Raw genomic sequence first — 229213 nt, 5'->3', positions numbered from 1 at the left:
GGCGAACACCACCACGCGCGGCTGCCGGATCGCCCTGACCGGGACGGACCCCTGCGCGGCGGAGAGCCACTCGCCCAGCTCGTCGAGGCGCCCGAGGGCCCCGGGCGGCACGACCAGCCGTTCCCGGCGTTCCTCGGCGTCACGCCGCGTGCCGCCGTCGGGGCGCTCGATCAGATCGGAGAAGTCGTCGAGATTCAGCGAGCTCATTCGCTGAACACTAGCCCAACGCGGTCGTGGCTGACCTGGGCCGGGGGCGTGGGTGGTTGAGGTCCGGTGGGGGTTTGTCGTGGGCGTCTGGGGCCACTCGCCCGTGGTTGAACGGCGGTGGGACCGGGGGCGGCGCGCGCCCCGGCCCGTGGCGTCACCCCGCCTCAGCCCCGCAGCGTCAAGGACTGGCCCGCCACCACCAGCAGGACGTGTTCGCACTGTTCGGCGACCGCCGCGTTCAGACGGCCCAGTTCGTCGCGGAACAGGCGGCCCGAGACGTGCGCCGGGACGATGCCCGAGCCGACCTCGTTCGTCACCAGGACCACTGTGCGCGGGGTCGCGCGGACCGCCGCGACCAGCTCCGCCGTCCGTTCCCGCAGCGCCCTGCGGCCCCCCGGCTCCCACGCCTCCTCGTTCCACGCGTCCACCCGGTCCATCGCGTCCGTCAGCCACAACGACAGACAGTCGATCAGCAGCGGCGGCCCCTCCCGCGCGAGCAGCGGCACCAGGTCGCGGGTCTCGATCGTCCGCCAGCTGCCCGGCCTGCGCTCGCGGTGGGTCCGTACCCGCGCTTCCCACTCCGCGTCACCGTCCCGGCCGCCGCCGGTCGCCACGTACACCACCCCGGGGAAGGTGGCCAGCCGCCGCTCCGCCTCCCACGACTTGCCCGACCGCGCCCCGCCCGTCACCAGCGTCCTGCGCGGCACCCGCGGCACCGCGCGGTACGCCCCGACCGACACCGTCGTCCCGTCGGGCACCGCCCGCGCGCCCGCCGCCGCGAGCCGCCGGTCCAGCTCCGCACCGGGCGGTACGTCATGGTCGAGATGGACGGCGACCACATCCGTGGACGCCCCGACCGCCCCGCTCGCCCGCAGCCGCGCCAACGCGTCGGGCCGGCCGACGACATCGGCCGCCACCAGGTCGTACGGAGCCGTCGCACCCCGGCCGGGACCCTCCGCGAGCCCGGCGGGCGCGCCGCCCGGCGGGAGGTGGAGCAGCCGCTCGCCCCCGGGCGCCGTCACCTCGTACCCCGTGCCGGGCGCGTCCATCGCCAGCGCCCTGACCCGGTGCCCGCTGAGGAGCGTCAGCACCCGCCCGTCCGCGACCCGCCCCGCCGTCGGCAGTCCCGCCGGCAGCTCCACCGGGGGACCGTCGTGCGGATGGGTGAGCAGGACCTGCCGCACCCCCGCCAGGGAGTGCCCGGCACGCGCGGCGGCCAGCGCGGCCCCGGGGGTGAGGTCGAGCAACAGCACCCCGTCCACCAGCAGCGCGGTCGCGGCGCGGGCCGGCCCGCCGAGGGCGGTGGCGCAGGCGGCGCAGGGGCAGTCGGGGCGGGGGAGTCCGGCGGGGGCTCCGGTGCCGAGCAGAGTCAGTTCCACGGAGATGATCCTCCCGTGTCGCCTCGTACGGTGCGCGCCCGGCTACGCTGCGGGCAGGAAGCTGATCAGTTGGGCAGGATCCGGGAGGCGCACATGGCGTGGACGTGGCGGTTCGAGAAGTCCGACGGGACAGAGGTCCCGCCGGCGGTGGAGCCGGAGGAGTTCACCACGCAGGGGGACGCCGAGTCCTGGATCGGTGAGGCGTGGAAGGAGCTGCTCGCGGGCGGCGCCGACCAGGTGCACCTCTTCGAGGACAGCACCAAGATCTACGGCCCGATGAGCCTGCACGCGGACCAGGCCGACGCGCCCGGCGAGGCGGAGCCCGAGGCAGAAGCGAAGGCCGACGCCGCGTCCGCCGACGAGGCCGCCGACCAGGCCTGACCGGGGCGGGGCCGACCCGGCCCGGAGCGCGGGGCGCCTGCGGACCGGAAGGTCCACGGGCGCCTTTTCCCTTGCCCCTGAACGCCGTGCCCCCGAACGCCGTGCCCCTCGGTGCCGTACGCGCCTACGCGCCTGGACGCCCTACATCTCGCCGAGGGTGACGTTCGCCGTATGGGTCGCGCCCTGGCGGATGTACGTCACCTGGACCTTCTCCCCGGGGCTGTCGGACGCGAGCGTCTCGGACAGCGACTGGATCGTGGTGACCTGGTCGGCGCCCACCTTGGTGATGATGTCCCCGGCCTTGATCCCCGCGCCGGCCGCGGGCCCGCTCTTGGTGGTCGAGACGACGGCCACCCCGGCGGGCTGGAAGTCGGTGCCGAGGAACGTACGGCCGGTGATCCCGAGGGCCGCCCGGCCCGAGTTGGTGACGCGCCCGCTCTTGATGATCTGGCCGGCCACGTTCTGCACGGTCGACCCGGGGATCGCGAACCCGATGCCCGGTGCGGCGCTGTCGCCCTCCTGGGGATCGGTCGCGGCCAGCGTCGGGATGCCGATGACCTCGCTGTCCAGGTTGACCAGCGCCCCGCCGCTGTTGCCCGGGTTGATCGCCGCCGACGTCTGCACCAGGTTGGCGATCGTCGCGCCGGTCCCGCCGCCCGAGTCGCTCTCGGTCACGGTCCTGCCGACCGCCGAGACGATCCCCTGGGTGACGCTGCTCGACAGGCCCAGCGGCGACCCCATGGCCAGCACGATCTGACCGACCGCCACCTGGGAGGAGTCGCCGAACTTGGCCGCCTTGAGCCCGGAGGGGACGTTCGTCAACTTGATGACGGCGAGATCCCCCTGCGGGAAGCTGGCGACCAGTCGCGCCTCCAGCGGCTGCTCCCGGGTGGCGACGGTGACCGCGAAGGTCTTCTGCGAGCCGACGACATGGGCGTTGGTGACGATGTGGCCCTGGGTGTCGAAGATGACGCCGGAACCGAGCGCGTTCCCCGCGTCGATCTCCACGACCGACGGCAGTACGTTCTTGATGACGCTCTCGTAGGCGCTCTGGAGGTCGTTCTGGGCGCGCTCCACGGACGCGGCGCGGGCCGGGAGGTCGGCCTCCGCCACGTCGGCGGGCCCCGCGTCGGCGCCCGAGTTATTGCCCGAGCAGCCGGCGGCGAGGGCGACGGCGCAGATCCCGGCGGTCAGGGGCAGCAGCAGCCGGCGCGCACGGCCCCGGAGAAGGGAAGCATTCATGCCCGGAGTATCCCTTTTGTGCGCAGGGTGGCGCCTGCGGTACGCGGCCGATCAGGGGGTGCCGTTCACCCGGCCCGGTCCCCGCTCGCCCGGCCCTCGTCGCCCTACCGCGCCGACGCGAGGAACTGAGTGGCCGCCAGCTCCCCGTACAGCGGATCCTCCGCCACCAGCTGGTCGTGCGTCCCCACCGCCCGTACCTTCCCCGCGTCCATCACCACGATCCGGTCCGCGAGCGTGACCGTGGACAGCCGGTGCGCCACCACCAGGACCGTCACCTCACGGGCCGCCTCCGCCACGACGTCCCGCAGCGCCATCTCGTTGACCGCGTCCAGCTGCGAGGTCGCCTCGTCCAGGAGCAGCAGCCGCGGCCCCCGCAGCAGCGCCCGCGCGATGGCCACCCGCTGGCGCTCACCGCCCGACAGCTTCGACCCCCGGTGACCGACGAGCGTCTCCAGGCCGTCCGGCAGCCGTTCCACGAGCCCGTCGAGCCGGGACCGCAGGAGCACGTTCCGTATCGCCTCCTCGGAAGCGTCGGGCGCGGCGAAGACCAGATTCTCCCGCAGCGTCCCGGCCAGTACGGGAGCGTCCTGCTCGACATAGCCGATCGTGGCCCGCAGCGCGGCGAGCGGCCAGTCACGGACGTCCTTCCCGTCGACCAGGACCCGGCCGCCGGTCGCCTCGTAGAACCGCTCGATCAGCCCGAACACCGTGGTCTTGCCCGCGCCCGAGGGGCCCACGAAGGCCGTCATGCCCGGTCCCGGCACCTCGAAGGAGACGCCGTGATGGACGTACGGCAGATCCTCGCGGTACCGGAAGGTGACGTCCTCGAAGGTGACGGAGGCGGCGCCCCCGGCCCCCGCGCCCCCGGCCCCCGCGACCACTTCCCCGGCCCCGGCCGGATCCACCAGGGCCTCCTCCTCCGTCTCCAGCCGCTCCGCCTGCGTGATCCGGGCGACGGCGGCCGAGCCGACCTGGTACTGCGTGACGGCGCTGACCAGCTTCGACACCGGGTCGATCAGATAGAACAGGAACAGCAGGAAGGCGATGAGCGTCGAGACGGAGATCGCCCCCGATGCCACCCGCGCCCCGCCGATCCCCAGGACCGCCAGGAACGACACCTGCACGGCGAGCCCGACCGACGTGGACGCCAACGACTGCCACTTCGCGGACCGCACGCCGTGCCGCCACGCCTCCTGGGCCGCCGCCTCCACCACGGCGCTCTCCCGCTCCTCCGCCCCGGACGCCTTGACCGTACGGAACGCGCCGAACGCCCGCTCCAGCACGGTCGATATCTCCCCGACCGCCTCCTGGGACCGCCGGGTCGCCTCCGCGATCTTCGGCATCACCAGCGCGACGGCCCCGCCGATCAGCACGATCACGCCGAGGGTCACCCCGAGCAGCACCACGTCCATCACGCCCATCAGGACGATCGTCGCCACGAACGCGAGACCCCCGGTGGCGGCCATGACGATCGACTGCGTCGTCACCGCGCGCAGCAGGGTGGTGTCCGACGTGACGCGTGACATCAGATCGCCCGGCTGGGTGCGCTCCACCTCCGGCAGCCGCAGCCGCAGCAGCCGCCCGATCAGGGTCCGGCGCGCGGCGAGGACGACGGACTCGGCGGTCCGCTCCAGCAGGTACGAGCCCACCGACTCGACGGCCGTGCCGAACAGCACCAGGCCGGTCAGCAGGAGCAGGATCCCGGTGATCGACCCGTCCTCACCGAGCCGGTCCACCAGCGCCTTCGCCGCGAGCGGCTGGGCGAGGCCGGTGGCGGCGCCGACGAGGGCGAGGAACGCGCCCAGGGCCACGACGCGGCGGTGGGGGCGGAAATGGCGGTAGAGGGCGCGCCAGGTCTCACGGGCGGACAGCTCGGGCGGGGTGTCCACGCCGCTTTCGATTCCACTCACGCCGGTGAGGACGCGGGACGGGGGTCCCGTACCTGAGTCACGTCCCGGCCGGTTTCAGCCCCGTACGCCACACAGATGGAGCAGCGCGGCGACTCGCCGGTACGGCTCCGTCCGCCCCGCGCGGTCCTCCGCGGCCAGCAGCCGTTCCAGGTCACCGTCGGCACCCTCGCCCGGGGGTGGGGTGCCGTTCGGGGCGTGGTCCGTGAAGACCCGCACCCCGTACCAGGCGTGCAGCGGCGCGGCGATCCCCGCGAGCGTCGCCGTCAGGGCGTCGAGCCGGTCCGCGCGGACCTGGACCCCCAGGCGGTTGGTGTACGTGTCCGTCTCGAAGGCGTTCAGCGCCCCCGGCCAGTCCCCGGCGAGCCCGGGACGCAGCGCGAGCGCGTCCGCGTTCCTCACCAGTAACGAGAGCAGACCGCCGGATGCCAGCATCCTGGCCAGCCCCGCGAGCATCGCGTCGGGCTCCTGGACGTACATCAGCACGCCGTGGCAGAGCACCACGTCGAAGCTGCCGGGCAGGAAGTGGACCCCGGTCTCCAGACCGTCGCCCTCGATCAGCGTGACGCGCTCACGTATCCCCGCGGGCTCGCCCGCGAGCGCCTCGCGGGCCGTCGCCAGCATGTCCGCGTCGGACTCCAGGCCGGTCACCGTGTGCCCGGCGCGGGCCAGCCGCAGGGCCTGCGTGCCCTGGCCCATGCCGACATCGAGGATCCTCAGCCGCTGCCCCACCGGGTAGCGGGCCGCGATCTGCTCGTCCAGCTGCCGTGCCACCAGTTCCTGGCGGACGACGTTGCGCACCCCTCCGAGCCCGGCGAGCCAGCCTTTCGAGGCTCCCGCGAAACCGGAGACTCCGCTGCTCAGGGCCGCTGTCCGCGCTTGACCTGCGGCTTGGGCAGACGCAGGCGGCGCATCTGGAGCGTACGCATCAGCCCGTAGGCCACCGCGCCCCGCTTGGGGGTGTCGGGGAAGCGTTCCGCCAGCTGCTTCTTCAGCCGCAGCCACAGGCCGATCGAGTCGACGACGATCAGCACGATCACGCCGAGCCAGAGCAGCAGCGCGATGTTCTGGAGCGAGCCCACCCGGACCATCGACAGGACCAGGATCACCACCGCGAGCGGCAGGAAGAACTCCGCCATGCAGAAGCGCGAGTCCACGTAGTCGCGGACGTAACGGCGCACCGGGCCCTTGTCACGGGCCGGCAGGAAGCGTTCGTCACCGCTGGCCAGCGCGGCGCGCTGGCGGGCCATGTCGGTACGGCGCGCCTCGCGCTGCTGCTTCATGGCCGACTTGCGGTCGGTCGGCGTCGAGGCACGGCGCCGCTGCTGCGACTGTGCCTCACTGCGCTTCGGGGTCGGGCGGCCCTTGGGGGCCTGCGGGTCGCGGGTCTGCGTGGAGAGGTCCGACGTCACCTGAGTGGCGGCCTTCTCTGTATTGGCGCGGCTACGGAACACAAAGCCCAAGGGTACGGGGTGTCGCGGTTGGACCCCACCCCCGCGGGGAACGATCCCGCAACAGCGGACGTCTCTCACGGTACAGACGCGGATTTTGTCCGTTCCGGGCCTGTTGTGCGCCCGTTGCGCGCATGTTGTCCGCCTGTCGTAGCCGGTTTTCCTCAGGGTCACCTAGTCCTTGCGCCTGACCGGATCGGGGAGCAGTCGTCCTTGGGGAGGAGCGCATTCGCCTCCGAACAGTGCGGTAATAGAGACAGGGCCCGTACTGTGGGTTCTGTTGAAGTGCTGGATCTCACGTCCGTCAGAAGGGGGCGCGCGAAGCCCATGAGCGGTGTCATGAAGCGTATGGGGATGATCTTCCGCGCGAAGGCAAACAAGGCCCTTGACCGGGCCGAGGATCCGCGCGAGACCCTCGATTACTCGTACCAGAAGCAGCTCGAACTGCTCCAGAAGGTGCGGCGTGGTGTGGCCGACGTGGCCACCTCGCGCAAGCGCCTGGAGCTTCAGCTGAACCAGCTCCAGGGCCAGTCCACCAAGCTGGAGGACCAGGGCCGCAAGGCGCTGGCGCTCGGCCGCGAGGACCTGGCGCGTGAGGCGCTGTCCCGCCGCGCCGCGCTCCAGCAGCAGGTCACCGACCTGGAGACGCAGCACACCACGCTCCAGGGCGAGGAGGAGAAGCTCACGCTCGCCGCGCAGCGCCTCCAGACCAAGGTCGACGCCTTCCGTACGAAGAAGGAGACGATCAAGGCCACGTACACGGCCGCGCAGGCGCAGACCCGGATCGGGGAGGCCTTCTCGGGCATCTCCGAGGAGATGGGCGACGTCGGCATGGCGATCCAGCGGGCCGAGGACAAGACGGCCCAGCTCCAGGCCAGGGCGGGCGCGATCGACGAGCTGCTCGCGTCGGGCGCGCTGGAGGACCAGTCGGGCATGGCGCGGGACGACATCGCCGCCGAGCTGGACCGGATCTCCGGTGGTACGGATGTGGAGCTGGAGCTCCAGCGCATGAAGGCGGAGCTCGCCGGCGGTTCGCCGCAGCAGGCGATCGAGGGCGGCCAGGGCGACAAGCAGGACGCCCCCCAGAACCCGGACAAATTCAACAAACAGTAGGGGCTCGTCATGATCGTACGGATCATGGGGGAGGGTCAGGTGAAGTTGGCGGACAGCCACCTGGCCGAACTGAACACGCTGGACGACGAACTGCTGGCCGAGGTCAGGAGCGGCGACGAGGACGGCTTCCGCCGTACCTTCCACGCCCTCCTGGGCAAGGTCCGCGAGCTGGGCGAGCCGCTGGCGGACGACGCCCTGGAGCCGTCGGGGCTGATCCTGCCGGCGCCGGGCGCCACGCTGGACGAGGTCCGCGCGCTGCTCAACGACGACGGTCTGATCCCGTCGGTCTGAGCGGGTCCTGTCGCATCACGATCCCGCACGTCGGCTGCCCCACGCCCTCCCGGGTGTGGGGCATCGTGCTTTCCGCGGCGGCTCCCGCGCTTCCCGCACCCCGTACCGTGGCCCGGGTGACGACGACCTCCCTCGGTACCGCGCTCACGCGCTCCCGGTCCTGGGCCCGCGCGCACCCCCTCGCGCCCGACGGCGTCCTCGCCGCCGCCGTCTTCACCGCCATGCTGATCGGTTCCTTCGCCGACCCGAGCACCGGCCACAACACCCCCACCTTCGGCACCCGCAGCCCCACCGTCCTCAGCGTCTGCCTGATGGTCCTCGGCGCCGCCCTGATCGTCCTGCGCCGCCGCCACCCCATGACCGTGCTGCTGTGCGCCGGCGCGGTCACCGCCGTGGAACTGGTCACCGGCGACCCCCCGGCCCCCGTCGTGGTCAGCGCCGTCGTCGCGCTCTACACCGTCGCCGCCCACACCGACCGCCCCACCACCTGGCGCGTCGGCCTCGCCACCATGACCGTCCTCACCGCCGCCGCGATGTGCTTCGGCTCAGGACCCTGGTACGCCCAGGCGAACCTCGCGATCTTCGCCTGGAGCGGCATGGCGTGCGCGGCGGGGGACGCCGTACGGAGCCGGCGCGCCTTCATCGACGCGATACGCGAGCGGGCCGAACGCGCGGAACGGACCCGCGAGGAGGAGGCCCGCCGCCGCGTCGCCGAGGAACGCCTCCGTATCGCCCGCGACCTGCACGACGTCGTCGCGCACCACATCGCCCTGGTCAACGTCCAGGCCGGCGTCGCCTCCCACGTCATGGACAAGCGCCCCGACCAGGCCAAGGAAGCCCTCGCCCACGTACGGGAGGCCAGCCGCTCCGCACTCAACGAGCTGCGCGCCACCGTCGGGCTGCTGCGCCAGTCCGGCGACCCGGAGGCGCCCACCGAACCGGCCCCCGGACTCGCGCACGTCGACGGCCTCCTGGAGACCTTCCGCAACGCCGGCCTGCCCGTCACCTTCGCGGCCGGGGAGGGCGTCCCCCGCCTGCCCGCCGCCGTCGACCTCGCCGCGTACCGGATCATCCAGGAGGCCCTGACCAACACCCAGAAACACGCGGGCCCCGGCGCCCGGGCCGAGGTGAGCGTCGTACGGGTCGGCCCCACGGTCGAGGTCACCGTGCTCGACGACGGCGAAGGCACCGGCGAACCGGCCGACGGCAGCGGCCACGGCCTCCTCGGCATGCGCGAGCGGGTCACCGCGCTCGGCGGCGCCCTCACCGCGGGACCCCGCTACGGCGGCGGCTTCCGCACCCAGGCCATACTCCCGGTGAAGGGGCACCTCCAGACGGCCCCCGCCACACCACCGGCGCGGACCTCCGCCACGCCGCCCGCACCCGCCGCGCCACCCGCGCCGCAGACATGGACCGCGCCCACCGCGCCCACCGGGGAGACCGCATGACCATCAGGGTGCTGCTCGCCGACGACCAGACGCTGCTGCGCAGCGCCTTCCGCGTCCTGGTCGACTCCGAGCCGGACATGGAGGTCGTCGGCGAGGCCGCCGACGGCGCCCAGGCCGTCACCCTCGCGCGCGAACTGCGCGCCGACGTCGTCCTGATGGACATCCGGATGCCCGGTACGGACGGCCTCGCCGCCACCCGCATGATCAGCGCGGATCCCGAACTCGCCGGGGTGCACGTCGTGATGCTGACGACGTTCGAGGTGGACGAGTACGTGGTCCAGTCGCTGCGCGCGGGCGCCTCCGGCTTCCTCGGCAAGGGCGCGGAGCCCGAGGAACTGCTCAACGCGATCCGGATCGCCGCCGCCGGCGAGGCGCTGCTCTCGCCCCTGGCGACCAAGGGCCTGATCGCCACCTTCCTCGCCCAGGGCGGCAGTTCGGTGGACGACCGGGACGCGGCGGCGTACTCCGAACGCCTCACCGCGCTCACCGTGCGCGAGCGCGAGGTCCTGGTCCTGGTCGCGGGCGGCCACTCCAACGACGAGATCGCCGAGCGCCTCGCGGTGAGCCCGCTGACCGTCAAGACCCATGTGAACCGGGCGATGGCCAAACTCGGCGCCCGCGACCGCGCCCAATTGGTGGTAATCGCGTACGAATCGGGCCTGGTACGTCCAAGGGTGGAGTGACGCTACGCCGCCGCGTACTCCAGACGCGGTATGCGGCGCGTAAGGAAATGGACCTACGGCCTACGCATCCGCCCCGGGGATGGCAGATCGTAGAGGAGGACGGCCGTCACTGTGCCCGCACGGTGGGACCGTCCCCACAGACTTCCCCGGTCGGGCTCCCGCGCCCACCCTGCCGCGTACACCACAGAAGAGAGACCCCATGTCCTGGCTGTCCAGATTCAGCCTCGCGCAACGGGCCCTGATAGGGCTGATGTCGATCATCGCGATCGTCTTCGGCGCGATCGCGATCCCTCAGCTCAAGCAACAGCTGCTGCCGTCCATCGAACTGCCGATCGTCTCCGTGCTCGCTCCCTACCAGGGCGCCTCGCCCGACGTGGTCGAGAAGCAGGTCGTGGAGCCCCTGGAGAACTCGCTCAAGGCCGTCGACGGCATCAGCGGTGTCACCTCCACGGCGAGCGAGGGCAACGCCGTCGTCATGGCCAGCTTCGACTTCGGCAGCGAGAACACCAAGCAGCTCGTCGCGGACGTCCAGCAGGCCGTGAACCGGGCCCGCAGCCAGCTCCCCGACACGGTCGACCCGCAGGTCGTGGCCGGCTCGACGGACGACATCCCGACCGTCGTCCTCGCCGTCACCTCCGACAAGGACCAGCAGGCGCTCGCCGACCAGCTGGACCGCTCGGTCGTCCCCGCCCTGGAGTCCATCGACGGCGTCGGCCAGGTCACCGTGGACGGCGTGCGGGACCTCCAGGTCTCCGTCACCCCCGACCCCAAGAAGCTCGCAGCGGCGGGTCTGAGCAACCAGGCACTCGCCGACGCGCTCAGGACCGGCGGCGCGACCGTCCCCGCCGGTTCCTTCGAGGAGGACGGCAAGAGCCGTACCGTGCAGGTCGGCGGCGGCTACACCTCGCTCCGGCAGATCGAGGACCTGCGGATCACCCCCCAGCCCGCCCCCGGCGGCGCGGGCGCGGACAGGCCGGCGAAGCCCGTACGGCTCGGTGACCTCGCCACCGTCGAGCAGAAGCCGTCCACCGCGGTCTCCCTGGCCCGTACGAACGGCAGGCCCAGCCTCGCGATCGCGATCACGATGGACAAGGACGGCAGCGCCGTCGCCATCTCCGACGCCGTCCAGGACAAGCTGTCGGACCTGCGTAAGGACCTCGGCTCCGGCGCCACGCTCACCGTCGCCAGCGACCAGGGCCCGGCCGTCTCCAAGTCGATCTCCGGACTGACCACCGAGGGCGCGCTCGGCCTGCTCTTCGCGGTCATCGTGATCCTGGTCTTCCTGGGCTCACTGCGCTCCACCCTGGTCACCGCGATCTCCATCCCGCTCTCCGTCGTCCTGGCGCTGATCGTCCTGTGGACGCGTGACCTCTCGCTCAACGTGCTCACCCTCGGCGCGCTGACCATCGCCATCGGCCGGGTCGTCGACGACTCGATCGTGGTGCTGGAGAACATCAAGCGGCACCTGGGCTACGGCGAGGAGCGCTACAGCGCCATCACCGTCGCGGTCAAGGAGGTCGCGGGCGCGGTCACCTCGTCCACCCTCACCACCGTCGCCGTGTTCCTGCCGATCGGACTGGTCGGCGGCATCGTCGGCGAGCTGTTCGGCTCGTTCTCGCTCACCGTGACGGCGGCCCTGCTCGCCTCGCTGCTCGTCTCGCTGACCGTCGTACCGGTGTTCTCGTACTGGTTCCTGCGCCCGCCGAAGGAGTCCGTCGGGGTCGAACCCGCCGAGGCGCGCCGGCTGGCGGAGGAGAAGGAGAACAAGAGCAGGCTCCAGCGCTTCTACGTGCCGGTGCTGCGCTTCGCCACCCGCAAGCGCCTCACCAGCGTGGGCATCGCGGCCATCGTCCTGATCGCCACGTTCGGCATGGCGCCCCTGCTCAAGACCAACTTCTTCGACCAGGGCGACCAGGAAGTCATCTCCCTCAACCAGGAGCTGCCGGCCGGCACCGGACTCACCACGGCCGACGCCGCCGCGAAGAAGGTCGAGAAGGTCCTCGCGGGCATCGACACGATCAAGGACTACCAGGTCACGGTCGGCTCGTCCGGCTTCCTGGCGGCCTTCGGCGGTGGTACGGGCGCCAACCAGGCGTCGTACAACATCACGCTCAAGGACGCCTCGACGTACGAGGAGACCACGGACCGGATCGAGAAGGAGCTGGCCGGGGTCGACGGCATCGGCGACACCACGGTCTCCGCGGGCGGCGGCTTCGGCAGCCAGGACCTCAGCGTCGTGGTGAAGGCCTCCGACGGGGCGGTGCTCGACAAGGCCGCCGCGCAGGTACGGGACGCCGTCGCGAAGCTGGACGACGTCACCGACGTCCAGAGCGACCTGGCGCAGAGCGTGCCGCGCATCTCGGTCAAGGCGACGCCCGAGGCGGCGGACGCGGGCTACAACGACGCGACCCTCGGCGCGGCGGTCGGCCAGGCCGTCCGCGGCACCCAGGCCGGTACGGCGATCCTCGACGACACCGAGCGCGACGTCGTCGTCACCTCGGCCACCCCGGCCGTGACGATCGCCCAGCTCAAGAACCTGCCGCTGAACGGCGTCAAGCTCGGCCAGATCGCCGACGTGGCACTTGTCCCCGGGCCGGTCTCGATGACCCGGATCGACGGCGCCCGCGCGGCGACGATCACGGCCAGGCCGACCGGTGACAACACCGGGGCGGTCAGCACCACGCTCCAGTCGAAGATCGACGCGCTGAAACTGCCGGCCGGCGCGACCGCCTCCATCGGCGGTGTCTCGCAGGACCAGGACGACGCGTTCGTCAACCTGGGGCTCGCCATGCTGGCGGCCATCGCGATCGTCTTCATGCTGCTGGTCGGCACCTTCCGGTCGCTGATCCAGCCGCTGATCCTGCTGGTCTCCATCCCGTTCGCGGCGACCGGTGCGCTCGGCCTGCTGATCGTGACCGGAACCCCGCTGGGTGTCCCGGCGATGATCGGCATGCTGATGCTGATCGGCATCGTGGTCACCAACGCGATCGTGCTGATCGACCTGATCAACCAGTACCGCAAGCAGGGGCTCGGCGTGGTCGAGGCCGTGGTCGAGGGCGGCCGTCACCGGCTCCGCCCGATCCTGATGACGGCCCTGGCGACGATCTTCGCGCTGCTGCCCATGGCCCTGGGCATCACCGGCGAGGGCGGCTTCATCGCTCAGCCGCTGGCGGTCGTGGTGATCGGCGGCCTGATCTCGTCGACGATCCTGACGCTGCTGCTCGTACCGACGCTGTACGCGATGGTGGAGCTGCGCAAGGAGCGCAGGGCGGCCAAGAAGGCGGGCAAGCGGGGCCCCGAGGCGGGGTCCGCCCCGTCGGAGCCCTCGGCTCCGGAGCCCGCGAACGTCTGACCGGTCCACCGCACACGACACCGCACAACGACACCGCACACAACACCGCCCCCGGAGCAGCTGCTCCGGGGGCGGTGTCATGCGGTCGTACGTACGTGCCTACGGCAGCGACAGCATCCGCTCCAGCGCCAGCCGGGAGAAGTCCGCCGTCTCCTTGTCGACCTGGATCCGGTTGACCTCGTTGCCCTCCGCCAGCGACTCCAGGGTCCACACCAGGTGCGGCAGGTCGATGCGGTTCATGGTGGAGCAGAAGCAGACCGTACGGTCGAGGAAGACGATCTCCTTGTCCTCCGCGGCGAAACGGTTCGCCAGCCGCTGGACCAGGTTCAGCTCCGTACCGATCGCCCATTTCGAGCCGGCCGGGGCCTCCTCCAGCGCCTTGATGATGTACTCGGTCGAGCCCACGTAGTCGGCGGCGGAGACGACCTCGTGCTTGCACTCCGGGTGCACCAGGACGTTCACCCCGGGGATCCGCTCCCGCACGTCACGGACGGACTCGACCGAGAACCGGCCGTGCACCGAGCAGTGGCCGCGCCACAGGATCATCTTCGCGTCCCGCAGCTCCTGGGTGGTCAGGCCGCCGTTCGGCTTGTGCGGGTTGTAGAGGACGCAGTCCTCCAGCGACAGTCCCAGCTCCCGTACGGCGGTGTTGCGCCCCAGGTGCTGGTCCGGCAGGAAGAGGACCTTCTCGCCCTGCTCGAAGGCCCAGTTCAGCGCGCGCTCGGCGTTCGAGGACGTGCAGATCGTGCCGCCGTGCCTGCCGGTGAAGGCCTTGATGTCCGCCGACGAGTTCATGTACGACACGGGCACGACCTGCTCGGCGACCCCGGCCTCCGTCAGGACGTCCCAGCACTCCGCGACCTGCTCGGCCGTCGCCATGTCGGCCATGGAGCAGCCCGCCGCCAGGTCCGGCAGCACGACCTTCTGGCCCGCACCGGTGAGGATGTCCGCCGACTCGGCCATGAAGTGCACACCGCAGAAGACGATGTACTCCGCCTCGGGGCGGGCGGCGGCGTCCCTGGCCAGTTTGAAGGAGTCCCCGGTGACGTCGGCGAACTGGATGACCTCGTCGCGCTGGTAGTGGTGGCCGAGGACGAACACCTTGTCCCCGAGCTTCTCCTTCGCCGCGCGGGCGCGCTCCACCAGGTCCGGGTCGGACGGGGAGGGCAGATCGCCGGGACACTCCACACCCCGCTCGCTGCGCGGATCGGCCTGGCGGCCGAGCAGCAGCAGGGCGAGGGGAGTCGGCTGGACGGCCAGGTCCTGCTGGGGTTGGGCGGTGGTCACGTCACGCACCCTTTCTTCTCTGCGAACGAGCCTTCTCGTCTATTTGACGTTATCTATCATAACCGCTTCATGTCACTTTGACGATGGCGATAGCGTCGATGTGACGCATTCCCGTTCGGGAATCCCGCGAAGGCTCCCGCTCCCGTTCGGCGACCCCGTGTGCGAGCATGAAGAAGGGAATGACACACGCCAGGGTCCGGAATGAATCCGCGGCCGCGCCGGTTGCAGTGTCGGCAAGCAGTCCGTACCAACCCGGGAGAGAAGCAGATGTCCGTATCGGACGACACCAAAACCGTGAGCGACGGCATCCTCCTGTCGGAGGCGGCCGCGGGCAAGGTCAAGGCCCTGCTGGACCAGGAAGGCCGGGACGACCTGGCGCTGCGCGTGGCTGTCCAGCCCGGCGGCTGCTCGGGCCTCCGCTACCAGCTCTTCTTCGACGAGCGCTCGCTCGACGGGGACGTCGTCAAGGACTTCGGCGGCGTCAAGGTCGTCACCGACCGGATGAGCGCCCCCTACCTGGGCGGCGCCTCCATCGACTTCGTCGACACCATCGAGAAGCAGGGCTTCACGATCGACAACCCGAACGCGTCGGGCTCCTGCGCCTGCGGAGACTCCTTCAGCTAGCACGGCCGGTCCGGCCCGACCGGACCAGCACCAAGGCGGCGGCCCCGAAACGGGACCGCCGCCTTTCGCGTGCGCGGGACAGCGGGACCGTACGAGCCCCGCATCACCCCCTCAGCCCCGTGGCACCGACTCACCCGTGGCGGCGTTGACCACACTCCGCTCCCGGAGCGGCGCCTTCAGCGCCACCGTGGCCGTCTGCTCCTTCGCCATCGCCACACACACCCGGTCCGGGTCGGGATCCGCCTGGAACACGGTCACCTTCACGTCCGCGCCCTTCTCGTCGGCCCGTGCCGCGTACGAGCCGCACACACCGGCCCAGAAGCGCACGGTCAGGGTCGTCCCGTCGGAGTCGTACGAGATCATGGGGCGCACGCCCCCGCCGGCGCCGTCAGGATCGACGGCGCCCGACCCGCCCCCGCCGGGCGACTCCTTGTGCGGCGGTACGGAGGGGGCCGCCGGCGCGGTCAGGAACTCGGGCGCCACCGCCGTCCGGGTCACCGTGTACGGCTCCGCGCCCCCGCCCGGCGCCACCCGGAAGAGCCACGCGGGCACCAGCGCCGGCCTGCCGCCCTCGGCCTCCAGGGCGAGCCCGAAGACCGCCCGGTCGATCACCAGCGGCTCCGGGGCGGCGGGACCCGTACCCGGCTCGCACGGAGCGGCCGGCTTCACCTCACCCTCCAGCGGCTCCGCCGTCGCGCAGCCGCCGATCCCGGACCCGGGCGTGCCGCCGGCCGTACGGTTCAGCTCCGCCAGCGCCGCGTCCGCGCCGACCACCGGGTACTCCTGGGCCCGCTCCGGGGCCAGGAGCTGCCCGCTGCCGCCGGTCACCGCGGAGTCCGCGCCGACCTGGATCCCCGTCGACCAGCCATACGTGGGCAGCCCGCCGACCACCGGATCCGCGTTCACCACCCGGACCGCGCCCATCAGCTGCCGCGCGTCCAGCTTCGCGTCGTCCTGGCCCAGCGCCTTGAGCACCGGGGCCGCCGCCTTCTTCGCCGCCGCCTCGCTCACCGCGGGCCCCTCACCGGCCGCGATGTCCCCGCTGGGGCAGCTCTTGCCCTTGAGGCAGTTGTCGCCGCCCGGCGAAGGACCGAAGCGCGCGAACGTCCATGTCCCCGGAGCCCGCTTCTCCACCCGCAGCAGCGGCCCGGAGCCGTCCTGGTCCGTGCCCACCTTCCAGGCCGTCCCGTCCGTGCGCGGGGTGCCCGCCACGCCGAGCGCCGCCGCCAGCTTCGCCACGCCGGCCGCGGTGACCGTGCCGTCCGTACGGTAGACGGGCGCCGAGTCCGGCCCTTCGGGCAGCTCGCCCCCGGCGCGGTACGTCACCCCGTTCGGGTCCGGCTCGCCCGGCGCGATCCCGGGGGGCGGCGCGGACGGATCGGCGGCCTGTGCCGCGCTGTCCAGCGCGAGGGGCGGGGGATCGCTCTCCGCCCCCGGGCCACCCCCGTCGTTGTTGCCCGACGTGGTGCCCGCGAAGTACAGGCCGCCGCCTCCGGCGATCAGTACCGCCGCCACCACCGTCGCGACGGCCAGCGGGGAACGCCGCCGGCGCGGACCGCCGGTGCCGGTGCTCTGGTCGGGCTCCGTACTCGTCACCGTGTCGCTCCTTCGGCCGTCGACCACGTTCTGTCCCCCGGACGGGGACACCGGTGGGACGGAAGGGAGCGCCAGGCGGTTCCCCCGAACGGGGGACAGGCGCGAACGCCGGCCGTCTCAGCAGTCGCCGTACTCGGACATTCCGTCGAGGAGCCGCGCCGACGCCGGCGGTACGGTCACGCCGTGGATCAGGGACGGCGGCACGGGCGCCCGCTTCCCGGCGGACCCCGCCGCCCAGTGCGACGCCATCCGCGCGCAGTCCTCGCGGAGTCCGGCCAGGGTCACCTCGTCCTCACCCCCGCCCTCGCTCCCGACCGGAGCGGCACTCAAGGGGTTCTCGAACGGCACGCTGTCCTTGGTCATGGTCGAAGAGTGGCACGGACCGGCTCGCGGAGAAAGTTCTACTATCGGGTAGTTTTCCGGGTTGGGGCGACTTAGGAAGGCGGCCCGGCAACCGGTAGCGTGAACTGTCAACCGTTCTCCTCCCCAGGAGCGTTCACGCCGTGCGAATCGCAGTCACCGGCTCCATCGCCACCGACCACCTGATGACCTTTCCCGGCCGCTTCTCCGACCAGTTGGTCGCCGAGCAGCTCCACACGGTCTCCCTCTCCTTCCTGGTCGACAACCTCGACGTACGCAGGGGCGGTGTCGGCGCGAACATCTGCTTCGGCATGGGCCAGCTCGGCACCGGACCCATCCTGGTCGGCGCCGCCGGCGCGGACTTCGACGAATACCGCGCCTGGCTCGACCGGCACGGGGTCGACACCGCCTCCGTCCGGATCTCCGAGGTTCTCCACACGGCCCGGTTCGTCTGCACCACGGACGCCGACCACAACCAGATCGGCTCCTTCTACACGGGCGCGATGAGCGAGGCCCGCCAGATCGAGCTCAAGAAGGTCGCCGACCGCGTCGGCGGCCTCGACCTCGTCCTGATCGGCGCAGACGACCCCGAGGCGATGCTCCGCCACACCGAGGAGTGCCGCTCTCGCAAGATCCCGTTCGCCGCGGACTTCTCGCAGCAGATCGCCCGGATGAGCGGCGACGACATCCGCACCCTGCTCGAAGGCGCCACGTACCTCTTCTCCAACGAGTACGAGAAGGGGCTCATCGAGTCCAAGACCGGCTGGACCGACGAGGAGATCCTCGGCAAGGTCGGCCACCGCGTCACCACCCTCGGCAAGCGGGGCGTGCGCATCGAATCCGTCGGCGCTGACCCGATCGAGGTCGGCTGCCCGGAGGAGGACACCAAGGCCGACCCCACCGGAGTCGGCGACGCCTTCCGCGCGGGTTTCCTCTCCGGCCTGTCCTGGGGCGTCGGCCTGGAGCGCGCGGCCCAGGTGGGCTGCATGCTGGCGACGCTCGTCATCGAGACGGTCGGCACGCAGGAGTACACGCTCGCCCGCACGCACTTCATGGAGCGCTTCACCAAGGCGTACGGCCACGACGCCGCCACCGAGGTCAGGACGCACCTGGTCTGAGCCGGCGCCGGGGAGCCGCGAGGCGGCGCCCGGCCCCCGCGCTTCACGCCACCCGGCGGACCACATACGCGGCACCGTGGTCCGCCGGCTCCTCGCCCACGTACTCCTGGCCCCGCATCGCGCACCACGCCGGGATGTCCAGCCGCGCCGCCTCGTCGTCCGCGAGGACCGTCACCGTCCCGCCGACCGGCACGTCACCGATCACCTTCGCCAGCTCGATCACCGGGATCGGGCACCGCCGCCCGAGCGCGTCCACCACCAGCGCGTCCACCACGAGCGGGGGCGTCGCGGCAGGACCGGTGACCGTCACCGGCGCGCCCAGCCGGTCCCGTACCCCCGCCACCGCCCCGGGCAGCACCTCCAGGAACCGCTCCACCTCCGCCACGGGGGTGCCGGGCGGCAGCGAGACCCGTACGTTCCCCTCCGACAGCACGCCCATCGCCCGCAGCACGTGGCTCGGGGTCAGCGTGCTGCTCGTGCAGGACGAGCCGGAGTTGACGGAGAAGTCCGCCAGGTCCAGCGCGTGCAACAGCGCCTCTCCGTCGACATACAGACACGAGAAGGTGACCAGGTGGGGGAGGCGGCGCACCGGATCGCCCACCACCTCGACATCGGGGACCAGTTCCGGCACCCGGGCCCGGATCAGGTCCACCAGCGCCCGCAGTCGGAGGCCCTCCGCGCCGGCCTCCGCCCGTACCGCGCGCAGCGACGCCGCCGCCGCCACGACCGCCGGAATGTTCTGGAAGCCCGGAGCCCGCCCCGACTCCCGCTCGTCGGCGGGGCCTTGAGGGGCGAACCGCACCCCCTTGCGGACGGCCAGCAGCCCGACCCCGGCGGGACCGCCCCACTTGTGCGCGCTGGCGGTCAGCACCGACCAGCCGCCCTCCACCGGCCCCCACCCCAGCGACTGCGCCGCGTCGACCAGCAGCGGCACGCCCCGGCCTCGGCACACCTCGGCGACCCCGGCCACCGGCTGCTCCGTCCCCACCTCGTGGTTGGCGGACTGGAGACAGGCCAGCGCCGTGTCCGTACGCAGGACTTCACCGTACGACTCGGGCGAAACCGCCCCGAACCGGTCCACCGGCACCTCGGTCACGTCACCGGCCGCCGCCGCGTGCAGGACCGAGGAGTGCTCCACCGCGGAGACGGCCACATGACGGCCGACACGCCGGCGGCCGGAAAGGACCCCGGCCACTCCCGCGTGCACCGCGTGCGTCCCCGAAGGAGTGAACACCAGCTCGTCGGGACGGCAGCCGACCGCCTCCGCCGCGGCCTCGCGCGCAGCGTCCAGCAGCAGCGCCGCCCGCCGCCCCTCCCGGTACAGCCGCGCGGGGTCCGCCCAGCCCTCGTCCAGCGAGGCCTGGAGCGCCTGGCGGGCGACGGGGTGGAGCGGGGCGGACGAGGCGGCGTCGAAGTAGGGCACGCCGCCACGCTAACCCCGGCACACGGCGGGCGAGTCGGCCACGGCACCCGGAGGGGGCGTCAGAAGCGTCCCGGAGGGGGGTATTCCACCCCTTCGAGGTGCGCGGCGGCGCGTTGGGCACCCTCGCTGCGAGGCCCCGAATTGCGTCCAGTAGGGTTTGGTCCGCATAAACATCCAAACCCCTGCCCGCGTCAGGGCCGGCGACCGACCGACACGGCCGCAGCCGGCCGTGCGGGCGAGACTCTCGGGAAGGCGCTACGTGAGTCCCAACGGCTCCGACCGCTCGTCGCGGCGCCCGATGCGGCGGACGCTGCCGCAGGTGCTGACTGCGGGCCTGATCCTTGCGACCGCCACCGGTTGCACGTACAAGGACTTCCCCCGCCTGGGTATGCCCACCCCGGTGACGGAAGAGGCCCCTCGGATCCTCTCCCTCTGGCAGGGCTCGTGGGCGGCAGCGCTCATCACGGGCGTACTGGTATGGGGTCTGATCCTGTGGAGCGTCATCTTCCACCGGCGCAGCCGCACCAAGGTGGAGGTACCTCCGCAGACCCGGTACAACATGCCCATCGAGGCGCTGTACACCGTGGTCCCCCTCATCATCGTCTCGGTGCTCTTCTACTTCACCGCGCGTGACGAGACGAAGCTCCTCAACCTCTCCGACAAGCCGGCCCACACCGTGAACGTGGTCGGCTACCAGTGGAGCTGGGGCTTCAACTACATCGAGAACGTGGACGGCGACCCGGCCACCGGGACGAAGATCCCCAGCGAGATCAGCTCCATCCCGGACCGGTATCTCAAGGACTTCCCGAAGGGCGCCGAAGGCGTCTACGACGCCGGCGTCCCGGGCGAGCGCAATCCGCAGACCGGCAACCCCGGCCCGACCCTCTGGCTCCCCAAGGGCGAGAAGGTCAGGTTCGTCCTCACCTCCCGCGATGTCATCCACGACTTCTGGGTGGTGCCCTTCCTGATGAAGATGGACGTCGTCCCGGGCCACACCAACGCCTTCGAGGTGACCCCCAATCAGGAGGGCACCTTCAAGGGCAAGTGCGCCGAACTCTGTGGCGTCGACCACTCCCGGATGCTCTTCAACGTCAAGGTGGTCTCTCCGGAGCGTTACCAGCAGCACCTGAAAGACCTGGCGAAGGAAGGCCAGAACGGCTACATCCCGGCGGGCATCGCCCAGACGGACCCGGCCAGGAACGCGAAGGACAAGAACCTGTGAGCATCCTCAACGAACCCCAGGGTGCCGCCGCGGCCGAGGACTCGTACCAGAACGAGATTCCGGTACGGCGCAAGCAGCCCGGTAGCGTCGTCGTGAAGTGGCTGACCACCACCGATCACAAGACGATCGGCACGATGTACCTGATCACGTCGTTCGCGTTCTTCTGCATCGGCGGGGTGATGGCGCTCTTCATGCGCGCCGAGCTGGCTCGTCCCGGCACGCAGATCATGTCGAACGAGCAGTTCAACCAGGCGTTCACGATGCACGGCACGATCATGCTGCTGATGTTCGCGACGCCGCTGTTCGCCGGATTCGCGAACTGGATCATGCCGCTCCAGATCGGTGCGCCCGACGTGGCGTTCCCGCGGCTGAACATGTTCGCCTACTGGCTCTACCTCTTCGGCTCGATCATCGCCGTCAGCGGCTTCATCACCCCCCAGGGTGCCGCCGACTTCGGATGGTTCGCCTACTCCCCGCTGTCGGACGCCGTCCGCTCGCCGGGCGTCGGCGCCGACCTGTGGATCATGGGCCTGGCCTTCTCCGGCTTCGGCACGATCCTCGGTTCGGTCAACTTCATCACCACGATCATCTGCATGCGCGCCCCCGGCATGACGATGTTCCGCATGCCGATCTTCACCTGGAACGTGCTGCTGACCGGTGTGCTGGTCCTGCTCGCCTTCCCGGTGCTCGCCGCCGCCCTCTTCGCACTGGAGGCGGACCGCAAGTTCGGAGCACATGTCTTTGATGCCGCCAACGGCGGAGCCCTGTTGTGGCAACACCTCTTCTGGTTCTTCGGGCATCCAGAGGTGTACATCATCGCCTTGCCCTTCTTCGGGATCATCTCCGAGATCATTCCGGTGTTCAGCCGGAAGCCGATGTTCGGTTACATCGGCCTGATCGCGGCGACGATCTCCATCGCCGGCCTGTCCGTGACGGTGTGGGCCCACCACATGTACGTCACCGGCGGAGTGCTGCTGCCGTTCTTCTCCTTCATGACGTTCTTGATCGCGGTCCCGACCGGGGTGAAGTTCTTCAACTGGATCGGCACGATGTGGAAGGGCTCACTGTCCTTCGAGACACCGATGCTCTGGACGATCGGCTTCCTGATCACCTTCGCCTTCGGTGGTCTGACCGGCGTCATCCTGGCCTCGCCGCCGCTCGACTTCCACGTCTCCGACTCGTACTTCGTGGTCGCGCACTTCCACTACGTCGTCTTCGGCACCGTGGTGTTCGCGATGTTCGCCGGATTCCATTTCTGGTGGCCGAAGTTCACCGGGAAGATGCTGGACGAACGGCTCGGCAAGATCACCTTCTGGACGCTGTTCATCGGCTTCCACGGCACGTTCCTCGTCCAGCACTGGCTGGGCGCGGAAGGCATGCCACGCCGGTACGCGGACTACCTCGCCGCCGACGGATTCACCGCGCTGAACACCATCTCCACGATCAGCTCGTTCCTGCTCGGACTGTCGATCCTGCCGTTCTTCTACAACGTCTGGAAGACCGCCAAGTACGGCAAGAAGGTCGAGGTCGACGACCCGTGGGGCTATGGACGTTCACTCGAATGGGCGACTTCCTGCCCGCCCCCGCGGCATAACTTCCTCACCCTGCCGCGGATCCGTTCCGAATCCCCGGCGTTCGATCTGCACCACCCCGAGATCGCCGCGCTGGAACAGCTGGAGATCTCCGGCCACGGAGCCGGGACCGGCGCCCTCGCCGGTGGCAAGGAGGCCGGGAAGTGAAGATCCAAGGCACGCTCTTCCTCTGGCTGAGCGTCTTCATCCTGGGCATCGCCGTCCTGTACGGCGTGTGGTCCAAGGAGGCCGCCGGCACCACGGCGCTCTTCCTGGCCTTCGGCCTGACGATCATGATCGGTTTCTACCTGTCCTTCACGGCCCGGCGCGTCGACGCCATGGCCCAGGACAACAAGGACGCCGATGTCGCGGACGAGGCCGGTGAGGTGGGCTTCTTCTCCCCGTACAGCTGGCAGCCCTTCTCGCTCGCCCTCGGCGGCGCGCTCGGCTTCCTGGGCATCGCGATCGGCTGGTGGCTGCTGTACTTCTCGGCGCCGCTGATCCTGGTGGGCCTGTGGGGCTGGGTCTTCGAGTACTACCGCGGTGAGAGCCGCACCCAGTAGCACGACCTGAGGCGAAAAGAGGCCGGACACTCCGAGAGGAGTGCCCGGCCTCCCCTCATTCGGCCTACTCCGTCGCGCTGTGGGCGGGGAAGCTTCATAGCGTGAGGGGCATGAACCACACGCCACGCTTCCGCACCGTTCTCAGCTGCACCCTGCTGGTCGTGTCCCTCGGGGCGGGCGCGACCGCGTGCGGGGACAGCGGTGACAACCCCCTCTCGGCCGAGCCCTACGACGCCGCAGGACAGATCGCGTTCAGCGCGCCCTCCGGCAGCAAGAAGGCCAACCCCGACAAGCCCCTGGAGGTCACCTCCAAGGGCGGCGGTGGCCGCATCACGGACGTCACGGCCACCGACACGTCGGGCCGCTACCTCGCCGGTGAACTCACCGCCGACGGCTCACGCTGGCGCTCCACGGCCCCGCTCGCCGCGGGCACCCGCTACACGGTCCACGTCGCCACCGAGGACGACGGCGGCGCCCCCGGCTCACGGACGCTCTCCTTCGACACCCAGGCCCCCAAGGGCAAGAAGCTCCTCACGGTCCAGTTCGGCCCCCAGGCGGGCAAGTACGGCGTCGGGCAGCCCGTCACCGCGACACTCAGCGCCCCGGTCAAGGCGAAGGCGGACCGCGCCGTCGTCGAACGCTCCCTCAAGGTCCGCTCCAGCCCCGGCGCCCAGGGCGCCTGGCACTGGGTGGACAGCAAGACCCTGCACTTCAGGCCGAAGGAATTCTGGCCCGCCAACGGCACCGTCACCGCGACCAGTACGCTCCAAGGAGTGAAGGTCGGAAGGCTGTACGGCGGGCCCGTGAAGCCGCTGAAGCTGTCCACGGGCGACCGGGTCGAGGCCGTGGCCGACGCGGGATCGCACTACATGACGGTCTACCGCAACGGAAAAGAGATAAAAAGCATCCCCGTGACCACCGGAAAACCGGGCTTCTCCACGCGTAACGGGATCAAAGTGATCCTGGGCAAGGAGCAGTTCGTCCGGATGCGCGGGACGAGCGTCGGCATCGCGGCCGGCAGCGGTGAGTCGTACGACCTGCCCGTCTACTGGGCGACCCGGGTCACCTGGAGCGGGGAGTACGTGCACGCCGCGCCCTGGTCCGTCGGTTCGCAGGGCTCCGCCAACGTCAGCCACGGCTGCGTCGGGATGTCCACCGACAATGCGAAGTGGTTCTTCGGGGTCGTCCGCCAGGGCGACGTCGTGCGGGTCGTCAACAGCGAGGGCCACACGATGGAGAACTTCGGCAACGGGTTCGGCGACTGGAACCTGAGCTGGGACAAGTGGCGCGGCGGCAGTGTCCTGACCGCCGGCGTCAAGGAGGGCACGGGCCCCTCCGCCGCGGCGCGGCTGCGTCCCGAAGTCTGACGGGCGGCGGGCGGGTGCCGTGCGGGACTACTCCCGTACGGCACCCGCCCGTTCGTTCGCGAGCCCGGAGCCCGGAGCCAGAGCCCAGAGCCCGGAGCCGGGACAGGGGCTACGCCCCCACGGCCTGCCTCGTACGCAGCAGGGCGGCCAGGGTGTCCGCGAAACCGACCGGTTCGACCGGAAGGGTCACCGCGGCGTCCGCGCGGCTCCAGGTGGCCAGCCAGGCGTCCTGCGGGCGCCCGATCAGGAGCAGCACGGGTGGGCAGTTGAAGATCTCGTCCTTGATCTGCCGGCAGACGCCCATACCGCCCGAGGGCGCCGCCTCGCCGTCCAGCACGCAGACGTCGATGCCGCCCTGGTCGAGGGCCTTGATCACCGCGGGGAGGGTGGCGCACTCCAGGAACCGGATCGGCGGCACGTCGGCGGCCGGCCTGCGTCCCGCCGCCAGCCGTACCTGCTCGCGGGTGTTCGCGTCGTCGCTGTAGACCAGCACCGTGGCGGTCGGCTGCATTGTTCCTCCGTGACATCCGTGTCTGCGAGGGCTTCGGGGCACGTGCCGTGAACCGATGCGCGGATGCTACTCCGTCGGACAGCATGTCAGCACGGGTAATGACAGGTCTTCGCTGGGCCGTTCGGGCTGGACAGGCGCATGGACACACCGAACTGCACCCCCCGGAGTGAGGGCGGGATAAGGGACCGACATAATGTCGGTCGTGGCGACAGCAACGACAGTAGAAACCGGGCACGCGCACCCGTCGGTCAATCGGCCGAACCTCACCAGCGTCGGAACGATCATCTGGTTGAGTTCCGAGCTGATGTTCTTCGCGGCCCTCTTCGCGATGTACTTCACCCTGCGATCCGTGACGGGGGAGGAGCACTGGAAGGAAGTGGCGTCGTCCCTGAACGTTCCGTTCTCGGCGACGAACACCACGATCCTGGTGCTTTCCTCACTCACCTGCCAGCTCGGCGTCTTCGCCGCGGAGCGCGGTGACGTGAAGAAGCTCCGCACCTGGTTCGTGATCACGTTCGTGATGGGTGCGATCTTCATCGGCGGTCAGATCTTCGAGTACACCGAACTGGTCAGGAACGACGGCATCTCGCTGTCCTCCGACCCGTACGGCTCGGTGTTCTACCTGACCACCGGCTTCCACGGTGCGCATGTGACAGGTGGCCTGATCGCCTTCCTGTTCGTCCTCGGCAGGACGTACGCGGCCAAGAGGTTCACCCACGAACAAGCAACCGCCGCCATCGTTGTGTCCTATTACTGGCACTTCGTCGATGTCGTCTGGATCGGCCTTTTCGCCACGATCTACTTGATCAAGTAACGGACGCGCCCCTGAGCGCGTCCGCACACTGTCCAGCAAGCACCGACGCAGAAGATCCTGACACCGGGGTAATCCGTGAAAAAGCTCTCCGCACGACGACGCCATCCGCTGGCTGCGGTCGTCGTCCTACTCCTCGCGCTGGCGGCCACCGGGGGGCTGTACGCGGCGTTCGCGCCCGCGGACAAGGCGCAGGCCGACACCACCTCCCAGTCACTCGCCATCGAGGAGGGCAAGAAGCTCTACTCCGTGGGCTGCGCGAGCTGCCACGGAGTGGGCGGCCAGGGCAGCAGCGACGGTCCCTCCCTGGTGGGCGTCGGCGCGGCCGCCGTGGACTTCCAGGTCGGCACCGGCCGTATGCCCGCCCAGCAGCCCGGCGCGCAGGTGCCGAAGAAGCCGGTCATCTACTCCCAGAAGGAGATCGACCAGCTCGCCGCGTACGTCGCGTCCCTCGGCGCGGGACCCGCCCAGCCGACCTCGGAGCAGTACAGCCCCGACGGCGCGGACATCGCCAGGGGCGGCGACCTGTTCCGTACCAACTGCACCCAGTGCCACAACTTCACGGGTGAGGGCGGCGCGCTGACACACGGCAAGACCGCACCGAACCTGGACGGCGTCAACCCCAAGCACATCTACGAGGCCATGCAGACCGGCCCGCAGAACATGCCGTCCTTCCCGGACACGACGATGCCGGAACAGCAGAAGAAGGACCTCATCGCGTACATCCAGGCGGTGAACGGCGCCGACTCGCCGAGCCCCGGCGGCCTCAACCTGGGCGGCCTCGGCCCCGTCAGTGAGGGCCTGTTCGGCTGGATCTTCGGGCTCGGCGCATGTATCGCAGTCGCCATCTGGGTCGCGGCCCACACCGCTAAGGCCAAGAAGTCATGAGTAGCCAAGAGATTCCAGAAGAAAAGAACCTGCCGAGCGCGCAGGAGCCAGGGCACGGCGGCGCGGTCGAGCGGACGGACGATCCGTTCGCCGACCCGGGACTGCCGGCGCATCAGCCGCGGATCCAGGACATCGACGAGCGCGCCGCCAAGCGGTCCGAGCGGGTGGTCGCCTTCCTGTTCCTGCTCTCGATGCTGGCGACGGTCGCGTTCATCGCGTCCTTCGTCGCGTTCCCCGTGGACAAGATCGTCTACATCTGGCCGATCGGGCACATCAGCATCCTGAACTTCTCGCTGGGAGTGACGCTCGGCATCGCCCTGTTCTGCATCGGCGCCGGCGCGGTCCACTGGGCGCGCACGCTGATGTCGGACGTGGAGATGACCGACGAGCGCCACCCCATCGCGGCGACGCCCGAGGTCAAGGCGAAGGTCCTGGCGGACTTCGCGGCCGGTGCGTCGGAGTCCGGCTTCGGGCGGCGCAAGCTGATCCGCAACACGATGTTCGGGGCGCTGGCGTTCGTACCGCTCTCCGGTGTGGTGCTGCTGCGCGACCTCGGCCCGCTGCCGGAGAAGAAGCTCCGCACCACTCTGTGGGCCAAGGGCAAGCAGCTCATCAACATGAACACCCTGGAGCCGCTGCGTCCCGAGGACGTCGTCGTGGGCTCGCTGACCTTCGCCATGCCCGAGGGGCTGGAGGAGGACAGCGAGGAGTTCCAGAAGGAGATCGCCAAGGCCGCCCTGATGATCGTCCGTATCCAGCCGGAGGACATCAAGGACAAGCGCGAACTCGAGTGGTCCCACGAGGGGATCGTGGCCTACTCGAAGATCTGCACCCACGTCGGCTGCCCGATCAGCCTGTACGAGCAGCAGACGCACCACGTGCTCTGCCCGTGCCACCAGTCCACCTTCGACCTCTCCGACGGCGCCCGGGTCCTCTTCGGCCCGGCCGGTCACGCTCTTCCGCAGCTGCGGATCGGAGTGAACGGTGAGGGCAACCTCGAGGCGCTCGGCGACTTCGAAGAGCCCGTCGGCCCTGCCTTCTGGGAGCGCGGATGAGTAACAGCACGGACGAGACGAACCCCCGCAAGACGCCCGCCGGCGAACGGGTCGCCGACTGGGCGGACGGCCGGCTGGGCATCTACGGCCTGGCCAAGGCCAACATGCGGAAGATCTTCCCGGACCACTGGTCCTTCATGCTGGGCGAGGTCAGCCTCTACAGCTTCATCATCATCATCCTCACGGGTGTCTATCTGACGCTGTTCTTCCACCCGTCGATGAACGAGGTCGTCTACCACGGCAGTTACGTGCCCCTCCAGGGTGTACGGATGTCGGAGGCGTTCTCCTCGACGCTGGACATCAGCTTCGACGTCCGCGGCGGCCTGCTGATCCGCCAGATCCACCACTGGGCCGCGCTGATCTTCCTCGCGGCGATGCTCGTGCACATGATGCGCGTGTTCTTCACGGGTGCGTTCCGCAAGCCCCGTGAGGTCAACTGGCTGTTCGGCTTCCTGCTGTTCGTCCTCGGCATGTTCACCGGGTTCACCGGTTACTCGCTCCCCGACGACCTGCTGTCCGGCACCGGTGTCCGCTTCGTGCAGGGCGCGATCCTGTCGGTGCCGATCGTCGGTACGTACATCTCGATGTTCCTGTTCGGCGGGGAATTCCCCGGCGGCGACTTCGTGAGCCGGTTCTACTCGGTCCACATCCTGCTGCTGCCCGGACTGATGCTGGGCCTGGTGGCCGGGCACCTGATCCTGGTGTTCGTGCACAAGCACACCCAGTTCGCGGGCCCCGGCCGTACGGAGAAGAACGTCGTCGGCATGCCCCTGCTGCCGATCTACATGGCGAAGGCCGGCGGGTTCTTCTTCCTGGTCTTCGGTGTGATCTCGGTCGTCTCGGCGATCGCCACGATTAACCCGATCTGGTCGATCGGCCCCTACCGGCCCGACCAGGTCTCCACCGGTGCGCAGCCCGACTGGTACATGGGCTTCTCCGAGGGGCTCATCCGGTTCATGCCCGGCTGGGAGATCAACTTCTGGGGCCACACGCTGGTCCTGGGGGTGTTCATCCCGCTGATCATCTTCCCGCTGGTGCTCGTCGCGATCGCGGTCTACCCGTTCATCGAGGCGTGGGTCACCAAGGACGACCGTGAGCACCACATCGCGGACCGGCCGCGCAACGCGCCGACCCGTACGGCCTTCGGCGTCGCCTGGCTGTCGTGGTACTTCGTCCTGCTGGTCGGTGGTGGAAACGACATCTGGGCCACGCACTTCCACCTGTCGATCAACACGATCACCTGGTTCGTCCGGGTCGGGTTCTTCGTCGTCCCGGTCCTCACCTTCGTCGTCACCAAGCGGTTCTGCCTCGGCCTTCAGCGCGCGGACGCGGAGAAGGTGCTGCACGGACGCGAGTCCGGGCTCATCAAGCGGCTGCCGCACGGCGAGTTCGTCGAGGTCCACACGCCGCTGGAGCAGGGTGACCTGTACAAGCTCACCGCGCACGAGCAGCAGAAGCCGGCGGAGCTCGGCCCCACGGTCGACGAGAACGGTGTCGAGCGGAAGGTCTCGCCGGTCGAGAAGGCGCGGGTGAAGCTCAGCAAGGGCTTCTACGGGGAGAACACCCAGATCCCCAAGCCCACCGCCGAGGAGTACAAGGAGATCACGAGCGGCCACGGCCACCACTGATCCCACCGGCCCCCAGGGTCGCCACCACCGAGGGCCCCGGCCGGTCTCCTTCCCGAGACCGGCCGGGGCCCTCGGCGTTGTCGGGTGCGGTCCGGTGCGGGCTCCCCGCTGCACCGGCCGGTCCGCAGTACGGGCACGGGGCCCGCGGGGCCGGTGTCCGCCGATAGGCTGGGCGGCGGGCCCGGCGGCAGGCCGGGGACCCGTTGTACTGACACCCAGGAGCGAGCATGAGCGCTGTTACCCCCGTCGGAGGCGACACCGTGGCGGCCCGGACCTGGCCGGGCGTCCTCAACCCCCTGCTGCGCGGCGAGAACCTGTCCACGGACGACACCGCCTGGGCGATGGACCAGATCATGGACGGCGAGGCCACCGACGCGCAGATCGCCGGCTTCGCCGTGGCGCTGCGGGCGAAGGGCGAGACCGTCGAGGAGGTCTCCGGGCTCGTCCGCGCGATGTACGCGCACGCCAACACCATCGAAGTGCCCGGCCGTACGGTCGACATCGTGGGGACCGGCGGCGACCTCGCCAAGACGGTCAACATCTCCACGATGGCGGCGATCGTGGTCGCGGGTACCGGCGCGAAGGTCGTCAAGCACGGCAACCGCGCCGCGTCGTCCGCGAGCGGTGCCTCCGACGTCCTGGAGAAGCTCGGCGTCAACCTGGAACTGACACCGCGGCGGGTCGCGGAGGTCGCGGAGGAGGCGGGGATCACCTTCTGCTTCGCGGTGAAGTTCCACCCCGCGCTGCGGTACGCGGCCAAGGCGCGCCGGGAGCTGGGCGCGCAGACCACGTTCAACATCCTCGGGCCGCTGACCAACCCGGCCCGGGTACGGTCCCAGGCCGTCGGCGTGGCGGACCTGCGGATGGCGCCGATCGTGGCGGGCGTGCTGGCCGAGCGCGGCAGTTCGGCGCTGGTCTTCCGGGGCGACGACGGGCTCGACGAGCTGACGACGACCGCGACCTCGCGGGTGTGGATCGTCCGGGACGGGAAGGTCGGCGAGGTGCCGTTCGACCCGCGTGAGGTGGGCCTGGCTCTGGTGCCGGTGGAGGCGCTGCGGGGCGCGGACGCGTCGTACAACGCGGATGTGGCCCGGCGGCTGCTGGCCGGTGAGACCGGTCCCGTACGGGACGCGGTGCTCCTGAACGCGGCGGCGGCGCTGGTCGCGCTGGACCCGACGGACGACGCGCTGGAACTCCAGCTGGCGGCGGGCATCGCGCGCGCGGCGGAGTCGGTGGACTCGGGCGCGGCGGGGCGGGTCCTCGCGCGCTGGGTCGAGGCGTCGCACCGGTAGCGGTAGCGGTAGCGGGCGGGCGGGGTGCGGCCACCGGCCCCGCCCCGCCTCTTCCGTTCCCCCCGCCTGCTCTGTTCCACATCCCGGACGCGGACTTGAGGCCGCTGTCTGTCTGTGTCAAGCTCTTCGACAAGGTCATGAGTGACAGCGATTTAGGCCCCGGCTCGCTGTCCGGCAACCCTCCGTCCGTGGCGGGGTGCCCCGGGTGAAGACCAGGCCGTAGGCAGCGAGGTCTGCGGCAAGCGCGGACCCCTGGCTTTCTTGGGGTCCAGGTCCTCGAGGGAGCAGTCTCGTGACGTCCGCATACCCGAACGCCGCCACGTCGTCGTCCATCATTGCCACCGCCACCGACGACCCCGCCTGTGCGGCGCCGCTGCCCGTGCTCGGGCGCGACGTGACCGTCCCGCTCGTCACCGGGGGCGAGGTCACCTACGCCGCCCTCGACTACGCCGCGAGCGCCCCCGCGCTCCAGCGGGTGTGGGACGACGTCGCCGCCTACGCGCCGTACTACGGCAGCGTGCACCGCGGCGCCGGCTACCTCTCCCAGCTGTCGACGGACCTGTTCGAGAACAGCCGCCGTACCGTCGCCGAGTTCCTCGGCTGCCGCCCCGACGACCAGGTCGTCTTCACCCGTTCGACCACCGACTCGCTCAACCTGCTGGCCGCCGTGGTCCCCGCGGGCACCCAGGTCTTCGTGTTCGAGACCGAGCACCACGCCTCGCTGCTGCCCTGGCGCGACGCCCGGGTGACGTACCTGAACGCGCCCCGTACCCCCGCCGAGGCCGTCGCCACGCTCGACCGGGCGCTCGCCGGGCGGGAGCAGGGCCCCGCCCTGGTCTGTGTCACCGGCGCGTCCAACGTGACCGGCGAGATCTGGCCCGTACGGGAGCTGGCCGCCGCCGCCCACCGGCACGGCGCGCAGATCGTCCTCGACGCGGCGCAGCTCGCCCCGCACCACCCCGTCGACATCGCCGGACTGGACGTCGACTGGGTCGCCTTCTCCGGGCACAAGCTGTACGCGCCCTTCGGCTCCGGTGTCCTCGCGGGCCGCGCCGACTGGCTGCGGGAGGCGGAGCCGTACCTGGCGGGCGGCGGCGCCAGCCGCAAGGTCGCCCGGCGTGCGGACGGCGGGGTGGACGTCGACTGGCACACCACGGCCGCCCGTCACGAGGCCGGTTCGCCCAACGTCATCGGCGTGTACGCCATCGCCTCGGCGTGCAAGGCGCTCGAAGAGGCCGGGTTCGACACGCTCGTCGCCCGGGAGCAGCGGCTTGTCCGCCGCGTGCGGGCGGGCCTGGCCGAGGTGCCCGAGGTCCGGGTGCTGTCGCTGTTCGGGGACGACGCCCCGCGCGTCGGCGTGCTCTCGTTCGTGGTGGAGGGCTGGAACAGCTCGCACTTCGCCGCGGCGCTCTCCGCGGAGTACGGCATCGGGGTGCGGGACGGCCTGTTCTGCGCCCACCCGCTGGTACGGACCCTGCTGGGCAGCGACCCGCAGGACCCGGGGGAGTGCGGCGCCCCGGAGGCGGAGCCGGGCGAGCGCTCGCTCAACGCCATTCGGGTGAGCTTCGGCGCGGGAACGCCCGACGAGCACGTGGACCGGTTTGTCGGCGCCGTGAAGGAGCTGGTGCGCGAGGGCGCCCGCTGGAGCTACCGCACCGAGGAGGGCCGCTGCGTCCCGGACCGGGACGGCGAGACCGTCTGACGCACGCTCGCACGGGAGGGCGTCGTTCCCCTGCGCACCGCCTGGAGGCGGCCTACGCGTCGAGTCCGATCGCGAAGGCCGCCTCCAGGTCGTGCTGGGAGTACGTACGGAACGCGACGTGTGTGTCCGTCGCCTCGACGCCTTCGATCTTGCTGATCGAACCGGGGATGATGTCCGCCAGGTCGTCGTGCTTGGCGACCCGCACCATGGCGATCAGGTCGTACGTACCGGTGACCGAGAAGACCTCGCTGACGCTGTCCAGCGCGGCGATCGACTCGGCGATCTCGGGGATCCGGCCGACGCTGGTCTTGATGAGCACGATCGCGGTGATCACGGCTGACGTTCTCCCTCGGTGGCCACGGCTTTGACCTCCACCCTATCGCTACGCCGGTAACGCCCCCAGGCGTAGCAGAAGCCCACGGCGAAGCCCACCAGATGGGCGAGGTACGCGACCCCGGGCCCCGATCCGGCGTTCCGCGCCGCCACCCACTGGAGGACGAACCAGAAGATCAGCACGATCCAGGCGGGGAAGCGCAGCGGCAGGAAGAGGAGGAACGGGAAGAGGCTGGTGACCCGCGCCCGGGGGAAGAGGCGCAGGAAGGCGCCCAGCACCGCGGAGATCGCGCCGGACGCCCCCACCAGGGTCTGCTCCGAGCCCGCGTTGGCCATCGCGTACACGAAGAGGGCCGCGTAGCCGGCGGCCAGGTAGAACAGCGCGAAGTGCAGTCGCCCCATCCGCTCCTCCGTCATCGCCCCGAAGACGTAGAGGAAGAGCATGTTCCCCAGCAGGTGCAGCCAGCTGCCGTGGACGAACAGCGCGGTGAGAGGGGTCAGCAGGGCGCGCGGGGTGGGGTCGTGCGTCAACTGGCCGGGGACGACACCCCAGCGTTCGAAGTACGCGCTCTGCGCACCGAGGAGCGCCTCGCCCCTCCCGTACGCCATGGTGAAGCCCGACAGGGGGCTGATCAGGAACGTCAGCACGCAGAGCGCGATCAGTCCGTACGTCACCACGGGGCCGTCGTTCGCCGTGCGCCAATTGATCACGGACAGAGCATGGCGTACGGGGAGTCATCGGGCGGGAATGCCTCGCCGGGCCATGGGGTACCCGCGAGGCCGTAGGGTTACGGGCGGACATCCACACGTTCGACGGCGCACCGCCGGCCCCACCCCGACACTCAAGGACGGCACGATGACGACGGTTCCCCGGCCGACGGCCGCCACCCGGTGGCGCTGCACGCTCTGCGGCAATCTCACGCGCTTCGACGTGACCCGGTCGTCGAGGGTCGTGGAGTACGTCCATCTGGACCTGGCGGGGGAGCCGAAGGTGGAGGAGCGAGAGGTGGTCAGTGAGACCATCGAGTCCGTGCGCTGCCGTTGGTGCAACGCGGTGGACCAGATCGAGCTGGTCGACAGGCCGGGCGCCGGTTCCTGAGGGAACCGCCCGAGGGTAGTGGGGTGACGGATCGTGGAGCAGCCGGACAGCGGTGCCGAGCCGGCCGGTGCGGCCGGCGGTGACGCCGCCGAGGCGCTCGACCGTCCGCTCCCGGACGGGGTGAGACGCCGGGTCGTCGCGCTGGTCTCGGACGCCTTCGGCGGGCTGACGGTCTCCGAACTCCCGGCGCAGCTGCGCCAGTACGCCCGCTTCACCCCGAACAGGCGTGCCAAGTTCGCGGGCAACGCGATGGCCGCCGCGCTGGAGAGCGACCCCCTCTTCCGCCAGCGGATCGGGGAGCGGATCACGCAGTCGCAGCCCGAGCTGTCCTCCGCCCTGGAGTCCGGATCGCCGCCCGCGGCGGCCGATCCCGTGGATGTGGCCGCCGCCGCGTACGTGCTGCGGCCCCCCGGATGGGTGAAGTTGGTGGCGGCCGCCGGCGAGGAGGCCCAGCGGGCCGACGCCGAGCGCGCCGGCGAGGAGGCCAGGCGCGAGCTGGAGCGGCTGCGCGAAGAGCTGGCCGTCGCCAGGGCGCTGACGAAGACCGAGAACGAACGGTTGCGTACGGAGCTGGAGACGGCCCGCAAGGAGGCCGAATCGCTCCACCGCAAGCTGCGCAGCGCCCAGAGCGACGTCAAGCGCGGCGAGGCCGCCCTGCGCCGTACGACCGCCGAGTCCGAGACGCTCAAGGCGGAGGCCGCCGCGCAGGTGTCGGCCGCCGAGAGCGAGACCCGGCGGATCAGGGCGCGGCTGAACGAGGCCGAGTCCACGGTCGAGGCGAGCCGCAGGGCCGCGCGCGAGGGCCGGTCCATAGAGGACATGCGGCTGCGGCTGCTGCTGGACACGGTCCTGGAGTCGGCGCAGGGGCTGCGCCGCGAGCTGGCCCTGCCGCCGGCCAACGCCCGGCCTGCCGACACGGTCGACGCCGTCGAGCCGGGCCGGATGTCGCCGAAGGACGTCGCGGCGCGGGCGCTCTCCGACCTGGACCCGGCGCTGCTCGACCAGTTGCTGGCGCTGCCCCAGTCGCATCTGATCGTGGACGGCTACAACGTCACCAAGACCGGCTATCCGACGATGCCGCTCGAGAAGCAGCGGCTGCGGCTGCTGGGCGGGCTCGCCATGCTGGCGGCCCAGTCGGGCGCCGAGATGACGTGTGTCTTCGACGGGGCGGAGCTGGCGGCCCCGGTGCTGCTCGCCCCGCCGCGCGGGGTACGGGTGCTGTTCTCGAAGCCCGGGATCACGGCGGACGAACTGATCCGCCAGCTCGTGCGCGCGGAGCCGCCGGGGCGGCCCGTCGTGGTGGTCTCCACCGACCGTGAGGTCGCGGACGGGGTGGCGAAGGCCGGTGCCCGGCCCGTCGCGTCCGCCTTGTTGCTGAAGCGGCTTTCGCGCAGCTAGTCAACTTGTGCGGCCAATGACCGAATTGGCATCTCTTGTGGCCACCGGAGCGTCAAATGTCCATTACTGCCTGTGTGGTGTCGGTAAATTATGCCCCCCGCGGCCGAGATTTTTCCCGTGAGGATTTGAACTGATCACAAGAAGGTCACTAGGGTCAGGCCTCGAACCTTCGCGCGGTCGATCACCCATTCGGGGTGGCAGCGAAGGAACCGCCGAGTCCACGCCGTCCAGCCCGGTTCCCGGGGGAGCTGAAGGCGCGGAGCCGGGACATTCGTCCCCTGCCCGGTAGGCGGCTGAGGAAGAAGGAGCTCGCCTTCGTGGCGTCCCACCGTCGTCCCAAGCAGCCCAACCGCGCCCGGGTGACCGTTCTCACCGTGACCGCGGCCGCTGCCGTAGCGCTGACCTCCCAGGCCGCCAACGCGGCCCCGAAGCCGTCCAAGGCGGAGGTCAAGGAGCAGGTCGACAAGCTCTACCACGAGGCGGAGGTGGCGAACGAGAAGCTGCACGCCGCCGAAGACGCGCAGGACAACCTGGAGAAGCAGGTCGGCACCCTCCAGGACAAGGTCGCCAACGGCCAGGACGACCTCAACGACCTCCGGGACGAGCTCGGTTCGATCGCCAGTGCCCAGTACCGCACCGGTGGCATCGACCCCTCCATCCAGCTCTTCCTCTCGTCGGACCCCGACACCTACCTGGAGAAGGCCTCCACGCTGGACCAGGTCAGCGCCAAGCAGGCCGAGACGCTCCAGCAGATCCAGGCGAAGCAGCGGTCCCTCGCCCAGCAGCGCACCGAGGCGCAGGACAAGGTCAAGGACCTCTCCGACGCGCGCAAGCAGCTGGCGGACAACAAGAAGGAAGTCCAGAAGAAGCTCGCCGCCGCGCAGCAGGTGCTCAACACCCTGACCGCGAAGGAGCGCGCCGACCTCGCGGCCGCCGACGCGGAGCGCGCCAGCCGCGGCAACGACCGCGTGGACCTCGGCGACACCCCGGCGCCCGCCTCGGGCCGCGCCGCCGCCGCCCTGGCCGCCGCCAAGACGCAGCTCGGCAAGCCCTACATATCCGGCGCCGAGGGCCCCAACGCCTACGACTGCTCGGGACTGGTCCAGTGGTCGTACGCCCAGGCCGGCGTCCAGCTCACCCGTACCACCTACACCCAGGCCAACGAGGGCACCCGCATCGCCCGCAGTGAACTCGCCCCCGGCGACCTGGTGTTCTTCAGCGGTCTGAGCCACGTGGCCCTGTACGTCGGCAACGGCCAGGTCATCCACGCCCCCAAGCCCGGCGCCGTCGTGCGGTACGAGGCCATGGAGTGGGCCGGCAGCTACCAGTTCGGCGTCCGCATCTGAGAATCTCTTCCGACACGGCGCGGACCGCCCATTCGGGCGAACTTCCCCGCTCCCGTGTCGGCACCACGCCCCGCCGGTGACCTGTGGTCAACGGTGGGGCGTCACTGTGTGTGCGCGAGCCGGTCGTTGGCCGCTCCGTGTCCGCCCGGCTACTGTCTGCCACGCGCAACCCCGGCCATCGGTCCGCCCGTCGGGCGGCAGGGGCTGCGCGTGTGCGTACAGCGGAAGGGAGCGCGGCTGTGGTGTCCCATCGTCGCCCCTCACAGCCCGGTCAGGGATTCGGTGTCCGCGGCGGCGCCGTGACGGCCGTGTCCGTCGCGGCGGCCACGGCGGCGGCCGCCCTCGGCGCCGCCCCGGCGAGCGCGGACCCCCATCTGTCACCGGACGCGACCCGGGCCCGGGTGGACCGGCTGTTCGAGCAGGCCGAGAAGGCCACCGAGCTGTACAACAAGGCCGACGAACGCGCCGGCGAGCTGCGCGCCCTGGTGGACCAGGCGCAGGACCGGGCCGCGCGCGGCCAGGAACGTATCAACCGCATGCGCGGCGCGCTCGGTTCGCTCGCCGGCGCGCAGTACCGCTCGGGCGGCATCGACCCGGGACTCGCGCTGCTGCTCTCCTCGCACCCGGACGAGTACCTGGAGAAGGCGTCCGTGCTGGACCGGGTCGCCGAGCACCAGTCCGGCACGCTGCTGGAACTCCGGCAGGCACAGCGCGGGCTGGCGCAGGAGCGGCTCGAATCCACCCGCGACCTCGCGGAGCTGGAACGCAGCCGGGCGGCCGTCGCCCGCCACAAGCGGACCGTCGAGCGCAAACTCGTCGAGGCGCGACGGCTGGTGAACGCCCTGCCGGACGCCGACCGCGCGTCCTTCGACCGCGCGTCGCGCTCCTCGGACCGGGACGGGATGTTCGGCCCCTCCGGCGCGGCACCGGCCTCGGGCCGCGCGGCGGCGGCGGTCCAGGCCGCGGAGCGCGCGGTGGGCCGCCCGTACGTGTGGGGCGCCAACGGCCCCACCGGCTTCGACTGTTCGGGGCTGACGCAGTGGTCGTACGCCCAGGCGGGGGTGGGCCTGCCCCGCACCTCGCAGGCCCAGCGGTACGCGGGCCGCCAGGTCCCGCTGTCCCAGGCGCTCCCCGGCGACCTGGTGGCGTACCGCGACGACGCGAGCCACATCGGGATGTACGTCGGCAACGGCCAGGTGATCCACGCCCCGTACCCGGGCGCGGCGGTGAGGTACGACCCGGTGGGGATGATGCCGGTCTCCTCGGTCACTCGCGTCTGAGGGTCCACGCGGTCGTGGCGGGCCTGTGCCGGGGGCGCGGGTGACCCCCGTACGATCGTGACGTGGCAGGTCAGCGGCGTATCGCCGCGGAGCATGAGAGAGGACACCCGACCCGGCGCGGTGTCCTCGGGCTGGGGCTCTCCGGGCTGCTGCTCGTGTCCGGGTGCTCGGGGTCGCCGCCCGCGCCCGACGCCGCCACGGCGGCGATCCAGCGGACGCTGGACGGCCGGGCCGCCGGTGTCCTGGACCGGGACGAGAGCGCCTACCTCGCCGCCCTCGACCCCGCCGCGACGCGCCTGCGGGCGTCCGCCCGCACGGAGTTCACCCACCTCGCCGACGTACCGCTCAGCTCCTGGGCGTACCGGGTCACCGGGGTGGAACGGTCCGGCACCCGCGCCACCGCCCAGGTCGAGCTGCGCTACCGGATCGCCGGCTACGACAGCGCCCCCGTGTCGACCCCCCGGGAGCTGAGCCTGGCCGAGCACACCGGCCGCTGGTACGTGACCGGCGACCGCCCCGCCGAGGGCGGCGCCCAGCAGCTCTGGCAGCAGGGCAGGGTACGGGTCGTACGCGGCACGCACAGCCTCGTCCTCGGCGTCGGGCAGACCACCACCCGGCTGCGCGCGATCGCGGCCACCGCCGACCTCGCCGTGCCCGCCGTGGACGACGCCTGGACGGGCGCCTGGGCCCATCGCGTCGTCCTGCTGGTTCCGGGATCCCTCTCCGCCATGGCGGCCCTCCTGGGGGCGCCCGAGGACGGTTACCGGGGCATCGCGGCGGTCACCACGGGGGAGACCGGCGGCTCCGGCGCCTCACCCGCCGACCGGGTCATCGTCAACCCCGCCGCGTACGGCGCCCTCGGCGACTTCGGGCAGCGGGTTGTCCTCACCCACGAGACCACCCACGTCGCCACCCGCACGGCCACCTCCTCCGCCACCCCCACCTGGCTCTCCGAGGGCTTCGCGGACTGGGTCGCGTACCGCTCGACCGGCCGGACCGCCGCGCAGATCGCCCCCGAACTCCAACGGGCCGTCCTGCGCGGCGAGGTGCCCGCCGCGCTCCCCGGCAACAACGCCTTCTCCTTCGGCGGGGACGCCGACACCCTCGCCCGGGCGTACGAGAGCGGCTGGCTCGCCTGCGAACTGATCGCGGGCCACTGGGGCGAGAAGCGGCTGACCGCCTTCTACCGCGCGGTCGGCGCCGGGCGACAGCCCGACGGGGCCGTCGAGAAGGCCATGAACGACGTGCTGTCGACCACGCCGGAGGACTTCACCGTGCGGTGGCGCGCGTACGTACGGAAACGTCTGGGCTGACCAGGTCGATCCGCGCCGCCCGCCGCCGGGGCGCCGCCACCGTCCGTACCCACAGCCGACGGCAGGCGATCAGGGTTGCCGCCACCAGCAGACCGTTCCGTACGGTCAGCAGCAGCACGCCCAGCGGGTCGCTCGCGACGACGTGCGAGAACAGCAGCGGGAACTCCAGCAGCGTCACCCCCGTGGCCACCAGCACCAGGCGCGCGGGCACGACCATCCCGCTGGTCCGCACCACCAGGCACGCGGCGGCCAGACCGACCAGCCACAGCAGGTACTGCGGGCTGATCACCCGGCTCGTCGTGGTGAACAGCAGCACCGCCACGAAGGCCGCGTCGCACGGGGTGCTCGCGGCGAACTCGCGGGCCCGCAGCCGCCACACGACCAGCCAGCCGAGCGCCACCACGGTCAGGGCCAGCGCGGCGGCGCTGACCAGGGGCACGTACGGGCCGAGGAACTCCACCGAGCCGTAGTTCAGCAGCACCTCACCCTCCCAGCCGAAGTGCCGTGCTCCGTGGAGGACGAGCGCGCCCAGCGACTCGATCTCCGTACCCCGGTCCCGCTGGAACGTCAGGAACGCGAGCGCGCCGGGCATCGCCGCGTAACACCCCGCCGTCAGCGCCAGCGCGGTCCCGGCCGCCGCCGCCCACGTCCGGCGCGTGGGCCGCCCGCGCGGGGTGCCCACCAGCAGCAGCGCGGGCCACATCTTCAGGAGCGCGCCGAACCCGGCGAGCGCCCCCTTCACCGCCGGCCGGCGCGCCCCCGCCACCAGCGCCGCCACGGCGACGGCCGTCACCATCAGGTCGTACCGCGCGTACGAGGTCGGTCCCAGCAGAGGCACCCCCGCCACCCACACCCGGACCCCGCGCGGTGACCCGCCGGGGCGGCGGCCCGCCCGCAGCAGCAGGCCGAGGACGAGGGCGTCGCAGGCGCACGCCAGGACGAAGAACGCGCTGGCGTACCCGAGGAACGGCAGCGCCGCCGGGGAGGCGATCGCGAGGGCGGCGGCGGGCGGATACTGCCAGGTCACGTCGTCCAGCGGATAGGTGCCGGTCCTGAGCACCTCGAACCAGCCCCGGTAGATCACCGAGACGTCGCCGGTGACGTCGGGGCCCGGCAGGGTGACGACCTTGAAGACGCAGAGCAGCAGCGCCGCCCTGGTGACGATCCACACCGCGCCCGTCCACGCCGCCGCCCGTCCGTCGTTTCCCGCCCGGGCCACCCACTTGGTCATGGTTGTCATGATGCCGGGCGGGAGACGGCGTGGGCGGGGAGGCAGGGCCGTCGGTCACGGTCCGCGGCGATACTGTTCGGGGCGATGCACAAGACCCTGATCGTGACCAATGACTTCCCGCCCAGGCCCGGCGGGATCCAGGCGTTCCTGCACAACATCGCGCTGCGGCTGGACCCCGGGAAGGTCGTCGTCTACGCCTCGACCTGGAAGCGCGGCCGTGAGGGCGCGGAGGCGACCGCCGCGTTCGACGCGGAGCAGCCCTTCACGGTCGTACGCGACGCCACGACGATGCTGCTGCCGACACCCCGGGTCACCCGGCGGGCGTCGGAGCTGCTGCGCGCGCACGGCTGCGAGTCCGTGTGGTTCGGCGCGGCGGCCCCGCTCGGGCTGATGGGGCCCGCGCTGCGGCGGGCGGGCGCGCGGCGCCTGGTCGCGACGACGCACGGGCACGAGGCGGGCTGGGCGCAGTTGCCGGCGTCCCGGCAGTTGTTGCGGCGGATCGGGGAGGGTACGGACACGATCACGTACCTCGGCGAGTACACGCGCTCGCGGATCGCCCCCGCGTTGTCGCCCGCGGCGGCCGGGCGGATGGTGCAACTGCCGCCGGGCGTGGACGAGAAGACGTTCCATCCGGGGTCGGGGGGCGCGGTGGTCCGCGCACGTCTGGGCCTGACGGACCGGCCCGTCGTGGTCTGCGTCTCGCGCCTGGTCCCGCGCAAGGGGCAGGACACGCTGATCCGCGCGATGCCCGCGATTCTTTCTTCGGTGCCTGACGCGGTGCTGCTCATCGTGGGGGGCGGCCCCTACGAGTCCGCGCTGCGGCGGCTGGCGCGGTCGTCGGGGGTGGCGGAGTCCGTGCGCTTCACCGGCGCGGTGCCGTGGTCGGAGCTGCCGGCCCACTTCGGCGCGGGCGACGTCTTCGCGATGCCGTGCCGTACGCGGCGGGGCGGGCTGGACGTGGAGGGCCTCGGCATCGTCTACCTGGAGGCTTCGGCGACGGGGCTGCCGGTGATCGCGGGGGATTCGGGCGGGGCGCCGGACGCGGTTCTGGAGGGCGAGACGGGGTGGGTGGTCCCCGGCGCCCCCGCGTCGGTCGCGTCGGCCGCGACGGCGGAGCGTGTGGTGACGCTGCTCCTGGATCCGGCCCTGCGTGACGCTCTGGGCGAGCGGGGGCGGGCGTGGGTCGACGAACGGTGGCGCTGGGATCTTCTGGCGTCCCGCCTGGAGGCGCTGCTGTAGTGACCGCTGGGGTCACTACTTGTCCTCAATCGCCGGACGGGCTTGATTTTGCCCCCTGCGGGCCGGCTTTTATCCGCAGGTCGGTTGCCGGGGGCCGGTCAGGGGTCGTGTCCTGCACTGCATGTTTTACGTCGCGTTCAGCACCTTGTCTTAGCAACGGTCGCCATGCGACACAAAACACGCTCTACGTTCCGGACACGACCCCTGCCCGTCCCCCTTCCAGGCCCGCGCTAAAACCCGGCCTACCTCGGGGCGGGCCGGGTCGTTCAGTCTCCCCGTCACCACGGCAAACCCAGCCCGTCCGGCGATTGAGGACATCAGTAAGCGCAACCGCCCGCCGGGCGCGACGTCAGGACGAGTAGAGGCCCTCGATCTCCGAGGCGAACTCCTTCGCGACCACGTTCCGCTTCAGCTTCAGGGACGGCGTCACATGACCGCCCTCCTCCGTGAACTGCGACGACAGGATCCGGAACTTCCGCACCGACTCCGCCTTCGACACCGCCGCGTTCCCCTCGTCCACCGCCCCCTGGATCTCCGCCAGGAGCTCCGCGTCGAGGCGGAGGGTCGCCGCCGTGGACCCGGCCGGCTTGCCGTGTTCCGTGGCCCAGCGCGCCAGGAACTCCTCGTCGAGGGTGATCAGCGCGCCCACGAAGGGGCGCCCGTCGCCCACGACCATGCACTCCGCGACCAGCGCGTGCGCGCGGATGCGGTCCTCGATGACCGCGGGGGCCACGTTCTTGCCGCCCGCCGTCACCAGGATCTCCTTCTTGCGGCCGGTGATCGCGAGGTACCCGTCCTCGTCCAGCGTGCCGATGTCGCCCGTGTGGAACCACCCGTCCGCCAGCGCCTCCGACGTCGCGGTCTTGTTGTTCCAGTACTCCGTGAACAGGTGCTCGCCGTGCAGCAGCACCTCGCCGTCGTCCGCGATCCGTACGACAGAGCCCGGCAGCGGCTGCCCGACGGTGCCGATCTTCTGGCGGTCCCACGGGTTGAAGGACGTCGCGGCGCAGGACTCGGTCAGGCCGTACCCCTCCAGGACGGTGAACCCCACGCCCCGGAAGAAGTGCCCGAGGCGCTCGCCCAGCGGCGCGCCGCCCGAGATCGCGTACTCCCCGGCGCCGCCCAGCACCGCGCGGAGCTTGCTGTAGACGAGCTTGTCGAAGATCGTGTGCCGGATCCGCAGGCCCAGCGAAGGGCCCCGGGGTGTCGACAGCGCGCGGCTGTACGCGATTGCCGTCTGCGCCGCCTTGTCGAAGATCTTGCCCTTGCCGTCGGCCTGCGCCTTCGCGCGCGCCCCGTTGTAGACCTTCTCGAAGACGCGCGGCACGCCCAGGATCAGCGTCGGCCGGAAGGCCGCCAGCTCCTCGGTGAGGTTCTTGATGTCGGGGACGCAGCCGAGCTTGATCGGGGCCATCACGGCCGCCACCTCGACCAGCCGTCCGAAGACGTGCGCGGCGGGGAGGAAGAGCAGGATCGAGCACTCACCCGTACGGAACAGCGGCTTGAGCCGCTCCACCACGTTCCCGCACTCGGCGAAGAAGCTGCGGTGCGTGAGGACACAGCCCTTCGGGCGGCCGGTGGTGCCCGAGGTGTAGACGATCGTGGCGGGGTCGTCGGCCTTCGCGGACGACGCGCGCGCGTCGACGGTCGCGTCGTCGACCTCCGCGCCGCTCGTGACCAGCGCCTCCACGCCGCCCTTGTCGATCTGCCACACGTCCCGCAGTTCCGGCAGCGCGTCCCTTACCGACGCCACCGTCTCCGCGTGCCCGTCGCTCTCGACGATCACCGCGACCGCGCCGGAGTCGCCGAGGACCCACTGCACCTGCTCGGCCGAACTGGTCTCGTACACCGGTACGGTCACCGCGCCCGCGGTCCAGATCGCGAAGTCGAGCCGTACCCACTCGTAGCGCGTACGGGACATCAGCGCGACGCGGTCACCCGGCCGGACGCCCGCCGCGATCAGGCCCTTGGCCGCGGCTCTGACCTCGGCCAGGAACTGGACCGCGGTCACGTCCGTCCAGACACCGCCCACCTTGCGGCCGAGGACCGCCACGTCGGGATGCTGGACGGCGTTGCGGCGGATGAGATCCGTCAGATTGCCGTCCGCGGGGACCTCGTACAGGGCCGGAAGGCTGAACTCGCGCAAGACTGCTGCTCCTCATCGGGCGCCGGCGCCACGTCGGTGTGGTGCGCCGGCCGCGGTCCAAGATCGGGCAGGTGCTCGGTGGCTGCGAGCACGACCGGACTGCCCGGACGTTACCCACCGGTACTGACATACGGATAGGGGGCCCCGGCCAGATGTTCCTCGCGTCACACGATTCTGACGGTACCTCGCGCACAGTAGTCCACGCCTCCGACACCGTTGAGGTAACCGCAGGTCCGGCCCCCTCTGTCGAGTACGGGCCGCGCGATCTAGGGTGATCGGCATGCGAGGTACGCGAGTCAACGTGATCAGTGACGTGCACGGGAACACCCAGGCCCTCGCCATGGCCGGTGACGGCGCCGACGCCCTGGTCTGTCTCGGTGACCTCGTGCTCTTCCTCGACTACGCGGACCACTCGCGCGGGATCTTCCCCGATCTGTTCGGCGTCGAGAACGCCGACCGGATCGTCGAGCTGCGCACCGCCCGCCGCTTCGACGAGGCCAGGGAGTTCGGCCGGGAGCTGTGGGCGACGCTGGACGTCGAGCCCGCCGCCGCCATCGAAGGGGCCGTACGCCGCCAGTACGCGGAGATGTTCGCGGTCCTCCCCACTCCTACGTACGCCACCTACGGCAACGTCGACATCCCGACGCTCTGGCCCGAGTACGCAGGACAGGGCACCACCGTCCTCGACGGCGAGCGCGCCGAGATCGGCGGACGGGTCTTCGGCTTTGTCGGCGGCGGGCTGCGCACCCCCATGCGCACGCCCTACGAGATCTCCGACGAGGAGTACGCCGCCAAGGTGGAGGCGCTCGGCGAGGTCGACGTCCTGTGCTCCCACATCCCGCCGGACGTGCCCGAGCTGACGTACGACATCGTCGCCCGCCGCTTCGAACGCGGCAGCCGGGCGCTCCTGGCCGCCATCCACCGTTCAAAGCCCCGCTACGCCCTCTTCGGCCATGTGCACCAGCCCTTGGCACGCCGGATGCGGGTCGGCGCGACGGAGTGCGTGAACGTCGGCCACTTCGCCGCCACCGGGCGTCCCTGGGCGCTGGAATGGTGACGGGCACGGTCGCGATAGCCTGCACACCGCGTACCCAGCACTGAGGAGCACGGCGATGGCGGAACACACCAGTTCGAGCATCACGATCGAGGCGGCACCGGCCGACGTCATGGGCGTGATCGCCGACTTCGCCCGCTACCCGGAGTGGACCGGCGAGGTGAAGGAGGCCGAGGTGCTCCAACGCGACGCCAAGGGCCGCGCCGAGCAGGTCAGACTCGTCCTGGACGCCGGTGCGATCAAGGACGACCACACCCTCGCGTACACCTGGACCGGCGAGGACGAGGTCAGCTGGACGCTTGTGAAGTCCCAGATGCTGCGCTCGCTGGACGGCTCGTACCTCCTCGCGCCCGTCGGCGCCGGTGACCGCACGGAGGTCACCTACCGGCTGACCGTCGACGTGAAGATCCCGATGCTCGGCATGATCAAGCGCAAGGCCGAGAAGGTCATCATCGACCGCGCGCTCGCCGGTTTGAAGAAGCGCGTCGAATCCGTCCCCGGAGTCTGACCCGTATGCGTACGGTCCTCGTCACCGGTCCCGGCGGCGCCGGCCGTACGACGGTCGCCGCGGCCACCGCCCAGGCCACCGCCCGGAGCGGCGGCCGCACGTTGCTCCTCTCCGCCGACCCCCTCGACACCCTGCTCGGTACGCCCCCGGGCCCCGGCCCTGCCGACCCCGCGCAGGTCGCGGACGGCCTGTGGGCCGCGCGCATCGACTCCGGTGAGCACTTCCGTACGGAACTGCTCACCCTCCAGGAACGTGTCACCCCCGCCCTCGACCTGCTCGGCGCCCGCCCGCTGCGCGAGGAGGAGCTGACCGAGCTGCCGGGCAGCGGCCAGTTCGCCCTGCTGCACGCCCTGCGCCGGGCGGCGGAAGCCGACTGGGACGTCCTCGTGGTCGACCTGCCCCCGCTGCGCGAGGCCCTCGCCACCCTCGCCCTGCCCGAACAGCTGCGCCGCTACCTGCGCCGGCTGCTGCCCCGCGAACGGCAGGCCGCGCGCGCCCTGCGCCCGATGATGGCCCAGCTCGCCGGCGTGCCCATGCCCGCCCAGTGGCTGTACGAGACGGCTGCCCACCGGGACGCCGAGCTGGCCGCCGTCCAGTCGGTGATCGAGGACCGGGGGACCACCCTGCGCATGGTCGCCGAACCGGGACCCGCCGGGGAGGAGGCCCTGCGCCTCGCCCGCGCCGGGGCCGCCCTGTACGGCCTGCCCGTCGACACGCTCGTACCGAACCGGCTGCTGCCGCGGGACTCCGCCGACCCCTGGCTGGCGACCCTGGCCGCGCAGCAGCACAAGAGCCTGGACGCGTGGCGCGGGGCGTCCGCGTCCCCCTTGCGTCCGGTGCGCCACCTGGGCCGCGACCCGCACGGCCCCGACGACCTCGCACGGCTGGACGCGGAGGCGGAGGGCGGCGGACTCGCCGTGGAACCGGACGGCCCGGACGGCCCGGACGGCCCGGACGGGGCCGGGCGCCGCGACGACCCCTGGCGGGTCGAGGACCGGCTCGCCGAGGACGGGCTGCTGGTCTGGTGCCTCCCGCTGCCCGGCGTCGCCAAGAGCGAGCTCCACCTCGTGCGCAGGGACGACGAACTTGTCCTCACCGTCGGCCCGTTCCGCCGGATCGTGCCGCTGCCCTCCGTGCTGCGCCGCTGCACGGTCGCCGGCGCGGCCCTCGCGGACGGCCTGCTGCGCGTCAGGTTCACCCCCGACGCCGCCCTGTGGCCCCGTACGAACTGAACCCCGGCACCGCCCTGTGGCCGCGTTCGAACTGAACGGCGTACCGCCGTTCGGGTACCGTCGGAGGTACACCCTTCCGCCGTCCCTGACGCAGGAGAACCCCATGAGCGATTCCACCGAGCGCCCCGCCGCCGACTCGGACGCCTGGGCCACGGCGTGCGCCGAGGACCTGGAGGCGGAGAAAGCCCGCCGCCGTGCCGTCCACGGCCGCCCGCCCGCCTCCGCCTCCGAGGAACTGCGCAAGCTGGTCGACGCGGTCACCGACAAGGTCACCTCGCTCCAGAACCCGCTCTTCGGCATGGCCGCGCAGGGCGCCGTCCAGCAGTTGATCAACCAGGCCAGGGCCGCCGTCGAACCGGTCATCGAGCGCAACCCCGGAGTCTTCGACCACCTCGCCGCCGCCGGCAACGAACTCCTCGCCGCCTACCGCGACGCGGTCGAGGGCCAGGAGAGCCGCTGGACCAAGGGCCCCGGAAGCGGGCCCGAGGTACCGCCCGCGGAGCGTACGGGCGGCGCGAAGGGGTACGGAAACGTCGAGCAGGCCTTTCCGGACGCCCCGGGTGTCACGGACGACACAAAAAGCTCCGACGACCCCACGGACCCCAGGGACGAAGGACCAGGTCCGGACGGCCGTATCGACCTGGACTGAACAGGCGGGCGCCCGCCCTCGGGTACGGTTGGCCTTAGCGGGGCACGACCGAAAACTGAGGGACTCATGGGACTCACCATCGGCGTCGACATCGGCGGCACCAAGATCGCGGCGGGCGTGGTCGACGAAGAGGGCACCATCAGGGGAATGCACAAGGTGCCCACCCCGCAGACGGCCGAAGGCATCGTCGACGCGATCTGCGCCGCCGTCTCCGGCGCGGGCGAGGGACACCAGATCGAGGCGGTCGGCATCGGCGCCGCCGGCTACGTCGACGACAAGCGCGCCACCGTCCTGTTCGCGCCGAACATCAACTGGCGGCACGAACCGCTCAAGGACAAGGTCGAACAGCGCGTCGGCCTGCCGGTCGTGGTCGAGAACGACGCGAACGCCGCCGCGTGGGGCGAGTACAGGTTCGGGGCCGGGCAGGGCCACGACGACGTCATCTGCATCACCCTCGGCACCGGCCTCGGCGGGGGCATCATCATCGGCAACAAGCTGCGCCGCGGACGCTTCGGCGTGGCGGCGGAGTTCGGGCACATCCGGGTCGTCCCCGACGGGCTGCTGTGCGGGTGCGGCAGCCAGGGCTGCTGGGAGCAGTACGCGTCCGGCCGCGCCCTGGTCCGGTACGCGCGCCAGCGCGCCAACGCGACTCCGGAGAACGCCGAGATACTGCTCGGTCTCGGGGACGGCACCGCCGAGGGCATCGAGGGCAGGCACGTCAGTGCCGCCGCCCGCGCCGGCGACCCGGTGGCCGTCGACTCCTTCCGGGAGCTGGCCCGTTGGGCGGGCGCGGGCCTGGCCGACCTGGCCTCGCTCTTCGACCCGTCCGCGTTCATCGTCGGCGGAGGCGTGTCGGACGAGGGCGAACTGGTCCTCGACCCGATCCGCAAGTCCTTCCGGCGCTGGCTGATCGGCGGCGAGTGGCGGCCCCACGCCCAGGTGCTCGCCGCCCAACTGGGCGGCGAGGCCGGGCTGGTGGGCGCCGCGGACCTGGCCAGACAGGGCTGATCCCGTACGACTGTGCCCGTCGCACCCGCCGGACAGGACCTGGCGGGGGGTGCGGCGGGCACAGCCATGTCCCCGCCGGGTGCGCGGCATGTCTCCGCCGGGCGCCGGGCGCCGGGCGCGGATCCCGTGGGTGACTCACGTAATCTGGTGACCATGGAAATGCCGCCACCGCTGCCCGACTCCCGTACCGAGCCGGACGGTTCGGCCGTGATCCGGGTCCTCAGCTACAACATCCGCTCGATGCGGGACGACCGTGAGGCGCTGGTCCGGGTGATCAAGGCCTGCGCGCCCGACCTGGTGCTGATCCAGGAGGCCCCGCTGTTCTTCCGCTGGCGCAAGCGCGCCGCCTGGCTCGCCTCCCGTACCGACCTCGTGGTGCTCGGCGGCGGCGGCACCGCGGCGGGCCCGCTGCTGCTCTGCTCGCTGCGCGCCACCGTGGAGCGGACCGAGGACGTCCTGCTGCCCCGCACCCCCGGCCTGCACCGGCGCGGGTTCGCGACGGCGGTCGTACGGTTCGGGCGGGCCAGGCTCGGGGTGCTCAGCTGCCATCTGAGCCTGGACGCCGCCGAACGCGAGGCGCAGGCGGGGATGCTGCTCGACCGCCTCGACGCGCTGGACGTCCCGCACGCGGTCGCGGGCGGCGACCTCAACGAGCCGCCGGACCGGAACGCGTTCCGGCTGCTGGCGGCCAAGCTCCAGGACTGCTGGGCGGCCACGCCCTGGGGCGCCGAGCACACCTGGGTCCGGAGCGGGCCGCCCCGGCGCATCGACGCGCTCTTCGCCACGGAGGGCGTGGAGGTGCTCGGCTGCGGGGTGCCGCGCGGCCTGCCCGGCCTCACGGACCACGACCTGCGGACGGCCACGGACCACCTGCCGGTGCTGGCGGCGGTACGCGTACCCGCGTCCTGACCCGGTGTCGGGGCCCGCGTCCTGACCCCGGGGCCAGGACGCGGCCCGAATGCCGTACGCCCTGCGGCACTACGCCTTACACCACCGCGCCGCGCCCCGGGTCGTCGTCCTCGTCGTCGCCATGGCTCATCCGCGCCACCAGCGTCGCGAAGCCGCCCAGGAAGCCGCCCACGCAGATCGTGGTGAGCCACCACGTCATGTCCCACTGGAGCAGCACGGCGACCAGCATCAGCACCGGCCCGCCCACCACCCCGAGCCAGGCGAACTTGGACGTGACGTCGGCATCCGGCAGCGGCGGCGGCTCCGGCGGGACGAAGTGCCCCTCGTCGTCCGACTCCTCCGGCGCCTCGTAGTCCCGCGGTCCCGCCACCGGGGAAGCCACCCCCGGGGCGAAGATCACCGAGCCCCCCAGCGGGGGCCTCGCCTCGTCCGTACCGCTGTCCGCCCCGCCGTCCGTGTCGCCGCCGGCTTCGTCCGCGGTCTTCTCAGCGCTGTTCTCAGATTTCTCGGCGCCCTTGTCCGGGGCCGGCTCCGGGCCGCCCCCGATGGTGTTCTTCCCGCCCTCCAGCAGGGCCAGGCCGTCCACCGACTTGAACGGCTTGGCGCCCGGGGGGTCGGCCGGCTCGTCGCCGTACCCGGCCACGATCGCCGCCCAGGCGGCGTCCTCGTCGATCGGCTGCGGCTCGCGGTCCGCGTCATGTTGCTCAGCCACCGGTGGTGCTCCCCTTCTTCCCGACAGTCGGAGCGAGCCGGCCGATGAACGCGTGACTCTCCTCGAAGATCCGCTCCGCGTCATGGTCCAACGTCGCGACGTGGTAGCTCTGTTCCAGCAAGATCTCCCGGACGTCCGTCGAGGAGACCCGGGACAGTACCCGGGCGGAGTCGGAGGGGGGCACGACATGATCCTTCGGACTGCGCAACAGCAGCATCGGCTGGGTCACCTGGGGCAGCGCCGCGTCCACCAGACGGAACAGCCTCCCCAGCGAGTAGGCGGCGTGCAGGGGCGTCCGTGTGTACCCCAGCTCCACCTTCCCGTCCTTGGCGATGTCGTTCGCCAGCCCGCCGACCGAGGGGAGCACGTGCCGGAGCACCGGCAGGGCGTACGCCGCCGCCCCGTGCATCCTCACCGCCGGATTGACGACGACGATCCCGCTGATCGCGGGCCCGTGCTTGGCGGCCAGCCGCAGCGTCAGCGCCCCGCCCATGGACAGCCCGCAGACGAAGACCTGCGCGCACCGCTCCCGCAGCTCGCGCAGCTCCCGGTCCACCTCCGCGTACCAGTCCTGCCACCGCGTGGACTGCATGTCCTGCCAGCGGGTGCCGTGCCCGGGAAGCAGCGGCACCGACACCGTCAGCCCGCGCTCCGCCAGGTACTCGCCCCAAGGGCGCATCGACTGCGGGGAACCGGTGAATCCGTGACAGAGGAGGACGCCGACCTCGCCGCCCTCGTGGTGGTACGGCTCGGCTCCAGGAAGGACCGGCACCGGGGTCTCCTGTTCGTGAGGCTCGGAAGATGTACTTCACCGTACGCGACCGGACCGACACCGACCAGGTGCGTTCGGCCCCCAGGAAGGAGAGTGCGGGACGCCCACGCGTTAAGGTCAGTCGGACAGCACACAGGAGGCATCCGAGTTGATCTACGGTGCAATGAAGTTCTCCGTCGGAGGGTCGCTGAAGCTCGCCTTCAGGCCCTGGGTGGAGGGCATCGAGAACGTTCCCGCCGAAGGGCCCGCGATCCTCGCGAGCAACCATCTCTCGTTCTCGGACTCCTTCTTCCTTCCGGCCGTGCTCGACCGCAAGGTGACCTTCATCGCGAAGGCCGAGTACTTCACCACGCCCGGCATCAAGGGCACGTTGACGGCGGCCTTCTTCAAGGGCGTCGGACAGTTGCCGGTGGACCGCTCCGGGGCGCGCGGGGCGGGTGAGGCGGCGATCAAGAGCGGCGTCGACGTCCTGGCCAAGGGCGAGCTGTTCGGCATCTACCCCGAGGGCACCCGCTCGCCCGACGGCCGGCTCTACCGGGGCAAGCCCGGCGGCCTGGCCCGGGTGGCGCTCGCCAGCGGCGCGCCGGTCATCCCGGTCGCGATGATCGACACGGAGAAGATCCAGCCGCCCGGCAAGGTGGTGCCCAAGCTGATGCGCCCGGGCATCAGGATCGGCAAGCCGCTGGACTTCAGCCGCTACCAGGGCATGGAGGGTGACCGGTTCATCCTGCGCTCGGTGACCGACGAGGTCATGTACGAAATCATGAAGCTGTCCGGTCAGGAGTACGTGGACGTCTACGCGACCGCGGCGAAGCGGCAGTTGGCCGAGGCGGCGAAGGAAAAAAGCCTGTCCGGCGAGTGACGGCGGGCGTGGCCGGGGGGCCGCGGAACGGGGGGCGGGGCCGTGGTGAAGCGTGAGCGGGTCGTACGGATGTCGGTCGAGCAGCCGCTGTGGCGGGCGCTGACCGGCTACCGGGTCCTGACCGCCGTCTACGCGATCTTTCTGTTCGTGTTCGACCGCGACAAGTTCGAACGGCCCTGGGTCGCGATCGTGTTCCTCGCGTTCCTCGCCGTCTGGACCGCCGCCACCCTGCCCCGGGTGGCGAACGCCGCGAGCTGCACCAAGCGGTTCCTGGGCGCGGATCTCACCGTCGCCGTGGTCGGCATCCTGCTCACCCCGCTCGCCGACGAGCAGGCGCAGCAGGTCGACGGCCCCACCCTGCCGACGATATGGGCGGCCGGTTCCGTCCTCGCGTTCGCGATCAAGGGCGGCTGGCGGTGGGCGGCGCTCGCCTCCACCTTCGTCGCCGCCGCCAATCTCGTCGAGCGGGCCCACCCCAGCAGGGACACGTTCCACAACGTGCTGCTCGTGTGGATCGCCTCCATCGCGATCGGCTACATCGTGGAGGTGGCCCGCGCCTCCGAACGCATCCTGGCCCGCGCCCTGGAGATCGAGGCCGCGACCCGGGAGCGCGAGCGGCTGGCCCGTGACATCCACGACAGCGTGCTCCAGGTGCTGGCGATGGTGCAGCGGCGCGGTACGGCCCTGGGCGGCGAGGCGGCCGAACTGGGCAGGATGGCGGGGGAGCAGGAGGTCGCCCTGCGGACCCTGGTCTCCAGCGGCCTCGTCCCCACGGCCCGCGGAGGAGCGGCCGGCGCGTACCCCGGCGGAGCGGCCGGCCCGGGCCCCGGCGACGCACGGGAACCGTGCGACCTGCGCTCGCTCCTCGCGCCCTACACCGGATCGAAGGTCACCTTCGCCGAGCCCGGCGCCCCGGTCCTGCTGGCGCCCGCCGCCGCGAGGGAGCTGGCCGCCGCCGTCGGCGCCGCCCTGGACAACGTGGGCCGGCACGCGGGCGCGGACGCCCGCGCCTGGATCCTGGTCGAGGACGATCCGGACGAGGTGATCGTGACCGTACGGGACGACGGCCCCGGCATCCCGGAGGGCCGGCTCGCGCAGGCCGAGGGCGAGGGCCGCCTCGGGGTCGCCCTCTCGATCCGTGGCAGGCTGCGGGACCTGGGCGGTACGGCGGAGCTGATCTCCGTCCCGGGGCAGGGCACGGAAGTCGAGTTGAGGGTTCCACGGGGGAAGGCGGAGCGATGAGCGCGGACATGACGGAGACGGCGGGACCGGTCAGGGTGATGGTCGTCGACGACCACCCGATGTGGCGCGACGCCGTCGCCAGGGACCTGGACGCGGCGGGGTTCGAGGTGATCGCCACGGCCGGGGACGGCCCGCAGGCCGTGCGCCGGGCGAAGGCCACCATCCCGCAGGTCCTCGTCCTCGACCTCAACCTGCCCGGCATGCCCGGCGTCCAGGTCTGCAAGGAACTGGTCGGCCTCCAGCCGGGCCTGCGCGTCCTGGTCCTCTCCGCCAGCGGCGAGCACGCCGACGTGCTGGAGGCGGTCAAGTCCGGCGCCACCGGCTACCTGCTCAAGTCGGCCAGTACGGAAGAGCTGGTCGACGCCGTCCGCAGGACCGCCGCCGGCGACCCGGTCTTCACGCCCGGCCTCGCCGGTCTGGTCCTCGGCGAGTACCGCAGGCTCGCCTCCGAGCCCCTGCCCGCCGCCCCGGACGAGCCGAAGGCCCCCCAGCTCACCGACCGGGAGACCGAGGTGCTGCGCCTGGTCGCCAAGGGGCTGTCGTACAAGCAGATCGCCGAGCGTCTGGTCATCTCGCACCGCACCGTGCAGAACCACGTCCAGAACACCCTGGGCAAGCTGCAACTGCACAACCGGGTCGAGCTGGTCCGGTACGCCATCGAACGCGGCCTCGACGACGTCTGAGCCGGCCCGCCGCACCGGCTTCCGGGACGGCGGGCGCGGGGCCCCGGCAGCCGGACGGATCCGGGGCCCCGCGCCCTGGGACCGGCCGGCCGCCTCACACCCGGGCGCGGGCGCCGTTCATCGCCCCGGCGAGCAACTCCCGTACGATCTCGGGCCCGTTCAGGGTCAGCACCGACTCCGGGTGGAACTGCACGGAGGCGAAGCCGGGGCCGCGCAGCGCGTGCACCTCGCCGTCCTCCGTACCGCCGTCCCCACGGCTCACCTCGATGCCGTGCGCCGCCAGTTCCGCCGCCGCCGCGTCGTCGCAGGCCGCCGTGAAGCTGTTGTAGAAGCCGACCGTCTCCGCCCGGCCGAACAGGTCGATGCCGGTCTGCGCGCCCTGGTGGGGGACCCGCTTGCGTACGGTCTCCAGACCCAGTTCGGCGGCGATCAGCTCATGGCCGAGGCAGATGCCGAGGAGCCCGTGCCGCCGGTCGCGGAGCAACTCGGCGGCCAGGCCGCGCAGCAGAGTCATCTTCGGGTCCTTCGCGTCCGCCGGATCGCCCGGACCGGGCCCCAGTACCACCGGCCCCGGGTGCGCCAGCGCCGTCGCAGGCAGGCCCGGCTCGTCGTACCGCCGTACCGTCACCTCCAGGCCCGAGGAGCGCAGCAGGTACGCGAGCATCGCGGTGAAGGTGTCCTCGCCGTCCACGACCAGCGCGTGCCCGCCCAGGGAGCCCGGCCCGGTCCGCATCTTCAGCCAGAACGGCGCGAGGTCCGCGCGCCGGGCGTCCAGCGCCGCCCGCACCCGCGGGTCGTCCGCCAGGCGCGGGCCCTCCGGCGCGGTCTGCGGCCGCCCCGGCCGTACCCCCAGCGCCGCCAGCACCCCCGCCGCCTTGGCGTGCGTCTCCGCCACCTCGCCCGCCGGGTCCGAGTGCCGTACGAGCGTGGCACCGACCGGCACCCGCAGCCCGCCGTCGCGGTCGATGTCGGCGGTGCGGATCAGGATGGGGGAGTCGAGCGTCTGCGCCCCGCCCGCGTCCCGGCCGATCAGGGCCAGCGCGCCCGCGTAGTAGCCGCGCCCGCCCACCTCGTGGCGTTCGATGACCCGGCAGGCGTTCTGCACCGGCGACCCGGTCACGGTGGCGGCGAACATCGTCTCCCTGAGCACCTCGCGCACGTCCAGCGAGGACCGGCCGCGCAACTCGTACTCGGTGTGCGCGAGATGGGCCATCTCCTTGAGCCGGGGCCCGATCACCACCCCGCCCCGGTCGCCGACGGTGCACATCATCTTCAGCTCCTCGTCCACGACCATGGACAGCTCCTCCGTCTCCTTGCGGTCGCCCAGGAAGTCGAGCAGGCCCTCCGCCGTCGGTCCCCCCGGCGGATAGCGGAACGTGCCGCTGATCGGATTCATCACGACCGTCCCGCCGCTCATCCGCACATGCACCTCCGGACTGGCTCCCACGAGCGTGCGCTCCCCGGTGTGCACGACGAAGGTCCAGTACGCGCCCCGCTCCCCGGCGAGCAGCCGCCGGAACAGGGCAAGGGCGTCGGCGCGGCCGAAGCCGGGGATCCGCCCCTCGAAGGTCCTGCGGATGACGAAGTTCGCTCCCTCGCCGCTGCCGATCTCGTCCTCCACGACCCGCCGTACGATCCGCGCGTACCGGTCGTCGTCCAGGTCGAAGGCGCCGCCCTCGACCCGTACCGCGTGCCCCGGCAGCAGGTCGAGCACCTCGTCCAGCGGCAGTTCGTACCGCTCGTCCGCGACGAGCACCGCCAGGGGCGTCCCGTCGTCCCGCACGTCGAAGCCGCGTTCCCTGATCTGCCGGAACGGCACCAGCGCGAGCGAGGGACGCTCGCCGTCCGGCAGGTCGGCGAGGCACGCGGCCTCGTGCACCGGCCCGACGAGCAGTTCCACCACGTCGTGGTCGCGGCCCGGCGTGCGGCGGCGGAGCAGGGCGAAGGGCGGGGTGTTGTCGTCCAGGAGCCGGCCGAGGAGGGTGGCGGTCGGGGTGGCGGTCATGGGCGGTGTTCCTTCCGGGTGGGGAGGAACGGCCCGCTTCCCGGGAAGACCCGGAAACACCGAAGGCCGCCCCTCGGGCGGCCTTCTCGATTCGTGTCGCGCGCTGAATCAGTGGGCCGCCGAGTGAGCGGTCCACCACCAGGTCTGCTGTGCGTGCGCGAACATGGACGGCACCCTAGCAGCTGTTGTCGCGCGCGCCCCGGAATATCAGCGCCCGGGAAGGGGGTCGCGTTCCATACTGTGAGCTTCGGCCATGGCACAGGCCGCGACCACGTAATCTGGGCGCGTGACAGTGAACGCTCAGAACCCCGCGACCCACGTGCCGACCTGGAAAGATCTTCCCGCTGCCCAGCAGCCGGAGTATCCGGACCGGGAGGCCCTGCGCCGAGTGGTGACCGAGCTGGAGTCGTATCCGCCGCTGGTCTTCGCCGGTGAGTGCGATCAGCTGCGTGCCCGGATGGCGGCTGTTGCCAAGGGTGAGGCGTTCCTGCTCCAGGGCGGTGACTGCGCGGAGGCTTTTGACGGGGTCTCCGCCGATCACATTCGTGGCAAGCTCAAGACGCTTCTTCAGATGGGTGCGATCCTCACGTACGCGGCGTCGGTGCCGGTGGTCAAGGTGGGGCGGATCGCCGGGCAGTACTCGAAGCCGCGTTCCAAGGACACCGAGACCCGGGGCGGCGTGACGCTGCCCACATACCGGGGCGACTCCGTCAACGGGTTCGCTTTCGACGAGGAGTCCCGGATCCCGGATCCGGAGCGGCTGAAGCGGATGTACAACGCGTCTGCGGCGACGCTGAACCTGGTGCGCGCCTTCACCACCGGTGGGTACGCGGACCTGCGCCAGGTGCATGCCTGGAACCAGGACTTCGTGAAGTCCTCGCCGTCGGGGCAGCGTTATGAGCAGCTGGCGCGTGAGATCGACAACGCGCTGAACTTCATGAAGGCGGCGGGGACCGACCCGGCGGAGTTCCGGACGGTCGAGTTCTACTCCTCGCACGAGGCGCTGCTGCTGGACTACGAGTCGGCGCTGACCCGCGTCGACTCCCGGACGGGGGAGCTGTACGACGTCTCGGGCCACATGGTGTGGATCGGTGAGCGCACCCGCCAGCTGGACGGCGCGCACATCGAGTTCGCCTCGAGGATCCGTAATCCCATCGGTATCAAGCTGGGTCCGACGACGACGGTGGACGACGCGCTCGCGTATGTGGACCGGCTCGACCCGGACCGGGTGCCGGGCCGGCTGACGTTCATCGTGCGGATGGGTGCGGACAAGGTCAGGGACAAGCTTCCCGAGCTGGTCCAGAAGGTCACCGCTTCCGGTGCCACGGTGGCCTGGGTGACCGACCCGATGCACGGCAACACCTTCGAGGCGGCCTCCGGCCACAAGACCCGCCGCTTCGACGACGTGCTGGACGAGGTCAAGGGCTTCTTCGAGGTGCACAAGGGCCTGGGCACGCATCCGGGTGGCATTCACGTGGAGCTGACCGGGGACGATGTGACGGAGTGCGTGGGCGGCGGGGACGAGATCTTCGTGGACGACCTGCACCAGCGCTACGAGACCGCGTGCGACCCGCGGCTCAACCGCAGCCAGTCGCTCGACCTCGCGTTCCTCGTCGCCGAGATGTACCGGGCGCAGTAGGCGGCGGTACGCGGGCGGCACGTACCGGAGCACGAACGGGGCGCGGATCGATGTGATCCGCGCCCCATCGTCCGTTCCGGGACTTTTGCGTGCGGGCGGCGACGGGTAAGGTTAGGTTTGCCTCACCGGGACGGTCGGGGTGACCGACCGCTGCCGCTGCCCCACTGTTCCCGTCGGAGGTGAACCGCGTGTACGTGTGCTCGTGCTTCGGCATTACCGAGAAGCAGGTCAAGGAACACGCGGACAGCGGCGCCTGCACCCCGCGCCAGATCGCCTCGGCCAGCAAGGCCGGCACCGACTGCGGTTCCTGCGTGCGCCGGATCCAGTCCCTCCTCGGCCGGGGAGCCGTGTGCCCCCGCCGCGAGCTGCTCACGGAACCGGTACGGGCGGAAGCCGTACGCGTCGAATCCGCGCCGGCCGCCTGAGGGTCAGCTGTCCGGCTGCTCGATGACCTGGGCGAGGTACAGCGGCTCACCGAGCTTCTCGATCAGCGCGAGCTGTGTGTCGAGATAGTCGATGTGGTGCTCCTCGTCCGCCAGGATCGACTCGAAGATCCGCTTGGACGTGTGGTCCGCCTTCTGGCGCATGACGTCGATCCCGCGCTTGAGGCGGTCGATCGCCTCCACCTCGACCTCGCGGTCCGCCTGGAACATCTCCGTGACCGTCTGCCCGACCCGGACATGGAACAGCCGCTGGTAGTTCGGCAGGCCGTCCAGGAAAAGAATCCGGTCGGTGAGCAGCTCGGCGTGCTTCATCTCGTCGAACGACTCGGCGCGCGTGTACTTCGCGAGCTTCGTCCAGCCGAAGTTCTCCTGCATCTTGGCATGCAGAAAGTACTGATTGATCGCGGTCAGTTCCGCGGTCAGCTGCTCGTTGAGGAATTCGAGGACCTCGGGGTCGCCCTGCATCGCGGCGGCTCCTTCCAGGCGGGTGACGGGCAGGAATGCGGGAATCCTCGCACTGCCACCGGGGGGCGTCCAGTAAGTGCATGCTTACTACCAGTTGCCCGAATCCGCCGAGACCTGGTCATGACCATCCCTTCCGGTCTGTCACCATGGAACGTATGGGGCAGCCGAACCGGGAACGTCAAGAGCCGGATCAGGCCGAACTTCCACCAGGTCAGCGCCTTCAGCGCGGCTGGCCGGTCACCCACTACGGCCCCGTCCCCCGCTTCCGGCCGGAACGCTGGGAATTCCGGGTCTTCGGCGCCACGCTCGACGGCGGCAAACGCTGCTGGAATCACGGGGAATTCTCCGCGCTTCCGTTCTCCACCGTGATCGGTGATCTGCACTGTGTGACGAAGTTCAGCATGGTGGGGGCCGAATGGGGCGGAGTGCCCGCCCGTACCGTCCTGGAACTGGCCCCGCCCGCCCCCGGCGTCACCCATGTGATGGTCTGGGCCGAATACGGCTTCAGTGCCAATCTGCGACTCGCCGACTTCGCCGCCGACCGTACGATTTTCGCCACCCACAAGGACGGCGAACTGCTCACGGCCGAGCACGGATTTCCGCTGCGCCTCGTCGTACCGCAGCTGTATGCGTGGAAAGGGCCCAAATGGGTCCGGGGCGTGGAATACATGACCGCCGACCGCCGCGGCTTCTGGGAGGAGCGCGGCTATCACAATGTCGGCGACCCGTGGGCGGAGCAGCGCTACTCGTACCAGGAGGGCCCGGGGGAGGGTCCGGAGCTGTAGGGCCTCTGCCGGCCGGCCCACCGGCCGAACGGCCTACTGGTCGCGGAGCTTCTTCAGCAGGGCTACGTCCGCCGCGTGCCCCTCCTTGCCGCCCGGTGTCTCGATCACCAGGGGTACGCCCTCGGTCGCCGGGTGCGTGAACAGCGCGCGGAACGGGTCCTCGCCGATGTGACCGGTCCCGATGTTCTCGTGGCGGTCCTTGTGCGCGCCCGCCACGTCCTTGGAGTCGTTGGCGTGGATCAGCTTGAGCCGCCCCGTGCCGACCGTCTCCACCAGCAGGTCCAGGGTCTGGTGCATCCCGTGCGGCCCCGTGAGATCGTGGCCCGCCGCGAAGATGTGGCAGGTGTCCAGGCAGATCCCCAGCTTGGGGTGGGAGTCCAGCGCCTCGAAGTACGGGCCGAAGTCCCACGTCCTGGAGCAGAGCGAGAACCCCTGGCCGGCGGTCGACTCCAGCAGCAGGAACGGGTCGTCGTCCTCGGTCAGCTCGTCGAGCAGCGGCAGCATCCGCTCCCGTACCTGCGCCAGCGCCACCTCGCGGGTGCGGCCGCCGGTCGCGGAGCCGGTGTGCACGACCACCCCCAGCGCGCCGATCTCCCGCGCCCGGCGCAGGCTGTGGCGCAGTGAGTCCACGGACCTGTCGGCCGTCGCCTCGGTGTGCGAGCCGAAGTTGATCAGGTACGGGGCATGGACGTAGGCGGGGATCTCCCCGGCGGCGCACTCGGCGCGGAACCGCTCGTCCTGCGCCGGGTTCCCGGGCGGGGTCGCCCAGCCGCGCGGATTGGCCGCGAAGACCTGGACGGTCTCCGCGCCCAGCTCGCGGGCGTAGGCCAGACCGGTCGTGGCGAGGCCGCCGGCCACCGGTACGTGGCCGCCGACAGGGTTGCGCATGTGTGTTCAGAGTCCCTTGGTCTTGATGGTGATCGTGCTGCCCTCGGGGGCGGTGCCGCCGCCCCCGACGGACTGCTCGGAGACGGTGTCGTCCAGGAACGGGAAGCTCCGGTCCACGCTGACCTCGAAGCCCGCGTCCTCCAGGGCGTTCTTGGCCTCGTCGACCTTCTGGCCCGTGACGTCGGGCACCGCCACTTCCCGCGGACCCTTGGAGAGCGTCAGCGTGACCGTGTCGCCCCGGGCCAGCTCGGCGCCCTCCGCGACGGACTGCCGGGCGACGGAACCGGCGTCCTCCGGGGAGTTCACGCGCGCGGGGGCGATCCGGACCTTGAGTCCCGCGTCCGTGAGCCGGGCGGTGGCGTCCTCTTCTGTCTCGCCCGTCACGTCCTCCACCTCGACGGGGCTGCCCTTGCTCACGACGAGCCTGATCCCCGAGTCGGGCCGCACCTCGTCCCCGGAGGCGGGGTCCGTACGGATCACGGCGCCCTGCTCGACGTTGTCGTCGAAGGACCGGGTCACCACACCGGCGGCCAGCCCGGCCTGCTTGAGCACCCGCCTCGCCTCGGCGAGCGTCGAGCCCTCCAGGCCGGGGACCTTCACGATCTTCGGGCCGCGCGAGACGACGATGGTCACGGGACCGCCGCCGCGGACCCGTGCGCGGGAGTCCGGGTCGCTGCCCATGACCGTGCCGCGCTCGAAGGTGTCGCTGAAGTCGTTCCCGACGTTCACGTCCAGGCCGGCGTCGGCCAGCCGCTTCTTCGCCTCCTGCTCGGTCTGCCCGAGCAGGGAGGGGACGCGGGTGAACTGGCCGGAATTGATGTACCAGACGCCTGTGCCGACGCCCAGGATGAGCAGCACGGCGACGATCGCGGCGATGATGCCCCGGCGGGGCGGGGGGGTGGTGCGGGTGGTGCGGCGGGGTGCCGGGTGGGGGAGGTCCGGGGGTGCCATCTCCAGGCGGCTGGTGCGGTGGACTCCGTCGGGCTTCCGCCGCCTGTCCCTGTCTCGCGAGGGCTCCTCGGCGGGCAGGACGCGCGGGATCACCGCCGTACGCCCCTCCGCCCCGCCCGCCGGGACGGGCTTGGCCTTCGGCGGTACGGCGTCCAGCTGGGCGTCGCTCAGCCGGGAGCGGGCCTCCCGGGCCAGGGCGAGCAGCGCGACGGCGTCGTACGGGCGGAGGTCGGGGTCACGGGCCGTGGCCGCCGCGACGATCCCGTCCAGCTCGGCGGCGAGGCCCGGCACGGCGGTGGACGGGGCGGGCACGTCCTCGTTGAGGTGCAGGTACAGCACCTGGGCGGGGGTGTCGCCGGCGTGCGGCTTGCCGCCGGTCAGCATCTCGTGGAGGACGACCCCGCAGGCGTACACGTCGACACGGGTGTCGGAGGTGCCGTGCTCGATCTGCTCGGGCGCCAGGTACGACACCGTGCCGAGGACCGTGCCCGTGGTGTTGGTGACGTCGCCCAGGACCCGTACGAGCCCGAAGTCCGCGACCTTGACGCGGCCGTCGTCCCCTATGAGGACGTTCTCCGGCTTCATGTCCCGGTGCACGAACCCGGCGCGGTGGGCGGCGCCGAGCGCGGCGAGCACGGGCTCCAGGATGTCCAGCGCGGCCCGCGGCTGGAGCGCGCCGCGCTCGCGCAGGACGTCGCGCAGGGTGCAGCCCTCGACGTACTCCATCGCGAGATAGACGTACGCGCCCTGGGCGCCCTGGTCGAAGACGGCGACGACGTTGGGGTGCGCGAGGCGGGCGACGGACTTGGCCTCGCGGATGAACCGCTCCACGAAGGCGACGTCTCCGGCGAGCGCCGGGTGCATCACCTTGAGGGCCAGGACCCGGTCGAGGCGGGTGTCGAGGGCGCGGTAGACGGTGGCCATACCGCCCACCGCGATGCGCGCGTCGACGCGGTACCGGCCGTCGAGCAGGTGGCCGACGAGGGGGTCCTGAAGGGTCGTATCCACGGTGCGAGTGTACGAGCCGGGGTGGCGGGGCGGCCGGGGACGCGGTCTCTTGCAGCGCACCTGTGACGCGCGACGCGGTCGCGCTTTTGTCCTCAATCGCCGGACGGGCTTGATTGTGCCCGCTGCGGGCCGGCTTTTTGTGCGCGGGTTGTTGCCGGGGGCCGGGCAGGGGTCGTGTCCTGCACTGCATGTTTTACGTCGCGTTCAGCACCTTGTATTGGTCAACGTTCGCCATGCGACACAAAACACGCTCTACGTTCCGGACACGACCCCTGCCCGTCCCCCTTCCAGGCCCGCGCCAAAACAACCTGGCCCACCCCGGGTCTTTAAGCCCGTCCGGCGTTTGAGGACATCAGTAGGCCGCGCCGCCCGCCGGGCGCGACGTCTACGTGAACGCCGGGCGCTCCGGGTCGAGCGTGGCGACGCCCTCCGAGGGCGAGGACGCCCGGGCGAAGCGCCGGCGGGGGATCCGGCCCGCCCGGAACGCCAACCGCCCCCCCGCCACCGCGTACCGCATCGCGGAAGCCATCAGCTCCGGCTCCCGCGCCCGCGTCACCGCAGACGCGAGCATCACCGCCGCACACCCCAGCTCCATCGCCAGCGAAGCGTCGGACGCCGTGCCCGCGCCCGCGTCCAGGATCACCGGGACGCTCGCGTGTTCCACGATCAGCTGGAAGTTGTGCGGGTTGCGGATGCCCAGGCCGGACCCGATGGGCGACCCCAACGGCATGATCGCCGCGCAGCCCACGTCCTCCAGCTTGCGGGCCAGCACGGGGTCGTCGTTCGTGTACGGCAGGACCGTGAAGCCGTCGTCTACCAGCGTCTCCGCCGCGTCGAGCAGCTCGATCGGGTCGGGCAGCAGCGTGCGCTCGTCCGCGACGACCTCCAGCTTGATCCAGTCCGTGCCCAGAGCCTCGCGGGCGAGCCGCGCGGTCAGGACCGCCTCCCCGGCGGTGAAGCACCCCGCCGTGTTGGGCAGGGCCCGGATCCCCAGGGATTCGAGGACGGACAGCACGGACCCCTGCACGGTGGGGTCGAGGCGCCGCATCGCGACGGTGGTGAGTTCGGTGCCCGACGCGATCAGGGACCTGCGCAGGACGTCGAGGCTCGGCGCACCCCCCGTACCCATGATCAGGCGGGAGTCGAAGACGGTGTCGCCGATGACAAGCCGGTCGTCGGCCATGGTCAGCCTCCCTGGACGGCGGTGAGGACTTCCACGCGGTCGCCGTCGCCCAGGAGGGTGCCGGACCAGCGGGAGCGCGGGACGACCGTCTCGTTGAGGGCCGCGGCGACACCCGAGGGCGCGGGGGTCAGCGTCGCGACCAGCACGTCGAGCGTGGTGCCCGCGCCGATCGCGCGCGGCTCGCCGTTCACGGAGATGGAGAGGGTCACGGAGACGTTCACGGTGTCGGTCATGCGAGCTGCTCCTGACGTACCGGGGCGGGGGAGAAGCGGCGGGGGGTGAAGGGGCGCGCGACCTCGGGGAGTTCGCCGGTGGTCAGCACGTCGGCCATCGCGTCCCCGGTGACGGGGGTGAGGAGGACCCCGTTGCGGAAGTGGCCGGTGGCCAGGTGGAGGCCGGGGAGGGCGGTGGGCCCGAGCAGGGGCGCGTTGTCGGGCGAGCCCGGTCGCAGTCCGGCGCGTGCCTCGGTGAAGGGCAGTTCGGTGATGCCCGGCACCAACTCGTGCGCGTCGCGGAGCAGTTCGTACACCCCGCCCGCCGTGACCGTGGTGTCCCAGCCCTGCTCCTCGCTGGTCGCGCCGACGACGAGTTCGCCGTTCTCGCGCGGCACGAGGTAGACGTGGCTGCCGCGTACGACGGCCCGTACGGACCTGGAAAGGAACGGCGCGTACGGCCGGGGCACCGTGAGCCGCAGCACCTGGCCCTTGACGGGCCGTACCGGCGGTATGACATCGGTCGGCAGACCCGCCAGCCTCCCGCTGAGGCTCCCGCCCGCCAGGACGGTCTGGTCCGCGGAGAGCGCACGGCCGTCGGCCAGGACGACGCCGGCCGCCCGGTCCCGTACAACCGTAAGACGGTTCGCGAACGAGCGGTGGAAGACCACCCCGGCCCGTTCGCAGGCCGTCACGAGCGCCGCCGCGAGCCGGCGGGGATCGATCTGGTGGTCGCCGTCGACCCGCAGGCCCCCGCGTACGCCGGGCGCGAGCATCGGCTCCAGCCGCCGGCACTCGCGTCCGGAGAGCCACTCCGAGGAGAGCCCGGAACGCTGCTGGAAGCCGTGCAGTTCGCGCAGGTGCGCGCGGTCGTCGGCGTCGAGGGCCACGGCGAGCGTGCCGCACGCGCGGTAGCCGGTGTCCTGGCCGCTCGCCGCTTCCAGTTCGGCGACGAAGGCGGGGTAGCGCGCGGCGGAGGCGAGGTTGAGCCCGAGCAGCGTCTCCTCGCCGTAGTGGAGTTCGGTGACGGCCGCGAGCATGCCCGCCGCGACCTGCGCGGCCCCGCCGCCCGGCTCGGGGTCGGCGACTGCGGTACGCAGGCCGCGCTGCGCGGCCCGCCAGGCCGTGACCAGGCCGATGATGCCGCCTCCGACGACCAGGACGTCGGAGGTGTGGGAGACGGTGGAGACGTCGGAATGGACGGTTTCGGGGTGCTGACCCGTATGAGACGACTGCATGGGCGTCCAGCCCCTCCCTTCGCCGGCATGACCCGGATCAGGTTCGTACGGTCGGAGGCCGTCAGCCTCCCTCTCAGCCCGGTGCGTCCGGGCTCCCGCGAGGTAGTGTCACCGGCCAGACTAACGCCCTGTCCCCCGCCCGGTAAGGGAGCAATCACCGTGGCCCGTTCGCTGGACGGTCTTGTCCTGGCCCCCGTCGCCGACCAGGCGCCGGGTCAGGTGGGTACCCGCACGCGCTTCACGTACGGCGAGCGGGGCGGCCGGATCTGGGCCGCCTACGAGGGCGGTGACGTGGAGCGGGGGTATCTGGTCGGGACCCGTGAGGGGGACCGGCTCGACTTCCGGTACGTACAGCTCAAGCGGGACGGCGGGACGTCCTCCGGGCACTGCGTCTCCCTGGTGGTGGACCTGCCGGACGGCAGGGTCCGGCTGGAGGAGACGTGGGAGTGGGAGTCGCGGGAGGGCAGCGGGACGAGTGTGGTGGAGCAGCTGCCGACTGACGTCCCGTCGGTTCTCTAAGGTGATCGGGTGAGCGAGCAGCGGAGACATCCGGAAGAGCGGAACGTCGTCATCGTCGGGGCCGGGATGGCGGGGGTGCAGACCGCGGTCGCCCTGCGCGAGGGCGGCTTCCGCGACCGGATCACGCTGATCGGCGCGGAGCCGCATCCGCCGTACGACCGGCCGCCGCTCTCCAAGGCGGTCCTGCTCGGCCAGGCGGACGGGTCGTCCTTCGACATCGACTTCTCCGCGCTCTCCGTCGAGCTGCGGCTCGGGCTCCCCGTGACCGGGCTGCGGCCGGACGTACGGGAAATCGACACGCCGGACGGTCCTGTGCCGTACGACGTGCTGGTCGTCGCGACCGGCGCGGAGCCGGTCAGGCTGCCAGGTACGGAGGACGTCCCCGGCGTCCATCTGCTGCGCACGCTGGACGACGCCGAGCGGCTGCGGCCCGTGCTGGCGCGGCAGGACGCGGTCGTGGTCGTGGGCGCGGGCTGGATCGGCGCGGAGTTCGCGACGGCGGCGCGGGAGGCGGGGTGCGCGGTGACGGTCGTGGAGGCGGCGGACCGGCCGTTGGCGGGGATTTTCCCGGCGGAGGTGGCCGCGCCGATGGCCGGGTGGTACGCGGAGAGCGGCGCCGAACTGCTGACGCACGCGCGCGTGGCGTCCGTCGAGCCCGGCGCGGTGGTCCTCGCGGACGGCCGGCGGCTGCCGGCGGGCGCGGTGGTCGTGGGCATCGGGGCGCGGCCCGCGACGGGCTGGCTGGCGGGCTCGGGCATGGAGCTGGGCCCGGACGGTTCCGTCACCGCGGACGAACGACTGAGGACGTCGCTGCCCGGCGTGTACGCGGTGGGCGACTGCGCGTCCTTCCCCTCGGCCCGGTACGGCGCGCGGCTCCTCGTCCACCACTGGGACAACGCGCTCCAGGGGCCCCGTACCGTCGCCGCCCGGATCATCGGCGAGACCGAGGGCGTCTACGACCCGGTGCCGTACTTCTGGTCGGAGCAGTTCGGCCGGTTCGTGCAGTACGCGGGCCACCACGCGTCCGCCGACACCCTGGTGTGGCGCGGCGACCCGGCGGAGGCTGCGTGGTCGGTGGCGTGGCTGCGGGAGGGCGTGCTGGTGGCCCTGCTGGCGGTGGGCCGCCCCCGGGACCTGGCCCAGGCGAGAAAACTGCTGGAAACCCCCGCCCACCTGGACCCCCACCGGGTGGCGGACCCCACGGTCCCCTTGAAGAAGGCGGTTGTTTGAGGGGCGGACATGCCGCGTCCCCTCGGGCGGGTGGTCCTGGCTACCGTGAGGCCGTCCGGGATGGCACGCTTGTCCTCGTGACCGAGATTGACGCAAAGATCGATGCTCTCGTCCCTGCCTGGCTCCACCTGCCCGATATCGCCAAATTGTTCGATATCGAGGTGACGCGGGTGCGGCAGCTGGTGAAGGAAGGCCAGCTGATCGCCGTCCGCCGCGGGGAGAACCGCGCGCTCCAGGTGCCCGCCGCCTTCATCGACGGCGGCAAGGTCGTCAAGGGTCTCGCCGGGACCCTGACGCTCCTGAGGGACGACGGCTGGACCGACGAAGAGATGCTGGAGTGGCTCTTCACCTCCGACCCCACCCTGCCGGGCACGCCCGCGCAGGCGCTCAGCGAGAATCGCGGCACGGAGGTGAAGCGCCGGGCCCAGGCGCTCGCCGTCTGAACCACATCACCGCACGCGGCGTGCGGCGGTACGGCACCGCCCGCGCGGGCCCGTACCGCCGTCCACCGCGGAACCGACGGGGGGATCCTTCATGCCCACAGAACGCGCCGCGCTGTCCGACGCCCGGCTGTACCTCTGCATGGACGCCCGCAGGAAACAGGGGGACCTTCCCGAGTTCCTCGACGCCGTGCTGGCGTCCGGCGTGGACATCGTGCAGCTGCGCGACAAGGGCATGGAGGCGGCCGAGGAGCTGGACCACCTCCAGGTCTTCGCCGAGGCCTGCCGGCGCCACGGCGTCCTGCTGGCGGTGAACGACCGCGCCGACGTGGCGCACGCCATCGGCTCCGACGTGCTGCACCTGGGGCAGGGGGACCTCCCGGTCCCGGCCGCCCGGGCCGTCCTCGGCGAGACGCCGCTGATCGGCAGGTCCACCCACGCCGAGGCGGAGGTCGACGCGGCGGTGGCGGAGCCGGGGGTGGACTACTTCTGTACGGGTCCGTGCTGGCCCACCCCGACCAAGCCGGGCCGCCACGCGCCCGGGCTCGGCCTCGTGCGGTACACGGCCGGCCTGGCCACCGACCGCCCCTGGTTCGCGATCGGCGGCATCGACGCGGGCAACCTCGACCAGGTGCTGGACGCGGGCGCCCGCCGGGTGGTCGTCGTACGGGCGATCACGGAGGCCGACGACCCGGCGGCGGCGACGGCCGCGCTCGCGAAGCGGGTGCGTGAGCGGTCCCGCTGACCGGCGGCTCGTCCCCGCGAGCGGCCTCCCGGGGTGTCCGAGGCGTGGGACCGGGGACCGGTAAACCGGTCAAATGCCCCCCATTCGCTTGGGAGACCGCCACACCCTCGATAACCTGCACGTATGGCCTTCGGTACATCTTCGACCAGAACAGATCACGCACCGACCGTGCGTGATCTGCTCGCCGCGGGCGAGACCACCTATTCGTTCGAGTTCTGGGCGCCCAAGACCGAGAAGGGCGAGCGGAACCTCTGGAACGCGCTGCGCCGGGTCGAGGCGGTGGCCCCCAGCTTCGTGTCGGTGACGTACGGCGCGGGCGGCTCCACCCGGGCCGGCACGGTGAAGGCCACCGAGCAGATCGCCGCCGACACCACCCTCACCCCGGTCGCCCACCTGACGGCCGTCGGCCAGTCCGTCGCCGAACTGCGCAACATGATCGGGCAGTACGCCGACGCAGGGATCCGCAACATCCTCGCCGTACGGGGCGATCCGCCCGGCGACCCCATGGGTGAGTGGGTCAAGCACCCGCAGGGCGTGCGGTACGCGGCGGAACTGGTGCGCCTGATCAAGGAGTCGGGAGACTTCTGCGTCGGAGTCGCGGCCTTCCCCGAGATGCACCCGCGGTCGTCCGACTGGGACACGGACATCCGCCACTTCGTGGACAAGTGCCGGGCCGGTGCCGACTACGCGATCACGCAGATGTTCTTCGAACCTGACGGATATCTCCACCTTCGTGACCGGGTCGAGTCCGCCGGTTGCGCAACTCCGATCATTCCGGAGATCATGCCGGTCACGAGCGTGCGGATGCTGGAGCGGCTGCCCCAGCTCAGCACCGCGGCCGTCCCGTCGGCGCTGAAAGAGCGGATCCTCGCCGTCAAGGACGATCCGGCCGCTGTACGCTCCATTGGCATCGAGTTCGCGACGGAGTTCTGCGCGGGACTGCTCGCCGAGGGTGTCCCCGGACTGCACTTCATTACACTCAACAACTCCACGGCGACGCTCGAAATCTACGAGAATCTCGGACTGCGCGAGCAGTCGTGACCGGCCGCAGCCGCCCTGTCCCGGGGTGGTGGCCGCAGGAGAGGGGCGGGCATGGGCTGGACGGTCCTCTACATCGCATTCGGAATCGTGGCGCTGTGGCTCCTGGGTGAGGTGCTGCTCCAGTACAAGGCGCGGCTGCGCTGGCGACTGCTCGCCTTCACCGGGTTCATGGGTGTCGTGCTGGGTGTCCTGATGCCGTCCGTCTTCGTCATCGCGCTCGGCGCGATCGCCTTCGCCGTCGGGCAGGCGTACGTGACGCTCTCCTTCCGCCGCGGCTTCTCGACGGGCTGGGCGCTGGGCGGCAGCCCGGGAGCCAGCCGCCGGCGCAAGGCGGTCGGCCGGGGCGAGCAGGAGCCCACGCTCCAGGTCTCGGACCTGGAGTACGAACCGGCCATGGCCGTGCCCGCGATGGACGTGCCGATGGACGCCGCGATGACGGCGACGATGGGGGCGGTGTACGAACCGCAGCCGCTCCCCGACGACACCGGGCAGTACGGCGTCTACAAGGACGACCAGGCTCAGCAGAACCCGTACGGCGAGGCGTTCGACGCCTTCGCCGGGTACGGGCAGGCCGCGCCCGAGCAGCCGTACGCGGCGCAGGACCCGTACGCCGACCAGAACGCGTACGGCACCGGCCAGGACGTCTACGCGGCGCAGGACACCGGCCAGGGCGTCGGGCAGGGTGTCGGCGGGCAGGGCGCCGGCCAGGACGCCTACGCGCAGTACGGCTACGGCACCGACCAGCCGTACGCGGCCTACTCCGACCCGTACATCGGCACGGCCGACGGCGGCGGGCAGCCCGGCGCGTACGACAACTACGGCGGCCAGCAGCAGTACGTGGACCCCTACACCGCCCAGCAGCCGTACAGCGCCGACACCCCGCCCGGCGGGGTCTGGGTCCCGCAGCAGCGCGAGGGCGACCACCAGGTCCCGCCGATGCCGCAGGAACAGCCGCACGAGTACGGCTACGACCCCGGCTACAACAACAACGAGCAGCAGTACCGGTACTGACCGGCTGCACCGGTGCTGACCGGCTACCGCGAGCCGCGGAAGTCCGCTCCCTCCACGATCAGCCCGGCGACCAGCGCGCCGGACATCCCCGCGTGAGCGAGGCCGCCCCCGGGATGCGCCCAGCCGCCCGCCCGGTGGAGCCCGGCCGGCACCGTGCTGTTCGCCGGGTACAGGAAGTGCCCGTCCGCCCCCGCCAGCGCGGGCGCGGGCACCGAACCGCCCGCCGCCCCCGTCTGCTCCGCCGTGTCGGCGGGCGTGCGCACCCCGCGCCACTCCACCCGCCCGGACAGCCCGGGCACGGCCGCCTCCGCCGCCGTGACCAGCGCGTCCGCGTACCGCTCCCGCAACGCGGCGTCCGTCCAGTCCACCGGGCCCTGCGGGGCGACGGTCGCGGTGACCGTCACCGCCTCGTGGTCCGCGTCGGGCCGTGTCGCCGGGTCGTCGGGACGCAGCACCGTCACCGTGGGCCGCCCCGCCGGGCGCCCGGCGAAGAGATCGGCCGACTCGGCCGCGCCGTCGGGGGAGTGCACCACCGTCCGGTGCGCGGCATCCCCGGGCCGCCCGCCCCGCAGCGCCAACAGCACGGTGAACCGGCCGGGCGCCAAGGAGGCGTCCCGGCCGCCCGGTTGCACGTCCAGGCCCTCCGGCCCTACGTCACCCGCCTCCCGGACCTCCCGCCCGGCGAGCGGACCCGGCGCGACACCCGCCACCACCCGGTCGGCCGCCACGACCGTGCCGTCCGCCAACTCGACGCCCGTGGCCGCGCCGTCCTTCTCCACGATCCCGGTCACCCCGGTGCCGAAGACGAACTCGACCCGGCGCGCCAGGCACCGTTCGTACACCGCGCGGGCCAACTCCCGTATCCCGCCCTCCACATACCAGCTGCCGAAGGTCTGCTCCAGATACGGCAGCACGGCCGCGCTCGCCGGGGCGCGCCGCGGGTCGAGGCCGTACGACAGCGCGTACCCGTCCAGCAGGGCGGCGAGGCGGGGGTCCGCCAGCTCCCAGGCGCCGATCTCCGCGACCGTCCCGGCCCGGCGCGCGCCGCGCAGCAGCCGTCTGTGCCGCACCGCCGGATACGGATCATGCGCGAGCGGCCCCCGGTCGGCCGGCAACGGCTCCTCCAACAGCGGCCGCCTGGACCGGTCCCAGGTGTCCCTGGCCCGTCCGAGGAACGCCCCCCAGCGCTCCCCGGCGCCGCCGCCCAGCGCCGCGTCGAGGGCGGAGACGACCCCGGCCCGTGACACGTTGGGCAGCAGCACGTCCGTACCGTCGGCGAAGACGTGCCGGCTCGCCGGGTCCACCTGCCGCAGCCCGACGCACGCCTCCAGCGGCTCCTTGCCGGTCTTGACGAACAGATCGCGGTACACCGCCGGCAGGTGCAGCAGCCCGGGGCCCGTGTCGAAGACGAAGCCCGCGCGCGAGAACCGGCCCACCGAGCCGCCGTAGGTCGCCGCGCGTTCGTACACCGTCACCCGGTGGCCCGCCACCGCCAGCCGGGCGGCCGCCGCCATGGCGCCCATGCCCGCGCCGATCACCACAATCCGTGCCATGCCAGGGACTTTATCCGGGGTCACTGACAACGCGGCCGCGCGCCCTGCGGCGCAGGAAACGGCGGATCCGGGAGGCCAGGAAGACCACCGTCGTGACGCCCAGCACCAGCAGCGTGGCGGCGATCGCGGCGGCGGCGACCGGATGGAAGAGCGCGAACGTGATGATCCCGGCGACGCCCAGATCCTCCAGCGTGCTCAGGACGATGTTGCTGAACGGCTCGGGGGAGGTGTTCACGGCCATCCGCGTACCGGCCTTCACCAGATGGCTGACCAGCGCGGTGGAGCCGCCGACCGCGCCCGCCGCGAGGTCGGGCAGCGAACCGCTCTGACCGGCGAGCAACGCCCCGACCACCGCGCCCGACACGGGCCTGATCACCGTGTGCACGGTGTCCCAGACGGTGTCGACGTACGGGATCTTGTCGGCGACGGCCTCGCAGAGGAAGAGCACGCCGGCGGCTATCAGCACGTCGGTGCGCTGGAGCGGGGCGGGCACCTCGTCGGTCAGCCCGGTGGCACCGAACACGCCGAACAGCAGGATCACCGCATAGGCGTTGATCCCGCTGGCCCAGCCGCTGGTGAAGACGAGGGGGAGTACGGACACGGACGCGATGGTAGCCACGGCGGGGCCGCCACGGGGTGGGGACGGGAACACGGTTCTGAGTACAACGCGGGTCTGAGTACGTCTACTCACCGCGTGAGATGAGTAGCCGCGCGGATGGGCCGCCACCCGCGCGGAGGGGAGAGTGGAGACCACGGAAGGGGCGCGGCGCCGGCACCGCCGGCACGGGGCTGCGGAACGGTGCTGCCCCCCTGACGTGGCAGGGGGGACGGGGGAGCCGGACAGGGGGGAACGAGGGACGGGGGGAGACGGGGGAACGGGGGAGGAACGGGGGAACGGGGAAGAACGGGGGAACGCGCCGGTTCGGCGGGACTCAGGAGGACCGAGTCCCGCCGGACCGGCGCACTCGCGTGTCCGGTGCGCTCGGCCGGGACGCCGCGAAAAACCTCGTCCGCACCGTGTACGAGGCAACGTCGCAGGTCAGAGGTGATTGTCAGTGGTGTGCTCCACGATGAACACATACGGCCACAGAGCCGTCACACGAGGACAGGAGGTTCCGCCATGGCCAGCTCCCACGCCGGTGCCGCACGTCGGCGCCCTACGGGTGGCCCTGCCCCCTCACTGACCGGACCACCGAGCGACGTCCACCCCGTCCTGCGAAGGGCCACGGCCCCGCCGGCCGCCCTCGACCTGCTCTCCAAGGCCCGCGACGGCCTGGACGAGGCCGCGACGCTGGACACTCCGAACGAGCGCTACGCCACCGCCCACCTCGCCGCCCTGCGCACCGCGGCCGCCGTCCTCGCCGCCCGGGGCCGCCCGGAGACCACCCCGCCGCGCCGCCGCCGGATCAGGACCGCCTGGGAGGTGCTCCCCGAGATCGCGCCCGAACTGTCCGAGTGGAGCGCCCTGTTCGCCGCCGGCGCCGCGCGCAGGGCGCGCGCCGAGGCGGGCATACAGGGCGCGGCGAGCAGCCGCGACGCCGACGACCTCCTGCGTGACGTGGCCATGTTCCTGCGCCTGGTGGAGCGGATGCTGGTGCTCGCGCCGGTCCTGCCCCAGCCCCGGGCGGACTTACCGGGACAGGGGGACGCCGTGGGGTGAGGGGCGGGGGCGGCCGAGGCAATAGGGTGGGCGGAGCCCGCACCGTTCACGCCCCGCCGCCCGGGGCGGCACCGCGCCGAGGAGTCAACTGCCGTGTCGGACCCTTCCCCTGTCTTCGGTGGGGAGACACCATCGCGCCCCCGGGGCTCCCTCCGTACCGCCGTGGTCTGGGAGGTCCTCAAGGAGGCCCTGGAACACCGGGCCAAGGCCGCGGGGACGGACGTCCTGGACGTGCTCGACACCGGCGGGGGCACGGGCAACTTCGCCGTGCCCGTCGCCCGCCTCGGGCACCGGGTGACCGTGGTCGACCCGAGTCCGAACGCGCTCTTCGCGCTGGAGCGCCGGGCGGACGAGGCCGGGGTGGCCGACCGGGTCCGCGGTGTGCAGGGTGACATCCACGGGCTCTTCGACGTGGTCGAGCGGGCCGGTTTCGACGCGGTGCTCTGCCACGGCGTCCTGGAGTACGTGGACGACCCGGCCGACGGCGTACGGACCGTGTCGGACGCGCTGCGCCCGGCCGGCGCGCTCAGCCTGCTCGCGGCGGGGCTCGGCGGGGCCGTGCTCGCCCGGGCGCTCGCGGGGCACTTCACCGAGGCCAGGCAGGCGCTCACCGATCCGGCGGGCCGCTGGGGCGAGGGCGATCCGGTGCCCCGGCGCTTCACGGCCGAGCAGCTGACGGATCTGGTCGGCGGCGCGGGCCTGCGGGTCGGTGCCGTGCACGGTGTACGGGTCTTCGCGGACCTCGTACCGGGCGGTCTGGTGGACACCCAGCCGGGGGCGCTGGAGGCGCTGCTGAGGCTGGAGACGGCCGCCGCCGAGCTGCCCGCGTTCCACGCCGTCGCCACACAGCTGCACGTCCTGGGCGAGAAGCGGACCTGACCCCCCGGGGGCCCGGCCTGATCGCCGAGAGACCGCCGGGAGACGCCCGGGAGCCCTCCGGGTCCCCGGGCGGACCCCGCGAGGACCCCGTGAGGGGCTGATCGTGTGGCTGATCAGCGATGCAGCCGCGCATGCAGTGCGTCACTGGACCCCCGTGAAAGCGCCGGGCGCCGTATGATCGGTGTACACCATCCGGCATGACGGATCGATGGTTGGGGAATCAACGCCTCAGCGGTTGAAACGGCATGGCGGCCCGGATTGGCGAAATGGCGTTGAGGGCGGGTTTCACGGGGGCCGATTCCCTGCCTATCCTTGAAGGGGCCGCATCCCGGTCGCCCCCCGCGACCGACGACTAGGAGGACTCCGTGCCGCTCTCGGAGCACGAGCAGCGAATGCTCGAGCAAATGGAGCGAGCGCTGTACGCCGAAGATCCCAAGTTCGCGACAGCGCTTGAGGGAAGCGGGCTGCGTACATACACCCGACGACGGGTCTATCAGGCAGTCGCAGGCTTCCTGGTGGGTATCGCGCTCCTCATGGCCGGAATGGTCGCTCAGCAGATCTGGATCAGCGTGGTGGGGTTCCTCGTCATGCTCGGCTGTGCGGTCCTGGCGGTCACCGGCTGGCGGAAGGCGCCCAAACCGGGCGAGCAACCGGCTGCCGGCGGCGGTGCTCCCGGCCGACGACAACCACGACAGCGCCGCTCGATGATGAACCGCATCGAGCAGCGGTGGCAGCGCCGCCGCGACGAACAGGGCCAGTGAGTCCCTGAGGTTCTTCCCCGCCCCGTGCCGCTACCGGCCCGGGGCGGACCAGGACAGTGAGAACGAGGGGCGAACGCGTGACGCGTTCGCCCCTCCTTCATGTCCGTGACCCGGCCCCTCAGCCTCCCTGGCGGGAGGGGCGCCGGCGGATCGTGTCCGCCCAGCGGGACGGATGGAGGCGGTGGGCCGTCCACCGGTCGGTGAGAACCGTCCATCGCTCCGAGAGCGCCCATATCACCCGAATGGAGGAGCGCGGAGCGAGGAGCGCACGCAGCCGGGCCGTGCGCCCCGCCGGGGCGCGAAGGCCCTCGTGCACCAGCCGGACGTCCTCGGCCAGCCCCGTACCCGGCCGGGGTACCGGCGCGTACAGCACCTGTTCCACCGCGTCCGCGAGCCGGTGCACGGCCTGCGCCGCCGCCGGCTCCAGGTGTCCCTCCCGCACGATCCGCTCGGCCGCCTTCCGCGGGGTCCGCGAATCGTCCGGCGCGATGCCGTAGTCCCACGCCGTATCGGTGATTTCACGCCAGGCTGCGAGTGTCCGTGCCGTGAGGTCCGCTTCCGTACGCCCCCCGGAACCCAGCCGCCGGGCGCGCACCCTCTGCCGTCGCAGCAGGGGCAGCAGCGGCAGCAGGAGGACCACCACGGCGGCCAGTGCCAGGCCGGCCGCCCCCGCCGTCGACCACCAGGAGCTCTGGGGGTCGTCCGGGGTCGCCGAGGCGCCCGGGGCGACCGTGCCGCAGCCGTCCAGCCGCCGTGCCTGCGCGTCGCAGCTCTCCGAGGCCGACGGCGCCGTCGAGGGCGCGGCCGAGGCCGTGGAGTCGGGCAGCTGCGGGTCGCTGGCGCTGCCGGAGGGAGCCTCGGGCCGGGTGTAGTCGGGGGTGCTGCCCCGGCTCGGCGTCGGCTCGAACCGGGTCCACCCCACGCCCTCGAAATACAGCTCGGGCCAGGCGTGCGCGTCGCGCAGCCCCACGGACACGGTCCCGTTCGGCTGGGCCGTACCGGGCGTGAAGCCCACCGCGACCCGCGCCGGGATCCCGAGCGTGCGGGCCATCGCGGCCATCGTGAAGGAGAAGTGGACGCAGAAGCCTTCCTTGTTCTTCAGGAAGCGCGTGATCGCGGTGACGCCGGTGCCGGAGTCGACCTGGACGTCGTAGGTGAACCCGCCGTCCACGGCGAACCAGTCCTGGAGCTTGACGGCCCTCTCGTAGTCGTTGGCCGACCCCGCCGTGACCTTCTCCGCGGTCTCCTTGACCACGGCCGGCAGGCTGCGCGGGACCTGCGTGTACTCCCGGCGCAGCGCCGAGGGGGCCGGGGGCGCCGAGGCGAGCTGCTCCCGGGTCGGCTCGACCAGCAGGCTGCTGACCTCGTACCGCTCGCCGCGGGTCGACTGGCCGTTCTCGCCCACCAGCGTCCGGCCCGTGGGCTCGTACCGCCACCGTCCGTCGATGTCGACCCTGGTCGCCGGATAGGGCATCGGCAGATAGTCCTGCCGGTACCAGGGAGCGGCCGAGATGCTGGTGGTGACCTCGGTGGTCCGGACGTCGGAGTCCAGCCCCTGCGGGGTCGGGAACTCGTCCGGCACGTCCTCGATGCCGCGCTGCGAGAACCGCCAGGACGTGCCGTCGAACTTGTCCAGCGCCATGATCCGCAGATACATGTTCTGGGTGTCGGGCGCGTTCGTCCGGTAGCTCAGCGCCTCGCGGTCCTCGGGCTGGTTCAGGTTGTCCTGGAGCGACACCAGCGGGTTCACCGCCGAGATGGTGCCTCCGGCGCCGGATCCCGAACCGGTCCCGCCGCCGGTGCCGGCCAGCAGGCCGCCGTTGAGGGCGGGCAGCGCCAGCGGGACCACCAGGGCCACCCCGAGCGCGACCACGCCGATCCTTCGTCCGGTACGGATCGGCGGCGGCGCTCCCGCGCTCTCGCCGCCGGGCAGCCGCCCGGCCCGCGGGGTGCCGCCGAACACCCGGCCCCACTGGGACAGCCGGTCCCGGCCCTCGGCCAGGAGCAGCAGCAGATAGCCGCAGGCGGCCAGCAGGAACCACCAGGCCCCGCCCGCCCCGCCGGAGAGCCCGGCGGCCACCGAGTACAGCGCCAGCAGCGGCAGCCCGGCCGGAGCCGCGCTGCGGAACGTCACCGCGAGGGCGTCCACGGCCAGCCCGATGACCACCACGCCGCCGATGAGCATCAGTTTGATGCCGTCGGTCGCCGGAGCCGGTATCGCGAACCGCCCGACGTCGTCGCCGCCCGCGCTCAGCAACTCGCCGAAGCGGGAGATGACCTCAGGGGTCGGCAGGAGTCCGAGGAACGCCTGCTGCCCGGCGAAGACCACCGTCAGCATCAGCAGGGCCACCAACGCCTGGAGCGCCACGGTCAGCGCCCTGGCCAGCGGTACCCGTCGGCCCAGCGCGCCCGTGGCGCTGACGATCGCGACCATGACGGCGGCCTGGAGCATCCACGTGGCCGGCCGGACCAGCGGCAGCAGGGCGCCCGCCGCCATCAGCGTGGCGGCGAAGGCGCACAGCGCCAGCCTTCCGCGACCGCTCATGACCATCCTCCGGAGAAGCCGTTCGAACCGCCGGTGACGGTCGATTCCACCCGCTGACGCGCCGCTTGGTGCCACAGGTCGGACAACGCGGTCCCGGAGGGCACCGGGAGAGCGGTCCAGCCGGCCTCCCGCAGCTGCCGCAGCCGCTTCTCGACCTGGTCGTTCCCGGCGGGGCCGGGCGCGCCCTGCGCCCAGCCGGAGCTGTCGAGGACAAACGCCACGGCCGCGCCGCTGCGCTGCCGCATCCGGGCCGCGATGGCGGCCTGCTCCTCGTCCAGATCGCCGAAGAAGGCCAGGAGCAGCCCCTCGGTGCTGCCGCGCAGCACGTCGTACGCGCGGGAGAGGCCCGCCCCGTCGGAGTGGTCGACGATCGCGAGCGTGTCCATCATCAGGCCCGCCGAGTCGGCGGACCCCTGGGTCGCCCCGGCGAAGCCGTCGGCCCCCTCGCCCGGCACCGAGCTGCCGGTGTCGGTCAACAGCCGTACGGCGAAGCCCCGTTCCAGCATGTGCACCAGGGCGGAGGCCGCGCCCGAAACCGCCCACTCGAAGGCCGAGTCGGGTCCCGCGCCCTGGTAGCCGACGCGCCGGGTGTCCAGCAGCACCGTGCACCTGGCCCGCTGGGGCGTCTCCTCCCTGCGGACCATCAGCTCGCCGTAGCGGGCGGTGGAGCGCCAGTGAACCCGGCGCAGGTCGTCGCCGTGCCGGTAGCCGCGCGGGATGACGTCGTCCTCCCCGGCCAGGGCCTGCGAGCGGTTCCGCCCGTCGCCCAGCCCCGCCGCCTCGCCCGCGAGCCGGACCGCGGGCAGCGGTTCGGTGCGGGGGATGACGGTCAGGGTGTCGTACGCGCTGAACGAGCGGGTCAGCTCGCACATCCCGAACGGGTCGCTCAGCCGCAACTGGAGCGGCCCGAGCGGATACCGCCCGCGCAGGTCCGAGCGCACCCGGTAGGACACCTCACGCCGGCCGCCCGCCTCCACCCGGTCCAGCACGAACCGGGGGCGCGGGCCGAGCACGTACGGCACGTGGTCCTGGAGCATCAGCAGACCCGTGGGGCCCCGCGACACGTTGTCCATCCGCAGGTGCACCCGCGCCTCCGAGCCCGCCGGCACCCGGGAGGGCGACAGCCGCCGGCTGGCCGCGACGCGGTAGCGCGTGCGGTGCAGCACGGCCACACAGATCAGCGGCAGCACGGCGAGGAGCAGCCCCACCCGCAGCAGGTCCGACTGCCCGAGGACATAGGCGCAGACGGCGGCGGCGATCCCGGCGGCGAAGAACGACCGCCCGCGCGTCGTCAGCCCGGACAGCGCGGCCCGCAGGCCGCCCCCGTCCTCGCCGTCCGGGGCGTCGGTCCCCCCGGGTCCCATCACAGCCGCCGTGCGCCGGGCTGCTGGCCGTAGAGCGGGCCGCCCGGCACCGGGCGTCCTCCCGCGGCCAGGCCGCCGTCCGCGGTGGGCACGGGCGTGCGCTGGAGGATCTCCAGCACGACCTGCTCCGCGGTACGGCGGTTCAACTGCGCCTGCGCCGTGGGCAGCAGACGGTGCGCCAGCACCGCCGCCGCCAGGGCCTGCACGTCGTCGGGCAGCGCGTAGTCCCGGCCGCTCAGGGCGGCCGAGGCCTTCGCCGCCCGCAGCAGGTGGAGCGTGGCGCGCGGCGAGGCGCCGAGCCTGAGGTCCGGGTGGTTACGGGTCGCGCCGACCAGCTCCACCGCGTACCGCCGCACGGAGTCGGCGACATGCACGCCGCGCACCGCGTCGATCAGCTTCACGATGTCGTGCGCGTGCGCCACCGGCTGGAGGTCGTCCAGCGGCGAGACCCCGCCGTGCACGTCCAGCATCTGCAACTCGGCCTCCGCGCTGGGGTAGCCGATCGACACCCGGGCCATGAAGCGGTCGCGCTGCGCCTCGGGGAGCGGATACGTGCCCTCCATCTCCACCGGGTTCTGGGTGGCCACCACCATGAACGGGCTGGGCAGTTCGTAGGAATGCCCGTCGATGGTGACCTGCCGCTCCTCCATCGACTCCAGCAGCGCCGACTGGGTCTTCGGGGAGGCGCGGTTGATCTCGTCGCCGATCACGATCTGCGCGAAGATCGCGCCCGGTTTGAACTCGAATTCCCGCCGCTGCTGGTCGTAGATGGACACCCCGGTGATGTCCGACGGCAGCAGGTCGGGAGTGAACTGGATACGCCGCACCGAACAGTCGATGGAGCGCGCGAGCGCCTTCGCGAGCATCGTCTTGCCCACGCCGGGGACATCTTCGATCAGAAGATGCCCCTCGGCGAGGAGCACGGTCAGCGAAAGCCGTACGACCTCAGGCTTGCCCTCGATCACACCTTCCACCGATGCGCGCACACGCTCCGCTGTGGTGGTCAGATCAGTGAGGCTCGCTCGATCGTCATAGGTCGTCACCCGGCCCTCCTCGGCCCCTTCATACGGGCCGGCGCTCATCAGACGGCCCGGCCCACCTCGAAATACGGACGCCGCCCCCGGATGGTTCCGGTGCGCCGTCACACACGCATTCTTGTTGCCGTTACCGCTTCGTGTCACTCGCCTGTGGATAAGTGGGTGGGATACGTCGGTTTTGCCGGGATATCGGGCCGGGTGACGACAGTTGGAGGGTTGGTCCGAGGCTGCTCGGACGTTTCAGGAGGCTTAGTCGGAGGCCTCGATCTCCCGCAGGAGACCCGTCTTCACGTCGAAGACAAAACCGCGGATGTCGTCCGTGTGCACCAGGAAGGGCGAGGTGCGGACCCGCCGCATCGACTGCCGTACATCCTGGTCCACATCGCGGAACGACTCGACCGCCCAGGCCGGCCGCTGGCCGACCTCGATCTCCAGGTCGTGCCGGAACTCCTCGGTGAGACTTTCCAGACCGCAGCCGGTGTGATGGATGAGGACGACGCTGCGCGTACCGAGGGCGCGCTGGCTGATGGTCAGGGAACGGATGACGTCGTCGGTGACCACGCCTCCCGCGTTCCGGATGGTATGGCAGTCGCCGAGCGCGAGGCCCAGTGCGTCGTGCAGGTCGAGCCGGGCGTCCATGCAGGCGACGACGGCGACGCGCAGCACGGGGCGGGCGTCCATGCCGGGGTCGCTGAACGCGTCGGCGTAGCGGTGGTTGGCGTCGATGAGCCGGTCGGTGACCGTCCCGCCGGTGCGGGCCGCGCCGGCGGGAGCTGCGGAGGGCTCTGCGGGGAGGTGTGCGGAAGTCGACATACGTAAGACGGTAATGGTCACAGCGCGTCGAAGCCCGCCCCAAGACAGAACAAAGAGCGTCAACGTGGCTGGATGTGAGCTACCCCACATGGGCCTGCCATGCTCACCCGATGGGGTGATCCGCGGTGTTTGGGGCGCTGTGGTGAGTGGCCCGCGCGACGCGCCAGCCGGTTGATTGACCGGAAGGGCGGGTGGACTAAAGTGACGCGAAGTTCACGGACACCTTCCGAACACATCCCGATTTCCCCCGCGTGTGCGGCGTACGTGCGGCTCGGCCTCCTCCCGCCGGCTCGGCCGGGGCCGCCGACGCCCTTCCCGGCGCCGGCGGACCTCCCCCTCCCGGACGGGCGGGACCCGGCCGTACGTACCGGCCGCGCCGGATCTGAGAGGGGCGCATGAACCAGGCCCGACACGTACCGGTGATGCTCCAGCGGTGCCTGGACCTGCTGGCCCCCGCCCTCGACCGCCCCGGCGCCGTCGTCGTCGACGGCACCCTGGGCCTCGGCGGCCACAGCGAGGCGCTGCTCACGGCGTTCCCGGCCGTCCGGCTGGTCGCGCTCGACCGCGACAAGGAAGCCCTCCGGCTCTCCGGCGAGCGGCTCGCCCCCTACGGCGACCGCGCCACGCTCGTCCACGCCGTCTCCCACGAACTCCCCGAGGTCCTGGACCGGCTGCGCATCCCCAAGGTCCAGGGCGTCCTCTTCGACCTCGGCGTCTCCTCCATGCAGCTGGACGAGGCCGGGCGCGGCTTCGCGTACGCCCACGACGCCCCGCTCGACATGCGGATGGACCAGTCCGCCGGCATCAGCGCCGCCGAGGTCCTCAACACCTATCCGCCCGGTGAGCTGGTACGGATCCTGCGCGCGTACGGCGAGGAGAAACAGGCCAAGCGCATCGTCTCCGCGGTCGTCAAGGAACGCGAGAAGGAACCCTTCACCAAGAGCGCCCGGCTCGTCGCCCTGATCCGCGACGCGCTGCCGCAGGCGGCCATGCGCACCGGTGGCAATCCGGCCAAGCGCACCTTCCAGGCCCTGCGCATCGAGGTCAACGGCGAACTCTCCGCGCTGGAGTCCTCACTGCCCGCCGCCGTCAGGGCCCTCGACGTCGGCGGCCGCATCGCCGTCCTCTCCTACCAGTCGCTGGAGGACCGGGTCGTCAAACAGGTCTTCGCGGCGGGCGCCGCCAACACCGCGCCCCCCGGACTGCCCGTCGTCCCCGAGCGCTACCAGCCCCGCCTCAGACTCCTCACCCGCGGCGCCGAACTTCCCACGGAGGAGGAGATCGCCGACAACCGGCGCTCCGCCTCCGCCCGGCTGCGGGGGGCGGAGAGGATCCGGGAGGACGTGTCGTGAGCGGACCGGCCAAGCAGTTGAAGGGGCGCGCCGCGCGGCTCGCCCGGATGATGCCCGCCGGGGCGACCTCGGCGGCCCGTACCCCCTTCGTCCTGCTGGTCGTCCTGCTCCTCGGCGGCGGCCTGATCACCCTGCTGCTCCTCAACTCCTCGCTCAACGAGGGCTCGTTCCGGCTCAGCGAGCTGAGGAAACAGACCACCGACCTCACCGACGAGCAGCAGGCGCTGCAACGGGACGTCGACGACCACTCCGCGCCCGACGCCCTGGGCCGCCGGGCCCGCGAGCTGGGCATGGTCCCCGGCGGCAGCCCCGCCTTCCTCGACCCCGACGGGACCGTCCGCGGGGTCCCCGAACGGGCCGAGGCGCTGCCCCCCGTACAGCCCTCGGTGCTGGAGCAGCCCGCCCCCGCGACACCGCCCCCCGGCTCCACCGTGCCCGTACCGGCTCCGAACGTCCCCGCCCCGGACCCGTCCGCCACCCCCACCCCCACGGCCTCCGCGCCCGTGCCCACCCCCGGCGCCCCCGCCCCGACGACCTCCGGCAGGTGACGCAGTGCCCCCCAAGGAACCACCGCACCGCCGGGTCCCCGGCCCCGCCAGGACCGGGAACGCCGCGCGCCCCCGGACCCCCGGCCACCCCGCCCCGCCCCGCCGCCGCGCCGGCGCCCGCCCGCCCAACCGGATCAGGCTCGGCAACCCCCGCCCCCGGCTGCGCCTGGTCAGCCTCGGCCTCACCCTCGTGATGCTCGTGTTCGTCGTACGGCTGCTCCAGGTGCAGGCCGTCGACGCCCGCGCGTACGCCGCCAAGGCGGAGAAGAGCCGCTACCTCAGCCACACCCTGGAGGCGGAGCGCGGCGAGATCACCGACCGCTCCGGGATCGCCCTCGCCGACAGCGTCGACGCCTACGACATCACCGCCGACCCGCTGATGTTCACCCCCGACTCCACCCAGGTCCCCGACGCCCCCGAACAGGCCGCCGCACTCCTCGCCCCGATCCTCGGCGTCGACACCGGCGACCTGATCACCAAGCTCAAGACCCCCAAGTCCCGCTACGCCGTGCTGGCCCGCCGCCAGACCCCGCAGGTCTGGAACCAGATCAAGGACCTCAAGAGCGTCCTCGCCAGCAAGGCGAGCAAGGCCAACCAGGGCGTGCCCCCGAAGATGGCGCGGAGCAGCGTCCTGGCCGGTGTCTTCCAGGAGGCCAGCAGCAAGCGGATCTACCCCAACGGCGATCTCGCCGCCGGGATACTGGGCTACGTCAACGCCGCCGGCCACGGCGCCGGCGGGGTGGAGTCCATGCTGGACAAGGAGCTGGCGGGCGAGGACGGACAGGTCACCTTCGCCCAGTCCGGCGGGCACCGCGTGCCCACCGCGACCTCCAGGGAGAAGCCCGCCGTGCCCGGCTCCGGCATCGAGCTGACCATCGACCGGGACATCCAGTGGGCCGCCCAGCAGGCCATCGCCGACCAGGTCCAGAAGTCCAAGGCCGACCGCGGTTACGTGGTGGTCCAGGACACCAGGACCGGCGAGGTCCTGGCCATGGCCAACGCCCCCGGCTTCGACCCGAACGACTTCTCCGAGGCCAAGGCGGCCGACATGGGCAACGCCGCGCTCCAGGACGCGTACGAACCCGGCTCCACCGCCAAGATCATGTCCATGGCCGCCGTACTGGAGGAAGGCGTCGCCACCCCGCTGACCCACGTCGTCGTCCCCAACCGGCTGCACCGCGGCGACCGGCTCTTCAAGGACGACATCGACCACCCCACCTGGAACCTGACCCTCAACGGCGTCCTCGCCAAGTCCAGCAACATCGGCACGATCCTGGCGACGGGACAGCTCGGCACGACCCAGGAGAAGGCCAACCAGGTCCTCTACTCGTACCTGGACAAGTTCGGCATCGGCCGGCCCACCGGGCTAAACTATCCCGGGGAGACCCAGGGCATCCTCGCCGAGCCGCAGGACTGGTCGACCTCGCAGCAGTTCACCATCCCCTTCGGCCAGGGACTCTCCCTCAACGCCATGCAGGCCGCGTCGGTCTACTCGACCATCGCCAACGGCGGCGTACGGACCGAGCCCACCCTCATCCGCGGCACGAAGGGCCCCGACGGCCGCTTCACCCCGGCCCCCGCGCCCAAGAAGACCCGGGTCGTCAGCGAGAAGACCGCCAAGACCGTCGCCACCATGCTGGAGTCGGTCGTCGGCAACGAGGAAGGCACCGGCACCAAGGCCCGTATCCCCGGCTACCGCGTCGCGGGCAAGACGGGTACGGCCAACCGGGTCGATCCCGAGCTGGGCCGCTACAAGGGCTACACCGCCTCCTTCGCGGGCTTCGCGCCCTCGGACGACCCGCGGATCACCGTCTACTGCGCCATCCAGAACCCGACCACGGGCAGCTACTTCGGCGGCCAGATCTGCGGACCCATCTACAAGAAGGTCATGGAGTTCGCGCTCAAGACCTTGCAGGTCGAACCGACCGGAACCGCCCCCGCCCGACTGCCGGTCACCTTCTAGACGGGCCGGCCCACAGCCGGCCCGTCGCCGCCCGGCGCGTGACCCCAGGGAAAGCCCCAGTGACAACCATCACCCCCGATTCCGGGAACCGCCCCACCCCTCCCGACGGCCCCGACGGCACGGGCCGCTCACTTGGCCCGCGCCCCTCCGGGCCCGGTACGCTCACCGCCGTGCCACACGCTGATCAGTACAGAACCGCCCCCGAGGACGCCCCTGTGAACCAGCCGGGGGCGCCCCGTCCGGACCGGGTCCGGCCCACCTCCCTCGCCGAGCTCGCCGTCAGGCTGGGCGCCGAGGCGGCCCCGGGCGCCGCACCGGACGCCTCACCGGGACCCGGTGCGGCGACGGGCATCACCCACGACTCACGGGCGGTACGGCCCGGCGACGTGTACGCGGCCCTCGCCGGGGCCCGCGTCCACGGCGCCGACTTCGCCGCCCAGGCGGCGGGACTCGGCGCCGCCGCGATCCTGACCGACCCCGCCGGGGCCGAGCGGGCCGCGGCCACCGGACTGCCCGTCCTGGTCGTCCCCGACCCCAGGGGCAGCATGGGCGAGCTGGCCGCCGAGATCTACGGACGGCCCGGCGAGGACCTGCTCCAGATCGGCATCACCGGCACCTCGGGCAAGACCACCACGGCGTACCTGGTCGAGGGCGGGCTGCGCGCGGCGGGCCACCGTACCGGCCTGATCGGCACCGTCGAGATGCGCATCGACGACAAACGCATCAAGTCCGAGCGCACCACCCCCGAGGCCACCGACCTCCAGGCCCTCTTCGCCGTCATGCGCGAACGCGGCGTCAGGTCGGTCGCCATGGAGGTCTCCAGCCACGCCCTGGTCCTCGGCCGGGTCGACGGCTGTGTCTTCGACGTGGCGGTGTTCAACAACCTCAGCCCGGAGCACATGGAGTTCCACTCCGGCATGGAGGACTACTTCCAGGCCAAGGCCCAGCTGTTCACCCCCCGGCGCAGCCGCCTCGGCGTCGTGAACCTGGACGACACCTACGGCCGCCGGCTCGTCACGGAGGCGACCGTCCCGGTCACGACCTTCTCCGCCGAAGGACGCCAGGACGCCGACTGGCGCGCCGAGGACGTCGAGATCGGCGCCCAGGGCTCGTCCTTCACCGCCGTCGGCCCCCAGGGGCAGCGGGTACGGGCCGCCGCGCCCCTGCCGGGACCGTTCAACGTCGCCAACACCCTCGCGGCGATCGTCACCCTGGCCGTGGCCGGGATCGACCCGCAGACCGCCGCCGACGGCATCGCCGCCGTCCCCGGGGTGCCGGGCCGCCTGGAGCGCGTGGACGCGGGACAGCCCTACCTCGCCGTCGTCGACTACGCCCACAAGACGGACGCCGTCGAATCGGTCCTGCGCTCCCTGCGCAAGGTCACCAAGGGCAAGGTGCACCTCGTCCTCGGCTGCGGCGGCGACCGCGACGAGACCAAGCGCGGGCCGATGGGCGCCGCCGCCGCCCGGCTCGCCGACACCGCCGTCCTGACCTCCGACAACCCCCGCTCCGAGGACCCCCTCGCGATCCTCGCCGCCATGCTCGCGGGCGCCGTCGGGGTACCCCTCGCCGAGCGCGGCGACATCCTGGTCGACGCCGACCGGGCCTCCGCCATCGCCACCGCGGTCTCCCGCGCCCGGGCCGACGACACCGTCCTGATCGCCGGCAAGGGCCACGAGCAGGGCCAGGACATCGCCGGAGTGGTACGGCCCTTCGACGACCGCCTGGTCCTGCGCGACGCCCTCGTACGCTCCCTCGGCCACGCGCCCGACCGCGGCGCCGCCGGTGACGAGCCCCGCCCCGAGAACAACAGTCAGGGATGACCCAGTGATCGCCCTCTCCCTCAGCGAGATCGCCGCCATCGTCGGCGGGCAGTCGCACGACATACCGGATCCGGCGGTCCGGGTCACCGGACCCGTCGTCATCGACTCCCGCGCGGTGGAGAAAGGCAGCCTCTTCGCCGCCTTCGCCGGCGAGCGGGTCGACGGCCACGACTACGCGCGGGGCGCCGTCGAGGAGGGTGCGGTGGCCGTCCTGGCCACCCGCGCCCTCCCGGGCGTCCCCGTGATCGTCGTCGACGACGTCGTCCAGGCCCTCGGCGCCCTCGCCCGCGCCGTCGTCGAACGCCTCGGCGCCACCACCGTCGCGCTCACCGGCTCCGCCGGCAAGACCAGCACCAAGGACCTCATCGCCCAGCTGCTCCGCACGAAGGGACCCACGGTCTGGCCGGACGGGAACCTGAACAACGAGATCGGCGTCCCGCTGACCGCCCTGCGCGCCGTCGAGGACACCCGCTACCTCGTCCTGGAGATGGGCGCCCGGTACCTCGGGGACATCCGCTACCTCACCGGACTCGTCCCACCCCGGATCGGCCTCGTCCTCAACGTCGGTACCGCGCACATCGGCGAGTTCGGCGGCCGCGAGCAGATCGCCGAGGCGAAGGGCGAGATGGTCGAGTCCCTGCCGCCCGCCGCCGGCGGTGGGGTGGCCGTCCTCAACGCCGACGATCCCCTCGTGCGCGCGATGAAATCCCGTACCGAAGCACGCGTGATCCTCTTTGGAGAGTCAGACGAAGCAGACGTACAGGCAGAGAACGTGCGCCTCACAGCCACCGGACAGCCCGCGTTCCGCCTTCGAACACCCTCCGGGTGCAGGGACGTGACGCTGCGGCTGTACGGTGAGCACCACGTGTCGAACGCGCTCGCCGCGGCCGCCGTCGCCCATGAGTTGGGCATGTCCGTCGACGAGATCGCCGAAGCGCTCTCCGAGGCGGGAACCCTCTCCCGCTGGCGTATGGAGGTCACCGAGCGCGCGGACGGCGTGACGATCGTCAACGACGCCTACAACGCGAACCCCGAATCCATGAGAGCCGCGCTCCGTGCGCTGGCCGCCATGGGCGGTGCCTCACGGGCCGAGGGGGGGCGTACCTGGGCGGTGCTCGGCCCGATGGCCGAGCTCGGGGACGAATCGCTCGCCGAGCACGACGCGGTCGGACGGCTCGCCGTCCGGCTCAACGTCAGCAAGCTCGTGGCGGTCGGGGGCAGGGAAGCGTCCTGGCTGCGACTGGGCGCTTACAACGAGGGTTCGTGGGGTGAGGAGTCGGTGCACGTGTCCGACGCACAGGCGGCGGTCGATCTGTTGCGCAGTGAACTGCGTCCGGGAGACGTCGTGCTGGTGAAGGCTTCCAGGTCGGCAGGTCTTGAGAGGGTCGCCCTGGCACTCCTCGAGAGCACCACCGAGGGCGAGGTCTCCGGCCGATGAGGCAGATCCTCTTCGCGGGAGCCATCGGGCTCTTCCTGACCCTGATCGGCACACCGCTGCTGATCAAGCTCCTGGCCCGCAAGGGATACGGGCAGTTCATCAGGGACGACGGCCCGCGCAGCCACGGCAGCAAGCAGGGCACGCCCACCATGGGCGGCATCGCCTTCATCATGGCCACGCTGATCGCCTACGCCCTGGCGAAGGTGATCACGGGCGAGAACCCCACCTTCTCGGGTGTGCTGGTCCTGTTCCTGATGGCGGGGATGGGACTGGTCGGGTTCCTCGACGACTACATCAAGATCGTGAAGCAGCGGTCGCTGGGCCTGCGGGCCAAGGCCAAGATGGCGGGCCAGCTGATCGTCGGCATCGCCTTCGCGGTGCTCTCGCTCCAGTTCGCCGACACCCAGGGGCTCACCCCGGCCTCCACCAAGCTCTCGTTCGTCACGGACTTCGGCTGGTCGATCGGCCCGGTGCTGTTCGTGGTCTGGGCGCTGTTCATGATCCTCGCGATGTCCAACGGCGTGAACCTGACGGACGGTCTGGACGGCCTGGCCACCGGCGCGTCCGTGATGGTCTTCGGCGCGTACACCTTCATCGGGCTCTGGCAGTTCCAGGAGTCCTGTGCCAACGCGGTGACGCTGACCAACCCCAACGCCTGTTTCGAGGTACGGGATCCACTGGACCTCGCGGTCGTCGCCTCCGCCCTGATGGGCTCCTGCTTCGGCTTCCTGTGGTGGAACACCTCACCCGCCAAGATCTTCATGGGTGACACCGGGTCACTCGCGCTCGGCGGCGCCCTCGCGGGCCTCGCCATCTGCTCCCGTACGGAGTTCCTGATCGCGCTCCTCGGCGGGCTCTTCGTCCTGATCACGATGTCCGTCGTGATCCAGGTCGGCTCCTTCAAGATGACCCGCAAGCGGGTCTTCCGCATGGCTCCCCTCCAGCACCACTTCGAACTCAAGGGGTGGTCCGAGGTCCTTGTCGTGGTCCGCTTCTGGATCATCCAGGGCATGTGCGTGATCGTGGGCCTCGGCCTCTTCTACGCGGGCTGGGCGGCGGACAAGTGATCCGGTCCGACAAGTGATCCGGACGGTCGAGTGAACAAGGCGGTCACGTGAACTGGCAGGGCAAGCGGGTCACCGTCGCGGGTCTCGGAGTCTCCGGGATCCCGGCGGCCCGGGTGCTGCGCGGCCTCGGCGCCGAGGTCACCGTCGTCAACGACGGCGACGACGAACGGTCCCGTACCCAGGCCGCCGGGTTGGCGGAACTGGGCGTCACGGTCCGGCTCGGCGACGGGGACACCCTGCCCGCCGGTACGGAACTGGTCGTCACCGCTCCCGGCTGGCGGCCGGACAAGCCGCTGTTCACGGCCGCCGCCGAGGCCGGGGTGGAGATCTGGGGCGACGTCGAGCTGGCCTGGCGGCTGCGGGGGCCCGGCGCGGCCCCCTGGCTCGCCGTCACCGGCACCAACGGCAAGACGACCACCGTCAGGATGCTCGCCTCGATCCTGACGGCGGCGGGACTGCGCACGGCCGCCGTCGGCAACATCGGCGTCTCGCTCCTGGACGCCGTGGCCGGCGGCGAGACGTACGACGTGCTCGCCGTCGAACTCTCCAGCTACCAGCTGCACTGGGCGCCGAGCCTGCGCGCCCACTCCGCCGCCGTGCTCAACCTCGCGCCCGACCACCTCGACTGGCACGGCTCCATGGAGGCGTACGCCGCCGACAAGGGCCGCATCTACGAGGGCAACCGGATCGCGTGCGTCTACAACGCGGCCGACCCGGCGACCGAGGACCTCGTCCGCGCCGCCGACGTCGAGGAGGGCTGCCGGGCGATCGGCTTCACCCTCGGTACGCCGGGGCCCTCCCAACTCGGCGTCGTGGACGGCATCCTGGTCGACCGCGCCTTCGTGGAGAACCGCCGGGACCAGGCCCAGGAGCTGGCCCACGTCTCGGACGTCGACCCGCCGGCCCCGCACAACATCGCCAACGCCCTCGCGGCGGCGGCCCTCGCCCGCGCGTACGGCGTCGGGCCCACCGCCGTACGCGACGGGCTGCGCGCCTTCCGTCCCGACCCGCACCGGATCGAACTGGTCGCGCGGACCGGCGACGTCACGTACATCGACGACTCCAAGGCGACCAACACCCATGCCGCGGAGGCGTCCCTGGCGGCCTACGACCCGATCGTCTGGATCGCGGGCGGCCTCGCCAAAGGCGCGACCTTCGACGACCTGGTCTCCGGGTCCGCGAAGCGGCTGCGCGCGGTGGTCCTGATCGGCGCCGACCGTGCGCTGATCCGGGAAGCCCTCGCGCGACACGCCCCCGAAGTCCCGGTGGTCGACCTCGACCGGACCGACACTGGAGCGATGCTGGCCGCCGTCCGCGAAGCGGCACGGCTCGCTCAGCCGGGGGACACCGTACTGCTGGCCCCCGCCTGCGCCTCGATGGACATGTTCACCAACTACAACAAGCGAGGCGAGGCGTTCGCGGACGCCGTCCGCGCACTCGCCGCCGAGCACGCCTGACCGGCCCGGCCCCCCGTGCCGTGCCGAGCTGTCCCGGGGACCCGGCCGCGGCACCCGTGCCGCGGCCCCCGGGCCTCCGGCAGCCGCGCCAGGCACGACTGGAGGGGACAGCGACGATGCCGGCCGACGACACCGTGGGACGGGACCCGCGCCCCGCGCCACGCGGAGCGGGCCTGACGGGCACTCCCGCCCTCGCGGGGGTGCCCGGCGCGGGAACGGGACCCGGCGACGGCGCGGAGGCCGCAGCGGGGTCCCTGGCCGTACCGGGCCCCCTCGCCAGGATCGCCGTCCTGGCGGGCCTCGGCCGCACCTCGGACCCCGGCCGGCTCGCCCGCCCGGGCCGGCCCTCCCGCCCCGGCCGCCTCCCCGGCGCGAGCCGCTTCCCGGGTACGAGCCGCCTGCCCGCGCTCGCGCTGCGCGGCAAGGCCCCCGGAGCGCCCGTACGGCGTCCCCCCGCCGCCCGCGGAAGGGGGAGCGGCACCCGCGCCCCCCGGCCGCCCCGGGGCGGCGGGATCAGGCGCAGGTTCGAACAGGCCAGGCGCACCTGGGACCGCCCGCTCACCGCGTACTACCTGATCCTCGGCAGCAGTCTGCTGATCACCGTCCTCGGACTGGTGATGGTGTACTCCGCCTCGATGATCAAGGCGCTGGAGCTGTCGCTGCCCGGCGCGTACTTCTTCCGCAAGCAGCTGTTCGCGGCCGGCATCGGCACCGCGCTGCTGCTGGTCGCCTCCCGCATGCCGGCCAAGCTCCACCGCGCCTTCTCCTACCCGCTGCTCGTCGGCACGGTCTTCCTCATGGCCCTGGTCCAGGTCCCCGGGATAGGGCAGTCCGTCAACGGTAACCAGAACTGGCTCTCCGTAGGAGGCCCCTTCCAGCTCCAGCCCAGCGAGTTCGGCAAGCTGGCGCTGATCCTGTGGGGGGCCGACCTGCTCGCCCGCAAACAGGACAAGCGGCTGCTCTCGCAGTGGAAGCACCTGCTGGTGCCGCTGGTCCCGGTCGCCTTCATGCTGCTCGGGCTGATCATGCTCGGCGGTGACATGGGTACGGCGATCATCCTCACCGCGATCCTCTTCGGCCTGCTGTGGCTGGCCGGGGCGCCCACCCGGCTCTTCGGCGGGGTGCTCGGCCTCGCGGGCGTGGTCGGGTTCATCCTGATCAAGACCAACGAGAACCGGTTGTCCCGGTTCTCCTGCGTGGGGGCGATCGACGTCGGCCCCAACGGCGAGTGCTTCCAGGCCGTGCACGGCATCTATGCTCTTGCCTCCGGCGGATGGTTCGGTTCCGGGCTCGGCGCCAGTGTGGAAAAGTGGGGCCAACTTCCCGAACCGCACACCGACTTCATCTTCGCCGTCACAGGGGAGGAACTGGGGCTGGTGGGGACGCTGTCGGTGCTCGCCCTGTTCGCGGCTCTAGGCTATGCGGGTATCCGCGTGGCCGGACGCACGGAGGATCCCTTCGTGAGGTACGCCGCGGGAGGTGTCACCACGTGGATCACGGCCCAGGCCGTGGTCAACATCGGTGCGGTGCTCGGTCTGCTGCCGATCGCCGGAGTCCCGCTGCCGCTGTTCTCCTACGGAGGATCGGCTCTGCTGCCGACCATGTTCGCCGTCGGGCTGCTGATCGCCTTCGCACGGGACGATCCCGCCGCGAAGGCGGCCCTGGCCATGCGGCAGCCTGTCTTCAGCAGGAAGCGGGCCGGGGTGAGATGGAAGACGATGAGACGGCGCGTCAAGAAGCGTCCGTCCGGAGAGCGGTGAATTTCGGTGCATGTCGTACTCGCCGGTGGGGGGACCGCCGGCCACATCGAGCCCGCGCTCGCCCTCGCGGACGCCCTGCGCAGGCAGGACCCCACCGTGGGGATCACGGCCCTCGGCACGGAGCGCGGCCTGGAGACCAGGCTCGTTCCCGAGCGGGGGTACGAACTGGGACTCATCCCGGCCGTACCGCTGCCGCGCCGCCCCACACCCGAGCTGATCACCGTCCCGGGACGGCTCCGCGGCACGATCAAGGCCGCCGAGCAGATCCTGGAGCGCACGAAGGCCGACTGCGTCGTCGGCTTCGGCGGCTATGTCGCGCTGCCCGGCTACCTCGCCGCCAAGCGGCTGGGCGTGCCGATCATCGTCCACGAGGCCAACGCCAGGCCGGGCCTCGCCAACAAGATCGGGTCGCGGTACGCGGCGGCGGTCGCCGTCTCCACGCCGGACAGCAAGCTGCGGGGCGCCCGGTACATCGGCATCCCGCTGCGCCGGACGATCGCCACCCTCGACCGCGCCCGGGTCCGTCCCGAGGCGCGCGCGGCCTTCGGCCTCGACCCCAACCTGCCGACCCTGCTCGTCTCCGGCGGCTCCCAGGGCGCACGCCGGCTCAACGAGGTGGTGCAGCAGGTCGCTCCGGTGCTCCAGCGCTCCGGAATCCAGATCCTGCACGCGGTCGGTCCGAAGAATGAATTGCCGCATGTGGACAACATGCCCGGAATGCCGCCCTATATCCCGGTACCGTATGTGGACCGGATGGACCTCGCGTACGCGGCGGCGGACATGATGCTCTGCCGTGCGGGCGCGATGACCGTCGCCGAACTCACCGCCGTCGGGCTGCCCGCCGCCTATGTGCCGTTGCCCATCGGCAACGGCGAACAGCGGCTCAACGCCCAGCCGGTGGTGAAGGCGGGCGGTGGACTGCTCGTCGACGACGCCGAACTGACGCCCCAGTGGGTGCAGGGCAACGTGCTGCCGGTGCTCGCCGATCCGCACCGGCTGTACGAGATGTCCCGCGCGGCCGCCGAGTTCGGCCGCCGGGACGCGGATGATCTGCTTGTCGGCATGGTGTACGAGGCGATTGCCGCACGCCGGCAGGCGTAGCGCGCCGCGAGGCGCCGAACCAGGGAGGCAGGAGCGTGGCCGGACCGACGACCGCCGCACGGGACGCGCGGGCGCAGGCGGAGTCCGGCCGCCCCGGACCGGGCGGCTCCCCGCCCGGCCGCCGCTTCCGGCTCCCCGGCCGGTACGTGCTGATCGCCCTGGCCGCCGGGACCGTCCTGGCCGCCGCCGGGATCTGGGTGCTGTACGGCTCGCACTGGCTGCGGGTCGAGCGGGTGAGCACGTCCGGCACGGACGTGCTCACCGTCGCGCAGGTGGAGGAGGCGGCCGCCGTACCGATCGGGTCGCCGCTCGTCTCCGTGGACACCGGCGCGATCGAGGAGCGGCTCCGGCGGAGGCTGCCGCGGATCGAAACGGTCGAGGCGACCCGGTCGTGGCCGCACGGAATCGGTCTGAAAGTGACCGAACGTCAGCCGGTACTGCTGATCGAAAAGGGCGGAAAGTTCATCGAAGTGGACTCCGGCGGTACTCGTTTCGCCACCGTCGGGAAGGCCCCGGAGGGCGTGCCCCTACTGAAATTGACGGGGAAACAGCCGACGGGGCAGCAGCGCTTCCCGGCGGACCGGCTGACCCGCGAGGCCGTACGGGTCAGGAGCGAACTCCCCGGGAAAGTCGCCGCGGACACCAGGGCGGTCCGGGTGCGTTCGTACGACTCGATCTCCCTGGAGTTGACCGGCGGACGTACGGTGATGTGGGGAAGCGGCGAGGACGGCGCGGCCAAGGCGCGTGCGCTCACCGCTCTCATGAAAGCAGCCCCTGAGGCGGGCCACTTCGACGTCAGCGCGCCCACCGCGCCCGCCTCGTCAAGGAGTTGACGCTCATATGTGCTGGCCAGCACCCTGGTTGGTCAGCGCTATGGGTGATCACATAGGGTGAAAAGAAAAACGGGAGGTTCGGCGTGTTCGTTGAACGTGCGCCACTTGTCGACTTAGTGTCCTGTTCGGAAGAGTCCTAGAAGCGGACACACAGGTAACCCTGAACTTTCGACGTCAGGGTTTGGGTCGGCGTTCCGGACCGTCCCATCGGCATCAGTCTCGCAGCGCGACTTCAGCGAAGCGACGACACGTAACTCGAGGCGAGAGGCCTTCGACGTGGCAGCACCGCAGAACTACCTCGCAGTCATCAAGGTCATCGGTGTCGGCGGCGGTGGTGTCAATGCCATCAACCGAATGATCGAGGTCGGTCTCAAGGGCGTCGAGTTCATCGCGATCAACACTGACGCGCAAGCCCTGTTGATGAGCGACGCCGACGTCAAGCTCGACGTCGGCCGCGAACTCACCCGGGGCCTCGGCGCCGGAGCCAATCCGGCGGTCGGTCGCAAGGCGGCAGAGGACCACCGTGAGGAGATCGAGGAGGTCCTCAAGGGGGCCGACATGGTCTTCGTCACCGCAGGCGAGGGAGGCGGCACCGGCACCGGTGGCGCGCCCGTGGTCGCCGCCATCGCGCGTTCGCTGGGCGCCCTCACGATCGGTGTGGTCACCCGCCCGTTCACCTTCGAGGGCCGCCGCCGCGCGAACCAGGCGGAGGACGGCATCGCCGAACTCCGCGAAGAGGTCGACACCCTCATCGTCATCCCCAACGACCGGCTGCTGTCCATCTCGGACCGCCAGGTCAGCGTGCTGGACGCCTTCAAGTCGGCCGACCAGGTGCTGCTCTCGGGTGTCCAGGGCATCACCGATCTGATCACCACACCGGGTCTGATCAACCTCGACTTCGCCGACGTCAAGTCCGTGATGTCCGAGGCGGGATCGGCGCTCATGGGCATCGGTTCGGCCCGCGGCGACGACCGCGCGGTGGCCGCCGCCGAGATGGCGATCTCCTCGCCCCTGCTCGAAGCGTCCATCGACGGCGCCCGCGGTGTCCTGCTCTCCATCTCCGGCGGCTCCGACCTCGGTCTCTTCGAGATCAACGAGGCGGCGCAGCTCGTGAGCGAGGCCGCCCACCCCGAGGCCAACATCATCTTCGGCGCCGTCATCGACGACGCCCTGGGCGACGAGGTGCGGGTCACCGTGATCGCGGCGGGCTTCGACGGCGGACAGCCGCCGACGCGCCGCGAGACCGTGCTCGGCGCCGGCAAGCGCGAGGAGCAGCAGGCCCCGCCGCGGTCCGCGGACAGCGGCCGGTCCACCGGCGGACTCGGTACGGTCCCGCCGCGCGACGACAGCCCGGCCAAGCCGGAACCGGCGCAGGCGCTCAACGAGAAGCCGCTCCCGCCGGTCGGCTCGCCGCACGTCCCGCCGGCCCGTCCGTACCAGGACACCCAGGTCGAAGAGCTGGATGTTCCGGACTTCTTGAAGTGATAGAGCGGCAGGACACCGAGAGCGGCGCGCACTTCGCCTTCACCGACAGGTGGGGCGGGGTGAGCGCCGTTCCGTACGAACAGCTCAATCTGGGCGGCGCGGTCGGCGACGACCCGGCCGCCGTACGGACCAACCGCGAACTCGCGGCGAAGTCCCTGGGCCTCGATCCGGGGCGGGTGGTCTGGATGAACCAGGTGCACGGCCGCGAGGTCGCGGTCGTGGACGGCCCGTGGCACGCGGCGGACGCGACGTTCCCCGCGGGCCCCGCGGCCCCCTCGGACATTCCGCCCGTCGACGCCCTCGTCACCGCGCGCGGTGGACTCGCCCTCGCCGTACTCACCGCGGACTGCGTGCCCGTGCTGCTGGCCGACCCGGTCGCCGGGATCGCGTCCGCCGCCCACGCCGGGCGCCCCGGGCTGGTCGCGGGGGTCGTGCCGGCCGCCGTCGAGGCCATGGTCGCGCTCGGCGCCGAACCGTCCCGGATCACCGCCCGTACCGGACCGGCCGTCTGCGGACGCTGCTACGAGGTCCCGGCGGCCCTGCGCGACGACGTCGCCGCGGTCGTACCGGAGTCCTGGGCCGAGACCAGCTGGGGCACCCCGGCCGTCGACGTCGTCGCGGGCGTACACGCGCAGCTCGGCGCGGTCGGGATCCAGGACCGGGGGCGTTCGGACTTCTGCACCCGCGAGTCGGGCGACCACTTCTCGTACCGCCGCGACCGCACCACGGGCCGGCTCGCCGGCTACGTCTGGCTCGACGGCCCGGACGGCACGGCATGACGGACCGCGGAACCGAACTCGCCGCCAACCTCGCGAAGGTGGAGGACCGGATCGCCGGCGCCTGCGCCGCCGCCGGGCGCGCGCGGGAGGAGGTGACCCTGATCGTGGTCACCAAGACCTACCCCGCGAGCGACGTCCGGATCCTGCACGGGCTGGGGGTGCGGGAGGTCGCCGAGAACCGCGACCAGGACGCCGGGCCCAAGGCCGCCGCCTGCCAGGATTTGTCGTTGACGTGGCACTTCGTCGGCCAGTTGCAGACGAACAAGGTCCGTTCCGTGGCGGGTTACGCCGATGTCGTGCAGTCTGTCGACCGGGTGAAGCTCGTTTCCGCCCTCTCCGCCGCGGCGGTCCGGGCGGAGCGCGAACTGGTCTGCCTGATCCAGGTCGCGCTCGACGCCGGTTCGGGCGAGCGCGGCGCGAGAGGGGGTGCGGCGCCCGACGGGATCGAGGAGTTGGCCACCGCGCTGGCCGGTGCGCCGGGTCTGCGGCTCGGCGGTCTGATGACTGTGGCGCCGCTGGCCGGACCGTACGCGGGACGGCAACAGGAGGCGTTCGAGCGGCTGCTGGAATTCTCATCCCGCCTGCGCGCGGACCATCCGGCTGCGAACATGGTGTCAGCAGGGATGAGTGCGGACCTCGAAGCAGCCGTCATGGCCGGAGCGACACATGTACGCGTCGGTACGGCGGTGCTCGGAGACCGACCTCGGCTCGGGTAACGTCGCGAAGCAAGTCGGACCACAGCAGAAAATATGGTCATTCCCGCCGATGGGCGGGTGGACCGAGTGGATCGCGGGCACTTGGTGACGAGGCCGATCCACCACAGAGCGGAGGACTCAGAGCATGGCCGGCGCGATGCGCAAGATGGCGGTCTACCTCGGCCTCGTGGAGGACGATGGGTACGACGGCCGGGGCTTTGACCCCGACGACGATTTCGAACCCGAGCCGGAGCCCGAGCGGGAGCACCGGCGCCACCAGCCCGTGCACCAGCAGGAGCGGGAAGAACCGGTGCGGATGGTCCAACCACCCGCGCAGCGCGAGCGCGAGCCGGTGCCCCTAGCGGTAGAAAACGGACGTCCGGCGCGAATCGCCCCCGTGGCATCCATCACACCTGAACGTCCGAGCCTGGAGAAGAACGCACCGGTGATCATGCCCAAGGTCGTGTCCGAGCGGGAGCCCTACCGCATCACCACGCTGCACCCGAGGACCTACAACGAGGCCCGTACCATCGGGGAACACTTCCGTGAGGGCACGCCTGTCATCATGAATCTCACGGAGATGGACGACACGGACGCGAAGCGACTTGTCGACTTTGCCGCGGGTCTTGTCTTCGGTCTCCATGGCAGCATTGAACGGGTGACGCAGAAGGTGTTCCTGCTGTCTCCTGCTAACGTCGATGTCACGGCGGAGGACAAGGCCCGCATCGCAGAGGGCGGATTCTTCAACCAGAGCTGAGAACACGGCACCGGGAACGACCCGGTCGCAGGGCGGGAACGATCCGGTCGCAAGGCCGGACCGGGGACCAGGGGAGAGGGAAGCACGGGATGGGCGTCGCACTAGAGGTGATCTACATCGTTCTGGTGTGTTTCCTCGTCGTGCTTATTTTCCGGCTGGTCATGGACTACGTCTTCCAGTTCGCCCGCTCGTGGCAACCCGGCAAGGCGATGGTGGTCGTCCTGGAGGCCACCTACACTGTCACCGATCCACCGCTCAAGCTTCTGCGGCGGTTCATTCCGCCGCTGCGTCTCGGGGGCGTGGCACTCGACCTGTCCTTCTTCGTTCTGATGATCATCGTGTACATCCTCATCTCGGTCGTGAGCGGTCTCGCGACGTGAGCGACCTGGTGAGGGGAATGTGAACGATACGGTCTTGCCGACTGCCGACGACTACGTAGAGGTGAAGAAGAGATGCCGTTGACCCCCGAGGACGTGCGGAACAAGCAGTTCACGACCGTCCGCCTCCGAGAAGGCTACGACGAGGACGAGGTCGATGCCTTTCTAGACGAGGTCGAGGCCGAACTGACGCGCCTCCTTCGTGAGAACGAGGATCTGCGCGCCAAGCTGGCCGCCGCCACGCGTGCCGCCGCGCAGAACCAGCAGCAGCAAGGCATGCGCAAGCCCCCCGAACAGCAGGATCGGCCCGGCGCCCCGGTGCCCGCCGCCATATCCGGACCGCCGCAGCAGCAGCAGCCCCCGCAGATGGGCCCGCCCCAGCTGCCCGGTGGTGCTCCGCAGCTTCCCGCGGGTCCGAGCGCCCACCCCGGCCACGGTGGTCCCCAGGGTCACGGCCCGCAGCAGGGCCAGCACGGCCCCGGTCCCATGCAGGGCGGCCCCATGGGCCAGATGCAGGGCCCCATGCAGGGTCAGATGCAGGGCGGCCCGATGCAGGGCGGCCCCATGCAGGGCCAGATGCAGGGTGGCCCGATGCAGGGTCAGATGCAGGGCGGACCCATGCAGGGCCAGATGCAGGGCGGTCCCATGGGTGGACCGATGGGCGGCCCCATGGGCGGCCACCCGCAGCAGCAACAGCTCGGCCAGGGTCCCGGCGGCGACAGCGCGGCACGTGTGCTCTCGCTGGCGCAGCAGACCGCCGACCAGGCGATCGCCGAGGCGCGTTCCGAGGCCAACAAGATCGTCGGTGAGGCACGCAGCCGCGCCGAGGGTCTGGAGCGGGACGCCCGTGCCAAGGCGGACGCGCTGGAGCGGGACGCCCAGGAGAAGCACCGCGTGGCGATGGGCTCCCTGGAGTCCGCGCGCGCCACGCTGGAGCGCAAGGTCGAGGACCTCAGGGGCTTCGAGCGTGAGTACCGTACGCGGCTGAAGTCCTACCTGGAGAGCCAGCTGCGCCAGCTGGAGACCCAGGCGGACGACTCGCTCGCACCGCCGCGTACGCCCTCGGCGCCCTCGCTGCCGCCGTCGCCCTCGATGGCTCCGGCCGGCGCGGGTGCGATGGGGCACTCCATGGGCAACGGGTCGATGGGCAACGGCTCCATGGGCAACGGGTCCATGGGTGGCTCGATGGGTCACGGCGGCCCGGCCGCGGGTCCGTCGTACGGCGGCCAGCAGCAGATGTCGCCCGCGATGACCCAGCCGATGGCACCGGTGCGGCCGCAGGCGCCGCAGCCGATGCAGCAGGCGCCGTCGCCGATGCGGGGCTTCCTGATCGACGAGGACGACAACTGAGGCCGCTTCGCGGTGCGTGACGCGTAGCCGTCGGCAGGCTGACGCTCAACAGGGCCGGGCCCGGGGTTTGATCCCCGGGCCCGGCCCTGTTCGTGTGTGGTGCGGTGGTGGCGCTGCGCGGGGCTTTTCCCCTACCCGCCCCTTCCCGAAACCGGGGCTCCGCCCCGGACCCCGGTCCTCAAGCGCCGGACGGGCTGAAAAATCAGCCCGTCCGGCGCTTGAGGGTTACGCCTTGCGCAGGTGGAACGTCAGGGACAGGCCCTCGTCCGTGAACGGGGCGCCGAATGTGTCGTCCGGGGCGTCCTCCGCGTAGTCCGTCGACAGGACCTCGTCCGCGATCAGGGCCGCGTGGTCCGTCAGCGCCGTACGGACCGCCTCGTCCGTCGTCCGCCAGCGCAGCGCGATACGGTCCGCCACGTCCAGGCCGCTGTTCTTGCGGGCCTCCTGGATCAGCCGGATCGCGTCACGGGCCAGGCCCGCCAGGCGCAGTTCGGGGGTGATCTCCAGGTCCAGCGCGACCGTCGCGCCCGAGTCGGAGGCCACCGACCAGCCCTCCCGCGGGGTTTCCGTGATGATCACCTCGTCGGGGGCGAGCGTGATCGTCTCGCCGTCCACCGTGACCGACGCCGTGCCCTCGCGCAGCGCCGCGGACAGCGCCGCCGCGTCCGCCTCGGCGACCGCCTTCGCGACCGCCTGGACGCCCTTGCCGAAACGCTTGCCCAGCGCGCGGAAGTTCGCCTTCGCCGTCGTGTCGACCAGGGAGCCGCCGACCTCGGCGAGCGTCGCGAGGGACGAGACGTTCAGCTCCTCCGTGATCTGCGCCCGCAGTTCGGCCGACAGCGCCTCGAAGCCCGTCGCCGCGATCAGGGCGCGCGAGAGGGGCTGGCGGGTCTTGACGCCCGACTCCGCCCGCGTCGCCCTGCCCAGCTCCACCAGGCGCCGTACCAGCAGCATCTGCTGGGAGAGGGTCGGGTCGATCGCCGCCAGGTCCGCCTCCGGCCAGTCCGCCAGGTGCACCGACTCCGGCGCGTCCGGCGTGACCGGTGTGATCATGTCCTGCCAGACCCGCTCGGTGATGAACGGCGTCAGCGGGGCCATCAGGCGGGTGACCGTCTCGACCACCTCGTGCAGCGTGCGCAGCGCAGCCTTGTCGCCCTGCCAGAAGCGGCGGCGCGAGCGCCGTACGTACCAGTTGGAGAGATCGTCGACGAACGCCGACAGCAGCTTGCCGGTGCGCTGGGTGTCGTACGCCTCCATCGCCTCCGTCGTCTGGTCGACCAGCGCGTGCAACTCGCTGAGCAGCCAGCGGTCCAGCAGCGGACGGTCCGCCGGGGCCGGGTCGGCCTCGCTCGGCGACCAGTTCGACGTACGCGCGTACAGGGCCTGGAAGGCGACCGTGTTCCAGTAGGTGAGGAGGGTCTTGCGGACCACCTCCTGGATCGTGCCGTTGCCGACCCGGCGCGCCGCCCACGGGGAGCCGCCGGCCGCCATGAACCACCGGACGGCGTCCGCGCCGTGCTGGTCCATCAGCGGGATCGGCTGGAGGATGTTGCCCAGGTGCTTGGACATCTTCCTGCCGTCCTCGGCGAGGATGTGCCCGAGGCAGACCACATTCTCGTAACTCGACTTGTCGAAGACGAGCGTGCCGATGGCCATCAGCGTGTAGAACCAGCCGCGGGTCTGGTCGATCGCCTCGGAGATGAACTGCGCCGGGTAGCGCTTCTCGAAGAGATCCTTGTTCTGGTACGGGTAGCCCCACTGCGCGAACGGCATCGAACCGGAGTCGTACCAGGCGTCGATGACCTCGGGCACACGCGTCGACGTCTGCCCGCAGTCGGGGCAGGCGAAGGTCACCTCGTCGATGTACGGGCGGTGCGGGTCGAGCCCGGACTGGTCGGTGCCGGTCAGCTCGGTCAGCTCGGCGCGGGAGCCCACACAGGTGAGGTGGTTGTCCTCGCAGCGCCAGATCGGCAGCGGGGTGCCCCAGTAGCGGTTACGGGACAGCGCCCAGTCCACATTGTTGTTCAGCCAGTCGCCGTACCGGCCGTGCTTGACGGAGTCCGGGAACCAGTTGGTCTTCTCGTTCTCCTCCAGCAGCCGGTCCTTGACCGCCGTCGTACGGATGTACCACGAGGGCTGCGCGTAGTAGAGGAGCGCGGTGTGGCAGCGCCAGCAGTGCGGATAGCTGTGCTCGTACGGCACATGACGGAACAGCACCCCGCGCTCGCGCAGATCCTCCGTCAGGGCTTCGTCCGCCTTCTTGAAGAAGACGCCGCCGACCAGCGGGACGCTCTCCTCGAAGGTGCCGTTCGGGCGGACCGGGTTCACGACCGGCAGGCCGTACGCGCGGCAGACCTTGAGGTCCTCCTCGCCGAAGGCGGGGGACTGGTGGACCAGGCCGGTGCCGTCCTCCGTGGTGACGTACTCCGCGTTGACCACGTAGTGGGCCGTGGTGCCCTCGGGGAAGTCGATCAGCTTGAAGGGCCGGTCGTACGTCCAGTACTCCATCTCGCGGCCGGTGAAGGAATCGCCGGTCACCTCCCAGCCCTCGCCGAGCGCCTTCGCGAGCAGCGGCTCGGCGACGACCAGCTTCTCCCGGCCGTCCGTCGCGACCACGTACCGCACGCCGGGGTGGGCGGCGACGGCGGTGTTCGACACCAGCGTCCACGGAGTCGTCGTCCAGACCAGCAGGGACGCCTCGCCCGCGAGCGGGCCCGAGGTCAGCGGGAAGCGGACGAAGACCGAGGGGTCGATGATCGTCTCGTAGCCCTGCGCCAGCTCGTGGTCGGACAGGCCCGTCTCGTCGCGGGGGCACCAGGGCGCCACCCGGTGGTCCTGGACCAGCAGGCCCTTGTCGAAGATCTCCTTGAGGGACCACCACACCGAGTCGACGTACTGCGGGTCCATGGTCCGGTACGCGTCGTCCAGGTCGACCCAGTAGCCCATGCGGGTCGTCAGCTCGGTGAAGGCGTCGGTGTGCCGGGTCACGGACTCCCGGCACTTGGCGTTGAACTCGGCGATGCCGTACGCCTCGATGTCCTTCTTGCCGGTGAAGCCCAGCTCCTTCTCGACGGCCAGCTCGACCGGCAGGCCGTGGCAGTCCCAGCCGGCCTTGCGCGCGACGTGGTAGCCGCGCATCGTGCGGAAGCGCGGGAAGACGTCCTTGAAGACGCGGGCCTCGATGTGGTGGGCGCCCGGCATGCCGTTGGCGGTGGGCGGGCCCTCGTAGAAGACCCACTCGGGGCGGCCCTCGGAGTGGGCGAGGGTCTTGTCGAAGATCTTGCCGTCGCGCCAGAAGTCGAGCACGGCGTGCTCCAGCGCGGGCAGGTCGACCTGGGCGGGCACCTGGCGGTACCGGGGCGGGGTCGCGGGCGTCGATGTCATCTGGTGGTCTTCCTCCGGCGGAACTGCGTCGTCTCCGTCGGAGGGACGAGAGCTGGGCTCCCGCGGTACCACCCTCCTTGGCCCCGGACGTGTGCCGCCCGTGGCCCCCTCATTGGGTCGCGCTGCCGGTTCTACTCGCCCGGGACCTACCTGGTGGTACGTCCCCGGACTTTCTTCCGGCGGCTCCGGGGTGATCCTTCGCCTCGCGCTCGCCCCCGGGCTCTCACCGTCCCCGGGTCGCTCATGGCCGCTCACGGGGTTACTCGTCCCCATCCACGCCTCTCGCTCCGTCCAGTGTACGGGGCGGGGCGGGGCGCGGCCGACGGGTTTTACGCCGGTCCGGCGCGGGGCGGCGTAGGTGGTCGCCGCCCCCGGGGAGCCGTACGGCCGAACGCCCGGCCCGAACGATGGAACGGGCGCACACGGGCTCCGGAGGCGCCCGCGTGGCGGATTACCGGGCGGCGAGGTGGGCACAACGGTGGGAGGCTCCTCTTGTCGCGGCACAGGCGGGGCCGGGGTCCCGTCCCACGAAGAACCGCCGGACAGGACCTCGGCGGCGGCGTGCCCCGTTGCCGCGGGGCTGGGGTCGATTTATCGTCCCAGCACGATTCGCGAGCAAGATCACCAAGTGTGAAGGGGCCGCGGCCATGATGGCGAAGAAGAGCGCCGCGAAGAAGACGACCGCGCCGAAGGCCGCGGCGAAGAAGGCCGCCGGGACCACGGTGAACACCGCGGCGGCCGACAGGACAGCGGCCGGGGACACACCGGCCGGGGGCGCGGCGCCCCAGGAGCCCGCGAGGAAGGCCCGGACCGGGAAGCCCGTGACGAAGAAGTCGGCGGGCAGGAAATCGGCGGCCGGGAAACCGGTGACCAAGAAGGCGGCGCCCGCCAGGGCGACCGGCAGGGCCACAAAACAGGCCGCGTCCGCGGCCGAGGGGGCGGCCGAGGCCGCGGAACAGACGGGAGCCAAGACGGTGACAGCGAAGAAGACCACGGGGGACAGGACACCGGCCACGGGAAAGGCCCCGGTCACGGCACCGGCCGCCGCCACGGCCGTACCGCCGGGGGAGCTGGCGGTACGGCCCGGCGAGGACCCCTGGACCCCGGAGGAGGTCGCGGAGGCCCGCTCGCTGATGGAGAGCGAGGTCACCCGGCTCCAGGCGGAGATCGCCTCGTCCGAGGCGTCGCTCGTCGGGCTCATGCGGGACTCCGGGGCGGGCGCCGGTGACGACGACGCCGACACCGGTACGAAGAACATCACCCGCGAGCACGAGATGTCCCTGGCAGCGAACGCGCGCGAGATGCTGGAACAGACCGAGCGGGCGCTCCTGCGCCTCGACGCGGGCACGTACGGGCTCTGCGAGGTCTGCGGCAAGCCCATCGGCAAGGCCAGGATGCAGGCGTTTCCGCGGGCCACCCTGTGCGTGGAGGACAAGCAGAAGCAGGAACGTCGAGGCTGAACTCGCACGCGTGTGTCGTACCCTCGTCCTCTATAAGACATCTAGGTTGAGGGACTCACGTGGCAGAGGCGGAGCGCGTCATCGGTACGCCGGATGTGGACGACGAGGCTGCGGCTCCCGCCGAGCGGCCGAAGGGGCGGCGCAGGATCGCCGCCCTCTTCGCCGTCGCCGTCGTGGCGTACCTGCTCGACCTCGGCAGCAAGATGCTCGTGGTGGCCAGGCTGGAGCACCACGAGCCGATCGACGTCATCGGCGATCTGCTGCGGTTCGAGGCGGTACGGAACCCTGGCGCCGCGTTCGGCATGGGCGAGGCCTTCACGGTGATCTTCACGGTGATCGCGGCGACCGTGATCGTGGTCATCGCGCGGCTGGCCCGCAAGCTCTACAGCCTGCCCTGGGCGATCGCCCTGGGGCTGCTGCTCGGCGGCGCGCTCGGCAACCTCACCGACCGGATCTTCCGCTCCCCGAGCCCCTTCCAGGGCGCCGTGGTCGACTTCATCGCGCCCGCGCACTTCGCGGTCTTCAACCTCGCCGACTCGGCGATCGTCTGCGGCGGCATCCTGATCGTGCTGCTGTCCTTCCGGGGCCTGGACCCCGACGGCACGGTCCACAAGGACTGACAAGGCATACTCGACGGGTGAGTCTTCCCGAGATCAGAACGCTGCCCGTGCCCGATGGCCTGGAGGGCGAGCGTGTCGACGCCGCCCTCGCCCGTATGTTCGGGTTCTCCCGTACGAAGGCGGCCGAGCTGGCCGCCTCCGGGAAGGTCCAGGTCGACGGCGCCGCGGTCGGGAAGTCCGACCGGGTCAGCGGCGGGGCCTGGCTGGAGGTGGAGCTCCCCGAGCCCGCCCAGCCGATACGCGTCGTCGCCGAGCCCGTCGAGGGCATGGAGATCATCCACGACGACGACGACATCGTGGTGATCGTCAAGCCCGTCGGTGTGGCCGCCCACCCCAGCCCCGGCTGGACCGGCACCACCGTCATCGGCGGTCTCGCCGCGGCCGGCTACCGCATCTCCACCTCGGGCGCGGCCGAGCGCCAGGGTGTGGTGCACCGGCTGGACGTCGGCACCTCGGGGCTGATGGTCGTCGCCAAGTCGGAGCGGGCGTACACGCTGCTCAAGGCGCAGTTCAAGGAGCGTGTCGTCGACAAGCGCTACCACGCGCTGGTGCAGGGCCACCCCGACCCGATGAGCGGGACGATCGACGCCCCGATCGGCCGGCACCCGAACCACGACTACAAGTTCGCGGTCACCGCCGAGGGCAAGCCGTCCGTCACGCACTACGACCTGATCGAGGCGTTCCGGTCGGCGTCCCTGCTGGACATCAAGCTGGAGACGGGCCGCACCCACCAGATCCGGGTGCACATGGCGGCCCACCGCCACCCGTGCGTCGGCGACCTCACCTACGGCGCGGACCCCACGCTGGCCAAGCGGCTGGGGCTCACCCGGCAGTGGCTGCACGCGGTGCGCCTCGGCTTCGAGCACCCGTCGGACGGCCGGTGGGTGGAGTACGCGAGCACGTACCCCGCCGATCTCCAGGGCGCGCTGGACCAGGTGAGGGCGGAGAGCAACGTATGACGGGCATGAGCACCGGCACCGATGGTGACCTGCTGGGACACGTCGTACGGGAGGCCACGGGACCGGCCGACCGGGAGGCGTGCTTCGCCGTCCGCAAAGAAGTCTTCGTCGTCGAGCAGGGCGTGCCCGAGGACCTCGAGTACGACGGCAGGGACGACGACGCGATCCAGGTGCTGGCCCTCAGGGACGACGGCCTGCCGCTGGGCACCGGACGGCTTCTGTACGGCCCCGGCGCGGCGGACAGGACCGGCGGGGACCTGAGCGTCGGCGCCCTGGGCCGCCTGGCGGTGAATCAGGCCGCACGTGGCCGGGGACTGGGCGCGGCCCTGGTCCGCGCCATCGAGGACGCGGCGCGTGAACGCGGCCTCACGGCGGTGGATCTGCACGCGCAGACCCATGCGCTGGGTTTTTACGAACGCTTGGGGTACGAGGCGTACGGACCGGAGTTCCTGGACGCGGGCATCCCGCACCGCTCGATGCGGCGCGCGCTGTAGTCGCGAGGGGAGCCCAGCCGGTCTCGTAGGCCAGGCCGGGCTCGCCGGAATCCCGCCGGGAGCATGGCAGGCTTGGCCGCCTGATCCAGCCTGACCGGGCTGCCGAGCCGCCGGAGGGCGCACCGTGGACCAGCTGGCCCTGCTGCTCGTGCTTCTGCTGGGGGCGGTGGTCACCGTACCGCTCGGGGAGCGGCTCGGCCTGCCGTCGCCGGTGCTGATGACGATCATCGGGATCGTCCTGGCCCTGCTGCCGTTCGTGCCGAACGTCGACGTCTCGCCGGACCTCATCCTTCCGCTGCTGCTGCCCCCGATCCTCTACGCCGCCGTCCAGCGCACGTCCTGGCGGCAGTTCACGGCCAACAAACGGCCCATCTTCCTTCTCGCCGTCGCGCTGGTGTTCGTGACGACCGCCGCGGTGGCCGCGGTGGCGAACGCCGTTGTCCCCGGCCTGCCGATCGCCGCCGCGCTCGTGCTCGGCGCGCTCGTCGCCCCGCCCGACCCGGTGGCCGCGACCGCCGTCGCCGGCTCTCTCGGACTGCCCCGGCGGCTGGTGTCGATCCTGGAGGGGGAGGGCCTGTTCAACGACGTCACGGCGATCGTGCTCTACCACGTGGCGATCTCGGCGGCGGTCAGCGGCACGTTCTCCTGGCCGGTGGCCGTCGGGCAGTTCGCGCTGTCCGCGGTGGTGGCCGTCGCGATGGGACTCGCGCTCGGCTGGGTCACCAACAAGCTGATGTCCCTGCTCGACGACGCGACCCTCCAGATCGGGCTGACGCTCCTGGTGCCGTTCGCCGCGTACGTCCTGGCGGAGGAACTGCACGGCTCGGGCGTCCTCGCCGTCCTCACCGTCGCTCTCTACCTGGCCGAACACTCCGCGGACGCCGACGACGTCATGGGGCGGCTGGCCGGGAACGCCTTCTGGCAGATCGTCGACACACTGGTGACCGGCATCGCCTTCGGCCTGATCGGGCTGGAACTCCACCAGGCCTTCGGCACCGGCGACGGCCGGGGAGGCGCGCTGCTGGGCTGGAGCGCCGCCGTGGTCGGGGTGGTCGTCGGGGTCCGGCTGCTCTACCTGATGCCGGCGACCTGGCTGGCGAAGCGTCTGCACAAACTCCGCGACTACGACGAGGAGATCCCCGTCAGCTGGCGCGAGACCGTGGTCATGTGGTGGGCGGGGATGCGCGGGGTGGCCTCGGTCGCGCTGGCGCTGGCGATCCCGCTCAAGACCGACAGCGGGGAGCCGTTCCCGGGCCGTGACGAGATCATCTTCATCGCGTTCGCGGTCATCATGACCACCCTGGTCTTCCAGGGGCTGACCCTGCCGTGGCTGGTACGGCGGCTCGGGGTACGGGCGGACACGGACGCCGAGCGCGAGCTGCTCAACATCCTCGCGGGGCGTGCCGCGAAGGCCGCGCGGCACCGGCTCAGGGAGATCGAGAGCGTCGAGGACCTGCCGGAGGAGCTGAGCGAGCGGCTGCTGCGGGCGGCGTTCGACCTGGGGGTGCGGATCAGCCCGGACATCGTGGACGACGAGCGGCGCGAGGGGTTCCGGCGGCGGGTGGACCGGATCAAGACCGTGCAGCGGATCCAGCGCGAAATGATGTCGGCGGCGCGGCACGAGATCCTGGCGGCGCGGAGTGAGCCGGGGGCGGATCCGGAGTTGGTGGACCGGGTGTTGCGGCACCTGGATGTGCACAGCATGAGGTAGCGCGGGGTGCACGGCCTTCGGCCGTGTGTCCTCAAGCGCCGGACGGGCTTGATGTGGCCGGGGTGGAGCGTGCCGGGGACATCGTGATCCTCGGGAGGGCCTGGGGGTGGTGGGCCGCCAGCCAGGCCAGGAGTTGTTCCCTCACCGCGCAGCGGGTGGTCCAGATGTCGTCCGCGTCCTTCGCGGTGACCACCGCGCGTACCTCCATCGTGCTCGGGGTGGTGTCCGTGACCGCCAGGCTCCAGTCGCGGCCGTCCCAGGACGCGCACTCCAGCAGGATCTCGTGCAGCTTCTCGCGCATCAGGTCCACCGGCGCCGTGTGGTCCAGCTGGAAGAAGACCGTGCCGGTCATCTGGACCCCGCCGCGCGACCAGTTCTCGAAGGGGCGGCTGGTGAAGTACGACACCGGCATGGTGATGCGCCGCTCGTCCCAGGTCCGTACCGCCAGGAAGGTCAGCGTGACCTCCTCCACCACGCCCCACTCGCCGTCGACCACCACGGTGTCCCCGATGCGCACCATGTCGCCGAACGCGATCTGGAAGCCCGCGAAGAGGTTGCCGAGCGTCGACTGGGCGGCGACACCGGCCACGATGCCGATGATGCCCGCCGAGGCCAGCATCGACGTGCCGATCGTGCGCAGGCCGGGGAAGGTCAGCAGGATCGCAGCCACCGCCACCACGATGACCACGGCGGTCACGATCCGCATGATCAGCGTGACCTGTGTACGGACCCGGCGCACCCGCGCCGGGTCCCGCGTCACCGTCGCGTAGCGCGCGTACGCCGACTGGACCGCGACGGACACCGCCCGGATCACCAGCCAGGCCCCGGCGCCGATGATCACCAGCGTCAGCGCCTGCCCGATCCGGTCCTGGTGGCTGTCGACGGACGGCCACCGGGTCTCCCGGAACGTGGCGCGCAGGATGGCGGCCAGCAGGACCACCTGGAGGGGGAGCCGGCAGCGGCGCAGCAGCCCCCACAGGGGCGTCTCGTGGTGGCGCTCGTCCGCCCGGCGCAGCAGGGCGTCGACCGCCCAGCCGAGCAGCAGGGTCAGCGTGATCGAGCCACCGACCACGATCAGCGGTCGCAGTACGTTCTCCATGTCTCCTCGACTCTCGACTCGTCCGGCTCCCCGGCCGTTCCTGTTCGGGGCTGTCCTGGGCGTTCCGGGCGGGCTGGCAGGATGTCGGGATGGACATCATGCTTTTCCACTCGATGTACGGCCTGCGCCCGGCCGTGCACGCGGGTGCGGACCGGCTGCGCGCGGCCGGGCATTACGTGCACGTGCCCGACCTCTTCGAGGGACAAACCGCCGCGACGGTGGAAGAGGGCGCCGCGCTGAAGGACAGGATCGGCAAGGAGGAGCTGCTGCGGCGCGCGATCCTGGCCGCCGCGCCGTACTCCGAACGCGGTCTGCTGTACGCCGGGTTCTCCCTCGGCGGCTCCGTCGCGCAGACCCTGGCGCTGGGGGACGAGAAGGCGCGGGGGCTGCTGTTGATGCACGGCACGTCCGACATCGCGGAGAACGCGGCCGTGGACGAGCTGCCCGTACAGCTGCATGTCGCGGACCCCGACCCGTTCGAGTCGCACGACTGGCTGAACAGCTGGTATCTGCGGATGCGTCAGATCGGCGCGGACGTCGAGATCTACCCGTATCAGGGCGCGGGGCACCTCTTCACGGACCCCGGACTGCCGGACCACGACGAGCAAGCCGCGGAGCAGGCCTGGCGGACCGCGCTCGGTTTCATCGACTCGCTTCAGTAGGGGGCGGGGTGGGGCGGGAAGCCGCTCCCGCCCCACCCCGCCGCGCCCCGGTCCCGTCGGCTCAGGCCTTGAGCGCCTTGTCGATCGCCGTGTTGAACTGCGCCACCGTCATGGGCGGGTTCTGGCTGCCGTCGTCCGCGGTGAGCGTCTTGCCGTCCATCTTGAAGGTCGGGGTGCCCTGCACGCCGCTCTTGTCGAAGGTGGCGGACATCTTCATCGCCCAGGCGTCGTACGTGCCCTGCTTGACGTCCTTCTGGAAGGCCGCGTTGTTCTTGAGGGCGCTCACCGAGTCGGCGACCTGGAGGAGGTAGCTGTCCTTGGCGAACTTGTCGTTGCTCTCGTCCGGGTGGAAGTTCGTGGAGTAGAGCGCGGTCTTGTACTGGAGGAACGCGTCGGGGCTCACGTTGAGCGCGGCGCCCAGCGCGGACAGGGCGTTCTTCGAGCCCGTGCCGTTGTCGGAGTTGTCGATGAACGTCGCGCCGACGTACTGGATCTTGAACTTGCCCGCGTCGATGTCGTTCTGGACCGTCGTGCCGACCGTCTGCTCGAACTGGGCGCAGATCGGGCAGCGGGAGTCCTCGAACACCTCAAGGGTCTTCGGGGCGGACGCCTTGCCGATGACCACGGTCGTGCCGTTCGTGCCCGTGGTGTTCTTCGGGGCGGCGACGCTCGTCTCGTCCTTCGCGGCCTCCCAGTGGGAGGGCTTGTTGCCCTGGACGACGGCGTACCCGACGCCGCCGGCTATCGCGAGGAGGACGACCGCGGAACCGGCGACGATCCCCTGGCGGCGGAACCGGTCCTTCTTCGCCTGGCGCTCGCGCTCCTGGCGCAGTCGTTCGCGGGCGGCCGCCTTGTTGGACTGGTTGTTGCGTGTACTCATGATCGATGACTCCGTATGAGGACGCGCCCACGCCGGTGAAGGCGGGCGCTGGTGGGGGTACGGACGGGGTGGGGAGGGGCCGGTCGGCTCAGGCGGCGCTGAGCGCGGGAAGCGGCGGTCCCCGCCGTCCTACGGAGTGCACGAGCAGATGGGTACGGGACAGGCGCGGGCGGCCCGTGGGCCGCGCTCCGCGCCGTACGGCCCGGCGCACGGTCCCCGCGACGGAGGAGAAGGCGACGAGCAGCGGCCGGAACGCGGAGGTGGCCGCGGTCCGCACCAGACCGGCCAGCGCGGCCTCGCCGTGCCGCAGCCAGACCGTGGCGAGCAGCCCGATCGAGACGTGCACGGCGAGCAGCAGCCAGGGCAGGGCCGGGTCGGGGGAGTTCAGCAGCGCGGCGGCGCCCCGCTCGGGGGAGACCACTCCGGGGAGCGGACCGCCCAGGCCGCCGCCGCACAGGACGTCCAGGCCGACCGAGCGCAGCGAGCCCGCGACGGGGCCGCCGGCCGGTCCGTAACAGAATTGCTGGCCGCTGGTGAAGACGGTGTCCGCCGCCAGCTCCAGCGGGACGAGCAGGGCGGCGATCGGCCAGAAGCCCCGCTCGCGGCCCGCTGTCGCGTACGCCAGGAGGAACACCACGGCGCTGAGCCCGGCGACGACGGGCAGGGGCACGGGGACCCGGGACAGCAGCACGTGCGAGCCCGCGGACAGCGTCACGACGAGTGCCGTGAACAGTGCTGCCCGCAGCGCTCGGAGCTGCGTCCCGGATATGTCCATTGTCGCCGAGTGTGCCATGCCTCCCTGTAAACACCCCTTAAAGGCCTGGTGGGGCACTCGTCGCCGGGCGGGCCCCGCGGGGCCCGCCCGGCAGTGCTTCAAGGGGGCTGCGCCCTACGCCAGCCGCCCGTTGCGGAACAGGTCCACGAAGATCTGGTGGTCGGCCCGCGCCCGCGCCCCGTACGTGTGCGCGAAGTCCACCAGCAGCGCCGCGAAGCCGTCCTCGTCGGCCGCGATCGCCGCGTCGATGGCCCGCTCGGTGGAGAACGGCACCAGCGAGTGGCCGCTCTCGTCGTCCGCCGCCGAGTGCATCGTCGCCGTGGCCCTGCCGAGGTCCGCGACCACCGCCGCGATCTCCTCCAGGTCGTCCAGGTCCGACCAGTCCAGGTCCACCGCGTACGGCGAGATCTCCGCGACCAGCTGACCCGCCCCGTCCAGCTCCGTCCAGCCCAGCCACGGGTCCGCGTGCGCCTGGAGCGCCCGCTGGGAGATCACCGTGCGGTGGCCCTCGTGCTGGAAGTACTCCCGGACGGCCGCGTCCGTGATGTGCCGGGACACCGCGGGCACCTGCGCCTGCTTCATGTAGATCACGACGTCGTTCTCCAGGGCGTCGCTGTTGCCCTCCAGCAGGATGTTGTACGAGGGCAGCCCGGCGGAGCCGATACCGATCCCGCGCCGCCCCACGACGTCCTTCACGCGGTACGAGTCAGGGCGGGTCAGGCTGGACTCGGGGAGGGTCTCCAGATAGCCGTCGAAGGCCGCGAGGATCTTGTAGCGGGTCGCCGCGTCCAGCTCGACGGCGCCACCGCCGGACGCGAAGCGCCGCTCGTACTCCCGGATCTCCGTCATCGAGTCGAGCAGCGCGAAACGGGTCAGTGAACGGGCCGCGCGCAGCGCGCCGAGCAGCGGCCCCTCGGCGGTGTCCAGCGTGAAGGGCGGCACCTCGTCGTTCTTGGCGCCCGTCGCCAGCGCGTGGATCCGCTCGCGGTACGCGCCCGCGTAGATCTCCACCAGCTCCGTGATCTGCTCGTCGCTCAGCGCCTTCGTGTACCCGATGAGCGCGAGGGAGGCCGCGAAGCGCTTGAGGTCCCAGGTGAAGGGGCCGATGTACGCCTCGTCGAAGTCGTTGACGTTGAAGATCAGCCGGCCGTTGGCGTCCATGTACGTGCCGAAGTTCTCCGCGTGCAGATCGCCGTGGATCCACACCCGGCCGGTCCGCTCGTCCAGGAACGGGCCGCTCGCCCTGCTCCCCGCCCGCTGCTGCTCCAGGTCGTGGTAAAAGAGGGCCGCGGTGCCCCGGTAGAACGCGAACGCGGACGCCGCCATCTTCCGGAACTTCACCTTGAAGGCGGCCGGGTCGGCCGCCAGCAGCTGGCCGAAAGCGGTGCCGAACACGGCGAGGATCTCCTCGCCGCGCTCCTCGTCAGCTGTTTCTGCGGGACGCGGGACCGACATCGCGGGGTGCCTCCTGGTGCAAGGGCCAAAGGTGTCGACGGCGCCTCGGCGCCGTCAGAAGTGGCAACGCACGACGGTACTCGCGAGTGCCCGCCGGTGGGTCCGTCCGGCCCTCGTTTGTCGGTCCCGAGTCGTAGACTTCCACGCTGTCCCCCCAGACTGTTCCGCAGCCTGTCGATCGCCGTTCGCCGGAGGCCCCCGTCGTGACCAAGCCGCCTTTCACGCACCTGCATGTCCACACCCAGTACTCACTGCTGGACGGTGCCGCGCGGCTGGGGGACATGTTCAAGGCCTGCGGTGAGATGGGCATGTCCCACATCGCCATGACGGACCACGGGAACCTGCACGGGGCCTACGACTTCTTCCACCAGGCGAAGAAGGCCGGCGTCACCCCCATCATCGGGATCGAGGCGTACGTCGCCCCCGAGTCGCGGCGCAACAAGCGGAAGATCCAGTGGGGCCAGCCGCACCAGAAGCGGGACGACGTGTCCGGTTCCGGTGGTTACACCCACAAGACGATCTGGGCGGCGAACGCGAAGGGGCTGCACAACCTCTTCCGCCTCTCCTCCGACGCGTACGCCGAGGGCTGGCTGACGAAGTGGCCGCGGATGGACAAGGAGACCATCGCCCAGTGGTCCGAGGGCCTGATCGCCTCCACCGGCTGCCCGTCCGGCGAGGTCCAGACCCGGCTGCGCCTGGGCCAGTTCGACGACGCGCTCAAGGCGGCCTCCGAGTACCAGGACATCTTCGGCAAGGACCGGTATTTCCTGGAGCTGATGGACCACGGCATCGAGATCGAACGCCGGGTCAGGGACGGCCTGTTGGAGATCGGCCAGAAGCTGGGCATCCCCCCGCTGGTCACCAACGACTCGCACTACACGTACGCGAACGAGGCCACGGCCCACGACGCGCTGCTCTGCATCCAGACCGGCAAGAACCTCTCCGACCCGGACCGTTTCCGCTTCGACGGCACCGGCTACTACCTCAAGTCCACGGACGAGATGTACGCGGTGGACTCCTCCGACGCCTGGCAGGAGGGCTGCGCCAACACGCTGCTGGTGGCGCAGCAGATCGACACCGACGGCATGTTCCAGGAGCGGAACCTGATGCCCAGGTTCGACATCCCCGACGGCTTCACCGAGGTCACCTGGTTCCGCGAGGAGACCATGCGCGGCATGGCGCGCCGCTACCCGGGCGGCATCCCGGACGACCGGCTCAAGCAGGTCGAGTACGAGATGGGGATCATCATCGAGATGGGCTTCCCCGGGTACTTCCTGGTGGTCGCCGACTTCATCATGTGGGCCAAGAACAACGGCATCGCGGTCGGACCCGGCCGAGGGTCGGCGGCCGGCTCGATCGTCTCGTACGCCATGGGCATCACCGACCTCGACCCGATCGAGCACGGCCTGATCTTCGAGCGGTTCCTCAACCCCGAGCGCATCTCCATGCCCGACGTCGACATCGACTTCGACGAGCGCAGGCGCGGCGAGGTCATCCGGTACGTGACGGAGAAGTACGGCGCGGACAAGGTCGCCATGATCGGCACGTACGGAAAGATCAAGGCCAAGAACGCGATCAAGGACTCCGCGCGTGTCCTCGGCTACCCGTACGCGATGGGCGACCGCCTCACCAAGGCCATGCCCGCCGACGTCCTCGGCAAGGGCATCGACCTCAACGGCATCACCGACCCCAAGCACCCGCGCTACAGCGAGGCGGGCGAGATCCGGGCGATGTACGAGAACGAACCGGACGTGAAGAAGGTCATCGACACCGCGAAGGGTGTGGAGGGCCTGGTCCGGCAGATGGGTGTGCACGCGGCCGGCGTGATCATGTCCAGCGAGCCGATCGTCGACCACGCCCCGATCTGGGTGCGGCACACCGACGGGGTGACCATCACGCAGTGGGACTACCCCCAGTGCGAATCGCTCGGCCTGCTGAAGATGGACTTCCTGGGGCTGCGCAACCTCACGATCATGGACGACGCCGTCAAGATGGTGAAGGCCAACAAGGGCGTCGAACTCGACCTGCTCGCGCTGCCGCTGACCGACCCGGTGACGTACGAACTGCTCTGCCGCGGTGACACGCTCGGCGTCTTCCAGTTCGACGGCGGGCCCATGCGCTCCCTGCTGCGCCTGATGAAGCCCGACAACTTCGAGGACATTTCCGCCGTCTCGGCCCTCTACCGGCCGGGCCCGATGGGCATGAACTCGCACACGAACTACGCGCTGCGCAAGAACGGCCAGCAGGAGATCACCCCGATCCACCCGGAGCTGGAGGAGCCCCTCAAGGAGATCCTCGGCCTCACGCACGGCCTGATCGTGTACCAGGAGCAGGTGCAGAAGGCCGCCCAGATCATCGCCGGGTACTCGCTCGGCGAGGCCGACATCCTGCGCCGCGTGATGGGCAAGAAGAAGGCCGACGAGCTGGCGAAGAACTTCGTCCTCTTCCAGGCCGGCGCCAAGAAGAACGGCTACTCGGACGAGGCGATCCAGGCGCTGTGGGACGTCCTGGTGCCGTTCGCCGGATACGCCTTCAACAAGGCCCACTCCTCCGCGTACGGCCTGGTCACCTACTGGACCGCGTACCTCAAGGCGAACTACCCCGCCGAGTACATGGCGGCCCTGCTGACCTCGGTGAAGGACGACAAGGACAAGTCGGCCGTCTACCTCAACGAGTGCCGGCGCATGGGCATCAAGGTGCTCCCGCCGAACGTCAACGAGTCCCAGTCGAACTTCGCCGCACAGGGCGACGACGTGATCCTCTTCGGTCTCACCGCGGTCAGGAACGTCGGGCAGAACGTCGTCGACTCGATCATCCGCTGCCGCAAGTCCAAGGGGAAGTACAGCTCCTTCCCCGACTTCCTGGACAAGGTCGAGGCGGTCGTCTGCAACAAGCGCACCGTCGAGTCGCTGATCAAGGCCGGCGCCTTCGACGAGATGAAACACACCCGCAAGGGGCTCGTCGCCCACCACGAGCCGATGATCGACAACGTCGTCGCGGTGAAGCGCAAGGAGGCCGAGGGGCAGTTCGACCTCTTCGGCGGGATGGGCGAGGAGCAGAACGACGAGCCCGGCTTCGGTCTCGACGTCGAGTTCTCGGACATCGAATGGGACAAGCCGTACCTCCTCGCGCAGGAGCGAGAGATGCTCGGCCTGTACGTCTCCGACCACCCGCTCTTCGGTCTGGAACACGTGCTGTCCGACAAGTCCGACGCGGCGATCTCCCAGCTCACCGGCGGTGAGCACGCGGACGGCGCGGTTGTCACCATCGGCGGCATCATCTCCGGCCTCCAGCGCAAGATGACCAAGCAGGGCAACGCCTGGGCCATCGCGACCGTCGAGGACCTCGCCGGGTCCATCGAGTGCATGTTCTTCCCCGCGACCTACCAGCTGGTCTCCACCCAGCTCGTCGAGGACACCGTCGTCTTCGTCAAGGGCCGCCTCGACAAGCGGGAGGACATCCCCCGGCTGGTCGCCATGGAACTCCAGGTGCCCGACGTGTCGTCCGCCGGGACGGACGCGCCCGTGGTCATCACGATCCCGACGGTGAAGGTCACCCCGCCGATGATCAGCCGCCTCGGCGAGATCCTCGGCCACCACCGGGGCAACTCCGAGGTCCGGATCAAGCTCCAGGGCGCCAGGAAGACGACGGTGCTCCGGCTGGACCGGCACCGGGTCCAGCCGGACGCGGCGCTGTTCGGCGACCTGAAGGTGCTGCTGGGCCCGGCGTGCCTGGCGGGCTGACGTACCACTGACCACTGCTGAGGGGCACGCCCGGTGATCCGGGCGTGCCCCTCACGCATGGGCGGCGGCGTCAGTTGTGGCCAAAGCGCTTCTGCTTGCCCTTGTGCGGCATGTCCGACGGGGTTATCCGGGACTGCACCTGGTCCGAGCGGTCCTCGGTCGACCGGGACTCCTCGGAGCCGCGCGCCTCCGTCGACGGAGCCTGCTGCTTGTTGCGGTCACGGTTCTTGTTCTTCGCCATGAAGATGCCTCCTGAGACGGTCCCGGGACCGGGACGCGTCCAGACTCACATATGCCATAAAGTGTCGCATTTTGGATCATTGCGCTAGGTAGTGAGCCCATGTCACGGGGCCGGTGTGGGATACGCCACGCCGATGATCGAGTTCCGGACGTCAAGCCTCTTGCCGTCGGGCAGACTCGAAGGAAACCCGCAGTAACTCCCGATCGCCCGATCCCGAGGTTGCCGAAAGAGGGGTGGAACACGTGGATCGCTGCGTCGTCCTGGTGGACGCCGGATACTTGCTGGGCGCCGCGGCGAGTCTCCTCGCCGGAGAGCCGGCCCGCTCCCGCATCACCGTCGACCACGCCGCGCTCATCCAGGGCCTGCGCGAGCGGGCCGAGGCCGATACGGAACAGCCCCTGCTCCGGATCTACTGGTTCGACGGCGCCCCCGACCGCGTCCCCCAGCCCGAGCACCGGCGGCTGCGCGTCATGCCCCGCGTCACCGTCCGGCTGGGCGCGCTGACCCGCAGCGACGGCCGCTGGGCGCAGAAGGGCGTGGACGCGGCGATGCACGCGGAGCTGACCGAGCTGGCGAGGAATCGCGCCTGCTCGGACGTGGTCCTGGTCACCGGCGACGGGGATCTGCTGCCCGGCCTGATGTCCGCCAAGGAACACGGCGTCGCGGTCCACCTGTGGGCCGTGCAGGCCGCGGACGGCGACTACAACCAGTCCGAGGACCTGGTGGCCGAGGCGGACGAGCGGCGCGTGCTGGACCGGGCGTGGATCACCAAGGCCGTACGGGCCAAGGAGACGGGCGGCGTCTGCCCGCCACCGCCGGTGCCGCGGCCGGAGATCGCGGCGATCCTGTCGGCGCCGCTGCCGGAGTCGGTGCCGTCCGGGTCCGGGTCCTCCGCCTCGGCCCGGCGCGGGGCGGGCGAGGGCGAGGACGAGGGCAAGGCGTCCGTGGCGGAGGCCGGGGCCGGGCGCAACGGCTCCGGGCCGGCCGCGCACGAGTCCGGCGTGGACGCGCATCCGGCGGCGCCGGGGAGCAGGGGGGTACCGACGCCCAAGGACCTCGCGAGCCTGCGGGCGCCGCTGGGGCCGTCGGCCGGACCGTCGGCAGGAACCGCGGCGGCGGCCGCGGGGGCGACGCTCCGGTGGTCCTCGGACAAGGGGTGGGTCGAGCGCCCGGGGGGCGGCGGCGGCACGGCGGGCGAGCCGCCCGAGACCGCGTCGCTGCCGACGCTGGCGCAGCTCACCAGTGCGGAGCAGCGGTGGGCGGACCGGGAGGAGGACATCACCACGGTGGGGGGCGACCCCTTCGAGGTGGGACAGGTCTTCGCACGGCGCTGGATGGGACGGCTGCCGGAACCCGGCCATGTGCAGAAGCTGTCCGTGATGTACCCACGGGTGCCGCACCGGATCGACGGCGAGCTCTTGCGGTACGCGGCGCGGTTCGGGTTGCTGGCGCACAAGGACGACCAGATCGACGAGCACGACCGGTATGCGATCCGGGCGGGGTTCTGGCGCGAGATCGACGGCCGCGTTGCGGAGGGGGCGGCGCCTCCAACGACGGCGTAGCGCTTGGCGCGTGCGCCTGGTGTCCGTTGCGCTCACTGCTTGTCCTCAATCGCCGGACGGGCTGGATGTGGCCTCTGCTCGGTCCGCGGGCGCGGCTTAACGATGTCCTCAAACGCCGGACGGGCTTGATTTGTTTTGGCGCGGGCCTGGGAGGGGGACGGGCAGGGGTCGTGTCCGGAACGTAGAGCGTGTTTTGTGTCGCGTGGCGATCGTTGATCAAGACAAGTCGTTGAACGCGACGTAAAACATGCAGTGCAGGACACGGCCCCTGACCGGCCCCCGGCAACAACCCGCACCAGGCCACTGGGCCGCAGCGGGCAAAACCAAGCCCGTCCGGCGATTGAGGACAACACGGACCGCAACGCGGTCACGGAGAACGCGCGGCCAACCGGCCCCAGACCGCCCGTCCGGCGACTGAGGACAAAGAGGGCCGGGGTCCCCGACCCCGAAACATCAACGGCCTCCACGACCCCGTACGCTCAAGCGTGTGAGTACGGTGTGCGTCGTCCGCGATCTCGTCAAGACGTACCCCGCCGCGCGCGGCAGACGGGGCACCCCGGCGACGCCGGAAGTGCGTGCCACCGACGGGATCAGTCTCGACGTGCGCCGCGGGGAGATCTTCGGGCTGCTCGGACCCAACGGCGCCGGCAAGTCCACCCTCGTCCGGCAGATCACCGGCCTCATGCGCCCCGACTCCGGCAGCGTCGAACTGCTGGGCCACGACCTCGTGGGCCATCCCGAACGCGCCGCCCGCCTCATCGGCTACCTCGGCCAGGAATCGACCGCCCTCGACGAGCTGACCGTGGCGCTCGCCGCCGAGACGACGGGCCGCCTGCGCGGGCTCACGCTGCGCGCGGCCCGCGCCGAGCGGGACGCCGTGCTGGAGGAGCTGGGGCTCACCGAGATCGCCGGGCGGCCGCTCAAGAAGCTTTCGGGCGGACAGCGGAGGCTGGCCTGTTTCGCCGCCGTGCTGGTCGGCGAACGCCCCGTACTGATCCTCGACGAGCCCACCACCGGCATGGATCCGATCGCGCGCCGCGCGGTCTGGGCCGCCGTCGACCGCCGCCGGGCCGAGCACGGGGCGACCGTGGTGCTCGTCACCCACAACGTCATCGAGGCCGAGACCGTTCTCGACCGCGTCGCCGTGCTGGAACGCGGCAAGGTCATCGCCTGCGACACCCCCGCCGGGCTCAAGGAGCAGGTCGCGGGGGAGGTCAGGGTGGAGCTGGTGTGGCGCGAGCGCGCGCCGCTGGACGTGCCCGAGGTCGCCGCGCTGCGCGGGTCCGCGCAGGAGTCGGGGCGCCGCTGGGTACTGCGGCTCGCCCCCGACGAGGCGCGGGCCGCCGTCGCCGCGGTGACCGGTGGCGCGGCCTTCGCGGCGCTGGACGACTTCACGCTGGCGACGCCCAGTCTGGAGGACGTGTACCTGGCGCTCGGAGGCCGGGCGAAGGGGCTGGTGAAGGCGTGAGTCGTACGAGCCGGATGAGTCGTGCGAGCTGTAAGCAGACGGCCCCCGCGCCGGAGGCATCCGCGTCAACGAACAGGAGCATCGCCAGGTGAGCATCGTGCCGGCGGAGGCCGTGTCCGCGCGAGGCGGCGGGAGCGTGAGGGTGGTCCGGGAGAGCCCCGCCGGGACGACGGCGGACGGCACGCCCGCCCCGCTCGCGCCGAGGGCGCGGCTGCTGCCCGCGCTGGCCGCCGTCTACCGCGCCCAGATGTCCCGGGCCCGGGTGGCCCGCATGCCGCTGCTGTTCGTCGCGACCTTCCAGTCCGTCGGGATCATGGTCCTGATGCGGGGGGTCGTGAACGGGGCGGAGGAGTCGCGGGCGGTTGTCGCCGGGGCCAGCGTCCTCGTGGTCGCGTTTGTGGCGCTCAATCTGCTCGCCCAGTACTTCGGGCACCTGCGGGCCAGCGGGGGCCTCGACCACTTCGCGACCCTGCCGGTGCCGCCCGCCGCGGTGGTGCTGGGTACGGCGGCGGCGTACGCGTCGTTCACGGTGCCGGGCGCGGTGTTCACGGCGGTCACGGGGAGCGTGCTCTTCCAGCTGCCGCTGGCCCATCTGTGGGTGCTGTTGCTCGTGATTCCCCCGGCCGGCGCGGCGCTCGCCGGGCTCGGCGCGGCGCTGGGCCTGCTCGCGCCGCGTCCCGAGCTGGCGACGCTGCTGGGGCAGCTCGGCATGTCCGCGGCCCTGCTGCTGGGCGTGCTGCCGGCGAACCGGCTCCCGGAGCCGGTCACCTGGGCGCGGGACCTGCTGCCGTCCACGTATGGCGTGGAGGCGCTCTCCCGGTCGTTCGACGCGCATCCCGACTGGGTGGCGGTCTTTCTGGACCTGGGGGTCTGCGCGGCCGTCGGCGTGGTGTCGCTCGCCGTCGCCACGTGGGCGTACCGGCGTGCGGCGGTCCGGTGAGGCGGGCGTGGGGCGGGCCTGGCACGATGGCAGGGTGACCGCACCCCTGACACCGCCTCACCAGCCGCGACACGATCCGTGGCAGACGCCGCCGGACGGTGCTTCCGGCGAACCCGGATCCTTGCGGGATGCCACGTCCGGCACCGACTCCGACACCGACTCCGACGCGGGGGTCGGGGCCGAGGTGCGGACGGCCGTCGTCGTGACGGTGGTGCTCGCGGTGGCGGGCGTGCTGCTGGGGTTGCTGTGGCTGTGGCTGTCGCCGCGGATCCCGCTGGTCTCGGACGATACGGCCGTCTTCCTCAAGGACACCGAGGGCGAGGAGGCGATCGGCGCGGACGGTACGTTCGCGCTGCTGGGGCTGGGGTTCGGCGCGATCGCCGCTGCCGCTGTTTTCCTGTTCCGCAAGCGCGGCGGGGTCGCGGTGGTGGTGGGGCTGGTGCTGGGCGGGCTGGTCGGGTCGTTCCTGGCGTGGAAGATCGGCGTGTGGCTGGGGCCGACGTCGGATGTGGTCGCGCATGCGCGTGAGGTGGGGAAGGGCGTCACTTTTGACGCGCCGCTGAAGCTGAACGCGATGGGCGCGTTGTTGGCGTGGCCTGTGGCGGCGATGGTCGTCAACCTGGCGTTGACGGCGGTGTTCGGGCCTCGGGATCCGGAGCCGGAGTGGGACTGGAGCGGATTCGGGCCGCCGCCGGGGGCGGGTAAGCCGTGAGGGTGGCGGGCGCGTCCGCCTGACGCCCTTGTCCTCAAGCGCCGGACGGGCTTGATGGGGCCGCCGAGGCCCGGTGGGTGGGTGTCCTCAAGCGCCGGACGGGCTGGAGGTGGCCGGAGCGGTGGGGAAGCGAAACGCTCTCGGGAGATCGTCAGGGGCGCGCGATCGGGGCCAGCGTCGCTGACGTCAGGGTGGTCAGGGCGCTGGGGGACAGTTCTACCTCCAGGCCTCGGCGGCCCGCCGAGACGCAGATCGTGGCGTGGGACTCCGCCGAGCTGTCCAGGACCGTGCGGAGTCGCTTCCGTTGGCCCAGGGGGGAGATGCCGCCCCGTACGTAACCCGTCGTACGTTCCGCCGCCGCCGGGTCCGCCATCGACGCGCGCTTGCCGCCCACCGCCGACGCCAGGGCCTTGAGGTCCAGGGAGCCGGCCACCGGGACGACCGCCACGGTCAGTTCGCCGTCCACGTCGGCCACCAGCGTCTTGAAGACCCGGTCCGGGGACACGCCCAGGGCCTCCGCCGCCTCCTCGCCGTACGACGCGGACGCGGGGTCGTGCTCGTACGCGTGCAGGGTGTACGCCGTGCCCGCCGCCGTGAGGGCGACCGTCGCCGGGGTGCCTCCCGATCCGGGCTGGTGCTTTTTCTTGGCCTTCGCCACCGGTCGTGTCCTCGGGTCGGATCGAGTCAGGTCGGGAGTTCGGGAGTCAGGTCGGGTCGGTCAGTTCGGGCTCGTCGGCGATCTGGTCAGGTCCACCGCGGGCAGCGACGGGAGGTGGCGGATCACCGCCGTCTCCGACCGGAGGAGTCTCAGCTCCTCCCGCAGCCGCGCCGCCGTGTCCGGGGCCTCCAGCAGCCGCTGCTTCGACGGCGTGTCCAGCACCGCCGCCGCCGCGATCAGGTACGACACCACCGAAGGCTCGTCGGGCAGTTCGTCGCCCGTCGCCAGCGTCCGTTCACGCGCGCCCGCCAGCCGCTTCTGGTAGCTGCGGAACGCCCGCAGCACCCCTTCGGCCAACGCGGACGCGCCCTCGCCGACCTCCTCGGGCAGCTCCTCCACCTCGGCCGTCAGATAGGAGCCGCTGGTGTCGACGGACAGCAGCCGGATCCGGGTGGTGCCGGTGGCCATCACCTCGAAGCTGCCGTCGGGGCGTTCGCGGATCGTCGCCGCGTCCGCGACGCAGCCCACGTGGTGGAAGGCGTCCATGGGTTCGGGGCCGAAGCCGTCGGTGGGGCCGCGCTCGGGCAGGGCCGCCCGGTCCGGCAGGCCCGGGGCGGTCGGCGAGAGTTCGTGCCCGTCGCGGACGGCGACCACGGCGAAGCGGCGCGGTTCGGTCTCGTCCGTCTTCAACAGCTCGCGCATCAGCGTGCGATAGCGCTCCTCGAAGACGTTCAGGGGCAGGACGAGGCCCGGGAACAGCACCGCGTTCAGCGGGAAGAGAGGGAGGCGTGCGGTGGTCACAACGCTCAAGCGTAGTGGCCCCGGGGCCTTCTCCGGTCTGCCCGGGCCCGCAAAGGCATTTCGGCGGCCACCTGGAGCCGTACGCCGTCCCGGGTTTCGAGGAACTGGCCCAGCGGATCGTCGGTGAAACACGTCCACGGGAAGGACGTCGCGTACGGTCCGACAAGCCGGAACTGCTCCAGGGCCTCCGCCCAGCGGCCGCGTCCCACCAGGACGTACGCGAGGAGATTGCGCACCTCGGCCGGCCAGGGATCGCCCGCCTCGTACCGCGCGGACACCGCGACGGCCAGGTCGGCCGCCGCGTCGATCCGGTCCCCCTGTACGGAAGTGGGGTCGCCGCTCATCAGCAGGGTGAAGGCGGCCCGCACGGGCAGCGCCTGGACGAGCGAGCCGGGCAGCGCGTCGTGCGCCGCCTGTTCGGCGAAGTCGAAGCACTCGCGGTGCGAGCCGTACCAGAGGGCCGACAGGTACTGGAGCGCGGCGACATGGCACCCGTAGTGGTGCGGGGAGCGCCGTACGGCCTGCCCCCAGAGCCCTTCGAAGGCGGAGTGCGTGGCGTGCGTGCCGCGGGCGTGGTCGAGCGCCAGGCGCCACGGCACCGGGTCGCGCGGGTCGCCGTCGGCCGCCGCGTCGATCAGCGGGCCCATCTCCCGCAGCCGTTCGGCGCGCGCCGGTGACTCCCAGGCCCGGCGGACGGCGAGTTCGGCCTTGACGAGCAGCGCGTCAGGGTCGCGGGGCGCCGTCGCGAGCCAGTCGGTGAGCCAGTCCTGGCGGCTGTGGGCGAACGCGGCCAGCCGTCTCACATAGCGGTCCCGGTTCTCCCATTCGGCTGATTCCCGTGTGGTCGCGAGGAGCTTCGCGGCCTGTTCGTACGCGCCGAGAGCGGCGGAGACCAGCACGGGAGCGAGCCGCTCGTCGGGGGCGTCGAGCAGTACGGCGTCGTCGGGCGGCTGCCCCGCGGCGAGCAGCGGGGTGTGCCGGACCATACGCGCGGTGCTGATCAGGGCGCGGAGCAATGACATGGTGCCGACCATTGAAAACCGCAGGTCGTGGCCGCGCCAGAGGGCTGCTGTGAAGCTTTCGTAGGGGTGGAAAGGTTGTAGCCGCCCAGGTCAAGGGAGGGTAAAGAAAGGGGGGTTAGCCGCGGCGCAGGAGACGGGAGGCACCGGCTGCGACGGTGGTGGCGAGGATCCACCCGAGCATGACCAGCACAGCCCCGGTCCACTGCCAGCCGCCTTCCAGCCGCCAGTACCCGTCCTGGCCGAGATTGATCACCGGTACGAGCAGATCCAGCGCGAAGAGGGCCGGGTTCCATTCGGGGTGTTCGGTCATCTTGAGCGGCGGCGGGGCGTGCCGGGCGAACGCGATCGTGCCCGCCGCCCAGAGGACAGCCATCCACAGCGCCGCCCGCCCGGGGCGGTAGCCGTACGCCACCGTCCAGTCCTGGAGGTACCCCCAGAGCTTCGCGGCGAGCGGCAGCGTCTCGCGGCGGCGGCGCTGCTTGACGAGCAGCACCTCGCGCGCGTCGGCGTCCTCGCCGCTGTTGCGCAGCACCTGCGCGAGCCGTTCGTACGGCTCCGGCGCGTACTCGGGCGTCGCCGCCGCGACCCACTCCAGGCGGCGGCTGAGCGGGAAGTGACCGACCCACACGAGGTTCTCGTAGACGAAGCCGCCCATGGCGAGCCCGCCGGGCCCCGGCCAGCTGGTGGACACGTCGACCAGTGTGACGATCTTCGCCCCGCTCAGCACGACCCGTCCCTCCTCGGGGCGTTCGCACGTGAACCGCAGCTCTGGCGTGACGATCCTGCGCAGCGACAGCTCCTCCCCGGCCATCAGGACGAACCGCGCCTGGTCGACGTCGACCGCGTCCCCGAACCGGCCGTCGTCCAGCCGCACCCCGCCCCGGCACTCGAAGGGCTGCACCCGGGTGCCGGGCGGCGGGCCGCCGGCGATCCCGACGCCGTACGGGGGAGTGGAACCGGAGCCCGCGGCCTCGTCCGTCACCCACGCGCCGGTCATGTGGAGCGTGCGCTCGACCGTCAGGCGCGGCGCGTTGAGCGCCCGGCGGTCGCGCGGGGCGCGCAGCCGGCTGCCGCGCAGGCTCAGCGACACCCCGACCTTGGCGCCGCGGAGACTGACCTCGCCGTATGTCTCGATCTGATCGGCCTGGAGGTCCTGGGCGACCGTCATGCCGTCGGCGGTGATCGCCCGGCCCATCCGGTCCGGACGTACCTCGATCTGGCTGATCAGCAAATCCGTACCGATTTGTGCGTCCGTCAGGCGTATCCCGTGCTCGACCCGGCAGCGCGGCAGGTGAAGGTCACCCTCCGTGTGCAGCCGGGCGGCCTCCAGACGCGGTATGGCACAGCCCGCCATGCGCAACGTGGTGAAGTGCGACTCGGGGAGCACGATCTCGTTGTCGAACAGACAGCGGTCCAGTTCGACGTACGGCGCGATCGTGCCGCCCGCGAGGGTCAGCGTCCCGGTGATCCGCACCCCGCGCATCTTGAGCGCGGCGACCCGGCCAGGGAGCGCCGGCGGGCCGCTGAGCAGGAGTAACGCGATGACCCTGGCGCGCACGCTGCGGTTCGCGCCCCAGCCGTGCGGCACGAAGGGGTCGTCCCGCCGGGGGTCGTACGTGGAGAGGTCGTACGTACTGCCGTTCCGGAAGGCCTGCCACATACCCAGCTCCGCCGCGCTCAGCCAGTCGGGCGCCTCACCTTCCTGCGGCTCGGTCACGGTCACCGCCGCTCCTCCGCTTCCTCGTCACGTCGTTACTCATGGTGTTCCCCCTGGGTGACGGCCTGAACGCTAGTGGTGACATGAGCCTGGCGGGACATGTATCAGCCAGTGATACTCACGTCCGGCGGCCGGAGGCCGTCTGCGAGAATTGACCGCGTGATCTCACGAATCGACCTGCGCGGCGGCGCCCTCCCCGAGGGCTCCGCGCTCCGTGACCTGCTGCCCCGAGCCGAGTTCGACGTGGAAGCCGCCCTGGAGAAGGTGCGGCCCATCTGCGAGGACGTGCACCATCGCGGTACGGAAGCGCTGATCGACTACGCGGAGAAGTTCGACGGCGTGAGGCTCACCCGCGTCCGGGTGCCCGCGGCCGCCCTGGCCGACGCCCTGGCGGGGCTCGCCCCGGCCGTACGGGCCGCGCTGGAGGAGTCCGCCCGGCGCGCCAGGCTCGTCCACCGCGAGCAGCGGCGCGCCCCCCACACCACGCAGGTGGTGCCCGGCGGCACGGTCAGCGAGAAGTGGGTCCCGGTCGGACGCGTCGGGCTGTACGCGCCGGGCGGCCGGTCCGTCTACCCCTCGTCCGTGATCATGAACGTGGTGCCGGCCCAGGAGGCCGGTGTCGAGTCGATCGCGCTGGCCTCGCCGCCGCAGGCCGAGTTCGGCGGGCTGCCGCACCCCACGATCCTCGCCGCCTGCGCCCTGCTGGGCGTCGACGAGGTGTACGCGGTCGGCGGCGCCCAGGCCGTGGCGATGTTCGCGTACGGCACCACGGGCCCCGACGGCTGCGCCCCCGCCGACATGGTCACAGGACCCGGCAACATCTGGGTCGCCGCCGCCAAGCGGTACTTCACCGGCCGCATCGGCATCGACACCGAGGCGGGCCCCACCGAGATCGCGGTCCTCGCGGACTCCACCGCCGACCCGGTGCACGTCGCCGCCGACCTCATCAGCCAGGCCGAGCACGACCCGCTCGCCGCCGCCGTCCTCGTCACCGACTCGGTGGAGCTGGCCGACGCGGTCGAGAAGGAGCTGGAGCCGCAGGTCGCCGCGACCAAGCACATCGAGGACCGGGTCGCGCCCGCGCTGGCCGGCAAGCAGTCCGCGATCGTCCTGGTCGACTCCGTCGAGGACGGCCTGCGGGTCGTCGACGCGTACGGCGCCGAGCACCTGGAGATCCAGACCGCCGACGCCGCCGCCGTCGCCGAACGCGTCCGCAACGCCGGGGCGATCTTCGTCGGCCCGTACGCGCCGGTGTCCCTCGGCGACTACTGCGCCGGCTCCAACCACGTCCTGCCGACCGGCGGTTGCGCCTGCCACTCCTCCGGGCTCTCCGTCCAGTCCTTCCTGCGCGGCATCCACATCGTGGACTACAGCAGGGACGCGCTCGCCGAGGTCGCCCACCACGTGGTGACGCTGGCCGAGGCGGAGGACCTGCCGGCGCACGGCGCGGCCGTCAAGGCGAGGTTCGAGTGGAAGGTGCCCACCGCATGAGCGGCGCCTCGGGACCGGATGCCCCCGGCGACATCGGCATCGACGACCTGCCCGTACGGGACGAGCTGCGCGGCAAGACCCCGTACGGCGCGCCCCAGCTGGACGTCCTCGTCCAGCTGAACACCAACGAGAACCCGTACCCGCTGCCCGAGGCGCTGGTCGAGCGGATCACCGAGCGGGTCCGCGAGGCCGCGCGCGGGCTCAACCGCTACCCCGACCGGGACGCCGTCGAGCTGCGCACCGAGCTGGCCGCGTACCTCTCCAGGACCGGCGGGCACCCGCTGACCACCGCCCACGTGTGGGCCGCCAACGGCTCCAACGAGGTCATCCAGCAGCTGCTCCAGACCTTCGGCGGCCCGGGGCGCACCGCGATCGGCTTTGAGCCGTCGTACTCGATGCACCACCTCATCGCGCGCGGCACCGGCACCGGCTGGCTCTCCGGGCCGCGCGGCGAGGACTTCACGATCGAGGTGACGGCCGCCGTGGAGGCGATCACCGAGCACCGCCCCGACGTCGTCTTCATCACCTCGCCCAACAACCCCACGGGCACGGCCGTCGACGCGGAGACCGTCCTCGCGCTGTACGAGGCGGCCCAGGCCGCCAAGCCGTCCCTGGTCGTCGTGGACGAGGCGTACGTCGAATTCAGCCATCGTCCGTCGCTGCTCCCGCTCATCGAGGGCCGCCCGAGGCTGGTGATCTCCCGCACGATGTCGAAGGCGTTCGGCGCGGCGGGCCTGCGTCTCGGCTATCTCGCCGCCCACCCCGCCGTGGTCGACGCGGTCCAGCTGGTGCGGCTGCCGTACCACCTCTCGGCCGTCACCCAGGCCACCGCGCTCGCGGCCCTGGAGCACACCGATACGCTGCTCGGGTACGTGGAGACACTCAAGGCGGAGCGGGACCGTCTGGTGGACGAACTGCGGGCCCTCGGTTACGAGGTCACGGACTCGGACGCGAACTTCGTGCAGTTCGGCCGCTTCGAGGACTCCCACGCCGCGTGGCGGTGGATCCTCGACCGGGGTGTCCTGGTCCGCGACAACGGCGTACCGGGACGGCTGCGGGTCACCGCGGGCACCCCGTCCGAGAACGACGCGTTCCTCGACGCGGTACGGGAACTCAAGAAGGAGCAGAGCGCATGAGCCGCATCGGCCGCGTGGAGCGCAGTACGAAAGAGACATCCGTCGTCGTGGAGATCGACCTCGACGGCACCGGGACGGTCGACGTGTCGACCGGGGTCGGCTTCTTCGACCACATGCTCGACCAGCTCGGCCGGCACGGCCTGTTCGACCTCACGGTGAAGACCGAGGGCGACCTGCACATCGACACGCACCACACCATCGAGGACACCGCGCTGGCGCTCGGCGCCGCCTTCAAGCAGGCCCTCGGCGACAAGGTCGGGATCTACCGCTTCGGCAACTGCACGGTCCCGCTGGACGAGTCGCTCGCCCAGGTCACCGTGGACCTCTCGGGCCGGCCGTACCTGGTGCACACCGAGCCCGAGAACATGGCGCCGATGATCGGCTCGTACGACACCACGATGACCCGGCACATCCTGGAGTCCTTCGTCGCGCAGGCCAGGATCGCGCTGCACGTGCACGTGCCGTACGGGCGCAACGCCCACCACATCGTGGAGTGCCAGTTCAAGGCCCTCGCCCGCGCGCTGCGGTACGCCTCCGAGCGTGACCCCCGCGCCGTGGGAATTCTTCCGTCTACCAAGGGTGCCCTGTGACCGGCCTGTCGACCATCCTGATCGTCCTGGGGCTCTTCCTGGCGGGCGGTGTCTACTCCTTCACCAAGCAGAAGCTGCCCACCGGTGTGATCACCCTGCTGGCGATCTCCTCCGCCTTCTGCCTGGTCGCGGGTGTCCTGCGGATCCAGGGCATCTGGGGGTGACACCGGTGACCGAACCCGCGAGGCCCGCCAGGCCCGCCAAGAAGGTCGTCGTCTTCGACTACGGCTTCGGCAACGTCCGCTCCGCGGAACGCGCCCTCGCCCGCGCCGGCGCCGACGTCGAGATCACCCGTGACTTCGACCGGGCCATGAACGCCGACGGGCTGCTCGTGCCCGGCGTCGGCGCCTTCTCCGCCTGCATGCGGGGGCTCAGGGACGCGCGCGGCGAGTGGATCATCGGCCGCCGGCTGTCCGGCGGCCGGCCCGTCCTCGGGATCTGCGTCGGCATGCAGATCCTCTTCGAGCGCGGCATCGAGCACGGCGTCGAGACCGAGGGCCTCGACGAGTGGCCCGGCACGGTCGAGCCGCTGAACGCCCCGATCGTGCCCCACATGGGGTGGAACACCGTCGAGGCGCCCGAGGACAGTCAGTTGTTCGCGGGCGTCGGCGCCGACGAGCGCTTCTACTTCGTGCACTCGTACGCCGTGCGGAAGTGGGGCCTCGAAGTCACCAACCCCGCGATCCGCGCCCCGCGCGTCACCTGGTCCACCCACGGCGAGCCGTTCGTCGCCGCGGTGGAGAACGGTGCACTGTGGGCCACCCAGTTCCACCCCGAGAAGTCCGGCGACGCCGGCGCCCAGCTGCTGACCAACTGGATCGGAACCCTCTGAATGTCTCCTGTGCCGAAGCTCGAACTCCTCCCCGCCGTCGACGTCCGTGACGGCCAGGCCGTACGCCTCGTCCATGGCGAGTCGGGATCCGAGACCTCGTACGGCTCGCCCCTCGAAGCGGCCCTCGCCTGGCAGCGCTCGGGCGCCGAGTGGCTGCACCTGGTCGACCTGGACGCCGCGTTCGGCACCGGTGACAACCGCGACCTGATCGCCGAGGTCGCCGGGGCCATGGACATCAAGGTCGAACTGTCCGGCGGGATCCGCGACGACGCCTCGCTCGCCGCCGCCCTCGCCACCGGCTGCACCCGCGTCAACCTCGGTACGGCCGCGCTGGAGACACCCGAGTGGGTCGCCAGGATCATCGCCGAGAACGGCGACCGGATCGCGGTCGGCCTCGACGTACGGGGCACGACGCTGCGCGGGCGCGGCTGGACCCGCGACGGCGGCGACCTCTACGAGACCCTCGCCCGCCTCGACGCCGAGGGCTGCGCCCGGTACGTCGTCACGGACATCGCCAAGGACGGCACCCTCCAGGGCCCCAACCTGGAGCTGCTGCGCACCGTCTGCGCCGCGACCGACCGGCCCGTCGTCGCCTCCGGCGGGGTCTCCTCGCTGGCGGACCTGCTCGCCCTCGCCACGCTCGTGCCCGAGGGAGTCGAGGGCGCGATCGTCGGCAAGGCGCTGTACGCGAAGGCGTTCACGCTCGAAGAGGCGCTGGAGACGGTGGCCGGGACGGTTCTCCGATGAGCGAGGAGTCGCCGGACCAGGTGCGGAAGATCTCCTCGGGCGGCCCCTGGGAGGAGTCCTTCGGCTACTCCCGCGCGGTACGGCTGCCCAACGGCCTGGTCCTGGTGTCCGGTTGTACGTCGGTGGTCGGCGGCCGGATCGCCGAGGGCAGCCCGTACGAGCAGACGAGGACCGCCTTCGGCGTGGCCGTCAAGGCACTGGAGGAGCTGGGCCTCGGCGTCGAGCACGTGGTGCGTACCCGGATGTACATCACCCACCCCCGGGACAGCGACGACGTGGGCCGGGCCCACAAGGAGCTGTTCGACGCCGTACGGCCGGCCGCCTCGATGGTCGTCGTCGCGGGCCTCATCGACCCGAGCCTGGTGGTCGAGGTGGAGGTGGAGGCCTACCTGGCCCCCTCGGGAGGCTCCGCATGAGCCTGGCGGTACGGGTCATCCCCTGCCTGGACGTGGACAACGGCCGGGTCGTCAAGGGCGTCAACTTCCAGAACCTGCGCGACGCGGGCGACCCCGTCGAGATGGCGAAGCTGTACGACGCCGAGGGCGCCGACGAGTTGACGTTCCTCGACATCACCGCCTCCTCCGGCGACCGCGAGACCACGTACGACGTGGTGCGGCGCACCGCCGAGCAGGTCTTCATCCCGCTGACCGTCGGCGGGGGTGTCCGTACCCCCGAGGACGTCGACAAGCTGCTGCGGGCCGGCGCGGACAAGGTCGGTGTCAACACGGCGGCCATCGCCCGCCCCGACCTGATCCGCGAGATCGCCGAGCGCTTCGGACGGCAGGTGCTGGTCCTGTCGGTCGACGCGCGGCGGACGCCGTCGGGCTCCTTCGAGGTCACCACGCACGGCGGCCGGAAGGGCACCGGCATCGACGCCGTCGAGTGGGCGCACCGGGCCGCGGAACTGGGCGCCGGGGAGATCCTGCTCAACTCGATGGACGCGGACGGCACGAAGGACGGCTACGACACCGAGATGATCGCGGCCGTACGGAAGCACGTGACGGTCCCCGTCATCGCCTCCGGCGGCGCGGGCCGGCTCGCGGACTTCCCGCCGGCCGTCGCGGCGGGCGCCGACGCGGTCCTCGCCGCGTCCGTCTTCCACTTCGGCGATCTGCGCATCGGCCAGGTGAAGGAAATCCTGCGCCAAGCGGGCCATCCGGTCAGATAGGGCGGGGTGAGGGGACGGTTCCGGCCGTTCCTCCGCCACTTCCGACTTGATCGCACAAGATATATTGCGCAACTTTCCTTTCCTAATTTAGCGTGCAGGCCATGACACGCAGGGAAACCCGCGGAGTGACGGGCCCCGAGACCTTCAAGGTCTTCGGACACCCCCTGCGCATGAGGCTCTACCGCGCCCTCCACCTCTCCCGGACGGGCACCGCCTCCCAACTCGCCGACCAGGTCGGCGAAACCGTCTCGCTCGTCAGCTACCACCTGCGCAAGCTCGCCGATCACGGACTGATCGACGAGGCGGAGGGACAGGGCGACGGCCGGGAGCGGTGGTGGAAACTCGCCTCCGAGGACCCGGCCCTCCGCGCCGCGTCCTTCAGCCGCGAATACCTGGCGCCGCTCACGGCCGCGCAACTCGCCGAACTCTCCCGCGAGATGCACGACCTCGTCAGGAAGTACGAGATCGCCGGCCGGGCGGCCGAGGAGGCGGGGGACACCGAGGGGCGCGAGAGAGTCGCGCTGCACACCTACGGTTTCCCCTTTCGTGTCTGACGCGTGTCCGACCCTTCCGGCTTTTCCGATCCTTCTGACTATTTCCTGAATCTTTCGATCATTCCCGGTCTTCCCGACCATTGTCTGTTCCTCTCCCTTTCCCACCCTCCCCCCTACTGAGACCAGAGAGGACCGTTGAGCATGCCCCCACATGCGATATCAGCGCCCGCCAAGAACGGGACCACCCCCCCACCCCCCGCACACCGCGACGGAAACGTATTGCGCTGGCTCGGCGCCTATACCGCGTCGATGGTCGGCAGCAACGTCTATTTCGTGGCCCTCGCCTGGGCCGCCGCCCGCACCGGCAGCCCTGCTCAGGCCGGCCTGGTCCTCGCCGTCGGATCGGTGCCCCGCGCCGCGCTGATGCTCGGCGGCGGAGTGGTCGCGGACCGCTTCGGGCCCCGTCTGGTGGTCATCGGCAGTGACGCGGCGCGCTGCGTCTTCATCCTCGGCATGGCGGCCGTGCTGATGTTCATCAGCCCCTCGGTCTGGCTGCTGGCCTCGGTCGCGCTGGTCTTCGGCGCGGTCGACGCGCTGTTCCTGCCGGCGGTCGGCGCGCTGCCGCCCCGGATCACCGCCCCCGGCCAACTGGTCCGGGTGCAGGGCATGAGCGGGCTCGCCACCCGTTTCGCCAACGTCGCGGGAGCGCCGATCGGCGGTCTGACGGTGGCCATCGGCGGCTCGGCGTCGGCCTTCACCGCGGCGGGGGTGCTCTTCGCGGTGTCGCTGCCGCTGCTCCTGACCGTACGGATCGGCGGGCTGCCCGGCGCGAAGGGCGACCAGGGTGCCGGGGACGAGCACAGGGAGGGGATCGCGGCGGCGGCGGAGAGCCCCGTACCGCACGACACGATCCCGGGGCCCCGCGACGGTGCCGACGCGCGTAGAGAGCGGGCGGGAGAGGCCGGGGCGGGCACCGAGGCGGCTCCGGGGACGGAGCGGACGGATGGCGCGGACTCCGCGTCCGCCGGCGCCGGCCGCGCACTCCTCGACGGGCTGCGCTACATCCGCCACCACCGCGTCCTCGCCCCGCTGATCCTCGTCAGCGCCATCACCCAGCTGGGCTTCGTGGGACCGCTCAACATCGGGCTCGTCCTGGTTTCCGAGGAGCACGGGTGGGGCGCGTCGGGCCTGGGCTGGATCATCGCCGCGTTCAGCGTGGGCGCCGCCGGGGCCTCGCTGCTGCTGACGGTCCGCGGCCGGGTCCCCCGGGCCGGCTTTGTCATGTGCGCTTCTACGATTGTCGGCTCGGTCGCCATCGCCTGTATCGCGTACGCCCCGTCGGTGGCCCTCGCGTCCGTCGCCGCCGTCTGCGTCGGACTGCTCGCCGGCCTCGGCGGCGCGCTGTCGGCCGCGCTCGTCCAGACCCAGACCGAACCGGGCTACCTGGGCCGGGTCACCTCGGTCTCGACGCTCTTCGGACTGGGCATCGCCCCGCTCGTCTACCCGGTCATGGGCGCGGCCATCGGCGCCTGGGGCTCGGGACCGGTCTTCGTGGCCAGCGCCGCGCTCTGCGCCGCGGGCACGACGTTCGGGCTGTGCGTCAAGCAGCTCCGCCTGGCCGAGCTGCCGGGCTGAGCCCCGTACGCCACCCAGGGTCGGTCCGCTCCTGTCCGCCGGGCGTCTCCGGGCGCCCGGCCAGGGGGCGACGCCCTGTCACGACCCCGGACGCCCGCCCCCGTACAGCCGGCCGTCCTCAGATGCCGAGCTTCGCTTCCAGCACCCGCGTCACCGCTTCCTTGTCACCCTCCACCTGCACGTCCGCCGCGGCCTGGCGCCCCGAGAGGAACAGCAGCAGCTCGCCCGGCTCGCCGGTGACCGTCACCACCGGCGCCCCCTTGCGGGCCACCGCCGTCCGGCCGTCCGTCCGCCGCAGCACCAGACCCGCCGGGGACTTGCGCCCCATCAGCCGGGCCCCCTTCTCCAGCCGCGACCACAGCGAGTCCGCGAAGACCCGGTCCAGCTCGCGCGGGGTCCAGTCGGGCTGCGCCCGCCGGACGTCCTCGGCGTGGATGTAGAACTCCGAGGTGTTCGCCGCCTCGTCGAGCTGCTTGATGTTGAACGGGGACATCTTCGGCGGTCCCGTACGGATCAGCTCGATCAGCTCCTCGTACGGCTTCGCGACGTATTCGCCCTGGACCCGGTCCAGCCGGTTCTTGAGCAGGGGCAGCATCGTTCCCCCCGCCGCGTCGAGCCGGCGCTCACGCACCACCACGTGAGCGGCCAGGTCCCGCGCGGTCCAGCCGTCGCAGAGGGTCGGCGCCTCGGGGCCCGCGGTCTCCAACAGGTCGGCGAACAGAAGCCGTTCACGCTTTGCATGGGTCGACATGTCCGCAAGGGTACGGCCGCCCCAGCCCGTCCGCCCAGTGGACTCCCCTCCCGCCGGGCCGCCCGGGCGCGGCACAATGGCCGCATGAGCAGCTCGACCGCGGCGCCGGGACCGACCGGCGGCCTCGACCCCGCCATCGCCGACCGCCTCAAGCGCAGCGCCGACGGACTGATCCCGGCCATCGCCCAGCAGTACGACACGGGCGAGGTGCTGATGCTCGGCTGGATGGATGACGAGGCCCTGCACCGCACCCTCACCACCGGCCGCTGCACGTACTGGTCCCGCAGCCGCCGCGAATACTGGGTCAAGGGCGACACCTCGGGCCACGTCCAGCACGTGAAGTCCGTCGCCCTCGACTGCGACGCGGACACCGTCCTCGTCCAGGTCGACCAGGTCGGCGCCGCCTGCCACACCGGAGCCCGCACCTGCTTCGACGAGGACGTCCTGCCGCTCGGGCGGTGAGGCGCTCCCCCACACGCGGGGACCCCTCGCACCGCACGGGGAGCCCGCGCAGCCGGCGAAGAGCCAACGAGTAGGGTCAGCGGCCATGGATCTTGAGACCTTCCGCAAGCTGGCGGCCGACCGCCGTGTGATCCCGGTCAGCCGGCGCCTCCTCGCGGACGGCGACACCCCGGTCGGCCTGTACCGCAAGCTCGCCGCCGAGCGTCCCGGCACGTTCCTGCTGGAGTCCGCGGAGAACGGCCGCTCCTGGTCCCGCTACTCCTTCGTCGGGGTACGGTCCGCCGCCACGCTCACCGAACGGGACGGCGCCACGCACTGGCTCGGCGCCCCGCCCGTCGGCGTCCCCGTGGACGGCGACCCGCTGGCCGCCCTGCGCGCCACGGTGGAGACCCTGCACACCCCCCGGGACCTGGGGGGTGTGCAGGGTCTGCCGCCCTTCACCGGCGGCATGGTCGGCTTCCTCGGCTTCGACATCGTCCGCCGCCTGGAGAGGATCGGCGACCACGCGCGCGACGACCTCGGGCTGCCCGAGCTGACGATGCTGCTCACCTCGGACCTCGCCGTCCTCGACCACTGGGACAACACCGTCCTGCTGATCGCCAACGCGATCAACCACAACGACCTGGACACCGGCGTCGACGAGGCGTACGCGGACGCCGTCGCCCGGCTCGACGCCATGGCCGCCGACCTCGCCAGGCCCGTCGACTCGATGCCCACCACGCTGCCCGTCTCCGAACTCCCCGAGTACACCGCGCTCTGGGGCGGCCCCGACTTCCAGGCCGTCGTGGAGGACATCAAGGAGCGCATCAGGGCGGGGGAGGCCTTCCAGGTCGTCCCCTCCCAGCGCTTCGAGACGCCCTGCACCGCGAGCGCGCTCGACGTCTACCGGGTGCTGCGCGCCACCAACCCCAGCCCGTACATGTACCTCTTCCGCTTCCCGTCCGCCGACGGCGGTGAGGCCTTCGACGTCGTCGGCTCCAGCCCCGAGGCGCTGGTGAAGGTCGAGGACGGGCGCGCCATGGTCCACCCCATCGCCGGGACCCGGCCGCGCGGCGCCACCCCGCAGGAGGACCAGGCCCTCGCGGACGAGCTGCTCGCCGACCCCAAGGAGCGCGCCGAGCACCTCATGCTCGTGGACCTGGGCCGCAACGACCTCGGGCGGGTCTGCCGGCCCGGCAGCGTCGAGGTGGTCGACTTCATGTCCGTGGAGCGGTACTCCCACGTCATGCACATCGTGTCGACCGTCACCGGCCGGGTCGCCGAGGGCCGTACGGCCTTCGACGTCCTGACCGCCTGCTTCCCGGCGGGCACCCTCTCGGGGGCCCCCAAGCCGCGCGCCCTCCAGATCATCGACGAGGTCGAGCCCACCCGGCGGGGCGTGTACGGCGGCTGCGTCGGCTATCTCGACTTCGCCGGGGACTCCGACACGGCCATCGCCATCAGGACCGCGCTGCTCAGGAACGGCACCGCGTACGTCCAGGCCGGGGCGGGCATCGTCGCCGACTCCGACCCGGTGTCCGAGGACCTGGAGTGCCGGAACAAGGCGGCGGCGGTCCTCAGGGCCGTCCACACGGCGAACCGGCTCCAGGCGCCCGCGCCGCACTCCGGCTGACGGGCTGAGGGGCAGGCGGGCCCGGCCGGGGACCGCCGGAACCCCGGGGCGGCGGCACGAAAGGCCCGTAAGGGATAGTGGTGGGGTGAGTGCCGTCCCCGTACCCCAGCCCCGCGCCGCCGTCCCGGTGTCCACCGACGCCGCGAGCAGCCGCCGCAGTCTCGCCGTCGCCCTCCTTCTCGGTGCCGCGGGCGCCGCCGTCGTACTGATCGCCTCCGGCCAGGTCTGGTCCCGGGGCACCGCGTCGGTGGGCGGGGGCAGCGTGCCGCTCTCGGCCGACGGCCGTGACGTCACCGGCGTGCCCGCCGCCCTCGCCGTCGTGGGCCTGGCCGCCCTCGTCGCCGTGTTCGCCGTCCGCAGCGGAGGGCGCCTGCTCGTCTCCCTGCTGCTCACGCTGAGCGGCGCGGGAGCCGCCGCCACCGCCTTCCTCGGCGCGTCGGACAGCTCCGCCCTGGACGAGAAGGCCGCGACGACGGTCGGCGACAGCTCCGCGACCATCGGCGACGTCCTGACCCACACGGCCTGGCCGTATGTCACCGCCGTCGCCGGGGTCCTCATCCTGCTCGCCGGCCTGCTCTCCCTGCGGTACGGGAAGCAGTGGCCCGCCATGTCCGGGCGCTACGAACGCGAGGGCGCGTCCCGCGCCGGCGCCGGGAGCGCCGCCGTGCGCAGGGGCCCGGCCAAGGCAGCGCCCGTGGTGGACCCCGACCGGCCGGAGGACCTGTGGAAGGCGCTGGACCGGGGCGAGGACCCGACGCGGGAGACGTGACCCCCGGCGCCGGAATGCCCCGCTCATGCGGGACAATGGCGCTGAGCGTCCGACTCACACAGCGCAACACCAACGAGGAGCAACTCATGGCGGGCACCAGCCACGGACACACCCCGGCCGCCTGGACCGGCGTCACCATCGCGTTCATCGGGTTCTGCGTCGGCGGGGTCTTCACGGTGACGGCGGACCCGGTCGGGTTCTGGGTCGGCATCGGGGTCGTCCTGCTCGGCGGCGTGGTCGGCCTCGGGATGAAGTTCATGGGTCTCGGCATGCCGCAGGAGTCCACGGAGCAGGCGCGCGCCAGGGCCGAGGCCGGGCGGGCGCAGGTCGAGGGGGCCAACGCCTCGGACACGGAGGAGAAGGCCGCCGACAAGGCCCACCAGACCGTCTGACGGGAGCCTCCCGCCCCCTCCGGCATACGGTGGCACGACGCGGCCCGGCCATGTCCGGGCCGCGTCCCGCCGCCGGCCGGTGCCTCCCCGCCGCCCCGTGCGGCGGCCGTGACCATCACCGGGTGGATGCCATGTCAGTCCCCTCCGCACCGGTTCCGGCGGCACCGGAGCCGTCGGCCGAGCAGGCCCGGACCGCTCCCGTGTTCCCGCCGGGCGCGCACGCGCCCGCGCCGCCCGGACCGCCCGCCGCCTCACTCGTACGCCGGCTCCTCGCCCCGGTCGGCTCCCTGGCCGCCGTCGCCGGAGCCTTCACGTACGTCGGGCTGATCGACCCGAACAACCCCGGCCACTACCCCGTCTGCCCGCTGTACGCCCTCACCGGGCTCTACTGCCCCGGCTGCGGCGGGCTGCGCAGCGCCCACGCCGTCGCCCACGGCGACCTGGCCGCCGCCCTCGGCGACAACGCGCTGGCCGTCCTCGGATACGGGGTGGCCGCCGCGCTCTGGGTGCTCTGGACGGTCTCGTCCGTGCGGGCCAGGACCCGGCTCCCGCTGCCCGTCCCGCGCCGTCCGGCCGTGTGGTGGGCCGTCGGCGGAGTCGTCCTGATCTTCACACTGATCAGAAACCTGCCCTTCGGCTCGTCGCTCGCTCCCTGAAGGCGCAGGTCGTGGCAGGCTCGGGTATCCGGATGCGGGTCCTGGGACCAGTTCCGGATAGCATCGATATGGCTGATCCTGATTCAGTCGGCTCGACCGGCCGACCTCCTCGGCCGACCTGATCACAACCCTCCCGGAAGGGGGCCGCTCCCGTGAGTGTGCTCGACGAGATCATCGACGGCGTGCGCGCCGACCTCGCGGAGCGGCAGGCACAGGTAAGCCTTGACGAGCTCAAGGAGCGCGCCGCCAAGGCCCCCGCGGCGAAGGACGCCCTCACCGCACTGCGCGGTGAAGGGGTCCACGTGATCTGCGAGGTCAAGCGCTCCAGCCCGTCGAAGGGCGCGCTCGCCGCGATCGCCGACCCGGCCGGGCTCGCCGCCGACTACGAGGCGGGCGGCGCGGCCGTCATCTCCGTACTGACCGAAAAGCGCCGCTTCGGCGGTTCGCTGGCCGACCTGGAGGCCGTCAGGGCCCGGGTCGACATCCCGGTCCTGCGCAAGGACTTCATCGTCACCTCGTACCAGCTGTGGGAGGCGCGTGCCTACGGCGCCGACCTGGTGCTGCTCATCGTCTCGGCGCTGGAGCAGGACGCGCTGGTGTCGCTCATCGAGCGGGCCGAGTCGATCGGGCTGACCCCGCTGGTCGAGGTCCACGACGAGGACGAGGTCGAGCGGGCGGTGGCCGCCGGGGCGAAGATCATCGGCGTCAACGCGCGTGACCTCAAGACGCTCAAGGTCGACCGCGGCACGTTCGAGCGGGTCGCCCCCGAGATCCCGGCCGGCATCGTGAAGATCGCCGAGTCGGGGGTGCGCGGTCCGCACGACCTGATCGCGTACGCCAACGCCGGGGCCGACGCGGTCCTCGTCGGCGAGTCGCTGGTCACCGGCCGCGACCCCAAGTCCGCGGTGGCCGACCTGGTCGCCGCCGGGGCCCACCCGGCGCTGCGGCACGGAAGGGACTGACCCCACCGTGTCCGACGCCGTCGCCGTGGTGCGCCTGCCGCCGCTGCCGTCGCCCCACGCGCCCCTGGCGCGCGGGTGCCGGCCGCGCGGCTGCCGTGCGCCGGCGCGGCGGGTGCACGGACGGCGGGTGCGGTACGTGATCGGCGACGAGCCCGGTCAGGTCAACGGGATGCGATGGCGCGGCGGTCGCTGAGACCGCAGTTGTCCACCGGGTCACGCGGCCCGGGCAGGTCCGCGGAGGGGCGTCGTACGCCCTCACCGTCACGGGACCCCGCCCTGCCGTCGCCCGGATCCGCCCGTTGCTCCGAGGAGTCGTACCGGAATGTCCGAGAAGTCAGACCTGTCAGAATTCTTCATCCCCGATCCCGAGGGACTGGTCCCCAGCGCCGAAGGCTACTTCGGTGACTTCGGCGGCAAGTTCATCCCCGAGGCGCTCGTCGCCGCCGTGGACGAGGTCGCCGTCGAGTACGAGAAGGCCAAGGGCGATCCCGCCTTCGCGGCCGAGCTCAACGAGCTGATGGCGAACTACACCGGCCGGCCCAGCGCGCTGACCGAGGTCCCGCGGTTCGCCGAACACGCCGGGGGCGCCCGGGTGTTCCTCAAGCGGGAGGACCTCAACCACACGGGGTCCCACAAGATCAACAACGTACTGGGGCAGGCGCTGCTCACCAAGCGCATGGGCAAGACCCGGGTCATCGCCGAGACCGGCGCCGGCCAGCACGGCGTGGCCACGGCCACCGCCTGCGCGCTCTTCGGCCTCGAATGCACCATCTACATGGGGGAGATCGACACCCAGCGCCAGGCGCTGAACGTCGCCCGCATGCGGATGCTCGGCGCCGACGTGGTGCCCGTGCTGTCCGGGAGCCGGACCCTCAAGGACGCCATCAACGAGGCGTTCCGCGACTGGGTCGCCAACGTGGACCGTACGCACTACCTCTTCGGCACCGTCGCGGGACCGCACCCCTTCCCCGCGATGGTCCGGGACTTCCACCGCGTCATCGGGGTCGAGGCCAGGCGCCAGATCCTGGAGCGGGCCGGACGGCTGCCGGACGCCGCCGTCGCCTGTGTGGGCGGCGGGTCCAACGCGATCGGGCTCTTCCACGCGTTCATCCCCGACGCGGACGTACGGCTCGTGGGCTGCGAGCCCGCGGGGCACGGCATCGAGAGCGGCGAGCACGCGGCCACGCTCAGCGCGGGCGAGCCCGGCATCCTGCACGGCTCACGGTCGTACGTCCTCCAGGACGAGGAGGGCCAGATCACCGAGCCCTACTCGATCTCCGCCGGACTCGACTACCCGGGCATCGGCCCCGAGCACGCGTACCTCAAGGACAGCGGGCGCGGCGAGTACCGCGCCGTCACGGACGACGCGGCGATGCAGGCGCTGCTGCTGCTCTCCCGTACGGAAGGGATCATCCCGGCCATCGAGAGCGCGCACGCGCTGGCCGGCGCCCTGGAAGTGGGACAGGAGCTGGGGAAGGACGGCCTCATCCTCGTCAACCTCTCCGGACGCGGCGACAAGGACATGGACACGGCCGCCCGCTACTTCGGGCTGTACGACGGGGAGGGCTCCAAGTGAGCGGGAACGTAGCGCTGCTCGACGCCACACTGGCGGCGGCCAAGGCGGAGAACAGGGCCGCCCTCATCGCCTACCTGCCCGCCGGGTTCCCGACGGTGGACGGGGGCATCGCGGCGGTCAAGGCCGTTTTCGACGGGGGCGCCGACATCGTCGAGGTCGGACTGCCGCACAGCGACCCGGTGCTCGACGGACCCGTCATCCAGACCGCCGACGACATCGCCCTCAAGGGCGGCGTCAAGATCGCGGACGTGATGCGCACGGTCCGTGAGGCGTACGAGGCGACCGGGAAGCCGGTGCTCGTGATGACGTACTGGAACCCGATCGACCGCTACGGCGTCGAGCGGTTCACCACCGAACTGGCCGAGGCGGGCGGCGCCGGGTGCATCCTGCCCGACCTGCCCGTCCAGGAGTCCGCGCTGTGGCGCGAGCACGCGGAGAAGCAGGGCCTCGCCACCGTCTTCGTGGTCGCGCCCAGCAGCAAGGACCAGCGGCTCGCCGAGATCACGGCCGTGGGCAGCGGATTTGTCTACGCGGCCTCCCTGATGGGCGTGACCGGTACGCGCGTGTCGGTCGGCGCGCAGGCCCAGGACCTCGTGACGCGCACCCGCGCCACGACCGACCTGCCGGTCTGTGTCGGGCTCGGGGTGTCCGACGCCGCGCAGGCCGCCGAGGTCGCGGGTTTCGCGGACGGGGTGATCGTGGGCTCCGCCTTCGTGAAGCGGATGCTGGACGCCCCCGACGCGGCGTCGGGCCTGGTCGCGGTGCGTGAGCTGGCGGCCGAGCTGGCCGCCGGTGTTCGCAAGCGCTGACGGGTGGCATAACCCGTAAGGGTGGACCTGGGGCCGGGGAGGTGCGTACGCACCTCCCCGGTTCGTTGCGCCCTGCGTGAGCGAGAAGAACCGTGAGGCAAGGCGGAGCGCGAGAGAGCGGCTCCAGCAGGAACGTGCGGCGGAGAAGACCCGGGAGAAGCGCAAGCGGGTGGTGGTCGTCGCGTCGACCGTGGTCGGCGTGCTCGGGGTGGTCGCCGTGATCGGCGTGGTCGCCGCCAACGCGGGCAAGGACGGCACCAGCGACGCCGCGGGCCCCGTGCTCGCGCCGTCCGGTGTCTCGGGCAAGGACGAGCTGGCGATCCCGGTGGGCGCGCCCGACGCGCCCTCCACGCTGACCGTGTGGGAGGACTTCCGCTGCCCGGCGTGCGCCCAGTTCGAGAACGCGTTCCGGAGCACCGTCCACGAGCTGGAGAACCAGGGACAGCTCAAGGTCGAGTACCACCTCGCCACGATCATCGACGGCAACATGGGCGGTACCGGCTCGCTGCGGGCGGCCAACGCGGCCGCCTGCGCCCAGGACGTCGGCAAGTTCGCCCCGTACCACGACGAGCTGTACAAGAACCAGCCCGCGGAGACCGACGACGCCTTCGCCAAGAACAGCCGGCTGCTGGAGCTGGCGGGCAGGATCGAGGGCCTGGAGTCGGCGCCCGGCTTCCGCCAGTGCGTGCAGGGCGGGGACCACAACAACTGGGTGAACAAGTCGGCGACGGCGTTCCGTACGGGCCGCTTCACCGGGACGCCGACCGTGCTCCTGAACGGGGAGGCGGTCTTCCCGAAAAAGGGCAACGAGAACATCACACCCGACAATCTGAAGAAGTGGGTGAAGGAGGCCAACCGGGGCAAGAAGCCCGGTACGGCACCGCCCGAGACCACCTCCGTGGGCTGACCTCGTTACCAGGAAGTTGCCGGGCGGGTCGGCGCAGGCCCCGCCCGGCACGGTACCGTCGGTTCTGCCATGGAACTTGCCTACATTCCCAGCCCGTCGTCCGGTGTGCTCCATCTTGGACCGCTCCCGCTGCGCGGCTACGCGTTCTGCATCATCATCGGTGTCTTCGTCGCCGTCTGGTACGGCGGCAAGCGCTGGGTCGCCCGGGGCGGCAAAGCCGGCACCGTGGCCGACATCGCCGTCTGGGCGGTGCCCTTCGGCCTGGTCGGCGGGCGGCTCTACCACGTCATCACCGACTACCAGCTGTACTTCAGCGACGGTGAGGACTGGGTCGACGCCTTCAAGATCTGGGAGGGCGGCCTCGGGATCTGGGGCGCGATCGCGCTGGGCGCGGTGGGCGCCTGGATCGGCTGCCGGCGGCGGGGGATCCCGCTGCCCGCGTGGGCGGACGCGCTGGCGCCCGCGATCGCGTTCGCGCAGGCGATCGGGCGGTGGGGCAACTGGTTCAACCAGGAGCTGTACGGCAAGGCCACCGACGTGCCGTGGGCGCTCAAGATCTCCTCGGGGCCGAACCGCGAGGCGGGCCTCTACCACCCGACCTTCCTGTACGAGTCGCTGTGGTGCGTCGGGGTGGCCCTGCTGGTCATCTGGGCCGACCGCCGCTTCAAGCTCGGGCACGGGCGGGCGTTCGCGCTGTACGTCGCGGCGTACTGCGTGGGGCGCTTCTGGATCGAGTACCTGCGGGTCGACGAGGCGCACCACATCCTGGGCCTGCGCCTGAACGACTGGACGGCGATCATCATCTTCGCGCTGGCGGTCACGTACATCGTGATCTCGTCGCGGATCCGCCCTGGGCGGGAAGAGGTGGTGGAGCCTGACCGCGACGAGTCGGCGAAGCCGGTGACCTCGGAGTCTTCGGAGTCTTCGGAGCCCGAGGACACGGAGCCGACCGACGCGGATGTCGACGCGGCGGACGCGAAGACGACGACCTGACGCGACCTGGCGGTCGTGCTTTGTCCTCAATCGCCGGACGGGCTTGAAACAGCCCGCCCGGCGATTGCACGTCCCGCACGTGACGACTCAGGGCGGCCACATCAAGCCCGTCCGGCGATTGAGGACGGAACCGTTGCGCGCGGTCGCGTTCAGCTACCCCCGCGAGGCCAGCGCCAGCGTACGGCGCGCCGCCGCCACGATCGCCGCGTCGACAAAGCGGCCGTCCGGGAGCGACTGCGCTCCCCCCTCGCGGGCCGCCGCCTCCACGACCTCCTCCGCCGCCTCGATCTCCCGCGACGTCGGCAGATAGGCCCGCTCGATGACCGGCAGCTGGCGGGGATGGATCGCCGCCCGGCCCAGGAACCCCATGGCCCGCCCGTGCGCGCAGGACGCCGCCAGCCCCTCCAGGTCCTGGACGTCCGGGAACACCGACTGGGCCGGCGGCGCCAGCCCCGCCGCGCGGGCGGCCACCACGACCCGGCCGCGCGACCAGTCGAGGCCGGAGTCGTCCCGTACCCCCAGATCCGCCCGCAGGTCCGACTCGCCCAGCCCGATGCCCCGCACCGCGGGATGCGCGGTCGCGATCGCGTACGCGTGCTCGACCCCCATCGCCGACTCCAGCAGCGCGTACAGCGCCGTGTCCGGCGTCCTGGCCGCGATCCGGTGGATGTCGGACGCGTGGGTGACCTTGGGGAGGCGGAGCCCCGACAGCCCGGGGAGCCCGGAGAGCGCGGCGGCGTCCGGGCCGTCGTCGATACGGACATGGACCGGCGTCGCGTGCGGCTCGGAGAGGAACTCGGCGGTCGCGGCGCGCGCGTGCTCCTTGCGGTCCGGGGCCACCGCGTCCTCCAGGTCCACGATCACCACGTCCGCGCCCCGCGACAGCGCCTTCGCCATCACCTCGGGCCGGTCGCCGGGGACGTACAGCCAGGTCAGCGGGATCGTCACAGCGCCCCCTCCGACCGCAGCGCCGCGATCTCCGGCGCCGAAAGCCCCAGGTCGGCCAGCACCGCGTCGGTGTCCGCGCCGTGCGGGCGCCCCGCCCAGCGGATGGACCCGGGCGTCTCGGAGAGCCGGAAGAGGACGTTCTGCATCCGCAGCGGGCCCAGCTCGGGGTCGGGGACCTCGGTGACGGTGTCCAGCGCCCGGTACTGCGGGTCCTCCATGACGTCCCGGATGTCGTAGACCGGCGCGATCGCCGCCTCGGCCTTCTCGAACGCCGCCATCGCCTCGTCCCGGGTGTGCCGGGCGATCCAGCCGCCCACCGCGTCGTCCAGGACGTCCGCGTGCTCCGCCCGGCCCCCGCCGGTGGCGAACCACGGCTCGGCGGCCAGCTCGGGCCGCCCCACCAGGCGCATCACGCGCTCCGCGATGGACTGCGCGGACGTGGAGACCGCGAGCCAGGAGCCGTCGGCGGTCCGGTAGGTGTTGCGGGGGGCGTTGTTGCGGGACCGGTTGCCCGTACGCGGCTGGACGTAACCGAGCTGGTCGTACCAGAGCGGCTGAGGTCCGAGCACGGTGAGGATCGGCTCGATGATCGCCAGGTCGACCACCTGGCCGCGCCCGGTCGCCTGGCGGCCGGTGAGCGCGGTCATCACCGCGTACGCCGTGGCCAGCGCCGCGATCGAGTCGGCCAGGCCGAACGGCGGCAGGGTCGGTGGCCCGTCCGGTTCACCGGTGATCGCGGCGAAACCGCTCATCGCCTCGGCGAGCGTGCCGAAGCCGGGACGGTGGGAGTACGGGCCGAACTGGCCGAAGCCGGTGACGCGGGCCAGCACCAGCCGGGGGTTGGCGGTCGACAGCTCCTCCCAGCCGAGGCCCCACTTCTCCAGCGTGCCGGGCCGGAAGTTCTCGATGACGACGTCGGCCCCGGCGGCCATGCGCAGGAGCAGGTCACGGCCGCCGGGCGTGGACAGGTCGAGGGTGACCGTGCGCTTGTTGCGGCCGAGCAGCTTCCACCACAGGCCCACCCCGTCCTTGGCGGGACCGTGTCCCCGGGAGGGATCGGGCCGGGTGGGGTGCTCGATCTTGATGACGTCCGCGCCGAAGTCGCCGAGCATCGTGGCCGCGAGGGGGCCGGCGAAGAGCGTGGCGAGATCGAGGACGCGCAGGCCGGCGAGGGGGGCGGGGGAGGGGGCGGTGGGGTCAGGCGCGGGGGTGGTGTCGGGTCCCGGCGTGGTGGCGGGGGTCGCTGCGGTGGTCATGAGGCCTCGATCTCGGTGCGGTACGGCATGGAGGTGGACGCCCCGGGGCGCTGGACGCACAGCGCGGCGGCGGCGGAGGCCCAGCGCAGGGCCTCGGGCAGAGGCCGCCCCTCGACCAGCGCGACGGCGAGGGCGCCCACGAAGGTGTCGCCCGCCGCGGTGGTGTCGACGGCGGTGACCTGGGGAGCGGGTACGAAGAGCGGTTCCGTCGTCCGGGACGCGTGGAGGCTGCCGGCCCGGCCCAGGGTGATCACCACCTCGGGGACCTGCCGGAGCAGCGCCTCGGCCGCCGCGTGCGGGTCCGCGATCCCGGTGAGCACGGCAGCCTCGTGCTCGTTGGGCACCAACAGGTCGGTGGCGGCCAGCAGTTCGGGCGGCAGGGGCTGGGCGGGGGCCGGGGTGAGGACGGTCCGCACGCCGTGGCGGCGGGCCGCCTCCGCCCCGGCGACCACGGCGCTCAGGGGGAGTTCGAGCTGGAGGAGCAGCGCGTCGGCCAGGGCGATGAGGGCCTCGTCGCCGGGGCCGAGGCCGGTGACGGTGCCGTTCGCGCCCGGGATGACCACGATGGCGTTGCCGCCGTCGTCGTCCACCACGATGTGCGCGGTGCCCGAGGCGCCCTCGGCGGTGCGCAGGAGGTCGGTGTCGACACAGGACGCTTTGAGCGTGTGCCGCAGCACCGTACCGAAGTCGTCGGAGCCGACCGCGCCGATCATCGCGACGGAGCCGCCCGCGCGGGCGGCGGCGACGGCCTGGTTGGCGCCCTTGCCGCCGGGCACGGTGACGAACTCCCGTCCGGTGACGGTCTCCCCGAGCTTGGGCGCCCGGGCCGTGTACGCGACAAGATCCATGTTGGTGCTGCCGAGCACCACGATGCCGGTCATGGGTGGGGGGCCTCCTCGGGGGCGGGCGCCGGTGCGGCGAGTTGGTGGGTGATCTCGGCGAGGGTGTCGAAGCCGATGCCGTCGAAACCGCCGACGGAGGTGGCGAGGCGGTTCTTGAGCGGGGCGGTCCAGCGTTCCGGCAGCCGGTCCGGGTGGCCGGCCAGCAGCCCGGCGACGGAACCGGCCGTCGCGCCGTTCGAGTCGGTGTCCCAACCGCCCGACACGGCACGGCAGATGGAGCCGGTGAAGTCGCCGTCGGCGTGGGTGAGGGCGGCGGCGAGCAGGGCCGTGTTCGGGACGACGTGGACCCAGTGGTAGTGGCCGAGGGCGGAGTGGAGGAGGTCGACGACGGGTTCGAAGTCGGTACGGGCGTGTTCCCCGGCGACCGCGATGCCGAGGCGGACGGCGTCGGCGAGGCGGGAGCGGGGCGGTACGACGGAGAGCCCCGCGCGCAGGCAGGCGTGCACGTCACCGTCCGTACCCTGACCCTGACCCTGACCCTGACCCTGACCCTGACCCTGACCCTGGCCTGCGGCGGAGGCGATGGTGGCGGCGACGAACATCGCGCCGTAGACACCGTTGGCTGTGTGGGTCAACACCGCGTCCCGGTAGGCCTGTTCGGCGGCGGCCGTGGGATCGCCGGGGTGGGTCCAACCGTGGACGTCGGCCCGGATGGCCGCCCCGATCCACTCGCGGAACGGGTTGTGGTGGACGGCGGTGCGCGGGGGCTCGATCCCGTGGAGCAGATTGCCGTACGCGACCCGCTCGGCCGTGAACGTACGCCCGGCGGGCAGCTCGTCCAGCCAGAGCTTCGCGGCCTCGGCGGTCGTGAACTCCCTGCCGTGGCGCTGGAGGAGGAGCAGGTTGAGGAGCGGGTAGTTGAGGTCGTCGTCCTCGGGCATCCCGTCGATGTTCTCGGCGAGCGAGGTCGGCGCGGAACGCCGGTTCCACGGGTAGGCGGCGGTGAGTTCGGCCGGTACGCCCTTCGCGGTGAACCACGAGCGCAGGGGCCAGTTGCCGGTGGCGGCGGCGAGGGCGCGGATGCCGGCGAGGGGCAGCTTCTCGACGGGTTTGCCCAGCAGACAGCCGGCGGCCCGGCCGAGCCAGGCGGCGTGCAGTTGGGCGACGGTGACGGGGGAGGGCCGGGCGGGGCCCGTGTTCGCGGTCGTGTGTACCGGTCGGTCGGGCGCCTCGGGGTGGGCGCGGGTGGCGGGGGCGGTGCGGGTGAACGTATCGGTGGCGGGACCGGCGGCGGGATCCGTACGGGGGAGCGCCTCGGTGGCGTGTGGCGCCGGGGCGCTGTGGGCCGGGACGGCGGTGGGTGCCGGTGTCGCGCCGAACACCTTGAGGTCCTGGGGGCCGCAGGCGGTACGGGGTGGGACGTCGGCCAGGGGATGTGTGGGGGCGCCCGCCCCGGCGGGCGCGTCGGCCGGAGGTGGTGTGCCGTGGGCGCCTCGACCAGGGGACCACGCCGCGCACATCGCCCTGATCCCGGCCAGGTCCGTCGGCTCGTACACCGCCAACGGCGACTCCAGCAGGGCCAGTTCGTCCAGCAGCTCCTCCGCCAGCGCGCGCAGGCGCGGGGTCGCGGCGGCCGGGGACGCGCCCGCGCGGGGCGGGGCCGGGTGGCCGCCCGCCTCGTGCCAGCGCCGCTCGATCTCCGTGGCGTCCCGGCCGTCCCGTGCCGCCTGGGCCAGCTCGTGGCCGATCAGGTCCTCGGGCTGGACCCACGTCAGGCGCAGGTCGCCCGCCCCGCTCATCGCCGGCCCGCTCGCCGCCGCCCCGCTCATCGCCGGCCCGTTCATCGCTGCTCCGTCAGGCGGGCGAACGCGCTCTCGTGGGCGCGGCGCCGTTCCGTGTCCCGTGCGAACACCTCGTACGCCACCTCCGTCAGCACCTGCGCCGGCGCGTGCAGGTCGAGACGGCTCGCCTCGGCCACCCGCTCCACCCATTCGGCCGGCACGGCGGCCTCGCCGCCCAGCGCCCCGGCGATCGCGCCGCCCATCGTCGCGATGGAGTCGCAGTCGCGGCCGTAGTTGACCGACCCCAGCACCGTACGGCGGACGTCGCCCCCGCCGATGAGCAACATGCCCAGCGCCACGGGCAGTTCCTCGATCGAGTGCAGCCGGGACGGGCGGCGGGCGCCGAGGGAGGGGGCGCGGTAGTTGGGGCCGACGGTGTCGAAGGGCGCGACCGCCTCGCGCAGCCCGCGCAGAGCGGACTCCGCGTCACCGTGGCACGCGGCCACCTCGCACACCGCCTCGATCGCCGCGCGCGTCCCGTCCTTCGCGAGCGCCAGGCACGCCTCGACGACCGACGCGGGCGTGGCGCCCGGCAGGCACGCCGCCGCGACCGCCGCCGCGAACACCCCGGCGGCCTCGCGCCCGTACGACGACTGGTGGGCGCCGGCCACGTCCAGCGCCTCCGCGTACGCCGCCGCCGGGTGCGCGGCGTTGACCAGGCCGACCGGCGCCATGTACATCGCCGCCCCGCAGTTGACGATGTTCCCGGTGCCGGCCTCGCGCGGGTCGACGTGTCCGTAGTGCAGCCGGGCGACGATCCACTTCTCCGCGAGGAAGATCCGCTGGAGGGGGAGCGCCTCGGCCTCCAGCTCCGGGATCCAGCGGGGGACGGACATCAGGTCGGGGACGAGGTGCTCGGCGACCGCGTACGCGTCGAGGTGGTCGCGGACGGTCCCGTACACCCGGACCAGCGCGTGGGTCATCAGGGTGTCGTCGGTGACGTGGCCGTCGCCCTTGTGGTACGGCGCGATGGGGCGGGCGGTGCGCCAGTCCTCGTTCCACGGGCCGACGATGCCGGTGACCCGGCCGCCGTGCCGCTCGACGATCTGGTCGGGGGAGTACCCCTCGACCGGGCCGCCGAGCGCGTCGCCGACGGCCGCGCCGAGCAGGCAGCCGGTGACGCGGTCAGCGAGGGTGGGGGTCTCCGCGCCCGTCGCGGAGGGGGTGGGGGGTGTGCTCAGGGTCGTCATGTCGGTCGTCATGTCGGAATTGTCCACCCGGAGAGGCCAGTTCCGTGTCTGCCAGCAGCCCGGCGAGTTCGATGAGATCGATGCCGGCGAGGCGGGGGAGCGCGCAGCCCGCGAGCGTACGGCAGGCGTCCCGCCAGGCGGCCGGTACGGCGTCGCCGCCGCCGAGCGCGCCGGTCAGCGCGCCGGCGAGGGCGGGCGCGGAGTCGGCGACCCGGGAGAGGCACGCGGCGGCGGGCACCGCGCCGGTCACGCGGCCCCGGGCCGCGACGGTGAGGGCGAGGGCGACCGGGACGGTCTCGGCGGCGGCGATGCCGTAGCTGTAGACGTGGTCGACGATCTGATGCTCCAGCAGGGGGACGAGGGCGAAGGCGCCGGCCTCCTCGTCGGCGTTCTCGTCGGAGAAGGACTGGGCGAGTTTGAGGGCGTGCCGGGCGTTGCGGCCGATCTCGGTGGTGCCGGGGAGCTGGGCGAGCGCGGCCTCGACGGCGGCCTCCACGTCACCGCCGCCGAGGGCGGTCGCCACGGCGGCGGCCATGGCACGGGCGCCGTGGACCCCGTCGCCGTCCTGGGTGTACCGGGCGTCGAACTCGGCGAGTTCGGCGGCGGCGGCCGGGTCGCCGGGGTGGACGACCGCGAGGACGACGGCCCGTACGCACGCGGCGTCGTCGAAGTAGTGCGGGTTGTCGTGGCCGGTGGCGGGCGGGCGCAGCCCGGTGGCGAGGTTGCCGAGCCCGGCCCGTACGGAGATCCGGGCGCGCAGCGGCAGCACGGCGGACTCGACCTCGGGGGCGCGGTCGGCGGCGGCGGCGATCTCGCTGGCGAGGGAGTTCCAGGCGAGGTCGACGGCGGCGCGCATGCGCCGGTCGGCGCCGAGGCCGTGGAAGAGGTCACCGGCGGCGGTGAGGACGGCCCCGGCCGTGAAGGCGGCCCACTCGGCGTCGTCGGAGGGGCCGAGCCGCAGGGGCTCGGGGGGCTGGTTGAGGGCGATGGGGACGGGGAGGGTGGTGGTCGCGTTCTGCTCGGCGAAGGTGTCGAGCTCCCGGGTGAGCCGCCGGGTCCACTCGGGCATCCGGGCGGCCCGATGCCGCGCGGCGGGCCACCCGGCGGCGTCCCCGGCGGCGAGCCCGAGGAGGAGCCCCTCGATGCGCCGGACCCCGCCGGGCGCCCGGCGTGGCGAGTCCTCCACGCGCCCCCTGGCGCCCGGGCGGCCCGGGCGGGGCCCGGCGCCCGCGTCGGTGCTGGTGTCCGTGTCCGTCCCGGGGTCCGGGTCGGGTTCCGTGTCCGTGCCGGTCCCGGCGTACGCGTCCGATCCGGTGCTCGCGCCCGTGCCTGGGCAGGTGCCTGTGCCCGCGCCCGGTCCGACGCCTGTGCGGGTACGTGCACCCGTCCCCGTACCCGTACCTGTGAGGGTGTCGACACCCTCACCTGCGTCCGATCCGGCGCCGGTGCGCGTCCCCGCGCCCGTGCCGGTCTCCCTTCCCCCACCGGGGTCCGTACCGATGCCGGGTGACGGGCGGCCGTCCAGGACGGCGCTGTCGCGCGGACCGTCCGGCAGGAGCACCCCGGGGGCACCCCCGGACGCGGCCAGCGGTTCGGCGTACGTTCCCGGCCCGGACGGCCCGGACGGCCCGGACGGCCCGGACGGCCCGGACGGCCCGGACGGTCCGGACGGTCCGGACGGCCCGGGCATCCCGGCCCCAGGCGCCCCGGACGCGGTCCTTCCCGCGACGGCGGGCCCCGCCGGGGCCCGCCGCGTGGACCCCGGCGTGTCGAGTCGTCCCGTGCCCCGGGCCCCGCCCGGGTCGTTCGGTGTCATGACGGTCGTGCCTCTTCCTCGTCCGGGGTGAGCAGGTCCGCGATGTCCAGGACGTGGTAGCCGCGCATCGAGGGCAGGCAGCTGCCCCGTACCGGTCCGATCGCCGATGACCATTCCGTGGGGATGGCCCGCGCCCCCGAGAGCGCGCCCGCCAGCGCCCCCGCCACCGCCGCCGTCGTGTCCGCGTCGCGGCCCATGTTGACCGCCGTGAGGACCGACGTACGGAAGTCGCCGCGCGCCGCCGTGAACGCGCCGAAGGCCAGGCCCACCGCCTCCGGCGCCAGGTCCGTCCAGGGGTAGCCGCCGATGACCACCGACGAACGCACCGCGCGCTCCCTCGTCAGCGTGTCCGGGTACTCCCGCCGCGCCGCCACCACCCCGCGCCGCAGGGTGCGGGCCGTCCAGGAGTCCATCGGGATCACCGAGAGCGCCGCGGCGACCACCGACGCCGGCCCCGCCCCCGTCATCGCGGCCGCCACCCCCGCCGCCACCGCCCGGCCGCCGTAGATGCCCTCGCCGTCGTGGCTGACACTGCCGTCGACCGAGACCAGCCGCGCCGCCTCCTCCGGGCGCCCCGCCGCGAACACACCGAAGGGCGCCGCGCGCATCGCCAGGCCGTCGCTCCACGCGTGCCGGTGCTGCGCCGTGATGGGGGCGGCGAGGCCGCGGCGGAGGTTCTCCAGCGTGCCGCGCTCACTGAAACCCGCCCCCCGGAACGGGCCCTCGTCCAGGTCCGCCAGCCAGTGGTGCCAAGCCTTCTCGACGTGCGCGACGGTCAGCGCCGAGCCGTGCCGGGCGAGCAGCAGCCCGGAGAAGATGGCGTACTCCGTGTCGTCCGTACCCGCCGGGTTGTCCGCGACGAAGCCCTCGATACGGCCCCAGCGGCGGCGGATCTCGGAGGGCCGCATGTTCTCCGCGGGGGCTCCGAGCGCGTCGCCGATCGCGAGGCCGAGCAGTGCGCCTCGCGCCCGGTCGCGGAGCACCGCGGCCTCGTCGCGAGCCGGATCGCATGCAATCAGCTCCATCGGTGGCCGCCCTTCCGCGCACAACGAGCCTGTTCCTGCCATCTGTGCCACGTACACGGCCCCGGGAGTCTGAGAAACGTCGCTGTCACCCGGCTGACACCAGGTCGGGTGGCGGAAGGGCGCCCGCCGTGGGGAGAGGCGGCCGCCGAAACCGTGCGAAAGCGCTGGTAAGTACGGCCTTCCTTGCTGGCGGGCGATGTTTTTCGTGCGTACTTTCGAACACCTGGAGGGGTGGACGCCGGTCCGGCACCGCCCGGCACCCGCCCGGTCCACCGCTGCGAAAGCCGCGAAAGACGCGAAAGCCGCGAAGCCGCGAGCGCTGTGAAAGAGGAGAAGCATGTCCGTCATCGACACCGAGGCCACGCTCCACGAGGCCCACCGTGACAATCACACCCACCGCGACGTGAACGGCGGCTGGCTGCGTCCCGCGGTGTTCGGCGCGATGGACGGACTCGTCTCGAACCTGGCGCTGATGACCGGCGTCGCGGGTGGCGCCGTCTCCCACCACACCCTGGTGATCACGGGCCTCGCGGGCCTCGCGGCCGGCGCCTTCTCGATGGCCGCCGGGGAGTACACCTCCGTCGCCTCCCAGCGGGAACTGGTCCAGGCCGAACTGGACGTCGAACGCCGTGAGCTGCGCAAACACCCCACCGACGAGATGGAGGAACTGGCCGCGCTCTACGTATCGCGCGGGGTGGAACCGGCGCTCGCCCGCGAGGTGGCCCAGCAGCTGTCCAAGGACCCCGAGCAGGCGCTGGAGATCCACGCCCGCGAGGAACTGGGCATCGACCCGGACGACCTGCCGTCCCCGACCGTCGCCGCCGTCTCGTCGTTCGGCTCCTTCGCGCTGGGCGCCCTGCTGCCCGTCCTGCCGTACCTGCTGGGCGCCACCGCCCTGTGGCCCGCGCTGGTCCTGGCGCTCGTCGGGCTCTTCGGCTGCGGCGCGCTGGTGTCGCGGGTGACCGCCCGCAGCTGGTGGTACGGCGGCCTGCGCCAGCTGACCCTGGGCGGAACGGCCGCCGCCCTGACGTACGGACTGGGCGCGGCCTTCGGCGCCGCACTCTGACCACAGGGGGGACCCCGCTGACCTGCCCTGTGACCGATCTCCCGGGCCCGGTGCCGACCCCTCACCCACCCGGAATGAGACACTGGTATGAGCGCCTCTCCCACAGTCGTTACCCGGCGGTTTCGAGTCCTTAATGACCGGGCATGACCCCTGGGCGCCGCGGGCAACGATGCCTGCTCCGCAGCTGCCCGGCGGGCGACGATCTGTCCGTCCGTGCCCCACATCCGCCGCTACGCGCGGTGTCCACATGTTGGAATGCGCTATCCGCTTCCTGAGAAGCCGCCCATCATGTAACCTGCACGAAATTTCTTGGAGGGCCAGCGTCGTCCCTCGGTTATCGCATATGCCACGACGACGACGGGAGTGCCAATGCGTTCCGACGCCTGGTCGCCCATGGACGGTCGCCCCGCCCCGCAAGGGATGTACGACCCCCGTAACGAACACGACGCCTGTGGTGTCGGGTTCGTGGCCACCCTTACCGGTGTAGCCAGCCACGCACTGGTGGAGCAGGCGCTGACCGTACTGCGCAATCTCGAACACCGTGGTGCCACCGGCTCCGAGCCCGATTCCGGTGACGGCGCCGGCATCCTGCTCCAGGTCCCGGACGCCTTCCTGCGCGAGGTCACCGACTTCGAGCTGCCCGAGCCCGGCGCGTACGCCGTCGGCATCGCCTTCCTGCCCGCCGACGACGCGACCGACGCCGTCTCACGGCTCGAGACGCTCGCCGCCGAAGAGGGCCTGAACGTCCTGGGCTGGCGTGACGTCCCCGTCGCCCCCGGACTGCTCGGTGCCACCGCCCGCTCGACGATGCCGGCCTTCCGCCAGCTCTTCGTCGCCGACGGTACGAGCACGGGCATCGCCCTCGACCGCAAGGCGTTCCTGCTGCGCAAGCGCGCCGAGCGGGTCGGCGGGGTGTACTTCCCCTCGCTCTCCGCCCGCACGATCGTCTACAAGGGAATGCTCACCACCGGCCAGCTGGAGCCGTTCTTCCCCGACCTGTCCGACCGCCGGTTCGCCACCGCGATCGCCCTGGTCCACTCCCGCTTCTCCACCAACACCTTCCCGAGCTGGCCGCTCGCCCACCCGTACCGCTTCGTCGCGCACAACGGCGAGATCAACACGGTCAAGGGCAATCGCAACTGGATGAAGGCCCGCGAGTCCCAGCTCGGCTCCGACCTCTTCGGCGCCGACAAGCTGGAGCGGATCTTCCCCCTCTGTACGCCGGACGCCTCCGACTCCGCGTCCTTCGACGAGGTCCTCGAACTCATCCACCTCGGCGGCCGGTCGCTGCCGCACTCCGTGCTGATGATGGTTCCCGAGGCGTGGGAGAACCACGACTCCATGGACCCCGAGCGCCGCGCGTTCTACCAGTTCCACGCCACGATGATGGAGCCCTGGGACGGGCCCGCCTGCGTCACCTTCACCGACGGCACCCAGGTCGGCGCGGTCCTCGACCGCAACGGACTGCGCCCCGGCCGCTACTGGGTGACCGACGAGGGCCTCGTCGTCCTCTCCTCCGAGGTCGGCGTCCTCGACATCGACCCCGCGAAGGTCGTCCGCAAGGGCCGCCTCCAGCCCGGCCGGATGTTCCTCGTCGACACCGCCGAGCACCGCATCATCGAGGACGACGAGATCAAGGCGTCCCTCGCCGCCGAGAAGCCGTACAAGGAATGGCTGGAGACCGGCGAGATCGAGCTTTCGGACCTCCCCGAGCGCGAGCACATCGTGCACACCCACGCCTCCGTCACCCGCCGCCAGCAGACCTTCGGCTACACCGAGGAAGAGCTGCGCGTCCTCCTCGCGCCCATGGCGCGCAGTGGCGCCGAGCCGATCGGCTCCATGGGTACGGACTCCCCGATCGCCGCGCTGTCCGCCCGTCCCCGGCTGCTCTTCGACTACTTCACCCAGCTCTTCGCGCAGGTCACCAACCCGCCGCTGGACGCCATCCGCGAGGAGCTCGTCACCTCGCTGCGCTCCTCCCTCGGCCCGCAGGGCAACCTGCTGGAGCCGACGGCCGCGTCCTGCCGCAGCGTCACACTGCCCTTCCCGGTGATCGACAACGACGAGCTGGCCAAGCTCGTACACATAAACGCCGACGGCGACATGCCCGGCATGAAGGCCGCGACCCTCTCCGGCCTCTACCGCGTCAGCGGCGGCGGCGAGGCGCTCGCCGCCCGGATCGAGGAGATCCGCGCCGAGACCGACGCCGCCCTGGAGAGCGGCGCCCGGATCATCGTGCTCTCCGACCGGCACTCCGACGCCGAGCACGCCCCGATTCCCTCCCTGCTCCTCACCGCCGCCGTGCACCACCACCTCATCCGTACCAAGCAGCGCACGCAGGTCGGCCTGCTGGTCGAGGCCGGCGACGTCCGCGAGGTGCACCACGTCGCGCTCCTCATCGGGTACGGCGCCGCCGCCGTCAACCCGTACCTCGCGATGGAGTCCGTCGAGGACCTGGTCCGCGCGGGCACGTTCATCGAGGGCCTGGAGCCCGAGCAGGCGATCCGCAACCTGATCTACGCGCTCGGCAAGGGCGTCCTCAAGGTCATGTCCAAGATGGGCATCTCCACCGTCGCCTCCTACCGGGGCGCGCAGGTCTTCGAGGCCGTCGGCCTGGACCTGGACTTCGTGGAGAAGTACTTCAACGGCACCGCCACCAAGATCGGCGGCGCCGGGCTCGACATCGTCGCCGAGGAGGTCGCCGCCCGGCACGCCAAGGGCTACCCCGCCTCCGGGATCTCCGCCAGCCACCGCAAGCTGGAGATCGGCGGCGAGTACCAGTGGCGCCGCGAGGGCGAGCCGCACCTCTTCGACCCCGAGACGGTCTTCCGCCTCCAGCACGCCACGCGCTCCCGCCGCTACGACATCTTCAAGAAGTACACGGACCGCGTGAACGAGCAGTCCGAGCGGCTGATGACGCTGCGCGGCCTGTTCACCATCGCGTCGGGCCGTACCCCGATCCCCCTGGACGAGGTCGAGCCCACCTCCGCGATCGTCCGGCGCTTCTCCACCGGCGCCATGTCGTACGGCTCGATCTCCCAAGAGGCGCACGAGACCATGGCCGTCGCCATGAACCAGCTCGGCGGCAAGTCCAACACCGGTGAGGGAGGCGAGGACGCGGACCGGCTGTACGACCCGGCGCGCCGCTCCTCCATCAAGCAGGTCGCCTCCGGGCGCTTCGGCGTCACCAGCGAGTACCTGGTCAACGCCGACGACATCCAGATCAAGATGGCGCAGGGCGCCAAGCCCGGCGAGGGCGGCCAGCTGCCCGGCCACAAGGTCTACCCCTGGGTCGCCAAGACCCGGCACTCCACCCCCGGCGTCGGCCTGATCTCGCCGCCGCCGCACCACGACATCTACTCCATCGAAGACCTCGCCCAGCTCATCCACGACCTCAAGAACGCCAACCCGCACGCCCGCATCCACGTGAAGCTGGTCTCCGAGGTCGGCGTCGGCACGGTCGCCGCCGGGGTCTCCAAGGCACACGCCGACGTCGTCCTCATCTCGGGACACGACGGCGGTACGGGCGCCTCCCCGCTCACCTCGCTCAAGCACGCGGGCGGCCCCTGGGAGCTGGGCCTCGCCGAGACCCAGCAGACGCTGCTGCTCAACGGCTTGCGCGACCGCATCGTCGTCCAGACGGACGGCCAGCTCAAGACCGGCCGTGACGTCGTTGTCGCCGCGCTCCTCGGCGCCGAGGAGTTCGGCTTCGCCACCGCGCCGCTCGTCGTCTCCGGCTGCGTCATGATGCGCGTCTGCCACCTGGACACCTGCCCCGTCGGCATCGCCACCCAGAACCCCGTCCTGCGCGAGCGGTTCACCGGCAAGGCCGAGTACATCGTCAACTTCTTCGAGTTCATCGCCGAGGAGGTCCGCGAGATCCTCGCCGAGCTGGGCTTCCGTACCCTCGAAGAGGCCGTGGGACACGCCGAGTTCCTCGACACCGACCGGGCCGTCGACCACTGGAAGGCGCAGGGCCTCGACCTGGCGCCGCTGTTCCACGTACCGGCGCTGCCCGAGGGCGCCGTACGCCACCAGGTGACGATCCAGGACCACGGCCTCGCCAAGGCCCTCGACAACGAGCTGATCAAGCTCGCCGCCGACGCGCTGGGCGCCGAGAGCGCCGAGGCCGCGCAGCCCGTCCGCGCGCAGGTCGCCATCCGCAACATCAACCGCACCGTCGGGACGATGCTCGGCCACGAGGTGACCAAGAAGTTCGGCGGCGCGGGCCTGCCCGACGACACGATCGACATCACCTTCACCGGCTCGGCCGGACAGTCCTTCGGCGCGTTCCTGCCCAGCGGGGTCACCCTGCGCCTGGAGGGCGATGCCAACGACTACGTCGGCAAGGGCCTCTCCGGCGGCCGGGTCGTCGTACGGCCCGACCGGGGCGCCGACCACCTCGCGGAGTTCTCCACCATCGCGGGCAACACCATCGCCTACGGCGCCACCGGCGGCGAGCTGTACCTGCGGGGCCGTACCGGCGAACGCTTCTGCGTCCGCAACTCCGGTGCCACGGTCGTCGCGGAGGGCGTGGGCGACCACGGCTGCGAGTACATGACCGGCGGGCACGCCGTGGTCATCGGCGAGACGGGTCGCAACTTCGCGGCCGGCATGTCCGGCGGGGTCGCGTACGTCATCGACCTCGACCCGGACAACGTCAACGCCGGGAACCTGGAAGCCGTCGAGCCGCTCGACGACGCCGACAAGCGGTGGCTGCACGACGTCGTGCGCCGCCACCAGGAGGAGACGGGCTCCACCGTCGCCGACAAGCTGCTGGCCGACTGGGACGCCTCGGCGGCCCGCTTCAGCAAGATCATCCCGACCACGTACAAGGCAGTGCTCGCCGCCAAGGACGCCGCCGAGCTGGCCGGTCTCTCGGAGACCGAGACCACCGAGAAGATGATGGAGGCGGCGACCAATGGCTGACCCTAAGGGCTTTCTCACCACGGGACGCGAGGTCGCCAGGACCCGCCCCGTCGAGGAGCGCGTCAAGGACTGGAACGAGGTCTACGTTCCGGGCTCGCTGCTCCCCATCATCAGCAAGCAGGCCGGCCGCTGCATGGACTGCGGCATCCCGTTCTGCCACCAGGGCTGTCCGCTGGGGAACCTGATCCCCGAGTGGAACGACTACGCCTACCGCGAGGACTGGACGGCGGCCAGCGAACGGCTGCACGCCACCAACAACTTCCCGGAGTTCACCGGGCGGCTCTGCCCGGCGCCCTGCGAGTCCGCGTGTGTGCTGGCGATCAACCAGCCCGCCGTCACGATCAAGAACGTCGAAGTCTCCATCATCGACAAGGCCTGGGACAGCGGTGACGTCACCCCGCAGCCGCCCGAGCGGCTCTCCGGCAAGACCGTCGCCGTCATCGGCTCGGGCCCGGCGGGACTCGCCGCCGCCCAGCAGCTGACCCGCGCCGGGCACACCGTCGTCGTGTACGAGCGGGCGGACCGCATCGGCGGGCTGCTGCGGTACGGCATCCCCGAGTTCAAGATGGAGAAGTCGCACATCAACCGGCGTATCGAGCAGATGCGCGCGGAAGGCACCAAGTTCCGCACCGAGGTGGAGATCGGCCGCGACATCGACGCGGTGAAGCTGCGCAAGCGGTACGACTCCGTCGTCATCGCCGCCGGCGCGACCGTCTCGCGCGACCTGCCCGTCCCGGGCCGCGAGCTCAAGGGCATCCACTTCGCGATGGAGTACCTGCCGCTGGCCAACAAGGTGCGGGAGGGGGACCTCACGGTCACCCCGATCAGCGCCGAGGGCAAGCACGTCGTGGTCATCGGCGGCGGCGACACCGGCGCGGACTGCGTGGGCACGGCCCACCGGCAGGGCGCGGCGTCCGTCACCCAGCTGGAGATCATGCCGAGGCCCGGCGACGACCGCGCGGCGCACCAGCCGTGGCCGACGTTCCCGATGCTCTACAAGGTGACCTCCGCGCACGAGGAGGGCGGCGAGCGCGTCTACGCCGTCTCCACCACGCACTTCGAGGGCGACGAGGACGGCAACGTCCAGTCCCTGCACCTGGCCGAGGTGGAGTTCGTGGAGGGCAACCTGGTGCGGAAGCCGGGCACCGAGCGGTCGATCCCGGCGCAGCTGGTCACGCTCGCCATGGGCTTCACCGGTACGGACCGGTCCAACGGCCTGGTCGAGCAGTTCGGCCTGGAGCTGGACGAGCGCGGCAACATCGCCCGCGACGAGGACTTCGCGACGAACGTCCCCGGCGTGTACGTCGCCGGTGACGCGGGGCGCGGCCAGTCCCTGATCGTCTGGGCGATCGCCGAGGGCCGCTCGGCGGCGCGGGGGGTGGACCGTCACCTGACGGGCGCCAGCGACCTCCCGTCCCCGATCCGCCCGACGGACCGCGCGCTGACGGTCTGAGCGCGCGGCTGTCGTTCAGCTGTCGCCGACCCCCAAGACGTCCCGTACAACGGCGTACGGGCGGTGTCGGCCCGGAGAGTGATCCCCGGGCCCTCCGCAAGGCGCGGCGCCTGCCCCCAGTCCCCGACCGGACCGCTGGCAGGCGCCGTGGCATGTGGCTACGCGTCTCCTACATCCCGCCGCCGGTCAGCGCGGACGACTTCAGCACCACCAGGACGAGCAGCACCGCCAGCGTGCTCGCGCCGGCCGCCACCTGCATCGCGGTCCGGTGCTTCGCCGGGCTGTACGCGAGGGCCAGCGTGACCACTCCGCCCGTCAGCAGACCGCCCAAGTGGCCTTCCCACGAGGTGAACCCGGCGGAGATCACCATCCAGATCAGGAACCCCGCCATGAAGCGGTTCACGGGGGCCATGTCGTGGCCCAGCCTGCGGTGGGTGACGTAGAACGCCGCCGCGAGCCCGAACAGCGCGCCCGACGCGCCCACCGTCGTGTCCTGCGGCGCGATCAGGTACACCAGCACGGAACTGCCGACCGCCGACAGCAGATACACCGTCAGATACCGGGCCCGGCCCAGCTGTTCCTCCGCGAAGCGGCCCAGCGTCCACAGCGAGAACATGTTGAAGACGATGTGCATGATCCAGAAGGTGCCGTCGGCCGGGGACTTGTGCAGGAAGGCGCCGGTGACGAGCCGGTACCACTCACCGTCGACCACCCCCACGGTTCTCAACTCGGGGAACTCCGGCCCGTACAGGTACCACGCCCCGTCCGGACCCACGCTCGCCGCGCCCAGCATGCCGAACCGGTCGACAAGATCGGGCCGCGCCAACTCCCCCAGATAGACGAGGACGTTGATCACGATCAGCGTGATCGTCACCACCGGGGCGGACAGCCCGGACACCCGCCCACCGAACACGGTCCGCGCCTGCCTGACCGACCGCTGCCCCTCCCGTACGCACTCCACACAGTGGTGGCCGACCGCCGCCTCCCGCATGCAGTTGGGGCATATGTACCGGTCGCACCGCGTGCAGCGCACGTGGCACTCGTACTTGGGATGGCGATAGCACGTGGTGACAGCGGCCTCCATGGCCGTCTCCTTCGGGCGGGGCGGGCGGGAACGTCTCGGCCGGTGGGGCGGCGCCGATCAAGTTAGCGAACCCCACCGACACGAGCCACCCCACCGCACCGGCGCCCCCGCCAGGCACGAGGCGTACCCTCGGCGGACGCACGCCGCCCATTGAGGCAGGGGGAGTTCCATGGGTTCCGCGATCAGTCTCCGCAAGGTGGAGGAGACCGCGCCCGCGCTGGTCAGCCTCTACAAGAGCGCCGCGGTCTCACTGGAGAAACACGGCCTGGGCGACCAGCGCGCCGCCGTCTACCTCGTCCTCGACCACTCCGGCTCCATGCGGGACTACTACAAGGACGGCAGCGTCCAGGCCCTGGCCGAGCGGGTCCTCGGCCTCTCCGCGCACCTGGACGACGACGGCACCGTCCCGATCGTCGTCTTCTCCACGGACATTGACGCCGAGGCCGACATCTCGCTCGCGAACCATCTCGGCCGGGTGGACGAGATCGTCGGGACGCTGGGGCACATGGGCCGCACCAACTACCACCTGGCCATGGACGCGGTGATCGACCACCATCTGGCCGGCGGTGCCACCGCCCCGGCGTTCGTGATCTTCCAGACGGACGGGGGGCCGACCAGCAGGCTCGCCGCCGAGCGGTACATCTGCAAGGCCGCCGGCCTCCCGATCTTCTGGCAGTTCATCGGCTTCGGCGATCCGGGCGGCCGGCAGTTCGACTTCCTCCGCAGGCTCGACGAGCTCGCCGTACCGGCGAAGCGGCGGGTCGACAACGCCGGGTTCTTCCCCGCGGGCAGGAATCCCCGCCGGGTCGCGGACTCCACCCTGTACGACCGCCTGCTCGGTGAGTTCCCGCACTGGCTGCGCCGGGCCCGGGAGTTGGGGATCGTGTCATGACACCACGCGTGTTGCGTGCCGCGCGGCGGACGGTTGTGCCGTGGGAGAACGGGGGTGGGGTCACCCGGGAGATCGCGGGCTTTCCCGAGGGGGGCGGGACCGGGGGGTTCGAGTGGCGGGTCAGTCTTGCCGAGGTCGCCGGGGACGGGGCGTTCTCGGTGTTTCCCGGTGTCGACCGGATTCTGACGCTCGCCGAGGGGGACGGCATGGAGCTCACCGTCGGTGGCCGGCGGCGGGTCGTCGGGGAGCGGTTCGTGCCGCAGGCGTTTCCCGGCGACACGCCGACCGAATGCGTGCTGCTCGGGGGCCCGGTGGTCAACTTCAACGTCATGTACCGCAGGGACCGCGCGGCGGCCCGGGTGGAGGTCGTACGGGGGCGCCTCACCGATCCCGTACGGATCGACGCCCCGGGTGTCGGCGAGACCGTGCTGGTCGTCGCGCTGGAGGGGGCGGCCGCGCTCGGTGACCTCGACCTCGGGCCGTACGACGCCGTCGTACTCGGACCGGGGGCCGATCCCGTGCGGCTCAGGACCGAGGGGCGGGCGGCCGTGGTGGTGCTGCGGGCGGTGAGGTGAAGCGGTGAGGTGAAGGGGTGCTTCGGGGCGGTCTCGGCTGCCCCGCTATCCGGGCCCTTCGTTTTCTGCGTGTCGGCCTCGCTGTGCGCCGAGCGACCGTGCTAGGCTTACAAGCGTTGCAGTTTTGGTACCCATGAACTTTATGTGCGCCTGACGGAAACTCGCTCAGGCGCATTATTGTTTTTGCCGGCTTCTCCGGATGGGGCTCAATGCGGCGACGAGGAATCCGTAAAGTGCGGATTTCCGGCTCTGCACCTGTTTTAGGAGAATGACATGGCTACTGGCACCGTGAAGTGGTTCAACAGCGAAAAGGGCTTCGGCTTCATCGAGCAGGACGGCGGCGGCGCCGACGTCTTCGCCCACTACTCGAACATCGCCACCCAGGGGTTCCGTGAGCTCCAGGAGGGCCAGAAGGTCTCGTTCGACGTCACGCAGGGCCAGAAGGGCCCGCAGGCGGAGAACATCGTCCCGGCCTAGTTCCCGGACGTGTACCTCGCAGCCGGGGCTCGCACCGTGCAGGTGCGGGCCCCGGCTCGCGCTGTTCTCAGGCCGCTGTTCTCAGGCCCAGGAAGGCTTTACTGAATGACTCGCCCCGAGCGGCAGGACCGTGCTGCCAGACCTGCCGGCAAACGCCCGGTGAATTCACGTGGACAAGGCTCCGCGCGCGGTACGGCGAAGGCCCCGGCCCGCCGTGCCCCCGCCCGCCCCCAGGAATTCACTCTGCCGGAGACCCTTACCCCCGCACTGCCTGCCGTCGAGGCGTTCGACGAGCTCGACATGCCCGCCGGGCTGCTCAAGACCCTCACCGCCCAGGGCGTGACAGAACCGTTCCCGATCCAGGGCGCGACCCTGCCCAATTCCCTCGCGGGCCGTGACATCCTCGGCCGCGGCCGGACCGGATCGGGCAAGACCCTCGCCTTCGGACTCGCGCTCCTCGCCCGCCTCGCGGGCCGCCACGCCGAGCCCAAGGCCCCCCTCGCGATGGTCCTCGTACCCACCCGTGAGCTCGCCCAGCAGGTGACCGACGCGCTCACCCCGTACGCCACCGCCGTGAACCTGAAAATGGCCACGGTCGTCGGCGGCATGTCGATCACCAAGCAGTCCGGACAGCTGCGGCGCGGCGCCGAGGTGCTCGTCGCCACACCCGGCCGGCTCAAGGACCTGATCGAGCGCGGCGACTGCCGCCTCGACCAGGTGGACATCACCGTCCTCGACGAGGCCGACCAGATGGCCGACATGGGCTTCATGCCGCAGGTCACCGCACTGCTCAAGCAGGTGCGGCCCGACGGCCAGCGGATGCTGTTCTCCGCGACGCTGGACAAGAACATCGACCGGCTCGTACGGCAGTACCTGACCGACCCCGTCGTGCACTCCGTCGACCCCTCGCAGGGCGCGGTCACCACGATGGAGCACCACGTGCTGTACGTCCTGGACGAGACGGACAAGAAGGCCGTCACGACCAGGATCGCCGCCCGCGACGGCCGGGTGCTGCTCTTCCTGGACACCAAGCGCTCCGTGGACCGGCTGGTCAAGCGCCTGCTGGCCAGTGGCGTACGGGCGGCCGGGCTGCACGGCGGCCGTTCGCAGCCGCAGCGCAACCGCACGCTCGACCAGTTCAAGACCGGTCAGGTCACCGCCCTCGTGGCGACCAACGTGGCGGCCCGCGGCATCCACGTCGACGACCTCGACCTCGTCGTCAACGTCGACCCGCCCGTCGACCACAAGGACTACCTGCACCGCGGCGGACGCACCGCCCGCGCGGGGGAGTCCGGCAGCGTCGTGACGCTCGTCCTGCCCGAGCAGCGGCGGGAGATGACCCGGCTGATGTCCGACGCGGGCATCGACCCCAAGTCGGCCAGGATCAAGTCCACCGACGAGGAGCTGGCGCAGCTCACCGGCGCACGGGAGCCCTCCGGGGTGGCCGTCGTCATAGAGGTGCCCCAGCCCGTGGTCCAGCAGAAGCAGAAGCCGCGCACCGCCCGCCCCGCACGGTCGGGGTCGCGGGGGGCCGGACGTACCACCGCCGGGGGCGGCGCCCGCGCCGCCGCGGGCGGCACCGGAGGCGCGCGTACGGGCGCCGGCGGCGGGGGCGCCGGAAGCGGCGCCCGCACCGGCGGAGGAGCCAGGACCGGCGGCACCGCTGCGGGAGCCGGCAACGGCGGCCGTGGCCGGCGCGGCCGGGGTGGTGGCGGAGCCGGCGGCGAGGGCGGCGGTCGCCGCACGGCGGCCTGATCCCCCTCCACACACAGCACGACATACGGACGCCCGGCAGTGCTCACGCGCCGCCGGGCGTTCGTACGTCCGGGCCTTCGCGCGCAGGGCCCGGTGCGGGTCACGTCATGTCACGTCATGCGAGTCCGTACCCACCCCACACACAGCGCCGCCGGCGCCGCCGCCAGCAGCAGGCACACGCCCGTCTCCATCCACTGGAGCGGCCACAGGTGGGACGACGGATGCAGCTCGGCCCAGTGCCCCGTCCTCCCCGCCGCGAACATGCACTTCTCGTACCCGCCGGTCGCGCCGAAGCAGCCCGGCACGTCCGTGACGCGGGCCCCCGTGGGGGAGAGCGCGCCGTCCGACAGCACCCAGGCGCCGTCCGGGCCGGGGATCGCGGTGGTGTGCCGCGCGTTCACCGTCACCGTCGGCCACAGGGAGCCGCGTACCCGCTCCAGCAGGAGCAGCGTCCCGGCCCCGGCGGCCAGCGTGACCCCCATCGCCAGGACGGTCCGCCGCAACACCAGCCCCAGCGTCACGCCGAGCACCACCAGGAGCACCGAGCGGCCGACCAGGACCGGGCCGATCCCGTCGAACGGGTACCAGTCGTACCAGGGGAACCGCCCGCCCATCACCCGCGCCGCGGGCCGCCACCACCAGGTCATGGCCGCCGCCAGGACACCGCTGATCACCACGGTCAGCACGACGGGCACGGCGAGCTTGGCGGCGAACCAGCGCAGCCGCGTCACCGACTGGGTGCAGACCGTCCGGTACGTACCGGACTCCAGCTCCTGGGAGAGCTGCGGGGAGCCGAGGAACAGGCCCAGGAGCAGCGGGACGGCCGCCAGCACCTGGAGCGGGCGGCGCATCGGGAACTGGTACGTGGCCCCGAACTCCGCGATCTTCGAGAAGCACGCACCGGTCGGTTCCGTCGCGCCCGCGCAGCGGTCGAGGTGCTGCCGCGCGATGGCGGCGGCGAGGTGCTGGTGCTGGACGGCGGCGTACACGGCGAAGGCCGTGGCGGCGGTCAGGCCGATCCAGAACGCGGCGCGGTTCTGCCGCCACATCAGCCAGACGAGTCCGTGCAGGTGGGGGCCACGGCGGCGGGTGGTGGCGGGTTGCGCGGGCCGGGTGGCGGTGAGCGGGCCGGCGTTCATGCCGCCACCGCCGGGGAGGCGCCGGGGCGGGCGCTCGGAGTGATCAGCGGGGGCGCGTCGGTGACCCGCAGATACGCGAGCAGCAGCTCCTCCAGGGTGGGGGTCCGTACGGTCGGGCCGTCGCCCGGAAAGCTGTCGGGCAGCGGTCCCTGCGGGCGTACCAGCGTCGTGGTCCCCTCCCGGGAGACCGTTGTCCCGATGACGAGGTGACCGGCGAGGCGCGCCCGGTGGGCGGAGCCGTCGGCGGGGTCCGACACGACGCGGTGGCTGTCGAGGAGGACGTCCACCTCACCGGCCAGCCGGACGGTGCCGTCGTTGACCAGGACGAGGTAGTCGCAGGCGTCCTCCAGCTCGGACACCAGGTGGGTCGACATGACCACCGTGGAGCCGTGCGCGCGGGCCTCCGCCATCAGCGTGTCCGTCATGTGGCGCCGTACCAGCGGGTCCAGGTCGGCCATCGGCTCGTCCAGCAGCATCAGCCGAGGCCGTTTGCCGAGCGCCAGCGCGAAGGCGACGCGGGTGCGCTGCCCGCCGGACAGGGTGCCGATCCGGGCGCGGTACGGCACGTGGCCCGCCTCGACGATGCGCTCGGCGGTCTCCTGGTGCCAGGTGGGGTTCAACTCACGGCCCAGGCGCAGGATCTCGTCCACCCGGAAGCGGGAGTAGAGCGCCTTCTCCTGGCCGAGGAACGCGGTGTGCTGCCGCGCGACGGCGCCGCGCGGATCACTCCCCAGCACGCGGACGGTGCCGGAGCTGGGCTCCAGCAGGTCCGCGGCGAGCGACAGCAGGGTGGTCTTGCCGGCGCCGTTCGGGCCCACCAGGGCGCAGATCCGCCCGGCGGGCAGGCGCAGCGAGCAGTCCCGCAGGGCCCAGCCGCGCCGGTAGCGCCGGCCCAGCCCCACCGCTTCGAGGGCGGCCGGGGCTTCGAGCGCGGCCGGGGAGGCGGAGGAATGGGGCCGGGCCGGTGCCGGGTCGGGGTCGGGCTCCGGCGGCGTACCGATGGAGCCGCTTGTCACACTGTTCATGCCGCCGACCCTGGGAACGCCGTGCCCCGGGGGTCTTCGGCGAAAGGGATACGCCCCGGACCTGCCGAAAGGTGAATCGGCGGCGGGATCGCATACCAAGGTACGTAATCCGCCGGGAGCGCCCACGGCGACTCGGCAGGCCGTCCGGCACCCCGTACATTTTGTGACCATGCGCAGAAAGAACCCGCCCGCCGTGCGACGGACGCACCGGGAGAAGACGGTCGATCTGGGCGTCGTGCTCCTGGCACTCGCCCTGACGGGCCTGGCCGGCTGGGCGGCCGACAGCGGTGTGATGATCTATCCGCAGCTCACCACGACGGGCGCGGCGCCGGTGGGCCTGCTCGCCGGGCTGACGGGGCTGCCGGACGGCACCGCCACCGGACAGGCCCCGTTCGCGGCGTGGACCGTACCCGTGGGGTTCGCGCTCTGTCTGCTGCTGTGGTGGCGCCGCCGGTGGCCGGCCGCCGTCGCCGGGGTGACCGTACTGCTGGGGACCTGCGCGCCCGCCGTGGCGCCCGCGATCATCGCGCTGCACACGGCGACCGTCCTGTGCACCCGCCGTACCGTCGCGTGGGTCGGTGCCCTGGCCGTCGCGCCGCTGCCGTTCTACTTCGTCAGCGGGCCCTCGCGCGGCGGGACGGACACCGCCGCCGTGCTGGTCGGGGTCCCGCTGATCGCCGCGACCATCGGGTGGGGTCTGTTCGTACGGTCCCTGCACGAGCGCACCGACCGGGCGGAGGCGGAGGCGGTCCTGCGGGCCGAGCGGGCGGAGGCGGACGCTGTCCTGCGGGCCGAGCGGGCGCAGCAGCAGGCGCGGGAGGACACCGCCCGGGAGATGCACGACGTCCTGGCCCACCGTCTGTCGCTGCTGAGCGTGCACGCCGGGGCGCTGGAGTTCCACCCCGACGCCCCGGCCGCCGACATCGAACGGGCGGCGGGCGTGATCAGGGAGAGCGCCCACCAGGCGCTGGAGGACCTCCAGGTGGTGCTGCGGGTGCTGCGGACCCCGCTGGGCGGCGGCGGTACGGAGCCGCCGCAGCCGACACTCGCCGATGTACGGACGCTGGTGGCCGAGGCCCGCGCCGCCGGGATGGACGTCGAGCTGGACGAGCGGATCGCGCGGCCGGACACGGGGGCGCGGGCCGGGCAGGGGACGGGGGCCGGGGAGGGGACGGGGATCACCGGCCGTACGGCGTACCGCATCGTGCAGGAAGGGCTGACGAACGCCCGCAAGCACGCCCACAGCGCTTCCGTACGGGTCACCCTGCACGGCGGCCCGCACGAGGGCCTGTCGGTGGACCTGCGCAATCGCGCGCCCCGGGGCGGGTCGCCCTCCGGCATCCCCGGGACGGGCCAGGGCCTGATCGGCCTCACCGAGCGCGCCGTACTGGCGGGCGGGAAGGTCACCTACGGCAGGTCGGCGGACGACTTCCTGCTCCAGGCCTGGCTGCCGTGGCCCGCGTGATCCGGGTCCTGCTCGCCGACGACGACCCGCTGGTCCGCTCGGGGCTGCGGCTGATGCTCGGCGGCGCGGACGACATCGAGGTCGTCGGGGAGGCGGCGGACGGGAGCGAGGTCGTGGCGCTGGTCGGGGAGTTGGCCCCCGACCTCGTCCTGATGGACATCCGGATGCCGGTGGTGGACGGCCTCGAAGCGACCCAGCTGCTGCGCGCCCGGCCCTCGCCGCCCGCGATCGTGATGCTGACGACCTTCAAGGCCGACGAGTACGTCCTGCGCGCCCTGCGGGCCGGGGCCGCGGGATTCCTGCTGAAGCACACGCCGCCCGGTGAGATCGTGGCCGCCGTACGGAGGGTGGCGGCGGGGGAGCCGGTCCTGTCGCCCGCGGTGACGCGGCAGCTCATCAGCCGGCTGACGGCGGACCCCGATCCGCGCGAGGCGGACCGGGAGCGGGGCGCGCGGGCGGGCGAACGGCTGGCCCTGCTCGGCGACCGGGAGCGGGAGGTGGCCCTCGCGGTGGGGCAGGGGAAGACCAACGCGGAGATCGCGGCGGAGCTGTACATGGGGCTGCCCACGGTCAAGGCGCACGTCTCGCACATCCTCACCAAACTGGGCCTCACCAACCGGGTCCAGATCGCGCTGGCGGTTCGTGACGCGAGTGGCTCCTGAGACGGTACGAACGGGTTCCGGGCGGTGAACGTCTCGGAAATTCGGGGGAGTTGGGGGGACGCGGTCTTGACGTGTACACATCTACGCGCGTCATCATGGGGGCATGCGAATTCCCCCACGTATCGCCGCCCTGGGCTCCGTCGTAGCCCTCGCCTCCACCGTCCTGGTCGGCACGGCCGCCATCACCGCGTCCGCGGCGCCCAGCGCCGTCGGCAGCATCTGCTACGGCAGCCTGCCGTCGCAGGCCCGCACGACCCTCAGCCTCATCGCCCGTGGCGGGCCGTTCCCGTACTCCCAGGACGGTGCCGTCTTCCAGAACCGCGAGCGCCTGCTCCCCCTCCAGGCGTCCAGCTACTACCACGAGTACACCGTCGTGACCCCCGGCTCCCCCGACCGCGGTGCCCGCCGCATCATCACCGGCAAGAAGGTCGACGAGGACTACTACACCTCCAACCACTACGCCTCGTTCTCGCTCGTCAACTACGGCTGCTGACACCGCTGGAAAGGTAACCTCCGTCCCATGACCGTGACCTATGTGATCGACGGGGCGGAGGTCACCGACCTGGACAGCTTCTGGCGGGTGATCGGCGCCGCGGTGAACGGACCCGGCGGGTACTTCGGGCGCAATCTCGACGCGCTCGTGGACTGCCTGCGCGGCGGGTTCGGCACACCGGACGACCGTGACTTCGCCTTCGAGTGGCGCGCGCACGACGTCTCGCGCGCGCGGCTGGACGAGACGGGGGCCGGTACGGGGCGCTCGGTCTTCGGCGAACTCGCCGAGATCATCGAGGAGGGGGCGCCGGGAGGGCTGCGACTCATCTGACGCGCCGTCAGGCCTCGTGGCCTCAGGCCGTGTTCGTACGCGTACGGGCCTCCGGGCTCGTCCCTGTCCCCGTACCCGCTTCCGTTTCGCCCGGCAGCGGGATCCACTTGTGCGACCAGGCGATGACCGACGCCAGCACCGGTTCCAGTTCGCGTCCCCTCTCGGTGAGGTGGTACTCGACCTGGACCGGTGTGGTGGCCAGCACCCGGCGCTCGATCAGCTCGTCGTCCTGGAGCGCGCGCAGCCGCTGCGCCAGCATGGTGTCGCTGACGCCCGGGATCGCCGCCTTGATCTGCGCGTACCGGTGCTGCCCGGTGAACAGGGCGCGCAGGACCGCGCCGGTCCACCGGGTGCCGATCAGCTCGATCGCCGTGTGGAAGCGCGTACACACCGGATGGATGGCGGTCATGGCTTCACGGCCGCCGGCCGGGGCGCGCGCAGCGGGAGCAGCGCCTCGCTGACCCGCTTGAGCTCGTCGAACATCGCCTTCGCCGCCCCGGTCATGACGTCGTTGGCCGCCAGGCCCCCGTCCTCGGTGACGAGCTGGTGGGCGAAGGGGATCGGGACGGCCTCGAACACCGGGGTCATCCGGAGCGTGGTGACGACCTGCTTGATCATCTGGGCCGCCCGGGTGCCCGCGGCGACGCCTCCGTAGCTGACGAGGCCGACCGGCTTGTGGTGCCACTCGTTGTGCAGGTAGTCGAGGGCGTTCTTCAGCTCCGCGTTGTAGCCGTAGTTGTACTCCGGCATGACAAACACGAAGGCGTCGCCCTCGGCGATCTTCGCGCTCCAGTCACGGGTGTGCTGGTGGGTGTACTGGCCCAGCCGCGGGTGGTTCGGCTCGTTCATGAACGGCAGGTTCACGTCGGCGAGGTCTATCAGCTCGATGTCCTCGAAACCACCGTGCTTGCGGGCTTCCGCGTCGACCCACTGCCCGATGGTGAGGCCGATCCGGCCGGGCCTGGTGCTCGCCACGATGATCTTCAGGTGCGCCACTGCTGTCTCCTTGTGAGGGGGCCGGCCGTCAGGGGGGTGACCGACACCTGAGGAGACTACGGATTTCTTAGTCGATAAGTAAAGCTTAGTTGCGCGGGTGGGGTGTCTCCCCTCAGTGGCGCCGGGGCAGTGTCCGTTCCAGGCGCCGCCGCTCCGGCCCTTCCGGTACGTACCGCACGGCGTCCACCGCCGTCCGGCGCGCGCCGCCGCCCGCGTCCTCGTCCGCCAGGATCCGCGCCAACGCCTCGACGGCGGCCGGGTCCTGACGTACCGCCAGGCCGCGCGCCGCCTCGGCGACCGTGTCCGCCTCCGGGTCCGCCAGCCGGGCCGCCAGCGCCTCCCGCAGGGCGGGTGTGTTGTCCGCCACACCCGCCAGGGCGCGGACCGCCACCTTCCGTACGGAGGCGTCCGCGTCGCCGCTCAGCAGGATCAGCGCCCACACCCCGTCCTGATGGCCGTCCGGTACGAGCCCGGTCAGCGCCAGCGCGGCCCGCCGCCGTACCCCCGCGTCCCGGTGGCCCGTGTGGCGCAGGATCTCCGGCAGGGCGTCAGGATCGCCCTGGTGCCCGAGCCCGGTCACGACCGCGCGGACCAGCTCGGGCTCCGCCGCCCCGCGCGACAGCTCGCGCAGCAGCGGGACCACCCGGGCGGTGAACCGGCCCGTGCCTCCCGCCACGTCGGCGCCCGCCCCGCCCAGCCCCGCCAGGACGTCCGCCGCGAACGCCTGCCGCAGCGGATCGTCGCCCGCGCACCACGCGGACGCCGCCAGAAACGTTTCCTCATCGCCGCGCCGCCACAGCGCGGCCGCCGCCTCCGTCCAGTCGTCCCGATCGCGGTCCCCGCAGCGCAGCGCCCGCCCAGCCAGCTCCTCGTACGGCGTGAGGACCCCCAGCTCGGCCTCCAGGAGCGTGGCGACGGCGGCGTGGCCCGTCTGCTGCTCCTGGCCCGCCACCGGCACGCCGTCCCGCAGCAGTTCGACCACCACCGTCTCGGAGCCGTCCTCCTCGATCCGGCGCACCACGCTCTCGTATCCGTCGCCGTACGCGCGCAGCAGCCCGTCGCGCAGTTCCCGCTCCACGTCGAGCGCCATCCAGCGGCGCGCCTCGGCGAGGGCCGCGCCCTGTGCGTCCGCGCCCTCCGTGTGCGCGCCCTCCGTGTGCGCGCCGCGGGCGCCCGCGCCGTACCGCAGCAGGACCCGGGTGGTCGAGGGGGAGCCGCGGCGGGCGGCGAGCAGCAGCGGCGGTTCGTCGCCGGGGCCCGGGAGGTCCGGGTCCGCGCCCTGCTCCAGCAGGGCCTCCGCCGTGTCGGGGAAGCCCTGGACGGCGGCCCAGGCGAGGGCGGTGAAGCCGAACGCCTCCCGCCGGTCGGGCCGCGCGCCCGCCGCGAGCAGCGCCCGTACGACCTCGGTGTGCCCGCCGCAGGCCGCGCCGCACAGGGGCAGGTCCCCGCCGTCGGGGCCGCTCCCGCGCTCCGGGTCGGCGCCGGCGGTGAGCAGCAGCCGTACCAGGCCCGGTGCGTCGCTGACGGCCGCGAGGTAGAGGGCGCTCTGGCCGTCCCCGTCGGTCGCCCCGGCGGGCACGCCCGCGCGGAGCAGGCGGACGACGGTGTCGTCCGCACCCCCGAGCACCGCCTCGAACAGGCCATGAACACCCGCCGTCGGCTCATTCGTCATCCTTCGACCCTACGTGCGACGCCTGTGCGGGCATCCCGGGGCCGCCGGCCCGGCCTGGGCCTGGGCGCGGCCCTGTCAGGTGTCGCACTCCAGGACCGTCCCGCAGAGCCCGCAGCGGGCCCTGACCCGCCCCCGGACCGGGACCCGGATGCGCTGGTGGCAGGTCGGGCAGGGGAACGAGACGCGCGGCCCGTCGGGAAGGTGCTCGAAGGCGTACGGCAGCGCCGGGTCGGGGGCGACCTCCACACGGCCGGGGTGGTCGAGCGCGTAGCGCCGCTCCTTCGCGTACCGGTGGCGGCCCAGCCGGCCGGCCGTGGTCAGCGGCGGCTGCTGCTCGTCGCGCAGGGCCTGCGCGCGGCCCTTCGCGTACGACGTGTATCCCTGCGGGCTGGTGAACCAGATCCGGGGGTCCTCGTCGAAGACGAGCGCGCGCTTGGCGAGGACGTAACCGAACTCCTCGGGGGTCAGATAGCCGAGCTTCTGGCTGGAGTCGCGGTCCTCGCGGTACGCGTCGAGCAGCAGCCACCCCGCGCCGAGGTAGGTGGTCGCGGTGTCGGTGAGGATCTCGTTGTCGCGGGTGCCGGGGAAGCTCAGCCCCAGCCGGTGCAGCAGGACGTGGGTGATCTCGTGGGCGAGCGCGGCGCCGATGTCCCTGCGGTGGGTGCGGAAGCGGTTGTTGAGTTCGACGAAGTACTCGGGCCCGGCGGTCAGTTCGACGCTCGCCGCGTGTTCCATGTCGCGGAAACTGACGATCACGCGCGCGTCGGGCAGCCGGAGTTGCTGGACCAGGGCGTGGGCGACCCGCTGGGTGCCCAGGTGGAGGTCGTCCTGGTCGGAGAAGGCGACGTCGGCCGGGGCGACGCTCGGCGCGTACCGGCGGACACCCTCGGGGGAGAGCCGCCGGTAGAGCGCGGTGATCGCGGCGCGCGCGGTGTCCAGGTGCGGATAGCCGTGCATGACGTCAGTTCCGTGTGCCACGTCCGTACCCCCCTGCAAGGACGGTCATCCGCGATCCACTGTACGGCGGAGGTACGGCGCGCGGCGGCGCGGCCTGCGGAGGTACGGGCTGCGGGGGTACGGCCCGCGGAGGTACGGCCTGCGCGGGTACGGCCCGCGGTGGTACGGCCTGCGCGGGTACGGCTCCGGCCCGGCGCGCGGCGGTACGGCTCCGGTGCGCCGCGCGGGCACCGTACCGGCCCCTGTCCGGCGTCCGGTGAGCGGACGGCGACCGGTGTACGCCCCCCTTCCGTGGCCGGATCCGGGTTCTTGTGGCGCGGTGGGCGCGCTCCCCATAATCCGGATCACGCCTTGTCGGGCTCATGTCAGGCCCGCTCTCCCGTTTCTCCCCCCACGAAGGGCAGATCCATGAACCAGCTCGTGCGTGCCTTCAAGAGATACGCCGCCGCCGGTGCCGTCATCCTCGCGGCCGTCAGCCTCCAGCCCTCCTCCGCCTTCGCGTCGCCGGCCCCGGACACCCGGACCGCGGCCGTCGCGCCCGTCGCTCCCCCCGTCGTCGGCGGCACCCGCGCCGCACAGGGCGAATTCCCCTTCATGGTCCGGCTCTCCATGGGCTGTGGCGGCGCTCTGTACTCCCCGACCATCGTCCTCACCGCCGCGCACTGCGTGAGCGGCTCGGGCAACAACACCAGCATCACCGCCACCGCCGGTGTCGTCGACCTGAACAGCACCAGCGCGATCAAGGTCAGGTCCACCAAGGTCCTCCAGGCCCCCGGCTACAACGGCGCGGGCAAGGACTGGGCGCTGATCAAGCTCGCCTCCGCGATCAACCTGCCGACTCTCAAGATCGCCACGACCACGCAGTACAACACCGGCAACTTCACCATCGCGGGCTGGGGCGGGGCGACCGAGGGCGGCGCCCAGCAGCGCTACCTCCTCAAGGCGACCGTCCCGTTCGTCTCCGACAGCGTGTGCAACGGGCCGTCCTCGTACGACGGTGACGTCATCGCCTCCCAGGAGATCTGCGCCGGCTTCGCCGCAGGCGGCACCGACACCTGCCAGGGCGACTCGGGCGGCCCCATGTTCCGCAAGGACAACGCGGGCGCCTTCATCCAGGTCGGCATCGTGAGCTGGGGCAACGGCTGCGCGCGGCCGAACTACTACGGTGTGTACACCGAGGTCTCGACCTTCGCCTCCGCGATCGCCTCGGCTGCGGCCGGTCTCTGACCCCGCACCCCGGGACGGTCTCTGACCTCACCCCCCGGACTGATCTCTGACCTCACCCCCCGGGACTGGTCTCCGACCCCGCCCCCCAACGGACGGTCTCTGACCCGCCCCAGCCACCCCCACGCGCGCCGGGACTCGCGTCCCGCACACCACCCGGCGCGCGCGGGCCGGCCTGCGCCCCGCGCCGGACGGTCTAAGCTCCGACACCATGACCACGAGCAACACCGGTGTCGACGAGTCCGTACGCGCCGAACTGAACCGCCTCCGCGACAGCATCGACAACATCGACGCGGCCGTCGTCCACATGCTGGCCGAGCGCTTCAAGTGCACCCAGCAGGTCGGTGTCCTCAAGGCCGAGCACCATCTCCCACCGGCCGACCCGGCCCGCGAGTCCCGCCAGATCACGCGGCTGCGGCAGCTGGCGGAGAGCGCCCGCCTGGACCCCGCCTTCGCCGAGAAGCTGCTGAACTTCATCATCGCCGAGGTGATCCGCCACCACGAGACCATCGCGGACGAGGTGACGCAGACAGCCTCCGGAGGCGACGTGGAGTGACGGCACGCGGCGGCCCGCCGGGCGGGACCCCGCCCGGAGCGCCGCCCGTACCCCCGCCGCCCCGCCCCATCGCCCACAGCGCAACACACCCCGGTGCGCGGGCCCGGGGCGATCCGGCACCATGTCCCCCATGTCCGTACTGACGCGCGACGAAGCGCAGACCCGAGCCCAGTTCCTCGATGTGCACCGGTACACGATCGCTCTCGATCTCACCACCGGCGAGGACACCTTCGACTCCCGCACCGTCATCCACTTCACGGCGCGGGCGGCCGGGGACACCTTCGTCGAGCTCAAGCCCGCCGCACTGCACTCCGCCACCCTCGACGGCACGGCCCTCGACCCCGCCGCGCTCGACGAAAACCGGCTCGCCCTCACCGGGCTCACCGCCGGGCCGCACGAGCTGCGCATACACGCGGACATGCGCTACTCCCGCACCGGCGAGGGCATGCACCGCTTCACCGACCCCGCCGACGGCGAGACGTACACCTACACCCAGCTCTTCATGGACGACGTCCAGCGCGTCTTCGCCGCCTTCGACCAGCCCGACCTCAAATCCGTCTTCGAGCTGACCGTCACCGCGCCCGAGGAATGGACCGTCCTCGGCAACGGTGTCGCCACGAGGACCCCCGGAGGCCCGGCGGGACACTGGACGATCGCGCCCACCCCGCTCATCTCCACCTACCTCGTCGCCGTCGCCGCCGGCCCCTGGCACTCCGTGCGCACCGAACACGCCGGACTGCCCTTCGGCCTCCACTGCCGCCGCTCCCTCGCGCCCCACCTCGACACCGACGCCGACGAGATCCTCTCCATCACCCGCGCCTGCTTCGACCGCTACCACGAGAAGTTCGAGGAGCCGTACCCCTTCGACTCCTACGACCAGGCCTTCGTCCCGGAGTTCAACGCCGGCGCCATGGAGAACCCCGGACTCGTCACCTTCCGCGACGAGTTCATCTACCGCTCCGCCGTCACCGACACCGAGCGCCAGACCCGCGCCATGGTCGTCGCCCACGAGATGGCCCACATGTGGTTCGGTGACCTCGTCACCCTCGCCTGGTGGGACGACATCTGGCTCAACGAGTCCTTCGCCGAGTACATGGGCTACCAGATCCTCACCGAGGCCACCCGGTTCACCGACACCTGGGTCGACTTCGGCATCGCACGGAAGGCCTGGGGGTACGACGCCGACCAGCGCCCCTCCACCCACCCCGTCGCGCCCGACCCGGACGCCGTCCCCGACACCGCCTCCGCGCTCCTCAACTTCGACGGCATCTCGTACGCCAAGGGCGCCTCCGCCCTGCGCCAACTCGTCGCCTGGCTCGGCGACAAGGACTTCCTCGCCGGCATCAACGTCCACTTCGCCCGGCACAAGTTCGGCAACGCCACCCTCGCCGACTTCATCGACAACCTGGCGTCGGCCACCGACCGCGACGTGCACGCCTGGGCCGCGCGGTGGCTGCGCACCACCGGCGTCGACACCCTCACCCCGCGCGTGACGACCGGCGACAACAGCTGGACCCTCGACGTCGTACGGAACGGCAGCAGGCCGCACCACATCTCCGTCGGTATGTACGACCTCGACGTCGTCGACCCGACCAAGCTCGTCGCGCGCGAGCGCGTCGCACTCGACGTCCCCCTCACCGAGGCCCCGGTGACCAGGCCGGGCCGCCGCCCCGCCCTCGTCGTCCTCAACGACGGCGACCTCACCTACGCCAAGGTCCGCCTCGACCCCGTCTCCTGGGACACCGCGCTGCGCGCCCTGTCCGGCGTCCCCGACGCCCTCACCCGCGCCGTCATCTGGAACGCCGCCCGCGACATGGTCCGCGACGGCGAACTCGCCCCCGCCGCCTACCTGGACGCCGCCCGCGCCCACCTGCCCCACGAGAGCGACCTCGCCCTCGTCCAGGGCGTCCTCGCCTTCGCCGCCGTCCAGATCACCGACCGCTACCTCGCCGACGAGGACCGGCGCGCCGCCCTCACCACCCTCACCGCCCTCTGCCGCGACCTCATCCGCCGCACCGAGGACGGCAGCAACCCCGGGCTGCGCCTCACCGCCGTACGCCACTTCATCGACGCCGCCACCCAGCCCGGCGCCCTCCAGGACTGGCTCGACTGCGGCAGCGTCCCCGGCGGCCCCGAACTCGACCCCGAACTGCGCTGGCGCGTCCTCACCCGCCTCGCGGTCCTCGGCTCCCTGGACGAGAACGCCATCGCCGCGGAACTCACCGCCGACCCCAGCGCCACCGGCCAGGAAGGCGCGGCCCGTTGTCGCGCCGCCCTGCCCGACCCCGAGGCCAAAGCCGCCGCCTGGGCCCGGCTCTACGCCACCGACGACCTCTCCAACTACCTCTTCGCCGCCACCGCGCAGGGCTTCTGGCAACCCGAACAGGCCGATCTCGTACGGGAGTACGTGCCCCGCTTCTACGCCGAGGCCGTTGCGCTCGCCGACCGGCGCGGCCCCGCCATGGCCGAAGCCGCGGGCCGCCACGGATTCCCCGTGCACGCCGTCGACCAGGAGGCGCTGCGCCTCGGCCAGGAGTGCCTGGACACCGCCGAGATGATCCCCGCGCTGCGCCGCAAACTCGCCGACCAACTGGACGACCTCGGCCGGGCGCTCCAGGTACGCGGCGCCTGACCGCGGGGCGGCGAACCGCCCGAGCACCACCCCACGAGGTCCGGACGGGCAGCACGCCCGTCCGGGCCTCCGCGCGTCTCACCTGGACCGTCCGCCGGACCCGCCAAGGCCACCCCACCCCGGCCGATACTCCTTACAGGTTCCGCTCGTTGTGCTCCACGGGCACGCACGACCACCGAACCTGAAGGACCCCCTATGCGCACGCCACCCCCCGGCATCTCCCTCCCGCCCCTGGCGGGTGGCGAACACGGTCCCGACGCGCTGCGGCCCCTCCTCGCCACCGTCCTCGACGCCCTCCACGACGGCGCCGCCGAACGCGGCGGCCCCCTGCCCGCCGGCGGACCCGACCGCGTCGCCGGCCAACTCCGTACCGCCGCGGAACCCGTCCTCCCCGACACCGGCGCGGGACCGGGCGAAGCCCTCCGTACCCTTGTCCACGCCCTCTCCCTGGGCGCCGCCGATCCCGCCCATCCCCACTGCGCCGCCCACCTGCACACCCCGCCGCTCGCGCTCGCCGTCGCCGCCGACCTCGCCGCGTCCGCCCTCAACCAGTCCATGGACTCCTGGGACCAGGCCCCCGCCGCCTCCGTACTCGAAGCGCTCGTCACCCGCGCCCTCGCCGACGAGGTCTACCCCGGCGGCCCCGACGCCGCCCCCGGTCCCGGCCGCGCCCCCGACGCGATCCTCACCACCGGCGGCACCGAGTCCAACCAACTCGCCCTGCTCCTCGCCCGGGAACGGCACGGCCCCACCCTCCAGGTCGTCTGCGGCGCCCACACCCACCACTCCGTCCACCGCGCCGCCTGGCTCCTCGGCCTGCCCCGCCCCGTCACGATCCCCACCCCCACGGGCGCCCTCGACCCCGCCGCCCTCGACGCGGTCCTCACCGCCCTGCGCGGCCCCTTCCTCGTCACCGCCACCGCCGGTACCACCGACACCGGCCGCATCGACCCCCTGAACGCCCTCGCCGACCTCTGCGACACCCACGGCGCCGGTCTCCACATCGACGCCTCCTACGGCGGCCCGCTCCTCTTCAGCCCCACCCACCGCCCCCTGCTCGACGGGCTCCACCGCGCCCACAGCGTCACCCTCGACCTCCACAAACTCGGCTGGCAGCCCATCGCCGCCGGACTCCTCGCCGTCCCCCGCACCGGCGACCTGGCCCCCCTGGCCCACACCGCCGACTACCTCAACGCCGACGACGACACCGAGGCCGGCCTCCCCGACCTCCTCGGCCGCTCCCCGCGCACCACCCGCCGCCCCGACGTCCTCAAGATCGCCGTCACCCTCAAGGCACTCGGCCGTACCGGACTCGCCGCGCTCGTCGACCGCGTCCTCGACAGCGCCCGGCTCCTCGCCGACCTGGTCGAGGACCGGCCAGGACTGGAGCTGTACGAACGGCCCACCCTGACCACCGTGCTGTTCCGGCCCGCCGGCGCCCCCGACCACACCGTCGCCGCCGCCCGCCGCACCCTCCTCACCGAAGGCACCGCCGTCCTCGGCCGCGCCCGCGCCGACGGCCGCCTCTGGTTCAAGGCCACCCTGCTCAACCCCCACGCCACCCCCGGCGACCTCGACACACTGCTCCGACTCGTGGAAGGCAGCACCCGCCGATGACCCACCGGCCCAACGATCTGGACGACCCCCACGACCTGGTGGGCATCGGCATCGGCCCGTTCAACCTCTCCCTCGCCGCCCTCGCCGACGGCATCCACGGCGGCCTCGCCGCCACCTTCTACGACCAGAGCCCCGCGTTCCGCTGGCACCCCGGCCTGCTCATCGACGGCACCACCCTCCAAGTCCCATTCCTGGCCGACCTGGTGACCCTCGCCGACCCCGCCAGCCCCTGGTCCTTCCTCAGCTACCTCAGGGCCCGCGACCGGCTCTTCCCCTTCTACGTGGCCGAGCGCTTCCACATCCAGCGCGCCGAGTACGACGCGTACTGCCGCTGGGTCAGCGAACAACTCCCCGGGCTCCACTTCGGACATCAGGTCGACGCCGTCCGCTGGAACCCCGAACGCGGCCTGTTCGAGGTCGACTTCACCCAGCTCGACCGCGACGGCGAGGTCGAGGCCCTCGGCCGCGCGTACACCCGTAACGTCGTCCTCGGCATCGGCACCGAGCCCTACGTCCCCGAACCCCTCAAACCCCTCGCCGACGCCCCCGCCGTCCCCGTCATCCACTCCGCCGACTACCTCGACCACCGCGAACGCCTGCTCGCCGCCGAGCACATCACCGTCATCGGCTCAGGACAGTCCGGCGCCGAGGTCTTCCTCGACCTGCTCCGCGCCCGCCCCGCCGGCGCCGAGAAACTCCACTGGCTCGCCCGCACCGAGGCGTTCGCCCCCATGGAGTACTCCAAGCTCGGCCTGGAACACTTCACCCCGGACTACACCCAGTACTTCCACGCCCTGCCCGAGCAGGTGCGCGACGACCTCGTCCCCCGCCAGTGGCAGCTCCACAAGGGCATCGACGCCGACACCATCGCCGCCATCCACGACGAGCTGTACCGGCGCACCCTCCACGGAGGCTGGCCCGACGCCGTCCTCACCCCCGGAGTCTCCGTCCGTACGGCGGGGCGCGTCGCCACCACCAAGGTCGAACTCCACCTGGAACACCGGCGGCAGGGCACCCGCTCCCGGCTCACCACCGACGCCGTGGTCCTCGCCACCGGCTACCGCGAACGCCCCTTCGACCGGATCCTCGCCGGCCTCGACCCGTACCTGCGCCGCGACAGCTCGGAGCGCCCCCGTATCGACCCCCACCACCGGCTCGTCCTGGACCGCAGCGTCACCGGCTCCGTCTACGTACAGAACGCGGAACGCCACACCCACGGCGTCGGAGCCCCCGACCTCGGACTCGCCGCGTGGCGCAGCGCCACCATTCTCAACCACCTCACCGGCAACGAGCCGTACCCGCTGCCCCGGCGCACCGCCTTCACCAGCTTCGGCCTCGACGGGCGGGACCGGACCCGCTCGGTGCCCGCACCGAGAGGCCTGGTCCCGCTCACCGAGGTCCGCTGAGGAGGTTCCTGGAAGAGCGGAGAGCGCTTAGAAGACCGGCACCCCGTCCCGCGTCAGCGTCCAGTCCACCGAAGCGAACGACGCGGGATCGACCGTGCCCGCCGCCCGGACCCACTCGATGATCGTGTTGCGGATCTCGTTCGAATTGGCCCACAGCTGCTGGGCGGCGGCCACGTGCGGGAAGTTTCCGCCGCCGCTCGCCCGGTAGTTGTTCACCGCCAGCACGAACTTCGCCGCCGGGTCCAGCGCCGCCCCGGCGAACCGGAGATTCACGATCCGCGAGCCCACCGGCTTCGCGATGTCGATCTCGTACGTCAGCCCCGACACCGCGTCGTAGTTGTAGTCGGGGGTGTTGGCGGCATTGGTCAGCTTCGACGTGTCCACCACCGCGCCGGCCGGCGTCTGGACGTAGTACTTCGCCGAGAACTCCAGGTACTCCTTGATCTGAGCACCCGTCAGGAGGCGCGCCTCCATGGTGTTCTCGAACGGATAGAGACCCGCCGCGTCCTTGATCGTCACAGGACCGGCCGGGATCGCCGCCGTACGGGAGAAACACGACGCCTGCGACAGCACCGGCAGCGCCGCCCACTCGCCGCCCGCCAGGGCCGCCTTCACCGTCTCCGTCTGCACGTGGTTGATCAGGTCGATGATCGGCTCGTCCTTCCACGGCGCCTCCACCGTGGACATCGCCGCGACCGACGTACCGATCACCTGGTTCACGTACGCCACCACCTTGCGGTGCTCGTCCGCGAGCATGCCGGTGATCTTCCGGTCCTCCGCCACCGTGTTGGAGTTGAGGACCTTCGACGTGACCCGCTCCACCGACCAGCCGCCCCGCTCGCGCACCAGCTCGACGTCGAAGAGCGTCAGCCGCTGGCCCCACCTGAGCGGCTCGGAGAGGACAACCTCCTTACCGGTCTTCTTGTTGACGACCCGGCGCTCCGCGATCTCCTGGTGCGCGTGCCCGACCAGGATCGCGTCGATGCCCGGTACCTGCTCCGCCACCAGCGTCGCCGCGTTCTCCACGTACGGCACCTGGTCGCCGTACGACGACGAGCCGTCCGTACCCGAGTGCGCCGACACGATCACGACATCCGCGCCCATGGACCGCAGCTTCGGCACCCACTTCGCCGCCTGCTCCTCCAGACCCGGGAACGTCATCTTCCCCTGGACGTTGGCCTTGTCCCAGATCGCGATCCCCGGATTGGTCAGCCCCAGGATCGCCACCTTCACGTCGTCGCCGGACGGTGTGCGCAGCTTCTTGATCACGTACGGCGCGAAGGCCGGCTTCAGCGTCCTCGCGTCCAGCGCGTTCGCCCCGAGCAGCGGGAAGTCGCACTGCTCCTCGAACTTCCGCAGTACCGGGATGCCGTAGTTGAACTCGTGGTTGCCGAGCGCCGCCGCGTCGTAGCCGATCGCGTTCATCGCCTGCGCCATCGGGTGCACCGGACCGCGCTTCGCGGTGATCGGGTCGACCTTGGCGTAGTAGTACGACAGCTGGGTGCCCTGGATCGTGTCACCCGCGTCGATGAGCAGCGTGTTGCGGCGGCCCTTCTCCGCGCGGACCTGGTCCACCAGCGTGGAGATCTTCGCCAGGCCGACGTCGTTGTGGGCGGAGTCGTCGTACTCCTTGTCCGTGAAGTAGTCCCAGTTGAAGACGTTCCCGTGCAGGTCCGTCGTCCCCATCACGGTGAGCGTGTACCGCTTCGGGGGCCGGCCGTGACCGTGGCCGTGGCCCTTCCCGGTCGCCTCCGCCGGTATCGCCGCGCCGCCCACCAGCGCCACACCGGCCCCGGCGGCGGCCGAGCGCTCCAGGAACGTCCTTCTGTCCAGCGGCATTTCTTCTCCCTCGATCCGATGCACAACGTGTGCACAACGCGCGTAGATTCTGGCCCACGGGTGGGTGACCGCAACACCCCCGACGGGTTTCGATCAGATGACTGCGGCCTGTCGTACCCGAGTGCGACAGTGTCCGTATGACCGACGACGTTCGTACGACCGACGACGCCCCCGCCTCCGCGGCCCCGCCCTACGGCACCCCCGAGACCCCGCGCGTCGCCGTCCGCGGCGAGGCACGCCTCGAAGTCGACCCCGAGATCGCCCGGATCACCGTCACCGTCAACGCCCGCGGCACCGACCGGCGCGCCGCGCTGGACGACCTCACCCGGCGCAACGCGGACGTCCTCGCGCTCGTCAAGTCGTACGGCGACTCCGTCGAGAAGCTGGAGACGGGCTCCTTCTCCATCAGCCCCGAACTCACCCGGCACGGCCGGGGCGAACGCGTCCGCGCCTACCACGGCAGCGTGCACCTCACCGTCGAACTCGCCGACTTCACCGCCCTCGGGGAACTCACCACCCGCCTCGCCGACCTCGACCTCACGCGGATCGGCGGACCCTGGTGGTCCCTGCGCCCCGACTCGCCCGCCCACGGCGAGGCCCGCCGCCAGGCCGTACGGGAAGCGGTCCAGCGCGCCCGTGAGTACGCCGAAGCGCTCGGGGCGAGCCTCGCCGCGCTGGTCGAGCTGGCGGACCTGGGCGCGGAGAACGCGGGCGGATACGCTCCCGCGCCCGGTTACGGCATGCAGCGGGCCGCGTACGGCGGGGCGGAATCCGCCGACCAGCCTCCCGTGCTGGACCTCGAACCGCAGCGGCAGACCGTCCACGCCCAGGTGAACGCGCGCTTCACGATGACGCCGCCGGATCTGTCCCCCGGCCCTACCGGACGGTAAGTCGTACGCTCGAACTATGCGCCGAGCGAAAATCGTCTGCACACTGGGACCCGCCACGGACACGTACGACCAGGTCAAAGCCCTGGTCGAGGCCGGGATGGACGTCGCGCGCCTCAACCTCAGCCACGGGACGTACGCCGACCACGAGGAGCGCCTCCGGCACGTACGGAAAGCCGGGGACGAGACCGGCCGCAGCATCGGTGTCCTCGCCGACCTCCAGGGCCCGAAGATCCGGCTGGGCGTGTTCCGTGACGGACCCGTACTGCTGGAACGCGGTGACGAGTTCACCCTCACCACGGACCCCGTGGAGGGAGACCGGCACCTCTGCGGCACCACGTACGACGGACTGGCCGCGGACGTCGACTCCGGGGACCGCGTCCTCGTGGACGACGGCAAGGTGACCCTCGAAGTGACCTCCGTGGAAGGGCCCCGCGTCCACACCCTCGTCATCGAGGGAGGCGTGATCTCCGACCACAAGGGCATCAACCTCCCCGGCGTCGCCGTCTCCGTCCCCGCGCTCTCCGGCAAGGACGCGGACGACCTGCGGTGGGCCCTGCGCACGGGTGCGGACATGATCGCGCTCTCGTTCGTACGCAGCGGCCAGGACGTCACCGAGGTGCGCCGCATCATGGACGAGGAGGGCCGCCGGCTCCCCGTCATCGCCAAGATCGAGAAGCCCCAGGCCGTCGAGGAGATCGCCGGCATCGTCGCCGCGTTCGACGGGATCATGGTCGCCCGCGGTGACCTGGGCGTCGAGATGCCCCTGGAACAGGTCCCGCTCGTCCAGAAACGCGCGATCACCCTGGCGAAGCGCAACGCCAAGCCCGTCATCGTCGCGACCCAGATGCTCGAATCGATGATCGAGAACTCCCGGCCCACGCGGGCGGAGGCCTCGGACGTCGCCAACGCGGTGATCGACGGCACGGACGCGGTGATGCTGTCCGGCGAGACGAGCGTGGGCGCGTATCCCGTCGAGACGGTCAAGACGATGTCCCGCATCGTGGAGGCGGCGGAGGAGGACCTCCTGTCGAGGGGCCTGGCCGACATCCCCGCCCACACGAAGCCCCGCACCCAGGGCGGCGCGGTGGCCCGCGCGGCGGCGGAACTGGGCGACTTCCTGGGCGCGAAGTTCCTCATCGCCTTCACCGAGTCGGGCGACACGGTCAAACGCCTCTCCCGCTACCGCTCCCCGATCCCCCTCCTGGCCTTCACCCCGGTCCCGGCGACCCAGGCCCAGCTGACCTTCACGTGGGGCGTGGAGGCGTACCTGGCCCCGGAGGTCGACACGACGGACGAAATGGTCGCCCAGGTGGACGAACACCTGCTCCGCGTGGGCCGCTGCCAGAAGGGCGACCTGGTGGTCATCACAGCCGGCTCACCCCCCGGCATGCCGGGCGCGACCAACCTGGTCCGGGTCCACCACGTGGGCGAGGACGACAGCCCTAAGTAGGAGTGCGGCAGTGGGTGCAAAAAAGTGGATGTTCACGAGAACGTGAACATCCACTTCTGTGGAGCGGTACCCGGTGTGGGATTCGAACCCACATGCCCAAAGGGCACGGCATTTTGAGTGCCGCGAGTCTGACCAGTTCCTCCAACCGGGCAAGCAAGGGGAGCTGGCAGGAAGTGTACCGGTTCACCGGATCCCGCCGCTGCTAGGTAGGCTCATCAGGAGCAGCAGCGCCCTGCCCCGCAACGAGGAGCCCCCGTGACCACCCCCGAGTCGCCCCAGCCCGACGATGACGACAAGTCGCACGTCCCGCCGCTGACGACGCGTGTCGTCATCGCCGAGGACGAGGCCCTGATCCGGCTCGACCTCAAGGAGATGCTCGAAGAAGAGGGGTACTCGGTCGTCGGTGAGGCCGGGGACGGGCAGACGGCCGTCGAGCTGGCCCGGGAGCACCGGCCCGATCTGGTGATCCTGGACGTGAAGATGCCCGTCCTGGACGGGATCTCCGCCGCCGAGAAGATCGCGGAGGAGTCCATCGCCCCCGTCCTGATGCTCACCGCCTTCTCCCAGCGCGACCTGGTCGAGCGGGCGCGGGACGCCGGGGCCATGGCGTACCTGGTGAAACCGTTCAGCAAGAGCGATGTCGTGCCGGCCATCGAGATGGCCGTGTCGCGCTTCACCGAGCTGCGCTCGCTGGAGGCGGAGGTCGCGGACCTCACCCAGCGGCTGGAGACCCGCAAGCTCGTGGACCGCGCCAAGAGCGTCTTGCAGACGCAGTACGGGCTGACCGAGCCCGCCGCCTTCCGGTGGATCCAGAAGACGTCGATGGACCGGCGGCTGTCGATGCAGCAGGTCGCCGAGGCCGTCATCCTGGACGCCGAGGAGAAGAAGGCCGCGAAGACCAAGGGGGAGTAGCCCCGGGGGAGTGGGACACGGAGGAGGGCCCGGCGCCTGTACATCGGCGCCGGGCCCTCCTCCGTATCCGTACGGGCGCTCAGTCCTCGCCCAGGTACGCCTTCCGCACCGACTCGTCGTGCAGCAGGTCACGTCCCGTGCCGGACAGCACGACCTTGCCGATCTCCATCACGTGCCCCTGGTCGGCGAGCGAGAGCGCGGCCTGCGCGTTCTGCTCGACCAGCAGGATCGTCGTGCCCTGGGCCTTCAGCTCGACGATCGTCGCCATGATCTTCTGCATCATGATGGGGGAGAGCCCCATGGAGGGCTCGTCCAGCATCAGCAGCTTCGGCTGGGACATCAGCGCGCGCCCCATCGCGAGCATCTGCTGCTCACCGCCGGACAGCGTGCCCGCCGCCTGCTTCCGCCGCTCGCCCAGGATGGGGAAGAGGTCGTAGGCGCGCTGGATGTCCTTGGCGATGCCGGCCCGGTCGTCCCGCAGGAACGCCCCGAGGCGCAGGTTGTCCTCGATCGACATGCGGGGGAAGATGTGCCGGCCCTCGGGGGAGTGCGCGAGTCCGAGGGCGACGATCTGGTGCGCCGGCACCTTCTTCAGTGACTTGCCGTTGAACCTGATCTGCCCGCCGACGGGCTTGAGCAGCCCGGAGAGGGTGCGCAGGGTCGTCGTCTTGCCGGCGCCGTTGGTGCCGATGAGGGTGACGACCTCGCCGGCCTCGACGCTGAACGAGATGCCCTTGACGGCCTCGATCTTGCCGTAGGCGACGCGCAGGTCCTCGACTTCGAGAAGTGCGGCCATCAGTCGTTCTCCTTGCTGGCGTCGCCGGTGGTGCCGGCGTGGTCGGCGGATCCGGTTCCGGCCGCTCCGGCCGCTCCGGCCTCGGCGGCCGCCACCTCCGCCGCCTCCTCGTCGCCCGGGGCGCCTTCGAAGGGCTCCCCGAGGTAGGCGGCGATGACCCGCTCGTCGCCCTGCACGGTCTCGCTGTCGCCCTCGACGAGCTTCTCGCCCTGGACGAGGACGGCGACGCGGTCGCACAGGTTGAAGATGAAGCGCATGTCGTGCTCGATGACGAGGACGGCGATGCCCATGTCCCGGATGGCGAAGACGAGTTCCTCGGTGGTCCGGGTCTCCTGCGGGTTCATGCCGGCCGTGGGCTCGTCGAGGAGCAGCAGGCCGGGTTCGCTCGCGAGGGCCCGGGCGATCTCCAGCTTGCGCTGTTCGCCGTAGGGCAGGTTGCGGGCGAGGTGTTCGGCCTTGGCCTCCAGGCCGATGAACTCCAGGAGTTCCATCGCGCGTGCCTTGGAGGCGGCTTCGGCCCGGTGGAAGCCGGGGCCGCGCAGGAGCGCGGACCAGAGGCCTTCCTTCGTACGGGTGTGGCGGCCGACGAGCACGTTCTCCAGGACGGTCATGTTGCCGAAGAGGCGGATGTTCTGGAACGTACGGGCGACGCCGGCCGCGGTCACCTTGAAGGATTTGGACGGCAGGACCGTGCCCTTGTAGCGGACCTCCCCCTCGGTGGGGATGTAGAGGCCGGTGAGGCAGTTGAAGAAGGTGGTCTTGCCGGCGCCGTTGGGGCCGATGAGTCCGACGATCTCACCCTTGTTGACGGTGAGGTCGACGGAGCGTACGGCGGTGAGGCCGCCGAATCGCATGGTGACGCCGCGGGCGTCGAGGACCACGTCGCCGGGCGCGGTGGCCGGGGCGGTGTCCTTCGTCGTGGTGTCGGTGGTCATGGATCAGGCCCCTGTCTTGCTGAGGACTGCGGGCGCTTCGGCCGCTTCGTGGAATTCGAGCTGGCGGCGCCGGTTGGGGATGAGGCCTTCGGGACGGAAGCGCATCAGCAGGACGAGCGCGAGTCCGAAGGCGAGGAGCTGGTAGTTGCCGAGGAACTGGAGCTTGGCGGGGATCAGGTAGAGCAGTGCCGCGCCGACGAGGGGTCCGCTGATGGTCCCCATGCCGCCGAGGACGACGGCGGCGAGCAGGAAGGCGGAGTTCGGCGGGACGACGTGGGCGAACTGGTACTGCTCGGGTGTCACGGTGTAGGTGACGTGTGCCTGGACGGTGCCGGCGAGGCCGGCGAGCGTGGCGCCGAGGGCGAACGCGATGAGCTTGACCCGGAAGCCGTTGATGCCCATGGCGAGCGCCGCGGTCTCGTCCTCGCGGATGGCGACCCAGGCACGGCCGATGCGGGAGTCTCCGCTGCGGCGGAAGACGATGACCACGACGAACGTGATCAGCAGCATCAGGAAGAAGTAGTTCGCGAAGCGCCCGATGGTGACGCCGAAGACGTCGTGCGGGAGGCCGAAGTCGAAGCCGAACATCTTGAGGTTCGGGATCGAGGAGATGCCGTTGGACCCGTTGGTGACGTCGGGTCCTGAGATGCCGTCGAGGTTGTTGACGGTGATACGGAAGATCTCTCCGAAGCCGAGGGTGACGATGGCGAGGTAGTCACCGCGCAGGCGCAGGGTGGGGGCGCCGATGAGGACGCCGAACACCATGGACGCGGCCGCGCCGACGAGCACCGCCCCGAAGAAGGGGAGGTGGAGGTCGAAGGGGGACGACGGGGATCCGGAGACCATGGCCGCGGCGTACGCGCCGACGCCGAGGAAGGCGACGTAACCGAGGTCGAGGAGGCCGGCGAGTCCGACGACGATGTTCAGGCCCAGGGCGACGGTGGCGAAGATGAGGATGTAGACGCCGATGGTGGCGTACTGGTCGTCGGCCTGGGTGAACGGGAAGGCGGCCGCGGCGGCGAACGCACCGGCCATGGTGACGTTGCGGTGCCGTGAGGTGATGACCGAGATACGGGCCATGAGGCCGGACTTGGCGAGAGCCGCGAAACCGAAGCCCGCCGTGATGAGGAACCCGATGAACAGTTCGTCGTACTCGGTACCGATGCCGTACGTGAAGACGAACAGGCCGACGGCGAGTGCCGCGACGATGATCAGGATCTCCACGTAGGAGGGCAGCTTGCGGGCGGATGCCGACGGGCCGGTGGCGAAGGCCGCCTTCCAGGTGTTGGCGGACGCGACCGCCTGGTGCTTGAACTTCTCCCACTCGTCGTCGTCCGGGTCCACCGGGTCGGGCGCGGGGCGCTCGAACGGCAGGGAGAGGGCGCCGACGACGGCGACGAGGGTCGCGAGGGCCGCGACGAAGCCGCCCGGTTCGAGGTTGGCGAGGCCGCCGAGCTGGTAGCTGATCGCCAGCACGGTGTACCAGGCGGTGCCGAAGGCGGCGAGTGCCGAGAGCTTGAGGGAGCTGTCGGCGCCGGCCGGAACGAGCCACCCGAGCCCCTTGACTCCGTAGGAGGCGAGGCCGAAGAGGGTGGTCAGCACGCCCGCGACGAGGACGAGCCACTGGAGTCCGCCCGGGTACCCGTAGACGGTGAGGTCACCGGGGAAGGCGGAGGTCCAGGTCCAGGAGAGGAAGGCGGAGACAATGGTGAGGGCGCCGCCGCCGGTCGCGAGGGCCCGGGCCAGGTTGGCCGGGAGGCCGATGAGGCCGGACGGCGCGTCGGGCTCCGGCGTCCGCGGGGTTTCCGCTGTGGTGGTCTGTGTCGTCATCGGTGTCACGCCCTGTCCGCGACGCGCTCGCCGAGGAGGCCCTGTGGCCTGACGAGGAGCACGACGATGAGAAGTACGAAGGCCCACACGTCGGCCCAGGACTGGCCGCCGAGCTGCTGCATGCCGGGGATGTCGCTGATGTAGGCCGTGGCCATGGTTTCGGCGATGCCGAGGGCGAGACCACCCAGCATGGCGCCGTAGATGTTGCCGATTCCGCCGAGGACCGCGGCCGTGAAGGCCTTGAGGCCGAGGATGAAGCCCATGCGGAAGTTGATCTCGCCGTACTTGAGGCCGTACGCGACGGCCCCGACGGCGGCGAAGGCGGCACCGAGGGCGAACGCGACCACGATGATGCGGTCGGTGTTGATGCCCATGAGCTTGGCCGTGTCCGGGTCCTGCGCGGTCGCCTGCATGCCGCGGCCGGTACGGGTCTTGGCCACGAAGTAGGCCAGGATGCCCATGCAGATCGGAGCGGCGACCAGCAGGAAGATGTCACCGGTCTGGATGGTGACGCTGCCCAGGTGGAAGGGACCGCCGGAGATCTCGGGGAACGTGCGGGACGACTTCGCCTCCGGGTACCAGGCCCAGACCGCCTGCTGGAGCGCGAGGGAGAGGCCGATGGCGGTGATGAGCGGGGCGAGACGGGGTGCGGTGCGCAGTGGCCGGTAGGCGAATCGTTCTGCCCCGACCGCGATCGTGGTGGCGATGACGATCGCCCCGATGATCATGAGCGGGAGGGCGATCCACATGGTCGTGCCGGTGGGGAGAATGAGCCAGACCGTCAGGGCTCCGAAGCCGCCGGTCATGAAGATCTCGCCATGGGCGAAGTTGATGAGCTGGACAATGCCATAAACCATCGTGTAGCCGATGGCGACGAGCCCGTACATGGATCCCAGTAGCAGGCCGTTGACCAGCTGTTGCGGCAGTTCGTGCACCGCAGGTCCTCCGAGTCTTTCGACGGATGTGACAACCGCGCGGGGCGCTGTTCTTCGCAGCGCCCCGCGCGGCTGGGGAAGTGGTGCGGGTGGGGAAAGGTCAGCCCGCGTAGGTGCCGGACTTGACCGGGACCCAGGCGTCGCCCTTGTACTCGTAGACGGTGAGCTGCTTGTTGGTCGCGTCACCGAATTCGTCGAAGGAGACCTTGCCGGTCACACCGTCGAAGGAGACCGTCTGGAGGGCCTCGACGACCTTGGCGCGGGCATCGTCGGGAAGCTTGCCGTCGTTGGCGTCGACGACCTTCTTGACCGCCTCGATGATGGCCCAGCCGGAGTCGTAGGAGTAGCCGCCGTACGCCTCGTAGGCGTCCTTGTAGCCGGCCGCCTCGTAGTTGGCGACGAACTCCTTGGCCGAGGGAAGTGTCTCGACCGGCGCGCCGACCGAGGTGGCGAGGTCGCCCTCGCCCTCCTTGCCGGAGAGCTTGATGAAGTCGGCGCTGTAGATGCCGTCACCGCCGACGAGCGGGATCTTGGCACCGGACTTCTTGATCTGCTTGCTGAGCGGTCCGGCCTGCGGGAACTCGCCGCCGTAGTAGACCACGTCCGCGCCGGAGCTCTTCACCTTGGTGACGACGGCGCCGAAGTCCTTGGTGTCCGGGTTGATGTGCTCGGTACCGGCGACCGTGCCACCGAGCTTCTTGAACTCGGCGGTGAAGGTGGCGGCCAGACCGGCGCCGTAGGTCTTCTTGTCGTCGATGACGAAGACCTTCTTCTTCTTCGCGTCGTTGAAGAGGTACTGCGCGGCGAACGGGCCCTGGATGGCGTCCGTGGTCGCGGTGCGGAAGTACGACTTGTACGGGCGCGCCTTCGTGCCGCCGTTCCAGTCCGTGCCCTGGGTCAGGGCCGGGTTGGTGTTGGCGGGCGAGACCTCGGCGAGCTTCGCGTCGTCGAAGACCTTCTGCATGGACTCGGCGACCGAGGAGTTCAGCGGGCCGACCACACCGAGGACGGTCTTGTCGGCGACGAACTTGGTGGCGTTCTGCTGTCCGGAGGACGGCTGCGCCTGGTCGTCGAGGGCCTCCACCTTGAAGGTGATGCCGTCGACGTACTTCTTCGTGTTGGCCTGCTTGGCCGCGAGGTCGACGGAGTTCTTGATGCCGAGACCCAGCGAGGAGAGGTCACCGGTCAGCGGCGCGTCGACGCCGATGACGACCGTGGTGCCGCTCTCCTCGGTGTCGGAGCCCCCCTTGTCACGCGAGCCACAGGCGGTGAGCGCGAGCGCCCCCACAGTGAGCGTAGCCGTCATGGCTATGAGCGAACGTTGACGCACGATCAGTCCTTTCACCTGGCACGGCCGTCCCCCCTGGAACGTACCGAGTCGAGCGCGGGAACCGAACTGAAGGTAATCCGGCGGCGCGGTGACTGGCGGTGACTATAAGCGGGGTATTGGGGCGGGTGGAGTGCTCTGGGCAATGATGTGACGCTCTTGTTATGCCAGCGCGTCATGGATAGCGGAACTTCAGGGGTGGATCGGGGGAATTCGGGGCGGTTCGTCTGGTCCACATGCTGAGAACGTGCAGGACTGTCCGGGGGTTTGAGTCCTGACATCGCCGGATGTCCGGTGAACGGCCGGGGCACGCGGTGCCACGAACTTCTGCCAGGTCGTGGCTGTATCGCGCAGCCGGAATGTAGCTCTGCTCCTGTATTGCGCTCGTATTACGGAGTGTTACGCCGAGGAAATGGAGTCCGGCATTCCGTGCCACTTTTCCGCATTCCGACTCATGAATCGTGACGCGCACCGTTCGTGGCTTTTCGGAGGTGGTACGGAAGGGGGCGCTGGGATCGGTGGTGATCCGGAGGCCTTCCGGGGGCCGGCTGGTCCGCTCACTGCCAGGGCCCGCCGGTCGGGCCGCCGTCGCGGTGGCGGTCGGCGCAACGGCGGTCCGCCTGCTGGACGATCAGCCTCCCGGCCGCCGCCGGGCCGTGGGCCTTCTCCTCGGCGCGCGCCGCGTCGACCACGGCGCGCAGGATGTCGTACTGGCCGCCGGACAGGCCCATCGCCTGGTAGTCCAGGCCGGCCTGGGCGCCGCCGTCGAGGACCACCCGCGCCCAGTGCGTCACGAGCCGGGCGCAGAGGTCCCCGGCCGCGGTGGTCCGCGGGGCGGGCCGGGAGGCCGCGGGGGCGGTGGGGCGCCCGTCCGCGTCGCCCCGGTCGTCCGCGCAGCCGGTGAGGACGGCCGCGAGCGTGAGCGTGTACGGCAGTGCGGGCCCGAGCGGCACCCCGTACCGGCGCGGTGATGGCCTCATGCGGGCACGCTACTGCGTCGGGGCCGCCGTGGGTCAGGCCCCGCCCGGGGCGTCCCGCAGCAGGCAGGTGAGGCGGGCGGAGCAGACGCGTCTGTCCTGGGCGTCGGTGATGACGATCTCGTAGGTGGCGGTCGTGCGGCCGCGGTGGACCGGGGTCGCGACCCCGGTGACCAGACCGTCGCGCACCCCTCGGTGGTGGGTGCAGTTGAGGTCGACGCCGACGGCGACCTTGCGGCTGCCGCCGTGCAGCATCGAGCCGATGGAGCCGAGGGTCTCGGCGAGCACGGCGGACGCGCCGCCGTGCAGGAGCCCGTACGGCTGGGTGTTGCCCTCCACCGGCATGGTGCCGACGACACGTTCGGGTGACGCCTCGACGATCTCCACCCCCATACGGGTGCCGAGGTGTCCGGCCGAGAAGACCGCGGCGAGGTCGACGCCGAGGGCGGCGTACTCGTCGATGATCTCCTGGGGGAACTGCACGGGGGACTGTGTCGGGGGCTGCTCGCCCATGGGGCCCGGCTCCGATCGTCGACGGCGGTGTGTGCACCGTCCTATCAGATGGCTGAGCGATCGCTTAGCCGGGCCCCGTGTTGCCTGGGTCGCTCCGCCGCTACTCGGCCGCCACCACCGGGCGTTCGGCCGGCTCGAAGCGGACGATGACGGACTTGCTCGTGGGGGTGTTGCTGATGTCGGCCGTCGCGTCGAGCGGCACCAGCACGTTGGTCTCGGGGTAGTACGCGGCGGCGCAGCCCCGGGCGGTCGGGTAGTGGACGATCCGGAAGGCCGTGGCGCGGCGCTCCACGCCGTCCTTCCACTCGCTGACGAGATCGGTGTACGAGCCGTCGGGCAGGCCGAGTTCGGCCGCGTCGTCCGGGTTGACCATGACGATCCGCCGGCCGTTCTTGATGCCCCGGTAGCGGTCGTCGAGGCCGTAGATGGTGGTGTTGTACTGGTCGTGCGAGCGCATGGTCTGGAGCAGCAGCCGGCCCTCGGGGAGCTTCGGGTACTCGACGGGCGCGGCGGTGAAGTTGGCCTTGCCGGTGTCCGTGTGGAACTTCCGCTCGTCGCGCGGCGCGTGGGGCAGCTCGAAGCCGTTGGGGTTCGCGACCCGCTCGTTGAAGTTCTCGAACCCGGGGATGACGCGGGCGATCCGGTCGCGGATGTTCGCGTAGTCCTTCTCGAAGTCCTCCCAGGGGATGAGGGAGGCGGGGCCGAGGACGGCGCGTGCCATCCGTACGACGATGGCGGGCTCGGAGAGCAGGTGGGGGCTGGCCGGTTCGAGGTTGCCCCGGGAGGCGTGCACCATGCCCATGGAGTCCTCCACGGTCACGATCTGGCGCACCCCCGCCTGGAAGTCCTTGTCGGTACGGCCCAGGGTGGGCAGGATCAGCGCGCGGACGCCGGTGACGACGTGCGAGCGGTTGAGCTTGGTGGAGACGTGCACGGTGAGGCGCGCGTTGCGCATGGCGGCCTCGGTCACGAGGGTGTCCGGGGTCGCGCCGACGAAGTTGCCGCCCATCGCGAAGAAGACCTTCGCGTCGCCGTCGCGCAGCGCCTCTATGGACCGCACCACGTCGTAGCCGTGGTGCCGGGGCGAGGTGATGCTGAACTCCAGGTCCAGGGCGTCCAGGAAGGCGTCGGAGGGCCGCTCGAAGATGCCCATCGTGCGGTCGCCCTGCACGTTGGAGTGGCCGCGCACGGGGCAGACGCCGGCGCCGGGGCGGCCGATGTTGCCGCGCAGCAGCAGGAGGTTGACGACCTCGCGGATGGTCGGCACGGAGTGCTTGTGCTGGGTGAGGCCCATGGCCCAGCAGATGATGGTGCGCTTCGAGGCGAGGACCATCTCGCCGGCCTTCTCGATGTCGGCGCGGTCCAGACCGGTCGCGGTGAGCGTCTGGTCCCAGTCGGCCTCGCGCGCTGCCGCGGCGAACTCCTCGTACCCATGCGTGAATTCGGCGACGAAGGACTCGTCCACGGCGCCGGGCGTCTCCAGGACGATCTTGTTGAGCAGGCGGAACAGGGCCTGGTCGCCGCCGATGCGGATCTGGAGGAACAGGTCGGTGAGGGAGGCGCCCTTGACCATGCCGAGCGGCGTCTGGGGGTTCTTGAAGCGCTCGAGTCCCGCCTCGGGCAGCGGGTTGATCGAGATGATCTTCGCGCCCGCGGACTTGGCCTTCTCCAGTGCGGAGAGCATGCGCGGGTGGTTGGTGCCCGGGTTCTGGCCGGCGACGATGATCAGGTCGGCCTTGTGCATGTCCTCCAGGGACACGCTGCCCTTGCCGATGCCTATGGTCTCCGCGAGGGCCGAACCGGACGACTCGTGGCACATGTTGGAGCAGTCGGGCAGGTTGTTCGTGCCGAACTCGCGCGCGAAGAGCTGGAGAAGGAACGCGGCCTCGTTGCTGGTGCGGCCCGAGGTGTAGAAGCACGCCTCGTCGGGCGACTCCAGGGCTTTCAGTTCCTCGCCGATGATCTGGAAGGCCCGCTCCCAGGGGACGGCCTGGTAGTGGTCGGCGCCTTCCGGCAGGTACATCGGCTGGGTGATACGGCCCTGCTGGCCGAGCCAGTAGCCGCTGCGCCCGGCGAGGTCCGCCACCGAGTGGTCGTCGAAGAAGTCCGGGGTCACCCGGCGTACGGTCGCCTCCTCGGCGACGGCCTTCGCGCCGTTCTCGCAGAACTCGGCCTTGTGCCGGTGGTCCCCCTCGGGCCAGGCGCAGCCGGGGCAGTCGAAGCCGTTCTTCTGGTTGAGCTTGAGCAGGGTCCGCGCGCTGCGGCGCACCCCCATCTGCTGTCGCGCGATGATCAGGGAGTGCGCGACGGCGGGCAGTCCCGCGGCGGCGTGCTTGGGTGCCGCGACCTGCGGCGCGTCCTGGACCGGATCACCTGCGGGCGGCTTGCTGGCCATCGTGCTCTCCTAGAGCTGCGTATTACACACAAATTGGCTACTGTCGACTGTGTACAGTATTCAAGTTTTGCACAGGGCTGCCTGACGGGTATAGACCACCCCCCAGTGAAGCCCATCACCGCCACGATCACCGGTCGGGATTGTCAGTGGGGCGTGGCAGGATCGGGTACGTGGCTGAGACAGCGTCGAAGAAGACCCCAGACAACCGTCCTCGCCTGCTCCTCATGGACGGGCACTCCCTGGCGTACCGGGCGTTCTTCGCGCTGCCCGCGGAGAATTTCACGACCGCGACCGGCCAGCCGACCAACGCCATCTACGGCTTCGCGTCGATGCTGGCGAACACCCTGCGTGACGAGGCGCCCACCCACTTCGCGGTCGCCTTCGACGTGTCCCGCAAGACGTGGCGCTCGGAGGAGTTCCCCGAGTACAAGGCGAACCGCTCGAAGACCCCTGACGAGTTCAAGGGACAGGTCGAACTGATCGGCGAGCTGCTGGACGCGATGCACGCGGACCGGTTCGCGATCGACGGGTTCGAGGCCGACGACGTCATCGCGACCCTCGCCACCCAGGCCGAGGCGGCCGGCTTCGAAGTGCTCATCGTCACCGGCGACCGGGACTCCTTCCAGCTGATCACCGAGCACACCACCGTGCTCTACCCCACCAAGGGCGTCTCCGAGCTGACCCGCTTCACCCCGGAGAAGGTCGAGGAGAAGTACGGCCTCTCCCCCCGGCAGTACCCGGACTTCGCCGCCCTGCGCGGCGACCCGTCCGACAACCTCCCCGGCATCCCGGGCGTGGGGGAGAAGACCGCCGCCAAGTGGATCAGGGAGTTCGGGTCGTTCGACGAGCTGATCGCGCGCGCCGAGGAGGTCAAGGGCAAGGCGGGGCAGAACTTCCGCGACCACCTGGAGTCGGTCAAGCTCAACCGCAGGCTCACGGAGCTGACATGCACCGTGGAGCTGCCCAAGACGCCCCAGGAGCTGGAGCGGCAGCCCTACGACCGTACGGCCCTGATCTCGGTGCTGGAGGTCCTGGAGATCCGCAACCCCAGCCTCCGCGAGCGGCTGCTGGCCGTGGACCCGGGCGCCGTCGAGGACGAGCCCCCGGCGCCCGCCGCCGGCGTCGAGCTGGACGGCACCGTCCTCGGCTCCGGGCAGCTGACCCCGTGGCTCGCCGAGCACGGCACCGGGCCGCTCGGCATCGCCACGGTCGACACCTGGGCCCTGGGCGCAGGCAGCATCACCGAGGTCGCGCTGGCCGCCGCGGGCGGCCCCGCCGCCTGGTTCGACACGACCCAGCTGGACGAGGCCGACGAACAGGCCTTCGCCGCCTGGCTCGCCGACGACGAGCGGCCCAAGGTCATGCACAACGCGAAGAGCGTCATGCGGGTCGCCCCCGAGCACGGCTGGCGGGTCGGCGGCGTCACGATGGACACCGCGCTCGCCGCCTACCTCGTCAAGCCCGGCCGTCGCTCCTTCGCCCTGGACACCCTCGCCATCGAATACCTCGGCCGGGAGCTGGCCCCCGCCGCCTCCGCCGACGGCCAGCTCGCCTTCGGCGCCGACGACGAGGCCGAGGCCGACGCGCTGATGACCCAGGCCCGCGCGGTCCTCGACCTGGGCGACGCGTTCACCGAGCGGCTCGCCGAGGTCGGCGCCACCGACCTGCTGTACGGGGTGGAGCTGCCCACCTCCGCCCTGCTGGCCCGGATGGAGCGCCACGGCATCGCCGCCGACCGGGCGCACCTGGAAGCCATGGAGCAGCAGTTCGCGGGCGCCGTCCAGCAGGCCGTGAAGGAGGCGCACGCCGCCGTCGGCCACGAGTTCAACCTCGGCTCACCCAAGCAGCTCCAGGAAGTCCTCTTCGGCGAGCTGGGCCTGCCCAGGACCAAGAAGACCAAGACCGGTTTCACCACCGACGCCGACGCGCTCGCCTGGCTCGCCGCGCGGACCGAGCACGAACTGCCCGTCATCATGCTGCGCCACCGCGAGCAGGCGAAGCTGCGGGTCACCGTCGAGGGCCTGGTCAAGACGATCGGCGCCGACGGCCGCATCCACACCACGTTCAGCCAGACCGTCGCCGCCACCGGCCGGCTCTCGTCCACCGACCCCAACCTCCAGAACGTGCCCGTGCGCACGGACGAGGGCCGGGCGATCCGCCGCGGCTTCGTCGTCGGCGAGGGGTACGAATCGCTGATGACGGCCGACTACAGCCAGATCGAACTGCGCGTGATGGCCCACCTCTCCGAGGACGCGGGCCTGATCGAGGCCTTCACCTCCGGGGAGGACCTGCACACCACCGTCGCCTCCCAGGTGTTCGCGGTGGAGCGGGCCGCCGTCGACCCCGAGATGCGCCGCAAGATCAAGGCCATGTCGTACGGACTGGCGTACGGCCTCTCCGCGTTCGGCCTCTCCGCGCAGCTGAACATCGAGGCCGCCGAGGCCCGCGGGCTGATGGAGACCTTCTTCGAGAGGTTCGGCGGTGTACGGGACTACCTCCAGCGCGCGGTCGTGGAGGCCAGGGCCACGGGCTACACGGAGACGATGCTCGGCCGCCGCCGGTATCTGCCCGACCTCAACAGCGACAACCGCCAGCGCCGCGAGACCGCCGAGCGGATGGCGCTCAACGCCCCCATCCAGGGCACCGCGGCCGACATCGTCAAGGTCGCCATGCTGAACGTGGACCGGGCCGTCCGCGAGGCCCGCCTCACGTCCCGCATGCTCCTCCAGGTCCACGACGAAATCGTCCTGGAGATCGCTCCCGGCGAGCGCGAGGAGGTCGAGGCGATCCTGCGCCGCGAGATGCCGGCCGCCGTCGACCTGCGCGCACCGCTGGACGTCTCCGTGGGCGTCGGCACCGACTGGGAGTCGGCGGCGCACTGATCGGGCGTCCTCGTCCGGCGCGTTGATCCGGCGCGTTGATCCCGTGCGCGGACCCCTGTGGCGTGCGAACGGCGCAGCTCACCCGGGTGGGGCACCGGCCCGGGTGAGGCGCTGTCCCCCGGGCGACCCTCAGGTGGCGAACTGGTGAAAACCGGTCGCGACCGGTGTTGTCGCACAGGGAGTTGACGTAGGGTCGCCGGTGCCCAGGCGCGGGGAGCGCGCACTTGTCTTTCACCGGGGAGGGACCAGACGTATGGCAGTGCCATTCGGCAGCCGACTGCGCAGAGGAGCCACCACCACCGCCGTGGCCGCCGTGGCCATCGCGGCGCTCTCCGCCTCCCAGGCGCCGGGCGCCGTCCTCGGACTCCCCGGCGGCGGTGGTACGCAGGCCGCCGACGCCACCACGCCGGCCGGCACGCCCGCGACCGGCAACTCCCCGTACTACACGGACCTTCCGCCGCTGAACCCGCCGGACAAGCCGCTGGTGTCCATAGACCTGCCGGCGGCCAAGGGAGCCGTGGAAGCGGGGATACCCGCCACGGTCCTCGACGCCTACAAGAAGGCGGAGCAGGCCCTCGCGGAGACCAAGCCCGGCTGCCGGCTGCCCTGGCAACTGCTCGCCGCGATCGGCAAGGTCGAGTCCGGCCAGGCGCGCGGCGGCGCGGTCGACGCCGACGGCACCACGACCGCCCCGATCCTCGGGCCCGTCCTCAACGGTGTCGGCTTCGCCAACATCTCCGACACGGACAACGGCGCGTACGACGGCGACTCGACGCACGACCGGGCCGTCGGTCCCATGCAGTTCATCCCCTCCACCTGGGCGACCTCGGGCCAGGACGGCAACGGGGACGGCCGCAAGGACCCCAACAACATCTACGACGCGGCCCTCGCGGCCGGCCACTACCTCTGCGCGGCCGGCCGCGACCTCACGGTCGACGCCGACCTGGACAAGGCGATCCTCAGCTACAACCACTCGCAGGAGTACCTGAACACGGTCCGGTCGTGGCTGGAGTACTACCGCAAGGGCACGCACGAGGTCCCGGACGGCACCGGCGTACTGCCCGCCACCGAGAACCCGACCGGTACGGTCCCGACGACGCCGGTCACTCCGCCGCCCTCGACGCCGGGCACGCCGCCGCCGACGTCCCCGGGGACCCCGCCGCCCACCAGCCCGCCGAGCACACCTCCCACCAAGCCTCCCACCACCCCGCCGACCAAGCCGCCGACGACGCCCCCGACCAAGCCGCCGGCGTCGAAGCCGCCCGTCGTCAGCCATGTGGAGAAGGCCGGCACGGGCACGTTCACCACCGTCGCCGGGAGCCTGTTCCCCGGGCGGGCCGCGGTCCGGGCCGAGGACAAGGCGGGCAAGCCCGTCGCCAAGGTCGAGATCACCTTCACGATCGCCGGCGACACGGACGCCCGGTTCGCCCCCGACGCCACGACCGTCACCGTGGTCACCGGCACGGACGGCATGGCGATCGCGCCGCAGCTCAAGGCCGGTGAGAAGGCCGGTACGTTCGTGGTGCGCGCCACCCCGTCCTCGGGCCTGGTCCCCGGCGTCACCTGGACCACCACCGTCACGGCCCGCCCGGCCGACGCTCTGGCCAGGACCGACGACAAGGACCTGACGGCCGTCGCGGGCACCAAGTTCGCCGACCCGGTCCAGATCAAGTCCACGTCCAAGGGCACCGCCGTCCCCGGAACCGGTGTCACCGCCTCGGTGATCACCTCCGCCGACGACCCCACGGCCCCGGCCGGCGGCCCGTACTTCAAGGCGGCCGACGGCGGCAAGCTCCGGACGCTGACCGGCCTCACCACCGGTGCCGACGGTGTCCTCCAGCTCCCGGAGTTCTTCGCGGACACCGACGCCGGAACGTTCGTGCTGCGCCTCCGTACGGAGAACGGGGTGACCCTGGACATCACCGTCAAGGTCACCGCCGCGCCGCCCACGGACCCGCCGTCCACCGAACCGGGCACGCCGTCGGGCGAGCCCTCCGGGACCCCGTCCTCGTCGCCCTCCACCCCGGCGGGCTGACCGCGGGGCCCACGCCACACAGCCGCCCCCGTGTCCCTCCGGACCCGGGGGCGGCCGCGTACGAACCACTTACCGCCGGTTGTTCAACCGCCGCGTCGCGACCGCCGTGGACGGGTCCTCGGGCCACGGGTGGCGGGGATAACGCCCCCGCAACTCCGCCCGCACGGCCCGGTAGCCCTCCCGCCAGAACGACGCCAGATCCGCCGTCACCGCCGCCGGACGGCCCGCGGGCGACAGCAGATGCACCAGCACCGGCACCCCCGCCACCTCGGGTGTCTCCCGCAGACCGAACAACTCCTGGAGCTTCACGGCCAGGACGGGCTGCGGCCCGCCGTACTCCACCCGTACCCGCGACCCGCTCGGCACCTCGATCCGCTCCGGCGCCAGCTCGTCCAGCCGCGACGCCTCCCCCGTCGACCAGGGGAGCAGCCGCCGCAGCGCCTGTCCCGCGTCGAGCCGCGCCAGGTCCGACCGGCGCCGGGCACGCGACAGTTCGGGCTCCAGCCACTCGTCCGCCCGCTCCAGCAGCGCCGCGTCCGACACGTCGGGCCACCCGCCGCCCACCTCCCGGTGGAGGAAGCCGAGACGCTCCCGCAGCCCCTCCGTGTCACGCGTCCAGCGCAGCAGACCGAGCCCCTCACGCCGCAGCCCGTCCAGCAGGGCCGCCCGCACCAGCGAGCCGTCCGGCTTCTTCAGGGGCCGTACGGACAGCTCCACCGCCCCCAGCCGTTCCACCCGCCGGGCCACCACGTCACCGTCCTCCCAGTGGACCTCCTCGCCCTCGGAGCGCAGATGCCCGGCGGCGTCCCGCGCCGTCGACTCGTCGATCACCGCCGCCAGCCGGACCCGCGCGGCCACCGCCGTGGCCGGCCGGTCCGCGACCGCCACCGCCAGCCAGCCGGCACTGCGCAGCGCCGACCCGTCGCCCAACTCCCCGCCCGTACCGGACACCATGAGGTACGCCCCCGCGCCGCGCGCCCGCGCCACCCGCTCCGGAAACGCCAGCGCCGCCACCAGCCCGGCCACGGTGTCGTCCGAGGCGCCGGCCTCCCGCCCCGCCGACTCCTTGCCCGCCGCGGAGGCCAGCCGCCGCGCCTCCTGCCGCCAACGGGCGCCGTACGCGTCGCTGTTGCCGCGCGCCGCCCGCCAGGCCGCCGCCAGATCGTCCCCGTACGCGCGCGGCGGCTCCTCGCTCAGCAGCGCCACCACCTCCGCCGCCCGGCGCGTGCCGACCCGCGAGGCGCCGTCCAGGAGCGCCCGCGCCAGCCGGGGATGCAGGCCGATCCGCGACATCCGTACCCCGCGCTCGGTGGCCCGGCCCGAGGAGCCGTCCACCGCGCCGACGGCGGCCAGCACGGCACGGGCCGCCGCGAGCGCGCCGGCGGGCGGCGCGTCGAGCAGCGCGAGACCAGTCGCGTCCGGATCGCCCCAGCACGCCGCCTGGAGCGCGAACGCCGCCAGGTCCGCGACCTTGATCTCGGGGGAGGGGAAACGGGCCAGCCGTACGTCCTCGGCCTCCGTCCAGCAGCGGTAGACGGCCCCCGGCGCCTCGCGCCCCGCCCGGCCCGCCCGCTGCCGGGCGCCCGCCTGCGACACCCGTACGGTCGTCAGCGCGCCGAGCCCGCGCGCGTGGTCGGTGCGGGGCTCACGCGCCAGGCCCGCGTCCACCACGACCCGTACCCCCGGCACGGTCAGGCTCGACTCCGCCACGGCCGTCGCGAGGACGACCCGCCGCCCCGACCCGGCGGACCCGGCCAGGACCGCGTCCTGCACGGCGGCCGGCGCCCGCCCGTGCACCTGGAGCACCTCGGCCCCCACGTCGCCCAACTGCCCCGCCACCCGGCCGATCTCGCCGACCCCCGGCAGGAAACAGAGCACGTCGCCCTCCCGCTCGGCCAGCGCCCGCCGCACCACCGACGCCACATGCGTGAGCAGGACGGGATCGACGCGCATCCCGTGCGGCGGCCGTACGGGCCGCAGCGGCGGCGCCCAGACCACCTCCACCGGGTACGAGACCCCCTGGGCCTCCACGACCGGCGCGTCGCCCAGCAGCCGCGCCCAGCCCGCCGCGTCCGTCGTCGCCGAGGCCGCCACCAGCCGCAACTCCGGCCGCAGGGCCGCCCGTACGTCCAACAGGAAGGCGGCCACGGTGTCCGCGTCCAGATGCCGCTCGTGGCACTCGTCGAGGATCACCACATCGACGCCGGCCAGCTCCTGGTCCCGCTGGAGCCGCTGGAGCAGCACCCCGGTGGTCACCACCTCCACCACCGTGTCGCGGCCGACGACCCGCTCGCCGCGCACGGTGAAGCCGACCCGCTCGCCGGTCTTCTCGCCGAGCAGCCAGGCCATCCGCCGGGCCGCCGCGCGCGCCGCGATCCGCCGGGGCTCGGCGACGACGACCCGCCGTACGTGCGCGCCGCCTGCCTCGCCTCCGTCCCCCGCGCCGAGGAGCCCGGCCAGCACCAGCGGCACCAGCGTCGTCTTGCCGGTCCCGGGCGGGGCGCACAGCACCGCGCAGCCGTGCCCGTCGTCCGCGCTGTCCCCGGCGCGCCCGAAGAGGGCCCGCTCCAGCGCGGGCAGGGCGGTACGGACGGGCAGGGCGCGGAGACTGTCGTGGCGGATCATGCGCCCAGTCTCGTACGGCAGCGGGCCCGGCGGCCGGTGGGTCCTCCTGTTACGGGGCCGGTCAGTCCTCCCGTACGCAGACGAAGATCGCCGTGCCCGGGATCAGCTTGCCGCGCAGCGGGGACCAGCCGCCCCACACCTGGCTGTTCCAGGCCGGCCACTCCGGCTCCACGACGTCGACCAGCCGGAACCCGCCGGCCACCACGTCCCGCACCCGGTCGCCGACCGTCCTGTGGTGCTCCACGTAGACCGCGCGCCCCTCCTCGTCCTGCTCCACGTACGGAGTGCGGTCGAAGTACGAGGACGCCACGGACAGGCCCTCGGGCCCCGGCTCGTCGGGGAACGCCCAGCGGACCGGGTGCGTCACCGAGAAGACCCAGCGCCCGCCGGGCCGCAGCACCCGCCGCACCTCGCGGAAGACCCCCACCGGGTCCGCGACGAAGGGGATCGCGCCGTAGGCGGAACAGGCCAGGTCGAACGAGCCGTCCCGGAAGGGCAGCTGCCCGGCGTCGGCCTGCACCAGCGGGAAGCCGGACGGGCGGTCCTGCGCGATCCGCAGGGCGTGCTGGAGCTGGCGGTGGGAGAGGTCGAGCGCCACCGGGCGGGCGCCCTGGGCCGCGAGCCAGCGCGAGCACTGCGCCGCGCCCGCCCCGATCTCCAGGACGTCCAGGCCGCGCAGCGACTCCTGCGGGCCCAGCAGCTCGGCCTCCACCTCGTCCAGGCCCTCGGGGCACCAGACAAAACGGTCGTCGCCGAGGAAGGTGCCGTGCTCGGTCTGGTACTCGTCCGCGTTCCTGTCCCACCAGCCGCGATTGGCCCGGCTGCTCTCCGCCGTGCCGCTCTCGCGGCGGGTGGCTTCGGGCTCGGTGTCGGGTTCTGTACCGGGCTCGCTGTCGGAGCCGGTCACGGGGCCGTCGGCGGGACCGGCTGCGGATTCGGGTTCGTACTCTTGGATCATCGTGTCCGTCGTCGTAGGCTGCGAAGAGTCGTCGTGGGGCCGTGGTGGCCTCATCGAACGCTGGATGTGCCGGGTATGGGCCGTTCCGCCCCGGGTGTGCGCCTTCGCGCATTGACCGTGCTCGGCTGCCCCCGTATGCTAAAGGTTGCGCTGCGGGCTTGCGCGCCTCAGACGTAGCAGCCGCGCTCGCGTCAGTTGCATGTCCCCTCGGTCGTCGAGGCGCTTATCCCGTGGTGTGGGATCGGCGCTTCCTTGGCTGTCCGGCTTCGGCAGATGCGATACGGGCTCCCGGCGTAGCAGTACCTACGACTCACTGTCCGCACCGGAGCCCTAACCCACATGACGAGCAGCACCGAGACCACCGCCACCACTCCGCAGGTTGCGGTCAATGACATCGGTAACGCCGAGGCCTTCCTCGCCGCGATCGACGAGACGATCAAGTACTTCAACGACGGCGACATCGTCGACGGCGTCATCGTGAAGGTCGACCGGGACGAGGTCCTGCTCGACATCGGTTACAAGACCGAAGGCGTCATCCCGTCCCGCGAGCTTTCGATCAAGCACGACGTCGACCCCAATGAGGTCGTCAAGGTCGGCGACGAGATCGAAGCCCTTGTTCTCCAGAAGGAGGACAAGGAAGGCCGCCTGATCCTCTCGAAGAAGCGCGCCCAGTACGAGCGCGCCTGGGGCACGATCGAGAAGATCAAGGAAGAGGACGGGATCGTCACCGGCACCGTCATCGAGGTGGTCAAGGGTGGTCTCATCCTCGACATCGGCCTCCGTGGCTTCCTGCCGGCTTCCCTCGTCGAGATGCGCCGCGTCCGCGACCTCCAGCCCTACGTGGGCAAGGAGCTCGAAGCCAAGATCATCGAGCTGGACAAGAACCGCAACAACGTGGTCCTGTCCCGCCGTGCCTGGCTGGAGCAGACGCAGAGCGAGGTCCGCCAGACCTTCCTCACGACCCTGCAGAAGGGCCAGGTCCGCTCCGGCGTCGTCTCCTCGATCGTCAACTTCGGTGCGTTCGTGGATCTCGGCGGCGTCGACGGTCTCGTGCACGTCTCCGAGCTGTCCTGGAAGCACATCGACCACCCCTCCGAGGTGGTCGAGGTCGGCCAGGAGGTCACCGTCGAGGTTCTCGACGTGGACATGGACCGCGAGCGTGTCTCCCTGTCGCTCAAGGCGACGCAGGAAGACCCGTGGCAGCAGTTCGCCCGGACGCACCAGATCGGCCAGGTCGTCCCCGGCAAGGTCACCAAGCTCGTCCCGTTCGGCGCGTTCGTCCGTGTCGACGAGGGCATCGAGGGTCTGGTCCACATCTCCGAGCTGGCCGAGCGCCACGTGGAGATCCCGGAGCAGGTCGTCCAGGTCAACGACGAGATCTTCGTCAAGGTCATCGACATCGACCTGGAGCGCCGCCGCATCAGCCTCTCGCTGAAGCAGGCCAACGAGTCCTTCGGTAGCGACCCGGCCTCGGTCGAGTTCGACCCGACGCTCTACGGCATGGCCGCGTCCTACGACGACCAGGGGAATTACATCTACCCCGAGGGCTTCGACCCCGAGACGAACGACTGGCTCGAGGGCTTCGAGACCCAGCGTGAGGCGTGGGAAGGCCAGTACGCCGAGGCGCAGCTCCGCTTCGAGCAGCACCAGGCGCAGGTCATCAAGTCCCGCGAGGCCGACGAGGCCGCTGCCGCCGAGGGTGCTGCCGCGCCCGCCGGTGGTGGCAGCACTCCGGCCGCCTCGGGCGGCGGCGGTGGCGGCGGTTCGTACTCCTCGGAGTCGGACGACAACTCCGGCGCCCTGGCGTCGGACGAGGCGCTTGCCGCGCTCCGCGAGAAGCTGGCCGGCGGCCAGAGCTGACGCTCCGGTCGGCAGGTGGCTGAACAGCCGGACGGAAGGCCCGTTCCCCTTCGGGGGAGCGGGCCTTCCGCGTGTCCGGGACGGGCTTGAAAGACCTAGGGGGTGACGGCGATGTTCGTCAGGCCGTTGCCGCCGGTCACGGTGTTGGAGCTGTAGACCGTCGTACGGCAGGACGCGCTGTTGTTGGTGACGTTGACGGCGATCTTGCCGGTGCCGGTCGCCCCCGTCAGGTCGGACCGGTTGGAGCGGAAGACCGTGCCGCAGCCCCAGCCCGTCTGCTGGGTGTGGGTCTCGTAGCCGTTGTTCCGGGTGTTGCGGCCGGTGTTGCCCTCGACCAGCGTGTTGTTGCCCTTCACGTCGACCCAGGAGTCGTCGAAGTTGGCGTTGGTGAGGCCGTTGCCGTCGAAGGTGTTGCCGATGACGCGCGCGCCGGTGGTGCCTTCCTTGATGTCGATGTTCTCGCCGCCGACGTCGGGCCCGATGGTGTTGTTCAGGATCTGCGCGTTGTCGCTGCGGTCGCTCAGGTCGCCCGCCGAGCCGACGTACACGCCCTCGCCCATGCCCCGGCCGTCGTTGCCGGTGTCGTAGATCCGTGAGTTCCTGAGGATGCCGTTGCTGCTGGACGTCCGGAAGTGGACGCCCTCCATGGTCAGGTTGTGCACGGTCACGGAGTCGATCACGACGCCGTTCGCCGCGTCCGCCACGATGCCCTTCTGCGCGTTGGTGACCGTGACGCCCTGGACGGTCCAGTAGGCGGCGCCGTTGAGGTGCAGGGCGTAGCCGCCGCCGGTGGTGGTGGTGAGGACGGCGGCGGGTGAGCCGACGAGGGTGATCCTGGCCCCGGAGGTGCCGGCCACGGTCGCCTTGAAGTTGCCCTTGTAGGTGCCGTCGGCGAGCTTGATCGTGTCGCCCGGGGCCACGGTGGTGAGGGCCGTCTTGAGCTGGGCGGCGGTGCTTACCTGGATGACGGTGGCGGAGGCCGCCGCGTCGGCGGGCGTGGCGAGCAGGGCCGTACCGCCGGTGGCGAGGAGGGGGGCCAGCAGGGCGGGGAGGAGCGTTCGGGCGCGCATGGGGGTGCCTTCCCGGTCAGGGGCCGGATCCGTTCCGGCCGCCTAGAGCATGCCAAGGTCTGGACCAATGGCCAAGAGGGAGTGGGGGATTGGGGGTGCGGCCCCGGTGAGGCGGTGAGCGGAGAGCAACGTGTGGGATACACGAGCATCCGTCGGGCCGTAACACGCCATTGCCAAGATCCCCGCACACCTGACCGGAAGGGGTAACTGGCCATGCGTCACACGCCGAACACCACCACGGGCAACCGCACTTCGGGCAACACCGGCACTTCGGGCACGGGTACGGGTACGGGCACCGGCACTTCGGGCACGAGCCGCCGGAATTTCCTGCGCCAGGTAGGCGTCACCGGGGGAGCCGGGGCGATGCTCGCCACCATGGGGGCCCTGGGTCTCGCCCCCACGGCCGAGGCCGCGGGCCGCGAGCCCGTCTTCCGCGCGCCCAGAACAGGTGACTTCACCCTCAAGGGCCGGGCGGCGGCCAAGGTCGTGATCGTCGGCGGCGGGATCGCCGGCCTCACCACGGCGTACGAACTGGGCAAGGCGGGCTACGACTGTACGGTCCTGGAGGCCAGGGACCGTACGGGAGGCCGCAACTTCACCGTACGCGGCGGGGATTCGACCACGGACCTCCTCGGCCACCGCCAGACGGCGCGCTTCTCGGACGGGCAGTACATGAACGCGGGTCCCGCCCGGATCCCGCAGTGGATGGTCACCATGGACTACTGCCGTGAACTGGGCGTCCCCGTCGAGGTGTTCACCAACTCCAACGCCAGCGCGTACATCTACAACGAGAAGGCCGGCATGACGGCCCCGGTCCGCCACCGCACCGCCAAGGCCGACACGTACGGCTACGTCTCCGAGTTGCTCGCCAAGGCCACCGGACGGGGCGCGCTGGACGCCGAGTTGACCGCCGACGACCAGCAGCGGCTCCTCGAATTCCTCAAGAGCTTCGGCGACATCGGCAATCAACTCACCTACACGGGAAGCGAACACCGCGGCTTCAGCATCGACCCGGCCGCCGCCGGCACCCCCGGAGTGGAGCTGGGTGAGGTGCCCACCGTGTCCGAGGTGCTCTCCAGCGGAGTGGGCCGGTACTTCTCCTTCGAGTTCGGCTACGACCAGGCGATGCTGATGTTCCAACCGGTCGGCGGCATGGACCGGATACCGGCGGCGCTCACCCGGGCGATCGGCCACGGCAGGATCCGTACCGGCGCCGTCGTCCAGAAGATCACCGACAAGGCGCACGGCGTGAGCGTCACGTACGTACAGAACGGCCGGACGCGCGCGATCGACGCGGACTACTGCGTCGCCGCCCTGCCGCCCCACATCCTCGCGAAGACCTCCCACAACCTGGGCAGCGCGGTGCAGACCGCGCTGGAGGCCGTGCGGCCGTCGTCCGCCGGGAAGATCGCGCTGGAGTACCGCAGCCGCTGGTGGGAGAGCGACCACCGGATCTACGGCGGGATCACCGAGACGGACATGGACCTCAGCCACATCTGGTACCCGTCGTACGGCTTCCACGGATCGCGCGGCACGGTCATCGGCTACTACAACACGGGCACCAACGCCGACACGTACGGAAACCTGACCCCCGCCGAGCGGGAGAAGCGGGCCGTCGCCCAGGGCGAGAAGATCCACGGTGCGAAGTACCGCACCGAGCTGGCCTCCTCCTTCTCCCACCACTGGCGGCAGACCCCGCACCTGGAGGGCGCCTGGCACAGCATGTCCGGCGGTCCCGACGCGCCGGTCTTCGCCCCGCTCAACCGCGCCGCGGGCCGCGTCTACTTCGCCGGCGACTACCTCTCGTACGCCGACGCCTGGCAGCACGGCGCCTTCACCTCCGCCAGGAAGGTGGTGAGCACGCTCCACGCGCGGGTCCTCGCCTGACGTTCCCACGTTCGGACGCTCGGACGTTCGTAACGGATCTTCGTGCGGCACGGGGAATGCCCGTGCCGCACGGTGCGTTCTTCTTACGAACACGAGGAGGAGCGGTAATCGTGCTTGATCCGCAGGGTTTGTACGAATGGGAGCCCAAGGGCCTCGCCGTCGTCGACATGGCGCTGGCACAGGAGTCGGCGGGCCTTGTCATGCTCTACCACTTCGACGGCTACATCGACGCGGGGGAGACCGGCGACCAGATCGTCGAGAACCTGCTGGAGTCACTGCCCCACCAGGTGGTGGCCCGCTTCGACCACGACCGGCTCGTGGACTACCGCGCACGCCGGCCGTTGCTGACGTTCAAGAAGGACCGCTGGGCCGGTTACGAGACCCCGACGCTCGACGTGCGCCTGGTCCAGGACGCCACGGGAGCGCCCTTCCTGCTGCTGTCGGGCCCCGAGCCGGACGTGGAGTGGGAGCGGTTCGCGGCGGCCGTCCGCCAGATCGTGGAACGCCTGGGAGTACGGCTCTCGGTGAACTTCCACGGCATCCCGATGGGCGTCCCGCACACCAGGCCGGTCGGCATCACGCCGCACGGCAACCGCACGGACCTGATGCCGGGGCACCGCAGCCCCTTCGACGAGGCGCAGGTGCCGGGCAGCGCGGAGTCGCTGCTCGAATACCGCCTGATGCAGTCCGAGCACGACGTCCTCGGGGTGGCCGCGCACGTCCCGCACTACGTGGCACGGTCCTCGTACCCGGACGCGGCGCTGACCGCGCTGGAGGCGATCACGGCCGCGACGGGACTGGTCCTGCCGAGCATCGCGCACTCCCTGCGCACCGAGGCACAGCGCACGCAGACCGAGATCGAGCGCCAGCTCAGCGAGGGTGACGAGGACCTGGTGACCATGGTCCAGGGTCTTGAGCACCAGTACGACGCGGTCGCCGGCGCCGAGAGCCGGGGGAACCTGGTCGCGGAGCCGACGGAGCTGCCGTCGGCCGACGAGATCGGCCGTGAGTTCGAGAAGTTCCTCGCCGAGCGGGAGGGCGACGGCGGCGCCTGAGGCCGCCCCGCCCGTACGGCACCTGATCTTCCCGCGATGACCGCGGCGCCCGGACCACCCGTCCGGACGCCGCGGTCATCGCTGTTCCGGGAGGTGCGGTCTTACGGGCCATGAGGGCCGTGACAATGGCTTGTTAAATGTCTGGACCAGTCGTGCCCGCCTGTTGGTGTATGCGCGTAATCATCCGATTGACGTAGTGATCACGCACTCTTAGCGTGTCCGCGTCACGGGTGGGCGACCGGCTCCCCTGATCGGCCTGGGGGGCACCTTGCGAAGATCACAGCGAACGAGGACGACAAGGACGACAACGACAACGACGACGACGGCAGCCGTCGTCGCCGGCGCCGCGGCACTGGCCCTGGCGGCCACCGGGATCGGCGCCGGCCCGTCCGCCGCGCAGGCCGGGGGTACGAACGGTCCCGCCACCGGCACCGCGCGGCCGGCCGCCGCCGGGGACGGCGCCGGGATCACCCTGATCACCGGCGACCGGGTCGTCCTGGACAGCCGGGGCAAGGTCGCCCAGCTGCGACCCGCCCAGGGCCGCGAGGCCGTCCCGGTCCAGATCAGCGAGATCCAGGGACACACCTACGTCCTGCCCTCCGACACGGCGGGCCTGATCGCCACCGGCAAGCTGGACCGCCGCCTTTTCGACGTGACCGAACTGAGCCGCCCCGAATACCGCCAACTGGTCGGCGACGGTGTCCCGTTGCTCGTCACCTACACCGGCGCGGGACCGCGCTCCGCCGCCCGAAGCGAGCTGCGCGCGGAGACCGGCGCGACCGTACGGGCCGAGATCGACACCGTCGCGGGCGAGGCCCTGACCGTGCCGGGCCCCGACGCGGGCGCCGCGTGGGCCGCTCTGACCAGGCGCTCCACCCAGGGCCACCGCCTCGCCGCCGGAATCCGTTCCGTCCGGCTCGACGGCCTGGTCAAGGCCTCGCTGGACAAGAGCGTGCCGCAGATCGGCGCCCCCGACGCCTGGCACGCCGGATACGACGGCACGGGCGTGAAGGTCGCCGTCCTGGACACCGGGATCGACACCCGCCACGCGGACCTGGCGCCCCAGGTGGTCGCCGAGAAGAACTTCACCGACTCGCCCGACGTCACCGACCACTACGGGCACGGTACGCACGTCGCCTCCACCATCGCGGGCACCGGCGCCGCCTCCCAGGGGAAGTGCAAGGGCGTCGCGCCCGGCGCCCAGCTGATCAACGGCAAGGTCCTCAACGACCGGGGCGCGGGCACCGAGTCCTCGATCATCGCGGGCATGGAATGGGCCGTCGACCAGGGCGCCACGATCGTCAACCTCTCCCTCGGCGGCGGTGACACCCTCGGCGTCGACCCGGTCGAGGAGACCGTCGACAAGCTCTCCGACCGCGCGCTGTTCGTGATCGCCGCGGGCAACGAGGGCCCCGGCGCCTCCACCCTCGGCACCCCCGGTACCGCCGACCGCGCCCTCACCGTCGGCGCCGTCGACCAGCAGGACACCCTCGCGACCTTCTCCTCGCGCGGCCCGCGCATCGGGGACAGCGCCCTCAAGCCCGACCTGACCGCGCCCGGCGTCGACATCACGGCGGCGGCCGCGGCGGGCAGCCGTATCGACACCGCCCCCGGCACCCCCCACCCCGCGCCCGGCTACCTCACGATCTCCGGCACCTCCATGGCCACCCCGCACGTGGCGGGCGCCGCCGCGCTGCTCTCCCAGCAGCACCCCGACTGGAGCGGTACGCGGATCAAGGAGACGCTCGTCGGGTCCGCCAGGCCGGGCCCGTACAGCGCGGTCGAGCAGGGCAGCGGCCGGGTCGACCTGACCCGGGCCATCGTCCAGGACGTCGTCGCCGAGCCCGCCTCGTTGAGCTTCGGCGCCCCGCTCTGGCCGCACACCGACGACCAGCCGGTGACCAAGACCCTCACCTACCGCAACAGCGGAACGGAGGCGGTCACCCTCGACCTCACCGCGACCGCCACGGGCCCCGCCCGCGCCCCGGCCCCCGACGGCTTCTTCACCCTCGGCGCCCGGCAGGTCACCGTACCGGCGGGCGGCACCGCGTCCGTCGGCGTCACCGCCGATCCCCGGCTCGGCGGCGAGACCCTCGGCGTGTACAGCCTCGCCGTCACCGCGAGCGCCGGAAAACGGTCCGTGCGGACGGCGGGCGCGCTCAACCTGGAGGGGGAGATGTACGAGCTGACCCTCAAGGCCACCGCGCGCGACGGCTCCGCCCCCGGCGAGGGCGACTGGTCCGGTTACGTCTACGACCTCGACCACGACACCATGACCGCGGTCTCCGGCGACCATGGAACGGCCCGGCTGCGGCTGCCCAGGGGCACGTACACGATCATCGCCGAGGTACCGCTGCTGAGCCCCGAACTCGTCTACATCGGCGACGACTTCGTCTCCGCGCCGCGGCTCCTGCTCGACAAGGACACCACGCTCCCGGTCGACGCGCGGCAGACGAAGCTGATCGATCTCGCGGCGCCGGACCCCGACGCCTCGTACAGCCTCGGCTTCGTGACCATCACCCCGGACGGGGCGCCGGGCCCGATCGCGCTGTACATCGGCAACCTGTCCGAGGGCTTCCGTACCCAGCAGGTCGGCCCCCGGCCCGCGCCCGGAACGGTCTCCTCCCACATCGTCGCCAACTTCGTCACGGACACGGCGACTTTCCTGCTCGCGGACAAGCTGGACGACGGCTTCTACACCGGCCGCACCCTGCGCCCGACGTGGGGTCAGCTCGCCAAGGTCACCTCGCAGCAGGGTGGTTCGGTCACCGGCCGGTCCGGTCTGATCCTCTCGACGCCCGACAACGGGATGTACGGCTCCACTTACACGGGCCTTCCTGAGACGGTCACCACCTACCTCCAAACCGGGCGCACCTGGCAGCGGACCTTCCAGCAACTGCGCGGCGGCAGGACCGTCGAGGTGCAGTACCCGCTGCCGTCCCGGACGTACCGCGCGGGGAAGGAGTACTCCGAGACCTTCAACACCGGGGTCTTCGGCCCGGCGCTCACGGGTCCTGGCTCCGGCTCCGGCTCCGGCACCGGCCCCGGATCCGGCCTGGTCAGGGACGGTGACCGGCTGACCGGCTCGATCCGCCCCTTCACGGACAGCGCGGGCCACGACGGCGAGAGCCTGTACGACACGGCGTCCGCCTCCACCACGCTGTACCGCGACGGCGTGCCGTACGCCACGGTCCAGGACCCGCTGGACACGGCGGGCTTCGACCTGCCGAGGGAGAAGGCGCGGTACAAGCTCGTCACGACCGTCAGCCGGGTCAAGTCCGGTGTGGCGACGGTCGGTACGGAGGTGTCGTGGTCGGCCGAGTTCACCTCGGGCCGCACCGGCAGGGCCACCAGGATCCCGTCGAGCGTGGTGCGCTACACCCCGCAACTCGCCCTCGACGGAACGGCCTCGGCGGGCGCGCGGCAGAGTGTGCCGGTCACCGTGCAGGGCTCGACCGCCGGTCACGACCTCAAGTCCCTCGCGGTGTACGGCTCGTACGACCGGGGCGCGACCTGGTCGGCGCTGACCGTGCGGGACGGCAAGGTGACCGTGGTGAACCCGGCGGCGGGCGGTTCGGTCTCCTTCAAGGCCGAGATCAAGGACCGCGACAAGGGGGTCTTCACCCAGACACTCCTGGACGCCTACCGGACGCGGTAGGCCCGCTCGCGCGGTGTGAGGGCACCGCGCGCAGACGGCCACGGGCCGCCCGGCCGACGGGCGGCCCGTGGCCGTTCCGGCGGGGGGCCGCGGCCGTTCCTGGCCCGACCGGTGGTTGTCCCCGCACGACCCATGACCGGTCCTGGGCGGGCCGTGTACCCACCCCCTAAGCTGGAACGCATGCTGAGACTGGGACTCACAGGCGGAATCGGCGCGGGCAAGAGCGAGGTCTCGCGGCTGCTGGCCGGTTACGGCGCCGTGGTCATCGACTCCGACCGGATCGCGCGCGAGGTGGTCGAGCCGGGCACCCCGGGGCTGGCCGCCGTCGTCGCCGAGTTCGGCCCCGGCGTGACCACCGCCGACGGGGCCCTGGACCGCCCGGGACTCGGTGTGATCGTCTTCGGCGACCCCGACCGGCTCAAGGCGCTGAACGCGATCGTCCACCCCCTGGTACGTGCCCGCTCCGCCGAGCTGGAGGCGGCGGCGGGCGCCGACGCGATCGTCGTCCACGACGTGCCGCTCCTCGTGGAGAACGGCATGGCGCCGCTGTACGACCTGGTGGTCGTCGTGGACGCCTCGTCCGAGACCCGGCTCGACCGGCTCGTACGGACCCGGGGCATGAGCGAGTCCGAGGCGCGCAAGCGCATGGCGGCGCAGGCGACACGCGAGGAGCGCCGCGCCGTCGCGGACGTCGTCATCGACAACGACGGCCCGCTGGAGAAACTGGAACCGCAAGTCCGCGGGGTCTGGGAGAGCCTGACGGAGCGCGCGGCGGCGTCCGGCCGGCGCGGGAGAATGGAATAGCACCGCGACGCGTGGCGTTGAAGCCGTGCGGCTAGGGAAGGATGCGACCGTGCCCGAGAGCCCGGAGACCCACGTCATCGACTATCGCGCGGCCGAGCAGCTGCTGGCGGCGCGGGATCCGCGCGGGGCCGTGAAGCTCCTCGACTCGGTGATCGCGGCCCACCCGGAGAACACCGCGGCCCGGCTCCTGCGCGCTCGCGCGTTTTTCGCGGCGGCCCAACTGCGCCCGGCCGAGCTGGAGTTCGAGCTGGTCCTGGAGCGCGAGCCGGACAACGCGTACGCACACTTCGCCCTGGCCAGGACGTATCAGCGGGCGGGCCGTCCCGACCAGGCCACCCGGCACTTCCGGCTGGCGGCGGCGCTGGACCCGAAGCCGGAGTATCTGAAGGCGGCCCGGTTCGACAGCGACGCGCGGGACGCCGATTCCCCCGGCGCGGATTCCCCCGCGGACTGACCGCTCCAGCACTGATCGCTCCGGCCGCGGTGGGTTCCGGGGTGTAGCCGTACGGTCACCGGCCCGGCGGCCGGCCGTACCGGTCGTCGCGGTCCGTTCCGCGCGCCCTGCGTCTGATGCGCCACAGGACCACCCCCAGGTCCGTCAGGACGGCCAGCAGCAGCACACCGCAGGCCAGCGACCACCCCATCCGCCCGGCGACCGCGAACGCCACCGTGCCGAAGACGGCCCAGATCACACCCCATACGCTCAGCCAGAACCGCATCCGCAGCGCACTGCGGGCGGTGGTCGGCTCACTTCCGGTGCGCATATCTCGCACCTCCCGAGAGGGGTCTACCCGCCCACGCGGCCCCTGACCCCGACCACGGGAAAGAGTGTGCGGGGCGAGCGATGAGTTCGGGCGCGGCCTTCCGTCTACCTCTCGACAGCGCCACCGGGCGCTCGATCAGACGGAGGAAACCACCATGTCAGAGGCACTGAACCCGAGCCCGGCCACAGGCGGCCACGCGCCGTCCCGCCGGACGCACCTCACGGTGCGCGGGCTGGAGATCGCGCTGGCGCTGTTCTTCGGGATCGCGAGCGCCGCCCCCAAGCTGGTCGCGCACTCCTCGGCGGTGGAGTCCTTCGACACCATCGGTTTCGGCGACTGGTTCATGTACCTGATCGGGGCCCTGGAGCTGGCCGGCGCCGTCGCGCTGCTGATCCCCCTGCTGTCGGGGGTGGCCGCGATCGCCTTCGTCGGACTGATGATCGGCGTCTTCGTCACCCAGCTGACCGCCTTCGACGGCGAGAACCTGCTGACGCCGGTGATCCTGGCCGTCCCGTTGGTCTTCATGGCCGTGGTGCGCCGGCCCCGTACGGCGGAGCTGGTAGGGCTGGTCCGCCGGCGGACGGGCGCGGCGCACTGAGCGTGCGCGTGCACGGCTCCCGCGCACCGGCGCGGCTCAGTGCACGAACGTGTAGCTCCGCCAGGGGGTGGCGCCGGGGGCGATCACGTCGTTCAGTGTGGTGGCGATGTACGTGGTGCTCTTCCCCGAGCAGTCCGGGGTCCGGTACATCCGCATGTCGACGAGGGTGCGGTTCGTGAGGTCGACGGCGCCGCCCGGCACGAGCCGGTGGCAGCCGGTGACCAGGGGGTTCGACACCTGGACCTCGTGCCGGTTGGCGGACTCGTACACGATCGTGCCCACCGAGGTCCGGCCGAGGCCGGAACATCCGGCGACGGCGAAGGTCAGGAGCGCTGCCCCGGCGGCGAGGCCGAGGCGCCGGTGATCGGTCACGGACATGGGCCGTCCTCGTCTTCAGGTCGGTACGGGCGGTCTTCAGGCCGGTACGGGTGTCGGGCACGTGCTCGTCACACTGCCGGATCCGGCGGGGAGCGGCACCAGATGCGCGGCCGGCCGGGCTACGGACGGGGACGGAAGCGGTCCCGGGGGCACCGGCCGTCGCTCCGGGGGCTCCGGCGTCCGCCGCCGGGGTACATCACGCGTATGGAACCGCAGTGCACGACCCGTCAGGGGCAGGTCCGAGGCCGTGAGTCCGCCACCACGGGTGTGACGTCGTTCCTCGGCATCCCGTACGCGACCGCGCCCCGGTTCGGCCCGCCCGAGGCCGTCAAGCCGTGGGAGGGCGTGCGCCCCGCCGTCGCGTACGGCCCGACCGCGCCGAAGGCACCGTACGCACCGCCCCTCGACGCCCTCCTCCCGGAGAACGTCGTCCCGGGCGAGCCGGGGGAGTCGTGCCTCAACCTGAACGTCTGGACCCCGTCGCCCGGTCCTGGCGCCCGGCTCCCCGTCATGGTGTGGGTGCACGGCGGCGCGTTCGCCAACGGCTCCGGATCCACCTCCGCGTACGACGGGACCGCGTTCGCGCGGGACGGCGTGGTGTGCGTGACCTTCAACTACCGCCTCGGGGCGGAAGGTTTCTGTCATCTGGACGGTGTGCCGGACAACCGCGGCCTCCTCGACCAGATCGCGGCACTGGAGTGGGTACGGGACAACATCGCTTCCTTTGGAGGCGACCCGGACCGGGTCACGGTCTTCGGCGAGTCGGCCGGGGCGATGAGCATCGGCGTACTGCTCGGGATGGAGCGGGCGAAGGGCCTCTTCCGGCGGGCGATCCTCCAGAGCGGCGGCGCCCACCACTTCCTGACCCCGGCGTCCGCGCGGCTCATCACGGGCCGCCTGGCGGCGAAACTGGACGTCGCCCCCACCGCCGAGGCCCTCGCCGGGGTGCCCGCCGACCGGCTGCTCCCCGCGCAGACCGAGCTGCGCGCGGAGATCGCGGCGCGCCCCGACCGCGCCCTGTGGGGCGAGGCCGCCGTCAACATGATGCCGTTCGAGCCGGTACGGCCCCGGCGGATCCTGCCGGGGCCCGGCTGCGGGGTCGACCTGCTCGTCGGCAGCAACCGGGAGGAGTACCGCCTCTTCCTGGTCCCGTCAGGCCGGCTGGAGCGGCTGACGTGGGCCAGGCTGCGCGCGACCGCGCGGGCGTACGGCCTCGATCCCGGCCCCGCACTGGCCGTGTACGGCGAGGGGCGGCCCGGGGCGAGCCCCGGCGAGCTGTACGACGCTCTCGTGACGGACTGGTTCTACCGGATCCCGGCGATCCGGCTCGCCGAGGCGGTCCCGGGCTCGTACGTGTACGAGTTCGCGTGGCGCTCCCCGCGCTTCGACGGCCGGCTGGGCGCCTGCCACTCCGCCGAACTGGGCTTCGTGTTCGACCGGCTGCGTGACCCGGTGTACGCCCCGATGCTCGGCGAGGACGCGCCGCAGGACGTCGCCGACGCGATGCACGGGGCGTGGGTGGAGTTCGCGAGGACGGGCGATCCGGGATGGCGGCCGTACGACCGGGACACCAGGACGACCATGGTGTTCGGGGCGGAGGGCGCGGCGGTGGCCGCGCCGGTCGAGGATCTCTGGGCGGCCACCGGAGAGATCTGGGAAGGGCTGCGCTGACCTGCGAGGACGCTGCTCGGAGACCGGTTGTCAGACCCCCCGCCTAGACTCGCAGTCAGTCGGATCTTGTTGTCGGATCTTGTCGTCGGATCGTGGGGTGGGAGGGAGTGGGGACCATGGAGCGCATCGCTCGGACCGCCGTGCGGCCGCCCGCCCGCGCGCCCCTGCCGGGTGCCGGCGCTGGTGCCGCTTCCGGCACCGGTGCTGGTTCCGCCGTTTCCGCCGCTTCCGGCGCGGGGCCGGTCCTGTCGTCGTCCGCCGCCCTGTCCTCGTCCGTGCCGCCCGGTCTCACGCGCTGCGCCGCCGTCTTCCTGCCCGCCGGGCTGCCGCGCGAGGGACGCGTCGCCTTCTGGGCCCCGGAGGGGGAGCTGCCCGCCTGGCCGGACGAGGACGCGACGCCGCCGCGCCCCGGCGGCGAGACGACCGTCGTGCGGGGCCGGACACACAGTGACCTGCGGGGGCGCACACAGGGTGACGAGATCACGGGGCGGGCGGAACGCGGCGAGATCACGGTCGTACGGCGCGTGGAGCGCGGCGGGGTCGAGGCCCGTGCCGTCCCCGCCCTGGTGATGCCGGTCGCCGACGCCGTACCGCTGCTGGTCCGTGCCCGGCGGGACAGGACCGCGCATCCCGCCTCGGCGTGCTGGGGAGCCGCCGCGCTGCACGCGCTCCAGCTGGCCGCGCGCGGGAGGCTGCTGCCCGGGCTCACCGCTTCCGACCACGACGCCTGGCGGGCGGGCCCGCTCGACGCGGACGACATCGCGCAGCTCAGGGCGATCGCCGCCGCGATGCCTCCGGAGGCGTACGCCGTACCGGTCGCTGGGACGGAGCCGGGCGCGGTGCCGGACCAGGGCGCGGTGCCGGACCCGGGGGAGTGGAGCCTGCCGGATCCCGAGGCGCTGGTGCGGGCGTTCCTGGACGCCGTGGCGGACGCGCTGCCCCGTACGCCCGCGGCGGCGTTCGCGGCGGGCAAGCCCTTCGCCGCCCGGGCCGGGCAGCATCTGCCGGGCGCCCGGACGTGGGCCGCCGAGGCGGCGGCCGGCATGGACGCGGGCGTGCGGGTCTCGCTGCGGCTCGACCTGTCCGCGTACGACCTCTTCGACACGACCGGAGCGGGGGAGGAGGCGGACACCTCCGCCGACCGGGCCGCCGCCTCCGACCGCCCGCCGGGCGGGGCTTTCGGCCGGCGCGGCGCCCGCGACCCCGAGGAGGCCCGGATCACGCGCCGGGCCGGCGCCGCCCTCGTCCAGGTCCACAGCCTGGCCGACCCCACCCTGGTCCTCGACGCCGGCCGCCTCTGGGCGGGCGACGGGGACGCGAGCTTCGGCCCCCGGGCCAGGGTCGACGCGATGCTCGCCCTGCGCCGTGCCGCGCGTGTCTGGACCCCGCTCGGGCGGCTGCTGGAGCGGGACGTCCCCGACGCGCTGTCGCTCTCCGAGGACGAGCTGTACGACCTGCTCGGCCCCGCCGCCGCCCGCCTCGCCGCGGCCGGGGTCGCCGTGCACTGGCCCCGGGAGCTGGTGCGCTCCCTCACCGCGTCGGCGGTGGTCCGCGCCGCACCCGGCTCCGCCACGGACGGCACACCGTTCTTCGACAGCGCGGAGCTGCTCAAGTTCAACTGGCAGGTGGCGCTCGACGGCGATCCCCTCACCGAGCGGGAGATGGACGTGCTCGCCGAGTCCACCCGCCCGATCGTCCGGCTGCGCGACCAGTGGGTGGTGATCGACCCCGCCCTCGTGCGCAAGGCGCGCAAGCGGGAGCTGGGCCTCCTGGAACCCGTCGATGCCCTGGCGATCGCCCTCACCGGCACGGCGGAGGTCGACGGCGAGACGGTGGAGGCCGTCCCGACGGGCGCCCTGGCCGTGCTGCGCGACCGGCTGGTCGCGGGCCCGGCGGCCGTGCCCCAGCCCGCGGCCCTCGCCGCCACCCTGCGCGACTACCAACTGCGCGGCCTCGCCTGGCTCGACCTGATGACCTCGCTCGGCCTCGGTGGCTGCCTCGCCGACGACATGGGCCTCGGCAAGACGATCACCGTCATCGCCCTGCACCTGCACCGGGCCCGCCCCACCCCGACCCTGGTCGTCTGCCCGGCCTCGCTCCTCGGCAACTGGCAGCGGGAGATCACCCGCTTCGCCCCCGGGGTGGCCGTGCACCGCTTCCACGGAGCGGGACGCTCCCTGGACGGGGCGGGCGACGGCTTTGTCCTCACCACCTACGGCACGATGCGCTCCAGCGCGGGCGAACTGGCCGCGCACGACTGGGGGATGGTCGTCGCCGACGAGGCCCAGCACGTCAAGAACCCCTTCTCGTCCACGGCCAAGGCGCTCCGTACGATCCCCTCGCCCGCCAGGATCGCGCTCACCGGCACCCCCGTGGAGAACAACCTCTCCGAGCTGTGGGCGCTCCTCGACTGGACGACCCCCGGTCTGCTCGGCCCGCTCAAGGCCTTCCGCTCCCGGCACGCCCGCATCGTGGAGAACGTGGAGAACGCGCGCGGGGCCGACATCAAGGACGCCGACAACGAACAGGCCGTGGAGCGGCTGGCCCGGCTGGTGCGCCCGTTCCTGCTGCGCAGGAAGAAGTCCGACCCGGGCATCGTGCCCGAGCTGCCGCCCAAGACGGAGAGCGACCACCCCGTCGCCCTCACCCGGGAGCAGGCCTCCCTGTACGAAGCCGTCGTCCGCGAGACGATGGGCGCCATCGAGAACGCGGAAGGCATCGCCCGCCGCGGCCTGGTCATGAAGCTGCTCACCGCGCTCAAGCAGATCTGCAACCACCCCGCGCAGTATCTGAAGGAGGACACGGCCCGGCTGACCGGCCGGTCCGGGAAGCTCGCCCTCCTGGACGAACTGCTCGACACGATCCTCGCGGAGGACGGCTCCGTCCTGATCTTCACCCAGTACGTGACCATGGCCCGGCTGCTCTCCGCGCACCTCGCCTCCCGCGCGATCCCCTCCCAACTGCTGCACGGCGGCACACCGGTGGCGGAGCGCGAGCGCATGGTGGACCGCTTCCAGTCGGGCGAGACACCGGTCTTCGTCCTCTCCCTCAAGGCCGCGGGCACCGGCCTCAACCTCACCCGCGCCGGCCATGTCGTCCACTTCGACCGCTGGTGGAACCCCGCCGTGGAGGAGCAGGCCACGGACCGCGCGTACCGCATCGGCCAGACCCAGCACGTGCAGGTCCACCGGCTGATCGCGGAGGGCACGGTCGAGGACCGGATCGCCGAGATGCTCGAAGCCAAGCGCGCCCTGGCCGACGCGGTCCTCGGCTCGGGCGAGGCGGCCCTGACCGAGCTGACCGACCGGGAGCTGGCCGATCTGGTCTCCCTGCGGCGGCAGTCATGACGGCCCCGCGCGGAGTGCGCCAGGACGACCGCCGCCGTACGTTCCCCGCGCTGCCGCCCCGCCCCGCCGGCCCGGCGGACGGCGCGGACGCCCGCGCCTTCGGGAGCGGGTTCGCGTCGACCTGGTGGGGCAACGCGTGGGTGGAGTCGATGGAGGACACCGCCCTGGACCCGGCCCGCCTGCGCCGCGGCCGGGTGTACGCGGGCGGCGGCCACGTCGACGCGATCACGGTCACCCCCGGCCGCGTCACCGCCTACGTACGCGGCTCCAGGCCCCGGCCGTACCGCACGGAGATCCGGCTGCGCACCCTGGACGACGGGGACTGGGAGGACCTCCTCGACGCGGCGGCGGCCCGCCCCGACCACATCGCGGCCCTCCTCGACAAGGAGATGCCGCACGCCCTCGCGGCCACGGCCGACCTGCTCCCCGCCGGCGGCGACCTCACCCCGGACTGCTCCTGCCCGGACGACGGCTACCCGTGCAAACACGCGGCCGCCCTCTGCTACCAGACGGCCCGTCTCCTGGACAAGGACCCCTTCGTCCTGTTCCTGATGCGCGGGCGGGGCGAGCTGGAGGTCCTGGCCGACCTGACCCGCCGCAACGCGACCCGCTCGGCCGCCGAGCGGACCGCCGCGCCGCCGCCCATGCCCACGGTCCCGGCGGCCACGGCCCTGGCCCCGCGCACGCTTCCCGCGCTGCCGCCGCCCTTCCGTATCCCGGACCGCCCCGGCCGTCCGCCCGCCTACCCACAGGCCCCCGGCGCCCCCGATCCGCTCGCGCTCGACCTCCTCGCCTCGGAGGCGGCGGCCCGCGCGCACACGTTCCTGACCACCGGTCTCGACCCGGTCGGCGCGCTCACGCCCTGGCAGGACGCGGTACGGCTGGCCGCCGCGCACCCCGGCTCGGGGCTGACCGCCTCCACCCGCGCCCTCTACCGCGACCTGGGCGCGGGGACGGACCACACCCCCACCGACCTGGCCCGCGCGGTCGCGGCCTGGCGCCAGGGCGGTCTCGCGGGCCTCGCCGCCCTGGAAGATGCCTGGGACCCGCCGGCCGGCCCCTTCGACCGCGCCCGCCCGGCCCTCGCCGCCGCCGACCACCCCGACTTCCGCCCCTGGCGCAACCGGCTCTCCACCCCGGCCCTCCAGCTCCGCTTCGGCCGCGACGGCCTCTGGTACGGATACGAGTCGGACCGCGACCGTGAGGACTGGTGGCCCCGGGGCACCCCGGACACCGACCCGGTGGGTGCGCTCACCACCCTCCTCGGCCGGTGACAGGTAGTCTTCCTCCGTAGCGGAGTGTGCGCGAAGGGGGCCTGATGGAAGCGGAGTTACTGGCGCTGGCGACGGCGGGGGCAACGGCACTCGTCCAGCAGATGGCGACGGACGGCTGGACCTCGGTACGCGACCGGGTGACCGGCTTCCTCACCGGCAGGGGCACCGCGTCGGCCGAAGCCGTCGAGGCCGACCTGGACAGCAGCCGGGCCGAACTGACCCTGGCCCGGGGCGCGGACAGCGAGGAGACGGCGGCCACGACCGCCGAGGACCTGCGCACCGAATGGCGGAACCGCCTGCGCCGCACCCTCCTCGCCGACCCCGAGTCGGCGGCCGAACTGCGCGCGCTGCTGGAGGAGTTGAACCCCGCGCGGCCGGACCGGCAGCCCGGCGACACGCACAACACGGTCAGCGGCGGCACGGTGCACGGCCCGGTCGTCCAGGCCCGCGACATCGGCCGCCTCGACCTGGGCCCCGGCGGCCGGGGCTGAGCACCGGGCGGGTCGGCGGGACGGAGTCAGGCCGTGCTCCGCCGTACGTCCTCCGCCCAGTGCACCAGCGTGGCGAAGTCCGCCTCCCGCAGTCCTCGCCGGGGGTGGATCCTCAACAGGAGGGCCGGGGCGTCGTGGTGCGCCGCGACATGCGTCGTGTCCCGGTCCGTGATCAGGTCGTCGACCCAGGCGAACGGGCGCCCCGCGGCCCACTCCAGCAGCGGCCGGGTCTTCCAGTACAGGCCGTCGGGGTCCTTCGCGAAGAGCTCGGGCCACTCGATCACGGGGAGGTCGGTCGGGAGCCCCACCACCGGGGCGATCATCACGTTGGCCTCGTGCATCCAGGTGGTGGCCCAGGCCAGTTCGTACGGCAGGGCCAGCAGCCGCGCCCCGTGCCCGGGGTTGAGGCGGACACGCAGCCCGCGCCGGTGACCGCGGGACCCCGGCGTCTGCCGGGAGAGCCAGGCCGAGGGGTGCAGCCGGGTGGTCGTGTAGCCGCGCGGGCGGTGCAGGCGGGCGGCGTACGGGTTGAGGGGACCGTCTACGTCGAGGAGGAGCAGCGGGCGTTCCGTCATGGCGGGAAACTGCCCATCCGAACGAGTGATTACGACTCCCGCGACGCCCGCGACTCCCGCCCGACCGCCCGCCCGACGCCCGCTGACGCCGAGGCCTCGCCTCCTTCCCGCCCCGCCGACCTGTTTAGGCTGGTCCCATGGCACCCCCGGCCTCCGGCCCGTCCCCCACACCAGGCGCACCCGACGTGTCCGCGGCACCCGCGGCCGCGCCCGACGACCTCACGAGCGAGATGCTGGCCGATCCGTACGAGGTCTACGCGCGGCTGCGCGAGACCGCGCCCGTCCGGCGGATCACCGGTCCCGACGGGATGCCCGCGTGGATCGTGACGCGCTACGACGACGTACGGCAGGCACTCACGGACCCCCGGCTGTCCCTCGACAAGCGGCACGCCCTGCCGGGCAACTACAAGGGCTTCTCGCTGCCGCCCGCGCTCGACGCGAACCTGCTGAACATGGATCCGCCGGACCACACCCGGATCCGGCGCTTCGTCGTCCAGGCGTTCACCGCCCGGCGCACCGAGAAGCTCAGGGAGCCGATCCGCCGCACCGCCGGCGAGCTGCTCGACGCCATGGCCCCGGCGGGCCGCGCGGACCTCGTCGCCTCGTACGCGGCCCCGCTGCCCATCGCCGTGATCTGCGAGCTGCTGGGGGTACCCCCGGACGACCGGCGCGACTTCCGGGAGTGGACCGACGCCCTGATCACCCCCGACCTCGCGCGCCCCGAGGGGATGAAAAACGCGGTCCGCGCCATGCTCGGCTTCTTCACCGGCCTGATCGGCCACAAGCGCGCCGAGCCCGCCGACGACCTGCTGTCCGCGCTGATCGCCGCCCGCGACGAGTCCGACGACCGGCTGAGCGAGGACGAGTTGGTCTCGCTCGCCTTCCTCATCCTGTTCGCGGGCTACGAGAACGTCATCCAGCTCATCGGGACCGCGACCCTCGCCCTGCTCCGCGATCCGGCCCAACTGACCGCGCTGCGCGCCGAACCGGCGAGAACGACGGCGGCCGTCGAGGAGTTCCTCCGTCACGACGGACCCGCGCTGACGGCTCTGCGCCGCTTCCCGGTGGAGGACCTGACCATCGGCGGGGTGACCGTACCGGCGGGGGAGACCGTCCTCCTCTCCCTCGGTTCCGCCAACCGCGACCCGAAGCGTTTCCCCGACGCCGACCGGCTCGACCTGGACCGCGACACGGCCGGTCATCTCGCCCTCGGCCACGGCATCCACTACTGCCTCGGCGCGCCCCTGGCCCGGCTGGAGACCGAGATCGCGCTCACCGCGCTGCTGGAGCGCTTCCCGCGCCTCGCGCTGGACGTGCCGGACGACACCCTGCGCTGGCGGCCCTCGACGCGTGCCCGCGGGCTGCGGGAGCTGCCCGTACGGTTCTGAAAGCGCGCGCGGGCGACGGCGGAACCGCGCGCGGGCGAATAATCGTTCGATGGGGCGTCAACTCATTGCTAGCGTCTGTGTCGTGGCGAAACTCAATCAGATCATCGCGGTCGAGAAAGGCGTCAAGGCCAAGGCGCACCAGGACCTGACGGCGGCTCATCACGGCCTCCAGAAGCCGGCGTTGCTCGTCGGCATCTCCCGTACGTACCAGGCGAAGGACGAGGAGGGCGAGCAGCTTCCGCCCGAGTCGACCCGGGTCCAGGTCCAGGCCGAGGACGTGCTGCGCGACACCGCGAAGTCGCTGACGCGGCTGTTCGACGTGACCGCCACCAAGGACTGGGCGAACTGCGAGGCACGCGCCGATGTCACCGTGGACGGACGAGTGCTGGTGGCCGCCGTGCCCGTCTCGTACCTCCTCTTCCTGGAGAAGCAGCTGACGGACCTCAACACCTTCGTCCGCAAGCTGCCGGTGCTGGACGCGTCGGAGGCCTGGAGCCAGGACCCGTCGACGGACGCGTGGAAGACCGAGGCGGTACGGACGCTCCGTACGAAGAAGGTCCCGCGCAACCACGTGAAGGCCGAGGCCACGGAGAAGCACCCGGCGCAGGTCGAGGTGTACTACGAGGACATCCCGGTCGGTTACTGGACCACGACGAAGTTCAGCGGCGCCCTGCCGGCCCGCCGGGTCAACGAGTTGCTCGACCGGGTGGAGAAGCTCCAGCAGGCGGTGAAGTTCGCACGCGAGGAGGCCAACGGCGCCGAGGTCACCGACCAGCGGGTGGGTGACGCCGTGTTCGGCTACCTGTTCGGGTAGCCTCATTGATTCCCCGGCCGACGCACAGACGCCGGCCGGGGTGCGCGAGGAGCGCAAGCTGAAACTGAGGCTTGTCGTGAAAGGCGCGGTTCCAGTGGAGGTTCGACTCCTCCCCGGGGCACTTCCTGCCTCGGTGGCCCAACTGGCAGAGGCGACCGCGATCAATCTCAGACTATTGCTCCAGACTCAGCATTCGCCACCGATCGCCGGATCGACCGGACTCAGGCCCCGGACGTCGAAATGCCGGTTCAATTCCGGTCTGCGCAGCTCGATGCGCGGTGGTCCAAAGGCAGGACGCGACGACATCATGCTGACCTGGGTCCTCAAGTGTGCCGGTGTGGGACATGGTGGCAATCTCAGGGCTCGGGAGCCGGCTACGCTCCCGAGCCCGCTCCCGTTCTCAGGCCTCCTCACAGCGGCCCGTCGGGCCGGGCCTCACTGCCGGTAGCCGCCCAGGAAACGGCCGATGCGGCTGATCGCGGCGTCGAGATCGTCGGCGTACGGCAGGGTCAGGATCCGGAAGTGGTCCGGGCGGGGCCAGTTGAAGCCCGTGCCCTGCACGACCTGGATCTTCTCGCGCAACAGCAGGTCCAGGACGAAGCGTTCGTCGTCGTGGATCTTGTGCACCTTGGGGTCGAGGCGCGGGAACGCGTAGAGCGCGCCCTTCGGTTTGACGCACGAGACGCCGGGGATCTCGTTCAGCTTCTCCCAGGCGCGGTCGCGCTGTTCGCGCAGCCGGCCGCCGGGAGCCGTCAGCTCGTGGATGGACTGCCGGCCGCCGAGCGCGGCCTGGATGGCGTACTGCGCGGGCGCGTTGGGGCACAGCCGCATCGACGCCAGCATGGTCAGCCCCTCCAGATAGCTGCGGGCGTGCTGCTTGGGGCCCGAGACGACGAGCCAGCCGGAGCGGAAACCCGCCACGCGGTACGTCTTCGACAGCCCGCAGAAGGTGAGGACGACCAGGTCGGGGGCGAGGGCGGCGGCGCAGTGGTGCACCGCGTCGTCGTAGAGGATCCGGTCGTAGATCTCGTCGGCGAACACCATCAGCTGGTGGCGGCGCGCGAGATCGAGGATGCCTTCGACGATCTCGCGCGGATAGACCGCGCCGGTGGGGTTGTTGGGGTTGATGATCACGACGGCCTTGGTGCGGTCGGTGATCTTGGACGCCATGTCGTCCAGATCCGGGTACCACTCCGCGGACTCGTCGCAGAGGTAGTGCACGGCCCGGCCCCCGGCGAGGGTCGTCGCGGCGGTCCAGAGCGGGAAGTCCGGTGCGGGGATGAGGACTTCGTCCCCGTCCTCCAGCAGCGCCTGCACCGCCATGGAGACCAGTTCGGACACGCCGTTGCCGAGGAAGACGTCGTCGACCGTCACCTCGGCCAGACCCAGGGTCTGGTAGCGCTGGGCGACGGCGCGGCGGGCGGAGAGGATTCCGCGCGAGTCCGTGTAGCCGTGGGCCTGCGGCAGCATCCTGATCATGTCCTGGACGATCTCGTCCGGCGCCTCGAAGCCGAAGGCCGCGGGGTTGCCGGTGTTGAGGCGCAGGACGCTGTGGCCTGCCTCCTCCAGGGCGTCGGCCTGCTCGATGACCGGGCCGCGGATCTCGTAACAGACCTCGCTGAGCTTGCTCGACTGCCGGAATTCCATGCGGTGGGCTCCCAGACCTCGTTCGACCTTCTTGCCATTCTTGCGATACTTGGTTTTACCAAGTGTGAGCTTGGAAAGTCCAACAACATGTCTAGACTGCGACGCATGCCACGCCGCCGAAGCTACGACCAGTACTGTTCCGCCGCCCGTGCCCTCGACGCCGTGGGTGACCGCTGGACCCTGCTGATCGTCCGTGAACTGCTGGCGGGTCCCCGCCGCTACACCGATCTGCACGCCGATCTGCCGGGCGTCAGCACGGACGTGCTCGCGTCCCGGCTCAAGGACATGGAGCGCGACGACCTGGCCACGCGCCGCAAGCTGCCCCCGCCGGCGGCCGCGGTCGTGTACGAACTCACCGAGCGCGGGCGGGGGTTGCTGCCGGTGCTCACGGCGCTGGCGCGGTGGGGCGCGCCGGCCCTGGACGAGCGCCGCCCCACCGACGCCGTACGGGCGCACTGGTTCGCCGTCCCGCTGATGCCGGTGCTCGCCGCGTGCGGGGCCGGGGCGGGGGCGGGCGCGGAGGGGGTGGTGGAGGTGCGACTCGACGAGGGGGTGTTCCACATCCGGCTGGGGGGCGGGCCCTCGGACCCTTCGGGCCGGTCGGACCTTTCGCGCCCTTCGGACCCTTCGAGCCCTTCGGGCCGGGACGAGGTCGCGTACGGCGACGGTCCCGCCGACGCCCCCGACGCCCGCCTCGTCCTGGACGCCGACACGTGCCGCGCGCTGGGCGCCGGGACCCTCACGCTCGCCGACGGGGTACGGGCCGGCCGCGTCGAGGTGTCGGGCGACAGCGCCCTCGCGAAGGCGCTGCGCGGCGCGTGACGCCCAGTCAGGAGAAGTCGGTGGAAATGGGCGAACCGGGCGCGGGGATCGAGTAGCGTGAAGCGATTTGGCGCGGTCGTCGGCGGGGATCGGGCACAACTCCGCCTGTCCACAGATGAGTTGGAGGAGCCATGAGGGCTTGGAGCAGGCGGCGCGCGGCGGGGCCCGGATGGGCCGGGTGGCGGCCCCACCTGGCCGGCTCCGGCAGGGCGGCGCTGGTCACCGCGTCCGTCGCGGCGCTCGCGGTGGTGCCGTCCGCCGCGCTCGCCACGCCGGGCAGCGGCGTCACGGGCACGATCCTGGCCCAGGGCACCTCGGACGGCACCCTCAAGGTGAAGGCCAAGGGGCGCACGGACGTGGTCGTACGGACCATCACCGTCGCGCCGGGCGGCTCCACCGGCTGGCACTACCACCGGGGTCAGCTGATCGCCGTCGTGCAGTCCGGCACGCTGACCAGGACCCTGGACGACTGCTCGGTCGAGGAGACCCCGGCCGGGAAGTCGTTCGTCGAACCGTCGGGGGCGCGCCACCGCCACATCGGCCGCAATCTGGGCAGCGAGCCGGTGGTCCTGTACGTCACCTACCTGCTGCCGGCCGGCAGCGCGCTGTCCGAGGACGCGGACCCGCCGAAGTGCGCGCACGAGTGATCACCGCGTGAGTGACCGATGATGAACGGGTGCGACTCGAAGCGATCACCTGGGACCGGCTGACCGACGCCCTGGCCGAGCGGCTGCTGGAGACGGCACCGGCCGACGGCGGCCCCTGGCTGCGCGTCGCCGTCGACGGCGCGCCGGCCGCGGGGACCGGCGCCCCGGCCGCCGCGCTCGCCGACGCCCTGCGGCTGCGCGGCCGGTCGGTCCTCGTGATCGACACGGCGGGCTTCCTGCGCCCGGCGTCGCTGCGGTATGAGTACGGCCGCGAGGATCCCGACACGTACTACCACGGGTGGTTCGACACGGGCGCGCTCTGGCGCGAGGTCTTCGGACCACTGGACCCAGGCGGCAGCGGACGCGTCCTGCCCGACCTCTGGGACCCGGCCACGGACCGCGCGACCCGCAGCACGCCCCGCGAACTCCCGCCCGGCGGCGTACTGGTGACACACGGTCCGTTCCTGCTGGGCCACTGGTTCCCGTTCGACCTCACGGTGCACCTGAGCCTGTCCCCGAACGCCCTCCGCCGCCGGACGGACGAGCCCGAACGCTGGACCCTCCCCGCCTTCGAGCGATACGAGAAGGAGGTCGACCCCGCCGCCACGGCCGACGTGGTGGTACGCGCCGACGACCCCCGCCACCCGGCCTGGGGCGGCCTGACCTGAGCCCGGCACATGCCGCGCCCGCGCGACGTGACTCCCGCCCCGCGCCCGGCACATGCCGCGCCCGCGCGACGTGACTCCCGCCCCGCGCCCGGCACATGCCGCGCCCGCGCGACGTGACTCCCGCCCCGCGCCCGGCACAT

Annotated in this window: 202 protein-coding genes, 1 tRNA gene and 2 riboswitches (1 of these 205 only partly in view); of the genes, 130 read left to right on the top strand and 73 right to left on the bottom strand. The window is 71.8% G+C overall.

Translation table 11 applies throughout. The features are described 5' to 3' along the window. Together cobT and ACIO1C_RS09960 are read right to left on the bottom strand one after the other, a co-directional pair. On the bottom strand, positions 1–198 hold the 5' portion of the coding sequence (gene cobT, locus ACIO1C_RS09965) for a nicotinate-nucleotide--dimethylbenzimidazole phosphoribosyltransferase (RefSeq protein ID WP_401861018.1). 912 nt of this gene lie to the left of the window's left edge; 198 of the gene's 1110 nt are visible here — the first part of the coding sequence; it begins with the start codon at positions 196–198; its stop codon lies beyond the left edge, outside the window. Between the two features lie 173 nt (positions 199–371). Further along, a complete protein-coding gene (locus ACIO1C_RS09960) occupies positions 372–1586 on the bottom strand; it encodes a bifunctional adenosylcobinamide kinase/adenosylcobinamide-phosphate guanylyltransferase (RefSeq protein ID WP_401860519.1) in 1215 nt (404 codons plus the stop codon). Between the two features lie 93 nt (positions 1587–1679). On the opposite strand from ACIO1C_RS09960, the gene ACIO1C_RS09955 reads away from it, so the two are divergent. Further along, positions 1680–1967: a hypothetical protein gene (locus ACIO1C_RS09955; RefSeq protein ID WP_401860516.1), complete on the top strand. Its 288-nt coding sequence runs from the start codon at positions 1680–1682 to the stop codon at positions 1965–1967. A 141-nt stretch (positions 1968–2108) separates the two neighbouring features. Here ACIO1C_RS09955 and ACIO1C_RS09950 read toward each other — a convergent pair whose 3' ends face one another. From ACIO1C_RS09950 to ACIO1C_RS09935, 4 genes are all read right to left on the bottom strand, one after another. Then, a complete protein-coding gene (locus tag ACIO1C_RS09950; protein WP_401860514.1) occupies positions 2109–3209 on the bottom strand; it encodes a S1C family serine protease in 1101 nt (366 codons plus the stop codon). 104 nt (positions 3210–3313) lie between these two features. After that, positions 3314–5119, bottom strand: coding sequence for an ABC transporter ATP-binding protein (locus ACIO1C_RS09945; protein WP_401860511.1), 1806 nt, complete (start codon positions 5117–5119; stop codon positions 3314–3316). A gap of 54 nt (positions 5120–5173) precedes the next feature. Beyond that, entirely contained in the window at positions 5174–5917 is a 744-nt protein-coding gene (locus ACIO1C_RS09940) for a class I SAM-dependent methyltransferase (RefSeq protein ID WP_401860508.1), read from the bottom strand. Positions 5918–5976: 59 nt separating this feature from the next. Continuing rightward, positions 5977–6570 carry a DUF3043 domain-containing protein gene (locus ACIO1C_RS09935; protein WP_401860505.1) on the bottom strand — a complete coding sequence of 198 codons (594 nt, stop codon included), beginning with the start codon at positions 6568–6570 and terminating at the stop codon, positions 5977–5979. 324 nt (positions 6571–6894) lie between these two features. Between ACIO1C_RS09935 and ACIO1C_RS09930 the strand changes: the two genes are divergently transcribed. From ACIO1C_RS09930 to ACIO1C_RS09910, 5 genes are all read left to right on the top strand, one after another. Beyond that, positions 6895–7680, top strand: coding sequence for a PspA/IM30 family protein (locus tag ACIO1C_RS09930; RefSeq protein ID WP_401860503.1), 786 nt, complete (start codon positions 6895–6897; stop codon positions 7678–7680). A gap of 9 nt (positions 7681–7689) precedes the next feature. After that, entirely contained in the window at positions 7690–7971 is a 282-nt protein-coding gene (locus ACIO1C_RS09925) for a hypothetical protein (protein ID WP_401860501.1), read from the top strand. Between the two features lie 116 nt (positions 7972–8087). Further along, positions 8088–9419: a sensor histidine kinase gene (locus tag ACIO1C_RS09920; RefSeq protein ID WP_401860499.1), complete on the top strand. Its 1332-nt coding sequence runs from the start codon at positions 8088–8090 to the stop codon at positions 9417–9419. Continuing rightward, positions 9416–10102, top strand: coding sequence for a response regulator transcription factor (locus ACIO1C_RS09915; protein WP_327236962.1), 687 nt, complete (start codon positions 9416–9418; stop codon positions 10100–10102). The genes ACIO1C_RS09920 and ACIO1C_RS09915 overlap by 4 nt, the downstream gene beginning before the upstream one ends. Before the next feature lie 199 nt (positions 10103–10301). Beyond that, positions 10302–13454, top strand: coding sequence for an efflux RND transporter permease subunit (locus ACIO1C_RS09910; RefSeq protein WP_401860496.1), 3153 nt, complete (start codon positions 10302–10304; stop codon positions 13452–13454). Positions 13455–13553: 99 nt separating this feature from the next. On the opposite strand, the gene nadA is transcribed toward ACIO1C_RS09910, so the two are convergent. Then, positions 13554–14750: a quinolinate synthase NadA gene (nadA, locus tag ACIO1C_RS09905; protein ID WP_401860493.1), complete on the bottom strand. Its 1197-nt coding sequence runs from the start codon at positions 14748–14750 to the stop codon at positions 13554–13556. Positions 14751–15008: 258 nt separating this feature from the next. On the opposite strand from nadA, the gene ACIO1C_RS09900 reads away from it, so the two are divergent. Then, a complete protein-coding gene (locus ACIO1C_RS09900; protein ID WP_167033662.1) occupies positions 15009–15365 on the top strand; it encodes an iron-sulfur cluster assembly accessory protein in 357 nt (118 codons plus the stop codon). 111 nt (positions 15366–15476) lie between these two features. Here the strand turns inward: ACIO1C_RS09900 and ACIO1C_RS09895 are convergent, their stop codons facing one another. Together ACIO1C_RS09895 and ACIO1C_RS09890 are read right to left on the bottom strand one after the other, a co-directional pair. Next, complete coding sequence (locus ACIO1C_RS09895) at positions 15477–16961, bottom strand: hypothetical protein (protein WP_401860490.1); 1485 nt, start codon at positions 16959–16961, stop codon at positions 15477–15479. 117 nt (positions 16962–17078) lie between these two features. After that, the gene (locus ACIO1C_RS09890; protein WP_401860489.1) at positions 17079–17324 is read right to left on the bottom strand and encodes a hypothetical protein; all 246 of its coding nucleotides are present in this window, start codon (positions 17322–17324) and stop codon (positions 17079–17081) included. 140 nt (positions 17325–17464) lie between these two features. On the opposite strand from ACIO1C_RS09890, the gene ACIO1C_RS09885 reads away from it, so the two are divergent. Continuing rightward, the gene (locus tag ACIO1C_RS09885) at positions 17465–18439 is read left to right on the top strand and encodes a carbohydrate kinase family protein (RefSeq protein ID WP_401860486.1); all 975 of its coding nucleotides are present in this window, start codon (positions 17465–17467) and stop codon (positions 18437–18439) included. A gap of 43 nt (positions 18440–18482) precedes the next feature. Here ACIO1C_RS09885 and ACIO1C_RS09880 read toward each other — a convergent pair whose 3' ends face one another. Then, positions 18483–19862 (bottom strand): cysteine desulfurase/sulfurtransferase TusA family protein, encoded by a 1380-nt coding sequence (locus tag ACIO1C_RS09880; RefSeq protein WP_401860483.1) that lies wholly within the window; start codon positions 19860–19862, stop codon positions 18483–18485. A 259-nt stretch (positions 19863–20121) separates the two neighbouring features. Between ACIO1C_RS09880 and coxB the strand changes: the two genes are divergently transcribed. The 4 genes from coxB (at position 20122) to ACIO1C_RS09860 (ending at position 24585) form a co-directional block, all read left to right on the top strand. Next, positions 20122–21084 (top strand): cytochrome c oxidase subunit II, encoded by a 963-nt coding sequence (gene coxB / locus ACIO1C_RS09875; protein WP_401860480.1) that lies wholly within the window; start codon positions 20122–20124, stop codon positions 21082–21084. Further along, positions 21081–22823 carry a cytochrome c oxidase subunit I gene (gene ctaD, locus ACIO1C_RS09870; protein WP_401860478.1) on the top strand — a complete coding sequence of 581 codons (1743 nt, stop codon included), beginning with the start codon at positions 21081–21083 and terminating at the stop codon, positions 22821–22823. The genes coxB and ctaD overlap by 4 nt, the downstream gene beginning before the upstream one ends. Continuing rightward, positions 22820–23218 carry a cytochrome c oxidase subunit 4 gene (locus tag ACIO1C_RS09865; RefSeq protein ID WP_401860477.1) on the top strand — a complete coding sequence of 133 codons (399 nt, stop codon included), beginning with the start codon at positions 22820–22822 and terminating at the stop codon, positions 23216–23218. The genes ctaD and ACIO1C_RS09865 overlap by 4 nt, the downstream gene beginning before the upstream one ends. Before the next feature lie 110 nt (positions 23219–23328). Beyond that, a complete protein-coding gene (locus tag ACIO1C_RS09860; RefSeq protein WP_401860474.1) occupies positions 23329–24585 on the top strand; it encodes an Ig-like domain-containing protein in 1257 nt (418 codons plus the stop codon). Between the two features lie 109 nt (positions 24586–24694). Here the strand turns inward: ACIO1C_RS09860 and ACIO1C_RS09855 are convergent, their stop codons facing one another. Next, complete coding sequence (locus ACIO1C_RS09855; RefSeq protein ID WP_161307684.1) at positions 24695–25096, bottom strand: hypothetical protein; 402 nt, start codon at positions 25094–25096, stop codon at positions 24695–24697. 193 nt (positions 25097–25289) lie between these two features. Between ACIO1C_RS09855 and ACIO1C_RS09850 the strand changes: the two genes are divergently transcribed. The 6 genes from ACIO1C_RS09850 to ACIO1C_RS09825 all read left to right on the top strand — a co-directional run bounded on the left by ACIO1C_RS09850 (position 25290) and on the right by ACIO1C_RS09825 (position 32472). After that, complete coding sequence (locus ACIO1C_RS09850; RefSeq protein ID WP_327236970.1) at positions 25290–25910, top strand: heme-copper oxidase subunit III; 621 nt, start codon at positions 25290–25292, stop codon at positions 25908–25910. 75 nt (positions 25911–25985) lie between these two features. After that, complete coding sequence (locus ACIO1C_RS09845) at positions 25986–26795, top strand: c-type cytochrome (RefSeq protein WP_401860471.1); 810 nt, start codon at positions 25986–25988, stop codon at positions 26793–26795. Then, positions 26792–27850, top strand: coding sequence for a Rieske 2Fe-2S domain-containing protein (locus tag ACIO1C_RS09840; protein WP_401860468.1), 1059 nt, complete (start codon positions 26792–26794; stop codon positions 27848–27850). The genes ACIO1C_RS09845 and ACIO1C_RS09840 overlap by 4 nt, the downstream gene beginning before the upstream one ends. After that, positions 27847–29478 carry a cytochrome bc complex cytochrome b subunit gene (locus ACIO1C_RS09835; protein ID WP_401860465.1) on the top strand — a complete coding sequence of 544 codons (1632 nt, stop codon included), beginning with the start codon at positions 27847–27849 and terminating at the stop codon, positions 29476–29478. Before ACIO1C_RS09840 ends, ACIO1C_RS09835 begins: the two co-directional genes overlap by 4 nt. A 227-nt stretch (positions 29479–29705) precedes the next feature. Beyond that, positions 29706–30770 carry an anthranilate phosphoribosyltransferase gene (gene trpD, locus ACIO1C_RS09830; protein ID WP_401860462.1) on the top strand — a complete coding sequence of 355 codons (1065 nt, stop codon included), beginning with the start codon at positions 29706–29708 and terminating at the stop codon, positions 30768–30770. 133 nt (positions 30771–30903) lie between these two features. After that, a riboswitch (SAM riboswitch) is annotated at positions 30904–31021 on the top strand. Between the two features lie 80 nt (positions 31022–31101). Then, complete coding sequence (locus ACIO1C_RS09825; protein WP_401861015.1) at positions 31102–32472, top strand: aminotransferase class V-fold PLP-dependent enzyme; 1371 nt, start codon at positions 31102–31104, stop codon at positions 32470–32472. Positions 32473–32524: 52 nt separating this feature from the next. Here the strand turns inward: ACIO1C_RS09825 and ACIO1C_RS09820 are convergent, their stop codons facing one another. After that, complete coding sequence (locus tag ACIO1C_RS09820; RefSeq protein WP_401860459.1) at positions 32525–32806, bottom strand: Lrp/AsnC family transcriptional regulator; 282 nt, start codon at positions 32804–32806, stop codon at positions 32525–32527. Continuing rightward, complete coding sequence (locus ACIO1C_RS09815) at positions 32803–33480, bottom strand: rhomboid family intramembrane serine protease (protein WP_401861012.1); 678 nt, start codon at positions 33478–33480, stop codon at positions 32803–32805. Before ACIO1C_RS09815 ends, ACIO1C_RS09820 begins: the two co-directional genes overlap by 4 nt. A 181-nt stretch (positions 33481–33661) precedes the next feature. On the opposite strand from ACIO1C_RS09815, the gene ACIO1C_RS09810 reads away from it, so the two are divergent. The 5 genes from ACIO1C_RS09810 (at position 33662) to ACIO1C_RS09790 (ending at position 39241) form a co-directional block, all read left to right on the top strand. Then, on the top strand, positions 33662–33904 hold the full coding sequence (locus ACIO1C_RS09810; RefSeq protein WP_161307677.1) for a hypothetical protein: 243 nt from the start codon (positions 33662–33664) through the stop codon (positions 33902–33904). A gap of 33 nt (positions 33905–33937) precedes the next feature. After that, on the top strand, positions 33938–35302 hold the full coding sequence (locus ACIO1C_RS09805; RefSeq protein WP_401860456.1) for an NYN domain-containing protein: 1365 nt from the start codon (positions 33938–33940) through the stop codon (positions 35300–35302). A gap of 317 nt (positions 35303–35619) precedes the next feature. Further along, positions 35620–36648 (top strand): NlpC/P60 family protein, encoded by a 1029-nt coding sequence (locus ACIO1C_RS09800; protein WP_401860453.1) that lies wholly within the window; start codon positions 35620–35622, stop codon positions 36646–36648. Positions 36649–36887: 239 nt separating this feature from the next. Next, positions 36888–37928, top strand: a complete 1041-nt coding sequence (locus ACIO1C_RS09795) for an NlpC/P60 family protein (RefSeq protein ID WP_401860451.1) — start codon at positions 36888–36890, stop codon at positions 37926–37928. Positions 37929–37990: 62 nt separating this feature from the next. Beyond that, complete coding sequence (locus tag ACIO1C_RS09790) at positions 37991–39241, top strand: hypothetical protein (RefSeq protein ID WP_401860449.1); 1251 nt, start codon at positions 37991–37993, stop codon at positions 39239–39241. On the opposite strand, the gene ACIO1C_RS09785 is transcribed toward ACIO1C_RS09790, so the two are convergent. After that, on the bottom strand, positions 39198–40472 hold the full coding sequence (locus tag ACIO1C_RS09785; protein WP_401860448.1) for a glycosyltransferase 87 family protein: 1275 nt from the start codon (positions 40470–40472) through the stop codon (positions 39198–39200). The two genes, ACIO1C_RS09790 and ACIO1C_RS09785, sit on opposite strands and share 44 nt — an antisense overlap. An 84-nt stretch (positions 40473–40556) precedes the next feature. Between ACIO1C_RS09785 and ACIO1C_RS09780 the strand changes: the two genes are divergently transcribed. Next, positions 40557–41711, top strand: coding sequence for a glycosyltransferase family 4 protein (locus ACIO1C_RS09780; protein WP_401860446.1), 1155 nt, complete (start codon positions 40557–40559; stop codon positions 41709–41711). Positions 41712–42060: 349 nt separating this feature from the next. Here the strand turns inward: ACIO1C_RS09780 and ACIO1C_RS09775 are convergent, their stop codons facing one another. Next, the gene (locus tag ACIO1C_RS09775) at positions 42061–43857 is read right to left on the bottom strand and encodes an AMP-dependent synthetase/ligase (RefSeq protein ID WP_401860444.1); all 1797 of its coding nucleotides are present in this window, start codon (positions 43855–43857) and stop codon (positions 42061–42063) included. A 280-nt stretch (positions 43858–44137) separates the two neighbouring features. On the opposite strand from ACIO1C_RS09775, the gene ACIO1C_RS09770 reads away from it, so the two are divergent. The 6 genes from ACIO1C_RS09770 to ACIO1C_RS09745 all read left to right on the top strand — a co-directional run bounded on the left by ACIO1C_RS09770 (position 44138) and on the right by ACIO1C_RS09745 (position 49217). Further along, positions 44138–44914, top strand: coding sequence for a metallophosphoesterase (locus ACIO1C_RS09770; RefSeq protein WP_401860441.1), 777 nt, complete (start codon positions 44138–44140; stop codon positions 44912–44914). A 55-nt stretch (positions 44915–44969) separates the two neighbouring features. Next, positions 44970–45419: an SRPBCC family protein gene (locus tag ACIO1C_RS09765; protein ID WP_401860438.1), complete on the top strand. Its 450-nt coding sequence runs from the start codon at positions 44970–44972 to the stop codon at positions 45417–45419. A gap of 5 nt (positions 45420–45424) precedes the next feature. Beyond that, the gene (locus tag ACIO1C_RS09760; RefSeq protein ID WP_401860436.1) at positions 45425–46651 is read left to right on the top strand and encodes an ArsA family ATPase; all 1227 of its coding nucleotides are present in this window, start codon (positions 45425–45427) and stop codon (positions 46649–46651) included. A gap of 103 nt (positions 46652–46754) precedes the next feature. Further along, positions 46755–47300 carry a DUF5304 domain-containing protein gene (locus tag ACIO1C_RS09755; RefSeq protein ID WP_401860434.1) on the top strand — a complete coding sequence of 182 codons (546 nt, stop codon included), beginning with the start codon at positions 46755–46757 and terminating at the stop codon, positions 47298–47300. 66 nt (positions 47301–47366) lie between these two features. Continuing rightward, positions 47367–48308 carry an ROK family glucokinase gene (locus ACIO1C_RS09750; RefSeq protein ID WP_161306803.1) on the top strand — a complete coding sequence of 314 codons (942 nt, stop codon included), beginning with the start codon at positions 47367–47369 and terminating at the stop codon, positions 48306–48308. Positions 48309–48461: 153 nt separating this feature from the next. Continuing rightward, positions 48462–49217 carry an endonuclease/exonuclease/phosphatase family protein gene (locus tag ACIO1C_RS09745; protein WP_401860432.1) on the top strand — a complete coding sequence of 252 codons (756 nt, stop codon included), beginning with the start codon at positions 48462–48464 and terminating at the stop codon, positions 49215–49217. Between the two features lie 76 nt (positions 49218–49293). On the opposite strand, the gene ACIO1C_RS09740 is transcribed toward ACIO1C_RS09745, so the two are convergent. Next, the gene (locus tag ACIO1C_RS09740; RefSeq protein ID WP_401860429.1) at positions 49294–49929 is read right to left on the bottom strand and encodes a hypothetical protein; all 636 of its coding nucleotides are present in this window, start codon (positions 49927–49929) and stop codon (positions 49294–49296) included. Then, positions 49922–50701 carry an alpha/beta hydrolase gene (locus ACIO1C_RS09735; RefSeq protein ID WP_401860426.1) on the bottom strand — a complete coding sequence of 260 codons (780 nt, stop codon included), beginning with the start codon at positions 50699–50701 and terminating at the stop codon, positions 49922–49924. Before ACIO1C_RS09735 ends, ACIO1C_RS09740 begins: the two co-directional genes overlap by 8 nt. A gap of 148 nt (positions 50702–50849) precedes the next feature. On the opposite strand from ACIO1C_RS09735, the gene ACIO1C_RS09730 reads away from it, so the two are divergent. The 3 genes from ACIO1C_RS09730 to ACIO1C_RS09720 are packed head-to-tail and all read left to right on the top strand — an operon-like array spanning position 50850 to position 53488. Further along, the gene (locus ACIO1C_RS09730; RefSeq protein WP_327236989.1) at positions 50850–51563 is read left to right on the top strand and encodes a lysophospholipid acyltransferase family protein; all 714 of its coding nucleotides are present in this window, start codon (positions 50850–50852) and stop codon (positions 51561–51563) included. Between the two features lie 42 nt (positions 51564–51605). Continuing rightward, entirely contained in the window at positions 51606–52805 is a 1200-nt protein-coding gene (gene macS, locus ACIO1C_RS09725) for a MacS family sensor histidine kinase (protein ID WP_401860423.1), read from the top strand. Positions 52806–52813: 8 nt separating this feature from the next. Beyond that, positions 52814–53488, top strand: a complete 675-nt coding sequence (locus ACIO1C_RS09720; RefSeq protein WP_401861009.1) for a response regulator — start codon at positions 52814–52816, stop codon at positions 53486–53488. Between the two features lie 94 nt (positions 53489–53582). Here ACIO1C_RS09720 and ACIO1C_RS09715 read toward each other — a convergent pair whose 3' ends face one another. Both ACIO1C_RS09715 and ACIO1C_RS09710 read right to left on the bottom strand, forming a co-directional pair. Continuing rightward, complete coding sequence (locus tag ACIO1C_RS09715; protein ID WP_401860420.1) at positions 53583–55493, bottom strand: anthranilate synthase family protein; 1911 nt, start codon at positions 55491–55493, stop codon at positions 53583–53585. A 108-nt stretch (positions 55494–55601) separates the two neighbouring features. After that, positions 55602–55658, bottom strand: a complete 57-nt coding sequence (locus tag ACIO1C_RS09710) for a trp operon leader peptide (RefSeq protein WP_401861006.1) — start codon at positions 55656–55658, stop codon at positions 55602–55604. A 121-nt stretch (positions 55659–55779) separates the two neighbouring features. Between ACIO1C_RS09710 and ACIO1C_RS09705 the strand changes: the two genes are divergently transcribed. Beyond that, positions 55780–57132, top strand: coding sequence for a class II 3-deoxy-7-phosphoheptulonate synthase (locus ACIO1C_RS09705; protein WP_401860417.1), 1353 nt, complete (start codon positions 55780–55782; stop codon positions 57130–57132). Positions 57133–57311: 179 nt separating this feature from the next. After that, positions 57312–57557, top strand: coding sequence for a bacterioferritin-associated ferredoxin (locus ACIO1C_RS09700; protein ID WP_401860414.1), 246 nt, complete (start codon positions 57312–57314; stop codon positions 57555–57557). A gap of 3 nt (positions 57558–57560) precedes the next feature. Here ACIO1C_RS09700 and bfr read toward each other — a convergent pair whose 3' ends face one another. Then, entirely contained in the window at positions 57561–58040 is a 480-nt protein-coding gene (bfr, locus tag ACIO1C_RS09695) for a bacterioferritin (protein ID WP_356432998.1), read from the bottom strand. 155 nt (positions 58041–58195) lie between these two features. Between bfr and ACIO1C_RS09690 the strand changes: the two genes are divergently transcribed. Beyond that, positions 58196–58825 (top strand): sulfite oxidase-like oxidoreductase, encoded by a 630-nt coding sequence (locus ACIO1C_RS09690; protein WP_401860411.1) that lies wholly within the window; start codon positions 58196–58198, stop codon positions 58823–58825. A 33-nt stretch (positions 58826–58858) separates the two neighbouring features. Here ACIO1C_RS09690 and ACIO1C_RS09685 read toward each other — a convergent pair whose 3' ends face one another. The 5 genes from ACIO1C_RS09685 to thiO form a co-directional block, all read right to left on the bottom strand. Then, entirely contained in the window at positions 58859–59713 is an 855-nt protein-coding gene (locus ACIO1C_RS09685; RefSeq protein ID WP_401860408.1) for a deoxyribonuclease IV, read from the bottom strand. Positions 59714–59719: 6 nt separating this feature from the next. Continuing rightward, positions 59720–61672, bottom strand: coding sequence for a Stk1 family PASTA domain-containing Ser/Thr kinase (pknB, locus tag ACIO1C_RS09680; protein WP_401860405.1), 1953 nt, complete (start codon positions 61670–61672; stop codon positions 59720–59722). 385 nt (positions 61673–62057) lie between these two features. Continuing rightward, positions 62058–62855 carry a thiazole synthase gene (locus ACIO1C_RS09675; RefSeq protein ID WP_401860403.1) on the bottom strand — a complete coding sequence of 266 codons (798 nt, stop codon included), beginning with the start codon at positions 62853–62855 and terminating at the stop codon, positions 62058–62060. 2 nt (positions 62856–62857) lie between these two features. Continuing rightward, positions 62858–63088 (bottom strand): sulfur carrier protein ThiS, encoded by a 231-nt coding sequence (thiS, locus tag ACIO1C_RS09670; protein ID WP_401860400.1) that lies wholly within the window; start codon positions 63086–63088, stop codon positions 62858–62860. After that, positions 63085–64305: a glycine oxidase ThiO gene (gene thiO / locus ACIO1C_RS09665; protein ID WP_401860397.1), complete on the bottom strand. Its 1221-nt coding sequence runs from the start codon at positions 64303–64305 to the stop codon at positions 63085–63087. Before thiO ends, thiS begins: the two co-directional genes overlap by 4 nt. Continuing rightward, a riboswitch (TPP riboswitch) is annotated at positions 64303–64414 on the bottom strand. Its footprint overlaps the gene before it by 3 nt. A gap of 50 nt (positions 64415–64464) precedes the next feature. Between thiO and ACIO1C_RS09660 the strand changes: the two genes are divergently transcribed. From ACIO1C_RS09660 to ACIO1C_RS09635, 6 genes are all read left to right on the top strand, one after another. Continuing rightward, complete coding sequence (locus tag ACIO1C_RS09660) at positions 64465–64824, top strand: hypothetical protein (protein WP_401860394.1); 360 nt, start codon at positions 64465–64467, stop codon at positions 64822–64824. Positions 64825–64890: 66 nt separating this feature from the next. Further along, the gene (locus ACIO1C_RS09655; RefSeq protein ID WP_401861004.1) at positions 64891–66054 is read left to right on the top strand and encodes an NAD(P)/FAD-dependent oxidoreductase; all 1164 of its coding nucleotides are present in this window, start codon (positions 64891–64893) and stop codon (positions 66052–66054) included. A gap of 77 nt (positions 66055–66131) precedes the next feature. Beyond that, entirely contained in the window at positions 66132–66497 is a 366-nt protein-coding gene (locus ACIO1C_RS09650) for an Rv2175c family DNA-binding protein (protein ID WP_401860391.1), read from the top strand. Between the two features lie 91 nt (positions 66498–66588). Beyond that, positions 66589–67239 (top strand): thiamine phosphate synthase, encoded by a 651-nt coding sequence (gene thiE / locus ACIO1C_RS09645; RefSeq protein WP_401860388.1) that lies wholly within the window; start codon positions 66589–66591, stop codon positions 67237–67239. 123 nt (positions 67240–67362) lie between these two features. Next, entirely contained in the window at positions 67363–68280 is a 918-nt protein-coding gene (gene metF, locus ACIO1C_RS09640) for a methylenetetrahydrofolate reductase [NAD(P)H] (RefSeq protein ID WP_401860386.1), read from the top strand. A 51-nt stretch (positions 68281–68331) separates the two neighbouring features. After that, complete coding sequence (locus ACIO1C_RS09635; protein WP_401860383.1) at positions 68332–69291, top strand: hypothetical protein; 960 nt, start codon at positions 68332–68334, stop codon at positions 69289–69291. A gap of 23 nt (positions 69292–69314) precedes the next feature. Here the strand turns inward: ACIO1C_RS09635 and ACIO1C_RS09630 are convergent, their stop codons facing one another. Next, positions 69315–70844, bottom strand: a complete 1530-nt coding sequence (locus ACIO1C_RS09630; RefSeq protein WP_401860382.1) for a phytoene desaturase family protein — start codon at positions 70842–70844, stop codon at positions 69315–69317. Between the two features lie 10 nt (positions 70845–70854). Then, complete coding sequence (locus ACIO1C_RS09625) at positions 70855–71445, bottom strand: DUF4126 domain-containing protein (protein WP_401860379.1); 591 nt, start codon at positions 71443–71445, stop codon at positions 70855–70857. Positions 71446–71964: 519 nt separating this feature from the next. Between ACIO1C_RS09625 and ACIO1C_RS09620 the strand changes: the two genes are divergently transcribed. From ACIO1C_RS09620 to ACIO1C_RS09610, 3 genes are all read left to right on the top strand, one after another. Next, a complete protein-coding gene (locus tag ACIO1C_RS09620; protein ID WP_401860376.1) occupies positions 71965–72504 on the top strand; it encodes an SAV_6107 family HEPN domain-containing protein in 540 nt (179 codons plus the stop codon). A 93-nt stretch (positions 72505–72597) separates the two neighbouring features. Continuing rightward, positions 72598–73383, top strand: a complete 786-nt coding sequence (locus ACIO1C_RS09615; RefSeq protein WP_401860374.1) for a methyltransferase — start codon at positions 72598–72600, stop codon at positions 73381–73383. Between the two features lie 365 nt (positions 73384–73748). Next, positions 73749–74144 carry a DUF3040 domain-containing protein gene (locus tag ACIO1C_RS09610; protein ID WP_161307326.1) on the top strand — a complete coding sequence of 132 codons (396 nt, stop codon included), beginning with the start codon at positions 73749–73751 and terminating at the stop codon, positions 74142–74144. Between the two features lie 118 nt (positions 74145–74262). On the opposite strand, the gene ACIO1C_RS09605 is transcribed toward ACIO1C_RS09610, so the two are convergent. From ACIO1C_RS09605 to ACIO1C_RS09590, 4 genes are all read right to left on the bottom strand, one after another. Further along, positions 74263–76689 carry a transglutaminaseTgpA domain-containing protein gene (locus ACIO1C_RS09605; RefSeq protein WP_401860372.1) on the bottom strand — a complete coding sequence of 809 codons (2427 nt, stop codon included), beginning with the start codon at positions 76687–76689 and terminating at the stop codon, positions 74263–74265. Further along, on the bottom strand, positions 76686–78053 hold the full coding sequence (locus ACIO1C_RS09600; RefSeq protein WP_401860371.1) for a DUF58 domain-containing protein: 1368 nt from the start codon (positions 78051–78053) through the stop codon (positions 76686–76688). The genes ACIO1C_RS09605 and ACIO1C_RS09600 overlap by 4 nt, the downstream gene beginning before the upstream one ends. Continuing rightward, positions 78053–79096, bottom strand: a complete 1044-nt coding sequence (locus tag ACIO1C_RS09595) for an AAA family ATPase (protein ID WP_401860368.1) — start codon at positions 79094–79096, stop codon at positions 78053–78055. Before ACIO1C_RS09595 ends, ACIO1C_RS09600 begins: the two co-directional genes overlap by 1 nt. Before the next feature lie 243 nt (positions 79097–79339). Further along, the gene (locus ACIO1C_RS09590; protein WP_401860365.1) at positions 79340–79903 is read right to left on the bottom strand and encodes a beta-class carbonic anhydrase; all 564 of its coding nucleotides are present in this window, start codon (positions 79901–79903) and stop codon (positions 79340–79342) included. 395 nt (positions 79904–80298) lie between these two features. Between ACIO1C_RS09590 and rsmH the strand changes: the two genes are divergently transcribed. The 16 genes from rsmH to ACIO1C_RS09510 all read left to right on the top strand — a co-directional run bounded on the left by rsmH (position 80299) and on the right by ACIO1C_RS09510 (position 98688). Beyond that, a complete protein-coding gene (gene rsmH / locus ACIO1C_RS09585; RefSeq protein ID WP_401860362.1) occupies positions 80299–81255 on the top strand; it encodes a 16S rRNA (cytosine(1402)-N(4))-methyltransferase RsmH in 957 nt (318 codons plus the stop codon). Continuing rightward, complete coding sequence (locus ACIO1C_RS09580) at positions 81252–81803, top strand: hypothetical protein (RefSeq protein ID WP_401860359.1); 552 nt, start codon at positions 81252–81254, stop codon at positions 81801–81803. Before rsmH ends, ACIO1C_RS09580 begins: the two co-directional genes overlap by 4 nt. A gap of 4 nt (positions 81804–81807) precedes the next feature. Further along, positions 81808–83766, top strand: coding sequence for a peptidoglycan D,D-transpeptidase FtsI family protein (locus ACIO1C_RS09575; protein WP_401860357.1), 1959 nt, complete (start codon positions 81808–81810; stop codon positions 83764–83766). 59 nt (positions 83767–83825) lie between these two features. Beyond that, on the top strand, positions 83826–85589 hold the full coding sequence (locus ACIO1C_RS09570; protein WP_401860355.1) for a UDP-N-acetylmuramoyl-L-alanyl-D-glutamate--2,6-diaminopimelate ligase: 1764 nt from the start codon (positions 83826–83828) through the stop codon (positions 85587–85589). A 4-nt stretch (positions 85590–85593) separates the two neighbouring features. Further along, positions 85594–87027 (top strand): UDP-N-acetylmuramoyl-tripeptide--D-alanyl-D-alanine ligase, encoded by a 1434-nt coding sequence (murF, locus tag ACIO1C_RS09565; protein ID WP_401860352.1) that lies wholly within the window; start codon positions 85594–85596, stop codon positions 87025–87027. Further along, on the top strand, positions 87024–88094 hold the full coding sequence (gene mraY / locus ACIO1C_RS09560) for a phospho-N-acetylmuramoyl-pentapeptide-transferase (protein ID WP_401860349.1): 1071 nt from the start codon (positions 87024–87026) through the stop codon (positions 88092–88094). The genes murF and mraY overlap by 4 nt, the downstream gene beginning before the upstream one ends. Before the next feature lie 47 nt (positions 88095–88141). Then, positions 88142–89551: a UDP-N-acetylmuramoyl-L-alanine--D-glutamate ligase gene (murD, locus tag ACIO1C_RS09555; protein WP_401860346.1), complete on the top strand. Its 1410-nt coding sequence runs from the start codon at positions 88142–88144 to the stop codon at positions 89549–89551. A 116-nt stretch (positions 89552–89667) separates the two neighbouring features. After that, complete coding sequence (ftsW, locus tag ACIO1C_RS09550) at positions 89668–91311, top strand: putative lipid II flippase FtsW (protein WP_401860343.1); 1644 nt, start codon at positions 89668–89670, stop codon at positions 91309–91311. Positions 91312–91317: 6 nt separating this feature from the next. Continuing rightward, entirely contained in the window at positions 91318–92412 is a 1095-nt protein-coding gene (gene murG, locus ACIO1C_RS09545; RefSeq protein WP_401860340.1) for an undecaprenyldiphospho-muramoylpentapeptide beta-N-acetylglucosaminyltransferase, read from the top strand. Positions 92413–92447: 35 nt separating this feature from the next. Further along, entirely contained in the window at positions 92448–93245 is a 798-nt protein-coding gene (locus tag ACIO1C_RS09540) for a cell division protein FtsQ/DivIB (RefSeq protein ID WP_401860337.1), read from the top strand. Between the two features lie 276 nt (positions 93246–93521). After that, positions 93522–94730, top strand: a complete 1209-nt coding sequence (gene ftsZ / locus ACIO1C_RS09535; RefSeq protein WP_401860335.1) for a cell division protein FtsZ — start codon at positions 93522–93524, stop codon at positions 94728–94730. Further along, on the top strand, positions 94727–95509 hold the full coding sequence (gene pgeF / locus ACIO1C_RS09530; protein ID WP_401860332.1) for a peptidoglycan editing factor PgeF: 783 nt from the start codon (positions 94727–94729) through the stop codon (positions 95507–95509). Before ftsZ ends, pgeF begins: the two co-directional genes overlap by 4 nt. Next, positions 95506–96225, top strand: a complete 720-nt coding sequence (locus ACIO1C_RS09525; RefSeq protein WP_401860330.1) for a YggS family pyridoxal phosphate-dependent enzyme — start codon at positions 95506–95508, stop codon at positions 96223–96225. Before pgeF ends, ACIO1C_RS09525 begins: the two co-directional genes overlap by 4 nt. Before the next feature lie 124 nt (positions 96226–96349). Continuing rightward, positions 96350–96961: a cell division protein SepF gene (locus ACIO1C_RS09520; RefSeq protein WP_161312328.1), complete on the top strand. Its 612-nt coding sequence runs from the start codon at positions 96350–96352 to the stop codon at positions 96959–96961. A gap of 89 nt (positions 96962–97050) precedes the next feature. Then, a complete protein-coding gene (locus ACIO1C_RS09515; RefSeq protein ID WP_356432106.1) occupies positions 97051–97341 on the top strand; it encodes a YggT family protein in 291 nt (96 codons plus the stop codon). 72 nt (positions 97342–97413) lie between these two features. Next, on the top strand, positions 97414–98688 hold the full coding sequence (locus ACIO1C_RS09510) for a DivIVA domain-containing protein (protein WP_401860326.1): 1275 nt from the start codon (positions 97414–97416) through the stop codon (positions 98686–98688). 225 nt (positions 98689–98913) lie between these two features. Here the strand turns inward: ACIO1C_RS09510 and ileS are convergent, their stop codons facing one another. Further along, on the bottom strand, positions 98914–102072 hold the full coding sequence (ileS, locus tag ACIO1C_RS09505; RefSeq protein WP_401860323.1) for an isoleucine--tRNA ligase: 3159 nt from the start codon (positions 102070–102072) through the stop codon (positions 98914–98916). A 647-nt stretch (positions 102073–102719) separates the two neighbouring features. Here ileS and ACIO1C_RS09500 point away from each other — a divergent pair. The 5 genes from ACIO1C_RS09500 (at position 102720) to ACIO1C_RS09480 (ending at position 107316) form a co-directional block, all read left to right on the top strand. Next, positions 102720–103532, top strand: a complete 813-nt coding sequence (locus ACIO1C_RS09500) for a TraR/DksA C4-type zinc finger protein (RefSeq protein ID WP_401860321.1) — start codon at positions 102720–102722, stop codon at positions 103530–103532. Positions 103533–103591: 59 nt separating this feature from the next. Further along, complete coding sequence (gene lspA, locus ACIO1C_RS09495; protein WP_401860319.1) at positions 103592–104152, top strand: signal peptidase II; 561 nt, start codon at positions 103592–103594, stop codon at positions 104150–104152. Positions 104153–104169: 17 nt separating this feature from the next. After that, positions 104170–105111, top strand: a complete 942-nt coding sequence (locus tag ACIO1C_RS09490) for an RluA family pseudouridine synthase (RefSeq protein WP_401860316.1) — start codon at positions 104170–104172, stop codon at positions 105109–105111. Further along, on the top strand, positions 105108–105605 hold the full coding sequence (locus ACIO1C_RS09485; RefSeq protein ID WP_401860314.1) for a GNAT family N-acetyltransferase: 498 nt from the start codon (positions 105108–105110) through the stop codon (positions 105603–105605). The genes ACIO1C_RS09490 and ACIO1C_RS09485 overlap by 4 nt, the downstream gene beginning before the upstream one ends. A 124-nt stretch (positions 105606–105729) precedes the next feature. Next, on the top strand, positions 105730–107316 hold the full coding sequence (locus ACIO1C_RS09480) for a Na+/H+ antiporter (RefSeq protein ID WP_401860312.1): 1587 nt from the start codon (positions 105730–105732) through the stop codon (positions 107314–107316). Between the two features lie 31 nt (positions 107317–107347). On the opposite strand, the gene ACIO1C_RS09475 is transcribed toward ACIO1C_RS09480, so the two are convergent. After that, entirely contained in the window at positions 107348–108415 is a 1068-nt protein-coding gene (locus tag ACIO1C_RS09475; RefSeq protein WP_401860309.1) for a mechanosensitive ion channel family protein, read from the bottom strand. Positions 108416–108504: 89 nt separating this feature from the next. Here ACIO1C_RS09475 and ACIO1C_RS09470 point away from each other — a divergent pair, with 89 nt between their 5' ends. Continuing rightward, a complete protein-coding gene (locus ACIO1C_RS09470) occupies positions 108505–109077 on the top strand; it encodes a dienelactone hydrolase family protein (protein ID WP_401860306.1) in 573 nt (190 codons plus the stop codon). 61 nt (positions 109078–109138) lie between these two features. Here the strand turns inward: ACIO1C_RS09470 and ACIO1C_RS09465 are convergent, their stop codons facing one another. The 3 genes from ACIO1C_RS09465 to ACIO1C_RS09455 form a co-directional block, all read right to left on the bottom strand. Next, entirely contained in the window at positions 109139–109957 is an 819-nt protein-coding gene (locus tag ACIO1C_RS09465) for a thioredoxin domain-containing protein (protein ID WP_401860303.1), read from the bottom strand. Positions 109958–110045: 88 nt separating this feature from the next. Continuing rightward, entirely contained in the window at positions 110046–110732 is a 687-nt protein-coding gene (locus ACIO1C_RS09460) for a hypothetical protein (protein ID WP_401860301.1), read from the bottom strand. Positions 110733–110846: 114 nt separating this feature from the next. Then, positions 110847–112187, bottom strand: a complete 1341-nt coding sequence (locus ACIO1C_RS09455) for a DUF2252 domain-containing protein (protein ID WP_401860300.1) — start codon at positions 112185–112187, stop codon at positions 110847–110849. Between the two features lie 203 nt (positions 112188–112390). Between ACIO1C_RS09455 and dnaE the strand changes: the two genes are divergently transcribed. After that, positions 112391–115930, top strand: a complete 3540-nt coding sequence (gene dnaE / locus ACIO1C_RS09450; RefSeq protein WP_401860298.1) for a DNA polymerase III subunit alpha — start codon at positions 112391–112393, stop codon at positions 115928–115930. 70 nt (positions 115931–116000) lie between these two features. Here dnaE and ACIO1C_RS09445 read toward each other — a convergent pair whose 3' ends face one another. After that, the gene (locus ACIO1C_RS09445; protein WP_401860296.1) at positions 116001–116171 is read right to left on the bottom strand and encodes a hypothetical protein; all 171 of its coding nucleotides are present in this window, start codon (positions 116169–116171) and stop codon (positions 116001–116003) included. 233 nt (positions 116172–116404) lie between these two features. Between ACIO1C_RS09445 and ACIO1C_RS09440 the strand changes: the two genes are divergently transcribed. The 4 genes from ACIO1C_RS09440 (at position 116405) to ACIO1C_RS09425 (ending at position 120853) form a co-directional block, all read left to right on the top strand. Continuing rightward, entirely contained in the window at positions 116405–117733 is a 1329-nt protein-coding gene (locus ACIO1C_RS09440; RefSeq protein ID WP_401860293.1) for an NYN domain-containing protein, read from the top strand. 496 nt (positions 117734–118229) lie between these two features. After that, complete coding sequence (locus ACIO1C_RS09435) at positions 118230–119201, top strand: ABC transporter ATP-binding protein (protein WP_401861001.1); 972 nt, start codon at positions 118230–118232, stop codon at positions 119199–119201. 88 nt (positions 119202–119289) lie between these two features. Continuing rightward, the gene (locus ACIO1C_RS09430) at positions 119290–120141 is read left to right on the top strand and encodes an ABC transporter permease (protein WP_401860291.1); all 852 of its coding nucleotides are present in this window, start codon (positions 119290–119292) and stop codon (positions 120139–120141) included. Positions 120142–120148: 7 nt separating this feature from the next. Further along, complete coding sequence (locus tag ACIO1C_RS09425) at positions 120149–120853, top strand: ABC transporter permease (RefSeq protein ID WP_401860289.1); 705 nt, start codon at positions 120149–120151, stop codon at positions 120851–120853. 151 nt (positions 120854–121004) lie between these two features. Here ACIO1C_RS09425 and ybaK read toward each other — a convergent pair whose 3' ends face one another. From ybaK to ACIO1C_RS09405, 4 genes are all read right to left on the bottom strand, one after another. Continuing rightward, positions 121005–121511: a Cys-tRNA(Pro) deacylase gene (ybaK, locus tag ACIO1C_RS09420; protein WP_401860286.1), complete on the bottom strand. Its 507-nt coding sequence runs from the start codon at positions 121509–121511 to the stop codon at positions 121005–121007. 60 nt (positions 121512–121571) lie between these two features. Beyond that, on the bottom strand, positions 121572–122312 hold the full coding sequence (locus tag ACIO1C_RS09415; RefSeq protein ID WP_401860284.1) for an LON peptidase substrate-binding domain-containing protein: 741 nt from the start codon (positions 122310–122312) through the stop codon (positions 121572–121574). A 5-nt stretch (positions 122313–122317) separates the two neighbouring features. Continuing rightward, positions 122318–123346 (bottom strand): hypothetical protein, encoded by a 1029-nt coding sequence (locus ACIO1C_RS09410; RefSeq protein WP_401860281.1) that lies wholly within the window; start codon positions 123344–123346, stop codon positions 122318–122320. Positions 123347–123449: 103 nt separating this feature from the next. Further along, a complete protein-coding gene (locus ACIO1C_RS09405; RefSeq protein WP_401860998.1) occupies positions 123450–125051 on the bottom strand; it encodes an oxidoreductase in 1602 nt (533 codons plus the stop codon). Positions 125052–125210: 159 nt separating this feature from the next. Here ACIO1C_RS09405 and hisD point away from each other — a divergent pair, with 159 nt between their 5' ends. The 10 genes from hisD (at position 125211) to ACIO1C_RS09355 (ending at position 133144) form a co-directional block, all read left to right on the top strand. Beyond that, the gene (hisD, locus tag ACIO1C_RS09400) at positions 125211–126542 is read left to right on the top strand and encodes a histidinol dehydrogenase (protein WP_401860280.1); all 1332 of its coding nucleotides are present in this window, start codon (positions 125211–125213) and stop codon (positions 126540–126542) included. Further along, positions 126539–127678: a histidinol-phosphate transaminase gene (locus ACIO1C_RS09395; protein ID WP_401860278.1), complete on the top strand. Its 1140-nt coding sequence runs from the start codon at positions 126539–126541 to the stop codon at positions 127676–127678. Before hisD ends, ACIO1C_RS09395 begins: the two co-directional genes overlap by 4 nt. Beyond that, on the top strand, positions 127675–128268 hold the full coding sequence (gene hisB, locus ACIO1C_RS09390) for an imidazoleglycerol-phosphate dehydratase HisB (RefSeq protein ID WP_356424590.1): 594 nt from the start codon (positions 127675–127677) through the stop codon (positions 128266–128268). The genes ACIO1C_RS09395 and hisB overlap by 4 nt, the downstream gene beginning before the upstream one ends. Then, the gene (locus tag ACIO1C_RS09385; protein ID WP_167033751.1) at positions 128265–128432 is read left to right on the top strand and encodes a hypothetical protein; all 168 of its coding nucleotides are present in this window, start codon (positions 128265–128267) and stop codon (positions 128430–128432) included. Before hisB ends, ACIO1C_RS09385 begins: the two co-directional genes overlap by 4 nt. A 5-nt stretch (positions 128433–128437) precedes the next feature. Next, positions 128438–129100 carry an imidazole glycerol phosphate synthase subunit HisH gene (gene hisH, locus ACIO1C_RS09380; protein WP_401860275.1) on the top strand — a complete coding sequence of 221 codons (663 nt, stop codon included), beginning with the start codon at positions 128438–128440 and terminating at the stop codon, positions 129098–129100. A gap of 9 nt (positions 129101–129109) precedes the next feature. Continuing rightward, positions 129110–129847, top strand: a complete 738-nt coding sequence (gene priA / locus ACIO1C_RS09375; RefSeq protein WP_401860995.1) for a bifunctional 1-(5-phosphoribosyl)-5-((5-phosphoribosylamino)methylideneamino)imidazole-4-carboxamide isomerase/phosphoribosylanthranilate isomerase PriA — start codon at positions 129110–129112, stop codon at positions 129845–129847. Continuing rightward, the gene (locus tag ACIO1C_RS09370) at positions 129844–130263 is read left to right on the top strand and encodes a RidA family protein (RefSeq protein ID WP_401860273.1); all 420 of its coding nucleotides are present in this window, start codon (positions 129844–129846) and stop codon (positions 130261–130263) included. The genes priA and ACIO1C_RS09370 overlap by 4 nt, the downstream gene beginning before the upstream one ends. Next, positions 130260–131015 carry an imidazole glycerol phosphate synthase subunit HisF gene (gene hisF / locus ACIO1C_RS09365; protein WP_401860271.1) on the top strand — a complete coding sequence of 252 codons (756 nt, stop codon included), beginning with the start codon at positions 130260–130262 and terminating at the stop codon, positions 131013–131015. Before ACIO1C_RS09370 ends, hisF begins: the two co-directional genes overlap by 4 nt. Before the next feature lie 101 nt (positions 131016–131116). After that, on the top strand, positions 131117–131569 hold the full coding sequence (locus ACIO1C_RS09360; protein WP_401860269.1) for a winged helix-turn-helix domain-containing protein: 453 nt from the start codon (positions 131117–131119) through the stop codon (positions 131567–131569). A gap of 141 nt (positions 131570–131710) precedes the next feature. Continuing rightward, entirely contained in the window at positions 131711–133144 is a 1434-nt protein-coding gene (locus tag ACIO1C_RS09355; RefSeq protein ID WP_401860267.1) for an MFS transporter, read from the top strand. Positions 133145–133262: 118 nt separating this feature from the next. On the opposite strand, the gene ACIO1C_RS09350 is transcribed toward ACIO1C_RS09355, so the two are convergent. Next, entirely contained in the window at positions 133263–133895 is a 633-nt protein-coding gene (locus ACIO1C_RS09350) for a TIGR03085 family metal-binding protein (RefSeq protein WP_401860264.1), read from the bottom strand. Positions 133896–133979: 84 nt separating this feature from the next. Here ACIO1C_RS09350 and hisI point away from each other — a divergent pair, with 84 nt between their 5' ends. The 11 genes from hisI to lgt all read left to right on the top strand — a co-directional run bounded on the left by hisI (position 133980) and on the right by lgt (position 143033). Then, positions 133980–134357 carry a phosphoribosyl-AMP cyclohydrolase gene (gene hisI, locus ACIO1C_RS09345; RefSeq protein ID WP_401860261.1) on the top strand — a complete coding sequence of 126 codons (378 nt, stop codon included), beginning with the start codon at positions 133980–133982 and terminating at the stop codon, positions 134355–134357. A gap of 85 nt (positions 134358–134442) precedes the next feature. Next, positions 134443–135969, top strand: a complete 1527-nt coding sequence (locus ACIO1C_RS09340) for an anthranilate synthase component I (protein WP_401860259.1) — start codon at positions 134443–134445, stop codon at positions 135967–135969. A gap of 85 nt (positions 135970–136054) precedes the next feature. Then, entirely contained in the window at positions 136055–136738 is a 684-nt protein-coding gene (locus ACIO1C_RS09335) for a TIGR02234 family membrane protein (RefSeq protein ID WP_401860257.1), read from the top strand. An 86-nt stretch (positions 136739–136824) separates the two neighbouring features. Continuing rightward, the gene (locus ACIO1C_RS09330; RefSeq protein ID WP_401860254.1) at positions 136825–137130 is read left to right on the top strand and encodes an HGxxPAAW family protein; all 306 of its coding nucleotides are present in this window, start codon (positions 136825–136827) and stop codon (positions 137128–137130) included. Between the two features lie 131 nt (positions 137131–137261). Next, positions 137262–137786 carry a DUF2752 domain-containing protein gene (locus tag ACIO1C_RS09325; RefSeq protein ID WP_401860252.1) on the top strand — a complete coding sequence of 175 codons (525 nt, stop codon included), beginning with the start codon at positions 137262–137264 and terminating at the stop codon, positions 137784–137786. Between the two features lie 152 nt (positions 137787–137938). Beyond that, positions 137939–138748, top strand: coding sequence for an indole-3-glycerol phosphate synthase TrpC (gene trpC / locus ACIO1C_RS09320; RefSeq protein ID WP_401860249.1), 810 nt, complete (start codon positions 137939–137941; stop codon positions 138746–138748). Between the two features lie 7 nt (positions 138749–138755). Continuing rightward, on the top strand, positions 138756–138941 hold the full coding sequence (gene trpM, locus ACIO1C_RS09315; RefSeq protein WP_401860246.1) for a tryptophan biosynthesis modulator TrpM: 186 nt from the start codon (positions 138756–138758) through the stop codon (positions 138939–138941). A gap of 129 nt (positions 138942–139070) precedes the next feature. After that, on the top strand, positions 139071–140324 hold the full coding sequence (trpB, locus tag ACIO1C_RS09310; protein WP_401860244.1) for a tryptophan synthase subunit beta: 1254 nt from the start codon (positions 139071–139073) through the stop codon (positions 140322–140324). Beyond that, entirely contained in the window at positions 140321–141133 is an 813-nt protein-coding gene (gene trpA / locus ACIO1C_RS09305; protein ID WP_401860242.1) for a tryptophan synthase subunit alpha, read from the top strand. The genes trpB and trpA overlap by 4 nt, the downstream gene beginning before the upstream one ends. 76 nt (positions 141134–141209) lie before the next feature. After that, entirely contained in the window at positions 141210–142040 is an 831-nt protein-coding gene (locus ACIO1C_RS09300) for a DsbA family protein (RefSeq protein WP_401860240.1), read from the top strand. A 69-nt stretch (positions 142041–142109) separates the two neighbouring features. Next, positions 142110–143033: a prolipoprotein diacylglyceryl transferase gene (gene lgt, locus ACIO1C_RS09295; protein ID WP_401860238.1), complete on the top strand. Its 924-nt coding sequence runs from the start codon at positions 142110–142112 to the stop codon at positions 143031–143033. A 153-nt stretch (positions 143034–143186) separates the two neighbouring features. Here the strand turns inward: lgt and ACIO1C_RS09290 are convergent, their stop codons facing one another. The 7 genes from ACIO1C_RS09290 to ACIO1C_RS09260 form a co-directional block, all read right to left on the bottom strand. After that, positions 143187–143981, bottom strand: coding sequence for an HpcH/HpaI aldolase/citrate lyase family protein (locus ACIO1C_RS09290; protein ID WP_401860236.1), 795 nt, complete (start codon positions 143979–143981; stop codon positions 143187–143189). Beyond that, positions 143978–145237 carry a CaiB/BaiF CoA transferase family protein gene (locus tag ACIO1C_RS09285; RefSeq protein WP_401860234.1) on the bottom strand — a complete coding sequence of 420 codons (1260 nt, stop codon included), beginning with the start codon at positions 145235–145237 and terminating at the stop codon, positions 143978–143980. The genes ACIO1C_RS09290 and ACIO1C_RS09285 overlap by 4 nt, the downstream gene beginning before the upstream one ends. Next, positions 145234–146118 carry a ribokinase gene (gene rbsK / locus ACIO1C_RS09280; protein ID WP_401860232.1) on the bottom strand — a complete coding sequence of 295 codons (885 nt, stop codon included), beginning with the start codon at positions 146116–146118 and terminating at the stop codon, positions 145234–145236. The genes ACIO1C_RS09285 and rbsK overlap by 4 nt, the downstream gene beginning before the upstream one ends. Next, positions 146115–147923, bottom strand: a complete 1809-nt coding sequence (locus tag ACIO1C_RS09275) for an ADP-ribosylglycohydrolase family protein (RefSeq protein WP_401860229.1) — start codon at positions 147921–147923, stop codon at positions 146115–146117. Before ACIO1C_RS09275 ends, rbsK begins: the two co-directional genes overlap by 4 nt. Further along, a complete protein-coding gene (locus tag ACIO1C_RS09270) occupies positions 147920–149110 on the bottom strand; it encodes an ADP-ribosylglycohydrolase family protein (protein WP_401860992.1) in 1191 nt (396 codons plus the stop codon). Before ACIO1C_RS09270 ends, ACIO1C_RS09275 begins: the two co-directional genes overlap by 4 nt. Beyond that, entirely contained in the window at positions 149046–150296 is a 1251-nt protein-coding gene (locus ACIO1C_RS09265) for an ADP-ribosylglycohydrolase family protein (protein ID WP_401860989.1), read from the bottom strand. The genes ACIO1C_RS09270 and ACIO1C_RS09265 overlap by 65 nt, the downstream gene beginning before the upstream one ends. Positions 150297–150922: 626 nt before the next feature. Next, positions 150923–151951, bottom strand: coding sequence for an ADP-ribosylglycohydrolase family protein (locus ACIO1C_RS09260; RefSeq protein WP_401860226.1), 1029 nt, complete (start codon positions 151949–151951; stop codon positions 150923–150925). Positions 151952–152288: 337 nt separating this feature from the next. Between ACIO1C_RS09260 and ACIO1C_RS09255 the strand changes: the two genes are divergently transcribed. The 3 genes from ACIO1C_RS09255 to ACIO1C_RS09245 all read left to right on the top strand — a co-directional run bounded on the left by ACIO1C_RS09255 (position 152289) and on the right by ACIO1C_RS09245 (position 159399). Continuing rightward, a complete protein-coding gene (locus ACIO1C_RS09255; protein ID WP_401860224.1) occupies positions 152289–153017 on the top strand; it encodes a VIT1/CCC1 transporter family protein in 729 nt (242 codons plus the stop codon). A gap of 369 nt (positions 153018–153386) precedes the next feature. After that, entirely contained in the window at positions 153387–157946 is a 4560-nt protein-coding gene (gltB, locus tag ACIO1C_RS09250) for a glutamate synthase large subunit (protein WP_401860221.1), read from the top strand. Beyond that, complete coding sequence (locus ACIO1C_RS09245; protein WP_401860218.1) at positions 157939–159399, top strand: glutamate synthase subunit beta; 1461 nt, start codon at positions 157939–157941, stop codon at positions 159397–159399. The genes gltB and ACIO1C_RS09245 overlap by 8 nt, the downstream gene beginning before the upstream one ends. A 169-nt stretch (positions 159400–159568) precedes the next feature. Here ACIO1C_RS09245 and ACIO1C_RS09240 read toward each other — a convergent pair whose 3' ends face one another. Beyond that, positions 159569–160483 carry a rhomboid family intramembrane serine protease gene (locus ACIO1C_RS09240; protein WP_401860215.1) on the bottom strand — a complete coding sequence of 305 codons (915 nt, stop codon included), beginning with the start codon at positions 160481–160483 and terminating at the stop codon, positions 159569–159571. A gap of 169 nt (positions 160484–160652) precedes the next feature. On the opposite strand from ACIO1C_RS09240, the gene ACIO1C_RS09235 reads away from it, so the two are divergent. From ACIO1C_RS09235 to ACIO1C_RS09220, 4 genes are all read left to right on the top strand, one after another. Continuing rightward, entirely contained in the window at positions 160653–161375 is a 723-nt protein-coding gene (locus ACIO1C_RS09235) for a vWA domain-containing protein (RefSeq protein ID WP_401860213.1), read from the top strand. Beyond that, positions 161372–161950: a HutD family protein gene (locus ACIO1C_RS09230; RefSeq protein ID WP_401860210.1), complete on the top strand. Its 579-nt coding sequence runs from the start codon at positions 161372–161374 to the stop codon at positions 161948–161950. The genes ACIO1C_RS09235 and ACIO1C_RS09230 overlap by 4 nt, the downstream gene beginning before the upstream one ends. Positions 161951–162223: 273 nt before the next feature. After that, complete coding sequence (locus ACIO1C_RS09225) at positions 162224–162427, top strand: cold-shock protein (protein WP_015607926.1); 204 nt, start codon at positions 162224–162226, stop codon at positions 162425–162427. A gap of 105 nt (positions 162428–162532) precedes the next feature. Continuing rightward, on the top strand, positions 162533–164182 hold the full coding sequence (locus ACIO1C_RS09220; RefSeq protein WP_401860207.1) for a DEAD/DEAH box helicase: 1650 nt from the start codon (positions 162533–162535) through the stop codon (positions 164180–164182). Between the two features lie 110 nt (positions 164183–164292). Here ACIO1C_RS09220 and ACIO1C_RS09215 read toward each other — a convergent pair whose 3' ends face one another. Both ACIO1C_RS09215 and ACIO1C_RS09210 read right to left on the bottom strand, forming a co-directional pair. After that, positions 164293–165321 carry an ABC transporter permease gene (locus ACIO1C_RS09215; RefSeq protein ID WP_401860204.1) on the bottom strand — a complete coding sequence of 343 codons (1029 nt, stop codon included), beginning with the start codon at positions 165319–165321 and terminating at the stop codon, positions 164293–164295. Next, positions 165318–166346, bottom strand: a complete 1029-nt coding sequence (locus tag ACIO1C_RS09210) for an ABC transporter ATP-binding protein (RefSeq protein WP_401860202.1) — start codon at positions 166344–166346, stop codon at positions 165318–165320. Before ACIO1C_RS09210 ends, ACIO1C_RS09215 begins: the two co-directional genes overlap by 4 nt. A 169-nt stretch (positions 166347–166515) precedes the next feature. On the opposite strand from ACIO1C_RS09210, the gene ACIO1C_RS09205 reads away from it, so the two are divergent. The 4 genes from ACIO1C_RS09205 (at position 166516) to ACIO1C_RS09190 (ending at position 169296) form a co-directional block, all read left to right on the top strand. Further along, the gene (locus ACIO1C_RS09205) at positions 166516–167811 is read left to right on the top strand and encodes a sensor histidine kinase (protein WP_401860199.1); all 1296 of its coding nucleotides are present in this window, start codon (positions 166516–166518) and stop codon (positions 167809–167811) included. After that, complete coding sequence (locus tag ACIO1C_RS09200) at positions 167808–168473, top strand: response regulator (protein ID WP_401860987.1); 666 nt, start codon at positions 167808–167810, stop codon at positions 168471–168473. The genes ACIO1C_RS09205 and ACIO1C_RS09200 overlap by 4 nt, the downstream gene beginning before the upstream one ends. A gap of 103 nt (positions 168474–168576) precedes the next feature. Next, positions 168577–168966, top strand: a complete 390-nt coding sequence (locus ACIO1C_RS09195; RefSeq protein ID WP_401860196.1) for a ribonuclease domain-containing protein — start codon at positions 168577–168579, stop codon at positions 168964–168966. Positions 168967–168993: 27 nt separating this feature from the next. After that, entirely contained in the window at positions 168994–169296 is a 303-nt protein-coding gene (locus ACIO1C_RS09190; protein ID WP_401860193.1) for a barstar family protein, read from the top strand. Between the two features lie 22 nt (positions 169297–169318). On the opposite strand, the gene ACIO1C_RS09185 is transcribed toward ACIO1C_RS09190, so the two are convergent. The 4 genes from ACIO1C_RS09185 to ACIO1C_RS09170 all read right to left on the bottom strand — a co-directional run bounded on the left by ACIO1C_RS09185 (position 169319) and on the right by ACIO1C_RS09170 (position 172921). Further along, positions 169319–169705, bottom strand: a complete 387-nt coding sequence (locus ACIO1C_RS09185; RefSeq protein WP_401860192.1) for a winged helix-turn-helix transcriptional regulator — start codon at positions 169703–169705, stop codon at positions 169319–169321. Continuing rightward, entirely contained in the window at positions 169702–170292 is a 591-nt protein-coding gene (locus tag ACIO1C_RS09180; RefSeq protein WP_401860189.1) for an NADPH-dependent FMN reductase, read from the bottom strand. The genes ACIO1C_RS09185 and ACIO1C_RS09180 overlap by 4 nt, the downstream gene beginning before the upstream one ends. Positions 170293–170404: 112 nt before the next feature. After that, positions 170405–171964 (bottom strand): ankyrin repeat domain-containing protein, encoded by a 1560-nt coding sequence (locus tag ACIO1C_RS09175; protein WP_401860186.1) that lies wholly within the window; start codon positions 171962–171964, stop codon positions 170405–170407. Positions 171965–172039: 75 nt separating this feature from the next. Beyond that, on the bottom strand, positions 172040–172921 hold the full coding sequence (locus ACIO1C_RS09170) for a hypothetical protein (protein ID WP_401860984.1): 882 nt from the start codon (positions 172919–172921) through the stop codon (positions 172040–172042). 408 nt (positions 172922–173329) lie between these two features. Between ACIO1C_RS09170 and ACIO1C_RS09165 the strand changes: the two genes are divergently transcribed. From ACIO1C_RS09165 to ACIO1C_RS09145, 5 genes are all read left to right on the top strand, one after another. Continuing rightward, a complete protein-coding gene (locus ACIO1C_RS09165; protein ID WP_401860183.1) occupies positions 173330–174148 on the top strand; it encodes a S1 family peptidase in 819 nt (272 codons plus the stop codon). 208 nt (positions 174149–174356) lie between these two features. Beyond that, complete coding sequence (locus ACIO1C_RS09160; RefSeq protein WP_356424500.1) at positions 174357–174701, top strand: chorismate mutase; 345 nt, start codon at positions 174357–174359, stop codon at positions 174699–174701. A gap of 130 nt (positions 174702–174831) precedes the next feature. Further along, positions 174832–177333, top strand: a complete 2502-nt coding sequence (gene pepN / locus ACIO1C_RS09155) for an aminopeptidase N (protein WP_401860181.1) — start codon at positions 174832–174834, stop codon at positions 177331–177333. Positions 177334–177549: 216 nt separating this feature from the next. Beyond that, positions 177550–178950 (top strand): pyridoxal phosphate-dependent decarboxylase family protein, encoded by a 1401-nt coding sequence (locus ACIO1C_RS09150; RefSeq protein WP_401860981.1) that lies wholly within the window; start codon positions 177550–177552, stop codon positions 178948–178950. Next, entirely contained in the window at positions 178947–180356 is a 1410-nt protein-coding gene (locus tag ACIO1C_RS09145; protein WP_401860178.1) for a lysine N(6)-hydroxylase/L-ornithine N(5)-oxygenase family protein, read from the top strand. Before ACIO1C_RS09150 ends, ACIO1C_RS09145 begins: the two co-directional genes overlap by 4 nt. 27 nt (positions 180357–180383) lie before the next feature. Here the strand turns inward: ACIO1C_RS09145 and ACIO1C_RS09140 are convergent, their stop codons facing one another. Next, positions 180384–182195, bottom strand: coding sequence for a bifunctional metallophosphatase/5'-nucleotidase (locus ACIO1C_RS09140; protein WP_401860175.1), 1812 nt, complete (start codon positions 182193–182195; stop codon positions 180384–180386). Between the two features lie 137 nt (positions 182196–182332). Between ACIO1C_RS09140 and ACIO1C_RS09135 the strand changes: the two genes are divergently transcribed. Together ACIO1C_RS09135 and pyk are read left to right on the top strand one after the other, a co-directional pair. Continuing rightward, positions 182333–183085 (top strand): SIMPL domain-containing protein, encoded by a 753-nt coding sequence (locus tag ACIO1C_RS09135; protein WP_401860172.1) that lies wholly within the window; start codon positions 182333–182335, stop codon positions 183083–183085. A 16-nt stretch (positions 183086–183101) separates the two neighbouring features. After that, positions 183102–184535 carry a pyruvate kinase gene (pyk, locus tag ACIO1C_RS09130; RefSeq protein ID WP_401860169.1) on the top strand — a complete coding sequence of 478 codons (1434 nt, stop codon included), beginning with the start codon at positions 183102–183104 and terminating at the stop codon, positions 184533–184535. 67 nt (positions 184536–184602) lie between these two features. Here pyk and ACIO1C_RS09125 read toward each other — a convergent pair. Further along, positions 184603–184686, bottom strand: a tRNA-Leu gene (locus ACIO1C_RS09125). A gap of 104 nt (positions 184687–184790) precedes the next feature. Between ACIO1C_RS09125 and ACIO1C_RS09120 the strand changes: the two genes are divergently transcribed. Continuing rightward, positions 184791–185447: a response regulator gene (locus tag ACIO1C_RS09120; protein ID WP_327237089.1), complete on the top strand. Its 657-nt coding sequence runs from the start codon at positions 184791–184793 to the stop codon at positions 185445–185447. A gap of 79 nt (positions 185448–185526) precedes the next feature. Here ACIO1C_RS09120 and ACIO1C_RS09115 read toward each other — a convergent pair whose 3' ends face one another. The 8 genes from ACIO1C_RS09115 to ACIO1C_RS09080 all read right to left on the bottom strand — a co-directional run bounded on the left by ACIO1C_RS09115 (position 185527) and on the right by ACIO1C_RS09080 (position 195155). Beyond that, the gene (locus ACIO1C_RS09115; protein ID WP_167033793.1) at positions 185527–186243 is read right to left on the bottom strand and encodes an ABC transporter ATP-binding protein; all 717 of its coding nucleotides are present in this window, start codon (positions 186241–186243) and stop codon (positions 185527–185529) included. Continuing rightward, entirely contained in the window at positions 186243–187178 is a 936-nt protein-coding gene (locus tag ACIO1C_RS09110) for an ABC transporter ATP-binding protein (RefSeq protein ID WP_401860167.1), read from the bottom strand. The genes ACIO1C_RS09115 and ACIO1C_RS09110 overlap by 1 nt, the downstream gene beginning before the upstream one ends. 3 nt (positions 187179–187181) lie before the next feature. Further along, positions 187182–189008, bottom strand: coding sequence for a branched-chain amino acid ABC transporter permease (locus tag ACIO1C_RS09105; protein WP_401860164.1), 1827 nt, complete (start codon positions 189006–189008; stop codon positions 187182–187184). 5 nt (positions 189009–189013) lie between these two features. Then, complete coding sequence (locus tag ACIO1C_RS09100) at positions 189014–189943, bottom strand: branched-chain amino acid ABC transporter permease (RefSeq protein ID WP_401860161.1); 930 nt, start codon at positions 189941–189943, stop codon at positions 189014–189016. A 100-nt stretch (positions 189944–190043) separates the two neighbouring features. After that, on the bottom strand, positions 190044–191273 hold the full coding sequence (locus tag ACIO1C_RS09095; RefSeq protein WP_401860159.1) for a branched-chain amino acid ABC transporter substrate-binding protein: 1230 nt from the start codon (positions 191271–191273) through the stop codon (positions 190044–190046). Between the two features lie 554 nt (positions 191274–191827). After that, positions 191828–192250, bottom strand: coding sequence for a hypothetical protein (locus ACIO1C_RS09090; protein ID WP_401860156.1), 423 nt, complete (start codon positions 192248–192250; stop codon positions 191828–191830). A 33-nt stretch (positions 192251–192283) separates the two neighbouring features. After that, positions 192284–192760, bottom strand: coding sequence for a PaaI family thioesterase (locus ACIO1C_RS09085; RefSeq protein ID WP_401860153.1), 477 nt, complete (start codon positions 192758–192760; stop codon positions 192284–192286). Between the two features lie 100 nt (positions 192761–192860). Next, the gene (locus ACIO1C_RS09080) at positions 192861–195155 is read right to left on the bottom strand and encodes an FdhF/YdeP family oxidoreductase (protein ID WP_401860151.1); all 2295 of its coding nucleotides are present in this window, start codon (positions 195153–195155) and stop codon (positions 192861–192863) included. A gap of 170 nt (positions 195156–195325) precedes the next feature. On the opposite strand from ACIO1C_RS09080, the gene polA reads away from it, so the two are divergent. Beyond that, positions 195326–198037, top strand: coding sequence for a DNA polymerase I (gene polA / locus ACIO1C_RS09075; RefSeq protein WP_401860149.1), 2712 nt, complete (start codon positions 195326–195328; stop codon positions 198035–198037). Between the two features lie 253 nt (positions 198038–198290). Next, entirely contained in the window at positions 198291–200072 is a 1782-nt protein-coding gene (locus ACIO1C_RS09070) for a lytic transglycosylase domain-containing protein (RefSeq protein WP_401860148.1), read from the top strand. A gap of 69 nt (positions 200073–200141) precedes the next feature. On the opposite strand, the gene hrpB is transcribed toward ACIO1C_RS09070, so the two are convergent. Both hrpB and ACIO1C_RS09060 read right to left on the bottom strand, forming a co-directional pair. Further along, a complete protein-coding gene (gene hrpB, locus ACIO1C_RS09065; RefSeq protein ID WP_401860147.1) occupies positions 200142–202697 on the bottom strand; it encodes an ATP-dependent helicase HrpB in 2556 nt (851 codons plus the stop codon). 61 nt (positions 202698–202758) lie between these two features. Then, positions 202759–203709 (bottom strand): class I SAM-dependent methyltransferase, encoded by a 951-nt coding sequence (locus ACIO1C_RS09060; protein ID WP_401860144.1) that lies wholly within the window; start codon positions 203707–203709, stop codon positions 202759–202761. A gap of 285 nt (positions 203710–203994) precedes the next feature. Here ACIO1C_RS09060 and rpsA point away from each other — a divergent pair, with 285 nt between their 5' ends. Further along, positions 203995–205515 carry a 30S ribosomal protein S1 gene (gene rpsA, locus ACIO1C_RS09055; protein WP_401860141.1) on the top strand — a complete coding sequence of 507 codons (1521 nt, stop codon included), beginning with the start codon at positions 203995–203997 and terminating at the stop codon, positions 205513–205515. A 95-nt stretch (positions 205516–205610) separates the two neighbouring features. Here the strand turns inward: rpsA and ACIO1C_RS09050 are convergent, their stop codons facing one another. Then, entirely contained in the window at positions 205611–206585 is a 975-nt protein-coding gene (locus ACIO1C_RS09050; RefSeq protein WP_401860138.1) for a sheath polysaccharide-degrading enzyme, read from the bottom strand. Between the two features lie 363 nt (positions 206586–206948). On the opposite strand from ACIO1C_RS09050, the gene ACIO1C_RS09045 reads away from it, so the two are divergent. The 5 genes from ACIO1C_RS09045 to ACIO1C_RS09025 all read left to right on the top strand — a co-directional run bounded on the left by ACIO1C_RS09045 (position 206949) and on the right by ACIO1C_RS09025 (position 214443). After that, positions 206949–208472 carry a flavin monoamine oxidase family protein gene (locus tag ACIO1C_RS09045; protein ID WP_401860978.1) on the top strand — a complete coding sequence of 508 codons (1524 nt, stop codon included), beginning with the start codon at positions 206949–206951 and terminating at the stop codon, positions 208470–208472. Positions 208473–208582: 110 nt separating this feature from the next. Continuing rightward, a complete protein-coding gene (locus tag ACIO1C_RS09040; RefSeq protein WP_327237103.1) occupies positions 208583–209527 on the top strand; it encodes a PAC2 family protein in 945 nt (314 codons plus the stop codon). Positions 209528–209795: 268 nt separating this feature from the next. After that, positions 209796–213185, top strand: coding sequence for a S8 family peptidase (locus ACIO1C_RS09035; protein ID WP_401860135.1), 3390 nt, complete (start codon positions 209796–209798; stop codon positions 213183–213185). Between the two features lie 180 nt (positions 213186–213365). Continuing rightward, on the top strand, positions 213366–213989 hold the full coding sequence (gene coaE / locus ACIO1C_RS09030) for a dephospho-CoA kinase (protein ID WP_401860132.1): 624 nt from the start codon (positions 213366–213368) through the stop codon (positions 213987–213989). A gap of 49 nt (positions 213990–214038) precedes the next feature. Further along, positions 214039–214443: a tetratricopeptide repeat protein gene (locus ACIO1C_RS09025; RefSeq protein WP_401860130.1), complete on the top strand. Its 405-nt coding sequence runs from the start codon at positions 214039–214041 to the stop codon at positions 214441–214443. A gap of 55 nt (positions 214444–214498) precedes the next feature. Here the strand turns inward: ACIO1C_RS09025 and ACIO1C_RS09020 are convergent, their stop codons facing one another. Then, positions 214499–214753, bottom strand: a complete 255-nt coding sequence (locus ACIO1C_RS09020) for a DUF6343 family protein (RefSeq protein ID WP_401860127.1) — start codon at positions 214751–214753, stop codon at positions 214499–214501. A 154-nt stretch (positions 214754–214907) separates the two neighbouring features. Between ACIO1C_RS09020 and ACIO1C_RS09015 the strand changes: the two genes are divergently transcribed. Continuing rightward, the gene (locus ACIO1C_RS09015; protein WP_401860124.1) at positions 214908–215351 is read left to right on the top strand and encodes a DoxX family protein; all 444 of its coding nucleotides are present in this window, start codon (positions 214908–214910) and stop codon (positions 215349–215351) included. A gap of 36 nt (positions 215352–215387) precedes the next feature. Here ACIO1C_RS09015 and ACIO1C_RS09010 read toward each other — a convergent pair whose 3' ends face one another. After that, the gene (locus ACIO1C_RS09010; protein WP_401860121.1) at positions 215388–215729 is read right to left on the bottom strand and encodes a hypothetical protein; all 342 of its coding nucleotides are present in this window, start codon (positions 215727–215729) and stop codon (positions 215388–215390) included. Positions 215730–215933: 204 nt separating this feature from the next. Between ACIO1C_RS09010 and ACIO1C_RS09005 the strand changes: the two genes are divergently transcribed. The 4 genes from ACIO1C_RS09005 to ACIO1C_RS08990 all read left to right on the top strand — a co-directional run bounded on the left by ACIO1C_RS09005 (position 215934) and on the right by ACIO1C_RS08990 (position 222512). Then, positions 215934–217400, top strand: coding sequence for a carboxylesterase/lipase family protein (locus ACIO1C_RS09005; protein WP_401860118.1), 1467 nt, complete (start codon positions 215934–215936; stop codon positions 217398–217400). Positions 217401–217516: 116 nt separating this feature from the next. Further along, on the top strand, positions 217517–220747 hold the full coding sequence (locus ACIO1C_RS09000) for a DEAD/DEAH box helicase (protein WP_401860115.1): 3231 nt from the start codon (positions 217517–217519) through the stop codon (positions 220745–220747). Then, positions 220744–222021, top strand: a complete 1278-nt coding sequence (locus ACIO1C_RS08995; protein WP_401860112.1) for an SWIM zinc finger family protein — start codon at positions 220744–220746, stop codon at positions 222019–222021. The genes ACIO1C_RS09000 and ACIO1C_RS08995 overlap by 4 nt, the downstream gene beginning before the upstream one ends. A 44-nt stretch (positions 222022–222065) precedes the next feature. Next, positions 222066–222512, top strand: a complete 447-nt coding sequence (locus ACIO1C_RS08990) for a hypothetical protein (protein ID WP_401860110.1) — start codon at positions 222066–222068, stop codon at positions 222510–222512. A 26-nt stretch (positions 222513–222538) separates the two neighbouring features. Here the strand turns inward: ACIO1C_RS08990 and ACIO1C_RS08985 are convergent, their stop codons facing one another. After that, complete coding sequence (locus ACIO1C_RS08985) at positions 222539–223087, bottom strand: hypothetical protein (RefSeq protein WP_401860108.1); 549 nt, start codon at positions 223085–223087, stop codon at positions 222539–222541. A gap of 230 nt (positions 223088–223317) precedes the next feature. On the opposite strand from ACIO1C_RS08985, the gene ACIO1C_RS08980 reads away from it, so the two are divergent. Together ACIO1C_RS08980 and ACIO1C_RS08975 are read left to right on the top strand one after the other, a co-directional pair. Beyond that, positions 223318–224475 (top strand): cytochrome P450, encoded by a 1158-nt coding sequence (locus ACIO1C_RS08980; protein WP_401860976.1) that lies wholly within the window; start codon positions 223318–223320, stop codon positions 224473–224475. An 82-nt stretch (positions 224476–224557) separates the two neighbouring features. Next, a complete protein-coding gene (locus ACIO1C_RS08975) occupies positions 224558–225289 on the top strand; it encodes a hypothetical protein (protein WP_161313156.1) in 732 nt (243 codons plus the stop codon). Between the two features lie 435 nt (positions 225290–225724). On the opposite strand, the gene ACIO1C_RS08970 is transcribed toward ACIO1C_RS08975, so the two are convergent. Beyond that, positions 225725–226936, bottom strand: a complete 1212-nt coding sequence (locus ACIO1C_RS08970; protein WP_401860106.1) for a pyridoxal phosphate-dependent aminotransferase — start codon at positions 226934–226936, stop codon at positions 225725–225727. 87 nt (positions 226937–227023) lie between these two features. Here ACIO1C_RS08970 and ACIO1C_RS08965 point away from each other — a divergent pair, with 87 nt between their 5' ends. The 3 genes from ACIO1C_RS08965 to ACIO1C_RS08955 all read left to right on the top strand — a co-directional run bounded on the left by ACIO1C_RS08965 (position 227024) and on the right by ACIO1C_RS08955 (position 229073). Next, positions 227024–227758 carry a winged helix-turn-helix transcriptional regulator gene (locus ACIO1C_RS08965; protein ID WP_401860104.1) on the top strand — a complete coding sequence of 245 codons (735 nt, stop codon included), beginning with the start codon at positions 227024–227026 and terminating at the stop codon, positions 227756–227758. A gap of 131 nt (positions 227759–227889) precedes the next feature. Beyond that, a complete protein-coding gene (locus tag ACIO1C_RS08960; protein ID WP_401860102.1) occupies positions 227890–228405 on the top strand; it encodes a cupin domain-containing protein in 516 nt (171 codons plus the stop codon). A 29-nt stretch (positions 228406–228434) separates the two neighbouring features. After that, complete coding sequence (locus ACIO1C_RS08955; protein ID WP_401860100.1) at positions 228435–229073, top strand: uridine kinase; 639 nt, start codon at positions 228435–228437, stop codon at positions 229071–229073. Positions 229074–229213 lie beyond the last annotated feature (140 nt).

Source organism: Streptomyces sp. NPDC087420, from assembly GCF_044744165.1.
Taxonomy (GTDB): Bacteria; Actinomycetota; Actinomycetes; order Streptomycetales; family Streptomycetaceae; genus Streptomyces.
Note: the sequence above shows the minus strand (reverse complement) of the source record. Positions and strands in the feature narration are given on the sequence as shown.

Coding starts and splice junctions, on each gene's coding strand:
- ACIO1C_RS09045 (WP_401860978.1), top strand. CDS start 206,949: ATGCTCGCCACCATGGGGGCCCTGGGTCTCGCCCCCACGGCCGAGGCC.
- lgt (WP_401860238.1), top strand. CDS start 142,110: ATGGAACTTGCCTACATTCCCAGCCCGTCGTCCGGTGTGCTCCATCTT.
- ACIO1C_RS09090 (WP_401860156.1), bottom strand. CDS start 192,250: ATGAGGCCATCACCGCGCCGGTACGGGGTGCCGCTCGGGCCCGCACTG.
- ACIO1C_RS09915 (WP_327236962.1), top strand. CDS start 9,416: ATGACCATCAGGGTGCTGCTCGCCGACGACCAGACGCTGCTGCGCAGC.
- thiE (WP_401860388.1), top strand. CDS start 66,589: ATGCCCACAGAACGCGCCGCGCTGTCCGACGCCCGGCTGTACCTCTGC.
- ACIO1C_RS09835 (WP_401860465.1), top strand. CDS start 27,847: ATGAGTAACAGCACGGACGAGACGAACCCCCGCAAGACGCCCGCCGGC.
- rpsA (WP_401860141.1), top strand. CDS start 203,995: ATGACGAGCAGCACCGAGACCACCGCCACCACTCCGCAGGTTGCGGTC.
- ACIO1C_RS09255 (WP_401860224.1), top strand. CDS start 152,289: ATGTCCGTCATCGACACCGAGGCCACGCTCCACGAGGCCCACCGTGAC.
- ACIO1C_RS09005 (WP_401860118.1), top strand. CDS start 215,934: ATGGAACCGCAGTGCACGACCCGTCAGGGGCAGGTCCGAGGCCGTGAG.
- ACIO1C_RS09910 (WP_401860496.1), top strand. CDS start 10,302: ATGTCCTGGCTGTCCAGATTCAGCCTCGCGCAACGGGCCCTGATAGGG.
- ACIO1C_RS09655 (WP_401861004.1), top strand. CDS start 64,891: ATGGCGGGGGTGCAGACCGCGGTCGCCCTGCGCGAGGGCGGCTTCCGC.
- ACIO1C_RS09620 (WP_401860376.1), top strand. CDS start 71,965: ATGGCCAGCTCCCACGCCGGTGCCGCACGTCGGCGCCCTACGGGTGGC.
- hisB (WP_356424590.1), top strand. CDS start 127,675: ATGAGCCGCATCGGCCGCGTGGAGCGCAGTACGAAAGAGACATCCGTC.
- rbsK (WP_401860232.1), bottom strand. CDS start 146,118: ATGACCGGCATCGTGGTGCTCGGCAGCACCAACATGGATCTTGTCGCG.
- trpD (WP_401860462.1), top strand. CDS start 29,706: ATGAGCGCTGTTACCCCCGTCGGAGGCGACACCGTGGCGGCCCGGACC.
- metF (WP_401860386.1), top strand. CDS start 67,363: ATGGCCTTCGGTACATCTTCGACCAGAACAGATCACGCACCGACCGTG.
- ACIO1C_RS09170 (WP_401860984.1), bottom strand. CDS start 172,921: ATGCACGGCTATCCGCACCTGGACACCGCGCGCGCCGCGATCACCGCG.
- pepN (WP_401860181.1), top strand. CDS start 174,832: ATGTCCGTACTGACGCGCGACGAAGCGCAGACCCGAGCCCAGTTCCTC.
- ACIO1C_RS08980 (WP_401860976.1), top strand. CDS start 223,318: ATGCTGGCCGATCCGTACGAGGTCTACGCGCGGCTGCGCGAGACCGCG.
- ftsW (WP_401860343.1), top strand. CDS start 89,668: ATGCCGGCCGACGACACCGTGGGACGGGACCCGCGCCCCGCGCCACGC.
- ACIO1C_RS09230 (WP_401860210.1), top strand. CDS start 161,372: ATGACACCACGCGTGTTGCGTGCCGCGCGGCGGACGGTTGTGCCGTGG.
- ACIO1C_RS09760 (WP_401860436.1), top strand. CDS start 45,425: ATGCGTACGGTCCTCGTCACCGGTCCCGGCGGCGCCGGCCGTACGACG.
- ACIO1C_RS09765 (WP_401860438.1), top strand. CDS start 44,970: ATGGCGGAACACACCAGTTCGAGCATCACGATCGAGGCGGCACCGGCC.
- ACIO1C_RS09750 (WP_161306803.1), top strand. CDS start 47,367: ATGGGACTCACCATCGGCGTCGACATCGGCGGCACCAAGATCGCGGCG.
- ACIO1C_RS09085 (WP_401860153.1), bottom strand. CDS start 192,760: ATGGGCGAGCAGCCCCCGACACAGTCCCCCGTGCAGTTCCCCCAGGAG.
- ACIO1C_RS09600 (WP_401860371.1), bottom strand. CDS start 78,053: ATGGGACCCGGGGGGACCGACGCCCCGGACGGCGAGGACGGGGGCGGC.
- ACIO1C_RS09770 (WP_401860441.1), top strand. CDS start 44,138: ATGCGAGGTACGCGAGTCAACGTGATCAGTGACGTGCACGGGAACACC.
- rsmH (WP_401860362.1), top strand. CDS start 80,299: ATGAACCAGGCCCGACACGTACCGGTGATGCTCCAGCGGTGCCTGGAC.
- ACIO1C_RS09190 (WP_401860193.1), top strand. CDS start 168,994: ATGACCGTGACCTATGTGATCGACGGGGCGGAGGTCACCGACCTGGAC.
- ACIO1C_RS09160 (WP_356424500.1), top strand. CDS start 174,357: ATGACCACGAGCAACACCGGTGTCGACGAGTCCGTACGCGCCGAACTG.
- ACIO1C_RS09755 (WP_401860434.1), top strand. CDS start 46,755: ATGAGCGATTCCACCGAGCGCCCCGCCGCCGACTCGGACGCCTGGGCC.
- ACIO1C_RS09635 (WP_401860383.1), top strand. CDS start 68,332: ATGGGCTGGACGGTCCTCTACATCGCATTCGGAATCGTGGCGCTGTGG.
- ACIO1C_RS08995 (WP_401860112.1), top strand. CDS start 220,744: ATGACGGCCCCGCGCGGAGTGCGCCAGGACGACCGCCGCCGTACGTTC.
- ACIO1C_RS09215 (WP_401860204.1), bottom strand. CDS start 165,321: ATGAACGCCGGCCCGCTCACCGCCACCCGGCCCGCGCAACCCGCCACC.
- ACIO1C_RS09605 (WP_401860372.1), bottom strand. CDS start 76,689: ATGAGCGGTCGCGGAAGGCTGGCGCTGTGCGCCTTCGCCGCCACGCTG.
- ACIO1C_RS09115 (WP_167033793.1), bottom strand. CDS start 186,243: ATGGCCGCACTTCTCGAAGTCGAGGACCTGCGCGTCGCCTACGGCAAG.
- ACIO1C_RS09500 (WP_401860321.1), top strand. CDS start 102,720: ATGATGGCGAAGAAGAGCGCCGCGAAGAAGACGACCGCGCCGAAGGCC.
- ACIO1C_RS09285 (WP_401860234.1), bottom strand. CDS start 145,237: ATGACCACCGCAGCGACCCCCGCCACCACGCCGGGACCCGACACCACC.
- ACIO1C_RS09465 (WP_401860303.1), bottom strand. CDS start 109,957: ATGAGTACACGCAACAACCAGTCCAACAAGGCGGCCGCCCGCGAACGA.
- ACIO1C_RS08985 (WP_401860108.1), bottom strand. CDS start 223,087: ATGACGGAACGCCCGCTGCTCCTCCTCGACGTAGACGGTCCCCTCAAC.
- ACIO1C_RS09235 (WP_401860213.1), top strand. CDS start 160,653: ATGGGTTCCGCGATCAGTCTCCGCAAGGTGGAGGAGACCGCGCCCGCG.
- ACIO1C_RS09370 (WP_401860273.1), top strand. CDS start 129,844: ATGAGCGAGGAGTCGCCGGACCAGGTGCGGAAGATCTCCTCGGGCGGC.
- ACIO1C_RS09685 (WP_401860408.1), bottom strand. CDS start 59,713: ATGCGCAACCCTGTCGGCGGCCACGTACCGGTGGCCGGCGGCCTCGCC.
- ACIO1C_RS09105 (WP_401860164.1), bottom strand. CDS start 189,008: ATGACGACACAGACCACCACAGCGGAAACCCCGCGGACGCCGGAGCCC.
- ACIO1C_RS09060 (WP_401860144.1), bottom strand. CDS start 203,709: ATGAGGCCACCACGGCCCCACGACGACTCTTCGCAGCCTACGACGACG.
- bfr (WP_356432998.1), bottom strand. CDS start 58,040: ATGCAGGGCGACCCCGAGGTCCTCGAATTCCTCAACGAGCAGCTGACC.
- ACIO1C_RS09245 (WP_401860218.1), top strand. CDS start 157,939: ATGGCTGACCCTAAGGGCTTTCTCACCACGGGACGCGAGGTCGCCAGG.
- ACIO1C_RS09675 (WP_401860403.1), bottom strand. CDS start 62,855: ATGGCCGACGACCGGCTTGTCATCGGCGACACCGTCTTCGACTCCCGC.
- ACIO1C_RS09110 (WP_401860167.1), bottom strand. CDS start 187,178: ATGACCACCGACACCACGACGAAGGACACCGCCCCGGCCACCGCGCCC.
- hisF (WP_401860271.1), top strand. CDS start 130,260: ATGAGCCTGGCGGTACGGGTCATCCCCTGCCTGGACGTGGACAACGGC.
- ACIO1C_RS09330 (WP_401860254.1), top strand. CDS start 136,825: ATGGCGGGCACCAGCCACGGACACACCCCGGCCGCCTGGACCGGCGTC.
- ACIO1C_RS09340 (WP_401860259.1), top strand. CDS start 134,443: ATGGATCTTGAGACCTTCCGCAAGCTGGCGGCCGACCGCCGTGTGATC.
- ACIO1C_RS09260 (WP_401860226.1), bottom strand. CDS start 151,951: ATGGAGCTGATTGCATGCGATCCGGCTCGCGACGAGGCCGCGGTGCTC.
- ACIO1C_RS09955 (WP_401860516.1), top strand. CDS start 1,680: ATGGCGTGGACGTGGCGGTTCGAGAAGTCCGACGGGACAGAGGTCCCG.
- ACIO1C_RS09205 (WP_401860199.1), top strand. CDS start 166,516: ATGCGCAGAAAGAACCCGCCCGCCGTGCGACGGACGCACCGGGAGAAG.
- ACIO1C_RS09860 (WP_401860474.1), top strand. CDS start 23,329: ATGAACCACACGCCACGCTTCCGCACCGTTCTCAGCTGCACCCTGCTG.
- ACIO1C_RS09350 (WP_401860264.1), bottom strand. CDS start 133,895: ATGTCGACCCATGCAAAGCGTGAACGGCTTCTGTTCGCCGACCTGTTG.
- ACIO1C_RS09355 (WP_401860267.1), top strand. CDS start 131,711: ATGCCCCCACATGCGATATCAGCGCCCGCCAAGAACGGGACCACCCCC.
- ACIO1C_RS09000 (WP_401860115.1), top strand. CDS start 217,517: ATGGAGCGCATCGCTCGGACCGCCGTGCGGCCGCCCGCCCGCGCGCCC.
- hrpB (WP_401860147.1), bottom strand. CDS start 202,697: ATGATCCGCCACGACAGTCTCCGCGCCCTGCCCGTCCGTACCGCCCTG.
- ACIO1C_RS09325 (WP_401860252.1), top strand. CDS start 137,262: ATGTCAGTCCCCTCCGCACCGGTTCCGGCGGCACCGGAGCCGTCGGCC.
- ACIO1C_RS09900 (WP_167033662.1), top strand. CDS start 15,009: ATGTCCGTATCGGACGACACCAAAACCGTGAGCGACGGCATCCTCCTG.
- ACIO1C_RS09445 (WP_401860296.1), bottom strand. CDS start 116,171: ATGGCGAAGAACAAGAACCGTGACCGCAACAAGCAGCAGGCTCCGTCG.
- coaE (WP_401860132.1), top strand. CDS start 213,366: ATGCTGAGACTGGGACTCACAGGCGGAATCGGCGCGGGCAAGAGCGAG.
- ACIO1C_RS09195 (WP_401860196.1), top strand. CDS start 168,577: ATGCGAATTCCCCCACGTATCGCCGCCCTGGGCTCCGTCGTAGCCCTC.
- ACIO1C_RS09715 (WP_401860420.1), bottom strand. CDS start 55,493: ATGACCGCCACCCCGACCGCCACCCTCCTCGGCCGGCTCCTGGACGAC.
- ACIO1C_RS09780 (WP_401860446.1), top strand. CDS start 40,557: ATGCACAAGACCCTGATCGTGACCAATGACTTCCCGCCCAGGCCCGGC.
- ACIO1C_RS09850 (WP_327236970.1), top strand. CDS start 25,290: ATGTCGGTCGTGGCGACAGCAACGACAGTAGAAACCGGGCACGCGCAC.
- ACIO1C_RS09395 (WP_401860278.1), top strand. CDS start 126,539: ATGAGCGGCGCCTCGGGACCGGATGCCCCCGGCGACATCGGCATCGAC.
- ACIO1C_RS09455 (WP_401860300.1), bottom strand. CDS start 112,187: ATGTCGGTCCCGCGTCCCGCAGAAACAGCTGACGAGGAGCGCGGCGAG.
- ACIO1C_RS09015 (WP_401860124.1), top strand. CDS start 214,908: ATGTCAGAGGCACTGAACCCGAGCCCGGCCACAGGCGGCCACGCGCCG.
- ACIO1C_RS09185 (WP_401860192.1), bottom strand. CDS start 169,705: ATGACCGCCATCCATCCGGTGTGTACGCGCTTCCACACGGCGATCGAG.
- ACIO1C_RS09360 (WP_401860269.1), top strand. CDS start 131,117: ATGACACGCAGGGAAACCCGCGGAGTGACGGGCCCCGAGACCTTCAAG.
- ACIO1C_RS09525 (WP_401860330.1), top strand. CDS start 95,506: ATGACGGACCGCGGAACCGAACTCGCCGCCAACCTCGCGAAGGTGGAG.
- ACIO1C_RS09135 (WP_401860172.1), top strand. CDS start 182,333: ATGACCGACGACGTTCGTACGACCGACGACGCCCCCGCCTCCGCGGCC.
- ACIO1C_RS09145 (WP_401860178.1), top strand. CDS start 178,947: ATGACCCACCGGCCCAACGATCTGGACGACCCCCACGACCTGGTGGGC.
- ACIO1C_RS09930 (WP_401860503.1), top strand. CDS start 6,895: ATGAGCGGTGTCATGAAGCGTATGGGGATGATCTTCCGCGCGAAGGCA.
- ACIO1C_RS08970 (WP_401860106.1), bottom strand. CDS start 226,936: ATGGAATTCCGGCAGTCGAGCAAGCTCAGCGAGGTCTGTTACGAGATC.
- ACIO1C_RS09220 (WP_401860207.1), top strand. CDS start 162,533: ATGACTCGCCCCGAGCGGCAGGACCGTGCTGCCAGACCTGCCGGCAAA.
- ACIO1C_RS09515 (WP_356432106.1), top strand. CDS start 97,051: ATGGGCGTCGCACTAGAGGTGATCTACATCGTTCTGGTGTGTTTCCTC.
- ACIO1C_RS09890 (WP_401860489.1), bottom strand. CDS start 17,324: ATGACCAAGGACAGCGTGCCGTTCGAGAACCCCTTGAGTGCCGCTCCG.
- ACIO1C_RS09175 (WP_401860186.1), bottom strand. CDS start 171,964: ATGACGAATGAGCCGACGGCGGGTGTTCATGGCCTGTTCGAGGCGGTG.
- trpB (WP_401860244.1), top strand. CDS start 139,071: ATGTCCGAGAAGTCAGACCTGTCAGAATTCTTCATCCCCGATCCCGAG.
- ACIO1C_RS09020 (WP_401860127.1), bottom strand. CDS start 214,753: ATGCGCACCGGAAGTGAGCCGACCACCGCCCGCAGTGCGCTGCGGATG.
- ileS (WP_401860323.1), bottom strand. CDS start 102,072: ATGACATCGACGCCCGCGACCCCGCCCCGGTACCGCCAGGTGCCCGCC.
- ACIO1C_RS09745 (WP_401860432.1), top strand. CDS start 48,462: ATGGAAATGCCGCCACCGCTGCCCGACTCCCGTACCGAGCCGGACGGT.
- ACIO1C_RS09010 (WP_401860121.1), bottom strand. CDS start 215,729: ATGTCCGTGACCGATCACCGGCGCCTCGGCCTCGCCGCCGGGGCAGCG.
- ACIO1C_RS09210 (WP_401860202.1), bottom strand. CDS start 166,346: ATGAACAGTGTGACAAGCGGCTCCATCGGTACGCCGCCGGAGCCCGAC.
- ACIO1C_RS09070 (WP_401860148.1), top strand. CDS start 198,291: ATGGCAGTGCCATTCGGCAGCCGACTGCGCAGAGGAGCCACCACCACC.
- ACIO1C_RS09270 (WP_401860992.1), bottom strand. CDS start 149,110: ATGACGACCCTGAGCACACCCCCCACCCCCTCCGCGACGGGCGCGGAG.
- ACIO1C_RS09785 (WP_401860448.1), bottom strand. CDS start 40,472: ATGACCAAGTGGGTGGCCCGGGCGGGAAACGACGGACGGGCGGCGGCG.
- ACIO1C_RS09690 (WP_401860411.1), top strand. CDS start 58,196: ATGGGGCAGCCGAACCGGGAACGTCAAGAGCCGGATCAGGCCGAACTT.
- ACIO1C_RS09810 (WP_161307677.1), top strand. CDS start 33,662: ATGACGACGGTTCCCCGGCCGACGGCCGCCACCCGGTGGCGCTGCACG.
- thiO (WP_401860397.1), bottom strand. CDS start 64,305: ATGCAGTCGTCTCATACGGGTCAGCACCCCGAAACCGTCCATTCCGAC.
- ACIO1C_RS09925 (WP_401860501.1), top strand. CDS start 7,690: ATGATCGTACGGATCATGGGGGAGGGTCAGGTGAAGTTGGCGGACAGC.
- thiS (WP_401860400.1), bottom strand. CDS start 63,088: ATGACCGACACCGTGAACGTCTCCGTGACCCTCTCCATCTCCGTGAAC.
- ACIO1C_RS09950 (WP_401860514.1), bottom strand. CDS start 3,209: ATGAATGCTTCCCTTCTCCGGGGCCGTGCGCGCCGGCTGCTGCTGCCC.
- ACIO1C_RS09510 (WP_401860326.1), top strand. CDS start 97,414: ATGCCGTTGACCCCCGAGGACGTGCGGAACAAGCAGTTCACGACCGTC.
- ACIO1C_RS09140 (WP_401860175.1), bottom strand. CDS start 182,195: ATGCCGCTGGACAGAAGGACGTTCCTGGAGCGCTCGGCCGCCGCCGGG.
- ACIO1C_RS09225 (WP_015607926.1), top strand. CDS start 162,224: ATGGCTACTGGCACCGTGAAGTGGTTCAACAGCGAAAAGGGCTTCGGC.
- ACIO1C_RS08960 (WP_401860102.1), top strand. CDS start 227,890: ATGAGGGCTTGGAGCAGGCGGCGCGCGGCGGGGCCCGGATGGGCCGGG.
- mraY (WP_401860349.1), top strand. CDS start 87,024: ATGAGGCAGATCCTCTTCGCGGGAGCCATCGGGCTCTTCCTGACCCTG.
- ACIO1C_RS09485 (WP_401860314.1), top strand. CDS start 105,108: ATGACGGGCATGAGCACCGGCACCGATGGTGACCTGCTGGGACACGTC.
- ACIO1C_RS09050 (WP_401860138.1), bottom strand. CDS start 206,585: ATGCGCGCCCGAACGCTCCTCCCCGCCCTGCTGGCCCCCCTCCTCGCC.
- ACIO1C_RS09630 (WP_401860382.1), bottom strand. CDS start 70,844: ATGGCACGGATTGTGGTGATCGGCGCGGGCATGGGCGCCATGGCGGCG.
- ACIO1C_RS09470 (WP_401860306.1), top strand. CDS start 108,505: ATGGACATCATGCTTTTCCACTCGATGTACGGCCTGCGCCCGGCCGTG.
- ACIO1C_RS09240 (WP_401860215.1), bottom strand. CDS start 160,483: ATGGAGGCCGCTGTCACCACGTGCTATCGCCATCCCAAGTACGAGTGC.
- ACIO1C_RS09720 (WP_401861009.1), top strand. CDS start 52,814: ATGACGGAGACGGCGGGACCGGTCAGGGTGATGGTCGTCGACGACCAC.
- hisI (WP_401860261.1), top strand. CDS start 133,980: ATGAGCAGCTCGACCGCGGCGCCGGGACCGACCGGCGGCCTCGACCCC.
- ACIO1C_RS09475 (WP_401860309.1), bottom strand. CDS start 108,415: ATGGAGAACGTACTGCGACCGCTGATCGTGGTCGGTGGCTCGATCACG.
- pyk (WP_401860169.1), top strand. CDS start 183,102: ATGCGCCGAGCGAAAATCGTCTGCACACTGGGACCCGCCACGGACACG.
- gltB (WP_401860221.1), top strand. CDS start 153,387: ATGCGTTCCGACGCCTGGTCGCCCATGGACGGTCGCCCCGCCCCGCAA.
- ACIO1C_RS09840 (WP_401860468.1), top strand. CDS start 26,792: ATGAGTAGCCAAGAGATTCCAGAAGAAAAGAACCTGCCGAGCGCGCAG.
- ACIO1C_RS09165 (WP_401860183.1), top strand. CDS start 173,330: ATGAACCAGCTCGTGCGTGCCTTCAAGAGATACGCCGCCGCCGGTGCC.
- ACIO1C_RS09590 (WP_401860365.1), bottom strand. CDS start 79,903: ATGTCGACTTCCGCACACCTCCCCGCAGAGCCCTCCGCAGCTCCCGCC.
- ACIO1C_RS09855 (WP_161307684.1), bottom strand. CDS start 25,096: ATGCAGCCGACCGCCACGGTGCTGGTCTACAGCGACGACGCGAACACC.
- ACIO1C_RS08965 (WP_401860104.1), top strand. CDS start 227,024: ATGTCTAGACTGCGACGCATGCCACGCCGCCGAAGCTACGACCAGTAC.
- ACIO1C_RS09410 (WP_401860281.1), bottom strand. CDS start 123,346: ATGGTCGGCACCATGTCATTGCTCCGCGCCCTGATCAGCACCGCGCGT.
- ACIO1C_RS09520 (WP_161312328.1), top strand. CDS start 96,350: ATGGCCGGCGCGATGCGCAAGATGGCGGTCTACCTCGGCCTCGTGGAG.
- ACIO1C_RS09275 (WP_401860229.1), bottom strand. CDS start 147,923: ATGAACGGGCCGGCGATGAGCGGGGCGGCGGCGAGCGGGCCGGCGATG.
- ACIO1C_RS08990 (WP_401860110.1), top strand. CDS start 222,066: ATGGAAGCGGAGTTACTGGCGCTGGCGACGGCGGGGGCAACGGCACTC.
- ACIO1C_RS09080 (WP_401860151.1), bottom strand. CDS start 195,155: ATGGCCAGCAAGCCGCCCGCAGGTGATCCGGTCCAGGACGCGCCGCAG.
- ACIO1C_RS09460 (WP_401860301.1), bottom strand. CDS start 110,732: ATGGACATATCCGGGACGCAGCTCCGAGCGCTGCGGGCAGCACTGTTC.